Source organism: Caballeronia sp. HLA56 (genome assembly GCF_054655155.1).
Map to the genome: position 1 here is coordinate 1312673 of NZ_BAAHOB010000005.1, position 224911 is coordinate 1537583.

Here is a 224911-nt window from a genome sequence, read left to right on the forward strand (position 1 = left end):
CGGTGCCTTCCAGTCGGGCCTCCGCGGAAGCCGCGCCGCTCTGACGCGCGCCGCGGCCCGATGACACGCCACGCGCCGTCATGCGGCGTGTTGCATCAAGCGGTCGATGCGCTGCGAAGCGGGCGGATGCGAGTAATAAAACGCGGTGTAGAGCGGATCGGGCGTGAGCGTGGACGCGTTGTCTTCGTACAGTTTGACGAGTGCGTTGACGAGATCCTTCGGATCGGTCTGGCTGGCCGCGAAGGCATCGGCTTCGAATTCGTGTTTGCGCGAGCTCAGGCTGCCGAGCGGCGTGATGAAGAACATGAACACCGGCAGCACGAGCATGAACAGGACGAGCGCAAGTCCGTTGTTGCCGCCGACGAGCGACGGATGCACGCCGAGGCCTTCGTAGAACCACACGGTCTGCACGAGCCAGCCGAGGAGCGCGAGCATGGCGAGGCTGATGGCGAACATCACGACCAACAGCTTGAGCACGTGACGGCGCTTGAAGTGGCCGAGTTCGTGCGCGAGCACGGCTTCGATCTCGCTGCCGGAAAGGCGCGCAAGCAGGGTATCGAAGAAGACGATGCGCTTCGCCGCGCCGAAGCCCGTGAAATACGCGTTGCCGTGCGCGGAACGGCGGCTGCCGTCCATGACGAACAAGCCCTTTGCCGCAAAGCCGGTGCGCGACATCAGATTCTCGATACGAGCCCGCAGCGCCTCATCCTTGAGCGGCTCGAACTTGTTGAAAAGCGGCGCGATGAAAGTGGGATAGATGATCATCGCGAGCAACTGGAACGCAACCCAGACGATCCACGTGTAGAGCCACCAGTAGCTGCCGGCGCGATCCATCATCCAGAGCACGAGCAGCAGAAGCGGCGCACCGATGATTGCGCCCAGCACCGTGCCCTTCACGAGATCGAGAAAAAACAGTTTCTTCGACATACGATTGAAGCCGAACTTTTCCTCGATCACGAAATGGCGGATATAGTCGAACGGCAGGTCGATGAGACTCGTAATTGCGATGACCGCCGCGACCAGCGCGATCTGTCCGAGATAGCCGCGCCCGAGCGACTCCGTAATGGCGATATCGAGTGCCTGCAAGCCACCGAGCAAGGTCAGCGCGACCAGCACGATGGCGCTGGTGACGACTTCGATTATCGTGAGGCGCGTGCGCTCGACGGTGTAGTCCGCCGCGCGCTGGTGCGCCGTCAACGGGATCGTGCCGGTGAACTGCGGCGGCACGCCGTTGCGATGCGCCGCGACGTAGCGAATCTGGCGCGAGGCCAGCCAGAGCTTCGTTGAAACCATCGCAACGAGGGCGACGACGAAGATCGTCGAAAAAGCGAGTGTGAGGTTGGCCATGCAGGGCTTCCGATTGAACTATGCGAGAATTATAGGTTCTAGGCCGTGCTCGCGTTGCCACAACGCGTGGTTGCCGAAAAGCCCGCGCGGCGACTGGGCTTCATGCGCCTCAAGACACTAACATCAGCGTTACTCGAACCTCTTCCAGGTACTTTCCATGACCGATTCTCTCGACCAACCCGAACCCGTCCTCGCGCGCAGCGACATGAATCTTGTGTGGCTCGACATGGAGATGACCGGGCTCGATCCCGACAATGATCGCATCATCGAGATCGCGGTGGTCGTGACGAATTCGACGCTCGACAAGCTGGTGGAAGGGCCGGTGTTTGCGATCCATCAGTCGGAAGAAGCACTTGGCCGCATGGACGAGTGGAATCGCAATACGCATGGCCGCTCGGGGCTGACGGAACGCGTGAAGGCATCGACGGTGGATGAAGCGGAAGCCACCCGTCAGATTCGTGAATTCCTCGGTCAGTACGTGCCGCCCGGCAAGTCGCCGATGTGCGGCAATTCCATTTGCCAGGACCGCCGCTTCATGGCGCGCTGGATGCCGGAACTGGAGACGTTCTTTCACTATCGCAATCTGGACGTGAGCACGCTCAAGGAACTGTGCCGCCGCTGGCAGCCAGCCATCTACAAGGGCTTTCAGAAGCGCGCGATGCACACGGCGCTCGCCGATATCCACGAGTCCATCGACGAACTCAAGTACTACCGCGAGCACTTCCTGATTCCCGCGGCGTCGGCATCGTCGGCTCAGGTTTGAGGTTTGGAAGCGCCTGACTTTCGAATGGCGCTCTTAGGCCGGAACGCGGCAACCGCTTCCGGTTTAGTTTCGATGTAAGGCCCGCCGATCAGATCGATGCAATACGGCACTGCCGCGAAGATACCCGGCACGCGCGTCTTGCCGTCGGCGTCCTTCAGGCCTTCGAGCGTTTCCCTGATCGACTTCGGCTGCCCCGGCAAATTGATGATGAGCGCGGCGTGATCCTCCGTCTCACGAATCACGGCAACCTGACGCGAGAGAATGGCGGTCGGCACGAAGTTCAGGCTGATCTGGCGCATCTGTTCGCCAAAGCCTGGCATCGGCTTGGTGGCGACGGCGAGCGTCGCTTCCGGCGTCACGTCGCGGCGCGAGGGGCCGGTGCCGCCCGTGGTCAGCACGAGATCGCAACCGTGTGTGTCGACCAGTTCGATGAGCGTGGCCGAGATGGTGGCGGCATCGTCGTGAATCAGCCGCGTTTGCGCGCGCCAGGGTGAGCTCAGCGCTTCTCCGAGCCATGCTTCGAGCGACGGCACGCCTTTGTCCTCGTACACGCCTTGCGAGGCGCGATCGCTGATCGAAACCAGTCCGACGAGCAACTCGTCCGGATGATTACGCTTCGTCGTCGTCACGGTTTTCCTCGTCGCTGTCGCTCTCGTCTTCCTGTTCCACGCCCGCTGCGTTCTTGATCCACTGGAACAATTCGCGGTAATAGCGCGGCGGCTTTTGCAGCTCGCGCTCCTTGCGCGTATTGCGGATCAGCGTGCGGCCTTCCTGCGCGTCCACGCCCGGATGCTCGCGGATGAAATCGGTCAGCGCGGCGTCATTTGCGAGCAGCTTGTCGCGCGAGCGTTCGATCCAGTGCAGGCGCGCGGTCTCCGCCTTGTTCACGCCACGATGCGTGTCGAGCGCGGTGCGCAGCGCGGCGACTTCGTCTTCGAGCAGCGTGCGCATGACGCGCCCGACGTATTGCACCTGACGGCGCTTGCCTTCGTGATCGGTGATACGACGCGCTTCGCGCACGGCGTCGTTCAGCTTCTCAGGCATGGGCATGCGCTTGAGCGCGTCTTTCGGCAGCGCGATCAGCGCCTCGCCCAGTTCCTGCAGCGCGTGCATGTCGCGCTTGAGCTGGGATTTGCTCGGGCGATCGTAGCCGTTTTCGTCGACTTCCGGCTCGGCTTCGATCGGTTGAATGCGGGTTTTACGGTTCATGGCGATATTGTAGCTTGCGCGTCGCAGCGCTCGGCTCGCGCCCGCCAAGCGATGCATCGTGCATGCGGTGCGGGTGCGCGGTCCTTGCTATGATCGCAGCATGCGTCGATCGAATCGACCCCGCCGTCTGCTTCATCGAAAGGCCGGACGAAAGCGGGAATCCTCTTGCAACGACACGCGCGGGCGCGCGGCGCCCCCGACCTCCTAAGGCACACACAAAATGGCAGCAGACATGGACGTCAAGCAACGCTTTTTCCCGCATACGCAAGACGAACTCAAGGAGATTGCCTCCGACATCCTGCGTCACGCGAAGGAACTCGGCGCGACCGATGCCGCCACCGAAATCTCCGAAGGCGATGGCCTTTCGGTAAGCGTGCGGCGCGGCGAAGTGGAGACCATCGAGCACAACCGGGACAAGATGGTGGGCGTGACCGTCTTCATCGGCAAGAAGCGCGGCAATGCGAGCACCGCGGACTTCACGCGCGAAGCACTGCGCGATACGGTTGCGGCCGCCTACAACATCGCGCGTTTCACGGCGGAAGACAGCGCCGCCGGGCTCGCGGAAGAAGACTTGCTGGAGAAGTCGCCTCAGGACCTCGATCTTTATCATCCGTGGGTCATCGACGCCGAAGAGGCCGCCGAGCTCGCACGCCGCGCCGAAGCCGCCGCGTTCGCGGTGGATAAGCGCGTGACCAATTCCGAGGGCGCGAGCGTATCGGCGCAGCATTCGCAGTTCGTGCTCGCGACCTCGCGCGGCTTCCTCGCGGGCTATCCGTACTCGCGGCATTACATCGCGTGCGCGCCCATTGCCGCGAGCGGACGCGACATGCAGCGCGACGACTGGTACACGTCGCGCCGCAATGCCACCGAACTCGCCGCACCGGAAGCCGTCGGACGCTACGCCGCCGAACGCGCGCTCGCGCGTCTGAACGCGAAGAGCCTCGACACGCGCAAGTGCCGCGTGTTGTTCGAAGCGCCGCTGGCTGCTGGCATCCTCGGCTCGTTCGTGCAAGCGGTGAGCGGCGGGGCGTTGTATCGCAAGACGACGTTTCTCGTCGACAGCCTCGGCAAGCCGGTGTTCGCGCCGCACGTTCAGATCGTCGAAGATCCGCACGTGAAGGGCGGCATGGGCAGCGCGCCGTTCGACGAGGAAGGCGTGCGCACCGAACGTCGCAATGTGGTGGATGACGGCGTTGTGCAGGGCTATTTCCTGTCCACGTATTCGGCGCGCAAGCTCGGCATGAAGACCACCGGCAACGCGGGCGGCTCGCATAATTTGACGATGACAAGCTCGAATACGAAACCGGAAGACGACTTCGAGGCCATGCTGAAGAAGCTCGACACCGGCCTTTTGCTTACCGAACTGATGGGGCAGGGCGTGAACTACGTGACGGGCGACTATTCGCGCGGTGCGTCGGGCTTTTGGGTGGAGAACGGCAAGATTCAGCACGCGGTCGAGGAAATCACGGTCGCGAGCACGCTTCAGGAAATGTTCCGCCACATCGAGGCGATCGGCGCGGATACGGTCGTGCGCGGCACGAAGGAAATCGGCTCGGTGCTGATCGAACGGATGACCATCGCGGGGCAGTAAAACTCAGACGTGGTTCAAGAAAAAGGCCCCGGATGGCGCGAGCTATCCGGGGCCTTCGTTCATGCGTCCGCCCGGCGTCGATACGTGACGAACGCGAAGTCGAACGCGTTCGGCGGCGCGGCGCGGCGCGAATCGCGCGCGACTTCCTGCCAGTGCGCGGCGTCCGGCGCCGGAAAATGCGTGTTGCCTTCGAAATCGGCATCGATCTCGGTGACGATCAGCTTGTCCGCCTGCGCGATGGCGTCGCCGTACAACTGCGCGCCGCCGATCACGAAGGCCTCGCTTGCGTGATCGGCGGCGGCGAGCGAGAGCGCATCGGCCAAGCTCGTGACGGTATCGCAGCCGGTATAGCGACGCGTGGCGTCGCGCGACACGACGATATTCCGCCGCCCGGGCAGCGGCCGGCCGATCGATTCATGCGTCTTGCGTCCCATGATGATCGGCGCGCCCATCGTCGTGCGCTTGAAGAAAGCGAGGTCCTCGGGGAGGCGCCAGGGCAGGTCGTTGTCGCGTCCGATCACGCCATTGCGCGCGCGGGCGACGATCAGGGTCAGCGTCGTCATGTAGTCGGAAAGTCGTGCAGGAGTGAGGCGCGCAGGAGGCGCGACCGTGCCGCGATTTTAACCGACGCCCGCCGCTGTCTTGCCTCGACTCAGCCTTTGGTCCGATCGAAGCCCGGCCGCTCGGGCGTGAACTCGTCCCATAGCGTGACGCTCACGCCGTAGTTCGAAGACTGCCCTTGGTGCGATTCGGCGTCGCTCGTGTTCGCTGCATCCCGCGCATTTGTCCACGACAAGGCGCGTCGCTCCTCGACGTCCGACGAACGGGAAGTCGGCGCGCAATCCGGTAAAGAATGATCGAAAGCCATCGTGGCGACATATCCGAGTAAGTATTCCCGGAAGTGTTTCGGGAATAAAACAGTCAGGCGGCTGGTATATCGAGTTGAGATGCGACCAGGCTGAAAATCTGCTGACGAAACGAAATGCGGCTTGCATTTCTTACCTGTCCGCATGCGTCGAATATAGCCAGATACATGCCAACTGTCGCAATCCGTTACCGTGCAAAGATCATGATGAAAACGGCAGAAAATCATCGCGGCCGAATGGACGAAAACGTTTCACACGTGAAACGCGAAGGGAGAAAAACATGAATTTCCTGTGAATCAGGTATAAGATTTTGTCTTATTAAAACGTCTCATTTGCTTTTAATAATTCATTGAGAAATTCTTGCCAGCCCCGTCCTGTCAGGGTTTTGTGACCAGTCCAATGGGCCTTGACGATATTTGTTTGCGGGGTTTATGGGTTATAGTAGTCTCTCGAAAATGGCGCAGAATCGGTCAATAGGGATTCGTGGAAGGGTTCACGGCGCCAGATGCGTCGTTCCCGGAGGCAACGAATCGAAACGCGAGTCCGCTCGCCACACAGCGCGAGGACATTGATTTCTGCATGCAGCGAGAGCCTGAACTACGCGACCTTTTCAACGAATGTTGAAGAAAGGATCTGAATAATGGACGTCGCTCGGCGGCAACTTATCTATGTGACTCGCGATCCCAGCGAGATGCTATGCGCGCGCTTCGAAGAACGCGGCTGGCAGATCGAAATCGTGGCGAGCGCGCGCGACACGAAGAAAGCCCTGCGTAGCGATATGGCAATCGGTGGTCTGCTGGACTTGTCGAGTCACTTCGAGTCTCACGAATTGGCGGCGTTCGAGTCGTCGTTGACCATGACGAACGTCGGCTGGGTCGCCGCCACCGTTTCCGGACAACTGGAAGACGCCGCCGTGCGCCGGCTGATTCGCGACTATTGTTTCGACTACGTCACGATGCCGACTTCGAACGATCGCATCGTCGATTCCGTGGGACACGCCTACGGCATGGTCGCGCTGCATGACGCGGCATCGAACGATTCGCGCAGCGAAGGCCGCGCCGAAGGCGAAATGGTCGGATCGTGCGACGCCATGCTGGCGCTGTTTCGCTCCATTCGCAAAGTCGCCATGACGGACGCGCCCGTGTTCATCTCGGGCGAATCGGGCACAGGCAAGGAACTGACGGCGGTTGCCATTCACGAGCGCTCCGCGCGTCGCGATCAACCGTTTGTGGCCATCAACTGCGGCGCGATTCCGGCGCATCTCCTGCAATCGGAGCTGTTCGGCTACGAGCGCGGTGCGTTCACGGGCGCAAATCAGCGCAAGATCGGGCGCGTTGAAGCGGCCAACGGCGGCACGCTGTTCCTCGATGAAATCGGCGATCTGCCGCTCGAAAGTCAGGCCAGCCTGTTGCGCTTCCTGCAGGAGCGCAAGGTGGAGCGTCTGGGCGGTCACGGTTCGACGCCCGTCGATGTCCGCATCATCTCGGCGACTCACGTCGATATGCAAACCGCGATGATCGAAGGGCGTTTTCGCGCCGACTTGTATCACCGCCTGTGCGTGTTGCAGATCGACGAGCCGCCGCTGCGCGCGCGCGGTAAAGATATCGAATTGCTCGCGAAGCACATGCTCGATCGCTTCAAGAAGGACGCAAGCCGGCGTCTGCGCGGCTTTTCGCCGTGCGCCATCGCCGCGATCCACAACTACGGCTGGCCGGGCAACGTGCGCGAACTCATCAACCGCGTGCGGCGTGCCATCGTCATGTCGGAAGGGCGGCAGATCACCGCGCGCGATCTCGAATTGGGCGAATACGTCGAAGTGGCGCCGGTGTCGCTTGCGCAAGCGCGCGAGGCGGCGGAGCGTCAGGCCATCGAACTCGCATTGCTGCGTCATCGCGGGCGTCTTGGCGATGCCGCGCACGAACTCGGCATCTCGCGCGTCACGCTGTATCGGTTGCTGAGTGCGCATGGCATGCGCCATATCGAGGTGGATGCGCCGCCGGAGCACGCCACGCGCGGCTAAGACTCAGGCTTGGCAGGACATTCGAACGGGCGCTTCAAGCGCCCGTTTCTTTTGTGTCACGAAGAGCGTCCGCGCGCTGCGCTTGGTAAAATTGCTTTTTTGCGCCGGCATTCGCTCAGGCGCGTCGCGCCTCCAAGGATCATCGAATGAAACAGTATCTCGAGCTCGTCCAGACGATTCTCGATACCGGCACGTGGCAGGAAAACCGCACGGGCATCCGCACCATCGGCATTCCGGGCGCGATGTTGCGCTTCGACTTGCAACAAGGCTTCCCTGCCGTTACCACGAAGAAGCTCGCGTTCAAGTCGGCGATCGGCGAAATGGTCGGCTTTCTGCGCGCCTCGAAGAGCGCCGCTGATTTCCGCGCGCTCGGTTGCAAGGTCTGGGACGCGAACGCCAATGAAAATCCGCAGTGGCTCGAGAATCCGTATCGCCAGGGCGAGGACGATCTCGGCGACGTGTATGGCGTGCAATGGCGCAAATGGCCGGCCTACAAGCTCGTGGATGCCTGCGCGGGCGACCAGATCGCCGACGCCACCAATCGCGGCTATCAATTGGTGACGAGCTTCGTCGAAAACGGCCGCGAGCAGGTGCTGCTGTATAAGGCGATCGACCAGTTGAGGCAATGTCTCGATACGATCATCGAGCGTCCCACCGACCGGCGCATTCTTTTTCATGCGTGGAATCCGGCCAAGCTCGACGAGATTGCTTTGCCCGCGTGTCATTTGCTGTATCAGTTCATCCCGAACGTAACGACGCGCGAGATTTCGCTGTGTCTTTATATCCGCAGTAACGATGTCGGGCTCGGCACGCCGTTCAATTTGACCGAAGGCGCGGCGCTGCTGCATCTCGTCGGACGGCTGACCGGTTTCAAGCCGCGCTGGTTCACGTATTTCATCGGTGACGCGCATATTTACGAGAATCAACTCGATATGCTGAACGAGCAATTGAAGCGCGAGCCTTTTCCGAGTCCCCAGCTCATCATTTCGGATCGCGTGCCGGATTACGCTGTCACGAAACGCTATGAACCGGAATGGCTGGAACAAATCGAGCCGAAAGACTTTGCGCTCGAAGGTTATAAACACCATGAAGCTTTGAAGGCGCCGATGGCGGTTTGATTATCGCTTTCTCATGCAGGACGCAAAGACGCACGGCTCAAAACCGTGCGTTTTTGTTTGGCTCAGCGCATCGACAGAAATTGTTGGAAGTGTTGCTGTCCTGAGGGCGTTACGCGCAGCACACGGCGTTTCGATGTCGGTTCGATCCAGCCATGCGCTTCGCAAGCGTCGAGAAACGCCGCGCCAAGCGCGCCGCCTAAGTGCGGCCGCCGCTCGCTCCAGTCGATGCACGTACACGCAAAACGTCTGCGGCGCGCCCGCTGTGCCGTCAGGTCGATACCCAGTTGCGCGAAGGCCTGCGCGCCGTCTTTCGTGGCTTCGAGTTCGGTGGCGCCGTCTGCGGCGAGCCAGTCGCGAGCGATCATCGTATCGAAGACACGCACCGCCAGTTCGCCCGCCAGATGGTCGTAGCACGTGCGCGCGTAGCGCATGTCGAGTGGCACCGCGCTCGGCGGCCGCTGCGGCTCGCGCTCCGGCGCGCTCGCGCGCGCGAGATTGGCGAGCGCTTCGATCGCGGCGGCGATATCGGCGGTCGCGATCCGGTAATAGCGATGCCGCCCGCTCACTTCCAGCGCCAGCAACCCGCCTTCGGTCAGACGCGCGAGATGTCCGCTCGCCGCCGAAGGCGAGAGTCCCGCGATCATCGTGAGTTCGCCGGCGGGGCGCGCGGTGCCGTCCATCAGCGACCAGAGCATGGCCGCGCGGCCTGGATCGGCGAGCAACGCCCCAATGCGCGAAAGGCCGGGAAAGTGGCGGGAACGAGAGTCTTCGGGGCTTGAGTTCATGGCGCTTCTCGGAATTCGTTTCAGATACTCTAGCGCGCAATCGCACGCGATGTTTCACTGCCCGGTGAAACGTCGATGCATCCGCAGCCGGCGCTAGAATGGCCCTTCGTATCGGTATTCGCGGCAGCAAGGAGTTCGCATGATCAGATTCATCACAGTCACCGTCGTCGCCGGGTTGATCGCGCTTGTCGCCGGATGCGCGGGCGGGCCTTCTTCGGCGGGCGCGGGCAGCGGCAGCATCACAATGTACGGCACCATCGACGAAGGCGTGACCGTGCACAATTAGCCGAGCTTTTTGCCGACCCTATAATCGGGCGTATGCGCCTTGAAGAGCGCGTGCAACTTCGATAAAACGGAACGCCCATGAATACGCCCATTTCCACTTTCGCTCCCGCCGAACCCGGCGCCCTTCGCGCGGGCCGCGCCGAAACCACGTTTCGTTTTCTCGCCGAACCGACTTCGGTGAACTTCGGCGGCAAGGTGCACGGCGGCGCGTTGATGAAGTGGATCGACGAAACCGCGTACGCATGCGCGGCGATGTGGTCCGGGCGGTATGCCGTAACGGTGAGCGTCGGCAATATCCGCTTTCGCAGGCCGATTCTCGTTGGCAATCTCGTGGAGCTACGCGCGCGCGTGGTGGCGACCGGGCGCACCAGCATGCATATCCACATCTCCGTGCACGCGGGCGACCCGAAAGTCGGCGAGCTCGAACAGACCACCGATTGCCTGATGGTCTTCGTCGCCGTCGATGAAAAAGGTCAACCAACGCCCGTGCCCGCGTTCGTGCCGGAATCGGACGAAGAGAAGCGTCTCGCGCGCTACGCGATGGACGTGAAAGATGCGCTCGACGCTATCGTCGAACTGAAGCCGGAAGAGGTCGCGGCGGGGAAGGTTTGAAGCGCATTGACCGGTGAAGCCCGCGCATGCGCACGCGGGCTTCGTGATCGATCGACAAGCTACTTGTTGCCGACCATGTCCTGCGGCTTGACCCATTCATCGAACTGCTGCTCGGTCACGTGTCCGAGCGCCAGCGCCGATTCCTTCAGCGTCGTGCCTTCCTTGTGCGCCTTCTTTGCGATCTGCGCGGCTTTGTCGTAGCCGATATGCGGATTGAGCGCCGTCACGAGCATCAGCGATTCGTTCAGGAGACTCTCGATACGCTTCTCGTTCGGCTCGATACCGACCGCGCAGTTGTCGTTGAAACTGAGCGCGCCATCCGCGAGCAGACGCACGGATTGCAGCACGTTATGCGCGATCATCGGCCGGAACACGTTCAGTTCGAAGTTGCCGCTCGCGCCGCCGAAGTTCACCGCCACGTCGTTGCCGAAAACCTGACAACAGAGCATGGTCACGGCTTCGGACTGCGTGGGATTGACCTTGCCCGGCATGATCGAGCTACCCGGCTCGTTTTCCGGAATCGAAAGTTCGCCCAGGCCGCAGCGCGGACCGCTCGCGAGCCAGCGGATGTCGTTGGCAATCTTCATGAGCCCGGCGGCGACCGTCTTCAACGCGCCGTGCGCGGCGACGAGCGCGTCGGCGGCGGCCATCACTTCGAATTTGTTGGGCGCGGTTTCGAACGGCAGGCCGGTCAGCTTGCCGATGGCCGCCGCGACTTTCACCGCGAACTGCGGATGCGCATTGAGCCCCGTGCCGACGGCCGTGCCGCCTTGCGCGAGCTGATACAGATGCGGCAGGGTTGCCTCGACGTGACGAATGCCCTGATCGAGTTGCGCGACATAGCCTGAGAATTCCTGGCCGAGCGTGAGCGGCGTTGCGTCCTGCAAGTGCGTGCGGCCAATTTTCACGATATCCGCGAAGGCCTTGGATTTTTTGTCGAGCGTGTCCCGCAGCGTCTTGAGCGCCGGCACGAGATGCTTGACGATGGCAAATGCGGCGGCGACATGCATGGCCGTCGGAAATACGTCGTTGGACGACTGTCCGCGATTCACGTCGTCGTTCGGATGCACGAGGCGCTCTTCGCCGCGCTCACCACCGAGCAGCTCGCTTGCGCGATTCGCGATCACCTCGTTGAGATTCATGTTGGTCTGCGTGCCGGAGCCCGTCTGCCACACGGCGAGCGGAAATTCGTCCGGATGCTTGCCGTCGATGATCTCCTGCGCGGCTTCCTTGATCGCCTTGGCTTTCTTGGCGTCGAGCACCTTCAGCTCTTCGTTCACGTCGGCGGCTGCGTGCTTGACGATAGCGAGCGCCGTGATCAGCTCGGGCGACTGCTTTTCAGTCGATATCTTGAAGTTCTGCAAGGAGCGCTGCGTTTGCGCGCCCCAAAGCTTGTCGTTCGGCACGGCAATCTCGCCGAACGTGTCCTTCTCCATGCGTACATCGCCCTTTGCGTTCTGTGTCATTGCTTGAAGCTCCTTACGAGAGTCAGATTCGGTGCCGATGCGAGCCGCCCGCTTCATAACTGCTTGTCGACTGGCAGCAGCATGAAGAGGCCCGTCATCACGTTTCGATACAAGCCCGCTTCGGGATCGAAGTTATAGGTGACCATGCCGTCCTTGCCCTTCGTCGTCCAGACGAGGCCGGATTGCGGCGAACCGGTGCGCTGCAGACTCGCAATGACCGCCGCGCTCGCCAGTTCCACGCGATAGCTCACCTCGGGCGTGATGCCTCGATCGAACAGCTTCGCGGTCTGATCGGCGATCGGCTGGCTATGGATCACGAGCGCGAGTTCGGTGTTGAGCAGCGCCGAGCGCGGATCGAGATTCATCGAGCCGATCACGAGGATACTCCGATCGATGACATACGCCTTTGCATGCAGACTCGCGCGCGATTGCGAGCCAAACAGCCCGGCGCGCGGACGGCCTTCGCCCTGGATCTGAATCGGCTTGAATTCGTACAGTTCCACGCCGTTTTGCAGCAGAGGAATGCGATACGGCGCGTAGCCCGCCTGGACCGCGACGGCATCGGTGGCGGCGAGGGAGTTGGTCAGCACGGCGACGCGCACGTGTCGCCGCGTGACATCGGCGAGCGCTTTCACGCCTGCATCGTGCGGCACGAAGTAGGGCGACAGAATCAGGAATTCGCTTTGCGCGCTCTTCAACAGGTCGGCGAGACGCGTCATCGGCGGACTCTTGTAGTCCTCGCTCGGGTTCTCGATCTTCGACGGCGAATCGGCCCAGAACTCGGTCTCTGCCCACACGAGTTCCAGATCTTCCTGCGCGATCTGCTGCGCGAGCGGCGTCGCGTTCAGCGGCTTGGCATTGAGCGGTTCGGCTTGCGCGCGCCAGTGTGCGCGCAGATCGTCGCGCGTCTTGTCTAGCTCGGACGCGTCGAATTTCTGCTTGTTCAACACGCGCAGCGGATACGACAGCGCGCTGTTCCAGTAGTCGTCGAAACTCGCGGAGACTTTTTGCGCGATGGGTCCGGCGGTGAAGACATCGAGATCGCGGAACTGCAGCGTCGGACTCGCGCTGAAGTATTCGTCGCCGAGATTGCGGCCGCCGACGATGGCGATCTGGTTATCCGCGATCATCGCCTTGTTATGCATGCGGCGCGTGAAGCCATCGACATTGGAGAAGAAGTTCTGCGTGCGTTCAGTGATGCTCTCGCGCGCGCTGCCGTATGGGTTGAACACGCGAATCTCGATGTTCTGATGCGTGTTCAGCGCCGCCATGATGCGGTCGATGTCCTTGAAGTTCAGGTCGTCGACGAGCATGCGCACGCGCACGCCGTGGTCCGCCACGTAGAGCGCGGCGGCGAGCAGCAGCTTGCCGGTGTTGTCTTCCTCGGCGATGTAGTACTGCATGTCGAGCGTTTTCGTCGCCGCGCGCGCGAGCGCAATGCGCGCCTGCAGCGCTTCCGTGCCGCTTGGCAGGAGACGCACGGCGGACTGGTCCGGGTGCTTGCGTTCGAGCGGCGCGAGCGCGTCGCCGAGCGGCGTGCTTTCGCTGGCCGGCAATGCCTGGCTCACCGGGCGATCGAACGCCGTGGCGGGCGGGCGCGTCGCGCAAGCGGCGCAAAGTGCCGTCAGCGCGAGCGTTGCGAAGAGGCGCGCGGTGCGACTCGAAATCTTCCTCGTGCTGCTCGTTCTTGCACTTGCACTTGCACTTGCACCGATGGCAGCTTCATCCATTCCCCGGTTTCGCGACACTGTCATTCCTCTTTTTCGTGGTCTCGATACGGCCCGGCATTCATGACGATGCCGATGCTCGGTTTCGCGACGTAGCAATTACCGTTCTCGCCGGTGCTGGTCTCGAAATATTCTATGGGAAATTGGACGATTCGCCCGGAAAGGCAGTACGCGACCCGCGTATCGGCGCCGGAGCGCGGACGAAAAAAAGCCCGCTCGGGTGGAGCGGGCTTGAACCCCTGTCACTGGAGTCTCAAGGAGGAGACGGGTTCATCCTAACAATGCCTGCTGGTCTTTCCAACCAAGGATTCGTGCTTTGTATGTGGGAAAGCGGTTGTGATGCTTATTTGCTCGAACTACGCGCTCACGTCGGGCCGTGAACCGGCGCGGTCGCGCCATCCGCAACCTTCACGCTTCCCGTCTCGACCATCCGCCGGCTGATTCGATGAAAACGCAGCGTCATCAGCATGGCGACGCTCGCGAGCCCCGCCGCGAGGCCCCACCACAAGCCCTTCGCGCCCAGTTCGAAGTGGAACGCGAGCACATAACCCGTCGGAAAACCGACGCCCCAGTAACCGAACGCGGCGGCGAGCATCGGCACGCGAGTGTCCTTGAGGCCGCGCAGGCAGCCGGAACCGACCGTCTGCATGCCATCGACGATCTGGAACACGGCGGCGACACCCAGCAGCGAGGCCGCGAGCGCAACCGTCTGCGCGTTTTTCGGATCGCCGAGATGCAGATACAGCCCGACGATCGCGCGCGGCACGGTAATCAGCACGAGTCCCGACAGCACCATGAAGCCGACGCCGAGCGCGAGCGCGACGAAGCCCGCATGACGCGCCGCGAGCGGCACGCCCGCGCCGACCCAATAGCTCACGCGCACGTTCGCCGCCTGTCCGATGGCAAGCGGCACCATGAAGGCCACCGACGCCACGTTGATCGCGATTTGGTGCGCGGCGAGCGGCGCTTCGCCAAGCAAGCCGACCATGAGGCCGGTGGCGAGAAACAGCGTGGATTCGACGCCATACGTGATGGCGACCGGCCAGCCGATGCCGAAGAGTTCGCCCATGAGCGGCATGCGCGGACGCGCCGCGACGACGAAATGCCGATAGCGCGGCCGCAGATGCAACAGCGCGACGAGCGCGAGCGCAATGCCCCAAATGGTGATCGTGGTCGCCGCAGCCGAGCCGAGAAACCCTTCGCGCGGCAGGCCCCAGGCGCCGTGAATCAGCCCGTAGTTGAGGAAACCGTTGACGAACACACCGCCGATCGACACCCACAAAAGCCTGCGCGCCGCGCCGATAGCCGGCAGAAACGCGCGCATCAATCCAATGCCGATGAGGCTGCCCGGCGTGCCCCAGCGCAGCACGGCGCAATACTCACCGACATTCCGGGCGAGCGTCGCGGGTTCATGGAACGCGAGGAGAATCGCCTCGGCGTAGCTCAGGAGCACGAACGCGGGCACCGCAAGCAGCACCGACAACACGAGCCCCGTCCAGTAGATGCCCGGCACCTGATGTTCGGCGTTCGCGCCACGCGCATGCGCCACCGATACGCTGACGGACGTAAGCACGCCCTGCAGCAGCGTCACGATCACGAAGAACACGTTCGCGCCCAGGCCGCCGGCAGCGAGCGCATCGGGGCCTAACGAGCCGAGCAGGATGGTGTCGGTGACGCCCATCGCCATTTGCGAGAGTTGCGCGATGGCGAGCGGCGCCGCGAGCCGCGCCGTATCGACGGCATGGCGCGAAAAACTCGGCGGATGCGCCGCCGCGCGCGTGAAATGGGATTGCATGTCTTGAGCGGCCATTCGTGGCGACGGTTTATTCCGGCGCGCGGACTTGGATCTTCTGACCATCGAGCGCGACGACCTGACCCGCGCGAATCTTGCAGGTCTTGCGCATCTCGACTTTGCCGTCGACGCGGACATCGCCCATGGCAACGCGCGCTTTCGCGGAGCCGCCGCTGTCGGCGAGCCCCATCAGCTTGAGCAGGTTATGAAGTTCGACGTAGTCGCCCGTAAGGGTGAATTGAAGCGGTGGCATGGCGGGCGCGGAGGTTACTCGGGTTGATTCGAGGTGGATTCGAGATGAATTCGGGGCGAAGGCGTCAATGATAAACCAGTGGCCGCCCTCAATAGCTGGGCACGCGCCGTGCTGGTGCATGACGGACTTCGGCGTGCGCTGTCATCGTATTGAAAGCAGGCGCGATGGCAATTGTAGCCAGATGAAACGGTCGGTAACAACGACTCGGTTCGTCGAACTTGGACGCGCATCGCTGAGTCCGATAGTTTGATCGATACAGCTTCGGTCATCTTTCCAATCGACAAAAGTCGTGCGTCATCGCAGTTCATGGCCGCCGACGCTTAAACCAAGAGAGGACCTCGCTCATGATTAAGACTCGAAATCTGATGATCGGCACCGCATTCGCCGCCCTGACCGCCGCTTCGGGCGCTTTCGCCCAAACTACGGACGCCGTGCCGGCACAACCGGCGACACCTGCGCCGCAAAATCTCGTCGCGCCCGCGCCGACCGATCCGCTGGTCCAGCGCCGCAACGCGAACGCCGAGGCGAACGCGGAGTACAAGGCATCGAAGAAGGCTTCGCAGGCCGACCTGAAGGCCGCGAACAAGCAGGCGAAGGCGCAGTACAAGGAGCAGGTGCGTAACGCGAAGATCAATCGCAAGGCGGATAAGGACGCCGCCAAGGATGAGTTGAACGCGACGGAATCCAACACGCCGAAGGACACGGGCTTGCAGCATTGATTTCGATGCGTTGGACGCGCGCCGCAGTGCCGTGGCGCGCGCTTCATGAGGCTTGAGAAAGGGAGGACACACCATGACTCGATCGAAGAATGCAGTGTTGGCCGCCGTGATTGCCGGGACGCTTGCGAGCGTCTCAGTGGTTTCGTTCGCGCAGACGACGAGCGATCAGCAGCCGAGCAGCGCGGACAAGAAGGCATCGAAGAAGCAGGCCGAGGCCAACAAGGACGCGGCCGTCGCTCAGGCCAAGGCCGACAAGAAGAAAACCGAAGCGCAGTCGAAAGCGAACGAAGCGGCTGCGGATGCGAAGCTCAAGAACGCGAAGAAGGCGGATTAGCAGGACGGTTGTTCGGGTAGTGCGAATGGTCCAGTCGGGTGCAACCCGCTGGGCCGTTTTTTTTGCATAACCAACCGTTGAGCGCAAACCCTTGCGTCTCCAGTCTGTATGGATATACAGTACACGTCACACTTTTTTGCGCCTCTTCCCGTGCTGACGCTCCCTGAAGAAACCGCCACCGCCGACGCAGCCGAAGCCCAGGTCGCCGCCTATCTCGCCAAGCTCAACGAGGCGCAGCGCCACGCCGTCGAATTCGGCGTCGATGAACCCAACCGCTGCGGCGGACCGCTTCTCGTCATCGCGGGCGCGGGGTCTGGCAAGACCAACACGCTGGCGCACCGCGTCGCGCATCTGCTGGTGAAAGGCGCCGACCCGCATCGCATCCTTTTGCTTACTTTCTCGCGCCGCGCCGCCGTCGAGATGACGCGTCGCGTCACGCGCATCGCCATGAACGCGCTGGGCACCAAGGCCGCCATCGCGCAAGGTCTCACGTGGTCAGGCACGTTCCATAGCGTTGGCGCGCGTTTGCTGCGCGATTACGCCGATCTCGTCGGGCTCGCGCCGTCGTTCACCATCAACGACCGCGAAGACTCCGCCGATCTCATGAACCTCGTGCGCCACGAGCTCGGGTTATCGTCGAAAGAGAAGCGCTTTCCCGCCAAGTCCACGTGCTTCAGCATTTATTCGCGCGTGGTCAACACGGGCGCCTCGCTTGCCGCCGTGCTGGATCAGTCGTATCCGTGGTGCCGCGAGTGGGAGGCGGACTTGAAGCGTCTCTTCGCCGCCTACGTCGCGGCCAAACAGACGCAAAGCGTGCTCGATTACGACGACCTCTTGCTTTACTGGTCGCATCTCGCGGCCGAGCCGACGATCGCCGCCGATCTGTCGAGCCGCTTCGATCACGTGCTCGTCGACGAATATCAGGACACCAACCGCCTTCAGGCCACCATTCTTCTGGCGATGAAACCGGACGGCCGCGGCCTCACCGTCGTCGGCGACGATGCGCAGTCCATCTACTCGTTTCGCGGCGCAACAGTGCGCAATATTCTCGATTTTCCGCGGCACTTCGACCCGCCCGCCGCGACCGTCACGCTCGATCGCAACTATCGTTCGACGCAGCCCATTCTCGAAGCGTCCAACGCGGTGATCGGCATGGCCACCGAGCGCTATACGAAGAACCTCTGGACCGACAAGGCATCGGCGCAAAAACCGCGCGTGGTGAGTGTCGCCGATGAAGCCGATCAGGCGCGCTATATCGTCGAGCAAGTGCTGGAGGCGCGCGAGGGCGGCATGAAGCTCAAGTCGCAGGCCGTGCTGTTTCGCGCGGCGCATCACAGCGCGACGCTCGAAATCGAACTCACGCGCAAGAACATTCCGTTCGTGAAATTCGGCGGGCTCAAGTTTCTCGACTCCGTGCACGTCAAGGACGTACTCGCCGTATTGCGCTGGGCGGAAAATCCGCGCGATCGTGTCGCCGGCTTTCGCGTGGCGCAATTGCTGCCGGGCGTCGGGCCGGCCATCGCCGGGCGGCTGCTGGACAGCGTGGCGCAAGCCGAACGTTCATCGAATGCGATTGCCGCCTTCCATGCGCCCGCCCGCGCCAGCGAAGACTGGCCGCGTTTCGTCGGCCTGATGGCGAAACTCTGCGGCCGCGAGAGCGGCTGGCCGGCGGAGTTCGAAATGATCCGCCGATGGTACGAGCCGCATCTCGAACGCAATCACGAAGACGCGGCCATTCGTATTGGCGACGTATTGCAGATGGAGAGCATCGCGTCGACCTATCCCACGCGCGAGCGCTTTCTCACCGAACTCACGCTCGATCCGCCCGATGCGACCAGCGACGAGTCCGGCGTGCCTCTCATCGACGAAGACTATTTGATTCTCTCGACAATCCATTCGGCGAAGGGGCAGGAATGGCGCAACGTTTTCGTGCTGAACGGCGTGGACGGCTGCATTCCATCCGATCTGGGCACGGGTAGCGACGAGGAAATCGACGAAGAGCGGCGGCTGCTTTATGTGGCGATGACGCGCGCGAAGGAAGATCTGCATATCGTCACGCCGCAGCGCTTTTACGTGCACAACCAGACGCATCTGGGCGACCGGCACGTGTGGGCGCAACGCACGCGCTTCATTCCGCAGCATCTGATGCAGAACTTCGAAGCCACCGCGTGGCCGCCGGTTCCGGTCGCCGCCGCGCCGACGGCGGCGGGACTCGCGGCCGCGGCTAAGGCGAAGATCGATATCGCGGCGCGCTTGAAGGGGATGTGGGATTAGCGGTAAGCGGCGCCCGGTCCACGCCTAACGCTGCGCCCGCGAAGTCTTCGGCACGCGCGGCGCCGGCGCAAAGATGCTCCGTAGCCATGCGGCAAACCGCGTGAACCCATCATAAGGTTCATCGACAAACAACTCCGGCCGCAGCGAGCGAATGTATTCGAGTACCTGCTGCGCTTCCTGCTTCTGAATCGACCCATAAAAAATGCCGAGCCGCAGCAGACAGCGCAATTCACCGAGCTTCTCGCGCGCATTCGAGCCAACGCTGTTTTCCACCGCGATCTTCGTCTCATAGGTGCGCTGACGCAGCGAATCGGCGAGGCGCCATGCGGGCGTCTGCATCTTCTCCTCGACTTCGCGGATATCCATCGCGGCTGACTTGATCTGCGAGGCGAGCACATCGACTTGCGAAGCATCGCCCTTCGCCTCGGTGACGATGGCCGTCGCCCATTCGCGCGATGCCTTCACGAGATCCTCGGCGTTCCAGTCCGAGCGGATCGCGAACGCGAAACCGTGTTCGGCCGCCTGTCGGATCAAAATCTCGACGACATCCGGAAATTCCTTGTCGAGCGCGCGCTTGGCCCACGCGTACTGGCCTTGCGACAGCATGCGCTGCACCGCCTGCTCGGTCAGCGGCGTCGGATTGTCGAGCAGCTTGGCGCGCAGAAAGTCCTCGAACGTCGGCGTGACGAACTGCGGGTCGAGCTTGAGCGACAGGCGCATGAACGCCTCATAGTCGCGATGCAATGAAGCGATGGTCTCGTCGCGAAACGATAGGGTTATTTGACGCATGTTGGTTCCCGGTTCCGCGCTCGGATGGCCCGATGGCGGGAAATGCCTTTGGCGTCCGCTTCGACGGCGGAGTCCATTCGTTTCTGATAACGGCGTTACAGCCGGGAACTTGAGGGTGTTCTGAAAGCCGTTGCGCGAAGAAGCCTTTAACGCAAGACGACGAACTGCCAAACGAAGAAAACCGCGAGCGACACCCCGATGGTAAGTAAGGGCCGCCTGGTCCACGCGCACACGGCCACCGCAACCACGGCGGCCACGAGTTGCGGGTTGCGCCAGGTGATTTCCGCGCCGTTGCCGTGCGGCGAGACGGTCATCGGCACGATGATCGCGGTCAGCACCGTCACCGGCACGAAGCCGAGCGCCGTGCGCACGATGGGCGGAAACGGCAACCGCTCGCCCAGCACGAAGACGGCCGCGCGGATCAGATACGTGACGAGCGCCATGCCGAGAATCAGCAGCACATAGTTCGATGTGGTCATCGTGCGCGCTCCTTGCGGTTATCGCCGTTCGATTCACGCTCGCGTCGTTCCATCAGCGTGATCGCCATGCCGACTCCGATTCCCACCAGCACCGCCGCAAGCAAGCCGAGCTTGTATGGCCAGTCCTGCCACGCGAACGACAGCACGCCCGATGCAATCGCCGCCGCGACAAAGCGCACGGCCACCAGTTGCGGCACGATGATGGCGATGAACGTCGCGACCATCGCGAAGTCCAGCCCGAGCGACTTGAGCCCTGGGAATGCGGCGCCGAAGAGCAAGCCGACGAGCGTCCACAGTTGCCAGTTCAGATACATCGAGAGGCCGGAGCCGAAGAAGTAGTGCGGGCCGATTTCGCCCGGCGCGCGCTTCTGGTAATGCGCGTAAGCGACGGCGAACACTTCGTCGGTGAGCAGACCCGACAGCGTCCAGCGCCAGCGCGCGGGCAGATGCGCGACATAAGGCGCGAGCGTCGCCGAATAAAGGACGTGCCGCAAGTTGATGACGAAGGTCGTCGCCCAGATCACGATGAAGCTCGCGTGTCCCGCGATCATGCCGATGGCGATGAACTGCGCCGAGCCCGCGAACACCGCGAGCGACATCAACTGGCCGTGCCAGAGCGTGAGCGGGCTCGCCGTGACGAGCGTGCCGAAGATGACGCCGAAGGGCGCGGCGCCGACCATCATTGGAATGGTGTCGCGCGCGCCGGCGGCGAATTCCCGCAGCGCGGGGGTGGATACTGCTTTCAAATCGTGCCTCCGTTATAAGCCAATATGAGCGCTTGGGCAGTCATATCGGTCGCCGGGAGGATAAGGCATGCAGTAAGCATCGGGCTTGTACGATCGTGCGGCGCTCGTGGCTCGCGTGATGGTTTCAACCAGCCTGCCGGCAAGTCGTACAGTTTACAACTTCATTGTGGGCGCGGCGGAGCGCGCGCATCGCTTCACTTCCTTCACTTCACGGGAATGGTCGTGCCTTCGGGAACCGGCACCGCCGTCACGCTGTTCTTCGGACTACCGGTCGCAATGCGGTCGCTGTAGGTCAAGTAGACGAGCGTATTGCGTTTGGCGTCGACCACGCGCACCACGTGCAGCGTCTTGAAGATGAACGACATGCGGTCGGAGAAGACATCGGTCTTCTGCTTGAGCGGCTGAGTGAATTTGATCGGCCCGACCTGACGGCAGGCGATAGACGATTCCGTCGGATCTTCCGCGATGCCGAGCGTGCCTTTCACGCCGCCCGTGCGCGCCCGCGACACGTAGCAGGTGACGCCCGCGACGAGCGGATCGTCATAGGCTTCGACGGTCACGCGGTCGGAACCGGTGAAACGGAAGTTGGTGTTGACGCTCGCGATTTCCTCGGCCTGCGCTGTTGCCGCGCCGAACAAGGTAACGAGCGCCGCAGCGGTAGCGGTGAGGAGAGTGCGGTTCATCGTGATCCTTCGGAAAAAGAGAAAGGGCGTCGTATTGTATCGACGCCCTTGCTGTTTTCCCGCAAGCATTCGGCCAATCGGCGATTCAATGGAAGATCAAATACAGGATCACCAGAACCACGACCGGCACACCGAGCAGCCATCCGAGTAGGTAAGGCATGTCGTCCTCCTTCGCGTGTTGTTTTTGACAATTCCAGTATCGCGAGGAAGCGCGCGGGGCGTTAGCCGTGTGTGTCCTAAATACGTGTAGGCGCAGTCCTATGCTCTCTTACCGGCACGTTACGATTGGTCATTCCATCACGCGAATCCTGCGCGCTGGCTGATCCCGATACAGCGTGCGCACGTAATCGAGATGCGCTCCGGCGCATTCGCGGGCGCGGGCGGGGTCGCGGGCGGCGATGGCATCGAACATGGCGCGATGCTGGGCGAGCAGGTTCGCTTCGACTTCATCGTCGTAATCGACCAGACGGTGCGATGTCAGCATGGACTCGCGCACCAATTCGTTGAGACCGTGCATGACGTGCGCCAGCGCGACGTTGTGCGTGGCGTCGGCGATAGCCAGATGAAACGCGGCGTCTTTTTCGGCAATGCGCGTGCTCTTGTCGGCCACCGCGGCTTCGAGCGCCTGGAATGCATCGGCGATGCGCGTCAGATCCGCCTCGGAGGCGCGCTCGGCGGCGTAGGCAGCGGACAGCGTTTCGAGGCCATGACGCAATTCGAGGACATCGGCGCTGGCGTTGGGTTGCTGTTCGAGGAGTGCGGCGAGTGGATGCGACACGAGCGGCGCCGTCACATCCGACACGACGAATCCGCCGCGCGCCACCGCGCGGATGAAGCCGTCCGACTCCAGCCGAATAAGCGCCTCGCGCAGCGACGGCCGCGAAACGTTGAGTTGTTCCGCCAGATCGCGCTCGGCGGGGAGGCGCTGGCCAGGCAGGAGCGTGCCGTTCGAGATCAACTCGCGTATCTGCCCCGACACCACGTCCGACAAGCGCACGCGGGCGTAGGAATGCGAGTGGACGGGCTGAAAAGGCATCGTTCGAGCAAGTGGAGGTAAATCGGGACTTTCGGAGTTTGACACGAAAGGGCCATCTCTTTAAAGTCTTGGTCAGACCAAGCTTACCAAAATCCGGCCCCCAATCCTCAAGTCGCCGTTTCGGATCCCATGAAAGTCGCCCTGTTTGTGCCCTGTTTCATCGACGCCTTCTATCCGCAGATCGGCGTCGCCACGCTGGAACTGCTCGAACGCCTCGGACTCGATGTCGATTACCCGCAGGATCAAACCTGCTGCGGCCAGCCGATGGCCAATAGCGGCGCTCACAAGGAAGCCGCAGGCGCCGAGCGCGTGTTTACGCGCAACTTCGCGGATTACGACTACGTCGTCGGACCGTCGGCGAGTTGCGTGCATCACGTGCGCGAGCACTTCACGGCCATCGAACAGACGAGCGCGGTATCGAAGGTCAGAAAAAACACCTACGAGCTCGTCGAATTCCTGCACGACGTCTTGCAGGTGCGCGAGTTTCCGTGGGCCGAATTCCCGCATCGCGTCGGGCTGCACAACAGTTGCAGCGCGGTGCGGCACTTGCGCGAAACCTCGAATTCGGAAGTGGCGGCGGCGCCGTTTTCCAAGCCGCGCGCGCTGCTCGAAGGCGTGAAGGGCATCGAATTCGTCGCGCCCGCGCGACCCGACGAATGCTGCGGCTTCGGCGGCACGTTCTCCGTGACCGAGGAAGCCGTGTCCGTGCGCATGGGTCAGGACAAAGTGCGCGATCACGTCGGCGCGGGCGCGCAGTACATCGTGTCGGGCGACATGTCGTGTCTCATGCATCAGCAGGGATGCGCCGAGCGTCTCAAACTCGATGCGCGTTTCATCCATATCGCGCAGGTTCTCAACGGAGCGCGCGCATGAGCAAGACCTCGGGCAAGTCGGTGAGAATCGATCACGCGAAGGCGGCGGGCGCGTTTCTGCAGAAGTCGGATCACGTCGCGTTCCACGACAAGCGGCTGTGGGACTTGCGCAGCAAGCGCGACGCGCAGGCGCACGGTATTCCCGAATGGGAGGAGATGCGCAATCTCGCCTCGGGCATCAAGGAACATACGCTGTCCAATCTCTCCGAATACCTCGCGCAGTTCGCGGATCAGGCGGAGAAGAACGGCGTCGTGGTGCACTTCGCGGCCAACGCGGAAGAGCACAACGCGCTCGTCCACAAGCTGATGAGCGAACGCGGCATGACCACGCTCGTCAAGAGCAAATCCATGCTCACCGACGAATGCTACATGCGCGACTATCTCGAACCGCGTGGCATGACGGTGATGGAAACCGATCTTGGCGAACGCATTCAGCAGTTGGATCACCAGGACCCGAGCCATATGGTCGTGCCAGCCGTGCACAAGCTGCGCGCGGATGTGGCGGAGCTTTTTGGACGCACGATCGGCACCGATCCGGACAACAGCGACATCCACTATCTCGCCGAAAGCCAGCGCATGGACACGCGGCCGTACTTCGTGCGTGAGAAGACGGCCGGCATGACGGGCTGCAATTTCGCGGTGGCGGAAACGGGCACGGTCGTCGTCTGCACGAACGAGGGCAACGCGGATCTCTCGGCGAACGTGCCGCCGCTGCATATCGCGTCCATCGGCATCGAGAAGATCATTCCGCGTATTGCCGATCTCGGCGTGTTCGTGCGCATGCTTTCGCGCAGCGCGCTCGGCTCGCCGATCACGCAGTACACGTCGCACTTTCGCGCGCCTCGGCCGGGCACGGAGATGCATTACATCCTCGTCGATAACGGCCGTTCCGAACGCCTCGCGCTCGACGACTTCTGGTTCTCGCTCAAGTGCATTCGCTGCGGCGCGTGCATGAATACGTGTCCGGTGTATCGGCGAAGCGGCGGGCTATCGTACGGCGGCACGTACTCGGGGCCGATCGGCGCGATCATCAATCCGACGCACGATCTCAAGCGCTACAGCAGCCTGCCGTTTGCCTCGACGATGAACGGCAGTTGCACCAACGTCTGCCCGGTGAAGGTGAATATTCACGAACAGATCTACAAGTGGCGCGAGGTGATCGCCGAACGCCACGAAGTGCCGTTCGTGAAACAGGAAGTGTTGAAGATGGCGGGACGGCTGCTCGCGAGTCCGACGCTTTATCGCGCGACGGTGGCATCGCTTGGCGGCGCGCTCAAGCGGCTGCCGAACTTCGTGCTGTACAACCCGCTCAACATCTGGGGCCGGCAGCGTGACTTGCCCGAAGCGCCCGCCGAGACCTTCCACGAGTGGTACAAGAAAAACCGGAAGATCGCCAAATGACGACTCGCGAAGCTTTTCTGTCGAAGATCCGCGCGGCGCAGCCCGCTTCGCGCCCGCTCCCCGATGTGCCCGTCTTCGCGACGCCCGAGGGCGATCTGCGCACGCGCTTCGAAACCGCGCTCATCGCCATGGGTGGAACATGCGTGGAAGCGCAGAGCCTCGACGAAGTCGGCGCGATGATCGCGCAACGTTTCGGCGATGGCGCAGCGGTGGCGTCGGCGGTGGCGGGAATCGAAGGCACGCGGCCGATTACGGTCGATACCGTTCCGTCGTCGCTTCAGGATGTCGATGTGGGCGTCGTGAGAGGGCGCTTCGGCGTGGCGGAGACTGGCTCCGTGTGGTTCAGCGAAAAGGAGTACGTCGTCAATTCAATCGGCTATATCGTGCAGCATCTCGTCGTGCTGCTCGATCCTTCGCAACTTGTCGAAGGCTTGCAGCAGGTTTATCGACGACCCGATTTTCAGTCGGCCCGTTATGCGGTGCTAGTGACGGGGCCTTCGGCCACGGCGGATATCGAGGGCGTGCTGATTCGCGGCGCACAGGGCGTGCGATCGCTGACGGTTGTCTGGCTTGCTGCTTAGATGCTTAGAAGAGCGCTACTGCTATTTGCGCAAACAAAAAAGCCCAGTCGAATGACTGGGCTTTTTGTATGAAACTGGGTGGCTCCCCGACCTGGGCTCGAACCAGGGACCTACGGATTAACAGTCCGGCGCTCTACCGACTGAGCTATCGGGGAACAGCTACTACGCTTGAAACGAGTCTCTGATGAGACAAAAAACCCAGCTCACAACTCGGCTGGGTTTTCCTTTGATTCTGTCTGGAACCTGCTCGATACTGAGTGGCTCCCCGACCTGGGCTCGAACCAGGGACCTACGGATTAACAGTCCGGCGCTCTACCAACTGAGCTATCGGGGAACATCTACTGCAGAGAAACGAAATTATAGGGAGCGCTTTCTGCGCTGTCAACGCTCAATCTTCATTCAATAACGGTTTTTTGCATCGAAATTGATTGATCCTGCGCGTCCGACAAATGACAGGGCGGCAAATACAGCCGCTTAGCGCTCCAGCAGATCCAGCTTTTCCTTCACGTCCTTGAATTCGTCGGCTTCCGGCAGCGGCGCCTTGGTCTTCGTGATGCTCGGCCAGTTGCGCGCGAGTTCCGCGTTCAGTTCGGTGAAGTGTTGCTGGTCGCTGGGAACGTCTTCTTCGGCATAGATTGCATTCACCGGGCATTCGGCCACGCACACGGCGCAGTCGATGCATTCGTCCGGATCGATCGCGAGAAAGTTGGGACCTTCGCGGAAGCAATCCACCGGGCACACGTCCACACAATCGGTGTAGCGGCACTTGATGCAGCTTTCGGTCACAACGTGAGTCATTCAGGCTCCTGCATGCGCAATTCGGGGGAGGGCGGCGTTTTTAGATGACCATATGGGCAGCGGCACAGGGCCGTGCGCGGCTCGCTCGCCAAAACGCATATTGTAGCGTAACGGTAAAAGGCGACGCGAGCGCCGCGCCATGCGCCTTATATCGATTCGTGATTAATGTATGCGGCTTTCCTAAAAGGGCCGGGGCGGCAGGATGCCGTGCACGCATTCGGGTAACATGAACGGACAGCGCGCGGCGCGTCTCGTCAATAGCGGTCGGTAGCGGCCTATACAGCGCGCGGGCATCCTTGCATCGATGTACAAGCCAGAACCATGATCATCAATTCGCTGCTCGATACCGATCTCTACAAATTCACCATGATGCAGGTGGTCCTGCATCATTTCCCGGCGGCGCACGTCGAGTATCGGTTTCGCTGCCGCACGCCGGAAGTGGATCTGGTGCCGTTCATCGACGAGATTCGGGACGAGGTGCGTCAACTCTGCAACCTGCGCTTCAAGGAAGAAGAGCTCGACTATCTGCGGCGCATGCGCTTCATCAAGAGCGACTTCATCGACTTTCTCGCGCTCTTTCATCTGAACGAGAAGTCCATTCGCATCGCGCCGTCGAAGAAGGGCAACGGCGAGATCGACATCGAAATAGAAGGGCCTTGGCTGCACACCATTCTCTTCGAGATTCCGGTGCTGGCCATTGTCAACGAAGTGTATTTCCGCAATACGCAGAAAAAGCCCGAGTACGAAACCGGGCGCGAACGTCTGCGCGACAAGATCAAACTGCTCGCCACACCGCCCGAATATTCGGACTGCAAGATTGCCGATTACGGCACGCGCCGCCGCTTTTCGGGCCAATGGCACGAGGAAGTCGTGCTAACGCTCAAGGAGCGGCTCGGCGAACAGTTCGCGGGCACGAGCAACGTGTTCTACGCGATGAAGCATGGTTTGCGTCCGCTTGGCACCATGGCGCATGAATACCTGCAAGCGTGTCAGGCACTCGGCCCGCGTCTGCGCGACTCGCAGATCTTCGGCTTCGAGATGTGGGCGAAGGAATATCGCGGCGACCTGGGTATCGCGCTGTCGGATGTCTACGGCATGAAGGCGTTCCTGCGCGACTTCGACATGTACTTCTGCAAGCTCTTCGACGGCGCGCGTCACGATTCCGGCGATCCCTTCGACTGGGGCGAACGCCTCATCCGGCATTACGAGGAAAACCGCTGCGATCCGCGCACCAAGGTGCTCGTGTTCTCGGACGCGCTGGATATTCCGAAGGTGCTGCAACTGTATGAGCGTTTCCGCGGGCGCTGTCAGCTCGCGTTCGGCGTCGGCACGAATCTCACGAATGACCTGGGCTATCAGCCGTTGCAGATCGTCATCAAGATGGTTCGCTGCAATGGTCAGCCGGTGGCGAAACTCTCCGATTCCCCCGGCAAGAACATGTGCGACGACAAGGCCTATCTGGCTTATCTGAGGCAAGTGTTCGGCATCGAGAAGCAAGCGGGCGAGACCGACTGACGCTTGGTTCGTGCTTTGTTCCCGCGCGCGGCCTATGCCTTTCGGCCGAGGTTCGCGCGCTCAAGACCGCTCGATATAATTCCATCGTGCCGCCAGGACTCGTGGCGCGCACGCATCCGGAACACTCTCGCACTCGTAAGGACGGCACCATGGACACATCGGCGGCGCGCCGCAATATTCTCGCGCGCATACGCAGCGCGCAGGGCAGACGCGGTGAGCCGACCGAAGCCGAGCGTGCCACCGCGAACGACTATCTGACGCGTCATCCCGAAGGTCCGCGCCCGCCGTTGCCCGACACCCGCGACGCGCTCATCGCGCGGTTCCGGCTCGAAGCCGAACGGCTCTCGACGACCGTCGCCGAAGTCGCCGCGCTCGGCGATGCTCCCGCCGAAGCCGCGCGCTACCTCCGCTCGTTGAACCTTGCCACCGATGCCGTCGCATGGCCTGCGTTGGCTGAGTTGCCGTGGGCCCAGGCGGGCATTCAGGCGTCGTTACGCAAGCCGGAAGACGCGGATCTCGTCGGCATCACGGGCTGCTTTTGCGCGACGGCGGAAACCGGGTCGCTCGTGTTGCTGTCCGGCCCGGATACGCCTGCGTCCGGCGCGCTCTTGCCGCAGACGCATATCGCGGTCGTGCCGGCTTCGCGCATCGTCGCGGCGCATGAAGACGCCTTCGCACTGATTCGCGCCGAACGGGGCGAACTGCCGCGTGCGGTGAACTTCGTTTCCGGGCCGTCGCGCACCGGCGATATCGAGCAGACCATCGTGTTGGGCGCGCATGGGCCGTATCGCGTGCATGTAATCGTCGTGACCGAAGCGTGAGCGCAGTGCGCTCTCTTCTCCTCGGCTGCATGGCATTGCTCGGCGCGATGTCGAACGCGTCGGCGGCCACGGTCGATGGCGCGAGCTTGTCGGCGGCGTGGGGCGTTCCGTTCTTCGGCATGCTGCTTTCCATCGCGGTGTTTCCGCTCGTCGCGGCGAAGCTCTGGCATCACCACTTCGGCAAGATCGCGTTGCTCTGGGCGCTCGCGTTTCTCGTACCCTTCGCGGCTGCGTTCGGCGGCGGCACGGCGCTCGGCGTATTCGTCCACGCGATGCTCGAAGAGTACATACCGTTCATCGTTTTGCTGGCTTCCTTGTACACGGTCGCGGGCGGCATTTGCGTGCACGGCGATCTTCGCGGCTCGCCGCGTCTGAATGCCTCGTTGCTCGCGCTGGGAACCGTGCTGGCAAGCCTCATGGGCACGACCGGCGCGGCCATGCTGCTGATCCGCCCGCTCTTGCGCGCCAACGAAAACCGCAGGCATGTCGTGCATGTGGTCGTGTTCTTCATCTTTCTCGTGGCAAACGTGGGCGGCTCGTTGTCGCCGCTCGGCGATCCACCTTTGTTCCTCGGCTTTCTGAACGGCGTCGGTTTCTTCTGGACGACCACGCATCTCTTTCTGCCGATGCTCCTCGTCTCCATCGTTCTCCTCGCGCTCTTCTACGCGCTGGATACTTATTTCTGGCGCAAGGAAGAAAAAACGCAGCCCGGCTCGGTCGGGACGATTGCAGTTCGCATCGACGGCAGGATCAACTTTTTGCTGCTCGCGGCGGTCGTCGCATTGGTGCTGATGAGCGGCATCTGGAAGCCGGGCGTCGTGTTCGATGTGTACGGCACGCATCTGCATTTGCAGAACGTCGTGCGCGACGCGGCTCTGGTGATCGTGCTGCTCGCATCGCTCGTGCTCACGCCGAATAGCGCGCGCGAGGGCAACGCGTTCGACTGGGCGCCTATCGAAGAAGTGGCAAAGCTTTTCGCGGCCATTTTCATCACCATCGCGCCGGTCATCACGATTCTGCGCGCGGGCGAGTCGGGCGCGTTCGCGGGCATCGTGCACGCGGTGTCCGACCAAGGCAAGCCGCACGATCTCGCCTTTTTCTGGGCCACGGGCATCCTGTCTTCGTTCCTCGATAACGCGCCGACGTATCTCGTGTTCTTCAATCTCGCGGGCGGCGACGCTCCCACGCTCATGACCACGGGCGCGTCCACACTCGCGGCAATCTCGGCGGGCGCGGTCTTCATGGGCGCGAACACGTATATCGGCAATGCGCCGAATTTCATGGTGAAGGCAATCGCCGAATCGCGCGGCATTCGCATGCCGGGCTTCTTCGGTTATATGGGATGGTCTGGCATCGTCCTGTTGCCGTTATTCGCCGTCTTGGGCTGGCTATTTTTCTAGGAGCAATTCGATGAAGAAGGTGCTTGTTGCGCGTCCCACTTTTCCCGATGTGGTCGAACGTCTGAAACAGTATTTCGAAGTCGATCTGAATCCGGGCGACGTGCTTGGCCAGGAGGAGTTTCGCGCGCGTCTGGCCGACAAGGACGGCGCGTTCACTGCCGGCGAAATGGTCGGCGAAACGGAACTGGCGGGCTCGCCGAACCTGAAAGTCGTCGCGAACATGGCGGTCGGCTACAACAACTTCGACATGCACGCCTTCGACGCGCACAAGGTGCTCGGCACCAACACGCCCAACGTGCTGAACGAAACCACCGCCGACTTCGGCTGGGCGCTCATGATGGCTGCGGCCCGGCGCGTGACCGAATCCGAGCACTTTCTGCGCGCGGGCAAATGGCAGAAGTGGAGTTTCGATTCGTTCCTCGGCACCGACGTGTACGGCTCGACGCTCGGCGTGATCGGCATGGGCCGGATCGGGCAAGCGCTGGCGCGCCGAGCGGTGGGCTTCGACATGCGCGTGATCTATCACAACCGTTCGCGCGTCGCGCCGGAGATCGAGTCGCAACTCAACGCGGAGTACGCGTCGAAGGAAGACTTGTTGAAGCGCGCGGATCACGTCGTGCTCGTGCTGCCCTACACCAAGGAGAACCATCACACCATCGGCGCGGCCGAACTCGCGTTGATGAAGCCGACGGCCACGCTTACCAACATCGCGCGCGGCGGAATCGTCGACGATTCGGCGTTGATCGCCGCGCTGCGCGAGAAGCGTATCGCGGCGGCGGGGATCGACGTGTTCGAAGGCGAACCCGACTTCAATCCCGATTTCCTGTTGCTCGACAACGTCGCGTTGACGCCGCATATCGCGAGCGCCACCGAGTCGACGCGCCGCGCGATGGCGAATCTCGCCGCGGACAATCTCATCGCCGGTTTGGGTGAAGGACCGCGCGCCGGCAATCCGCCGAATCCGATCAACCCGGACGTGCTGTAAAAATGATCGAACTGTTGTACGGCGCGATCGCGCTCCTGGCGATTGCGCTTCTAATTGCGCTCGTCGTCCTGTTTGCGACGATGCGGCGCACGTCCCGCGTCGATATCGAAGAGGAATTCGTCGCGCTCACCGACCGCGTGAACGACATGGGCGAGGCGCAGGCGCGCGCGCAGGAGCGGCTCGAACGCGGCTTGCGTGGCGATATCGCGGAGAGCGCGCGCGTCTCGCGCATGGAATCGCAAAGCGGCTTCACACAGTTTCATCAGACGCTCGCGACGCAGTTGGCGAGCACGTCGAGCGTGCAGAACGCGCAGTTCGACGCGCTTGCGCAGCAACTCGCGCAGCAGAGTCAGCAGGCGCGCGACGATCAGGGCAACGCGCTCAAGCGCTTCGCCGACTCCATGACTTTGCATCTCGGCCAGCTATCGGAAGCGAACGAACGGCGGCTCGGCGAAGTGCGCGCGACGCTCGAAGCGCGCCTCAAGGACATCGAGGCGAACAACTCGGCGAAGCTCGATGAAATGCGCCGCACCGTCGATGAAAAGCTGCATTCCACGCTGGAGCAGCGGCTCGGCGAATCGTTCAAGCTGGTGTCGGACCGGCTCGAACAAGTGCATCGGGGCTTGGGTGAGATGCAGACGCTCGCGGCGGGCGTCGGCGATCTGAAGAAGGTGCTGACCAACGTCAAGACGCGCGGCATTTGGGGCGAAGTGCAGCTGGAGTCGTTGCTTGAACAGTTGCTCACGCCGGATCAATACGCGAAGAACGTCGCGACCGTGCCCAAGAGCAACGAACGCGTGGAGTTTGCAGTCAAGTTGCCGGGCCGTCACGACACGCCGGGCGCGCCGGGCGATGCCGCGACGCCGGTGTGGCTGCCTATCGACGCCAAGTTTCCGCGCGAGGACTACGAGCGTCTCGTCGATGCGCAAGATCGCGCAGATCCCGTCGGTGTGGAAGAGGCCGCGCGTGCCCTCGAAGGACGCTTGCGCGCGGAAGCGCGTTCCATCGCGCAGAAGTACGTGTCGCCGCCGCATACGACCGACTTCGCGTTGCTGTTTCTGCCGACCGAGGGTTTGTATGCCGAAGTGCTGCGGCGTCCGGGTTTGACCGACTATCTGCAGCGCGAGCATCGCGTGAGCGTGGCCGGTCCGACTACACTCACGGCGCTGCTCAACAGTCTGCAAATGGGCTTCAGGACGCTCGCTATCGAAAAGCGGTCGAGCGAGGTGTGGCAGGTGCTCGGCGCGGTGAAAACCGAGTTCAACAAGTTCGGCGATGTACTCGCGAAAACGAAGTCGCAGCTCGAAACCGTCACGCGCTCGATCGAAGCGGCGCAGACGCGCACGCGTCAAATGGGCAAGCGCCTGCGCGACGTGGAAGCACTTCCGGGTGAGGAAGCGCGCGGTCTGCTCGGGGATGACGAGGCCGCGCTGCCGCGAGATGGGGACGACGAGCTTTGACGAGCTTCAGATGAAAAGCGGCCTGCGCGTCAGCGATGCAACCGCGTCTACGAAGCCAACCGCTCCAGCGACTCACCCGTGATACGCACGATGCGCCAGTCCGGCAATACGGTTGCGCCCATCTTTTCATAGAAGTCGATGGCGTTCTGATTCCAGTCCAGCACCGACCATTCGAAGCGGCCGCACTGACGCTCGACCGCAAGTGCCGCAAGCCGCTTGAGCATCTGCGTGCCGAGGCCGCTGCCGCGCAACGTCGGGCGCACGTAGAGATCTTCCAGATACAGCCCGCGCTTGCCGAGAAACGTGGAGAAGTTATGGAAGAAGAGCGCATAGCCGACCACTTCGCCCGCCTGTTCCGCGACCAGCGCTTCGGCTGACGGACGCGCGCCGAAGAGCGCATCACGCACGCCGTCTTCGGTCGCGATAAACAGATGCGTGAGCTTCTCGAATTCCGCGAGTTCGTACATCAGCGCGTAGATCGCGCCGATATCGGCGGGCGTGGCGGGGCGAATCGACGCGCCGCTCACGCTTCCTCCGGTGCGTCGGACAACACGATTTCTATGCCGCCGAAACGCGACGCCACCCAGTTATAAGCGTGGCACGCAATCCACAACAGCACGAAGCCAAGGATTGCGTTGAGCAGCAGCGCGCTCGTGACCGTGCTCACTTCCACCGAGCCGTATCGCACGAACGCGACCACCACGCCGAGCAGCACGATCGGCACGCTGAAAGTCAGATACACGAGGATCAGGGCCTTGGCCGTCTGTCCGGGTGCAATGGATGAGATCTGCTTTTTCATGGACTGAAAACCCGTCTATCGATAAAAAATGGTGGTGATCGCGTCGCCGTACTTTTTGGCGCGCTCAAACGAGGCCGTCGAACGGCACGATATCCACGGAATCGCCCGTTTCGAGATTGCCGCGATCGTGTTCGAGCACGATGAAGCAATTGGCCCGGCTCATGGAACTCAGCACGCCTGAACCTTGCGGCCCGGTGGTCACGACGCTCCATTGACCGTCGGCGCGGCGGCTTGCAATGCCGCGCTGAAATTCCGTGCGGCCCGCGCGCTTTTTGATCGGCTCGGCGCAGGTCGCGCGAATCTCGATGAGCGGCTGGCGTGCGGCGCCCGACATGGCCAGCAAGGCTTCACGGACGATGAAGTAGAACGTGGCCATCACGGCAACGGGGTTCCCCGGCAAGCCGAAGAAGAGCGCCGATTCGCCCGTGCCCGCGCGCGGTCCCGACCACAAGCGGCCGAATGCGAGCGGGCGGCCGGGACGCATGGCGATCTTCCAGAACGCGACGTCGCCGAGCGAGTTCATCAGTTCGCGCGTGAAATCGGCGTCGCCAACGGAGACGCCCCCCGAGCTGATGACGACATCCGCTGCTTGCGCCGCTTCGCGCAACGCCTTCTCCAACGATGCCCGGTCGTCGCGCACGATGCCCAGATCGACCGTCTCGACATCGAGGCGGCGCAGCATCGCGAAAAGGGTGTAGCGGTTGCTGTCGTAAAGGCTGCCGGGCGCAAGCGGTTCGCCGACGGAGCGCAACTCGTCGCCCGTGGAAAAGAACGCGACGACGAGACGCTTCCGCACCGCGACTTCGGCGATTCCGAGCGACGCAAGCAAACCGAGGTCGGACGCACGCACGATACGGCCTGCTTGCAAAGCGGCCTTGCCGCGAGCCAAGTCTTCGCCAGCGAGCCGCCGGTTCTGGCCTTCGCTTACGACGGTTGATGGGAAGCGAATGACGTCGTCATCGCGCGTGACGAGTTCTTGCGGCACGACGGTGTCGCAGCCTGGCGGAATCAGCGCGCCCGTCATGATGCGCACGCATTGAGCCGAGTTGGGTTCGGCGCTGAAGGGACGTCCGGCGAGCGCGATACCCGCGACGTTCAGCTCGACGGCATCGCGCGCGGCATTGAGCGCGGCGCTTTTGAACGCGTAGCCGTCCATTGCGGAGTTGTCGAATGCCGGGACATCGATGGGCGAGATCACGTCTTCGGCGAGCACGCGGCCGAGCGCTTCATAAAGACTTACGCGTTCGACACGCCCGGCATTTCCACGCGGCATGGCCCACTGACGAACGATTTCCTGCGCGGCCGCAACCGGCAGCGCGTTCGGATCGTAGTAAGTGACGCAAGCGGAGAAGGGCCTGGACGTGGTCATGAATCGGAATGGTCGCGACCGAAGTCGGGAAGGACAGCGATGCTGGAACCGGCTGAACCTGAACGAATGCGCGTGGCTAACGACGCGCCAGTTCAGCTAGCTGATGCAAATCATTGATATTGTAAAACGCGCGATCATCGTGAAATGGCACTTGCACCGCCTTGTGGCGCGCGTACCACGCACGGACCTTGCGCTCGCCGGCGGCAAGCCAGGCGTCGAGATCGTCGGCGAGCGAGGTTCGAATCAGCGCAAATACCGGATGTACGATGCGCGTTTCGTCCGTATCGACGGTCGCCGCATAAGCGATGTCCGCGCCATGTTCGTCGAGCGCGCGTCGCAACGTGGTGCCGAGTTGCGGATCGACGAAAGGCGCGTCGCAAGGCGCGGTCAGCACGAACTCGGTGTGTGCCGCGCGCAATGCAGTGGCGATGCCGGCAAGCGGGCCGGGATAATCGGCGAGCGAATCGGCGATGACGCGTGCATCGAAACGCGTAGCGAGCCGAGCGTAGTCGTCGCCCGAACGATTCGCGCTGATGAGCATGGCGTCCGTCTGCGGCGCGAGGCGGCGCAGCACATGCAACGCGAGCGGTTCGTCGCGCAGGAGCTGTAGTCCCTTGTCGACGCCGCCCATGCGCGAGCCGCGTCCGCCCGCGAGCACGAGTCCGGTAGTCTGATTTTCCGGAGCCACGGGCATCAACCGCCGATGTACGACATCTCGACGCGCGGCGCCTCACGGCGCGCGTTTCCCGCCGCGCTGCCGCGCAATTGCGAGTAGCGATCGCCGCGCGCGTGCCAGATGTGCGCAACGGCGTTGGCGACGTCGGCATCGCTCGCGCCGCCGCGAATGAGCGCGCGCAGATCGTGGCCGGACGTGGCGAAAAGGCAGAGGTACAGCTTGCCTTCGGTCGAGAGCCGCGCGCGCGTGCAAGTGCCGCAGAACGCGCGCGTGACGCTCGAAATCACGCCGATTTCTCCGCTGCCGTCGAGATAGCCCCAGCGTTGCGCGGTTTCGGCGGCCGTATGCGCTTCGAGCGGCGCGAGCGCGAAGTGCTCGGCGATCCGCTCGACGACTTGCGCGGACGGCAACACCTCGCTCATGTTCCAGCCGTTCGACGCACCGACATCCATGTATTCGATGAAGCGCAGCACCACGCCGCTGCCCTTGAAGTGACGCGCCATCGGCACGACTTCCTGATCGTTCGTGCCGCGCTTGACGACCATGTTGACCTTGATCGGTAAAAGGCCCGCCGACTGCGCGGCTTCGATGCCGTCGAGCACGTCGGCCACGGCGAAATCGGCGTCGTTCATGCGGCGAAAAAGCGTGTCGTCGAGCGCATCCAGACTGACCGTGACGCGCGACAGCCCCGCATCCTTGAGCGAACGTGCCTTGCGCGCGAGCAGCGATCCGTTGGTGGTCAGCGTGAGATCGAGCGGACGGCCTTCGGGCGTGCGCAGAAGCGCGAGTCGTTCGATCAGAAATTCGATGTTCTTGCGCAGTAGCGGCTCACCGCCCGTCAAACGGATTTTTTCGACGCCGTGGGCCACGAAGACGCGCGCCAGCCGCTCGATTTCCTCGAACGAGAGCAGGGCGGAATGCGGCAGAAACGGGTAGTCCTTGTCGAACACGTCGCGCGGCATGCAGTAGACGCAGCGGAAGTTGCAGCGATCCGTGACCGAGATGCGCAGATCGCGCAGCGGACGCGCGAGCGTGTCCGTCAGCAACCCGGATGGCAATGCCACCGCGCCGGAAAAATCCGGAATGGCGCTGACATCGGCTAAGGGGATGATGCGTCGGGACATGGTGGCGGTCTTGCTCGGCTCGGAGGCTTGTTCGAATAGTAGAAGCACGTAGTCATTTTAGCGGAACGCGGCGAACCAGTCGTCTTACCCTTTGGTACAGGCTTTCCATACCTAGGCGTCAAAAAAAACGCCATCGACGTTAGCCGATGGCGTTTTTCCTGCGCAACCGGGCGTTCCGTGGAACGCCCCGGCGGCGGCACTACGCTTACTGCGCGTCTTTGCCGGTTTCCACTTGCTGCATCGGCGCGGCGCTCACAGGCGGCAGCGGCTTGCGCTCGCGCGGCACGCGTGCCGGCGCGGCTTCGCGCTCGGCTGCGGCGTTGGCGTCGCGCAGCTTGCTGGCGTCCGTGTTGACCCAGACGAGGCCGGCGGATTCGAGCATCGGCTGCAACGCTTCCGTCGATACCGGCGTCGCGGCCGGTGCAGCCGCGGGCGCGGCGGCTTTCACCGGCTCCGCTTCCACTGCGACGGGCTGCGAAGCCACTGCCGTTTCAATCACGCTTTCAGCCGTCACCGTTTCCACGGCCTGGACCTGCACGGGCGGAACCGAAGTCGCCTCAGGCGTCGCTGCAACCGCGGCGACCTTGACGGGTTCGGCGGGTTTGGCCCGTACCGGCGCGGCTTCGGCGGACGGCGTTTCCGCGATTGCCTCAGCCGGAGCTTCGACCGGCTTGGCCGTTTCGACTGGCTTCGCGGTTTCGACAGGCGCGGCCACTTCGACAGGCTTCGCTTCTTCCACGGCTGCGGGAGCAGCAGACGTGGCAGGCGCGAAAGGATCGGCAGGCTTCGTTTCCGCGAGTTTCGGCGTCGGGCCGAACGGGTTATCGACCGCGAGCGACGCATCCGGCTTCGCGAAAAACTCCGGCGCCGGTTCGGGCGTCGTCGCCTTCAACTGCGCGTTCGCTTCGATAGCCTCGGTCTGCGACGGCTGCTCGACGCGCACAGGCGCTTGCACCGGTGCAGCGACGGCTTGCTCGGGCGCCTTCTCCACGCTGCGTTCGGCGACAGGCTGCGGCGCGGCAACGGCCGGACGCGGTTCGCGACGCGCGGCGGCTTCTTGCGCGGCTTCGGCATCGAACACGCCAGCTTGCGCCGACATGCTTTCGGCTGCGCCTTCCGCTTCGGCGACATCGGCGGCGTGATTCACCGTCGTGCCGTCATCTTCACGTTCGCGACGACCGCCACGACGACCGCGACGGCGGCGACGACGCTCTTCGCCATCACGCGCGGCTTGTTCCGCCGACATCGCGTCGAGGCCGTTTTGCTGCGCGAAGTCGTCGTCGGTTTGCGCCGTTTCGACGATCTCCGACGGCACCGCTTCGCTTGGCGTCAGTGCTTCGACGGCGGTTTCGGCTTGCGGCTTGCGACGCTCGCCACGTTCCGGACGCTCGGTGCGTTCCGCACGATCGCCACGTTCACCACGCTCGCCGCGATCCGCACGCTCGCGTCGTTCCGGACGCTCCGCAGCCTCGGCGCGCGGTGCGCGTTCGGCGTTTCGGTCCTGATTGCGTTCGCGCGGCTCACGTGCCTCACGCGGCTCGCGCGCCTCGCGGGGTTCGCGTCCTTCACGTCCTTCGCGTGCTTCACGCGGCTCACGAACTTCGCGCAATTCACGGCCTTCGCGACCCGGACGCGCCTCGCGGTCTTCACGGCGTGCGCCTTGACGGCCCGTGCCATTGCCGCCGCCAACCGCGCCATTCACGCCGTTTGCGCCGGCAGCGGCACCCACGGCCGCGCCATCGCGATTCGCACCGCCACGGCGATTACGGTTGCGATCGCCGCCGCCCGTGCGTTCGCCGCGCTCCGGGCGCTCGCGTGGCGCGCGTGTGGCGGGTTGCGCTTCGACCGGCGCGGGCGCCGGTTTGACTTCAGGCTGAATGCCGAACAGGTTCTTGATCCACGCGATGAACCCGCCGCTCGCCGGCTCCGGCGTCGCTGCAACGGGCGCGGCCTCGACCGGCGCCGGTTTGACCGGCGCGCTCGGCGCGGGCTTCTCGGGCGTGATGCCCTTGACCGCCGCTTCCTGCTTCGGCTTTACTTCCTCGGTGCGTTTGCTGTAGCCGGTTTCCGATTCCATCTCGGTTGCCGCTTCCACTGCCATCTTCCACGAGGCGCGCGGTTCGTCGAGACGGGCATCGTCGTGACGCAGACGCTCCAGCTTGTAATGCGGCGTCTCCAGATGCTTGTTCGGAATCAGAACGACGTTGACCTTGAAGCGCGACTCGATCTTGTTGATTTCCGAGCGCTTTTCGTTCAATAGGAAGGCGGTCACTTCGACCGGCACCTGGCAATGAATCGCTGCGGTGTTTTCCTTCATCGCTTCTTCCTGAATGATCCGCAGCACTTGCAGCGCGGACGACTCGGTATCGCGGATATGGCCCGTGCCGTTACAACGCGGGCAGGTGACGTGGCTGCCTTCGGAGAGTGCCGGACGCAGCCGCTGACGCGACAGTTCCATCAACCCGAAGCGAGAAATCTTGCCCATTTGTACGCGCGCACGGTCGTGCTTGAGCGCGTCTTTCAGGCGCTGTTCGACCTCGCGCTGGCTCTTTGCCGACTCCATGTCGATGAAGTCGATCACGATCAGCCCGCCCAGATCGCGCAGACGCAACTGGCGCGCGACTTCGTCGGCGGCTTCCAGATTGGTGCGCGTGGCGGTTTCCTCGATGTCGGCGCCCTTGGTCGCGCGCGCCGAGTTCACGTCGATGGCGACGAGCGCCTCGGTGTGATCGATCACGATCGCGCCGCCCGAAGGCAGCGGCACCGTGCGCGAGTACGCGGTTTCAATCTGATGCTCGATCTGGAAACGCGAGAACAGCGGCACGTCGTCGTGATAGCGCTTCACCTTTTGCAGGTTGTCGGGCATCACGATGTCCATGAAGGCGCGCGCCTGATCATGGATTTCGGTCGTGTCGATGAGAATTTCGCCGATATCCGGCTGGAAATAGTCGCGAATCGCGCGAATGACGAGGCTCGATTCGAGATAAATCAGCATGGGCTGGCCGGCGACGCCGCTCTGCGACGCGGCTTCGATCGCGCGCCACAGTTGCATCAGGTAATTCAGGTCCCACTGGAGTTCTTCGGCCGAGCGTCCGATTCCCGCCGTGCGCGCGATGATGCTCATGCCTTCCGGCAGTTCGAGCTGCGCCATGGTTTCGCGCAGTTCCTGCCGCTCGTCGCCTTCGATCCGGCGCGACACGCCGCCGCCGCGCGGGTTGTTCGGCATCAGGACGAGATAGCGTCCGGCGAGCGAAATGAACGTGGTCAGCGCCGCGCCCTTGTTGCCGCGTTCTTCCTTTTCGACCTGAACGATCAGTTCCTGGCCTTCGCGCAGCGCGTCCTGAATGCGCGCGGAGCGCATCTCGATGCCGTCGCGAAAATATTGGCGGGCGACTTCCTTGAACGGGAGAAAACCGTGGCGGTCCTCGCCGTAGTTGACGAAACAGGCTTCGAGCGACGGCTCGATGCGGGTGACGACTCCCTTGTAGATGTTGCCTTTGCGCTGTTCGCGCCCGGCGGTTTCGATGTCGATATCGATGAGCTTCTGCCCATCGACGATGGCGACGCGGAGTTCTTCCTGCTGCGTCGCATTAAACAGCATGCGTTTCATTGAACGGCTCCAGAGCGGCTCTGCCGTCCCTCATCTTGCGAATCGGCGCGGAGTTCGAACCCGTGGTCGAACATCGGCGGGCGAAGCGGGAGGGCGAGCGTGCCGCGCTTTTTGTGTGTTGTCACAAAGCACGCTGGAGCGGGACTTCTGGCGGGAGAATTGCCGAAAGCGGGCACGGGCGCATGAGCGGGCCGGGCCGTGGGGCACCTTGCGACAACTGGGAGGCGCGCCGATACGGTGCGCTGCGCGGTATAACGCGTCGAGGAAAAACGGCGGCGCCGGGGGTTTCGCGTCTCAAATTAGACGCGCCAAACCCGCTGCGCTCTTCGAACAGAGCCTTCTCCTCCGACGGCGGCAATGCAGGAGGGCGGCCTCGCGTAATTTCGCGCGATGCTTCTTCGCCGACCTCGACCCTTGCCTGACCGCGCTGGCACGGCCGCAGACCCGAAAGCTCCGCTGGCGTGCCGCATGTCTCGCCTCACTGCGACGTTTTTTAACTGCTATCGCGCTTCGCCGGAATCAGCGCAGCCGCGATGTCGTCGCGAGTTGTTCGCAATCGGCGAGCTTCGATTTGCCGTTCGTCCCGTTGCTCGATGGCAGGGGAAAATCTGGGCGGGCGACCGACTTCAACGACCGGGCGCCATCGCTTCTCGCCGATAAAAATTCTTTTTGACCAAAAATCCGTTACCGATCGACGATCACTCGACCGAACGCGCCTGTGGGCCCCGTCCCTGCCGGTGATATCGCCGTGCGTGCAACTTGTTGCTCGATTTTCCGGGCGAGCAACCGGCCCTGGGCGCAAGTAAAATGATGGTTTATTGCTTGCACCTGTACAGTCTGATAGTTCGCAGCCACGGTTTTCGTGTCACGCTGTTTTTCAGACTGCTCGCAAATTATATTCAGAATGAATGAGTTAGGCAAAACATCCCATAAACAGGTCGCAAGCGAGCAGGTGTCGATGATCGAAATCGACGAAACCGCTGCCGGTCAGCGCATCGACAATTTTCTGTTGCGCGTCTGCAAGGGCGTGCCCAAAAGCCATATTTACCGAATTCTGCGCAGCGGCGAAGTGCGCGTGAACAAAGGCCGAATCGATTCCGCGTACCGGCTCGAAATCGGCGATCTCGTGCGCGTGCCGCCCATTCGTGTCGCGCAGCCGGATGAAAAACCGCTGTCGTCGAACGCGCCGGCCGCAGAATTCCCCATCATTTTCGAGGACGACCATTTGATCGTCATCGACAAACCGTCGGGCGTCGCGGTACACGGCGGCAGCGGCGTGGCGTTCGGCGTCATCGAACAATTGCGCAACGCGCGCCCGCACGCGAAATTTCTCGAACTCGTGCATCGGCTGGATCGCGAGACGTCCGGCGTGCTCATGCTTGCCAAAAAGCGCGCGGCGCTCGTCAATCTGCACGAGCAAATTCGTGAGAATCGCGTCGACAAACGTTACTACGCGCTCGGACATGGCGACTGGCCAAGCGACTGGGGACGGCGGCGTATCGTCAAGGAGCCGCTGCACAAGTACGTGGCGGCGGACGGCGAGCGGCGCGTGCGGATTCAGGAGAACGGTCTGCCGTCGCATACGGTTTTCAATCTGATCGAGCGCTGGGACGACTACGCCTGGGTCGAGGCCGAACTTAAAACCGGCCGCACGCACCAAATTCGCGTGCATTTGGCGAGTCTCGGCCTGCCTATTGCGGGCGATGCCAAATACGGCGATTTCGCGCTCAACAAGGAGCTCGCGCGTCCGAACGCGAAACCGTCGCTCAAACGCATGTTTTTGCACGCTTATCGACTGAAAATCACGCATCCGGCGACCGGCGAGCCGCTGCAGCTCGAAGCGCCGCTGCCGGCGGAATGCCGGCGCTGCATCGACCAGCTCAAGCTCTTAAACCAAGATCAACAGTGAGACACGTCACATGGCGCGGCAGCAATTCGATTTGATCGTCTTCGACTGGGACGGCACCTTGATGGATTCGACCGCGCACATCACGCGCAGCATTCAGGCGGCATGCCGCGATCTCGGGCTGCCAGTTCCGGCCGATGAATCCGCGAGCTACGTGATCGGCCTCGGCCTCAGGGACGCGCTGCAGATTTGCGCGCCCACGCTCGATCCTTCCGACTATCCGCGTCTGGCCGAGCGTTATCGCTATCACTTTTTGACGACCGGCCAGACGACCGAACTTTTCACTGGCGTGCGCGAGTTACTTCGGGAACTGCGCGAAGAGGGCTATTTTCTCGCAGTGGCGACGGGCAAGAGCCGTGTCGGACTGAACCGCGCGCTCGACGAGTCGCGCCTCACGAGCCATTTCGACGCCACGCGCTGCGCCGACGAAACCTTCTCGAAGCCGCATCCGGCCATGCTCCACGAACTCACGCGCGAACTCGGCCAGGATTTGTCGCGCACGGTGATGATCGGCGACACCACGCACGACCTGCAGATGGCGATCAACGCGGGCGCGGCGGGCATCGGCGTGGGCTACGGCGCGCATCCGGCAGATTCGCTGACGAAGCTGGAACCGAAGTTCTGCGCGGATAGCATCGCGTCTCTGGCGGGCTGGCTGCGGGAGCACGCATGAGCGAGCCGACGCAAGCCGCGAACGCCGTGCGCGTGTGCGCCGCCGATGAACTCGTCGACGGCGGCGCGGGCCGGCGCCTGAACGCGGCGGACGCGAGCGGCGAAGCGGTGGTGTTCTTCGTGCGCTACGACGGCAAACCTTTCGGCTACCTCAACCGCTGCGCGCATGTCCCGATGGAACTCGACTGGGTCGAAGGCCAGTTCTTCGAAAGCTCGGGCCTATACTTGATGTGCGCGACGCACGGCGCGATCTACGAGCCCGACACGGGCAAGTGCGTCGGCGGTCCGTGCCGCGGCGCGCGTCTGCGCGCACTCGCCGTCGAGGAACGCGACACGCCCGAAGGCCGCGCGGTCTTCTGGCTGCCCGACGACACGCTGCGCCCGGCCTGAATCCCCATTTTTCCTTGAGCTGGTTTGACGACCAGAAGGCAAACGCATGTCCGACAACTTTCCTCAAAACCCGCGCGGTAACGATCGCGGCAATGACAATTGGGAGCGCGAGGCGCTCGAACGCATCGCGCTGGCATCCGTTCGCGAGCAGCGTGCGGCGCGGCGCTGGCGCATTTTCTTTCGCTTCGTATTTCTCGCGGTGATTGCCGTGATCGCCTGGCGCGTGTTCGATCTGACCGGCGACCACGTCGCCAAGAGTACGCGCCACACCGCGCTCATCGACTTGCAGGGCGAGATTTCGAGTAATGGCGATGCTAGCGCCGACAACATCGGCGGCGCGCTCGAAAGCGCGTTCGAGGACGACGGCACGGCGGGCGTGATTTTGCGCATCAACAGTCCGGGCGGCTCGCCGGTGCAGGCGGGCATTATTTATCGCGAAATCAAGCGTTTGCGGGCGAAGTATCCGAAGACGCCGCTTTACGTCGTCGTCGATGACATGTGCGCGTCGGGCGGCTATTACGTCGCGGCGGCGGCGGACAAGATCTACGTGGACAAGGCGAGCATCGTCGGCTCGATTGGCGTGCTGATGGACGGTTTCGGCTTCACCGGGCTGATGGACAAGCTCGGCATCCAGCGCCGCATGCATACGGCGGGCGCAAACAAGGGTTCGTTCGATCCGTTTTCGCCCGAGACGCCGCAGATGACCGCGCACGCCCAGGACATGCTCGATCAGATCCACGCGCAGTTCATCGACGCGGTGAAACTGGGGCGCGGCACGCGTCTGAAGGACGATCCTGACTTGTTTTCGGGAGAGTTCTGGACAGGCGAGAAGAGCGTCCAGCTTGGACTCGCGGATGGTTTCGGCGACGCCAGCTACGTCGCGCGCGAGATCATCAAGCAGCCGGATATCGTCGATTACACGCAGAAGGAAAGCATCGGCGAGAAGGTGGTGAAGCGCTTTGGCGCTTCTGTCGGTGATGCGGCGGTGCGGGCGTTGACGCTTGGCGGAAAGGTGCAGGTGCGGTGAGGGCGTGAGGGCGAGCGGCGCACAAACCCTCGCCTGACCGCACCGACCTCAAGCCCCCAGCAACAGAAAAATCGCCGGCCGTTTGTGCAATTCCGGCGCGGCTTGCTTCTTCCAGTCCGCTGCCGTGCGCGTCACGATGGTTTCGCCCGGCAGCGTCAAATCCACCGCGACGCAGATGAGCGTCGATGGCGCGCAGGTCGCGATGAGCGTGTCCAGCATCGCCCGATTGCGATACGGTGTCTCGATGAAAATCTGCGTCTGGTTCGCCTTGCGCGACAGTTGTTCCAGCTCGCGCAGGCGCTTGCCGCGCTCGGCGGCATCCACGGGAAGATAGCCGTTGAACGCGAAGCTCTGGCCGTTCATGCCCGACGCCATGAGCGCGAGCAGAATTGAACTTGGTCCGACGAACGGCACGACCTTCACGCCTCGCTGATGCGCGCGCCGCACGAGCAGCGCGCCCGGATCGGCGACGGCGGGGCAGCCGGCTTCCGAGACGAGTCCCGCGTCGGCGCCGGCGAGAATCGGCGCGAGCAGTTTGTCGATTTCGCCGGGCGGCGTATTGACGTTCAGCTCCCGAACCTCGATTTCCTGAATCGGCCGCGTCGTGCCTACTTTCTTGAGGAACGCGCGCGTCGTCTTGGCGTTCTCGCCGATGTAATAACCCAGCGCGGCTGCCTGCGCGCGCACCGGCTCGGGCAGAACTTGCGCGAGCGCTTCGGCATCGCCTTCGCCAAGCGTATTGGGAATCAGATAAAGGACGCCGCTCATGCTGCCGCTCCGAGAAGGGGGAAACCGGCCGCGCGCAACATCTTGCTCAGCGCGATGAGCGGCAGGCCGATGAGCGCGGTGGGATCGTCGGAGTCGATCGCATCGAGCAACACGATGCCGAGCCCTTCGGACTTGGCGCTGCCCGCGCAGTCGTAGGGCGTTTCGGCGCGAAGGTAGGCTTCGATTTCGGCGTCCGTGTAATCGCGAAACTGCACGCGGGTGACGATATCGGCCGATTGCACGCTTTCCGTGGCGCTGTCGAACACGCACAGCGCGCTGTGGAAGTCGACGCCGCGGCCGCGCATCGCGCGCAGTTGCGCGACGGCGTTGTCGTGCGTGCCGGGCTTGCCGATCTGACGTCCGTCGAAGGTCGCGACCTGATCGGAGCCGATTATGAGCGCGCCCGGCGCCTCGACGGCCGCCGCGCGCGCCTTGGCGATGGAAAGACGCACGGCCGTTGCCTCGGGCGATTCGCCGGCAAGCGGCGTTTCATCGACACCGGAAACGATGACATCGAAAGGTATGCGCAAACGCGCCAATAACTCGCGCCGATATGGCGAACCCGACGCCAGAACCAGGCGCCGCGTGGGCGAAGACGAAGCAAAAACGTCGGACATAAACGGAAATCAGCAAAAATGGGTGAAAAACGACGGGTTGCGAACGAGTCCTTAAGTGTTTGACTCGAAAGAACAAAGCCGTTATAGTTTTGGGCTTTTCATCGGTATGGTGCTTGGGCGCTCTAGCGGTGAATAGGGAAGAGATAACTAGTACCGCGGAATTAACAGCGGTGGCGCAAACCAAGGTGACGCAAACAAAGCACGTTTGACGTCATGCTGCAAATCCGGGCAAGCCACGCCTGCCTTTTGGCACCGGGCGGTGCATACTGACTCGTAGCAGTACCGGACTGTAGCAGCGGGCGCGTAGCCTAGTGCAGACTCAAGCGCTAACCGAAGCGCCGACCGCACCCGAACGAAACACGTACGAACAACGCACGGCACATAGCAGGAGCGCACATGACTCAGAATCCTGGCAAACCTGCGAGCCCCGCCAATCCGCGCGCGCTCGATCTTTACGATTTTGCCAAGAGCGGCAGGCAGGCAGCGGGCGCGGTCCGCGTTTCGCAACTGCCGCGCATGTTAGCCGAAGTGCCGGCAGATGCGCCAGACCGCGACACGGTGTTCACCTGGCAGGCCGAGGGATCGACCCAGCCGGAATTGCAGGACAACGGCACGGAAGCGCCGCAGCCTTATTTGCGCCTTGCGGTGCACGGCTCGGTCTATCTAATGTGTCAGCGCTGTCTTTTGCCGTATTCGCAGCATCTCGATGTCGATGCGACTGATCGGATCGTGGCGACGGAAGAAGAAGCGGACGAGTATCCGCTCGATGACGATGAAGTCGATGTGATCGTAGGCTCGCATCAGTTCGATCTGATCGACTTGATCGAAGAAGAGTTGTTGTTGGCGTTGCCGCTCGTGCCGAAGCACAACGTCTGCCCGAAGGTGCATGAAAGTCTGCTCCAGGGCGAAGACGGTGACGAAGCAGGCGGAGCGGACGGCGAACCGGGCGCTTCCGGAAAATCGGACAAGCCCAATCCGTTTGCCGTTCTGCAGAAGCTCAAGGACGACAAGAAGCATTGAACGGACTCAAAGCTCGAGCCTTGGCAATGTTGGCAATGAGCCGGGGCAAAGCTCTAGCAGCATCGGCAGCACGCAACAAACTGGTGGCGCGAAGCGCTCACGATCAACCCGATGGCCTGCAGGTCGAGGGCTGTCGGCGGTTCGGGCTGTGTTAGAATTCGCAAAATTTTTCTGGAGTAATCATGGCAGTTCAGCAAAACAAGAAGTCGCCGTCGAAGCGCGGCATGCACCGTTCCCACGACTTCCTCAACGCAGCGCCGCTGGCAGTTGAGCCGAGCACGGGTGAAGTGCATCTGCGTCACCACGTGAGCCCGAATGGCTACTATCGTGGCAAGAAAGTCGTCAAGACGAAGAACGACTAAGCGTTTCGCGCTTGGCCTGATGCGTCACCGCACAGCGGACGCTCGCGCCTGCTACGCTTTTGACACTTTCCCGGTACGACAAGAAGGCGGCATTTCACTGCCGCTTTTTTGTGCCTGAAATTCGTCGCTTCCCATGACCGTAAAGATAACCATTGACTGCATGGGAGGCGATCACGGTCCGGCCGTGACCGTTCCCGCTGCCGTCAATTTCGTGCGCGCGCATCCCGACGCGCATCTGATGCTCGTCGGCATCGAGCAGTCCATTCGCGCGCAATTGAAAAAATTGAAGGCGCTGGACGAACCACGCCTGACCGTCGTTCCCGCGACCGAAGTCGTCGCCATGGACGACCCCGTCGAAGTCGCGCTGCGCAAGAAGAAAGATTCGTCGATGCGCGTCGCGCTCAACCTCGTCAAAGAGGGCGAGGCGCAAACCTGCATCTCCGCCGGCAACACCGGCGCGCTCATGGCGGTCTCCCGCTATGTGTTGAAAACGCTCGCCGGTATCGAGCGGCCGGCCATCGCGTTCGCCATGCCGAGCCAGAAGGGCTACACCACCGTGCTCGATCTCGGCGCCAATGTCGACTGCGAACCCGAGCATCTGCTGCAGTTCGCGGAAATGGGCCATGCGCTCGTTTCGGCGATCGAAGGGCGCGAGCGGCCGACCATCGGCTTGCTCAATATCGGCGAAGAAGTCATCAAGGGCAACGAAACGATCAAGCGCGCGGGCGAACTGCTGCGTGCGAGCACGCTCAACTTCTACGGCAACGTGGAAGGCAACGACATCTATAAAGGCACGACCGATGTCGTGGTCTGCGACGGCTTCGTCGGCAATGTCGCGTTGAAGACTTCCGAAGGTCTCGCGAAAATGCTTGCCGACATCATCAAGGAAGAGTTCAGCCGCAACCTGCCGAGCAAGCTGATGGCGCTCGTGGCGCTGCCCGTTCTCAAGCGTTTCAAGAAGCGCGTCGATCCCGCGCAATATAACGGCGCCGCCTTGCTGGGATTGCGCGGCCTCGTGATCAAGAGCCACGGATCGGCCGAAGCCTTCGGGTTTGAGTGGGCCATCAAACGCGGGTATGATGCCGTCAAAAATGGTGTGCTCGAACGTCTCGTGCGCGCAATGGAGGAGAATGCGCCTGCCGCGCGCGAAGGCGCCGCGAGCACTTCCGCCACCGATGCCGCAAGCGGCGTCGCGACGGAACTGAACCCGCAGCCGAACTCGCGTCCGAATCCGCCGGACGCCTCGGGGACTGCGCTACACTCGAAGGCATAATGGCTCAATCCAATCTTTACGCTCGAGTGCTCGGCACAGGCAGCTATCTGCCGGCCGAGCGCGTTACGAATCAGGCATTGGCGGACCGTCTCGCTAAAGAAGGCGTCGAGACGAGCGACGAATGGATCGTCGCGCGAACCGGCATTCACGCACGGCACTTTGCGGCTCCCGATCAAACCACGAGCGATCTCGCGCTGGTCGCATCGCAACGAGCCATCGAGGCGGCGGGCATCGACCCGCAATCCATCGATCTCATCATCGTGGCAACCTCCACGCCGGACTTCGTGTTTCCGAGCACGGCGTGTCTCTTGCAGAACAAGCTCGGCATCAAGAACAACGGCGCGGCGTTCGACGTGCAGGCCGTCTGTTCCGGTTTCGCTTATGGCGTCGCGACGGCGGACAGTTTCATTCGCAGCGGTCTGAATCGCACGGCGCTCGTCGTCGGCGCGGAAACGTTCTCGCGCATTCTCGACTTCAAGGACCGCACGACCTGCGTGCTGTTCGGCGACGGCGCGGGCGCGGTCGTGCTGCAGGCGTCCGAGGAAGCGGGCGTGCTGTCGAGCGCGCTGCATGCGGACGGCAGCTATTCCGACATTCTCTGCACGCCGGGCAACGTGAACGGCGGCGTGATTTCAGGCAGCGCGTTCCTGCACATGGATGGCCAGGCGGTGTTCAAGCTCGCCGTCAACGTGCTCGAAAAAGTGGCTATCGAAGCGCTGGAGAAAGCGAAGCTCACGCCGAACGACATCGACTGGCTGATCCCCCATCAAGCCAATATCCGCATCATGCAGAGCACTTGCCGCAAGCTGCATCTGCCGCAGGAGCGCATGGTCGTGACGGTGGGCGAGCATGGCAATACGTCGGCGGCGTCGATTCCGCTAGCGCTCGATGTCGCCGTGCGCGACGGGCGTATCAAGCGTGGCCAGAACGTGCTGATCGAAGGCGTGGGCGGCGGCTTCACGTGGGGCGCGTCGGTCTTCCGCTATTGATCGCTCAAGCCACTCGCTTTCTTCCTCAATCTTCTCGATCCCCATCAATCTGAATTCGATCCGCTGAAAAGGCCGCCGCGTCCGCACCATGCGCGCGCGGCGCAAGCACAGCCGGCGTCGGCCATTTGCCGGCCGGCGCAGAGAGGCGGATCGTTCCAATCCAACGAGGACGATATGAAATTTGCGTTCGTTTTCCCCGGCCAGGGTTCGCAGTCGATCGGCATGCTCAACGCATTCGCCGATCACGCCGTTGTGCGCGACACCGTGCAGCAGGCATCCGATGCGCTCGGCCAGGATCTCGGCAAGCTGATCGCCGAAGGTCCGGCCGAAGAGCTGAATCTCACGACCAACACACAGCCCGTCATGCTGACGGCGGCTTATGCCATTTACCGCGTGTGGGAAGCACAAACCGGTCTGAAGCCGGCGATCGTTGCAGGCCATAGCCTCGGCGAATACACCGCGCTCGTCGCGGCCGGCGCGCTGGCTTTCGCGGATGCCGTGCCGCTCGTGCGATTCCGCGCGCAAGCAATGCAGAGCGCGGTTCCGGTGGGCGTCGGCGGCATGGCCGCGATCCTGGGTCTCGACGACGACACCGTGCGCGCCGTCTGCGCCGAAGCGTCGTCGGCGGGCGTGGTCGAAGCCGTCAACTTCAACGCGCCGGCGCAAGTCGTGATCGCGGGCTCCAAGGCGGCCGTCGAAAAGGCATGCGAAGTCGCGAAGGCGAAGGGCGCGAAGCGCGCGCTGCCGCTGCCGGTTTCCGCGCCGTTTCATTCGTCGCTGCTGAAGCCCGCTTCGGACCAGTTGCGCGATTACCTCGCGAAGGTCGACATCGAGGCGCCGCGGATTCCGCTGATCAATAACATCGACGTGGCAAACGTCTCCGATCCCGCCGCTATCAAGGACGCGCTCGTGCGTCAGGCAGCAGGCCCGGTGCGTTGGGTCGAATGCGTGCAGGCGATTGCGCGCGAAGGCGTCACGCACTTGATTGAATGCGGTCCGGGCAAGGTGCTCGCGGGTCTCACGAAGCGGATCGACGGCAACCTCGTCGGCGGATCGATTTTCGATCCGGCATCGCTCGAAGAAACGCGCAAACTGATCGCTGCATAGTCGGAGTGGAACAATGAATCTGGACAATCAGGTAGCTATCGTCACGGGCGCGTCGCGCGGCATTGGCCGGGCAATCGCGCTGGAACTCGCGCGGCAGGGCGCGACGGTCATCGGCACGGCGACGAGTGAAAGCGGCGCGGCCGGCATCGGCGAAGCGTTGCAGCAAGCGGGCGGCAAGGGTCGCGGCGCGGTGCTCGACGTCAACGACGCAGCCGCCGCGGACTCGTTCATCGAGTCCACGGTCAAGGAGTTCGGTGGCCTGAACATTCTCGTGAACAACGCGGGCATCACCAAAGATCAGCTCGCCATGCGCATGAAAGACGACGAATTCGACGCCGTCATCGACACCAATCTGCGCGCCGTGTTTCGTCTATCACGCGCCGTCCTGCGCCCGATGATGAAGGCGCGTGGCGGGCGCATCATCAACATCACGTCGGTGGTCGGCTCGTCGGGCAATCCCGGCCAGGCCAACTATGCGGCGGCGAAGGCGGGCGTGGCGGGCATGACGCGGGCGCTGGCACGCGAGATCGGCAGCCGCGGCATTACGGTGAACTGCATCGCGCCGGGTTTCATCGATACCGACATGACCAAGGTTTTGCCCGAAGAGCAGCGCACCGCGCTCACCGCGCAGATACCACTTGGCCGACTGGGCAGCCCAGAAGATATCGCGCATGCTGTGTCGTTCCTGGCGTCGCCGTTCGCTGGATACATCACCGGCACGACCTTGCACGTGAACGGCGGCATGTACATGTAAAGCTGTAAAGGCGAGGAAAGGGCGCAATAGGCATTTCGCCGGTTTTCGCTTAATATCCGCGCCGAGACGGGCGCGCAAAATGCTCAAGGCATGGCGCGCACCGCCGGACTCGGTGGCAGAAAGAATCGCTGTGAAGCCCGGCAAGCCCTCTTGTAGGAGCGCGTCGGGCAGCGCAGCATGGAACTGACGCGCCGTATTTTGCGGGTCCAAACCTGATAAAATGCGCGCACTCGTATTTTTGAACTTTTTATCCCTCGGAGGGCTGCATGGACAACATCGAACAGCGCGTGAAGAAGATCGTCGCCGAACAACTTGGCGTGGCCGAAGCTGAAATCAAGAACGAAGCTTCGTTCGTCAACGATCTCGGCGCTGACTCGCTCGATACCGTCGAACTGGTGATGGCACTGGAAGACGAGTTCGGCATGGAAATTCCCGATGAAGAGGCAGAAAAGATCACCACGGTTCAGCAAGCAATCGACTACGCTCGCGCCAACGTCAAGGCCTAAGGCCGGACGCGCCAGCGACTCATCGCTCATCGAGCCAGATGTTTTGTCGCTGCTCAGACCGATTTAACAGCCACAGGGCACACAGGGCGGTTTCCTGTGGCCGCTGTGGCTTTTGTTTTTCGTCATTCTATGGATAAGGGGTTATCGTGAGCCGTCGTCGAGTTGTTGTTACAGGCCTTGGGCTCGTTTCGCCTGTCGGCAATACCGTTGCCGACGGCTGGGCGAATCTGGTCGCGGGCAAGTCGGGCATCGCCAACATCACCAAGTTCGATGCCACGAACTTCTCCACGCGTTTCGCGGGCGAAGTGAAGGGCTTCAACATCGAAGACTATATGCCCGCCAAAGAAGCGCGCCACATGGATACCTTCATCCATTACGGCTTTGCGGCCGGCGTGCAGGCCATGCAGGACAGCGGCCTCGAAATCACCGAGGAAAACGCGGAGCGCGTGGGCGTGGTGGTGGGTTCGGGCATCGGCGGCTTGCCGATGATCGAAGTCACCCAGACCGAGCTGCTCAATCGCGGTCCGCGCCGTATTTCGCCGTTCTTCGTGCCGGCGTCGATCATCAACATGATCTCCGGTCATCTGTCCATCCGCTTCGGTCTCAAGGGTCCGAATCTGGCCATCGTCACGGCTTGCACGACCGGTTTGCACTGCATCGGCGAAGCATCGCGTTTGATCGAATACGGCGACGCGGACGTGATGATCGCGGGCGGCGCGGAAGCCACGGTTTCTCCGCTCGGTATCGGCGGCTTTGCGGCGGCGCGCGCGCTCTCGCAGCGTAACGACGACCCCGCCACGGCCAGCCGTCCGTGGGACACCGACCGCGACGGCTTCGTGCTTGGCGAAGGCGCGGGCGTGATGGTGCTCGAAGAGTACGAACACGCGAAGGCGCGCGGCGCGAAGATCTATGCGGAAGTGCTCGGCTACGGCATGAGCGGCGACGCCTATCACATGACCGCGCCGCCCGAAGACGGCGACGGCGGCCGCCGCGCCATGGTCAACGCGTTGAAGAACGCGAAGGTCAATGTCGACGAAGTGAACTATGTGAACGCGCACGGCACGTCCACGCCGCTCGGCGATATCGCGGAAACCACGGGCATCAAGCGCGCGCTCGGCGATCACGCGAAGAGCGTCGTCGTCAATTCCACCAAGTCGATGACCGGCCACTTGCTGGGCGGCGCGGGCGGGCTGGAGTCGGTCTTCACCGTGCTCGCGATCCATAACCAGATTTCGCCGCCGACCATCAACATCTTCAACCAGGACCCGCAGTGCGACCTGGACTACTGCGCGAACACCGCGCGGGAAATGAAGATCGACGTCGCGGTGAAGAATTCGTTCGGCTTCGGCGGAACGAACGGTTCGCTCGTCTTCAAGCGTCACTGAGCACGCGCGCTCGTCGGGACGGGAACGGAATGACGAGCGCGTCTGTCGATCGGCCGCAACGGGATGCCGGCACGCCGCCGCGCATCGCGCTGCGGCCGTCGCGTTTTCTGCAGGCCGCGCTGCTCGGGTTCATCGTCGTCGCTGGTTTCGCGGTGTTCCAGTGCGTACACGGGCACGCCGGCGCGTTCGATGCCTTCGCCGCCTCTGCGGTATGCGTCGCTACGCTCGGTTTTGCTGCGCGGCGCTGGGCGTGTCGGCAACCGGCGGCCATCGGTCTGCATGCGGAGGGCTTGACCGTCTGGGACCGTGCCGGGAACGCGCGCTATTGGCGCATCATCGGCTGCGCACAGTGGAGCGGGCGCTTGCTCGCGCTCGACGTATCGACGGAAGAAAAACGCCGCGAAGCACTGCTCATCGCCGCCGATTCCCTCGACGCCGATACTTTCCGCCAGCTTTCAGTCAGCGCCCGCCGCGCGGCCAGCTCTTTCCTGTAAAGACTGTAACGGTCGATGAGCATCCGGGATAACGCGAAGGCCGGGAGGCTACAATAGCCGTCCGCGCAACTCCCCAAAGTGAAACGGATTTCCCAGGTGAGCGAAAAAGAAATCGACCAATTGCTGGTCGAGCGTGTCCAAAAAGGTGACAAGGCCGCGTTCGAACTGCTGGTCGCCAAATACCACCGCAAGATCATTCGACTGATCTCGCGCCTCGTGCGCGACCCCGCCGAGGTCGAGGACGTCGCCCAGGACGCCTTTATCAAGGCTTATCGCGCGCTGCCGCAGTTTCGCGGCGAATCCGCGTTCTACACCTGGCTCTACCGGATTGCGGTCAACACGGCAAAGAATTACCTTGCCACTCAAGGACGCCGCGCTCCAACTTCTACCGAAGCCGATGCAGAAGAAGCGGAAACTTTCTCCGATGCAGACCAACTAAGGGATATCAACACGCCCGAGTCGATGTTGATGAGCAAGCAGATTGCCCAGACGGTCAATGCTGCGATGGCGCTGCTGCCCGAGGAATTACGCACCGCCATCACGCTCCGGGAAATCGAGGGTTTAAGTTACGAAGAAATCGCCGAAATGATGGCATGCCCAATCGGCACCGTCAGATCAAGAATTTTCCGTGCTCGCGAAGCCATTGCGGCAAAATTGCGTCCGTTGTTGGACACTCCTGAAGGCAAGCGCTGGTAGGCAGCGCGTCGCCCCGGGGCAGGGACGCAATATCTGGGTTAGGTGGTGTCACTACGGGGTGGTGTCAGAGATGGGGAGCATCATGGGGTCGGTTCCGGTGCAATCGAATAACAGTTCGCGCGGTGAGCGCCTTTCCGCGTTCGTGGACGGCGAGTCGCTCGACGAACTCGGAAATATCAGCCAGTTTCTTGCTGAACTCAATAACCGTGACCGCGCGTCATGGTCGGACTATCACCTGATCGGCGACGCGCTGCGTTCCGACGATCTGGCAGAAAGCCCGGCGAAGAGCAGCGCGTTCATGACAGCGTTTGCAGCGCGTTTCGAGGCCGAGGCGCATGTGCTGGCGCCAGCTGCGGTGGCACAGACACAGAAGGCGCGTGGCGGCATGTTGCGCCGTCGTGTCGTGCCGGCTTTCGCCGTTGCCGCGGCGGCTGCCACGCTCACGTGGATCGTCGTGCCGCAGTTGCAGGGCGTCGACAGCCGTCTGGGCGCGCCAGTGGCAAGCACGCAGGGCGACTCGGTTCAGCGCGTCGCCATGGCGTCCGTGCCGGCGGTCAGCACGCGCGCGCCGGTGGTGGAGGCGAACATCATCCGCGACGCGAGCCTCGATCAATACCTCGAAGCGCATCAACAGTTCTCTCAGCAGCCGGCCATGCCCGGCTCCATGCCTTTGATTCGCGCGGCGGTGACGACGCAGGGCCAATAACCTGATGGCGAGTGTGCGGTTGAATAAAACTAGATATTGGGGGCGGCTGCCGGCGTTGATGCTTTGCGCAGCCGCGTTGTTCGCGGCGGCATCGAGCAGTTTCGCTCAGGGGGACAACCCCGCCGCCCAGCGCAAGACAGCCGCCACTCTGCTCAACCGCATTCACGAAGCGGCCCAGCAGCAGAATTACGAGGGTACTTTCGTTTATCAGCGCGGTGCGACGGTGCAGTCGTCGCGCATCACGCATGTCGCCACGCGCGGCGACGGCGAATACGAATCGCTCGAAAGTCTCGACGGCGCCCCGCGCCGCATGCTTCGTCACGACGACGACATGTACACGTTCGTCCCGGAGCGCCATCTGCTCGTGGTCGAACATCGGCAGAGCAAGGATTCTTTTCCCGCTTTGTTATCGACGAGCGGCGATCAGGTTCTGTCCGTCTACGAACCGAAGCTCTTGGGCAGCGACCGCGTGGCGGGGCTCGAAAGCCAAGTGCTCGAACTCGATCCAAAAGATTCTTACCGGTTCGCGTACAAGCTTTGGGCAGATGCCAAGACTGGTTTGCTGTTGCGCGCCCAGACGCTCGATCCGGACGGCCAGGTGCTGGAACAGCTTTCGTTCTCTCAGGTGCGTATAGGCGGGGCGATCGACAAGGCGTCGATTGCAAGCGGCATGCGCAGCACGGCGGGCTGGACCACGGTGCGGCCTCCCGTGCAGCCGGTGGATATCGAAGCGCAAGGCTGGCAACTCACGCCGAATATCGCGGGCTTTCGCAAGATTCGCGAGTTGCGCCGTCCGATGGCGTCGAGCCAGCCAGGCCAGCCGGCCATCCCGGTCGATCAGGCCGTGTTCTCCGACGGCCTCGCCGCCATCTCGGTTTTTATCGAACCGGTGGAGAAAAGCGCGCGCAAGGAAGGCGCCGGTAATAGCGGCGCGACTCATGTGCTCGTCAAGCGCCGCGGCGATTTCTGGATTACCTTGCTGGGTGAGGTGCCGCAATCCACGTTGCAGCAATTTGCTTCTGCCATAGAATACAAGCCTTCCAAGTAATCCCTCGGCCTTAGACATATGAGCAACTACTCGCTGCGCAAGTTCTTCGCGGCCGCGGCGCTCGCCGTGTGCCTGCCGTTCCTCTCGCAGACAGCAGCGGCAGTGCCAACGGTGAATCTGCCCGACTTCACCACGCTGGTCGACAAGGTGGGGCCTTCGGTCGTCAATATCCGCACGACGTCGCGTGTCGGGTCGAGCAGCGACCTGCGCGGTTTGCCGCCTGGCCTCGATGAAGGCGACATGTCCGAATTCTTCCGGCGCTTTTTCGGTATCCCGATGCCCGGTCAGCCCGGCTCGCCGCGCGGAAACGGCGGCGGCGGCGGCGGCCAGGGTGGCGGCGGACAAGGCGGTGGCGGCAGCGGCGGCGATCAGGGCAAGGGCGGCAGCCGCACCCCCGACGACAGCCAGGACAACTCGGAACAAAGCAGCGGCGTAGGCTCGGGTTTCATCCTGTCCACGGACGGCTATGTGATGACCAATGCCCACGTCGTGGACGACGCGGACACCATCTACGTCACGCTCACCGACAAGCGCGAGTTCAAGGCGCGTCTCGTGGGCGTGGACGAGCGCACGGATGTGGCCGTCGTGAAGATCAGCGCGGCGAATCTGCCGGCGATCACCATCGGCGACTCGAACAAGGTGCGCGTAGGCGAATGGGTACTCGCCATCGGCTCGCCGTTCGGCCTCGACAACACGGTGACGGCGGGCATCGTCAGTGCGAAGGGTCGCGACACCGGCGACTATCTGCCGTTCATCCAGACCGATGTGGCGGTCAATCCGGGCAACTCGGGCGGTCCGCTCATCAACATGGCGGGCGAGGTGATCGGCATCAATTCGCAGATCTACAGCCGCACCGGCGGCTTCATGGGCATCTCGTTCGCCATTCCGATCGACGAAGCCATCCGCGTCGCGGACCAGTTGAAGACGACGGGCAAGGTCACGCGCGGACGTATCGCGGTGGCGATCGGCGAAGTGACGAAGGACGTCGCCGACTCGCTCGGTCTGCCGAAGGCGCAGGGTGCGCTCGTGTCGAGCGTGGAATCGGGCGGTCCCGCGGACAAGGCGGGCGTGCAGCCGGGCGACATCATTCTCAAGTTCAATGGCGTGAACGTGGAGACGGCCACCGATCTGCCGCGCATGGTCGGCGACACGAAGCCGGGCGCCAAGGCCACCATCACGGTCTGGCGCAAGGGCCAGTCGCGCGATTTGCCTATTACGATTGCCGAGATGCAGCCGGACAAGGTTGCGAAGACCGAGCAGAAGAAGCCGACGCAGCCGAAGGAACGCGCCAGCAATTCCCTGGGACTCGCGGTCAGCGACCTCACGGCTGATCAGAAGAAGTCGCTCAAGCTGACGAACGGCGTGCAGGTCGATGCAGTGGAAGGTCCGGCCGCGCGCGCGGGCTTCCAGAAGGGCGACATCATCCTGCGCGTCGGCGATACCGACATCACGAGCTCCAAGCAGTTCGAGGCCGTGGCGCAGAATCTCGACGCCAGCAAGATGATCGCGGTGCTCGTGCGGCGCGGCGACAACACACAGTTCGTGCCGTTGCGCCCGCGCGTGCCGGCGCAAAAGTAATCGACATGAGCCAGTCACCGGGCGGGCCATTTATCCTGTATGGTCGCGCCTGGTGTCATCTCTGCGAGGACATGCGCGCCGAGCTCGAACCCATCGCAGAGCAGTTTGGCCGAGCAATTCTTTGGATCGATATCGACGAAGATCCGGCGCTCGAAGCGCGTTACGACGAGCGCGTGCCGGTGCTGATGCTGGCAGGCGTCGAACTATGCCAGTATCGGCTCGACGCAAACGCGGTCAGGGCGGCGCTCGATCAGGGCTAAAGGCGAAAAGCGCCGGCCCATCCCTATTTCGGCTAAAATGCTGAAGTTTTCCCCAAATTTTCAAGGCGTGCTCCGCGTTATTCGAGGGCGCGCCTTTTTCGCTTGATCGGCACTGAATGAATCATATTCGTAACTTTTCGATCATTGCGCACATCGATCACGGCAAGTCCACGCTCGCTGACCGCATCATCCAGTTGTGCGGCGGTCTGTCTGACCGGGAGATGGAAGCGCAGGTGCTCGATTCAATGGACCTGGAACGCGAGCGTGGCATTACCATCAAGGCGCAGACGGCCGCGCTGACCTACAAGGCGCGCGACGGTAAGGTCTACAACCTCAACCTGATCGATACCCCCGGACACGTCGACTTCTCCTATGAAGTCAGCCGCTCGCTTTCCGCATGCGAAGGCGCGCTCCTCGTCGTCGATGCCAGCCAGGGCGTCGAGGCGCAGACAGTCGCGAACTGCTACACCGCCATCGAGCTCGGCGTCGAAGTCGTGCCGGTGCTGAACAAGATCGACTTGCCGGCCGCCAACCCCGAGAACGCAATCACCGAGATCGAAGACGTGATCGGTATCGACGCGACGGACGCCGTGCATTGCAGCGCGAAGACCGGTCTGGGCGTGGAAGACGTGCTCGAATCGCTCATTCTCAAAGTGCCGCCGCCGAAGGGCGACACGGAAGCGCCGTTGCAGGCGCTCATCATCGACTCGTGGTTCGACAATTACGTCGGCGTGGTCATGCTGGTGCGTATCGTCAACGGCACGCTGCGTCCGCGAGACAAGATCAAGATGATGGCGACCGGCGCGCAGTATCCGGTCGAGCATCTCGGCGTGTTCGCGCCGAAGTCGACCAACCTCTCGCAGTTGTCGGCGGGGCAGGTGGGCTTCGTCATCGCGGGCATCAAGGAACTGACGGCGGCGAAAGTGGGCGATACCGTCACGCTCACCAACCGTCCCGCCGCCGAGCCGCTACCGGGCTTCAAGGAAGTGAAGCCGCAGGTGTTCGCGGGTCTCTATCCGGTCGAAGCGAACCAGTACGACGCGCTGCGCGAATCGCTCGAAAAGCTGAAGCTGAACGACGCGTCGTTGCAGTACGAGCCGGAAGTCTCGCAAGCGCTGGGCTTCGGTTTTCGTTGCGGCTTTCTCGGCCTTCTGCACATGGAAATCGTGCAGGAGCGGCTCGAGCGCGAATTCGACATGGACCTCATCACCACCGCGCCCACGGTGATCTATCAGGTCCTGCAACGCGACGGCACCACCATCTCGGTCGAGAATCCGGCCAAGATGCCTGAGCCGCCGAAGATCGAGGAAGTGCGCGAGCCTATCGTCACCGTGAACCTCTATATGCCGCAGGAATATGTCGGCTCGGTCATCACGCTCTGTACGAACAAGCGCGGCCAGCAAACCAACATGCAGTATCACGGCCGGCAGGTGCAGCTCACCTATGAAATTCCCATGGCCGAAATCGTGCTCGACTTTTTCGACCGGCTGAAGTCCACTTCGCGCGGCTATGCGTCAATGGATTACGAGTTCAAGGAATATCGCGCGGCGGATGTCGTGAAGGTCGACATGCTCATCAACGGCGACAAGGTCGATGCGCTCTCGGTCATCGTGCATCGTTCGCAAAGCCAGCATCGCGGGCGCGAAGTGGCGTCGAAGATGCGCGAACTCATCCCACGCCAGATGTACGACGTGGCAATTCAAGCGACCATCGGCTCGAATATCATCGCGCGCGAGAACATCAAGGCCTTGCGCAAGAACGTGCTCGCCAAGTGTTACGGCGGCGACATTTCACGTAAGAAGAAGCTGCTTGAAAAGCAGAAGGCGGGCAAGAAGCGCATGAAGCAGGTCGGCTCGGTCGAGATCCCGCAGGAGGCTTTCCTCGCAATCCTGCGTGTGGACGACTAAGTCCCGCCTGGTGCGCCTGAACGCCAATAACAAGAACTGAAGATAACAACCGGAAGCGATTGAATGAATTTCGCACTGATTCTCCTGATTCTCGTCGTGTTGACGGGCATTGCATGGGTGCTGGACAAGCTGGTGTTCCAGCCGCAGCGCCGCCGTTCGGCGGATGCCGCGGTCGCCGAGTTCGACCGTCAACAGGAACGCGTGGGCGAGCGTTTCGCCGATGAAAATGCCGCGCAGACGCGCGCCCGTCTGCATGACGACAAGCTGCGTCAGCCGTGGTGGCTCGAATACACGGCGAGCTTTTTCCCCGTGATCCTCGCGGTGTTCGTGGTGCGCTCGTTCGTCGTCGAGCCGTTCAAGATTCCGTCGGGCTCCATGGTGCCAACCTTGCTCGTCGGCGACTTCATCCTCGTGAACAAGTACGAATACGGCCTGCGTCTGCCGATCAGCAATACCAAGCTGACCAGCGGCAAGCCGCTATCGCGCGGCGATGTGGTCGTGTTCCGCTATCCGAAGGACGAGTCGGTCGACTACATCAAGCGCGTGATCGGCCTGCCGGGCGACACCATCGCGTATGAAGACAAGAAGCTCACGATCAACGGCAAACCGGTGCCCGAAACGCCGCTGCCCGATTACTTCGACGAAGAGCGGGTTGGTTACGCGAAGCAGTTCGTCGAAGACCTCGACGGCCGCAAGAACGCCATCCTGAACAATCCGCAAGTGCCGCCGTTCGTCATGGGCGCAGACGATTACCCGTTTCGCGACAACTGCAACTACAACGCGCAAGGCGTGACGTGCAAGGTGCCGCCGAGCCATTACTTCATGATGGGCGACAACCGCGACAACAGTGCCGACAGCCGCTACTGGGGCTTCGTGCCGGACGCGAATATCGTCGGTCGCGCGTTTTTCATCTGGATGAACTTCAGCAATCTGAAGCGTATCGGTTCGTTCGATTGATCGGGCGCGAGTTCGCGCGTAACGCGCCCCGACAATGCTTCGAAACGGCGTGAAGAAGCGCGGCTAACACCGTCTCGCCACGTGTTTTCCTGGCCCGCCGGGCGGAATCGACCGTCCGCGCGGGCGCGTTATACTCTGTCCATGCCCTCTTCTCCGTTGGAAAGCCGGTTGCGGTACGAATTTCGCAATGCGGAATTGCTGCGCCAGGCGATGACACACCGTAGTCACAGCGCCACGCACAATGAACGGCTCGAATTTCTCGGCGATTCCGTTCTAAATTGCGTGGTGGCCGCGCTTTTGTTCCAGCGATTCGGCAAGCTCGACGAAGGCGATCTTTCGCGCGTGCGAGCGAATCTCGTCAAACAGCAGTCGTTGTATGAAATCGCGCAGGCGCTGAACGTGTCCGAATGTCTTCGTCTCGGCGAAGGCGAATTGCGCAGCGGCGGTTTTCGCCGGCCGTCGATTCTCGCGGATACGCTCGAAGCCATCTTCGGGGCGATCTTCCTCGACGGCGGTTTCGACGCCGCGTACACCGTCATCAAGCGGCTTTATACGGCGGTGCTGGATCACATCGATCCGCGCACCATCGGCAAGGACGCAAAAACGCTGCTGCAGGAATATCTTCAGGGCCACAAGATCGCGCTGCCGACTTACACCGTCGTCGCCACGCACGGCGCGGCCCACAATCAGCAATTCGAAGTGGAATGCTCGGTGCCGAAACTGGACGTGAAAGTGTCCGGTTCGGGCGCGAGCCGTCGTGCGGCGGAGCAGGCCGCGGCGAAGAAAGCGCTCGACGACGTCATGGCCGCCGCTCCGACGCTCGCCGTCAAGCCCAAACGCAAGGGCGCGCGGGCCGCGAAGCTGGCGGAAGCCGAAGTCGTTCCGGGCGTGACAGGCGTGCAGGCTGCGCTCGATCTGCGCTCGCCGGACCGGCGCGAGCGGGATCGCGACCGAGTACATCACGGCTCGCATGCACACGCTGAAGACAAGCCGTCCACCGCGCCACTCGCCGTGATCCGCGCAACGCATGTCGAGCCATCGGCGGCGTCGTTCGCAGCGTCGGACAAGCCGGAGCGCGTGGTGATCCATCGGCCGGAACGTTCGAGCAAGAGCGAAGCGCCGCCGGTTGCCGAGGGCAGTCACGCGGTCACGAGCGAGGCAGATTCGCCCGCGGACAAAGGCAGCAACGAAAGCCGTAGCAGCGCGAGCCCGGAAGCGCCCGCGCCCCGCGTCGTGCGCGCCGCCGACGCCGGTCACTAAAGCGCATCACCAGGCGCCACGCGCATCTGCGCATAACGAACACATCTTATGAACGCTCCCACATCTTCCGGTTTCCGCTGCGGCATGGTCGCGATCGTCGGCCGCCCCAACGTCGGCAAATCCACGCTGATGAACGCGCTCGTCGGCCAGAAGGTGAGCATCACCTCGCGCAAGGCGCAGACGACGCGGCACCGAATCACCGGCATTCACACGCTCGACGACGCGCAGTATATTTTCGTCGATACCCCCGGCTTCCAGACGCGCCATAGCGGCGCGCTCAACCGCTCGCTGAATCGCGCGGTGACGTCCACGCTTTCCTCGGTCGATGCCATTCTCTTCGTGATCGAGGCAGGCCGCTTCGGTCCGGACGACCAGCGCGTGCTCGACCTGATCCCGACCGGCACGCCCACCATTCTGATTGCGAACAAGCTCGACCGCGTGGGCGACAAGGCGTCGTTGTTCCCGTTCATGCAGCAGATGTCCGCGCTGCGCGACTTCCGCGAGATCGTGCCGTTGTCGGCGAAGAATACCGACGACATCACGCGACTCATGGCGGTCATCAAGCCGTATCTGCCTGAAGGCGAGCCTATCTACGGCGAAGACGATCTGACGGATCGCAGCGAGCGCTTTCTTGCGGCCGAAATTCTGCGCGAGAAAGTGTTCCGCTGGACCGGCGACGAGTTGCCCTACACGAGCACGGTGCTCATCGACAAGTTCGAGACGGAAGGGCGCCTGCGCCGTATCTTCGCGACCATTCTCGTCGATCGCGACGGCCACAAGGCAATGATCATCGGCCAGAAGGGCGCGAAGCTCAAAACGATCAGCACCGAGGCGCGGCTCGACATGGAAAAGCTCTTCGACGGACCCGTGTATCTGGAAACCTTCGTCAAGGTCAAGAGCGGCTGGGCCGACAACGAAGCGGGCCTGCGCGCTTACGGCTACGAATGACCTTTTGCGAATGATCCATGGACGACGGCACGAACGACGCCCGGATATCCGCGCCCGCCGATGATCCCGCCAGGGACGAGTTCGAGGCGATCGAGCGTCCCGCGCGCGCGAGCCGATCCGAAGCAAGCAGCCGTCCGGCAAGCGAGGATGATTTCGACGCAACCGAACGCCCGACGCGCGCCGCGCCCAAACGCAAACGCGCGCCCGCTTCTTCTTCGTCTAACTCCTCGCAAGACAAGCCGTCGCCGCGTCCGCGTTCCGACTTTCGCGTCAGTGAGCAGCCGGGCTTCGTGCTGCATAGCTATCCGTATCGCGAGACCAGTCTCATCATCGATGTCTTCTCGCGCGATCATGGCCGTATTGCGCTGGTCGCGAAGGGCGCAAAGCGTCCGCATTCCGCGCTGCGCGGTGTGCTGCAAACCTTCCAGCCGCTTGGTCTTTCATGGACGGGCAAGGGCGAAGTCCGCACGCTGACCACGGCGGAATGGGTCGGCGGCATGCTGCCCCTGACCGGCGACGCGCTTCTCTGCGGTTTCTACGTCAACGAGTTGCTGGTCAAATTTTGCGCGCGTGAAGACGCGCATCCGGCGCTTTTCAATCATTACGTGCTCACGCTTTCGCGCCTCGCGCACGACGAACCCGCCGTGCAGGTGCTGCGTTCCTTCGAGCGCGTCTTGCTCAAGGAAACCGGCTACGCCATGGCGCTCACGCGCACCGTGACGCGTCAGAGCGTCGTGCCCGAAGGCCGCTATATGTTCGATCCCGAGCGTGGCGTACGCGAAGCCTCCGACGACTTGCCCGCGCAATGGCCGGTCATCTTCGGTCAGACACTCATCGACATGGAGCGCGACGATTACACCAGCGCGCAAACCGCCGCGCAAAGCAAGACGCTGATGCGCTTTTTGCTCAACGTCTATCTGGGCGGCACGCCGCTCGCCACTCGTCAGATCCTGTTAGACCTGCAAAATCTATGAGCTTCTTTCTCACATCGCCTGCCAGTGTGATCGACCTCGGCGTGAACATCGATCACGTGGCCACGCTGCGCCAGGCGCGCGGCACGACTTATCCCGATCCTATCCGCGCCGCGCTCGCCGCCGAAGAAGCGGGCGCGGACGGCATTACGCTGCACCTGCGCGAAGATCGCCGTCATATCGTCGATGCCGACGTGCGCACGCTACGACCGCTGCTCGGAACGCGCATGAATCTCGAATGCGCCGTGACGCGCGAGATGCTCGACATCGCGTGCGAGATCAAGCCGCAAGACGTCTGCCTCGTGCCAGAAAAGCGTTCGGAACTGACGACCGAAGGCGGTCTCGATGTCGCCGGCCAGTTCGAAGCCGTGAAGGCCGCGTGCAGGCAGTTGGCCGATGCGGGCATCCGCGTATCGCTATTCATCGATCCTGACGAGACGCAGATTCGCGCGGCCAAGGAAGCGCTCGCGCCAGTCATCGAACTGCATACGGGCAGCTATGCCGAAGCGCACGATGAAGCCGCACAGCGCCGCGAATTCGAGCGCGTCGCGACGAGCGTCGATTTCGGCAACTCGCTCGGGCTCAAGGTGAACGCGGGCCACGGTCTGCATTACACCAACGTCCAGCCAATCGCCGCGCTCGATGGCATCGTCGAATTGAACATCGGCCACGCGATCGTCGCGCACGCGATCTTCGCGGGCTGGGACAACGCGGTGCGCGAGATGAAAGCGATCATGGTCGCATCGCGCCTCGCCGCGCAGACGAAGCGCTGAGCACATCATGGCGATCTACGGAATCGGCACGGACATCGTGCAGGTGAGCCGCGTGGCGGCGGTGATGGAGCGCACCAAGGGGCGCTTTGCCGAAAAAGTGCTCGGGCCGGACGAGTTGCGCATCTATCATGCGCGGCGCGCGCGGTCCGAAGTGCGCGGCCTCGCGTTTCTCGCGACGCGCTTTTCCGCCAAGGAAGCATTCTCGAAGGCGATCGGCCTCGGCATGCGCTGGCCGATGACCTGGCGCGCGCTTCAGACGCTCAACGAGGCGAGCGGCAAACCGGTCGTCAAGGCATCGGGCGAACTGGCCACATGGCTTGCCGAGCGCAATATCACGGCGCAGGTGACGGTCAGCGACGAGCGCGATTACGCGGTGTCGTTCGTCATCGCCGAAACGCCGGATGCGTGATAGCGCGGGGACATGCGCGCTTCAGGGCAGGGCATCACTCCAACAACGACGGTAACGATCCAATTGACTTCGATGAAACGCACTCCCGGCCCAGTCATGCTCGATGTCGAGGGCACGACGCTAAACGACGCGGATATCGAGCGCATCTCGAATCCGATGACGGGCGGCATCATTCTCTTCGCGCGGCACTTCAAGGATCGCGCGCAACTCGTCGCATTGACCGATGCGATTCGCGCGGTACGCGAAGACATTCTTATCGCAGTCGATCACGAAGGCGGACGCGTGCAGCGCTTTCGCACCGATGGCTTCACGGTGCTGCCCGCGCCTGGCAAGCTCGGCGCGCTGTGGGACAAGGACGTGCTCGCGGCCACCAAGGTGGCGACGGCGTTCGGTTACGTGCTCGCTTCGGAATTGCGCGCGTGCGGCATCGACATGAGTTTTACGCCGGTGCTCGACCTGAACTACGGTCAGTCGCAGGTCATTGGCGACCGTGCGTTGCATGGCGATCCGCGTGTGGTGACGCTGCTTGCCAAGAGCCTGAATCATGGGCTCGCGCTTGCCGGCATGGCCAATTGCGGCAAGCACTTTCCGGGACACGGGTTCGCCTCGGCGGATTCTCACGTCGCGTTGCCCACGGACGATCGCTCGCTCGAAGAGATCCTTGCCGCCGATATCCGTCCTTACGACTGGCTCGGCTTGTCGCTGGCGTCTGTCATTCCGGCGCACGTGATCTACACGCAAGTCGACGACAAACCCGCGGGCTTCTCGCGTATCTGGCTGCAGGACATTTTGCGCGGCAAGCTGGGCTTCAATGGCGCGATCTTCAGCGACGATCTTTCGATGGAAGCCGCGCGCGCGGGCGGCACGCTCACCGAAGCGGCGAGCGCCGCGCTCACCGCGGGCTGCGACATGGTGCTCATCTGCAATCAGCCAAAAGAGGCGGGCAAGGTGCTGAACCAGTTGCGCTATACGCCTACGAAGGCATCCGAGCAGCGTCTCAAGCAGATGCGTCCGCGTGGCAAGGCGCCGCGCTGGAGCAAGTTGCAGGGGCAGGCGGAATATCTGGCGGCTCGGGAGTTGGTGAAGAGCGCGTTGGGTTGAGGTGATCGGCAAAAGCAAGATGAACGTCCGCCACGGCGGAGCGCCAAGCAAAAGGCCACGGCACATACCGTGGCCTTTTGCTTGTGTGATTGGAGCGGCCCGGCGGCGCCGACCATTAGGACGATTCCAGTTTCATCCTTTGCAACTTGTTGTAAAGCGTCTTCGGGCTGATGCCAAGCAGCGTCGCTGCCCGATGCCGCGTGCCACCAACCGCTTCGAGCGTCGCGCGAATCAGCATGTCTTCGACATCGGCGAGCGCGGTGCCAACCGTGACCTGCACGCTGCTGCCGTTCAGACCGCGACCGCTGCCGCCTTGTTCGTCGGCGCGCAAGGTTTCGATCGTTTCGCCCGACGCGTGATATGCCCGGCGCACGCGTTCGCGCAACTCGCGCACGTTGCCCGGCCATTCGTTCGCGATACATTCCCGCAGGAACGCAGGGCTGATGCGTTTAGGCGACCCGCTCGTGATGCCCGCGATATGGTTCTCGCGATTCAGCTCATCGACGAATTGCTCGGCGACCAGCGCGATGTCGTCGTCGCGCTCGCGCAGCGGCGGCAGATTGATCGACGAACCCGCAAGACGCTGGAACAGATCTTCGCGCAACGCGCCGTTTGCAACGGCATCGCGGATCGGCGTGCGCGACGCCGCGATCAAGCGGAAGTCCGTCATGATGCGGTTGCTGCCGCCCACGCGCATGAAGGTCTGCGAGTCGAGCGCGCGTAACAGCGCTTCTTGTTGGGCGGCGGGAAGGGAATCGATCTGATCGAGGAACAGCGTGCCGCCACCCGATTGCTCGAGCAGCCCCGGCTCGCGATTCTCCGCGCCCGCGAACGCGTTGCGCTCGTGGCCGAACAGCACGCTTTCCATCGAACGATGCGCGCCATCGCGCGCCGCCGAGCAATCGAACGTGACGAACGGCCCCTTGCGACGGCGGCTCAGTTCGTGAATCGTGCGCGCCGCGATCTTCTTGCCCGTGCCCGCTTCGCCGCAAATCAGCACGGCGGCTTCGGTTGGCGCGGTATGTTCGATGAGATCGTAGACATGCTGCATGGCCGCGCTGCGCCCGAGCATCTCGCCGAAGTGGCCGAGTTCGCGCAGTGTCGAACGCAGGGCCTGCACTTCCTCGGTCAGCTCGTATGGACGCGGAATGCGCGCGAGAAGGCTGCGCAAGCGTGGAATGTTGACCGGCTTGAGCAGATAGTCCCAGATGCCGTGGCGCAGGCCTTCGATCGCGCTTTCGACGGTTGCGTTGCCGGTCATCACGATCACGGGCAGCGCGCCGTCGGGCGCATGAGAAGGCAGGCTTGGCAGCAGGTCGAGACCGCTTCCGTCCGGCAGATTCAAGTCGATGAGCACGACATCGGGAATGGAACGCGACAAGGCAGCGCGCGCTTCTGCAAGCGTCGTCGCGGTGTCGACGGTGAAGTCGTCGGCCGTCAGGATCGCGGACAGGCCGGACAAGCTATTGGGATCGTCTTCGACAATCAGTGCGTGTGGCATGGCGGACACAACGTATTAAATGGACTGTGATTCGCCGTCGCCGCAAGCATGGCCTTCGAAGCGATGCGAGGGCTCCGGCACGTCATGGGCGGGATATGCGCGCCCTTTTCCGGCGTGCTGCGTACAGGTCCCGCTGCGTTTGTTCGTCCTGCGCTTTCTTCTTGGTTCTCGTTATTGCGACTGTTGCGGCTATTGCGACTGTTGCGTCTTGACGCGCAGATCGTTATTGACGGATTGCACGCCCGACACGCTGCGGGTGATCGAGATTGCCTTCTGGATCTGATCCTCCGAATTGACATACCCGGACAACAGCACGACGCCGCGATACGTCGCCACGCTTACCACGAGCGATCTGAACCCCGGCTCCGCGATCAATGCGGCCTTCACGCGAGCCGTCACCGAAGCGTCGGATGCATAGTCGCCTGCCGCTTCGCGCGACGGTGTCGACTGGCAACCCGCCGTGAGTGCGAAAACGGGCAGCGCGAGCATCGCGGCGAGCAGCAGATGACTGCCGATGATGGGCTTTTTACGCATGTCGTTATTGTTAAGTCCGTATTAAGCGGACGGAGCAGAAAGCGTGCCACCACGTAAGTTTTGGACTACATCCTTACGAATCAAGCGCCGATGAGCCTCTGCGGCCGGTCGCTAATCGCTTAATTAGGTCGCGACCGGTAAAGTTTGCCTGAATTTGTCAAAAACTTCACGCAAAAGAAAAAAGCGCCCGCGAAGGGGCGCTTTCTTGTGCGGTGTAAAACGACGCTTAAAACGTCATTGCCGCGAGCAGTTCCGGGCGTGGCTTACGCGCGGCTGCGATATTCGTTGGTGCGGGTGTCGATTTCGATCTTGTCGCCGATGTTGCAGAAGAGCGGCACTTGCAGTTCGAATCCGGTGTTGAGCTTGGCGGTCTTGAGAACCTTGCCCGACGACGTGTCGCCCTTGACGGCCGGTTCCGTGTAGATGATTTCACGAACCAGCGTGGTCGGCAGTTCAACCGAGATGGCCTTCTCGTTGTAGAACACGACTTCGCAAGTCATGCCGTCTTCGAGGTAGTTGAGCGCGTCGCCCATCATTTCGGCTTCGACTTCGAACTGGTTGTAGTCGGCGTCCATGAAAACGTACATGGGATCAGCGAAGTACGAGTACGTCACTTCCTTGCGATCCAGCACGACGACGTCGAACTTGTCGTCCGCCTTGTAGACGGTTTCCATGCCTGCGGCCGTCAGCAGGTTCTTGAACTTCATCTTGACGACCGCGGAGTTACGGCCCGATTTGTTGTACTCGGCGCGTTGAACGACCATGGCATCGCTGCCGATCATGACGACGTTGCCGACGCGGAGTTCTTGTGCGGTCTTCATAAAAACTAGTCCTGTACGAATGTTTGGCTTGAATTGCTGCGGAATGAATAAATCGGCAGCGGTGTCTTTGTGTTGCGTCGCGTGTTCGACCGTAAGGTCCGAACGCGGGCCACCGCGCGAGAATTCTGTGCTACGAGGTTCCGGCTTTTTTTCTGATCGGCGTTCAGGGCTTCGGTTCCCGAACCCAAGCGTAAGGCGTAGGGTGCGAAATCTTTTGGCTGAACAATGCCGTCCCTCGGATAACCGCTTATTTTAACTGAGTTTTTGCCGCTTTGGCCACTGGATTGGAGGCAGCGCGACGCCTTCGGTAGACGTTATTTCGCCATCCGCTCAGTGGCGTGCGCGACGAGATTGCTGGCGAGATCGCCGACTTGAGCGAGTTCTGCCGCCCATTGCCGCGCGCGCGCCTCGAATTCGCGCCGATGCGCCCAGAAGTCCGCCCAGTCCACCGTGCCAACGCCGTTCCAGGCATGCCAGAAGCGATGCGCCGCGCCGCGCGCGTCGGCGCAAAGCTGCCGCGTGTAATGGTCGAGCGCCGCGTCGAGTTTGGGCAGATGGGCGTCGTCGGATTGCGGATAGATGTGCCATACGAAAGGCTTTTGGGCCCATTGCGCGCGCACGAACGAGTCTTCGCCGCGCACGAAGTTGATGTCGGCGGCCCATAAAAGCTCGTCGAAGCGTGGTTGTTCGACGAAGCCAAGCGCGTGTGCTTCCAGCGCGCCCGCCCGCGCCGATGCGCCCGCCGCAAAGCCCGTCAGTCCAAAAAAACGCGCAAGCGCGCCGGAGATGCGGCCCTCGGGCACGAGCAAGGTGACGGGCGCGTCGCCGTCGCGCCATTGAGCGAGGAGGGTATCGACGGCGGGATTTTCGTAGGCGAAGAGCGAGACGACCGTCCGATCGGGCGCGGGCTTTTCGATGCCCACGCGCTCGCGCCACCAGGCGGACGCGTCGAAACGCTGGCGCGCTTGGTCCAGATCGCGTTCCTTGATGACGCCGCCGGTTCCCGCGCCGAGTCCGGGAAAGAAGAAGCTCTTGTCGAGCGGATAGCGCGGATGAGGCGACGGCCGCGTATGGAAGTCCGCGACCCAGTCTTCGCCGCTCAGGTATTCGAGGTTGATCCACACGGGCTTGCGCGCGCGACGCGCCATCGCGGCGATATACGCGTGCGGGATTTCGCAGGCGAACGCTTCGATCACGACATCGGCGATCTGAAGCGTATCGCCCGCGTGCGCCGGCTCGCGCCAGTGTTCGACGACGACGCCCGCCGCTTCCTGCCGCGCGAGCGCGACATCGATTTCCGGGCACAGTGCGTGGAAAACCTTGAGATCATCGACCAGCAGCCGCACACGCCAGCCGTGCTCGCGGCGCAACTGGCGCGCGAGCCGCCAGCACACGCCGACGTCGCCGAAATTGTCGACGACCGCGCAGAAGATGTCGCAAGCGAGCTGGCTGTGGGGCTCGTGGCCGGCTTGCTGCCGATGATGTGTCGTTGACATGGGCGTCGAAGGCGGCCGGGCGGGACGGCGGCGTAATGTTCTAAACTGGCGATTCTAAGATACCGGTCGCGCCCGGACGTAAAGCGTCCTCGCGCCGTGCCGATGCCTCCTCGCGCTCCACGCTTACTCGCTGCATGACTGACAACGACGCTCCCGCACCGGATTTCGACCCGAAGAAAACGCTCAGGCAATTGCCGAATCTGCCGGGCGTCTACCGCTATTACGACGGCGACGGCAAGGTGCTCTACGTCGGCAAGGCGCGCAATCTGAAGAAGCGCGTGTCGAGCTACTTCACGAAGACGCTGCACTCGCCGCGCATCGCGATGATGGTGACGCGCATCCGCAAGATCGAGACGACCGTGACGCGCTCGGAAGCGGAAGCGTTGCTGCTCGAAAACAATCTGATCAAGGCGCTGGCGCCGCGCTACAACATTCTTTTTCGCGACGACAAGTCCTATCCGTTCCTCAAGCTGACCGGGCACAAGTTTCCGCGCATGGCGTACTACCGCGGCTCGGTTGACAAGAAGAACCAGTATTTCGGGCCGTTCCCGAGCGCGTGGGCCGTGCGCGAGAGTATCCAGATTCTGCAGCGCGTCTTCCAGCTGCGCACGTGCGAAGACTCGGTGTTCAGCAATCGCACGCGGCCGTGTCTGTTGCATCAGATCGGGCGCTGCACGGCGCCGTGCACGGGACTCATCAACGAAGAGGACTACGCGCGCGATGTATCCAACGCGTCGCGTTTTTTGCTTGGCCGGCAGGGCGAAGTGATGAAGGAACTCGAGCAGAAGATGCACGCCTTCGCCGCCGATCTGCGCTTCGAGCAGGCGGCGGCCGTGCGCAATCAGATGAGTTCGCTGTCGACGGTGCTGCATCAGCAGGCGATCGAAGTCGGCGGCGAGAGCGACGTCGATATCCTCGCGGTCGTGGCGCTCGGCGGCAAGGTGTGCGTGAATCTGGCGATGGTGCGCGGCGGCCGGCATCTCGGCGACAAGGCGTATTTTCCGGCGCATGTCGAAAGCGCGATCGCGCTGGGCGATGAGGATGCGCTTGGGGATGACCTGGAAGAGCAGGCGCCGGACGCGGTCGGAGCGACGGAAGCATTGAGCGAATCGGGTGCCGCTCGTATGAGTGTCGCGGTGCTTGCGGGTGTCGCCGGAGCGGACGATGCAATGGACGGCGGCGGTGCGCTCGAAGCCGACGACGCGCGCACAGCCGACAACATGACGCCCGCCGCCGATGCAACCGAGACCAACGACGAAACGCAAGCCAACGACGCACTCGATGCCAACGAAGAGCTCGACTCGGAAGACGCCATCGAAGCCACCGAAACATCCCGCGAAGGCGCCCTCGAAGCCGAAGTGCTCGAAGCGTTCATGGCACAGCACTACATCGGCAATCGCATCCCGCCGGTGCTGGTCGTGAGCCACGCGCCCGCGAGCCGCGAGCTCATCGATCTGCTCAACGAACAGGCGGGACACAAGGTCACGCTACTGCGTCAGCCGCAAGGTCAGAAACGCGTGTGGCTCTCCATGGCCGAGCAAAACGCGAAGCTCGCGCTCGCGCGTCTGCTATCGGAACAAGGCTCGCAGCAAGCGCGCACGCGCTCGCTCGCCGAGACGCTCAGCCTCGACATGGAAGACCTGGCGCAACTGCGCATCGAGTGCTTCGACATCAGTCACACCATGGGCGAGGCGACGCAGGCATCGTGCGTGGTGTATCACCATCACAAGATGCAGTCGGGCGAGTATCGGCGCTACAACATCACCGGCATCACGCCCGGCGACGATTACGCCGCCATGCGTCAAGTGCTCACGCGCCGCTACGAGAAAATGGTCGCGCTTGCCGCCGCCAACGCCAGCGACGAAGCCGCGACGCTGCAAACCGAAGACGCCGCCGATCCCAACGTCACGCCGGATGCCGCATCGCCCGTATCCGCTGGCGGGACGCTGCCGAATATCGTGCTGATCGATGGCGGCAAGGGACAAGTCGAGATCGCGCGCCAGGTGTTTTCGGAGCTCGGGCTCGATCATGGCATGCTGGTGGGTGTCGCGAAGGGCGAAGGGCGCAAGGTCGGGCTCGAAACGCTGATCTTCGCCGATGGCCGTTCCGCGCTCGAACTCGGCAAGGAAAGCGCCGCGCTGATGCTCGTCGCGCAGATTCGCGACGAAGCGCATCGCTTTGCGATCACCGGCATGCGCGCCAAGCGCGCCAAGACGCGGCAAACGTCGCGCCTGGAAGAACTCGAAGGCGTCGGCGCAAAACGGCGTCAGCGGCTCTTGTCGCGTTTCGGCGGTTTGCGCGGCGTGCAGGCGGCGAGCGTGGAAGATCTGGCGAGCGTCGAAGGCATTTCGCTGGCACTCGCGCAGCAGATTTATCGACAGTTGCATTGAGCCGGACGCATGGCGCGGCGCGGCTCGCAATGGCCGCGCCGCGTGGCCCGCCGCCTTGTGAGCGACGGGTCGACGCGGCACAATGGCACCTCCCTTTCATGTGGCTCTCGCTCTCGTCCATGCCGTTCAACTTACCGATTTTCCTGACGTGGCTGCGAATCGTGCTGATTCCGCTCGTCGTGGGCGTGTTCTATTTGCCGGACATGATGTTGAGCCTCGAGCATCGCAATCTGCTCGCCATGGTCATCTTCGTTCTAGCCGCGCTCACCGACTGGTTCGACGGCTTTCTTGCGCGCAAGCTTAATCAGACGTCCGCGTTCGGCGCGTTTCTCGACCCGGTCGCGGACAAACTCATGGTGACGGCCGCTTTGCTCGTGCTCGTGCAGCTCATGCGCTTGAACGCGGTGATCGCGCTCGTGATCGTCGGGCGGGAGATCACGATCTCGGCGCTGCGCGAATGGATGGCGCAGATCGGCGCATCGAAGAGCGTCGCGGTGAATTCGCTGGGCAAGTTCAAGACCGTATGTCAGATGGTCGCCATTCCTATGCTGCTGTTTTATGGGCAGTTGCGCATCCCCGGCGTGCAATGGGTGATCGATACGCGCGTGTGGGGCTTGTGGCTCATCGATGTCGCCGCGTTCCTCACCGTTTGGTCGATGCTGTACTACATGAAACTCGCGTGGCCGCAGATTCGTGAGCGGGGCGGCATGCTGTGAGTCGAGCCGTCCTTGGAGCCGTTCCTCAGTTTGCTAAAAATTGCGTCGAAACACGAAAAGGGCGCGCAAAAACAGTTGACACCTTTTCTTCGCTTCTACATAATCTCGTTTCTGTCGAACACGCAGCGCCAGCAGCAAGGAAGTAAAGAGCTGAAGGCACCGCGAAGACGACAGAAAGCATCAGCAACGCGGGAGTAGCTCAGTTGGTAGAGCGCAACCTTGCCAAGGTTGAGGTCGCGAGTTCGAGCCTCGTCTCCCGCTCCAGATTCAAGTTTTCGTGGCATGCAGCGCAGCGGTATCAAGCGAAGCGGCAACGAAAGCAGCAGCAAGCAAGTGTAAGCAGTAACGCAGCACGGAAAGATCAATGCGGGAGTAGCTCAGTTGGTAGAGCGCAACCTTGCCAAGGTTGAGGTCGCGAGTTCGAGCCTCGTCTCCCGCTCCAATCAAAGGGGAAGCAACGCTTCCCTTTTTGTTTGGTGGACTTGCCGGCGTTTCGGCCGAGACCACCACACCGCTTATGGCGCGATAGCAAAGCGGTTATGCAGCGGCCTGCAAAGCCGTTTAGACCGGTTCGACTCCGGTTCGCGCCTCCAAAAAAAAGCCCTGATTCGTCAGGGCTTTTTCTTTTTACAACGTCGGATCTTCGGCGCTTCTGCCGATTCTCGATTGCTGCAAGGAAGCTCCCGATACGCCGCGTGGCGCCGGCGCGGCATAATTGCGGCACTTTCCATTGGCGCGGCATCCGCCGCGCCGCATGCCAAATCCATGACCGACAGACTCTCCAACATTCAGTGGCGCTGGAAGCGCTTCGACGATCTCACGACGACCGAGGTCTACGACATGCTCGCGGCACGCAGCGCGGTCTTCGTCGTCGAGCAAAACTGCGTTTATGGCGATATCGACGGCTACGATGTCGATGCCTGGCATTTGCTCGCCTACGGCGAAGACGAGCAACTCGCAGGCTATCTACGTGTGTTGCTGCCAGGGTTCCCGAAAGAAAGCGAAACCGATGTCCGCATTGGCCGCGTGCTGACGACCGTCAAATTTCGCGGCTTCAAACTCGGTAACGCGATGCTCGAACGCGCGCTCGATCACATCATCGCGCAATGGCCGGATCAGCCGATCAGTCTGCACGCGCAAGCCCACCTGCAGAAGTTTTATGGCGCGTTCGGTTTCGTCGCGTCGTCGGGCGTACATGACGAAGACGGCATTCCGCACGTGTGGATGCGCCGTCCCGGCTTCGGCGCATAACGCCTGCGAGCGCGTTCCTACGTACTCTTCCCGTGGATCACGCGCTTGAGATCGGCTGCAATGGCGTCGATGGAATCGCGGTCGGTGGCGAGCAGGCGCGCGTGACCATCGCGATCGAAGATGTACACGGCCGAGCTGTGCGTGACCTCGTAAGCGCCGCTCGGATCGCGCTTCTCCATCTGATACGCCACGCGGTACCGCTGCGCGATGGCTTCGATTTGCCGATCCGAGCCCGTCATGCCCACGGCGTGTTTGCCGTCGAAAGCGCGCACGTAAGTCCGCAGCAACGCGGGCGTGTCGCGCGCGGGATCGACCGAAACGAACACGATGCGCGTCTGGTCCGCGTCAGGCCCCACGCGCGCCAGAACCTGCATGAGACGCGCCATGGTTTCCGGGCACACATCCGGACAATGCGTATAGCCGAAATAGACGAGCGTCGCGCGGCCTTTCAACGATTGGCCCGACACATGCGCGCCGCTGTCATCGACGAGTGAAAAATCGAGATCGGGCAGATGGCCGGAAACATCGGTCAGATGCCACGGCTCGGCGGGACGTGAACAGGCAGCGAGCGCGGTGAGCAGAATAGATACAAGCAGGCGGCGGAAGGGTGCGGGCATCGAAAGGTTGCTTTGGACTGTAACGGCTGTATCAAGCCCGCAAAATACACGCCTTTTCATCGGCGTGAGGCGCATGATTTAGCTTTAAGCACATTTTTGAGACAATTTGCCACGCGCGCCTGCTCTTCCGTAAGCAAGACGCCATGCGATCGTCAATCCGCTCCTTTCCAGACGGAAAGCCTGCGGCAGTAACATGCGATACGCACGCGCCCATCACAGGCAAACCACAGGTCAACGATCGATGCAAATTCTTCCCGATTCCCTGTCTCTTGCCGAGACCGCTTTCTTCTTCGACTTCGACGGCACGCTGGTCGAACTCGCCTCCACGCCGGATGGCATTTTCGTGCCGCGTTCGGTGCCCGACATTCTCGCCGCCTTGCGACGCGCCACCAATAACGCGGTCGCGGTTGTGTCGGGGCGCGGTATCGACAACATCGATTCGTTCTTGCAGATGCCCGATCTGCCCGTCGCCGGCATGCACGGCGCCGAGCGGCGCGATTCGAATGGCGACGTGCAGCGCATTGGTTTCAACGACGAGCGGCTTTTGCGCATGGAGCACGCGCTCGAAGGCGTCGTCAGCGCGAATCCCGGCATGCTGCTCGAAATCAAGGGCGCCGCGCTCGCGCTGCATTATCGCAATGCGCCGGATCGCGAACCGGCCGCGCGTGCGGCCACCGAGCGGCTCGTCGCACAATACGCCGATGCCTACGTGCTTCAGCCCGGCAAGATGGTCTACGAGATCAAGCCGAAGGACGTCGACAAGGGCCGCGCGGTGAGCGCGTACATGAGCGAGCCGCCGTTCACGGGACGCAAGCCCGTCTTCATCGGCGACGATCTTACGGACGAGAAAGGCTTCGCGGTCGTCAACGAATTCGACGGTCTGTCGATCAAAGTCGGTCCCGGCGACACCGTGGCGCGCGCGCGAATCGAATCCGTCGAACTGCTGCTCGACTGGCTGCAAGTGATCGCGGGCACGGCGGGGAAGCACGCGTGAGCCGGCTGATCATCGTTTCGAACCGGGTGGCGCCGATCTCCGAAGGCGGCCCGGCCGCGGGTGGCCTTGCGGTCGGCGTCTACGACGCACTCAAGGAAACCGGCGGCATGTGGTTCGGCTGGAGCGGCGACGTGCTGGACGCGCCGCCGGAAAGCATCAAGCTGGAAGAGCACGGGCCGGTGACGTTCGCGACCATCGGACTTTCGCGGCAAGACTACGATCAGTACTATCGCGGGTTTTCCAACGCGACGTTGTGGCCGGCGTTTCACTATCGGCCGGATCTGATCGAGTTCGACCGCAACGAATACGAAGGCTATTGCCGCGTCAATCGCTGGCTGGCCACGCAACTCGCGCCGCTGCTCAAGCCCGACGACGTGATCTGGGTGCACGACTATCACCTCATTCCGTTTGCGCAGGCGTTGCGGGGGCAGGGCGTTCGAAATCGCATCGGGTTCTTTCTGCATATACCGTTTCCAGCGTCGCAGATTCTGTTGAGCGTGCCGCGTCATCGGAACCTGGTGGAGGCGTTGTGCGACTTCGATCTGCTGGGTTTCCAAACTGAGCCCGATCTGCGCGCGTTTTGCGATTACATCGAAACCGAGGCGGGCGGCACGCTCGCGAAAGATGGCGCGAAGCCGGTCGTGGTCAGCGCGTTTGGCAAGACGGCGCGCGCGGCGGCTTATCCGATTGGCGTCTATCCCGACGAAGTCGCGGCGCTCGCGAAACACGGCGAGAGCGGCCGCGACGTGCAGATCGTCAAAGCGACGCTGCATCAGCGCAAGCTCGTGATGAGCGTGGATCGGCTGGATTATTCGAAGGGTCTGGTCGAGCGATTTCGGGCGTTCGAGCGCCTGATCGAGCATCGGCCGCAGCAGCGAAACAACGTTTCGTTTTTGCAGATCGCGCCGCCGACGCGCTCGGACGTCGATGCTTATCGCGACATTCGCCTGCAACTCGAAGCGGAGTCGGGGCGCATCAACGGGCGTTACGCCGAGCTGGACTGGACGCCGATTCGCTATATCCATCGGCAATACGAACGGCCGGTGCTCGCGGCGCTGTTCCGCGAGGCGCATGTCGGCCTCGTCACACCATTGCGCGACGGCATGAATCTGGTGGCAAAGGAATATGTGTCGGCGCAAGACCCGGACGATCCCGGCGTGCTTGTGTTGTCGCAATTCGCTGGCGCTGCGCGTGAGCTGACTGCCGCGCTCATCGTGAATCCGCTCGATATCGACGATATGGCCGATGCACTCGCCACCGCGCTTGCAATGCCGCTCGACGAGCGCCGGGCGCGTTATACGGAGATGATGGCGCAACTGCGCGACAACAACGTTTCCGTGTGGCGGGATAACTTTTTGCGGGATTTGAAGGCGGGGTAGAGCGGCGACCGATTACGCCAAAGCAACGCAGATTAAATAAGCCGCGTTCCCTTCCGGGAAGCGCGGCTTTTTAACGTCGTCGTCGAAACTTAGGCCGGCTGCTTATGCGGCGTGGCAACGATGGATGGCAACTTGCCGTGCTGCTTCGACAGCAACTCGCGATACAACCCAGGCCGGTCGCGCAGTTCTTGCGGCGAGCCATCGTCGATCACCTTGCCGGCGCTCATCACGATGATGCGGTCGAAGTTCTGCAACGTCGACAAACGGTGCGCAATGGCAACCACCGTGCGGCCGACCATCAACCGGTCGAGCGCCTGCTGAATGGCTTCTTCCGATGAACTGTCGAGCGCGGACGTCGCCTCATCGAGCAAGAGAATTGGCGCGTTTTTAAGGATCGCGCGCGCGATCGCGATGCGTTGACGCTGACCGCCCGACAGCTTCACGCCGCGATCGCCGACGATGGTATCGAAGCCTTCCGGCATCGCTTCGATGAAATCCGTGCAGCGGGCTTCGCGAGCGGCGGCCATGACTTCGTCACGCGTCGCTTCGGGCCGGCCATACGCAATGTTCTCGAACACCGTGCGATGGAACAGCGAAATATCCTGCGGCACGAGCGCAATCGAATGTCGCAGGCTGTCCTGCGTGATGCCGTTGATATCCTGGCCATCGACCTTGATGCTGCCCTTCTGCGTCTCGTAGAAGCGCTGCAGAAGCGCGAGCACGGTTGACTTGCCCGCGCCCGACTTGCCGATCAGACCGACTCGCTGGCCCGGTTCGATATGCAGATGGAAGTTGTCGAGAATCGGACGACGGCGCGGATACGCGAACGTGACGCCATCGAAATCGACGCGGCCGCCCTGTGGCACGAGTTCGGTGGCGTCGGAACGGTCGGGCATGCCATGCGGTTCGAGCAGCGTCTGCACGGCTTCGGCCAGACGCGCGACGTGCTGCGTGACATCCACGAGCGCCACGGCGAGGTCGCGCGTGCCGTGCAGGATCGTGAAACCGAGCGAGCTGACGAGCACGATATCGCCCGACGTCGCCTGGCCTTTCGACCAAAGCCATAGTGCCCAGCCGAGCAGCCCGGCGGAGAGAATCGCCGTCACGACCGCGTGGAAGAGGCGCAGCTTTTCCAGGTACAAGAGGCTTTGCTGACGCGCGACCATCTCGGCCTTCACCGTCGAGCCGAAACGCTTCTGCTCGTTGAAGGTCATGCCGAACGCGCGCACGAGTGCCATGTTGCCGATCACGTCGACCAGTTCGCCATCCACCGAAGCGGCCTTCGACGCGAAGCTGTGATGCCGCGCCGAACCGCGCTTGGCCAGCCGATACAAAATGAACGCGAGGATCAGCGACGCGCCCATGAGGCAGCACGCCATCAACGGATTCACCGCGACGATCATGATGATCGCGCCCAGCACCGCGATGCACGGCGGCAAGACGTTCCAGGCCATCACGTTTTCGGAGGTGTAGATCGCGTTCGAGGTCGCCGTGATCCGGCTCGCGAGCATGCCGGGCTGTTTCTCGGAGAAGTAAGTCGGCGAATGGCCGCTCAAGTACGAGAACAAGTCCTTGCGCAGGTCGCCCGTCACGATCACGAACACGTGCGCGCCGACCCAGCCGCCGACCCGCCAAAGCAGGTTGTCGGCGGCGATCAGTCCCACCAGGATCATGAACGCGCCCCAGAGCGGACCGGGATGCCCCCGGCCTTGACCGAGCACATCGATCAGATGTTTGATCGCGTACTGGGAAGCGAGCGCGCAGCCAACTGCGGCAAACACGCTGAAGAGGACGATGGCATGCGCTACCGGATGCCGGCGTATGTAACGCAGAAGGAACGCCAGCGGGCGATGTGCATAGCTCGCGAGCTTGGCGTTGTGTGCGTTACGTTGAGAGACGGTAAGTTGGTCCAATGGTCTTTTTTCGTCGTAGAGCGGTTGAGCGTGTGTTGCGCTTTCGGATTTCCGGGCGAAAAGCGTTTCGGCGACGCGGCGCCGTCTCCATTGCCTGAATTGTAGCCACTATCGCTCAAGCCTCAGGCGTCAATCGGGCGTTTAATGCTGGGCGGCAGTCTTGCCGCTTCGACATCGTCCGCAGTGGACCGAACGCTAGGCCGAGCGCCACCGCGATTCGAGCGCCTTGCGGCATCGGCGCGCATTGTAAGCACTTTGCGAAACTTTTTGCGATGGAGCAAGCGCTCAAATTAAGCTCGCCTGCCGCAGCCACGCTATACGGGTTCGATTTCAGACCGGTGGCACCGCCAAGCCAAAGCACGTGTCGCGCCAGCGTAGGTTGATGGGTCGTCGAAATGGACTTCGCAGCATCGAGAGCGTGGCGTCGCCCGTGCATCGTTCAAGCGCGTGGGTCCAATGTAGAACAGCCTTAGTAAACAGGGGTTTGCAAAATGTTTCCCCCGTGTAACAAGGTAAATAAGTTGAAATGCCTGCCTGCGTGCTCTGTAAAAAGCTCCATAATTCGCTCCGGGTTTTCACTAAGTTTTTTTGACAGCTTTTTGTAGGATGTCGTCAACCTCGAAAGCCGTTACGCGTTTATTGCTGGTGTGCGGATTATTTTGAGACATGGAATCGCTTTTGCTTCGATGCGATCCGTTCGAAGGTCTCGCGCAAAACCCAAGTGACCGGCGACCACGCTTTTCTTTCTCGTGCATCAGCTTTGCAACGCGGTGAATCCACCGCAGCAGCTCCCGCCCGAGCCGAGCGATTCGCCCCTTGTCCACGACTGAAGTACTTAGCCTGATTTTTATTTTGGAGTTTCCGACATGCGAATCGCTCAAATCGCGCCCCTCCACGAGGCTGTTCCGCCGAAGCTCTACGGTGGCACGGAACGCGTGGTGTCTTATCTGACCGAGGCTCTCGTCGAGGCCGGACACGACGTCACGCTCTTCGCGAGCGGTGATTCGCAAACGTCCGCGAAGCTCGAAGCGTTCTGGCCGCAAGCGCTGCGTCTGGATCCGACCATTCGCGACACGATGGCGCCGCACATGCTGCTGCTCGAAGAAGTCCGCCGCCGCGCTGACGAATTCGACGTGCTGCATTTCCATATCGATTATTACCCGTTCTCGCTGTTCGCACGTCAGCCTGTGCCGTTCGTGACGACCATGCACGGTCGTCTCGATCTGCCAGAACTGCAGCCAATCTTCTCGACGTTCAACGACGTGCCGGTTGTCTCGATTTCCGACAATCAGCGTCAGCCGCTGCCGCAAGCGAACTGGCTGTCGACGGTGTATCACGGCCTGCCGGAAAATCTGCTCACGCCGATCCCGAACGTCAAGCCCGGCTACCTGGCGTTTCTCGGCCGTATCTCGCCGGAAAAGCGCGTGGACCGTGCAATCCGTATCGCGCAGGCCGCCGGCATGAAGATCAAGATCGCCGCGAAGCTGGACAAGGCCGATCGCGCTTACTACGAGGAAGAGATCAAGCCGCTCTTCGCGCTGCCGCATGTCGAATACATCGGTGAAATCAGTGAAGCGGAAAAGACCGAGTTCCTCGGCAACGCGCACGCGCTGCTGTTCCCGATCGACTGGCCGGAGCCCTTCGGTCTCGTCATGATCGAGGCCATGGCGTGTGGCACGCCGGTGATCGCGTTCAACCGCGGTTCGGTGCCGGAAGTGATCGAGAACGGTGTGTCGGGCTTCGTTGTCGAAGACGAACTCTCGGCGATCGCCGCAGTGAAGCGTCTCGACACGCTGTCGCGCGCGAAGGTGCGTGAGGCGTTCGAAACGCGCTTCTCGTCGAAGGTCATGGCCGCGCGCTATGTCGAAAACTACGAGGAACTGCTGCGTCAAAAGCGTCGCACGGTGCTGCGCGAAGTGAACGCAGGCTAAGTTTTCGCACGCTGTTTTCGTATCGAACAACGCCCCGCGCGCCGCAAGGCTCGCGGGGCGTTGTCGCAATGGCACAATTGAATGGCGCATCTGAGCGCTAAGCCGCTTTCGTCCGCGAAACCTCTGAGGAAAATCGTAATCTCCCTATAATGTCCGGGCTTCGTCAAGTGCGAAGCGAAATTGCCGTTAGCGTGGATAGTGCGCGGCGGCGTGCATCGAATGAAAGACAGGAGCGCAACTTTTGGCGATACCCAAGCAAATCAGCGCGAGCCCGGCGCCCGGCGCCGGCACGGTATTCGCGCTGCGGGCCATCGGGCTGATACTCGCGGCGCGCTGGGCGTTGTCGATGTCGCAAATGGGCTATCTGTCCTCGCTGCGCGCCATGACATCGTCGCCGTGGGCGTGTCTGAATCTCGTGCTGATCTTTTTGCTGATCGCGCTGCCGGGTGCGAAGGCGCGCATCGAGCGGCCGCTGCATCCGCTGCCACAATGGCTGCGGCAGGCGCTGCGCTTCCTTGCGCTCCTCGCGTTTGCCTTCGCGATGTTCTCCGTGGGCGCGTTCGTCTGGGCTTCGGGCTGGCGCCGTTTCGTACACACGCTCGCCGAGACCAACGGCTGGCTCGCGGTCGGCCCGGCGCTCTACGCAGTCGTGATGTGGATATGCCGTCCGCGCGCGCTCTGGCGTACTAATATCGCGGCGCGGCGCTTTGCCATCGGCCGCTTTGCAATCTCACTCGATCCCGTCACGCGCACCGCGATGGTCTGGGCGGAAAGCCGCAAGCTCGGTCAGTACGATGCGCGGGAGTTGTCGGTGAAGTGGCCCGCGCCCGTCGCCGACGAAGCCGCGCAAATCTCGATTCTTGCGCCATCGACGGAACCGGCCGCGCCGGCATCGACGATCCATCGCAATGGCACACTCAGGAAGGGTTGGTTCGCGCGCCGTCCGAAGGTCGAGTTGTTGTGGGATTCGCCGGCAGCGGCGGGGCACAATCGCAAGACGGTATTTCGCGCGCCGTTGGCGAGCGTCGGCGACCGCAACGCGGCGCGCGCACTCGACACGACCTTGCGGCAAGTCTGACGAGGTCGCCGGCAACGCAGAATTTGCTTCTCGTTTTCGATGGAGGGAAGGATGCTGATACGCTGGTTGCTCGCTGCGCTTCACTTGCTTGGTTTCGGTTTCGCCTTGGGCGCCGTGCTCGCGCGTGCGCGCGCCTTGCGGCGGCTCGATGTCGCGCAGTCGGTGCAGGCGAACGATGTGCGTCTGCGCGATGTGTTCCGCTCCGATTCCGTGTGGGGCATCACTGCAATCGTGCTGATCGTCACCGGGCTGATGCGCGCGTTTGGCGGCTTCGAGAAAGGCGGCTCGTACTTTTTGCACGAGCCGCTTTTTCATCTGAAGATGACCGCGCTCGTGCTGATCTTGCTGATCGAAGTTTCACCGATGCTCGCGTTGATTCGCTGGCGCGTGACGCTCGCGCAGGGCGGACCGATCGATCTCACGCGCGCCCGGCGCTTTGCGTGGATGAGCGATCTGGAAGCGGCGCTGGTGATCGTGATGGTGATTGCCGCAAGCGGAATGGCGCGCGGCGTGTGGGCGTCTTAGCTTCGGCTGGCGAAGCGCGCGGACGAAAAAAAAAACGGCGCCCGAAGGCGCCGTTTTTTATGGCATTCAGTTCAGACTTCAACTGCTTGCCTCTGTCGTGGTGGGTAGTACTGGGATCGAACCAGTGACCCCTGCCGTGTGAAGGCAGTGCTCTACCGCTGAGCTAACCACCCGAAGAGATTGAGATTATGTCAGGACGTTCTCGATTCGTAAAGCTCTTCTTTGAACAAATTCGAAAAAATCACGCGGCGAGCGTATCGCTTTCCGCGGGCGCGGGTTCCGTGCGCCACACGCTCGTGCCTTTGATCGCTCGGTCGAGATCGGAGAGCACGGCTTCATGCGCCGCGAGCTCGTCAGCGCTTGCCGCGATGACCGTGAGATCGAGGTCGTCGAGCGCGATACGCGGTGTGCCTGTCGTGCCTTGCGCGGGCTGGTCGCCGAGCATGTCGATGACGAGGCTTTCCTGACCGCGCGTCATCGCCAAATAGACTTCGGCGAGCAGCTCGGAGTCGAGCAATGCGCCATGCAGCGTGCGGTGCGCGTTGCTGATGCCGAAGCGGTCGCAGAGCGCATCGAGCGAGTTCCGTTTGCCAGGGAACATCTGCTTGGCTTGCGCGAGCGAGTCGATCACGCCGGCGCACATCGTCGACACTTTTGGCAAGCCGAGTAGCGCGAACTCCATGTCGAGAAAGCCGACGTCGAACGGCGCGTTATGAATGATCAACTCCGCGCCGCTAATGAAGTCGCGCAACTGCGCGGCAATCTCAGTGAACTTCGGCTTGTCGCGCAGGAACTCCGTCGTCAGGCCGTGCACCGCGAGTGCGCCCGGGTCGCTGTCACGTTCGGGGTTCACGTACAAATGCAGGTTGTTACCCGTAAGCCTGCGATTGACCAGTTCGACGCAGCCGATTTCGATGATCCGGTCGCCCGTGCGAGCGTTCAGGCCGGTGGTTTCGGTGTCCAGTATCAGTTGGCGCATGAGATGTGTGTCGTTGGTTCGTGCATGTTTCAGCTATCGGCGAGCGAGCTCACGCCGCGATTGGCGAGCGCATCGGCGCGTTCGTTTTCGGGATGCCCGGCGTGCCCCTTGACCCAGCGCCATTCGATCTGATGTTGCGCGACGAGGGCATCCAGCCGCTTCCACAAATCGGCGTTCTTGACGGGCGTCTTCGCCGCCGTCATCCAGTTCTTCTTCTTCCAGCCGTGAATCCATTCGCTGATGCCTTTCTGCACGTATTGTGAGTCGGTATGGATCACGGCCTGACAGGGCCGCTTCAAGGCTTCGAGCGCGGCGATCACCGCCATCAGTTCCATGCGGTTGTTGGTGGTCGCGGCTTCGCCGCCGAACAGTTCCTTTTCGAGCGAGCCGAAGCGGAGCAGGGCGCCCCAGCCGCCGGGGCCCGGATTGCCCTTGCACGCGCCGTCCGTGTAAATGTCGATGATTTTGTTCGATGCGTTCGTCGATGCGGATTCGTCAGTCATCAATGCTCGTTGCGAGTGTGCGGTGCGGCGACTGGTGCAAGGCCAGGCGCGAGCGCGGGTTTCTTCAATTTGCGCGGGCCGATGAGCCGCATGCCCCGCACGCGCTTCACCGCCGTGATCATGTACGCCGCGCCGAAGATGGGCCACCAGCGGTCGCCGGCGGGTTCCATGAATTGATAGCGTTGCAGCCACTTGTCCGTGACGAGCGGGGGACGATAGCAGCCGAAGCGTCCGCGTTCAAGGTCGAATCCAAGCAATTTGATCCAGTCCTTGATGCGCGTGAACGCGATCATCTCGTGCGCCGCCGGCACGAACGGCCGTCCCGTGACCTTGCCGAACGACTGGCGCGCGCCCCACAGACTCAAGGAGTTGAAGCCAAGGATGATGAGCTGGCCTTCAGGCACGAGCACGCGCTCGGCTTCACGCAGAAGCCTGTGCGGATCGCGCGAAAATTCGAGCGTATGCGGCAGCACGAGCAAATCGACGCTCTGCGCTTCGAAAGGCAAGTCGAGCAAATCGCACCAGACCGTGGCGCGGCCTTCTGGCGCGCTCGCGGCAGGCAACGGACTCACGCTGCGCGAGGCCGCTTGCGGCATCGTGTAGGGCGCGCTCGCGCCGCTTTCCGCGTCGAGCACGAGCCCGCGGCCGGTCATGCGATTTTCGCGCAGCGCGTCGAGTTGCGGCATGCCAAGCTGAAGCGCGTGATAGCCGAAGATGTCGGATACCACGCGATCGAGCTGCGCTTGTTCCCACTCGAGCACATAACGTCCGGGTGCGGAGCTTGTCCAGGCGGGCCAGTCTATAATCACTCGGTCTGACATGTTGGGGTTGCCGCTTGATGATCGCTATGGATTCGCATGCTAAGGGTTCGCTCGAATACGTTCCGGTTCCGGCGTTCGAGGACAACTACATCTGGCTCGTGTCGGACTCGCGCGACGCGGTCGTGATCGATCCGGGCGACGCCGCGCCCGTCGAGGCGTATCTCGCCGAACGCGGTTGGCGGCTGACCGCTATTTTACTCACGCACCATCATCAAGACCACGTCGGCGGCGTCAAAGCACTGCTCGATAGCCGAACGGCAGAGGGTGGCGTGCCGGTCTACGGACCGGCCGGCGAGCGCATCGAGCATTTGACTGCGCGCTTATCCGAAGGCGATATCGTGCGCGTGGACCAGCCTGCCCTGGAGTTTCGCGTCCTCGATGTACCTGGCCATACGGCCGGTCACATCGCGTACTTTCAGGCACATGACCCGCGTGGCACACCGCATCTCTTTTGCGGCGACACGCTTTTTGCAAGCGGCTGTGGCCGGCTTTTCGAGGGCACGCCGCAGCAGATGCTTGCCTCGCTCGATTCGCTCGCCTCGCTGCCTGACGATACGTTAGTGCACTGCGCCCACGAATACACGCTTTCGAACATCCGCTTTGCGCGCGCATGCGAACCAGATAACGCGGCGCTTGCCCGCTGGAACGACGACGCCATCGCGTTGCGAGCGGCCGGCAAGCCCACGCTGCCGACGACCATCGGCCACGAGAAGTGCGTCAACCCCTTTCTGCGCGTGGACGACAAGGCCATTCAGGCAACACTTTCCACTCAGTTCGGACAGCCGATTTCCGACCGCCTCGACGCGTTTCGCGTGATGCGCGGCTGGAAAGATAAGTTCCGCTGATGTCTCATAATTAGGGCGAACTTAATCCGAAACTTTGGAAACGCCGATAGATGCAGGATTTTGCAGGGGAATTACGTGCATTCTTATTGACGTTGCAAGTGCGGTTCCGTACCATCGGCTTCAAATTTCCAAGCGTCTTCTTTGGAAGCCGGAACGTTCATGCGACTAACACTTAGTGCGCTATCCGTCCTGACACTGGCCGCGTGTGCCAGTCAAGGTCCGACAGCGCTCACCTCCAATACCACAGCAACACCCACCGAAGCCTCGCAGCAAAAGGTCGCGGACACCATTCGCCGCACTGCCGCAGCCAAGGAAACCATTGACGTCGACAAGACGCCTGTCACTTCGCTCGTCGGGTCGTCGGACCTGTGGAACCGCATTCGCGCGGGCTTCCAGATTCCGGATCTGCAAACGGACCTGGTCGACATGCAGGTCAACTGGTACGCGCAGCGCCCAGAGTATGTGGAGCGCATGACTGCGCGCTCGCAGAAGTACCTGTATCACATCGTCGAAGAACTCGAAGCACGTCATATGCCGACGGAACTGGCGCTTCTGCCGTTCATCGAGTCGGCGTATAACCCGCAGGCGCTGTCGGTCGCGAAGGCCGCTGGCATGTGGCAGTTCGTGCCGGGCACTGGTCGCGACTACAACCTCAAGCAAAACATGTGGCAGGACGAGCGCCGTGACGTGCTGGCATCGACCAGCGCCGCGCTCGACTATCTCTCGCGTCTGCATGACATGTTCGGCGACTGGCATCTCGCGCTCGCCGCATACAACTGGGGTGAGGGCAATGTGCAGCGCGCCATCGCGCGCAACGAAGCCGCAGGTTTACCGACGGACTACGAAAGCCTGCGCATGCCCAACGAGACGCGCAATTACGTGCCGAAGCTGCAGGCGGTCAAGAATATCGTCAGCAACCCGCAGCAATATGGCCTTGCGCTGCCCGACATTCCGAATCACCCGTATTTCGTGACGGTCACGACCGCGCGCGACATCGACGTGACCATGGCCGCGAAGTTGGCCAGCATGAGTGTCGAGGAATTCCGCTCGCTGAATCCGTCGTTCTCGAAGCCGGTCATTCTCGGCGCGACCAATCCGCAGATCTTGCTGCCGTTCGACAACGCAGCGACGTTCCAGCGCAATTTGAGTTCGTACACGGGCGCGCTGTCGTCCTGGACGACCTACACGGTGTCCGAGCGTGCGCGTCCGGCCGCTATTGCCGAGAAGATCGGCGTGGATGCGGACACGCTCATGTCGGTGAACCATATTCCGGCTGGCATGCGTCTGAAGCCGGGCTCGACCATCGTCGTGCCGCGTAATGACGACGACGACGAGGACATCAGCGCCGATGTCGCCTCGAACGCCATGCTGGCCGTCGAACGCGACGTGCCCGACACGCGCAAGATGGCCATCCGCGTGCGCCGCAAACAGTCCATCGAGACGCTGGCGGATCGCTACAACGTGTCGGTCGGGCAGATCAGGGCCTGGAACCGCACGCATCGCGAAGTCTTCATGCCGGGGCAAGTCGTTGTTCTGCACGTGCCGTATGGCAAGGCAGTGCCGGCCGAGCCGGGTCCGGTTCGTCTGGAAACCGTTTCGGCGTCGAGCCGTTCGTCGGGCGGCGTGACGAAGATCGGTACGCGCGCTCCGGTTGCCAAGAGCGCATCGGCGAAGGCCACGACGCATTCGGCGACGAAATATACGAAGGTTTCGAGTTCCAGCAAGTCCTACACAGCGAAGCCGGCCGTCGCCAAAACAGCCACACCCGCCAAACGCGCTACCACGAAGAAGACCACGAAACACTAAGCATCGCGCTTCTCGGTTTATTCCACGCCGTCACCAAGGTGACGGCGTTTTCTTTTGGTGCGCCAGTTAAACTGGCATTTCAAAAAAACAATGAAGCGCTCGTATCGCATGTCGTCCTCAGTTCGTTCTCGCGTCTTTTTCCTGTTCGCCGCCGGGTATTTCGTCTCGTACTTGTTCCGGGGCGTGAATCTCGGCTTCGCGCCGCTGATCACGCACGACCTCGGTTTGTCGGCGGCAGACCTGGGTCTGCTGACTTCGCTTTACTTCATAGGCTTTGCGCTCGCGCAGATTCCGGTCGGCGTGCTGCTCGATCACTTCGGGCCGCGCACGGTGACGGCCGGCATGCTGGTTTTCGCGGCGGTTGGAATCTGGGTTTTCGGGGCGTCGCAAGGATTGGCCGGGCTGATGGTGGGGCGGCTTTTGATCGGCATCGGTGTTTCGGTCTGTCTGAGCGCAGCGTTCAAGGCGTCGGCGCAGCATTTCCCTGTCGCGCGACTGCCGCTCGTCAATGGCTTCACGATGGCCATTGGCGGTCTCGGCGGAGTCGCGGTCGGCTCGCCGCTCGCATCGCTTCTGCAGGTTGCCAACTGGCGGCAAGTTTGCGTCGGACTCGGCGTGTTCACGCTGATCGTGTCCGCGGCCATCCTGCTGTTTGCACCGCGCAAGAGCGACGCGCGCCATCAGGCCGACATCGTCACGCAGTTCAAAGGCACCTGGCACATCTTGAAGAGCGGCGCGTTCTGGAAGATCGCGTCGTTTTCCGTCGTCACGCAGGGCGTGTTTTACGCGATGCAATCCCTGTGGATCAAGCCCTATCTCCTCGACGTGATGGACCTCACGCCTGCCCACGCCTCCGCGCTCGTCTCGGTGCTCGGCCTCGCGATGATGTTCGGCAGCGTCGGCTTCGGCGCGGCAGCGCGCGGTATCGAGCGGCGCGGCATATCGGTTTATGCGTTCTGCGGCGGCGGCATGGTGTTGTTCGTCATCACGCAAATTCTCATGGTGCTGCGCGCGCCGTTGCCGCCGGCGGTGCTTCTCGCGGCGTATGGCATTTTCGGCGGCACGGGCATTCTGAGTTACGCGATCATGGCGGAATACTTCCCGTCGCACATGATTGGACGCACCAATACGACTCTCACGCTCGTCATTTTCTTGCTCATCTTTGGTTTTCAGGTCGGGGTCGGCGCCGCGCTGTCGTTTTGGCCGTCCGTGGGCGGGCGTTATCCCGTGTCGGCGCATCTCACCGTGTGGATTTCGCTCATCGCGCTGCAGGTGGCAAGCGCCGTATGGTATGCGTGGCCGAGCGCCGCGCTCGATAAGGGCAAGCAGGCCGTGCACTGAAGTCGGGCGCGCCGCGTCGTGCGAAAGGCGCGTGACAACAAGCAGACCATTCCCAAATTTGGCTAAAAGACCGCTTTCAAGCTATAATTCGAAGGTTTGAGCATATCAACCCGCACCCTAGCGCCTACCCCCATTCACCGTCGTTCGCTGCGCCTTGCAGTGCGCGCCGCACGCCGCCGATCGCCTGCTTCGTTATCCCGTTGGGTCCACCCAGCGCGTTGATCCAAGCCGCGACGCGCGCCTGACGAGCCGCCGCTGACAAAAGCGCAAAGGATATCCCCGTTCATCGCAATGAACGCTGGGAACCAAGCCTGAATTTCGGACAGACAGGTCGGTAACAGGGTGTCCCCCAAGGAGCCTTCCGTGTTGCCGTCATTCTCCCCAGCACTACTCGCACTTGCCGACGGCACGGTCTTTCGTGGTCAATCGATCGGTGCAACCGGCTCGACGATCGGCGAAGTCGTATTCAACACCGCCATCACCGGTTATCAGGAAATCCTGACCGATCCGAGCTACGCCCGCCAGATCGTCACGCTGACCTATCCGCACATCGGCAACGTCGGCGTGAACGCCGAAGATGTCGAAGCCACCAAAGTCCATGCCGCCGGTCTCATCATTCGCGACCTGCCGGTGCTCGCATCCAACTTCCGTTCTGAGCAGTCGCTTTCCGACTATTTGAAGGCGCAAGGCGTCGTCGCGATTTCGGACATCGACACGCGCAAGCTCACGCGAATTCTGCGCGACAAAGGTGCGCAGAACGGCTGCATTCTCGCGGGCAGCGACGACGAAGCAAAGGCGCTCGAACTCGCGCGCTCGTTTCCCGGCCTCGCGGGCATGGATCTGGCAAAAGTCGTGTCGACCGACAAGTCCTATGACTGGACGCAGACCGAATGGCGCCTCGGCAGGGGCTACGGCACGCAGGAAGCCCCGAAGTTTCGCGTCGTCGCGTTCGATTACGGCGTGAAGTACAACATTCTGCGCATGCTCGCCGAGCGCGGTTGCCAGGTCACCGTGCTGCCGGCGCAAGCGAGCGCGGCTGACGCACTCGCGCTCAATCCGGATGGCGTCTTCCTCTCGAACGGCCCCGGCGACCCGGAACCGTGCGACTACGCCATCGCGGCCACGCGTGAGTTCATCGCGCGCGGCATCCCGACCTTCGGCATCTGTCTAGGACACCAGATCATGGGCCTCGCGGTCGGCGCGAAAACCATGAAGATGAAGACCGGCCACCACGGCGCGAATCATCCGGTGAAAGACCTGGAAGACGGCCGCGTGGTCATCACGTCGCAGAACCACGGTTTCGCGGTCGATGCCGACACGCTGCCCGCCAACGCAAAGGTCACGCACGTATCGCTTTTCGACGGCACGCTGCAGGGCTTCGCGCTCACCGACAAGCCCGCGTTCTGCTTCCAGGGTCATCCGGAAGCGTCGCCCGGCCCGCACGACATTGCATATCTGTTCGACCGCTTCATCAAGCTGATGGAGACGCAGAAGGTCACTGCCTGACAGTCGAGAGCACAGAACGGAACACCGCAACACAAAACATCGAGAGCAGTTATGCCGAAGCGCACAGACATCAAGAGCATCCTCATCATCGGCGCGGGTCCGATCATCATCGGCCAGGCGTGCGAGTTCGATTATTCGGGCGCGCAGGCTTGCAAGGCGTTGCGTGAGGAAGGCTACAAGGTCATCCTTGTCAACAGCAATCCCGCGACGATCATGACCGACCCGAACACGGCCGACGTCACTTACATCGAGCCGATCTCGTGGGAAGTGGTCGAGCGCATCATCGCGAAGGAGCGGCCGGATGCGATCTTGCCGACCATGGGCGGACAGACCGCGCTCAATTGCGCGCTCGATCTTTTCCATCACGGCGTGCTGGAAAAGTACGACGTCGAGCTGATCGGCGCATCGCCGGAAGCAATCGACAAGGCCGAAGACCGCCAAAAGTTCAAGGACGCGATGACCAAGATCGGTCTCGGTTCGGCCAAGTCTGGAATTGCGCATTCCATGGAAGAAGCGCTGACCGTGCAGGCGCAAATCGCCGAGGCCACTGGCAGCGGCGGCTATCCGACCGTGATTCGCCCGTCGTTCACGCTGGGCGGTTCGGGCGGCGGCATCGCGTATAACAAGGAAGAGTTCGAGGAAATCTGCCGGCGCGGTCTCGATCTTTCGCCGACGCGCGAACTGCTGATCGAAGAATCGCTTCTTGGCTGGAAAGAGTACGAGATGGAAGTTGTCCGCGACAAGAAGGACAACTGCATCATCGTGTGTTCGATCGAAAACCTCGATCCCATGGGCGTGCATACCGGCGACTCGATCACCGTCGCGCCCGCGCAGACGCTGACCGACAAGGAGTATCAGGTTCTGCGTAACGCGTCGCTTGCCGTGTTGCGCGAAATCGGCGTCGACACAGGCGGCTCGAACGTGCAGTTCGCGATCAACCCCGACGACGGCCGCATGGTCGTGATCGAGATGAACCCGCGCGTGTCGCGCTCGTCCGCGCTGGCATCGAAGGCAACGGGCTTTCCTATCGCCAAGGTCGCGGCCAAGCTCGCGTGCGGCTATACGCTCGACGAGTTGAAGAACGAGATCACAGGCGGTCAGACGCCGGCGTCGTTCGAGCCGACCATCGACTATGTCGTGACGAAGGTGCCGCGTTTCGCGTTCGAGAAATTCCGCGAAGCCGACTCGCGCCTGACCACGCAGATGAAGTCCGTCGGCGAAGTCATGGCAATGGGCCGCACGTTTCAGGAATCGTTCCAGAAAGCGCTGCGCGGTCTCGAAGTGGGCGTCGACGGTCTGGACGAAAAGACCACGAGCCGCGACGAAGCCATCCGCGAAATCGGCGAGCCGGGACCGGACCGTATCTGGTATCTCGGCGACGCGTTCCGCCTTGGTCTGACGGCTCGGGAAATTTTCGAGGAAACGTCGATCGACCCGTGGTTCCTTGCGCAGATCGAGCAGATCATCCTGAAGGAGAAGGCGCTCGAAGGCCGCACGATCGAAAGCCTCAGCAAGGATGAATTGCTGTATCTGAAGAAGAGCGGTTTTTCCGACCGGCGTCTTGCGAAGCTCACCGGTTCGAAGCAGGAAGACGTGCGCCGCCGTCGTCACGAGTTGAAGGTGCGGCCGGTTTATAAGCGCGTCGATACTTGCGCGGCCGAGTTCGCGACCAAGACGGCGTACATGTATTCGACCTACGAGGACGAGTGCGAAGCGAATCCGACCGACAAGAAGAAGATCATGGTTCTCGGCGGCGGCCCGAACCGGATCGGGCAGGGCATTGAATTCGACTATTGCTGCGTGCACGCCGCGCTCGCCATGCGCGAAGATGGTTACGAAACCATCATGGTCAACTGCAATCCTGAAACGGTTTCGACCGACTACGACACGTCGGATCGTCTGTACTTCGAATCGCTGACGCTCGAAGACGTGCTCGAAATCGTCGAGCTGGAAAAGCCGGTCGGCGTGATCGTGCAGTATGGCGGCCAGACGCCCCTCAAACTCGCGCTCGACCTCGAAGCGAACGGCGTGCCGATCATCGGTACGTCGCCGGACATGATCGATGCCGCCGAGGATCGCGAGCGGTTCCAGCAATTGCTGAAAGATCTGAATCTGCGCCAGCCGCCGAATCGCACTGCGCGCGCCGAAGACGAAGCACTCAGGCTCGCGGAAGAAATCGGTTACCCGCTTGTCGTGCGTCCGTCTTACGTGCTGGGTGGCCGCGCAATGGAAATCGTCCACGAGCCGCGCGATCTCGAACGCTACATGCGCGAGGCCGTGAAGGTATCGAACGACTCGCCGGTGTTGCTCGACCGCTTCCTGAACGACGCGATCGAATGCGATGTGGACTGTATCTCCGATGGCGACGACGTCTTCATTGGCGGCGTGATGGAGCATATCGAACAGGCGGGCGTGCATTCCGGCGACTCGGCTTGCTCGCTGCCGCCTTATTCGCTGGCGCAAGACACCATCGACGAACTGAAGCGGCAAACCGCCGCCATGGCGAAGGCGCTGAACGTGGTCGGCCTGATGAACGTGCAGTTCGCCATCCAGCAAGTTCCGCAAGAAGATGGCTCGAAGAAGGATGTCATCTACGTGCTGGAAGTGAACCCGCGTGCATCGCGCACGGTGCCGTATGTGTCGAAGGCGACGGGCCTGCCGCTCGCGAAAATCGCGGCGCGCGCAATGGTCGGGCAGAAGCTCAAGCAGCAAGGAGTGACGAAGGAAGTGATTCCGCCGTACTTCAGCGTGAAGGAAGCGGTGTTCCCGTTCGTCAAGTTCCCGGCGGTCGATCCCGTGCTCGGGCCCGAGATGCGTTCGACGGGCGAGGTGATGGGCGTGGGCCGCACCTTCGGCGAAGCGCTTTTCAAGTCGCAACTCGCGGCGGGTTCGCGTCTGCCGGAATCCGGCACGGTGCTTCTGACCGTGATGGATGCCGACAAGCCGAAGGCCGTCGAAGTCGCGCGCATGCTGCACGAACTCGGCTACCCGATCGTCGCGACCAAGGGGACGGCCGCGGCCATCGCGGCGGCGGGTGTGCCCGTGAAGGTCGTGAACAAGGTGAAGGACGGGCGTCCGCATATCGTCGACATGATCAAGAACGGCGAAATCGCGCTGGTCTTCACCACCGTCGATGAAACGCGCGCGGCCATCGCCGATTCGCGTTCCATCCGTATGAGCGCGCAGGCCAACAAGGTCACGTACTACACGACGATGTCCGGCGCGCGCGCGGCGGTCGAAGGTCTGCGTTATCTGCGCGATTTGGAAGTCTATGATTTACAAGGCCTCCACGCTCGCCTAAACTAAGGCTTCGATTACCGGTCCAAGTATCACGAGCCGCGGTTAAGCGGCGTCTTCTCGTTCTGGGGAGATGCGCTTAACCGCGGTAATTTTTTTACGGCTGTTTTTGTTTGTGGATTGTCTATGAGCACGATTCCCTTGACGAAGCGCGGCGCGGAGTTGCTGCGCGACGAATTGCAACGCCTGAAGGCTGTCGAGCGTCCCGCGGTTATCAACTCGATCGCGGAAGCACGCGCGCAGGGCGATCTGTCGGAAAACGCGGAGTACGATGCCGCGAAAGAAAAGCAGGGCTTTATCGAGGGCCGCATTGCGGATCTCGAATCGAAGCTTGCCGCCGCGCAAGTGATCGACCCGAAAACGGTCGAAGCGGAAGGCCGCGTGGTGTTCGGCGCGACCGTCGAACTGGAAGATCTCGAGTCGAGTCATAAGGTGACGTATCAGATCGTCGGCGACGACGAAGCCGACATCGACCACGGTCTCATCTCCGTCAGCTCGCCCATTGCGCGCGCGCTGATCGGCAAGACGGAGGGCGACGTCGCCTCGGTGCAGGCCCCGAGCGGTGCGCGTGAGTACGAAATCATCGCTGTTCGATACGTCTGATGGAGCATCGACTCTTTCGCACGGTGACGATGATTTGGGTCGGCAGCTTGCTGACCCTCGGTCTCGTCGCCGCGCCCGTGCTCTTTTCGGTGCTCGACCGTACGTCGGCGGGATCGGTGGCGGCGCAGCTCTTTCGCATCGAAGCGTATATCGGCGTGGTCAGCGCGCTGATTCTGATCTTGATCGGCAATCGCTTCGTGAAGAGCGGCATCGTCGACTACAAGCGCGTGCGGTGGCTCGTCGCGGTCATGCTGGTGTGCGTGCTCGTCGGATACTTCGCGTTGCAGCCGTTCATGAATTCGCTGCGCATCTCGGCGCAGGAAGCGGGGATGGAACTCGCGAATTCGCCTTATGCGAAGGAGTTCGGCGTTCTGCATGGCATTTCGAGCGCGATTTATTTGATCGAATGCCTGTGCGGTATTGCGCTCGTGTGGCGTTTGCCGGGTGCGGCGCCTGTCAAGATCGTGCCGAAGGGCAAGTCCGCGAAGGTCGCGGCCAAGCGCGCGCGTAGCTGAAAATCATGCTGCGAGAGACGGCGCGGACGTTTTGAATCATCGTCCGCGCCGTTTCATCATTTGACGGCCTGATGTTGACGCTTCGAGCCAGCCTGACGCTTCTTCGCGCGCTTGACGTTGCCGCCCGCGGTGACGCGTTCGTTACCTAGCACTTTGAGCGTTTGTTTGCGCGGCTTCTTGACGGCGGGTGCATCGCGCGTGATCTTGACGGCCTTGACGATGCGCGGTGCGCGCCCCTTGGTCGAACGCTCCTCGGCAATTTCACCGGCGCTCGGCGGCATGGTGCTGCGGGTGCGGGCGGTGCGGGTCTTGGCGGGCGCGGCGCCTTCCGGTCTCCAGATCACGAGCAGCTTGCCGATATGCTGAATAGGTGCGGCATCCAGGCGGTCGCAGATTTCGTCGTAGATGCCAACGCGTGCTTCACGCTCGTCGCCGAACACGCGAATCTTGATGAGCTGATGCGCTTCGAGGTGCACGCCGATTTCTTTCAGCACGGCCTCGGTCAGACCTTCGGCGCCGACGAGCACGACCGGATTGAGGGCGTGAGCCTGGGAGCGCAGATCGGCGCGCTGGGCCGGGGAAAGTTTAAGAGCTGGCATGTGGAATAAGGGACTCGACTAAAATGTGGGCGGCGGGTTTGGTGTCGGCTGGGCGTTGCAGCGCTGTCGGACGCACAAAGCGCGGGCGGTATGGACACGCGGCGCCGTCATGGACCGATCAGATGAAAAGCACCTGAAGTGCTGGGCAAGCCGCCCGAATAAACAAATAGGCCGGAAACGCAAATTTCGAGCGCTTTGCAGCGCACGGGAACCGGTCCGGCCGACAAGACGCGTATTATCCGCTAAAAGCATTGCGCGATACAGCAAGAATAAGCACGCGCGCAAGAGGTTAGTTCCCGGCGCGCAGCATGGGCTCAGTTTGAATGGCAAAGAACCGGTTTAATCATTCGTGGTTGCATGACCACATCAACGACCCTTACGTGAAGATGGCGCAGCGCGAGGGCTATCGCGCGCGCGCGGCGTACAAGCTCAAGGAGATCGACGAGCAGGACAAGCTCATCAAGCCAGGGCAGGTGATCGTCGACCTCGGCTCGACGCCCGGCTCGTGGAGTCAGTACGCGCGTAACAAACTCGCTCAGGGTGCGAAGCGCGATGCGCAGCGCGAAGGCGGTATAGACGGCACGATCATCGCGCTCGATCTTCTGCCGATGGACCCCATTGCCGATGTCACCTTCATTCAGGGCGACTTCCGCGAAGACGCCGTGCTTGCGCAACTCGCGGAAATTGTTGGCGAGCGTCAGGTAGACCTTGTTATTTCCGACATGGCCCCAAACCTGTCTGGCGTGGCGAGCGCGGATGCAGCGCGTATCGAACATCTTTGCGATCTGGCGCTGGAGTTCTCGCAGAACCATCTGAAACCGGATGGTGCGTTGCTGGTCAAATGTTTTCACGGCAGCGGTTACAGCCAAATCGTCGAGAAGTTCAAGCACCAGTTCAAAGTGGTGGCGCCGCGCAAGCCCAAGGCGTCTCGCGACAAATCGTCGGAGACTTTTGTACTCGGGCGGTGGCTCAAACATCCGACTGTGGAACACGAGTAAATCATTTCGGCGAAAAATAGCGATATTTTCGCCGAATATGTCGAAAAACCCCTGTCTTCCGCTATTTGCGCGGTAGATAAACCTTATGGCAGGGGTTTGCGGTCTGGATTAGAATGCTTTGGTGGCGCCGCTAGGTTTATGTAGGCGCCCGTCTATGAGTGAGGAGTGGTGCTTTGAACAACAATATGTTCTCTAAAGCGGCAGTGTGGCTCGTGATCGCACTGGTGCTGTTTACGGTGTTCAAGCAGTTCGATAAGCCCCGCGTCCAGGAAGGTGTGTCCTATTCGCAGTTCATGGACGACGCGAAGAACGGCAAGGTGAAGAATGTCACCGTTCAAGGGCGGAATCTGACGGTCACTCCGGCAGACGGCCAGAAATACCAAATCGTGTCGCCTGGCGACATCTGGATGGTCGGCGATCTGATGAAATACGGCGTTCAGGTTAGCGGCAAGGCTGACGATGAACCCAACGCGCTGGTTTCCGCGCTGTACTACCTTGGACCGACCATTCTCATCATCGGTTTCTGGTTCTACATGATGCGGCAGATGCAGGGGGGCGGCAAAGGCGGGGCCTTCTCGTTCGGCAAGTCGCGAGCGCGGCTGATCGACGAAAACAATAACGCTATCAATTTCACCGATGTCGCGGGTTGCGACGAAGCGAAAGAAGAAGTGTCCGAGCTCGTCGACTTCCTGCGCGACCCGCAGAAATTCCAGAAGCTGGGCGGCCGCATTCCACGAGGAGTGTTGCTAGTCGGGCCTCCTGGCACGGGTAAGACGCTGCTGGCTCGCGCTATCGCGGGTGAAGCGAAGGTGCCGTTCTTCAGCATCTCGGGTTCCGACTTCGTGGAAATGTTCGTCGGCGTGGGCGCGGCTCGCGTTCGCGACATGTTCGAGCAAGCAAAGAAGCACGCGCCTTGCATCGTGTTCATCGACGAAATCGACGCGGTCGGTCGTCATCGCGGCGCCGGCATGGGCGGCGGTAACGACGAACGCGAGCAGACGCTCAATCAGATGCTCGTGGAAATGGACGGCTTCGAAGCAAATTCCGGCGTTATCGTGATCGCTGCGACGAACCGTTCCGACGTGCTCGACAAGGCGCTCCTGCGTCCGGGTCGTTTCGACCGTCAGGTGTATGTCGGCCTGCCGGACATTCGCGGTCGCGAACACATCATGAAGGTGCATCTGCGCAAGGTGCCGATTGCGAACGACGTCGACGCTTCGGTCATCGCGCGGGGTACGCCGGGCTTCTCGGGTGCCGATCTCGCGAACCTCGTCAATGAAGCTGCGCTTTTTGCGGCGCGTCGCGGCAAGCGGATCGTCGAGATGCAGGACTTCGAAGACGCGAAGGACAAGATTTTCATGGGTCCGGAGCGTAAGTCGGCTGTCATGCGCGAGGAAGAACGTCGCAACACGGCCTTCCACGAGTCCGGTCACGCCGTCGTGGCGAAGTTGTTGCCGCATGCCGATCCGGTGCACAAGGTTACGATCATGCCGCGCGGATGGGCATTGGGTGTCACCTGGCAATTGCCTGAACACGACCGCGTGAATTTGTATCGCGACAAGATGCTGGAAGAAATCGCGATTCTGTTTGGCGGCCGTGCAGCGGAAGAAGTGTTCCTGAATTCCATGTCCACCGGCGCGTCCAACGACTTTGAGCGCGCGACCAAGATGGCCCGCGACATGGTGACGCGTTATGGTATGTCGGACACGCTTGGCACGATGGTCTACGTCGACACCGAACCCGAAGGCATGTTCGGCAAGCTGGGCGCGAAGACGGTTTCGGAAGCCACGTTGCAAAAGGTCGATTCGGAAATCCGCCGCATCCTGGACGAGCAGTATCAGCTTGCCCGCAAGCTGCTCGAAGACAACCGCGCGCGCGTGGAAGCCATGACGAAGGCGCTGCTCGAATGGGAAACCATAGACGCAGACCAGATCACGGACATCATGGAGGATCGTCCGCCGCGTCCGCCGAAGAACCTGCCGCCGCCTTCGGGTGATACGCCTCCGGGCGGCAACAGCGGTACGGAAGTCAAGCCGGGCAGCGCAACCGCGCCGGCCTAAGCTCTCCTAGTCCGATGATGGGCCGGTGTGCATCGCACTCCGGCCCATTTTTGCTTTATGGCTCACGACGGCGCACACATCGGATCACACTTCGCGCGTGCGTTACGCCCCTTGCAGCAATCCAGCTTTTTTCCGACACGCTTGATCACTCCATCTCCCTCCCAGCTTTCAGCGCAGCCGCTGCAATGCGGTCGGTTCACGCTGACATTCGAACGCCCGCTCGTGATGGGCATTCTCAACGTCACGCCTGACTCGTTCTCCGATGGCGGCCGCTTCCTTCCGCGCGATGCCGCTCGGGCGCGCGCCGAGCGCATGCTTGCCGACGGCGCGGACATCATCGATATTGGCGGCGAATCGACTCGTCCGGGCGCGCCGCCGGTTCCGCTGGCCGAGGAACTCGAACGCGTGGTGCCGATCGTCGAAGCGTTACGGGACATGAACGTCCCGCTTTCGGTCGATACCTACAAGCCCGCCGTGATGCGCGCCGCGCTCGATGCAGGCGCGGACATGATCAACGACATTTGGGGTTTACGTCAGGAAAGCGCGCTCGATGCCGTTAAAGACAGTAACTGCGGCTTGTGCGTGATGCATATGCTAGGCGAACCGCGCACGATGCAACTTCGCGAGCCGGTGTACGCCGACGTCATCGCGGACGTCCGTGCGTTCTTCGCCGAACGAATCGCGGCGCTGGCGCAGGCGGGGATCGCGCTGGAGCGGGTAAGTCTCGATCCAGGCTTCGGCTTCGGCAAGACCGTCGAGCATAATTATGCGCTGCTGGCGAACCTCGCCGCGACGCTGCCCGTAGGCAAGCGGTACCCGTTGCTCGCGGGAATGTCGCGCAAGTCGATGCTCGGCGCAGTCACCGGGCGCGCGGCGAACGAACGGCTTGCGGCAAGCGTGAGCGGGGCGGTTTGCGCGGCGGAGCGCGGTGCGGCGATCATCCGCGTGCACGACGTCGCGGAAACCGTGGATGCGCTGAAAGTCTGGCGAGCCACGAGAGACGCCACGCATCACGAGAAGCATTGAAAGAACTTCGGCGAAGGCGCACGCGCCGAATCGATCAACACATGTCGCGGGCCAAGAACAGGCGCCATATGTCCGCGAGGAGGGTCAGTAACAATGGCACGTCGATATTTTGGAACTGATGGAATTCGCGGGCGCGTCGGCGAGGCGCCGATCACACCGGATTTCGTTCTCAGGCTGGGGTATGCGGCCGGCAAGGTGCTCGCGGGAGCGGACCGTTCGCCGCAAAAGGGCAACCGTCCGACGGTGCTCATCGGCAAGGACACGCGGGTTTCCGGCTACATGCTCGAAGCCGCGCTGGAGTCGGGCTTTTCCGCCGCGGGCGTCGACGTGATGCTCGCCGGCCCGATGCCCACGCCCGGCGTCGCGTATCTCACGCGCGCGCTGCGGCTTTCGGCGGGCGTGGTGATCAGCGCATCGCACAATCCGTACGACGACAACGGCATCAAATTCTTCTCCGCCGACGGCAACAAGCTGCCGGACGAAGTCGAACTGCAAATCGAAGCGCAGCTCGACCAGCCGATGGCCTGTGCGCCCTCCGAACGTCTCGGCAAGGCGAAGCGTCTGGACGACGCGGGCGGGCGCTATATCGAGTTCTGCAAGAGCACTTTCCCGGCGAGCTTCGATCTGCGCGGCCTCAAGATCGTGCTCGATTGCGCGCACGGCGCCGCCTATGACGTCGCGCCGCACGTGTTCCACGAACTGGGCGCGGAAGTCGTGCCTATTGGCGTGTCGCCGAACGGCTTCAATATCAACGATAAAGTCGGCGCCACCGCGCCCGATGCGCTCGTGCGCACGGTGCTCGAACACAAGGCGGATATCGGCATCGCGCTCGATGGCGACGCTGACCGCCTGCAAGTCGTCGATTCCACCGGCCGGCTTTTCAACGGCGACGAACTGCTCTACGTGCTGGTCAAGGACCGCATTGCGACGGACGGCAAGGTGGATGGCGCGGTCGGCACGCTGATGACCAACATGGCCGTGGAAGTGGCGCTGAAAGAGGCGGGCGTGAAGTTCGTGCGCGCGGCCGTCGGCGACCGTTACGTGCTCGAAAAGCTGCGCGAGAACGGCTGGCAACTCGGTGCGGAAGGCTCGGGCCACATTCTTTCGCTCGACCGGCATTCCACGGGCGACGGCATCGTGTCCGCGCTGCTTGTGCTCGCCGCCATCAAGCGCGGTGGCAAATCCCTCGCGGACATGCTCGACGGCGTCAGCCTGTTTCCGCAGAAACTGATCAACGTGCGCATGAGTCCGAACGCGGACTGGAAAAATAATGCGGCCATTCGCCGCGCGATCGAAGATGCCGAGCGGGCCCTCGAATCGCACGGGCGGGTACTGATTCGCGCCTCGGGAACCGAACCGGTACTGCGCGTCATGGTGGAAGCGGCGGCGCATCAGGATGCGGTTAGACACGCGGAAACGATTGCTCAGGTTGTGAAGGACGCGACTTCGTAGACGATCCCTAAAGCGCGTCACGTCTCACCAAAAGCGGACTACGGCCCGCTTTTTCTTTGGTTACAAGCCAACGCACGTTCGACTTTCAGTGCGTAAGCGCAATGACACGCGGCGTTCATCAAACGTCACGGTACTGTCACGAAGAGTGCCTATATTTCGCCGTGTCGGTTCTCTCGCTACACGCTCACACACTCTGGAGGTCTCATGAAATTGATGCAATCCGCGCTGGCCGGCGTCATCGGCGCAATGTTCGCCGTCTCCGCATTCGCCACGGATATCACCGGCGCGGGCAGCACCTTCGCAGCTCCCATCTACACCAAGTGGGCTGACGCCTACCAAAAAACGGGCGGCGGCAAGGTGAACTATCAAGGCATCGGCTCGTCGGGCGGCGTCAAACAGATCATCGCGAAGACGGTGGATTTCGCGGGCTCGGACGCACCGCTGAAAGATGAAGAACTCACGAAGGAAGGCCTGTTCCAGTTCCCGACGGTCGTCGGCGGCGTGGTGCCGGTCATCAACGTGCCGGGCGTGAAGGCCGGTGAAGTGACGCTGTCGGGCGAAGTGCTCGGCGACATCTACCTGGGCAAGATCAAGAAGTGGAACGACCCGGCTATCGCCGCGCTGAACCCGAAGGTCAAGCTGCCGGATACCGACATCGCCGTGGTGCGCCGCGCCGACGGATCGGGCACGAGCTTCATCTGGACGAACTATCTGTCGAAAGTAAATCCCGAGTGGAAGTCGAAGGTCGGCGAAGGTTCGACGGTCAACTGGCCGACGGGCACGGGCGGCAAGGGCAACGACGGCGTCGCGGCGTTCGTGCAGCGTCTGCCGGGCGCGATCGGCTACGTGGAGTGGGCGTATGCCAAGCAGAACAAGATGACCTACGTGGGTCTCAAGAACGCGGCTGGAACGGTCGTTGAGCCGAAGACGGAAACCTTCAAGGCGGCGGCTGCCGGTGCGGACTGGTCGAAGTCGTTCTACCAGATCCTCACGAACGAGTCGGGCCAGAACGCATGGCCGATCGTCGGTGCAACGTTCGTTCTGCTGCACGCCACGCAGGACAAGGCGCCGCAAGGCACGGAAACGCTGAAGTTCTTCGACTGGGCATTCAAGAACGGCAACCAAGCCGCGAACGATCTCGACTATATCTCGCTGCCGGATTCGGTCGTCGCCGAAATCCGCACGCAATGGAAGGCGAAGGTCAAGGACGCGTCGGGCAAGGCGGTTGCGCAGTAAGCGGTACCATGGTCTGAAACTGTCCTAAGCTCTTGAAGTCAGGACGGAAATGCAGTGCAGGCAATGCCGCGCGGTACGTTGAATGACGTGCCGCGCGCTCTGACAAGCAGCACAACCAAGGCTCCCATGTCGGACATCAACTTAGCGTCGGCACCGCCGGCCGCGCATACGCAGCGCGCGCCGAGCCGTTTCGGCGACATCATATTCGGCGGCATCACGCGGCTCGCGGCCGTGGTGACGTTGCTTCTGCTTGGCGGCATCATCGTTTCGCTCGTCATTGCGTCGATGCCGACCATCGAAAAGTTCGGACTCAGCTTTCTCTGGCGCGCGGAGTGGGACCCACAGACCGATAGCTTCGGCGCGCTCGTGCCGATCTACGGCACCATTGCGACGTCGATCATCGCGCTCATCATCGCCGTGCCGGTGAGCTTCGGCATCGCGCTCTTCCTCACGGAACTCTCGCCCGCGTGGCTGCGCCGGCCGCTCGGTGTCGCCATCGAATTGCTCGCGGCGATTCCCTCGATCGTCTACGGCATGTGGGGTCTGCTCGTGTTCGCGCCGATCTTCGCGGAATACTTCGAAAAGCCGCTCGGCCATCTGCTCGGCGACGTGCCAGTCATCGGCATGTTCTTCAAGGGCGCGCCTATCGGTATCGGCATTCTGTGCGCGGGCGTGATCCTCGCCATCATGATCATTCCGTACATTGCCTCGGTGATGCGCGACGTCTTCGAAGTCACGCCCGTGCTTCTCAAGGAATCGGCATACGGCATCGGCTGCACGACCTGGGAAGTGATGTGGAAGATCGTGTTGCCGTACACGCGCGCCGGTGTGATCGGCGGCGTGATGCTCGGCCTCGGCCGCGCGCTCGGCGAGACCATGGCGGTGACGTTCGTGATCGGCAACACCAATCTGCTCGACAACGTGTCGCTGTTTTCGCCGGGCAACAGCATCACCTCGGCGCTCGCCAACGAATTCGCCGAAGCAAGCCCCGGCCTGCATACGTCGGCGCTGATGGAACTCGGGCTCATCCTGTTCGTGATCACGTTCGTCGTGCTCGCGTTGTCCAAGCTGATGCTGCTGCGCATGGAACGCGGGGAGGGAGTCAAGTGAGCCGTCCCGCCACCTTCAATCAGGACCCCGACCGCGTGGACGCCACGCGCAAGAAGCTGCAGAGCCGTCGACGCGGCACCAATGCGATCGCGCTGACGCTCTCGCTGGCCGCGATGGCTTTCGGCCTTCTGTGGCTCGTGTGGATTCTCTTCACGACGCTTAAGCTCGGCGTCGCTGGCCTGTCGCTCGAACTCTTCACGCAGTCGACGCCGCCGCCGAACACCGATGGCGGCGGTCTTGCCAACGCTATCGTCGGCAGTCTGATGCTCGTCTTCATCGCCACGTTCATCGGCACGCCGCTCGGCATTCTGGCGGGCGTCTATCTCGCGGAATATGGCCAGAAGCGTTGGCTCGCGAGCTTCACGCGCTTCATCAACGACATTCTGTTGTCGGCGCCTTCCATCGTCGTGGGCTTGTTCGTGTATGCGCTCGTCGTCGCGAAGATGGGTCGCTTCTCGGGATGGGCCGGCGTGATCGCGCTCGCCTTGCTGCAGATTCCGATCGTCATCCGCACCACTGAAAACATGCTGAAGCTCGTGCCGAACGCGCTGCGCGAAGCGGCTTTCGCGCTCGGCACGCCCAAGTGGAAGATGGTGATGTCGATCACGCTGAAGGCGTCGATTGGCGGCATCGTCACGGGCGTGTTGCTGGCGGTCGCGCGGATTGCCGGCGAAACCGCGCCGCTGCTCTTCACGTCGCTGTCGAATCAGTTTTTCTCGTGGGACATGAATCAGCCGGTGGCGAACCTTCCGGTCACGATCTACAAGTTCGCGATGAGCCCGTTCCCGCAATGGCAGACGCTCGCGTGGGCCGGTGTGTTCCTTATTACGCTCGGCGTGCTGGGTTTGAATATCCTCGCGCGCACGATTATCTCGAAGAAATAAAGGCGGAGTGATTCCATGAACATGGTCGAAAGTGGTGTCAACCACCTTGATTCGAAAGCGGATGCGGCGCCCGTCGAGCGTGGTCCCGTTCCTGGCAGCGTGCGTCCGAAGCACGGCTCGCAAGCCGCCGATTCGATCAAGCCGAAGATCGAAGTGAAGAACCTCAATTTCTTCTACAACAAGTATCACGCGCTGAAGAACATCAACCTGCGCATTCCCGAGAAGAAGGTGACGGCGTTCATCGGACCTTCGGGCTGCGGCAAGTCCACGCTCCTGCGCACCTTCAACAAAATGTACGCGCTTTATCCCGAGCAGCGCGGCGAAGGTGAGATTCTGATGGACGGCGTCAACCTGCTCGACACGACGCGCGACATCTCGCTTTTACGCGCGCGCGTGGGCATGGTGTTCCAGAAGCCTACGCCGTTTCCCATGTCGATCTACGACAACATCGCGTTCGGCGTGAAGATGTTCGAACAACTGTCGCGCTCGGAGATGGACGACCGCGTCGAATGGGCGCTGACCAAGGCCGCGCTCTGGAACGAAGTGAAGGACAAGCTGCAGCAAAGCGGCTACGGATTGTCGGGCGGCCAGCAGCAGCGCCTTTGCATTGCGCGCGGCATCGCCATTCGTCCGGAAGTGCTGTTGCTCGACGAGCCCTGCTCGGCGCTCGACCCGATTTCCACGGGCCGTATCGAGGAACTTATCGCGGAACTGAAAAGTGACTATACGGTTGTGATCGTCACGCACAACATGCAGCAGGCAGCCCGTTGCTCGGACTACACTGCATACATGTACCTTGGCGAGCTGATCGAATTCGGCGATACGGAGAAGATCTTCATCAAGCCCACGCGCAAGGAAACGGAAGACTACATCACGGGCCGTTTCGGCTGATCCGGCCAGATCAGGCGAACTGAAACATAAAAGGACTTAAGGAGCACATATGTCCGATAAACATCTGTCGAGCCAGTTCGACGCCGATCTCAACGCGGTGTCGTCGAAAGTGCTGCAAATGGGCGGTCTCGTGGAGTCGCAGATCATCGCGGCCATGCAGGCACTCAACGAATTCGACATGGCGATCGCCGATCAGGTGATTGCCGCCGAAGTGCGTTTGAACACGATGGAAGTCGAGATCGACGAAGAGTGCAGCAACATCATCGCGCGCCGCCAGCCGGCCGCGCGCGACCTGCGTCTGCTCATGGCGATCTCGAAGACCATCACGAACCTCGAACGCGCCGGCGACGAAGCTGAAAAGATCGCGAAGCGCGTGAAACGCATCAACGAAGACGGCGCGGGCCGCGCGGTGAATATCGCGGAGATCAAGCTCTCGGGCGAGATGGCCGTGTCGATTCTGCGCCGCGCGCTCGACGCGTTCGCGCGTCTGGACACCGTGGCCGCCGCGCAGATCGTGCGCGACGACAAAGCCATCGACGACGAATTCCGCGCCTTCGTGCGCAAGCTCGTCACCTACATGATGGAAGACCCGCGCACCATTTCCGCCGGCCTCGACTATCTGTTCATTGCGAAGGCGGTGGAGCGTATCGGCGATCACGCGAAGAACATCGCCGAGTTCATCATCTACATCGTGAAGGGTACGGACGTGCGGCATATCTCGCGCGACCAGCTCGAACGCGAAGCGCTCAGTTAATCTTCTCTCAAAGCAAAAGGTCAAGAGGTGCCGATGCCCAGCAGTATCCTCGTCATCGAAGACGAACCCGCGATCTCCGAACTGATCTCGGTGAATCTGCAACACGCGGGACATTGCCCGATTCGCGCGTATAACGCTGAGCAGGCGCAAAACCTGATCAGCGACGTGCTGCCCGATCTCGTGCTGCTCGACTGGATGCTGCCCGGCAAGTCCGGCATTGCGTTCGCGCGCGACTTGCGCAACAACGAGCGCACGAAGCATATTCCGATCATCATGCTGACCGCGCGCGGCGACGAGCAGGACAAGGTGCTCGGGCTCGAGATCGGCGCGGACGACTACGTCACCAAGCCGTTCTCGCCGAAAGAGCTGATGGCGCGCATCAAGGCGGTGTTGCGCCGGCGTGCCCCGCAGCTGACGGAAGATGTGGTTGCCATCAATGGTTTGCGGCTCGATCCGGCGACGCATCGCGTGGCGGCGAGCCATTCCGGCAACGACATCAAGCTCGATCTCGGCCCGACCGAATTCCGCTTGCTGCATTTTTTCATGACGCATCCGGAGCGCGTGCATAGCCGCACGCAGTTGCTGGATCAGGTGTGGGGCGATCACGTATTCGTCGAAGAGCGCACGGTCGATGTTCACATCAAGCGCCTGCGCGCCGCGCTCAAGCCCGCGGGCTGCGATGCTATGATCGAAACGGTGCGCGGCAGCGGATATCGGCTCGCGAAGAGCGCCTGATAAGCGTGCTCTAGTCTCTGCCGCATGTTTATGACGAACCGCGCGTTCGTCGCTTGGACTCGCCGACAACATGAATATCATCTGGACGCGGTCAGTCGTGTCCCTCGTACTGCTCGCCGCGCTCTGTGCGGCGATCGGCGCGTTTGCCGGCGTGCGCGTGGCGCTGGCTGTCGCCGTCGTCATGCTGGTCCTGCAGGGCTTTTTCGCCACCTATCACACACAGCGTCTCTGGCGTCTGCTCGAAGCGCCCGTGTATGGCGAAGTGCCTAGCGCGCTCGGCATTTGGGGCGAAATCTATTACCGCTTGCACAAGCTGGCGAAGCGCTGGCATGCGCAAGTGCGGCAGGTCGAGCAACAGCATTCGCGCTTCATTCAGGCGATTCAGGCTTCGCCCAATGGCGTGGCGATGCTCGACGATCACGATCAGATCGAGTGGTGCAACGCTATCGCCGAGAAGCATTTCGGGCTCGATGCAAAACGCGATTTACGCCAGCACATCACGCATCTCGTGCGGCACCCGGACTTCATTCGCTATCTGAACTCGCATCATTATGAGGAAATGCTCGTGATGCGCGGCATGGGCGTGAACCGGCAGCACACGGTATCGGTGCAGGTATTTCCTTATGGCGATCATCGCAAGCTGATACTCACGCAGGACATCACCGAACTCGAGCGTACCGATTCGATGCGACGCGATTTCGTCGCCAATGTCTCGCATGAATTGAAGACGCCGCTGACGGTGTTATCGGGCTTTCTTGAGACCATGCGTGAGTTGCCGCTCAGCGAGGCGGACCGCATGCGTTATCTGGACATGATGGAACAGCAGGCTTCGCGCATGCAGAATATCGTGCGTGATCTTTTGGTGCTTGCGAACCTGGAAGGCGATGTGCGTCCGCCTGGCGACGAGTTGCTGGATATGCGCGCGGTGATGCGGCATCTCGAAGACGACGCGGTGAATCTTTCTGGCGGGCGTCACCGGATTGCCTTTCATATCGATGATTCGTTGACTATCGCAGGCGCGGAGACCGAGGTCGTCAGTGCGCTGGGGAATCTCGTTACCAATGCGGTGCGTTATACGCCGGATGGCGGGGCGATTGAAGTCTCTTGGCAACGTGTGGCGGATCGGGCGGTTTTCACGGTGCGTGATAGCGGTTATGGGATTCCCGCAGAGCATATTCCGCGGCTTACCGAGCGGTTTTATCGCGTGGATCGGAGTCGGTCGCGGGATACAGGTGGCACCGGGCTCGGGCTTGCTATCGTCAAGCATGTGCTGCAGCGGCATCATGCGGAGCTCGACGTCAAAAGTGAAGTCGGGAAGGGGAGTACGTTTGTTGTTCGGTTTCCTTCTTCAAGGACTGCTTTGAGGAAGTCTTTGGCGGCTTAGGGGTTTTGTTTAGCTTTCTGGGAAGTTGAGCCGTTTTCTCGCGGTTTGTTTCAGTAGCGGCCTGCCCGGCGGAGGGGTAACTTTCTTTGCTGCTGCAAAGAAAGTCACCAAAGAAAGCAGCTTAGGAACCGGCTTTTGAAGCACAACTGGTTCCTCGCTATTTACCACAAGCCCTTTGTGGCACTTCCCATTGCTAACGTTCGTCGTAGGTCTATTTCCAGGCGCACGTTTCTCTTTTAGGCTGCTTCGAGGAAGCCTTTGGCCGCTTAGCGATCTTTGTTTAGCGCTTGCTAGGAAGTTGAGCCGTTGTCTCGCGGTTTGTTTCAGTAGCCGCCTCCCCGGCGGAGGGGTAACTTTCTTTGCTGCTGCAAAGAAAGTCACCAAAGAAAGCAGCTTAGGGACCGGCTTCTGAAGCACAACTGGTTCCTCGCTATTTACCACAAGCCCTTTGTGGCACTTTCCATTGCTAACGTTCGTTGTAGGTCTATTTCCAGGCGCACGCTTCTCTTTTAGGCTGCTTCGAGGAAGCCTTTGGCCGCTTAGAGATATTTGTTTAGCGCTTGCTAGGAAGTTGTACCGTTGTCTCGCGTTTCGTTTCAGTAGCCGCCTGCCCGGCGGAGGGGTAACTTTCTTTGCGGCTGCAAAGAAAGTCACCAAAGAAAGCAGCTTAGGAACCGGCTTCTGGAGCACAATTGGTTCCTCGCTATTTTTACCACAAACCCTTTGGGCACTCCCCGTCGCTCACGCTCGTGGTAAATCGTTAGCACGCACAAGCGAGTAGAGCCTTCGCGCCGCCTAACGAAAAAGCGTATGCGGGTTTTACATGTGCCAGGAGTAGAACACACATACGGTGGCCGACCACAACGAAAATAAATTATGACGCCCTAATGGTTAACTTTTCACCTACACCCTAAGCAAAGAACAGCGAGACAAAAGTCTTCCTTAACGCTGTTCACTGACAAGTCTGTGCTTAACGTAGATTTGCCGCCGGCATTAGCGAGGGGGTGTGCTCAAGGGGTTTGTGGTAAATAGCGGGGAACCCGTTGTGCTTCAGAAGGCGGTTCTACAGCTGCTTTCTTTGGTGACTTTCTTTGCAGCAGCAAAGAAAGTTACCCCTCCGCCGGGCAGGCGGCTACTGAAACGAAACGCGAGACAACGGCTCAAGTTCCCAGAAGGCGCCGGTGCTAGATAAAGCATTCACCACGAGCATGAGCAATGAGAAGTGCCCAAAGGGCTTGTGGTAAATAGCGAGGAACCAGTTGTGCTTCAGAAGCCGGTTCCAAAGCTGCTTTCTTTGGTGACTTTCTTTGCAGCAGCAAAGAAAATTACCCCTCCGCCGGGGAGGCGGCTACTGAAACAAACCGCGAGACAACGGCTCAAGTTCCCAGAAGGCGCCGGTGCTAGATAAAGCATTCACCACGAGCATGAGCAATGAGAAGTGCCCAAAGGGCTTGTGGTCAATAGCGAGGAACCAGTTGTGCTTCAGAAGCCGGTTCCAAAGCTGCTTTCTTTGGTGACTTTCTTTGCAGCCGCAAAGAAAGTTACCCCTCCGCCGGGGAGGCGGCTACTGAAACAAACCGCGAGACAACGGCTCAAGTTCCCAGGAAAAAACCCACCACAAAACCAACACCCTAAGAACAAAACTTAGCCAGCAACCCCAACTGCGCATTGCGAATAGACTTCCCCGACCGCCGCTTACGATAATGCCCATCGCTCTGCATGACCCAGGCAGACTGATTATCCCCAAGACAGACGGATAACCCTTCAGCAATCACCCGACGCTTAAGCCGCCGATCGCGAATCGGAAACGCCACCTCGACGCGTCGAAAGAAGTTCCGATCCATCCAGTCCGCCGACGACAGATACACATCCTCTTGCCCGTTCGCATAAAAATAGAAGATGCGATGATGTTCGAGGAAGCGCCCGACAATAGACCGAACGGTAATATTCTCCGAAAGGTCCTCCACACCAGGCTTGAGCGAACAAACCCCACGCACGATCAAATCGATCTTCACGCCCGCATGCGATGCCTCGTACAAGGCAGCAATCACGGTAGGCTCGAGCAACGCATTCATCTTCGCGACGATCCGCGCCCGCCGGCCCGCACGCGCATGCTCCGCCTCGGCGCGAATCGCATCGATCAATTTCGCGTGCAAGGTAAAAGGCGATTGCCACAAAAGATGCAGCGGAATCTCTCCGCCAATTCCAGTCAGCTGCTGAAAGACATGATGCACGTCCTCGCACATCTGCTGATCGGCGGTCATGAGACCGAAGTCGGTATATAGACGCGCCGTGCGCGGATGATAATTTCCCGTGCCCAAGTGCGCATAACGCTTGAGCACCATCTTGCCGCCCTGCGACACGCGCCGCACGATCAACATCATCTTCGCGTGACACTTGTGGCCAACGACGCCATACACCACATGCGCGCCCACCGCTTCGAGTTGCGACGCCCAGTTGATGTTCGTCTCTTCATCGAAACGCGCCAGCAACTCGACCACTACCGTCACTTCCTTGCCATTGCGCGCGGCCTGCATGAGCGCATCCATCAAGGGCGAATCGGTGCCGGTCCGGTAGATGGTCTGCTTGATCGCCATCACTTGCGGATCTTTCGCCGCCTGCAACAGCAGTTCGAGCACCGGCTGAAAACTCTCGTAAGGATGATGCAGCAGGATATCGCCCTGATCGATCGCATCGAAAAGATTGGTCGTGTTGGCGATCGACTTCGGCACCGAAGGAATGTGCGGCACGAACTTGAGGTCCGGCCTGTCCACCATTTCAGGCAGTTGCATGAGCCGCACGAGATTCACCGGCCCGTTCACGCGATAACAATCGCGCTCGCTCAACTGGCTTTCGTCGAGCAGACGCCGCACGAGATGCGGTGGCGTCTCCGCCGATACTTCGAGCCGCACCGCATTGCCCAGATGCCGCGCGGGCAACTCACCCTGCAAGGCGACGCGCAGATTCGTGATCTCGTCTTCATCGACGAAAAGTTCGCTATTGCGCGTGATGCGAAACTGGTTGCAATTGCGCACGATGAGATGCGGAAACAGCTCGCTCACGAAGTGCTGCATGAACGTGCTCAGCAGCACGAAGCCATGCGGATAACCCGACAGCGCCTCGGGCATGCGCACGAGCCGCGGCAGCGCGCGCGGCGCCTGCACGATGCCCATCATGGCCTGACGGCCGAAAGCATCCGTGCCTTCCAGTTCGACAACGAAGTTCAGGCTCTTGTTCAGCACGCGTGGAAACGGATGCGCCGGGTCGAGGCCGATCGGCGTCAGCACCGGCAGCAGTTCGTTCAGGAAATATTCGCGCGCCCAGGCGTTTTGCTGCTCGCTCCAGCTTTCCGCGCCATGAAAATAGATGCCTTCCATCTCGAGCGCGGGCAAGACGATTTCATGCAGCATCACGTATTGCTGATGCACGAGGCGCTGCGCGCGTTCGGAGACGAGATCGTAGACATGCTGCAGCGACATGCCGTCCGGCGAGAGCGAGCCGGGGTTGTCGCGCATCTGCTCCTGCAGCCCGGCCATGCGGACTTCGAAGAATTCGTCGAGATTGCTGCTCGTGATGCAGATGAAGCGCAGGCGTTCCAACAAGGGAACCGAGATATCGGCGGCCTGCGCCAGAACTCGCTCGTTGAAACCTAGAATGCCCAGTTCGCGGTTGAAGAGCGGATAGCGTATGGACATCGGCTGGGAGAATGGTGTCTCGATCGGAAGGGCAAGGGAACGTTCGGATAGTCTCACAGTAAGATGGCTTTATTGTGACAGAACGATTGTCACAAATTCTACTCACATTGTGGTTAGCGTCGCTAGCGCAGGGCGCGTGATACCGCGGTCGAGCGTGATTCACCCATTGACATCGGCGCATAAGTAGTCGACGTAGAATAGAATCCTGCGCTGCAGCAAAGCGCGCCTCCTCCCACGATCCCTGGACATCCGATGGTCACTCATCCTCATCTTCTTGCTGCGGTCGACCTCGGATCGAACAGTTTCCGGCTGATCGTGGGGCGGGTGGAAGAAACGCCCGCAGGCAGCCAGATTTACCAGGTCGATGCCTTGCGCGAGGCCGTGCGCCTTGGCGCGGGTCTATCGAAGGACAAAATGCTCGACCGTGCGTCGCAGTTGCGCGGGCTCGAAGCGTTGAAGCGCTTCGGCGAACGTCTGCGCGACTTTCATCCGGATCAGGTGCGCGCGGTGGCCACCAACACGCTCAGGGTGGCGAAGAACGCGCACGAATTCATCGGCGAGGCGGAAAGCGCGCTGGGTTTTCCGATCGAAGTGATCGCCGGTAGGGAAGAAGCACGGCTCATCTACGCGGGCGCCGCGCATTCGGTGCCGGCGAGCGCGGGCAAGCGCCTCGTGGTGGATATCGGCGGCGGCTCGACGGAGTTCATCATCGGCTCGCATTACACGCCGATTCATATGGAGAGTTTGTATATCGGCTGCGTGAGCCACAGCCGCACGTTCTTTCCGGCCGGCAACGTCGACGAATACACCATGCGCCAGGCCGAACTCGCGGCCAAGCGCGAAATCCAGATCATCTCGCGCGAATACAAGCAGACCGGCTGGGATCAGGCCATTGGTTCTTCAGGCACGGCGCGCGCGCTCGCGGAACTCGTCGAAGCGAACGATTTCAACGACCCTGGCATCACGCACGGCATTTCGCGCGGCGGGCTGGAGCGTCTGAAGCGCGCGGTCATCAAGGCGGAGAACGTCAATCGGCTGAAGCTCGTCGCGCTCAAGCCGGACCGCATTCCAGTGCTCGCGGGCGGCCTTTCGATCATGCTCGGCGTGTTCGAGGAACTGGGTATCGATTATGTGGATACCACCGACGGCGCCTTGCGTCTCGGCGTGCTCTACGACCTGCTCGGGCGTTCGCAGCATCAGGACATGCGCACCGTCACCGTGGAAGGCTTCAAGCGCCGTTATGGCGTCGATGCCGCGCAGGCCGAACGCATCGGCTCGCTCGCGATCAGCTTCTACGATCAGCTCGGCGAACCCGATGCGGAACGTCGCGAGGAAGAACGCATGTTCCTCGCGTGGGCTTCGTCGCTTCACGAGATCGGCTTGTCGATTGCGCATAGCGCGTATCACAAGCATTCGGCGTATATCGCAAGCAACGCGGACATGCCGGGCTTTTCGCGCACGGACCAGGCGCGGCTCGCGACGCTCGTGCTGGGTCACGCGGGCAAGCTCGGCAAGCTCGCGCAAGCGCGCGATGTCGACTGGACATTGCTGTTTTGCCTGCGTCTTGCCGTGTTGCTGTCGCGTCGGCGCGCGGATGTGGGGCTGCCCGGCATCGAGGTGAAGAGCGCGGCGGGAGGCTTCGAAGTGCGGCTGTCCAACGAGTGGGTCGCGAGCAATCCGCTCACGGACTACAGCCTCGTTCAGGAAGCCATGGAGTGGGAAAAGATCGGGCGCCCGTATCGCGTGGTCTATACCGGCGATTGACGAACGCCGCGCCTTGAATCAACCGATGAAGTGCCGCGCATAACGCGCGTTGATATCCGACAGGCGGAAGAGGGTAAGAAAGTCCGCCGTGTTGAAATCCGGGTCCCACGCAGGCGCGCCGCATATCTGCGCGCCTAGACGCAGATAACCCTTCACGAGCGGCGGCGGGCTCACTTCCACGCCCGTGCGCAATTCCTCCACCGGCAGCGGCGTATGCGGGAACGCGTGATATTCGGGGGCGGCGAGGGCATCGGCGGCGAGCGAGGTGTAAAGGTTCGCCGCGTAGTGCCCGCCGTCGACCATGCCGACGCTCGCGCAGCCAAGCATCGTTTCGTAGCCGTTGTGCTTCATGTAGGCCGCGAGCCCGCCCCATAGCGACATGATCACCGCGCCGTTGCGGTAGTCGGGATGCACGCACGAGCGGCCCACCTCGACGAGCTTCGGCCGCAGATGCGCAAGCCGCGACACATCGAACTCGCCTTCCGCATACAGCCGCCCAATCCGCGCGGCCTCATGCGGCGGCAGCACGCGATACGTGCCGACCACTTTCAACGTATCGAGATCGCGCACGAGCAGATGATCGCAGTAGGCGTCGAAGACATCGACGTCGAGGCCCGCAGGCCCCGAGAGGTGCGCGCCCATCTCCTCGGAGAACACGCGGTAACGCAGCCGCTGGGCTTCACGCACGGCGTCGCCGGAACGCGCCCACGACACTTGCAGCCGATGCTGGCCGGTGATGGTTTCCGCGGTACGCGGAAGCTGGCGGCGCGAATCGAGCGAGAGCGACGATGACGCTCCGGTTGGCAGGAAGGGCGTCGGCATATCGAGCATTGGCGTTCCTCGGCAGGACGAAAGCTTGAGGGTTTCGGTCCTCGCCAATGTAGTAACGCGCAATGACGCTCGCATGGCATCGCAGTGACGTTTCGATGAAACGACATTCTGTTGAACCTGCGATTACACGGCCTTTCGGCTAGAGCAGATCGGGGTTCGTCACCGCGCGCAGAACGACCTGGCCGTCGCCGTGACGCGAGCGCGACTGGAACCACCAGACGCCTGATTTCTTGATCGACCAGTCCGCTTCGTCGCCGGTCATGAGCCACGCGGCAACGTGTCCGAGCGTAGGCTGATGGCCCACGACGACCACCGTTTCCGCGATGCCATCGGGCCAGCCGGCGGCATCGAGCACGTCCTGTGCATGTCGGCCGGGCGCGAGTTGATCGACCACGCGATACTGATCGCCGAAGGCTTCGACGGTCTGAATGGTGCGCGTGGCCGGGCTTGCGATGAAGACCGCATTGTCGTCGATACGCGCCTTTAGCCACTTTGCGGTGCCTTGCGCCTGCTTGCGTCCGCGCGAGGTGAGTTGACGCGCGAGATCGCTTGCGGCCTGATCTTCGGCTTCGGCGTGACGCCAGAGAATGAGGTTCATCGTTGTCTCCGCGAATTCGAAATGGCAAGAGCTTGCATGACCGGGCAGCGGCCGTCACTCGCTAAAGTGGCAACATTCGTTCCCTCTGCCGGAAGTGTTTGCGGCGTCGCGGCAAGCAAGCTATAATCTGCGGCTTGTCGGAGCGTAGCGCAGCCTGGTAGCGCATCTGATTTGGGATCAGAGGGTCGAAGGTTCGAATCCTTTCGCTCCGACCACCATACACGAAGGGGTTACAAGTCACGGCTTGTAACCCCTTTGTCTTTATGACGTCGGGTTTGACGTCTTCTTGGGGACTTCATGCTGCGTAACTTCGTGTCCGTTCTAGGTGCCGCCACGCTTGCACTCATGCTGGCTGCATGCACCGAACCCGCCAATCAAAAGCATCCGCCGCAAGACCCGCCCGACTATAAGGGCGTACCGACCGACGACACCCCGCCGTCGATGCTCATCGCGCCGACGTCGGCCGATCCAAAGTGAAAGAAGGCGAAGCGCCGACGCATGAGCGCCGGCGCTTCTAACCCGCGCGGACTGTTCGCGCAGAGAGAAGCGCGGGCTGCAGACATTTTATGGAGGCTTGGCCTCGGCAACTGTGTGCGCTTGTTTCCGAGCGTAACGGCGTGCAAGTTTCAATACGCCGGCGCCACACGTTTGCGCGGTAGGAACGACGCGTCGGTCATCCATACTGACCTTAACTTCTAACTGACATTTAAGCGAAACATTTGCCGCAAGGTTAATATCCGACGACTTAGTGCATTCTGGTTTCGCCATGAATCTGCTGTCGGTTTTCGCTATCGTTGCTCCGCTCGCGCTTGCATTCCTCTTTGCGTTTGCCGCGCGTATCGATCCATTGTCCGGCCGCTGGCGAAAGAAAGCGCCGAAGCGCGATCGGACCAAGCCCGCGAGCGCGTGATGTTCCCTTGAGCGCTCACGCAGGCACGCATGCAAGCGTCACTGCTTGCAGCGGATCACCATCGAACGATTCTTGATGTTCGCGCCGAAGATACCCGCGACCGTGCCGCCGGAAGTCGCGCCGTTGTCATTGTCCTTCGACACCACGTCGTATCCATATGCACCGCACACTTCGCCCGCTTGCTTGTAGCAGGCCGCCCAGCTCGTGCTCGCATCGCCGCCGCTGCAGTTGATGGCGAAGCCCGTGTCGCCGGATGGCAAGTAGGTCATGGTCGGGCCGTGGGCGCATCCGCCGAGCGCGCCGGTAAGCGAGAGAGCGGCAACGACTGCGCCCGGGTGGATTCTCTTCATCGAAATCATCAATCTTCCTCTTATGGTCCGTCTGCGTTCAACGCGACGGCAAGTAACGCGCCGGGTCCGTCGAGCGGCCCATGTAACGCACCTCGAAATGCAGCATGGTGCGGTCGCTGTCGGTATCGCCCATCTCGGCGATTTTCTGGCCCTGCTGCACGGTCTGGCCTTCCTTCACGAAGAGCGTCCTGTTGTGCGCGTAGGCGGTGAGGTAGTCCTCGTTATGCTTGACGATCAACATGTTGCCGTAGCCGCGCAAGCCGTTGCCCGCATAGACGACGCTGCCCGTCGCCGCGGCCACGATCGGCGTTCCCGCTGAATTGGCAATGTCGATGCCCTTCGAGTTGCTGCCGTTGAAGTTGCGGATGACGTCGCCTTGTGCGGGCCAGACGAGCGTGATGCCCGGTCCCGGCTTCGTCGCCGGTGCGGTGTCCGCGCTCTTCGGTGTGCTCGTGCTCGCCACGTTCGATGAAGCCGTCGCCGAGCCTTCCGGCGGCACCACGCGCAGCACTTGCCCGACTTCGATTGCATCGGGATTCGACAAGCTGTTCCAGCGTTTGAGATTGGCGACGGTGGTGCGATTGGCGCGCGCGATCTTCGTGACCGTATCGCCGCGCTCGACGCGATAGTAACCGGGCGCAACCGGACCGGAGCCGCAAGCGGAAAGCGTCACGACCGCCGCGACGAGCGATGTAAAAACGAACTGGCGGATTCTTTTATGCAAACCTGACCTCGTAAGGCGCCGCCGCGCGACGGGCGTTTGAAATTTTGCGCGGCGGATCGAAGGCAGGATTTTACCGTTTCGGGTTTCCCCTGACAGAAAGCCGTTTGCAACGTTTAGTCAGCGCGCGTGACGACGAGCCTGAGCAGCGCGGTCTCCGTTTTGCCCGGCGCGAGCCAGCGCAGGCCAAGACCGTTATGGATGGCATCGGGCAAGCCGATCCACGGCTCGACGCAATAGAAGTCCGATGTATCCGCCTCGGTCCAGGTCGTGACGGCAAACCACGGCACCGAATCGGGCTGATGCAGCTCGAAACTCACGGTGCGCTTCAGGCCCGGCATGTTCAGGCGCACGGGCTGATCGGAAGGACCCGTGAAGCAATGAAAGTTGTCGATGATGCTCGCGTCGCCCAGCGAGTAGCGCGGCGAGCCAGGCGTCGCCTCGCTGATCGCGCCACCGGCCAACTGATGCCGGCGCTCGGTGCGCGGCAGCTCCACGCTGCTTTGTGCCCGTTGATCGTGCGGCAGATGGAAATAGAAATGATGTCCGGCGTAATAGGGCAGCGCCACTTCGCCAGGATTCGATGTCGTGAGTTCGACTTCGAGAGTCGTGGCATCGACGAGCCGGTACGCTGCCTCAAAGCGGAACGCGAACGGATAGCCTGCGCGCGTGGCGTCGCTGTCGACGAGCGTCATGCGCAGGCCGTGACCGTCGGCATCGCGCGTACAGGAGAACGGCAGGTCGCGCGCGAAGCCGTGTGTCGAGAGCGTGTGGACGACGCCGTCCTGATCGCGCCACTTGTTGATTTCGCCGTCGACGAAATGCCGGCCGAGAAACGGAAACAGCAGCGGATTGCCGCCGCGAATCTTGGGCGGATTGCTCCAGTCGGGCGCATCGGGCCAGTGGATGACGGGCTCGCCGTTCCCTCGCCACGTCATGAGGCGGCCGCCGGCGCTCGGCGCGAGCGAGATTTCGGCGCCATCGCGCTCGATATGAATCACGTCTGGTTGAGATGACATGGTGCGAAGACGCTCCGGTGAAATGATGATCGCGCTGAAAACGGGCCTTGAAACCCCGACGATTCTGCCTTGCTTTGTCCTACGGAGAAACCCTTTGCGGGAAATTGCGACTGCCGTCTCATCTGACGATGTGTTGTTATAGCAACCGAATGTTGGAAATCAGACGGACAGGGAGTCACCATGGATCTGGCGATGGCAATGGGCGTCGCGATGTTCGGCCTCTTCGGCGCGAGCACGGCAATCTTTCTTTATAAGCTGAAGGGCTGAGCAGCGCGCCGGCTGCTCGTCGAGGTCTTTCGGCTTGCTTCGATATCGCTTTCTTATAAATTACTGATTGATTCGGTTTCGCTGACGTTTATCGATCGGTGACGCCTGTCGCACGCGTTTGTACGTTTTCCGCTTGGCGGTCCAACTACGGCTGTGCATAATCGGTCCCGACTTGCGCGCCGCACCATTTCCTCATCCCCTTCGATCTTCGTCTCGCCGCCTTCGGCCTTGCGCTTTGGAGCGAGGAAAGCACTCCGCGGCGCGTCTTCCTTCCTCTTTCACGAAAAGGACCGACGCGTGACTCTCTGGTTTCTTATTTTTCTGAGCGTGCTACAGGGCGTGACCGAACTCTTTCCGGTCAGTAGCCTTGGACATACGCTGCTCGTTCCCGGCTTGATCGGCATGCATATCGACAAGCACGCGCCGCAACTGCTGCCGTTTCTCGTCGCCTTGCATCTCGGCACCGCGCTCGCGCTGCTGTGGTACTTCCGCAAGCGCTGGGTCGCGCTGATCGGCGGCTGGTTCGCTTCGCTCGGCGGTCGCCGCAATGACGACGGTCACATGATGTGGGCGCTCATCATCGGTACCATTCCGACGGGCATCGTCGGGCTGTTGCTCGAAAAGCGGCTCGAAGCGCTGTTTCACGATCTGCGTATCGTGGCGGCCGCGTTGATCGTCAATGGCGTGTTGCTGTGGTTCGGCGACAAGCTGCAACGCGCCCGTGCAGCACGCGCGCCTGAAAAGCTCACGTTCAAGCAGGCGTTTCTGGTGGGTCTTGCGCAGATCGGCGCGCTGATTCCCGGCTTCTCGCGCAGCGGTCTCACGATCATCGCGGGTGTCGGCGCGGGCCTGACGGCTGAAGCGGCGGCGGAGTTTTCGTTTCTGCTTGGCACGCCGATCATCTTCGCGGCCGGCGTGCTCGAATTGCCGAAGCTCTTTCACGCGCCCGGTCAGCTTTTCGATGCGTTGCTCGGCGGCGTGCTGACGGGTATCGCGGCTTATCTGAGCGTGCGTTTCCTGATGCGTTATTTCGAAGGTCACGGCAAGCTGGCATCGTTCGGCGTGTATTGCGTGATCGCCGGCATCTTCTTCTTCGGATGGTTCATGATGCATCCGCAGCCGTTGTAATCAAGTCTGGCCGCGCCGCTTGCGGATTGAGGTAAAATCCTCGCTCTCTTGGGTGCGGCCGGTCTCGCTTGGCCTGCCACGCGCCCATGTCTCAAGTGGTTCCTCGTAACCGCCCTTAGCTCAGCTGGATAGAGCAACGGCCTTCTAAGCCGTAGGTCACACGTTCGAGTCGTGTAGGGCGGGCCAGAATCAGCGGTTGTTCCGAAGCGCGTTCAGGCGCATCTTTTCGCAAATCGTCCCGCCGTATTTTCGACGACCATTCGCTGTGTTCGTCGCACTCGCCAAGCGTGAATTTCGTCATCCGCTGCGAGCGGAATGATTACTTGGCGATCCGAATCGAGTCATGTCCTTTCGGCTGGTTCCTTCGCCACGCGCGGATGATCGCTCGTCAGTGCCATCAGAATGTCCGAGTACCACGCGCTGTTGAGACCGAGGCTTTCATCGGCGTGGACATCTCTTGTTCCCATGTCGATGGTCGATGAATGAATGCCGAGCAACACCCACGGCAAGCTCGCGCCCGTGCTTGTGTTCGCCATCGACGGATTGCTCATGACCACAGGCGCGCCGCTCGTTCCGCGATGCGTGCGTGCATCCGTGATGAAGCATCCCTTGCCCTGAAAGCGCAGGCCGAATGCCGACGCGATAATGCCTTGCCGCACCACCGGCAAATGATGCAGCGAGTCGTGAAAACCAAGCGGGAAGCCGACGATCAGCACGGACGCGCCCGTTGGCATGACATCTTCGGGCGAGGGAAGATGCTCCGGCCCGAACGCCTCGAACACCGCCGTTACGGGCAACCGGTCGCGACGAATTTCCAGCACGGCGACGTCGATCGCGCCGCCGTCGTCCGACCCATCGCGCCAGAGACTCACTCTCTGTGCATACAGCGGCAGGTTGAACCACGTCGATGCACCGAGGTTGTCGCGGTCTGTGTGCAGTTCGATCTCGATACGATCGGGAAAATGCTGGCTCGGTTTATCGGTGACGACGTGACGGCTCGTGACGAGAAACAGGCGCTGATCGCGAGCAAAGAAAAAGCCACTCGCATTCGTTAGATGACGCTCTTGCACGAACGTGCGTACCCGGGCCGCAGTAAGGAGCAGCGCTTCGGCCGCGGGCTTGAACGTGGCGGGCGTATCGGGTTGCTCGCGCGGAATCATTCTCCCGACGAGTTCAAGCAAAGCGTCACGCTGCGGCGCGGCTTCACCCGAAGACAAAAACGCATCCAGCGATAACTCGGATACGCGTCCTCCCGATGCGGCATTCGGCACATGTCGAACCACGGGCATTTTGTCCGCGCCGGTATGCAACAGCCATTTATCGCCGTTCGGGCTTACATAGAGTTCGATGGAGTCGGTATTCATCAGAGTCGGGACGGCGTGATGTGATCGAATGGCGCTTTGCGTTTCTTGCCGCGCGTTTGCAAGCAAGCGTGAAGAAAACATCGGCGCCACGCATCAGCGATGTGAACTCGGGACAAGTCGAAATACCCGTCGATATTCATCAGTACTCCCCGATTATCGTGTCGACCGTTCAAGCCGAGAAAGAGAAGCGCATTCAAGGGGAGGGCAGAAAGCTGCAAAGGCGCGCGGGCAAAAGATAACTTCGAAGCGTGTCCAGCCGACGATACGCAGTCAATTCGGCAGGGTCAAGACATTTCGGGCGGCTGCTTCGCGGCTATTGGCCGGGGCAAAAAGTCGATAGCGGCTTGTCCCGCGCTTTCGGCGATGAGACAAGACGAGCCGCGCGTGATCGCTGCCGCACTGCCCGGGCATACTCGAGTTGCCGCTGTGCTTGATCCGCAAACTCACGTCATACAAGTCTTTCGCAAACGACGTCAGCGCCATATGTATATCGAAGCCGCGACACCGGAAGATGCGGAACATGACGCGCTTTCGGTCGGGTGAGTTCGCGCGCTTTTTGGCGGGGTGCGCGATGCAGGTCGCGCGATGATAGACAGATAAGATCATTGAGGCCGGTACTGAAACTTTCGCTGTACAAAATCACTAAAGCGCGTAGGATGGGCTTGGCCGATTGAGTCGCGACTTTGTGTGAAAACCGCATACGTTGCTCTCACGGTGGGCCCTGACGGGATCGGCCTATTATCGGAGACCGTGCAATGCGGTCAGTCGTTGCGGTCAGTTGCATAGACGTCGCCGACATCGCGAACAGCGCCGATATTGCTCCACGCTCCATCATTGATATGCCGCCCACGGCGGCGCGAGGTCATCCCATGACAGTTGAATTCCGCCTATATCGCGGCCTTGAAATTTATCCGCTCGTTTTCTCGCATAGGCCCGCAGATTCCGGTCATGGTCATAACTACGACGAGGGATTCGACGCCGCCGTGCGCATCCAGGAACCGCAAGTCGAGACTGGCGTGGCGCGCAGTCGTGTTTTTAGGCTTAGCATGGACGAGCCTTTTCAAAGCGCGGGTGACGCACGCCGCGCATCGACTGCTTATGCGGAACAGATGATCGATCAATGTCCGCAAGACAGAACGTTCTTCGACTGAATGATCGATCGAGCAGATCGGGAGACGTCGCGCCTGCATGATTTTTCCGCAAGCCTGAATTTGCTTTAGCTAAGAGCTGTGATGCCAGGGCGCCTCACGGCAATCAACCAGGAGACGCCATGGAGATTACGCGAGCCCGCTTTCGCATCGACCCGACACCGCGCAGGGCCGACGGAGAATATATGGCGCATGCGCGAATCATCACCACCAACGCGGACGGCAGCGAATCCGATGTCCTGTCGAGCGGCGATCTCGCCGGCTTCGACTCGCGTGACGATGCAGTCGCCTTCGCTAAAAAGTGGGCGCAAGACTGGCTCGACGCTCGCTTCGGCTAGTGTCCGCATCGGGTCTATCGAAACCCCGTGATTCCGTCTGCGCAGGCCTTCGTGCCTCTGGCTAACGTCTCACATCGCCAAGCATGCTTGCAGCGGAGAAAGAATGGCCAGTTTCAATCAGGAAGACGCGACGAAAGACCTGCCTGAAAATCCCATCAGGACGATGCAGAAAGCGCGTGCCTCACGCGTGCGCAAGGGCAAGCCGGCGCTTGCCGTCGTTTCGGCGGATGCCTACGCCGAAGCCGCACAAGACGACACGCGGCAGCGTGAAATACGCGCGCTCATCCAGATGGGCAAGGACCAGGGCTTCGTCACGCATGCGCAGATCAACGACCATCTTCCCGGCGACTTCGCGCAGAAAGCCGCGCGCGAAGCCATTGCTCGAACCTTCAACGACATGGGCGTCGCGGTCTTTGAACAGGCACCCGACACCGAAACCCTGCTTCTGAACGACGCGACCGCCGTCGCCATGCTCGAGGACCACTCCGACGAGGATGTCGAAGTCGCCTTGTCGACGGTGGATTCCGAGTTCGGCCGCACGACCGATCCCGTGCGCATGTATATGCGCGAGATGGGCGCGAAGCAATTGCTGACGCGCGCGGCGGAGATCGAGATTGCGCGGCGTATCGAAGACAGTCTTCACGAGATGATCCAGGCAATTGCAGCGTGCCCCGCGACCATCTCGCTGATTCTTGCCAGCGCGGCGCAGGTCGAGGCGGGTACGCTGTCGATCGATGAATTCGTCGATGGCATCGACGACAAGGACGATGTGGACGCAATGCCGTTCGCGCAGGCGCCCAATGCGCCCAATGCGCCCAATGAGTCCAGTGAGTCCAACGCACCGAGCGATGCCGACGAAGAAACCAGTCTCGAAGACTCCGATCGCGCCGAGCAGGAGAGGCTGAGTCGGCTCACGAGCGACAGCCTGGCCATCTTTGCACGTGTCGAAGAATCCTTCGACCGCATGACTGTCGATGCAATCCAAAGCCCGCTTGCAGATACGAGCATCCGCACCGAACTCGCGCGCATTCGTTTTACCAATCGGACCGTGGATCGTCTTTGTGCCGACATGCAGCAGCGAGTCGCGCAAGTTCGCATGGTCGAGCGGCGCATTTCGTCCATTGCGATCGATTATTGCGGCATGCCGCGCGAGCAATTCGTGGCGTCGTTTCCCGGTCATGAAACCGATCTCGAGTGGACCGCCAATACGGCTGCGGCAGCGAACTCGCATGAGTACGGCGCGTCGCTCTACCGCAGTCTTCCGGCCATCCAAACCGAGCAGCACAAGCTGATCGAGCTTGAAGCGAGCGCCGCGATGCCGTTGCAAAGGCTCAAGCAAACCAGCCGTCAGATGCTCGCGGCCGAGTCGCGCATGAGACGCGCGAAGGCCGAGATGATCGAGGCCAATCTGCGCCTCGTCATCTCGATTGCCAAGAAATACGTGAACCGGGGCGTGCACTTTCTAGACCTCATTCAGGAAGGCAATATCGGTCTGATGAAAGCCGTCGACAAGTTCAAATATCGGCGAGGCTGGAAGTTTTCGACATATGCGACGTGGTGGGTTCGGCAGTCGGTCACGCGCGCGCTCGCGGATCAGGCGCGCACCATTCGCGTTCCGGTGCATATGGTAGAGACCATCAACAGGCTCAATCGCATTTCACGCGAGATCATGCAGCAGACCGGACGGCCCGCGCAGCCTGCGGTGCTCGCCGAACGCATGGAGTTGCCGAAGGAGAGAATCAGCGGTATCCAGAAGATCGCGCTGCATCTCATCTCGCTGGAAACGCCTGCAAGCGATGACGCCGACGCCACGCTCGGCGACATGATCGAGGACACGAACGCGCAATCGCCGCTCGATGCCGCCGTGCACGCGGACATGCGCGCCGCCATCGACGACGCGCTCAACGCGCTTTCGCCACGCGAGGCGCGTGTGCTGCGCATGCGCTTTGGAATAGACACGGTATCCGAATTCACGCTGGGCGAACTGGGCTCGCATCTGGGCGTATCGCGCGAGCGCGTTCGCCAGATAGAAAGCCAGGCCATACGCAAGCTGATGCATCCCCGCCGCGCCGACAAGCTGCGCTCGTTTCTCGACCTCTGAAACGTCAAGGACATGTGTCGAGGCAAAGCGATTGGTTCAAGCCCCGCCAGTGACGTCATGATTCTCGTCGCGGCAAAGACCCGAATCCGAACCGCGCGGACTGCGCCGCCCGAACCGTTGCGCGGCGATCAACTCCTCGGATGCGCGAGGAAGAAACGCAGCATCTCGGCGCTAGCGTCAGGTCCGGCCGGATCGGTGTAGGTTCCGCGCGTGCTGCCGCCTGACCATGCGTGCGGCGCGCCGTGAATGGTCCATAACTCCGCGATTTTCCCGTTGGCCGACTTCAAGCGCTGGACCGTGTATTTGCGTGCGCCGGAAATGCCGTCGTGCATCTCGCGGTCGGAACCGCTTGCGGTGAAGTCGTCGACGAGCTTGCGGGCGTTGGCGTAATTCACCGTGGCGTCGGCATCGCCGTGAAAGACGATCAACGAGCACTGCGCTTCGCCTCCCGCGCGCTGGTTCGCGGCGTTGCCCTGACCGCCGCGCATTGCTGCGAGCGCGGACGGCAGATCGTGCGCGGCACCCACGGGAAGGCCGGAGTGCACGCCCGCCGCTGCATAGAGATCCGGATAGCGCTGCGCCATGATCGCCGCCATTGCGCCGCCGGCGGACAAGCCCGCGACGTAGACGCGTTTCGGGTCCACGCGATGACTCGCCATGACTTCACGCGTGATTCCCGCGATGATCGACGGTTCGCCGCCGTCGCGTTGCTGATCCGACGACTTGAACCAGTTCCAGCACTTCGACGGATTCGCGCTTTGCGGCTGAACTGGATAGACGACGATGCAGTCGTGCGCGTCGGCAAGCGCGTTCATTTGCGTACCGGCCGCGAAGTCGTCGGCGTTTTGCGTACAGCCGTGCAGCATGACGATGAGCGGCAACGGCTCATCGCGATAACCGGCCGGCACATAGAGTTTGTAGTCGCGCTGACCGGCCGCGCCCGTGAAGCGCCGCGTGCTGAAGTGTCCGCGATCTTCGGCGTCCGGTGCAGAGGCGGGCGCTGGTTGCGGCGGTGCTTTGACGAAAGCATCCGATGTGTCAGACGCGTGCGTTGCGTGCGTGGCGCCGCGCATCGCGCGCTTGACGACCTCGACGGCGCCGCTGCTGTCGCTATTGCGAAAGCGTTCGAACGCCTCTTTCATGGAGTCGAGAAATCCTTCGTTCAGTTTCATCATGGTTTCCGTAGTCGTTTCCGGCCTGCATCGGCAGGTCAGCGGATTCGATCTGCAAGCGCCGCTTTCACAGCCGGCGATGCGTGCAGCGCACCGCGAACCAGTATCGATTCGATGGTGGCAAGGGCAAGTTCCGGGGAGACGTCGGCGGCAATGCTGGCAAGACCCAGTACCTGAATCTTCAGCCTTTCATTGGCCGCGCGCACCGCTTCCAGATCCTGCTTCGAGAAGTATTGAAGTCCCAGCACGAGGGCGCGCCGCGTCGCCGTTTCCTTGACGACCACGGCATGCACCGAGAGCTGATTGCGGATAGCCGTACGGATCAGATCCGTGCGGTTCGAATAGAAACCTTCTTCCACGAGCAGATCGATTTGGCCGAGATCCACCGGGCCGAGATTGATCGTGATTTTTTCCGTTTCGCCGCCTTTGGAACGTGCGGCATCCAAGATTTGCCTCGCCATGAGTTTCGTTTCTTCCATCCGTTGACCATCCATATGGATGGTTATAGGCTGGTTTCGAGAGCACGTCAAGAAAAAGCGATATGTGCTTTTTCGCCCGATTAGCGCGAATTAGTCAGACATTTCAGCGGTTTTGCGCGCGGGGTCGGCATTCGTTCTGGCCCGCTTCCTGCCCTATGTTTTCTCACGTTGCTTCACCGCGCCGACGAACGCCCCACGGGCCAAGGCTCCGGCTGAAATTGGCTGGCTTTGGCTGGATTAACCGGTTCGTACAACACTTGCGCTGCACACCTAGGATGCATTTGCGCCCCAGCATGGCGCATTGGATGCACCGCGTGTGCGGCTGGCAAACCTGTGTCGCCAGAGGATGACGTGAATAATCGAGCATACGAAACCAGTCCAGCTCAGTGCTCGCTTTGGAATCGCAAGAAGCTGCGGGTGCGGCCGGATGCGCGGCGCGTGCTCGTCGCGTACGCGGAGCGGGCGCTCGGCATATCGCTCGTGTCGTTGTTCGAGCTGAAAGGATTTCCGACGCAGCTTGCCATCGATGCGACATCGCTCAAGGGCATCGTCGAGGAGTGGCGGCCGCATTTGGTCTTCTTCGATACGCGCATCGGCGGCTGCGCCAACTATGCACTCGTGCGCGAAGTGCGCCGTCAGGACGACGACGCGGGCCGCCTGATCATCGCGATGAGCAGCTTTCTTCCCGAAGAGCCGCTCGGGCGTCTCAAGGAAGCGGGCTACGACGGGCATTGCCGCCGCCCGTGCCCCGTGTGGCAGATGACGGATCTGCTCGACGAATACTTCGCGTGCCACGCGGTGCGTTGAAGTCCGCACGCTGACGCTGCATCGCGCGCGCATAGCTCCGCGGGCCGAACACGGCATTGAGCGCGATCATCGCGATGAGGCTCGCCGCGAGCATGGCCCACGACATCGCGAAGCCGCCGCTTGCGTCGCGCACGATGCCGGCAATCACCGGCGCTGCCGCCGCGATCACGAAACCCACGCCCTGCACGAACGCGACGAGACGCGCGGCGAGTTCGGGGTCGTCGGCGTGATCGAGCGTCAATACGAGCGTGAGCGAAAACACGCCGCCGAGTCCCGCGCCGAGCAACGCCACGACCATAACGGGCAACGCGAGCGGCGCGTACAGCAGCAATCCGAATCCCGCGAGTTGAGCGGCAAGGCCGGCTGCGATCCACGCGCGCCGGTCGCGAGCGCGTCCGAAGCGAGCGGCCGCCATCGGCAAGAGCAGCGCGGACGACGCCTGAAACACCGTGAGCAACGCGAGCAGCGTGCCGCTTTCGCGGACGCCCTGACCGAGTTGTTGATAGTACGCGGGCAACCACGCGACAAGACTCGTATAGCCGCCGTTGACGAGCCCGAAAAACACGCCGAGCGCCCACGCGCGACGATTCGAAAAGAGCGAAGGCTTAGAAGTCGTATCGCGTGTGACGACGGGACGAGGCAAGGCATCCGCGCGCATCAGAAGCAGCCACAACGCGAGCGCGATGAGCGCGGGTATCGCCCAGACAGCGAGACCTGTTTGCCAGCTTGCGAGCGCGGCCACGTTGGGCGTGATGCTCGCGCCGAGTCCGCCGCCCGCCATGATCGATGCGGAGTAGAGGCCCATCGCAAAGGGCAGGCGCGCGGCGAAGCGCGTTTTCATGACACCGGGCAGAAGCGCCTGAATGACCGCGACGCCCGTGCCCGCGACCGCCGCGCTTGCGATCAACGCCGCCGCTTCGCCCGCGAAAACACGCGCCGCGCACGCCGCGACGATCGCCACGAGCCCGATAGCCACGCCACGCGCATTGCCGATAGCCCGGGTCAGCGCGCTCGCCCCGAATGCGCAGACGCCCATGGCGACCACGGGCAGGCCGGTGAGCAGTGAAGCGCCACGAAACGACAAGCCGGTGGCGGGCAGGATCACGTTCATCAGCGGACTGATCGACGTGAGCAGCGGCCGCAGATTCAAACCGATTGCGACAATCACCGCCAGCCATACAAGGTTCGATGCGCGTGCTTTCATCGCGTGAAGTCCGCGGGAATGATCGTGCCGTTCGACATCACGAAGCGGCGAGCGGGGCGCATGGCGACGGCCTGCGCGACCGTTTCGGCATCGACGAGCACGAGGTCCGCGCGCATGCCCGCGGCAAGGCCATAATCCGCGAAGCCGCAACCGCGTGCCGCTTCGCTCGATACGCATGCGAAGGCCGCGGCGAGATCGTCGTCGCGGCGCAGGTCGAAACGCATCGCGATGAGCATCGCGCGTTCGAGCATGTCGGGCGAGCCGAAGGGCGTCCATGTATCGCGGATGCCGTCGTTGCCGCCGAAGAGCGTCACGCCCGCCGCACGCGCCTCGCGAAACGGCGGAACGGCCACGGAGGCGGGCGCCGTGGTGAGCAGCGCCACATTCAGGCGCGCGATGCGTTCGAGCAACGCGTGGCGCCGCGCATCGGGCAACTGGCCCAGACAAAACGCGTGACTCACCACGACGCGCCCCTCGAAGCCAAGCGCCTTTACGCGATCGAGCAGCAGATCGAAGGTGAAGGCGCCGAGATCGCCGGGTTCGTGCAGGTGAATGTCGATCGGCTTGTCGTGCTTCGTGGCGAGCGCGAAGGTGATGTCGAGCGAGAGAGCGGGATCGCCGTCGATGGCTGCCGGGTCGAGCGCGCCGAGCACGTCCGCGCCGCTTCGCAATGCGGTATCGAGCAGCTCGCGCGTGCCCGCGCGCGTCGTCACGCCGGATTGCGGGAACGCGACGATCTGCATGTCGAGCACATCGGCGAGCGCGGCGCGCGTGGCGGCGACCCCTTCCAGATGACGCAGGCCGGCGTCGGTATCGATATCGACGTGGGTGCGAATGCGCGTCGTGCCCTGACGCAGAAATGCCAGCGCGAGCGCGCGCGACGCTTCGGCCGCATCGTGACCGCTTTCGGCGCGCCAGCGCCGCTCGTTCTCGATGCGATCGACAAGACGCGGCCCCACCGCATTGCGATACCACGGCATGCCCCACGTGGTCTTGTCGAGATGCGTGTGGCCTTCGACGAAGCCAGGCAGCAGCAACATGCCCGCGCCGTCGACGACCGTATCCCGCGCGGCAGGCGTCTTTTCGCCATGCGGCGCGATGGAGTCAATGGTGCGCGCGCGCACGCAGACGTCCACGGAATCGCCGCCGAACGGCCGTGCGCCGATAATCCAGATTGCCGGTTCCATACCCGAGAGCCTCCTGTTTGGTTGACCATCTTAGCAAATATTGGTCAACCAAAATCGCGGCATCGCTGATAACCCGTATTTGCCGGGCACTCGCTACAATGCGGATCAACAACAAGCACCGCACGCATTCATGGCATCGCAAAAGGACATTTCACCGGAAGAGCGCGTCTACGGCGCGGTCGCTTCCGCGCTCTTGCAGGGCAAGCTCGCGCCGGGCGCGCAACTCGTCGAGCGCGAACTCGCGGCGGCGTTCGACTGCACGCGCGGCGCCGTTCGCAAGGCGCTCGCGCGGCTTGGCGCGGAAGGCAAGCTCACGCTCGAAGTCAATCGCGGCGCGTTCGTGCCGTCACCTTCCGTCGATGATATTCGCGAGGTCTATCGCGCGCGGCAAGTGGTGGAGGCGGGCATCGTGGCGAGCCTGTGCGGCGCGCTCAAGACGCCGCAAAAGCGTGCGTTGCGTGCGCATGTGAAGAGCGAGCAGCGCGCGCTCAAAACCGGCGTCGTGGAAGAATGCGTGCGGCTCGCGGGACAGTTCCATCTGCTGCTTGCGCAGCTTGCGGGCACGCCGGAAGTCGAGGCGTTTCTCGCGCGGCTCGTCGCCAGGACGGAGCTGTATAAAGCGTTGTTCGATCCGTCGAAGGTGTCGAATTGCGCATCCGACGAACACGGGCGTCTCGTCGATGCGCTCGAAGCCGGCGATCTGCACACCGCGCTTGCCGTCATGCGCGAGCATATCGATGAACTCGAGGCGCGCGTGCTGACCGAGGCGGGCGGCCAGCGCAGCAGCGATCTGGCGTCGCTTTTCGCGGGCGCATGAAAAACGGGCCGCAAGAGGCGGCCCGTCGGTCAAGCTCGGAGACTTATCACTGCGAGAAGTTCATCGCGTTCGTCAGGTCGCCCATTGCGGGCGCGCCGTTCGCCTTCAACGCGGCATCGCGCGAAGCCAGACCCGGCAACGTCGGCAGCGAGAAACGCTTCGTGATGAAGCGCAGGATCGACGTCGTGTCGTACTGCGTGTGATCGACGAAACCCTTCTTCGCATACGGCGAGACGATGAGCGCCGGAATGCGCGTGCCCGGACCCCAGCGGTCGCCCTTCGGCGGCGCGACGTGATCCCAGAAGCCGCCGTTTTCGTCGAACGTCACGACCACGACCATGTTCTTCCACTGCGGACTGTTCTGCAGATGCGTGATCAGGTCGGCGATGTGTTGATCGCCCGAGGCCACGTCCGTATAACCCGCGTGCTCGTTCAGGTTGCCCTGCGGTTTGTAGAACGAGACTTGCGGCAAGGTGCCCGCGTCGATCGCCTTGATGAACTCCGTTCCGTTCGTGCCGCCGTCGAGCAAATGCTGCGCGCGGTTGGTCGAACCCGGCGCGAGATCGGCGAAGTAGTTGAACGGCTGATGGTGCGTCTGGAAGTTCGGCACCGAATTCACCGAGCCGCCGATCACCGAACGGCTCGCCAGCGCCGCGCCCCACGAACCGCCATACCATGCCCAGCTGATGCCCGCGTTGTTCAGCAGGTCGCCGATATGCTGCTGCGTCTGCGGCGGCAGCGTCGTCGCGGCGTTCGGGTCGGCAAGCGTCGGATCGCCACCCGTCGGCGGCGTGTTGCCGCTCGGCTGATATGGCGGCTGCATCGTGTTGATCGCGTAGAAGTCGGGCGTCAGGTTGCCCGAATTGACGAACTTCGGAATGCCCGTAAGCGCCGAAGCCGGCGAGTTCGACGCCAGCGTGAGCGACACGCCATCCGCGTTCACCGCCGAGATCGACGCCTTCGCCACGCTCTTGTCGGCGTTCGGATAAACCGGCGTACACGCGCAAACCAGCCACTGGTGATTCAGGAACGAACCGCCGAACGCGCCCATGAAGAAGTTGTCGGCGAGCGTGTATTGCTGCGCGACTTTCCACAGCGGCAGCTTTTGCGGCGGCGTGCTGTAGTGACCCATCACCATGCCGCCCGAATCCGCCCATGCGGCGAACTTGTCGTTCTTGCCGCCGTCGATCTGCATCTGGTTTTCATAGAAGCGGTGGTACAGGTCGCGCGTCGTGAGCGAGAGCGGCGTGTTGAAGCCCGCCGGATCGTCGATGGCGAAAGGCGCGTTCGGCAGATTCGCCGTCATCGCCTCGGTGACGGCAGGCGTCACGCCCGTTGCCGTCAGACCCGTCCAGATCTTCGGCAGGGTCGGCAGCACGCTGCCGTCGCGGTCGAGCTGCTGCGCGCTTGCCGCCGTCACGCTCTGCAAGCCGTTCGCGCCGGGGAAGCTGCCGTAGAGGTTATCGAAGCTGCGGTTTTCCGCGTAGATGACCACGACGTTTTTCACCGACGAGATGTCGTTGTCGTGGTGGTCGTCGCCGCCGCATGCGTATAAGCCGATTGCCAGCGCCGATGCGAGCGGCACTGCGCAAACGAGTTTCTTGTTCATCGAGGTCTCTCTTGTGTTGGGGAGCCGGCGCCGAATGCAGGCGACTTCGGCAAACGCCTTCAAGTGCCTTTTAGTGCCGGCGTGCGAAGTGTGACCACGATCAATTACGCGAACATGTAATAACGCTTTCGAATGCGTAAGGTTGTTGAAATAACCATCATGCGTTGCCCTCCGTATGACGGCGTCGGCGCTTGTCACATGAGAGACACATGAGCGTCATACCCTGCGGCATCTTTCAATTTCATGCGTCCGCAATCCATGCCTTCGATGCGTCTGCCGTTCGTTTTATGTTCCCTGTTGCTGGCCGCCTCATCCGTCGCGTTGAGCGGATGCGATTCCCACGCAGCCGATCTGGCAACGGCTCCGGCACAAGCCGCGCCATCGAAAGGGCAGTCGCGCGCGGAGGTTTTCGCGCAAGTGAAGGCAATGCAGACGGTCGGCGAGAAGCTCTTCATGGACCCGTCGCTGTCAGGCTCCGGCAAGCTCGCGTGTGCGTCCTGTCATAGTCCGAGTCATGCTTTCGGTCCGCCTAACGCGTTCTCCGTGCAGCTGGGCGGCAGCGATATGCATCGGCCTGGCTTTCGGGCGGTGCCGTCGCTCAAGTACTTGCAGTCCGTGCCGCAATTCGCCGAGCACTTCCACGATTCCGACGACGAAGGCGACGAAAGTGTCGATGCCGGCCCGACCGGCGGGCTGACGTGGGACGGCCGCGTGGACCATGGCGCGGACCAGGCGCGCATTCCGCTGCTGTCGTCGTTCGAGATGGGCAGCACGCCCGCCAAGGTCGCGGCTGCGGTCCGGGCGGCGCCTTATGCGGACGATGTCCGCCGCGCGTTCGGTGCGAGCGTATTCGATAGCGACGACCGTCTGTTCGCCTCCGTGCTGAGTTCGCTGGAAGCGTTCGAGCAGACGCCGCAGAAGTTCTTCCCCTACACGAGCAAGTTCGACGCATTCCTTGCCGGCCGCGCAAAGCTCAACGACGCCGAGATGCACGGCCTGCAGCTCTTCAACGACGAGAGCAAGGGCAATTGCGCGGCGTGTCATATCAGCCAGCGCGCGAAGGACGGCACACCGCCGCAGTTCAGCGACTTCGGCCTGATCGCCATCGGCGTGCCGCGCAATCGCGCATTGCCGATCAACGAGAATCCGAACTTTCACGATCTGGGCGCATGCGGACCCGAGCGCACCGATCTGAAGGGCCGCGACGAGTTCTGCGGACTCTTTCGCACGCCGTCGCTGCGCAACGTGGCGACGCGCAAGACCTTCTTCCACAACGGCATCTATCATTCGCTCGATGAAGTCGTGCGCTTCTATGTCGAGCGCGATACGAACCCGGAGAAGTTCTATCCGGTCTCCAAGAAGGGCGCGGTGCAAAAGTTCGACGATCTGCCGCGCAAGTACTGGGAGAACGTGAATACCGAGGCGCCGTTCGATCGAAAGCGCGGCGACAAGCCCGCACTCGACGAAGCCGAGATCAAGGACGTGGTCGCCTTCCTCGGCACGCTCACCGACGGCTACGATCCCGCCACCGACAAGAATTCGCAAAAGGGCACGGCGATCCAGGACATGAAGGCGGCATCGAACTAAAGCCCGCGATATAGCCTGCAAGGCGGCCGTTCGCCTTGTGTCATGCTATCCTCGTTGCGGCCCTCAAAGGCCCGAGCGCGCGGTTTTGCCGCCGCTCGTCATACGCGCCTCGTCTACGGCGCCGTATCGAACGCATTGCAACGAGGAGAATCTATGCCGATCGAATATCGACCGCTGGCGCGCGCCTGCATCCGGACATTGACGGCCACCGTGCTCGTCGCCGCGAGCGCTTCGGCGTTTGCGGCCAATCTGGGTTTTCTGAACAACACGCCCATCACCTACATGAAGCAGCGCGACTTGCAGGCGCTCAACCGCGCCGCGCAGACCGCGCTCGAAACCAAGAAAGACGGCGAATCGCTCGACTGGGACAACAAGGACGCGGGCAATACCGTGCCGGTCCACGGCACCATCACGCCGCGCGAGACCTTCGAAGACGCCGGTCTCAAGTGCCGCAAGGTCGAGATCGTGGCCATTGCGAAGGGGCAGACGCAGACCTGGACGCCGTCTGCCTGCAAGCAGGCGAGCGGCAAGTGGCAACTCAAGAAGCAATGACGTGCGGGTTTGCATGTTGAACGGAGCCGTCGCGCGATGACCGCCCGTACCGTATCGTGCGGCGTGGTGATCCTCAACCCGCGGGGCGACGTGCTCCTGTGCCACGCGACCGAAACCACGCATTGGGACGTGCCGAAAGGACAGGGCGATCCCGGCGAGGCGCCTATCGACGCGGCCTTGCGCGAGTTGCGCGAGGAAACGGGCATCGTGCTGCCGGCCGCGCGTCTCAAAGACCTCGGACGCTTTGTGTATCGTCGCGACAAGGACTTGCATCTTTTCGCCGTGCGCGTGAGCGACGACGAAGTGAAGCTCGAAGACTGCGTGTGCGAATCGTATTTTCCGCGCTACAGCGACGGCACCATGATTCCCGAGATGGACGGCTATCGCTGGGTCAGTCCCGCCGACGTGGACAGCTTCGCGAGCCGCAGCCTCGCGAAGCTCTTTCAAACCACGCTGTCATTGGCCGAACTGCACGACACACTCTGAATTCATTCGGCAAGATGGTCGGTCGGATTGGCGAACAGCGCTTTCATGTCCGCCGATAACGGAAACTGCAGATTGATGCCGTCCGGCGGAATGGGCTGCATGAACCAGGTGTCGTAGAGCTTCTTCGCTTCGCCCGAGCGCTGCATGCCGGCGATCACATCGTCGACGATGCGTTTGAACTCGGGATCGCCCTTGCGCATCATGCAGCCGTACGATTCATTGGAAAGCGATTCGCCCGTCACCATGTAGTCGCGGCGCGCCGCGCCTTCCTGCGCGATCTTGCCGTAGAGCAGCGGGTCGTCCATCACGAAGGCGACTGCGCGGTCGCTCTTGAGCGCCTGAAATGCCTCGGCATGATCGCGCGCACTGATGATACGCAGATTCAGCTTGCGCTCGATGCTCATCTCCCGCAGCAGCCGTTCGTCCGACGTGCCCGCCGTGGTGGAGACGGTCTTGCCCGCGAGATCGTCGTAATCGCGAATGCCCGATTTGCGCTTCACGACCATGCGAATGCCGTACAAAAAGAAACTGTTGGAAAACGCGACCAGCGGATCGCGCTCGGCCAGATGCGCGGTGCTGCCGCATTCCAGATCGACCTGATTGTTCACCACGTAGGAGATGCGGTTCGACGAGGTCACGACCACGTTCTTCACCGTGAGATTCGGCATGTTGAGCCGGCGCTTCACTTCATCGACGACTTTGAGCGCGATGTCGTAGGAGTAGCCGACCGGCTGCTGCTTGTTCAGATAAGAGAACGGCACCGACGATTCACGCGCGCCCAGGACGATCGCGCCGTTCTCGGCGATCTTGCGCAGCGTGGCCGAAGGCGGAAGCTGATCGACGGCGGCCTGCGCGGAAGCGAGCTCTTTCGCCGTGGCGGCCCATGCCGGAGAGCAGAAAGACAGCGCGGCGGACGTCGCGATGCAAACGTTTCCGACAATGACCCGGAACGCGCCCGCTCGCGGCGCGCTTGAGTACTGCTTCATGGATGTCCTCGCTGGAAGCGCGTGTTGCTGGCCCTCTGTTTGTCTTGTTCGCACCGCGGATGCGGGACCGGACGCCGCCTCTTGCGTGCGGCGCCCGTTACTCTGCAACTAAAACTGCGACGCTCAGGCAGGCTTGCCCCAGCTATCGCGCAAGCTGACGATACGGTTGAACACCGGCTTGCCTGGTTGCGAATCCAGACGGTCCGCGACGAAATAGCCGTGGCGCTCGAACTGGAAGCGGTCTTCGGCGTTGGCTTCGCGCGCGCTGGGTTCCAAAAACGCATTGACGATGCGCTTCGAATCCGGATTCAACGCATCCAGAAATTCCGCGCCACCCGCGCCCGGTTGCGGCTCCTTGAACAGGCGGTCGTAGATCCGCACTTCGGCCGCGTAGGCCGTCGCGGCGCTGACCCAGTGGATCGTGCCCTTGACCTTGTACGCGTTCGCGCCGTCCGTGCCCGACTTGCTGTCCGGGAAGTAGTTGCAATGCACGGCGATCACCTTGCCGTTCTCGTCCTTGTCCGCGCCCGTGCACTCCACCACGAAGCCGTACTTGAGCCGCACCTTGTTGCCGGGGAAAAGGCGGAAGTAGCCCTTCTGCGGCGATTCCTGAAAGTCTTCGCGTTCTATCCACAATTCGCGCGAGAACGGAAATTTGCGCGTGCCGCGTTCAGCATGATGCGGATGCACGGGCGCGCTGCATTCCTCGATTTGTCCTTCCGGATAATTGTCGATGATGAGCTTGAGCGGATCGAGCACCGCGATTGCGCGCGGGGCTTTCTCGTCGAGATCGTCACGCAGCGCGCCTTCGAGCACGCTCATGTCGATCCACGAATCGACCTTGGTCACGCCCACGCGTTCCACCATCAAGCGGATGCTTTCCGGCGTGAAGCCACGGCGGCGCACGCCCACGATGGTCGGCATGCGCGGGTCGTCCCAGCCGTCCACGTGATTCTCCTGCACGAGTTGCAGGAGCTTGCGCTTGCTCGTGATGGCATACGTCAGGTTCAGGCGCGAGAATTCGATCTGCTGCGGCAGGGGACGCGCGAACACGCCATCGTCGGCGAGTTGCGCCAGGAACCAGTCGTAGAGTGGCCGGTGATCCTCGAACTCCAGCGTGCACAGCGAGTGCGTGATGTTTTCGAGCGCGTCCGATACGCAATGCGCGTAGTCGTACATCGGATAGATGCACCACTTGTCGCCCGTGCGGTAATGGTGCGCGAAGCGGATGCGGTAGATGACCGGATCGCGCATGTTGAAGTTCGGCGCCGCCATGTCGATCTTCGCGCGCAGCACGTGCTCGCCTTCCTTGAACTCGCCCGCCTTCATGCGGCGGAAGAGGTCGAGGTTTTCATCGGGCGTGCGGTCGCGATACGGCGAGTTGATGCCCGCTTCGGTTGCCGAGCCGCGCGTGGCGCGCATTTCCTCGGCGGTCTGGCTATCGACGTAGGCCTGGCCTTTCTTGATGAGCAGCTCGGCGCATTCGTACAGCTTGTCGTAGTAGTCGCTCGCGAAGTATTTGTGTTCGCGGCCGTCCTTGTTCCACTCGAAGCCTAGCCACTCGACCGCGTCGATGATCGAATCCACGTACTCGACGCTTTCCTTCTCGGGGTTCGTGTCGTCGAAACGCAGATGGCATACGCCGCCGTAATCCGCGGCCAGCCCGAAGTTCACGCAGATGCTTTTCGCGTGACCGATATGCAGATAACCGTTCGGCTCGGGTGGGAAGCGGGTCTCGACACGCTGCGACCACTTACCTGAACGGTTGTCGTCTTCGATGATGTTGCGAATGAAATTGGATGGCGCCGGGGCGTCGTTGCGATCGGTGTTCATGCGAAAAGAAGTGCCAACGGATGCGCTCGCGTGTGATCGGTTCGGGAAACGTTCCTCGCGGCTCGGAACGCGTTCGAATGCTAGGTATATCGGGATGATTCTACCTTACGCAACCCGCGCGGGCAGGCGCTCGCGGGTTTCGCCGATGCCGCCTTTCCATGCGCTGCGGATCGGCCTGCATATTCCGGCTCCCGCGTTACACCTGTGAAGCACTTATTCGGTCACCGTAACGAGGGTAACGGAAGGTAAATCGCGTTGTGGGCGGGGCGCGCGGGCTTTTATGATCGGCTCGCCGGTCGGGTTGCAAGCCGGCAAGCGGTGCGACTACAAGACATCACAACGACAACACAACGAGAACACAGGGTATTCGACCATGAACAAGATCATCAAGCTCGCGGCGGTGGCCGCGCTCGTGACGAGCCTCACAGCCTGCGCGGGCGTGTCGCGTCAGCAGGCTCACGCGGCCATCGGCGCGGGCGCGGGCGGGGCGCTCGGCTACGTGCTCACGGGCGGGCCGCTCGGGACCATCGCCGGGGCGGCGGCGGGCGGGCTGATCGGCGCGGGAACGCGTTGATACCGGCGTATCGCGCTCAAATCACCTTGCCCTTTCGCAACTGCGTAATGCGCGCATCGTCGTAACCGAGCACGTCCTTGAGCACGCTCGTGGTGTGTTCGCCGAGCATCGGCGGATGCGTGCGTGCTTCGGGCGGCGTCGCGCTCATTTTGATGGGGCTTGCCACGAGCTTCACGTCGCCGCCTTCCGGATGCGGCAGATCGATACGCATCCCGCGCGCCAGCACTTGCGGGTCGTCGAACACTTCGCCGAGATCGTTGATCGGGCCGCACGGCACGCCCGCCGCTTCCAGCGCGGCGAGCCATTCGTGCTTGCCGCGCGTGGCGACCATGTCGGCGAGAAGCGGCACGAGCACGTCGCGATTGCGCACGCGTGACGGGTTCTTCGCGAAGCGCGGATCGTCGGCGAGATGCGCGCATGCGCCTGCCTCGACGAATTTGCGAAACTGCCCGTCGTTGCCGACCGCGACGATGATCCAGCCATCGCTCGTCTGAAACGTCTGGTACGGCACGATGTTCGGATGCGCGTTGCCCCAGCGCACCGGCGGCTTGCCGCTCGCGAGATAGTTGGTGTTCATGTTGGCGAGCATGGCGACCTGCACGTCGAGCAGCGCCATGTCGATATATTGCCCTTCGCCCGTGCGATCCCGGTGCGAGAGCGCCGCCAGCACGCCGACTGTCGCGTACATGCCGGTCATGAGGTCGGCGATGGCGACGCCTGCCTTTTGCGGACCGCCGCCGGGTTGTCCGTCGCGCTCGCCGGTGATGCTCATGAAGCCGCCAATGCCCTGAATGATGAAATCGTAGCCCGCGCGCTCCGCATATGGCCCGGTCTGCCCGAAGCCTGTTATCGAGCAATAGACGATATCCGGCTTCACTTCTTTCAGCGATTCATAGTCGAGCCCGTACTTCTTCAACTGACCGACCTTGTAGTTCTCCAGCACGACATCGCTTCGAGCGGCCAGCGCGCGCACGATCCGCTGACCTTCGTCGCTCGCGATATCGACCGTCACCGAGCGCTTGTTGCGATTCGCCGCAAGATAGTAGGCGGCCTCGCGCGTGTCTTCGCCATCGGGCTTCTTGAGATAGGGCGGGCCCCAGTGACGGGTGTCGTCGCCGGTTTCGGGCCGCTCGATCTTGATGACCTCCGCGCCCAGGTCGGCGAGCGTCTGCGCGCACCACGGTCCCGCGAGCACGCGGGTCAGGTCGAGTACGCGGATATGGCTGAGTGCTCCCATGCGTCGTGTCTCTCGTCTCGGATTTGGTTTCTGACCACGCGACTGTCGCATAGAACGGACGGGCGCGCGAGGGCGCTTTATCCGTTGCAGACGCCTGGCGCGCGCCGGTTCGGCACCGCGAATCCCGTATAATCAAAAATTACTCGGAATAGCCTTAAGTCTTGCCGAAACCCGCATCAGAAGGGCTTCAAACGGGCTTTACCAAGGCTTCGTCAGAAAACCAGCAGAACACGCAAAACGCCCCGTACGCCATGAAAGCCGCCGAAATACGCGAGAAATTTCTGAAGTTTTTCGAATCGAAGGGACATACGATCGTCCGTTCGTCGAGCCTCGTGCCGGGCAACGACCCGACGCTGCTCTTCACCAACTCGGGCATGGTCCAGTTCAAGGACGTGTTCCTCGGTGCCGAAGCGCGGCCGTACTCGCGCGCAACCACCGCGCAGCGCAGCGTGCGCGCGGGCGGCAAGCATAACGATCTGGAGAACGTCGGCTACACGGCGCGGCATCACACGTTCTTCGAGATGCTCGGCAACTTCTCGTTCGGCGACTACTTCAAGCGCGACGCCATCCACTACTGCTGGGAGCTGTTGACGAAGGTCTACATGCTGCCGCCGGAAAAGCTCACCGTCACGGTCTATCAGGAAGACGACGAAGCGTACGCCATCTGGGAAAAGGAAATCGGCGTGCCGGCGGAACGCATCATCCGCATCGGCGACAACAAGGGCGCGCGCTACGCATCCGACAACTTCTGGCAAATGGCCGACACCGGCCCGTGCGGTCCGTGCTCCGAAGTGTTCTACGACCACGGTCCGGAAATCTGGGGCGGCCCGCCGGGATCGCCGGAGGAAGACGGCGACCGCTTCATCGAGATCTGGAATCTCGTGTTCATGCAGTTCAACCGCGACGCGCAAGGCAACATGACGCCGCTGCCCAAGCAGTGCGTCGATACCGGCATGGGCCTCGAACGTCTCGCCGCCGTGCTGCAGCACGTGCACAGCAACTACGAGATCGACCTCTTTCAGACGCTCATCAAGGCCGCGGGCCGCGAGACCCATACGGCCGATCTGGAAAACAACTCGCTGAAGGTCATTGCCGACCATATCCGCGCGTGCTCGTTCCTGATCGTCGATGGCGTGATTCCCGGCAACGAAGGCCGCGGTTACGTGCTGCGCCGTATCGTGCGCCGCGCCATTCGTCATGGCTACAAACTCGGCCGGCGCGGCTCGTTCTTCCACAAGCTCGTGCCGGACCTCGTCGCGGAAATGGGCGCGGCTTACCCCGAACTTGTCGATGCTCAACAGCGCGTCACCGATGTGCTGCGCCAGGAAGAAGAGCGCTTCTTCGAGACCATCGAGCACGGCATGTCGATTCTCGAAGGCGAACTGGCCGAACTCGACAAGAAGGGCGTGAAGCAACTGGACGGCGAACTCGCGTTCAAGCTGCACGATACCTACGGTTTCCCGCTCGATCTCACGGCCGACGTATGCCGCGAACGCGGCGTGACGGTGGACGAACCCGCCTTCGACGACGCCATGGCGCGTCAGCGCGATCAGGCGCGCGCGGCGGGCAAGTTCAAGCTCGCGGCCGGCCTCGAATACTCGGGCGCCAAGACCACGTTCCACGGCTACGAGAAGGAAATCTTCGACGACGCGAAAGTCATCGCGCTTTATGTGGAGGGCGCGTCGGTGAACGAGGCGCAAGCGGGCCAGCAAGCGGTCGTCGTGCTCGATCACACGCCGTTCTATGCGGAATCCGGCGGTCAGGTGGGCGATCAGGGCGTGCTCGCGAATGCCTCCGCGCGCTTCGCGGTGGCAGACACGCTCAAGGTTCAGGCCGATGTCGTCGGCCACCACGGCACGGTGGAGCAGGGCACGCTCAAGGTCGGCGACGTGGTGAAGGCGCAGATCGACGCCATCCGCCGCGCGCGCACCGCACGCAATCACTCGTCCACGCACTTGATGCACAAGGCGTTGCGCGAAGTGCTCGGCGGTCATGTGCAGCAGAAAGGCTCGCTCGTCGACGCCGACAAGACGCGCTTCGACTTCGCACACAACGCGCCGATGACGGACGACGAGATCCGCCGCGTCGAGCAGATCGTCAATCAGGAAGTGCTTGCGAACGCGCCGGGCGTCGTGCGCGTCATGTCTTACGACGAAGCGGTGAAGGGCGGCGCCATGGCGCTCTTCGGCGAGAAGTACGGCGACACGGTGCGCGTGCTGGACCTGGGCTTTTCGCGCGAACTCTGCGGCGGCACACACGTGCAGCGCACGGGCGACATCGGCCTCTTCAAGATCGTGATGGAAGGCGGCGTGGCGGCGGGCATTCGCCGTGTCGAAGCCATCACGGGCGACAATGCCGTGCGCTATGTGCAGGAGCTGGATCAGCGTATCAACGCGGCGGCGGGCGCCCTCAAGGCACAACCGTCCGAACTCACGCAGCGTATCGCGCAGGTTCAGGAGCACGTGAAGTCGCTGGAGAGGGAACTGGGCGCGCTCAAGTCGAAGCTCGCATCGAGCCAGGGCGATGAACTCGTTTCGCAAGCCGTCGATGTCGCGGGCGTTCAAGTGCTCGCCGCGCAACTCGAAGGCGCGGACGTGAAGACGCTGCGCGAAACCGTCGACAAGCTGAAGGACAAGCTCAAGAGCGCGGCTATCGTGCTGGCTTCCGTCGAAGGCGGCAAGGTCAGCCTCATCGCGGGCGTGACGGCGGATGCATCGAAGAAGGTCAAGGCGGGCGAGCTCGTCAACTTCGTCGCGCAGCAAGTGGGCGGAAAGGGCGGCGGCCGTCCCGACATGGCGCAGGCGGGCGGCACGGAACCGGCCAAGCTGCCGGCCGCACTCGCAGGCGTGACAGGCTGGGTGCAGCAGCAGCTTTAAAGCGCGGTGGAAGTGCTTAAAACGGTCCGGTCGGCGAAAGTCACCGGGCCGTTTTTCATTACAGCCTGTCAGGCACATCTCGTGCATCTTCTCCGGTACTTTCAACCAAAAGGGGAGAACAAACATGAACCACAAGATTGCATCGATCGTGCTGGCTGGCGCAATGATCGCCGCCACGGGCGCAGCACAGGCCAAGGGATGTCTCGAAGGCGCGGCAGTCGGCGGCGTGGCGGGACACGTCGCGGGCAAGCACGGCGTGGTGGGCGCGGCGGGTGGCTGCGCGATCGGCCATCACGAAGCGAACAAGAAGGACAAGGCCGCGCAGCAAGCCAACGCCGCCAGCGGCACGACAGCGAAGTAAGCGCAGCTTCGACCCAAGTTATTGTTTACGCCATAAAGCGCGTCGCCGGCTTCGGTGGCGCGCTTTATCGTCAGATGACATGTTGAATTGGAGCGGCGCGCTGACGGCACCACGTCGTCGATGCTCGTAGCGGCAACGCGCAATCAAGACCGATAGCGCAATCGTTCGACGCTGCCCGTCGGTATCCTAAGTGTCGCGCGATTAGAACGGGCGCGGCACACGATCTATCGCTCAATCGCATTCGAATCATGCACGGCGCGATGCGGATAAAATGAGCGGACTGCTTGCACGGCACGCAACGATGGCGACCACGCGATCTTCACTCGTCCCGGGTCACGAAGCTCGTGCAGCGCCTTCTACCAGTCTTCCAGCGAATTCCATGACCGCGCCGAACGAATCCATCCAGCACTTCGCCTCCGACAATTACGCGGGTATCTGCCCCGAAGCGCTCGATGCGCTCGTCAAGGCCAACACCAGCGGCCACGAACCTGCTTACGGCGACGATTCCTGGACCGCGCGCGTGTGCGACCGCATCCGCGATCTGTTCCAGACCGACTGCGAAGTCTTCTTCGTCTTCAATGGCACGGCGGCCAATTCGCTTGCGCTGGCGTCGCTGTGCCAGTCGTATCACTCGGTCATTTGCCACGAGCTCGCGCATATCGAAACCGACGAGTGCGGCGGCCCCGAATTCTTCTCCGGCGGCTCCAAGCTTCTGACCGCCAAGGGCGAGAACGGCAAGCTCACGCCCGATGCGATCGAGGAACTCGTCACCCGACGCGCCGATATCCATTATCCGAAGCCGAAAGTCGTCTCGCTCACGCAATCGACGGAAGTGGGCACGGTCTATACCGTCGAGGAAGTGCGCGCGATTGCGGCCATCGCCAAGCGGCGGCATCTGACCGTGCATATGGATGGCGCGCGTTTCGCCAACGCGGTCGCCACGCTCGGCGTGCATCCGTCGGAGATTACGTGGCGCGCGGGCGTCGACGTGCTGTGCTTCGGCGGCACCAAGAACGGCTTGCCGGTCGGCGAAGCGGTCGTGTTTTTCGACAAGGCGCTTGCCGTGGACTTTGCTTACCGGCTGAAGCAAGCGGGGCAGCTTGCATCGAAAATGCGCTTCATCTCCGCGCCGTGGCTCGGCTTGCTCGATAACGATGTCTGGCTGCGCAACGCGCGTCACGCCAACTCAATGGCGCAATCGATGGCCGAGCGTCTCGCGAATATTCCTGGCGTACAGGTGCTCTTCAAGCCGGAATCGAACGCGGTGTTCGCGGAATTGCCGCCGCACGTCGCCACCGCCTTGCGCGCGAAAGGCTGGAAGTTCTATCAGTTCATCGGGTCGGGCGGCTGCCGCCTGATGTGCGCATGGGACACGCGCGAGGACACCGTCGAGCGCTTCGCCGACGAAGTCCGCGCACTCGCAGCGATCAACCGCTGATGCAGCCGCCGCCGACGATGAGCAAACCGCAACCCACGCGCCGCGCGGACTATCCGCACTTCCTTACCATCAGCACGCGCTGGTCCGACAACGATGTCTATGGTCATATCAACAACGTCGTCTACTACAGCTACTTCGATACCGTCGTGAACGAGTATCTGCTGCGCTCGGGCGTGCTCGACTTCGCGGGCGGCGAGACGATCGGGCTCGTCGTGGAAACGCGCTGCAATTTTTTCGAGTCGGTTTCGTTTCCCGATCTGATCGATGCGGGCTTGCGCGTGGAAAAGCTCGGCACGACGAGCGTGCGCTACGAGGTCGGCATCTTCACGCAAGGCTCAAAGAGCGCGGCGGCGCAGGGCCATTTCGTGCATGTCTATGTGAACCGCATGACGCGCCGGCCGGTGCCTTTGCCCGAGCGTCTCGTCGATGCCTTGAAGCCGCTCGTCAACGCTTGAGGATTGTTCCGTGCTTCAGTGGTTCAGCGTGAGCCTGCTCAACGGCGTGAGCGTCGGGCTGCTGCTCTTCATGCTCTGTGCGGGCCTCACGCTCATCTTCTCGATGCTCGGCGTGCTCAACTTCGCGCACGCGAGCTTCTATATGCTCGGCGCGTATGTCGGTCAGGCGCTGGCTTCGTATGGCGGATTCTGGCTGGCACTCGTCGTGGCGCCTTTGATCGTCGGCTGCGCGGGGGCGTTGTTCGAGCGCTATCTGCTCAAGCGCGTGCATGCGCGCGGCGCGCTCGCCGAGTTGCTGCTCACGTTCGGCGCGGCCATCGTGATAGGCGAGGGCGTGAAGCTCGTATGGGGGCTCGGACCGTTGCCCGCGACGATTCCCTCCGTGCTCGACGGGCCGCTCTTCACCTGGTACGGCGCCGCATTTCCACGCTATCGCGTGTTCATGATGCTGCTTGCCATCCTCATGCTCGGCGCGTTGCATGTCGTGTTGCGCGTATCGAAGACGGGGCTCGTGGTGCGCGCGGCGCTCACGCATTCCGCGACCGTCGAAACGCTCGGCCACGATGTCCCGCGCGTCTTCACGACGGTGTTCGCCGCCGGCACGGCGCTGGCGGCGCTCGCGGGCGTGATCGGCGCGCCGCTTGCCGTGCTCGAACCGTCGATGGCCGATGCCGTCGGTCCCATCGTGTTCGTCGTCGTGGTCATCGGCGGGCTGGGCTCGCTTTCGGGGGCGCTCGTCGCGTCGCTCTTGATCGGCTGCGTGCAGACATTCGCCGTGGGCACGACGGCATCGGCGGGGAGCATTGCTGCCTGGTTCGGCGTGCGTTTGCCGGACGCTTGGGCCGCGCTCACCGTCGCGCAACTCGCGCCCGTGCTGCCGTACCTGTTGCTCGTCGCGATGCTGGCGGCGCGTCCACGCGGACTCTTCGGTGAAGAGACGCGCGATGCTTAAGTCCCTCGCGCCGTGGCTCGCACTCGTCGCGGCGCTTGCGATACCGCCGCTTTGCTTCGATCGATCCTGGCTGCTTGCGTATCTCGCGCAGACGGCGACGCTCATCGTTTTCGCGCTCTCGTACAACTTGCTGCTCGGGCAGACGGGCTTGCTTTCCTTCGGTCACGCGGTTTATGCGGGGTTCGGCGCTTTCGCCGCCGCGCATGTGTTCAATCGCTTTGGCGTGCCGTTGCCATTGCTGCCATTGATCGGCGGATGCTTTGCGGTGCTCGCGGCCATCGTCTTCGGCGCGATCTCGACGCAACGCGGCGGCACGGCTTTCGCGATGATCACGCTAGGCATCGGCGAATTGGTTGCGGCAAGCGTCTGGCTCGTGCCGGGCTGGTTCGGCGGCGAGGGTGGCGTGGCGATCGATCGCGCGAGCGGCGCTGCGCTCTTCGGATGGACATTCGGCCCGTTGCGGCAGGCGTATGCGTTGATCGCGTGCTGGTGTGTCGTGTCGGCTTGCGCGATGTTCGCGTTCTCTCGCACGCCGCTTTGTCGCCTCGCCAACGCCGTGCGCGACAATCCCGTGCGCGCGGCGGCGATAGGCGCGTCGCCACGGCGCGTGCGCTTCACGATGCTCGTCGTATCCGCGTTCTTCGCGGGCATTGCAGGCGTGTTGTCGCTCGTGAATGTCGAACTGGCATCGGCGGAAAGCGTCGGGCTTGCGAGATCGACGAGTGTGCTGGTGGCGACGGTCATCGGCGGGACCGGAAGCTTCTTTGGGCCGATTTCCGGGGCGGTGCTGCTCACGTTTTTCAGCGTGGCGGTGGCGAGCGTGTCCGCTGCCTGGCCGATGTATCTCGGACTGTGCTTCGTGTGGGTGATCGTCGCGGCGCCCGATGGCGTCGCTGGCTTCTTCACGCGCATGCGCACGCGCCCGCTTCGTTCGACCATGTATGCCATGTCGAGCACGCTGGCGTTCGGTGCGGCCGTGGTCATCGCGGTGGAGACGCTCTATGCGCGACAAGCGGATGCAAGCGCGTTGCCGCACGGCGTTTGGTGGATCGCGTTGCCTTGCTTGGCGGTCGGCGTTGGGCTCGCGTGGATCGATCGACGGGCGCGGGGCGTGCGATGAACATGGGTCTTGAACCGCGTGAGTTCGGCGAGCGCTTCAGGGCGATGTTTGCCGCCAGTCGCAAAGGGTACACGCCATGACCATCGCCCTCGAATTGCACGGCATCGCGAAACGGTTCGGTCCGACGCGCGTTCTGCGCGGTATCGATCTGCAAGTGCAAAGCGGCGAACGTCATGCGCTTATCGGCCCGAACGGCGCAGGCAAGTCCACGCTCTTCGACACCATTTCCGGGCGCACCAAACCCGACGAAGGGCGCATCGTGGCGATCGGTATCGACATCACCGGTCGCGCGCCGCAACGCATTAGCCGAGTGCTTGCGCGCAGCTTCCAGACGACGAGCGTCTTCACCGGCTTGAGCGTGCTCGACAATCTGCGTTGTGCGGCGTTGGGCTCGGCTTCCTCGCGCAGGATCGATCGCTGGCTGCCGTCGCGCGCGCTCGAAGACCGCGCCCGCGCCATGCTAGATGCCATCGGCCTGGCCGCTCACGCCGACGTACCCGCCGCACGGCTCACGTATGCGGAACAGCGCGCGCTCGATCTAGGCATCGCGCTTGCCACCGATGCGCCGCTCATTCTCCTCGACGAACCCACGGCGGGGATGAACCGCGCGGAGGCATCGCGCGCGCTGGCGCTGATTCGGGCGACGACGCAAGGGCGCACGCTCGTCGTCATCGAGCACGACATGGACGCGGTGTTCGGCCTCGCGGATCGCATCTCCGTGCTGGTTCAGGGGCGCGTGATCGCCACCGGCACGCCTGCGGCGATTCGCGACGATCGCGTGGTGCGCGAGGCGTATCTGGGGGAATCGCGATGAGCGCCTTATTGCGTATCCACGATCTGCACGCGTGGCATGGCGCGGCACAGGTACTGCACGGCGTGAACCTGTCGATAGCCGAAGGCGAGATCGTCGCGCTCGTGGGCCGCAATGGTTCGGGGCGCTCGACGCTCGCGAAGTCCATCATGGGCCTCGTGCGCTGCGAGGGCGAGATGCGGTTTCGCGATGCATCGCTCGTCGGGCTGCGGCCGTTTCGCATCGCGCGCATGGGAATTGGCTACGTGCCTGAAACGCGCGATGTGTTTCCGGGCTTGAGCGTGCGCGAGAATCTCGTGCTGGGCGAGCGTCCGGGCACGCGCTTCAGTGTGGACGATGCTTATCGCCTCTTCCCCGTATTGCGGGAGCGCGCGCGAGTGAAGGCCGGCGCGTTGTCGGGCGGCGAACAGCAAATGCTGGCGCTGGCGAGAACGCTGGCGGGCGATCCGTCGTTGGTGGTCATCGACGAACCCGGCGAAGGGCTCGCGCCGCAAGTGCTGACGCAAGTGGCGGCCTGCCTCGCGGGTCTGCGCGAACGCGGCGTGGCCATACTGCTGATCGAAGAGCGCCTGACGATCGCGCGCATGCTCGATGCGCGCGTCGCGGTGATGGGGCACGGCGCGGTTCAGTTCGACGGGGCGTTGGGGGAGCTGGAAACACGTGCCGATGTGCAGCGAGAATGGCTGTCGGTGGGTTAGCTCACTCCTTGCTATCCCGCTCCACGATCCACTCATGCTTCGGATCGTTTTTAAAGTGCCACGTGCGCTTATCGCCCGCCATTACGTTGAGATAATAATTATCGTAGCCATAAGGCACGACGACCGGATGATACCCACGCGGCACCATCACCACGTCGCGGTTCTCCACCGCCAGGGTTTCGTCGAGATCGCGCTCGTCGGTATAAACACGCTGAAACGCAAAGCCCTGCGGCGGATTCAGCCGATGGTAATAAGTCTCCTCCAGCGAACTTTCGACAGGCACGTTGTCCTGATCGTGCTTGTGCGGCGGATAGCTCGACGCATGGCCGCTCGGCGTACGCACTTCGACCACGAGTAACGACTCGGCGGCCTCGGTCTGCGGAAGAATATCGCACACGTGTCGCGTATTCGCGTTCTTGCCGCGCGTCGAACGCTTCATTTGCGAGGGCTCGATGAGTCGCGGCGGATACACGCCCGTCGCCGGCGCGCTCGCCACACCGAGTTCCGTTTCGCGCTCCGCCCGCACGATTGCGGCGAGCTTCGGCGGTACGTAGACGGCATAGGGCGCGGCGTCTTCGAACACACTGTCGCGCGAGCCGATGGACTGCCAGTGCTCGTCGCCCGCCTCGACGCTCACCGTGCCCGTCAGCACGACGATGCAGCTTTCGCGCCCGGCGTCGTAGACATGCAGCACTTCACCTTCTTCCAGCCGGTACGCCGCGAAGCCGACATGCTTCCAGCCAGCGGATTCCGGTGTCACACGCGCGATCGTCTGGCCTTCGCGCGATGCCTTCACTAACAGGCTCATGCCGTCTCCTTGAATGTGGCATCGACAAGTGTGCGCAACGTGCGATAACCCTTGTCGGCATACTCGTAACTCCGCGCGATCACCGGGTCCTGCTCCGCTTCCACGACGAGCCAGCCGTCGTAATCATGCTCGGCCAGACACGCGACGATGCCGGGATAATCCACCGCGCCATCGCCCGGCACGGTGAAGGCGCCGTTGATGACCGCATCGAGAAAACTCCAGTTGCGATTGCGCGCCAGCTTCACGATCTCCGGGCGCACGTCCTTGCAATGCACATGGCACACGCGCGCAATATGCTTGCGCAGCGTGGTCAATGCGTCGCCGCCCGCGAAGGTGATGTGGCCCGCATCGAAAAGAAGGCCCACCGCGTCGTTGGTCTCCGCCATCAGACGGTCGACGTCCGCGGGCGTCTCCACATACGCGCCCATGTGATGATGATAGGCGACCCGAACGCCTCGTGACAGCGTGTATTCCGCGAAACGATTCAGCCGCTCGGCATACTGTTGCCACTGCGCATCCGCAAAGAAACGCGGGCGCTGATAGAGCGGGCGCGGCGCGCCTTGAATGGAATTCGCCACTTCGCCATAGACCATCACCTTCGCGCCGTTTTGCGCGAGCAAGTCGAGATGGGCACCCACGGCTTCGATCTCTTCTTCCGCGTTGCGCTCGGCGAGTCTGCCCGAGTACCAGCCCGACACCAGCGCAAGGTCGTATTGCGCCAGCAGCTTCTTGAGCGCCTGCGGCTCGCGCGGAAACTTGTTGCCGAGTTCGAAGCCTTCGTAACCGATCCGCCGGCCTTCGGTCAGCGCGACGGACAAGGGCGTCTCGCCGCCGAGCGATGGCAAATCGTCGTTCATCCACGACAAGGGATTGATTCCGATCCGTACGTGCAGAGACATGTGCGCGGTCCTAGATAGAGTTGCCATCGCTGCGTGCTTTCAACGCGCGCTCGTAACGCTCGCGCGCCGACAAGACCGCATCGCGATCCGATACCTCGGGCACCGCGACTTCCCACCACCATCCGCCTTCGTCGGTCGTGCGCGCGGGGTCGGTGTCGATGGAGATGAGGTAGCTGCGCTCGGCGGCGCGCGCGCGTTGCATCGCGGTCTGCAAGTCGTCGATGCTCGCCACATGCTCCGACAACGCGCCGAGCGCACGCGCGTGCATCGCGAAATCGATGGTCGGTGCGCCGAGCGGGCCTTGCTTGCAGTCGTCGATCAGGTTGTTGAAGGGCGCACCGCCGCATGCCTGTTGCAAACGGTTGATGCAGCCATAGCCGCGATTGTCGAGCAACACGACGATCAGCTTCGCGCCGAGCATGACGGAGCTCGCCAACTCGCTGTTCATCATGAGATAGCTGCCGTCGCCGACGATCACGATCACCTCGCGCTCCGGCCGCGCGAGCTTCGCGCCCAGACCGCCCGCGATCTCGTAGCCCATGCACGAATAACCGTATTCGACGTGATAGCCGCCCGGCGCGCTCGTGCGCCACAGCTTCTGCAGGTCGGCCGGCAAGGTGCCCGCCGCGCACACGACGATATCGTCAGCCGGCGAATCGGCTTTCGAGCGCTGCACCGCGCCAATGACATCCGCTTCGCGCGGCAAGGCGTTGTCGGCGACGGGCGTGTTCGTCACGTGCGCGACGGTCTCGCGCCAGTCGTCGGCGAGACGTTTGGCGCGCGTGGTCCATTGCGACGACGCGCGCCAGTCGCCGAGCGCTTCGGAAAGCGCATCGAGTGCGAGGCGTGCATCGGCTTCGACGCTCAGCGCGTCTTGCTTCAGGGCATCGAAAGAATTGGCGTTGATCGAAACGAGTTGCGCATGCGCAAAGAGCGTGTTCGATCCCGTGGTGAAGTCCTGCAAGCGCGTGCCGACCGCGAGCACGCAATCGCTCGATTGCGCGAGTTCATTCGCCGATGCCGCGCCCGTCACGCCGATTCCGCCCGCGTTCAGGGCGTCGTCCCAAGCGAGCGCGCCTTTGCCTGCCTGCGTTTCCGCGACGGGCACGCCATGCTTGTGCGCGAAGGCGCGCAACGCGTCGGCGGCGAGGCCGTACAGCACGCCGCCGCCCGAGACGATCAGCGGTTCGCGCGACTCGCGCAAGGCCGCTGCGGCGCGCGCGATTTCATGCGGTGACGGCGCGCTCGCATGGAACTCGACCACACGCGGCTCGAAGAACGAAGCGGGATAGTCGTAGGCCATCGCCTGCACGTCCTGCGGCAGCGCGAGCGTGACGGGACCGCAGAGCGCGGCATCGGTAAGCACGCGGATCGCGCGCGGCAACGCGCTCAACAACTGCGCCGGATGCACGATGCGATCGAAATAGCGCGATACGGCCTTCAAGGCATCGTTCGCGGAAACGCCGCCGTCGTGTGCGTCCTCGACTTGTTGCAGAACCGGATCGGGCGCGCGCGACACGAAGATGTCGCCCGGCAGAAGCAGCACCGGCAGCCGGTTCACATGCGCGAGCGCGGCCGCCGTCACGAGATTGGTGGCGCCCGGCCCGATGGACGTCGTGACAGCCATCATGCGGCGCCGCATACGCGCCTTCGCAAACGCGATCGCGCTATGCGCCATGGCTTGCTCGTTGTGCGCGCGATACGTCGGCAATTCCTCGCGATGCCGATACAACGCCTCGCCGATGCCCGCGACATTGCCGTGCCCGAAAATTGCGAAGACGCCGCCGAAGAGCGCCTCGCCGCTTTCCGTGCGCAGCGCGGCGAGATAGCGCACGAGCGCCTGCGCGGTGGTCAGCCGGATGGTAGCGTGCTGATTCATGCTGCTTGCTCCTGTCTTGGCTGCACGGCATTCAGCGACGCGCGCGCCTCGCGCCATGCGGAAATCAGCGTTTCGAACGTGTGGCGAACGCGCGCGATCAACTCGTCGTCGCCGATTTCGCCCGCGAGCCATGCGCGGCTCGGCTCGTGAAAGATGGTGCGTCCGACCGTGAAGCCCTTGCACGTTTTGGACGATGCCGCCGCCTTGAAGCCATCGCGCAACTGATCGACCGCCGCCGAGAGCCCGAGTAGCACGACGCCGCGGCAATACGGATCGCGCTCGGCAATCAGCGCATCGACGGCCTGCCATTGCTGTGCGCTCATCGGTTCGAGCTTCCACCATTCGGGATAGATGCCGAGGTTGTAGAGGCGCTTCAATGCGCGATACGCCGTGTCGTCCTCCACGGGCGCTCCGTTCTTCGGCACGATCACTTCGAGCAGCAGTTCATTGCCGCTCGCCTGTGTCGCATCGTAGAGCGCGCGCAGTTGCGCTTCCTGTTCGAGGCGCACGTCATGCGGATGATCGGGGTGATAGTGCACGAGACACTTCGCGATATGCTCGCGCGGCCATTCGACGAGCGTCGTGCCGACGTCGCGGCCGTGATCGAACACGAGCGGCATCGAGCCCGGCAACTCGACCGGACGGCCAATCCACCAGCCGCGGCCAGTCGCGGCATTGAGCGCATCCTGTCCGTAGCGGTCGTCGATCAATACGCCGATACGGCCGGCCAGTCCGCGTTCTTCTTCCGTCTTCGCGACGGCATCGACGAAAAGACCCTTCAGCTTCGCAATGCGCGTTTCGTTTGCGCCGGTCTGCTGCGCCAGCTCGAAAAACTGGTTGCGATGATCGAACGCGAAGCCGAGCACTTCGTCCCATTGCTTGCGCCTGGGGCTCACGCGATGCAGACGCGCGAGGCTTGCATCGCGATCCGGACGGCGCATGCGTGCCGGGTCTTCTTTTGCGGCCGCGAGGAAGTACACGAGTTCCTCGGGCGTGGGCATGGCGGGCGCGCAGCCGTGACGCGAAACGACGAGCGCGCCGCACGCATTTGCCGCGCGCGCGCACGCTTCGAGCGATTCGTCGCGCAGCCAGCCCGAGAGGAAGCCGGACGCGAACGCATCGCCCGCGCCGAGCACGTTGAGCACTTCGACTTCGACGCCGCCATGAATGGGCGCATCGTCGATGGAAGCGGGCACCGCGCCTTCGATGATCGAGCAGCCGAGCGGCCCGCGCTTCACGACGAGCGTGGCATGAGTAACGGTACGAACCGTGGCGAGCGCATCGATCAGATCGTCCTTGCCGCCCGCAATCTGGAACTCTTCTTCCGTGCCGATCGCGAGATCGATCAGCGGCAGGATATGCAGCAAATGCGCGGTGACGCTTTCATCGGCGACGAAGCGCGTTTCGCCGTCGGCCTTGCCTGTCAGACCCCACAGCACCGGCCGATAATCGATGTCGAGAATCGTGCGCACGTTGTTTCGGCGCGCGTATTCGAGCGCGCGGCGGCTCGTGCGATTCACCTGTTCCGTGGAGAAGTGCGTGCCCGTGATGAGCAATGCCTTCGACGAGGCGATATACGCTTCGTCGAAATCGTTTTCGTCCACGGCCATGTCGGCGCAATTCTCGCGATAGAACACGAGCGGAAAGGTATCGCGATCTTTTATGCCGAGCAGCACGAGCGCGGTGAGACGCTCGAAGTCCGTGCGCACGTGGCTCACATCGCAGCCTTCGCCCGCGAGTGTTTCGACGAGAAAGCGTCCCATGTGATCGTTGCCGACGCGCGCGAGCATCGACGACTTGAGCCCCAACCGCGCGCAACCGAACGCGATATTCGCCGACGACCCGCCGAGATACTTCGCAAACGTCGCGACGTCTTCGAGCCGCGCGCCGACCTGTTGCGCGTAGAGATCGACCGCGAGGCGGCCGAGGCACACGATATCGTGCGCGCGGTCCGCTGCAAAACGTGAGGTGTGTTGTTCTTGCATGGCTTGTTGTCCTCGATCCTCAGATCGTCGCGCCTTCGAGTTCGTTGATCATCGTCTGCATCTCGGCGCCGCCCGCCATCATGTCGAGCACTTCGTTCTTCGAGATGGTGTCCTTGGTGTAGGTGCCCATCGAGCGGCCGCGATTGAGCAGCGTAAAGGAGTCGCCGATCGGATAAGCGTGGTGCACGTTGTGCGTGATGAAGATCACGGAAATGCCTTTTTCGCGCGCCTTGTGAATCAGCTTCAGCACGTTGAAGCTCTGCTTCACCCCGAGCGCGGCGGTCGGTTCGTCGAGAATCAGCACGCGTGCGCCGAAGTGAATGGCGCGCGCAATCGCGAGACATTGCTTCTCGCCACCGGACATGGTGCCGATAGGCTGATGCGGATCGCGTACGTTGATGCCCATTTCCGCGAGCTTTGCCTGCGAAGTCTCCGCGGCAAGATCGAGATCCATCACGCTGAAGAGACCGAAGCGTTTCTTCTGCGGCTCGCGGCCCATGAAGAAATTGCGCGCAACGGACAAGAGCGGCACGAGCGCGAGATCCTGATAAACCGTGGCGATGCCCAAATCCAGCGCTTCCTTCGGCGACTCGAAGCGCACTGGCTTGCCATCGACGAGATAGTCGCCGGCGGACGGCGTATGCACGCCCGCCAGCGTCTTGATGAGCGTGGACTTGCCCGCGCCGTTATCGCCCAGCAGGCAATGCACTTCGCCGCGTCGCAGGCGCAAGGTCACGCCGTTCAATGCGATGACCTTGCCGAAAAACTTGCTGACGTTTTCCAGCGCGAGAATGTTGTCGTCGTTCATGGCGTTGGCCTCACTGAGCTTGCGATACGCGACGGCGCACGTAGTGATTGAACAGCACGGCGAGCAGCAGCATCACGCCGAGAAAGACGCGGAACCAGTCGGAACTCACGTTCGTATAAGTGATGCCGATCTGCACGACGCCGAAGATGAGCGCGCCGAAGCACGCGCCGACGACCGAGCCATAACCGCCCGTCAAAAGCGTCCCGCCGATGACCGCCGCGATGATCGCCTCGAATTCCTTCTGCAAGCCGCGATCGGCCGCTGCCGAGCCGATATCGCACACCTGCAGCACGGCGAAGAGACACGAGCAGAAGGCGGTGAGCACGAACAGCGAAATCTTCACGCGCCGTACCGGCACGCCGACGTTCTTGGCCGCGTTGGCGTCGCCGCCGACCGCGAGAATCCAGTTGCCGTAGCGCGTCTTGGCGAGCACGAAGGCGCAGACGGCGGCGAGCGCGAGCCACCAGATGATGACCTTCGGAATGCCCGGCACGAGCGGCTGGCCGTTATCGAGCAACTGACCGATCCCCATGTGCGCGAGCCACGCGAAGAGGCCGTGCAGCGCGACGCCGCGAAAGAGCGTGTCGGCGAGCCAGTCTTGTTGAGCGAGATCGCCGACGCCGGAAATGATGGTGCGATCCGCGAACATGATCGAGAGCGCGAGCGTGAGGCCGCGCAGGATGAACAGAAATGCGAGCGTGACGATGAACGAAGGCAGCCGCGTCTTCATCACGAGGTAGCCGTTCAACGCGCCGAGCAGCATGGAAGCGACGAACGCGAAGAGAATCGACAGCGAGAACGGCCAGTGCAGATAAACCGAGGGCAGCGCGACCATCATGCCCGCGAAGCCGATCATCGAGCCGATGGACAGATCGAACTCGCCCGCGATCATGAGAAGACACGCGCCGACCGCGAGCAAGCCGAGGTAGGCCGCCACCTGCGACCAGTTCATCACGCCGTCGAGGTTGAACATGCCCGACGAACCCGCCGCGAAGCCGAACACGATGAACACGAGCACGGTGCCCGAGATCGCGGCGAACTCCGGCCGGTTCAGCAGATGGCCGAACCACGATTGCCGGCGCACGCGTTCGTCCGAGGGCTTTGCTGCCTCCTGCGTCTCGGCCGACTCTGGCTGTGGATTCGCATGTGGAGGGTAATGCTTGCCGGCTACGCCCATGATGGCTCCTTGACTGATACCGATGCGCGCGCTCCTGCCGCGTCGGGAATAGACGCAGCAGACGCACGACGTTCCGCGCAAATGCAGTGATAGCGGGCGGCGCTGAAAAGTCGGCCGCCCTGAACGGTCAACGATATTGACCGGCGTATTTCACGACCTTGTCGAGATTCTCTTTGGTGATGAAACCCGGACCCGAACGAATGTTCTTCGGTCCATACGACGGCGCGAGGCCATACGTTTCGAGACGCGCCTTGAACTTCGGATTCGCTTCGAGAATTTGGCGAATCTTCACCGGATCCGTGGTGTGATCCTTCTTGACGATAGCGAGCACGGCCACGGGGATATAGCCCTGCAAGTACGGTTGCTGATCGATTGCGAACTTGATCGTGCCGTCCTTGATGCCCTTCGCGATGTCATCGGAAAAGTCGAAGGTCACGAAATAGAGCTTGTTTTGCAGGCCCATTTGCGTGACGGCCTTGAGCGTCGCCGAGGCGGGCGTGGGTCCGAGCGTGAGTACAGCCTGCGTATCGGGATGATTGCGCAGGTAAGCCGACACCTTCGACTGAATCTCCGTCGGGTCCTGACCGGAGTCGATGGTGGACGCCTTGTAGTCGACGCCGATGGCTTCCGCGAAGCCGCGGCAGCGGTCGAATGACACCGTGTTGGTCGCGATATGGTTCACGCACAGGAACGACTTGACGCCCGCGGCCTTCGCCTTTTCGCCTGCGGCCTTGCCCGCCACGTATTCCGGCTGGCCGATATGCATGATCGCCTTGAGTTGCTCGCTTTGCTCTTCGGTGCCCGAGTTGATCGTGACGAGCGGAATCTTCTTCGCCGTCACCTTGTTGAGCGCGCTCTTCAATACGTCGAAGTCCGCGATGGTGGTGATCACGCCGTCGTAATTACGCGCGGCGGCCTGTTCGATGAGACGCGACATATCGGCAATGTCGCCGTTGGGCGGATTGCGATAGTCGGTCTGGACGTTGAAGTCCTCGTCCGCCTGCTTGATCGAATTCTTGATGACGTTCCACCACGAGTCCGAGTCGGGCGCGTGGCTGATGAGGACGAACTTGGCGTCGGGCGCCGCGTGAGCGGGGGACGCCGTCAACAAGGCTGTGCTGCTCAGGATTGCGGCTGCCGCGAGCGCGCGCAACGCGGCTCGGCCATTGCGAATGGTCATTGTCTCCACCTATCTCGGTTTGTTGTTTGATCTGACTTTTCCGCGAGCCGATGCGGCCGTTGCTTGGGGCCGCTTCGAACTCAGCACCAAGAGTAGGCCAAGTTTTCCCGGTCTGCAATAGGAATTGCACCGATGCCATAAATGGAAAATACGTTCCATTTTCCTTGCAGCCTTCCTATAATCGCTTCCACGGCGTCTGCCTTCGCGGCGCCATCGACATGAGCTATCCATGCAGGATGAGACCAGCACCGACGTGCAGAGCGTCGACGATCTGATGCAGCGCATCACCGACGCTTACGACACGTTGCCGCGTCAGTTGAAGAACGTCGCGACGTATATCGAGCAGCATCGGTCGAGCGTGATGATGGATCGTACGAGCGATATCGCCACCGCGTGCGGCGTGCATCCGTCGGCCGTGGTGCGCTTTGCGCAGCGCTTCGGTTTTTCGGGCTTCTCGGACTTGCAGGCCGTGTTCAGGCAGGCGTTCGCGGGCGGCAATGGCTCGCAGCAGAGTTATCAGCAGCGCATTCGCAAACTCATCGACGAAAAGGCGGGCGATGCCTCCGGTGTCTCCGTGGCGCGCGAATTCATCGCGGCGAGCCGCACGGGACTCGACGAACTCGAAGCCGGTCTCGACGACGAACAGTTCGACGCCGCCGTGGAAATGCTCGAACACGCGGAGAACATCTATGTGATCGGCGTGCGGCGCTCGTTCGCGGTGGCGAGCTATATCGTCTACGCGCTGCAGCACACGAGAAAGCGCGTGCATTTGATCTCCGGCATCGGCGGCATGTTCCGCGAACAGGTCAAGAGCGTGAGAAAGGGCGACGTGGTCGTGGCCATCAGCTTCGCGCCTTATGGCAAGGAAACGCAGTATTGCGTGCGCGCCGCGCAGCATCACGGCGCGAAGACGCTCGTGATCACCGACAGCCAGCTTTCGCCGCTCGCGCGTCACGCGAGCGCGAGTCTGCTCGTGAAGGAGGGCAGCGCGTTCGCGTTCCGCTCGCTCACGAGCACCATTTGCTTGTGCCAGGCGCTGTTCATCGCGCTCGCGTACCGGCTCGAACTCAACGTAGAAGAATCCAAGGAGACAGGCGGCTATGACGATTGACGTGGCGGTATTCGGAGCAGGGCGCATTGGCAAGATTCACGCGGCCAATCTCGCGCGGCAGCCTGGCGTGCGGCTCAAGTATGTCGTCGATGTGAACCGCGAGGCCGCGTCGGCGCTCGCTGCGCAATACGGCGCGCAAGTCGCCGATGTCGATGCCGCCATGGGCGACGCCTCGGTGGGCGCGACGGTCGTCTGTTCGAGCACGGACACGCATGCGGACCTGATCCTCGCATCGGCGGCGCAAATGAAGCACGTGTTCTGCGAGAAGCCCGTGGACCTCACGCTCGAACGCGCGCGCGCCTGCGCCGATGCCGTGCAGAAAGCGGGCGTGGTCTGCATGATCGGCTTTCAGCGGCGCTTCGACCCAACTTTCTCGGCATTGAGGGCGCGCGTGGAAGCGGGCGAGATCGGCGAACCGGAAATGCTGATCGTGACGAGCCGCGATCCGGGCGCGCCGCCCGTGGAATACATCAAGCATTCGGGCGGCATCTTCAAGGACATGCTGATCCACGACTTCGACATCTTCCGCTGGATGCTCGACGACGAAGCCGACACGCTGCACGCCACGGGCAGTTGTTTGTCCGATCCCGCCATCGCGGAAGCCGGCGATATCGATTCGACAGCCGTCACCATCCGCACGAAACGCGGACGCCTCTGCCAGATCAACACGGCGCGGCGCTCGGGCTACAGCTACGATCAGCGCTTCGAGGTGCTCGGCAGTCTCGGCATGCTGCAAGCGGGCAACGTGCGTCCGACCGAAGTGACGGCATATTCGACCAAGGGCGTGTCGAGCGACGTGCCCGAGGCGTTCTTTCTCGAACGGTATCGCGCGGCGTATGCCGCGGAAATCGCGCATTTCTTCGATGCCGTGACCAATGGCAAGCCCGTGCGCACCACTGTTGCCGACGGCCTCAAGGCGCTCGAACTCGCCGAGGCCGCGACGCTTTCGTGGCGCGAAAAGCGCATCGTGAAGCTCGGGGAGAACGCGGCATGAGCGCGGTGCGGGTGGGCATTGTCGGGCTGGGGCGGCTCGGCCGCAGACACGCGGAAAACCTCGCGTGGCATGTGCCGGGCGCGCGGCTCGTCGCGGCGTGCAGCCCGGTTGAGCAAGAGCGCGAATGGGCTCGCGACAACCTGCCGGAAATCGCGCTCCATGCCGATTACGCCGACTTGCTGACCGATCCGTCCATCGACGCCGTGTGGCTCGTCACGCCGACTTCGCTGCACGCGCGGCAGATCATCGCCGCGTTGCGCGCGGGCAAACATGTGTTCTGCGAGAAGCCGCTGTCGCTCGATCTCGCCGAATGCGACAGCGTGATCGAGGAACACGCGCGGCATGCGCATCTGCATGTAATGATCGGCTTCGTGCGCCGTTTCGATGCGAGTTATCGAGATGCCTTCGAGCGCATTGGCGAAGGCGCGATCGGCCGGCCGTTCATGGTGCGCTCGCAGACCTGCGACAAGAATGATCCGGATGGTTTTTTCGTGCGTTTCGCGCCGACATCGGGCGGACTCTTTCTCGATTGCAGCGTGCACGACATCGACCTCGCGCGCTGGATGCTCGGTAATCCGAAGCCCAAGCGCGTGTTCGCGAGCGGCACGATAGCAATCCACGAAGGCTTGCGCGAATGTGGCGATATCGACAATGGCGTGGGCACGATCGAATTCGACGACGGCCGGCTTGCCGTGCTCTACGCTTCCCGCACGATGGCTCATGGCCACGACACGCAAACAGAAGTCATCGGCACGGCGGGCGCGCTTGCCATTGGGCGCAATCCGCGTGCGAACCGCGTCGAGATCGCCGATGCACACGGCATGCGAAACGTTTGCACGCCGACTTTCTTCGAGCGCTTCGACGATGCGTTTTTACGCGAAGCGCAAGCCTTCGTCGCGCTCGTGCGAGATGGCACGCCGACCGGCCTCACGCTCGACGATGCGCGCGAGGCGACGAGGATTGGCATCGCCATGCGGCAGGCATATGAGACCGGGCGCCCGGTGGACTTGTGAACGCTGCGTTAGAATCGGGCCTTCGATGTTTCGCAACACGCAAGGCTTAACGGAATTCAAATCGAGATGGAAGTTCACAAGGAAGTCGACGCGCGCGGGCTCAACTGCCCGTTGCCGATCCTGCGGGCAAAGAAAGCACTCGCCGACATGACGAGCGGCCAGATTCTGAAGGTGCTCGCCACCGACCCCGGATCGCAGCGCGATTTCGCGGCGTTTGCAAGGCAGACCGGCAACGAGATCGTCGAAGTAACCACGCAGGACAAAGTGTTCACCTTTCTAATGCGACGCCGCTGAAATGGAAAAAGCCCATCACATGACGCGATGGGCTTTTTTTTCGCCTGCCGACGCGGGCGAATTCGACTTACTTCAACTCAGCTGGCCAGGTTCGGCGAGCGCGTGCGCAAATACTCGTCGAAGTCTTTCGACACTTCCGGATGGCGCAGCGCGAATTCCACCGTCGCCTTCAGATAGCCGAGCTTGCTGCCGCAGTCGAAGCGCGTGCCGTGGTACTTGTACGCGAGCACTTGTTCGTCCGACAGGAGCGACATGATGGCGTCCGTCAACTGCAGTTCGCCGCCCGCGCCGGGCTTGATCGAGCGGATGTGATCGAAAATGCGGGGCTTCAGCACATAGCGGCCGACCACGCCGAGGTTCGACGGCGCAACAGCCGGTTCCGGCTTTTCGACGATACCCGAGAGTTTGAAGATGTTGTCTTCCCACTCCTTGCCGTCGATGATGCCGTAGGACTTCGAATCTTCCGCCGGGATTTCCTCGACGCCGATCACCGAGCTGTGATAGTGGTCGAAGACTTCGATCATCTGCGACATCACGGGCGGCTTGCCGTACAGCAAGTCATCCGCGAGGATCACGGCGAACGGGTTGTCGCCGACGAGCTTTTCGGCACACAACACCGCGTGGCCGAGACCGAGCGCTTCGGCCTGACGCACGTAGAAGCAATCGACATGGCTCGGCTTGATGCTGCGCACGAGTTCGAGCAGCTTGTCCTTGCCGCGCGCTTCCAGTTCGGCTTCGATCTCATAAGACTTGTCGAAGTGATCTTCGATCGCGCGCTTGCTGCGCCCGGTCACGAAGATCATTTCGGTGATGCCGGCGGCCATTGCCTCTTCCACCGCATATTGAATCAGCGGCTTGTCGACGACGGGCAGCATTTCTTTCGGGCTCGCCTTGGTCGCGGGGAGGAACCGAGTGCCGAGACCCGCGACGGGAAAAACCGCTTTGGTAACTTTTAGCATGTGATAACCCTGATCCTCTTAATCATTTGGAACGTCGAGCAGTTGGGCGAACGGACGAACATCCCCGATCACGCGGCGATGCTACTTTACGACAGCCCAATCAGACAGGCAGCCGCAAAATTTGCGCCCGAAGCTTCTCGATAGTGGTTTCGTATTCTGCCAGCCTTTTTCGCTCCTGTTCAACGACGGCGGGCGGCGCTTTTGAAACAAAGCTTTCATTTCCGAGCTTCGCGTTACATTTGCCTGCTTCGACAGTCAGGCGGTCTACTTCCTTCGTGAGACGCTCGCGTTCGGCGGCGACATCGATCTCCACCTTCAGCACGAGTTTGTTCGCGCCGACGATTGCCACCGGCGCACCTTCCGCTTCGGCATCGAGCGCGGCTTCGTCGTCGATGATCTTCACTTCGGCAAGACGCGACAGTGCGGCGACGTACGGCGCAAACGTATGGAGACGCGCGGCGTCGCCATGTGCGAGCAGCGGCACCTTCACCGCGGGCGACAGGTTCATTTCGCCGCGCAGATTACGGCATGCGTCGATGACAGCCTTGAGTTCGGACGCCCACTGTTCCGCCGTTTCGTCGATCTTCTTCGTCTCGGCGCGCGGATAGGCCTGCGTCATGATCGACAACTCGCCTTCCTTCGTGCCTTCGGGCAAAACGTCGGTCAGCGGCGCCACCTTCTGCCACAGCGCTTCCGTGATGAACGGGATGATCGGATGCGCGAGCCGCAGCACCGTTTCCAGCACGCGCAACAGCGTGCGGCGCGTGGCGCGCTGCTGCTCGGGCGTACCGGTCTGGATCTGCACCTTCGCGAGTTCGAGATACCAGTCGCAGTATTCGTCCCAGACGAACTTGTAAATTGCGCTCGCAACGTTGTCGAAGCGATAGTCCGCGAAACCCTTTTCGACTTCCGCTTCGACGCGCTGCAGGAGCGACACGATCCAGCGGTCCGCCTGCGAATAATCCGTGTAGCCGCCGGGGCCGCAATCGCCCGGCTTGCAGTCGCCGGGGTTCGCAAAGCCGCAATCGTGGCCTTCGCAATTCATCAACACGAAACGCGTGGCGTTCCAGAGCTTGTTGCAGAAATTGCGATAACCCTCACAGCGTGCCAGATCAAAATTCACATTGCGACCCAGCGTGGCCATGGAAGCCATCGTGAAGCGCAGCGCGTCGGTGCCGAAGGCCGGGATGCCTTCCGGAAATTCCTTACGCGTTTTCTTTTCGATCTGCGCGGCGGCCTTCGGATTCATGAGGCCGGCGGTGCGCTTGGCGACGAGCGGTTCGAGCTCGATGCCATCCACGATATCGATGGGATCGAGCGTATTGCCCTTGCTCTTCGACATCTTCTGGCCTTCCGCGTCGCGCACGAGGCCGTGCACGTAGACCGTGTGGAACGGCACCTTGCCGGTGAAGTGCGTGGTCATCATCACCATCCGGGCAACCCAGAAGAAAATGATGTCGAAGCCCGTCACGAGCACGGTGGAGGGCAGGAACGCGTTCAGTTCCCTGGTTTCGTCCGGCCAGCCGAGCGACGAGAAGGGCACGAGCGCGGACGAGAACCACGTATCGAGCACGTCTTCGTCGCGGCGCAGCGCACCAATGTAGCCCTTGGCGTCGGCTTCGGCGCGGGCTTCGTCTTCCGTCTTCGCGACGAAGATCTCGCCGTTTTCGCCATACCACGCGGGAATCTGATGGCCCCACCACAACTGGCGCGAGATGCACCAGTCCTGGATGTTTTCGAGCCATTGGTAGTAAGTCGTGGTCCAGTTCTCGGGCACGAACTTGATCTGCCCGCCGCGAACCACGTCCAGCGACGTTTCCGTGATCGACTTGCCCGGATTGAACGTGCCTTCCGGAGCGGCCTTGGTCATTGCGACGAACCACTGGTCGGTCAGCATTGGCTCGATGACCACGTTGGTGCGGTCGCCGCGCGGCACCATGAGCTTGTGCGGCTTCACGGACTCGAGCAGGCCGAGCGCTTCGAGATCTTTCACCACTTCCTTGCGCGCGTCGAAGCGATCCATGCCGCGATATTTCGCGGGCGCGTTGTCGTTGATCTTCGCGTCGAGCGTGAGGATTTCGATCTGCGGCAGCTTGTGGCGCTGGCCGACCGCGTAGTCGTTGAAGTCGTGCGCGGGCGTGACCTTCACGACGCCCGTGCCGAACTCGCGGTCCACGTAGTCGTCCGCGATAACCGGAATCTCGCGGTCGCCAAGCGGCAGCACGACCGTCTTGCCGATCAGATGCCGATACCGCTCGTCTTCGGGATGCACCATCACCGCAACGTCGCCGAGCATGGTTTCGGGCCGCGTGGTCGCGACCGTCAGATGGCCGGAGCCGTCGGGCAGCGGGTACTTGATGTGCCAAAGGCTGCCGTTTTCTTCCTCGCTGACGACTTCGAGGTCGGACACGGCCGTGCCCAGCACCGGGTCCCAGTTCACGAGCCGCTTGCCGCGATAGATGAGCCCTTGCTTGTACAAGGTCACGAAGACGTCGCGCACGGCGGCGGACAGCTTGTCGTCCATCGTGAAGTATTCGCGCGACCAGTCGATGGAAGCGCCCAGACGCCGTACCTGATTCGTGATGGTCGAGCCGGATTTCTGCTTCCACGCCCAGACACGCTTCAGGAATTCTTCGCGGCCGAGGTCATGGCGGGAGATTTTTTTGGCGTCGAGCTGGCGTTCGACGACGATCTGCGTGGCAATGCCCGCGTGGTCCGTGCCCGGCACCCACAGCGTGTTTTCGCCGAGCATGCGGTGATAGCGCGTCAGGCCGTCCATGATGGTCTGGTTGAACGCGTGGCCCATGTGCAGCGTGCCGGTGACATTCGGCGGCGGCAGTTGAATGGAGAAATTCTTCGCGCCTTCCTGGAAGGTCGGGGCGGAGTAGCCGCGTTTTTCCCATTCCGGGCCCCATTGGGACTCGATGTTCTGAGGCTCGAAGCTCTTCGCAAGCGTGTTGTCGCTCATCGTGAAATCTGCCGAAAAATGCGTGAAAAGTGCGGGGTAATCCCTGATTATAAGGTTCGAGCGAGTCAATCGGACGAATTCGGGGTGGCCTGCGGCCAGGCGCGGATGCCAGGCGCCGGCGACGCCATCGGCGCGGTCTTATAATGGTCGGCCCGCCGCCAGAGACTTTGGCCCGCTTTTCGCCGTCCACCTGCTCCCATGCCCGACCTGCTCGCGAACCTCAACCCCGAACAACTCGCCGCCGTGACGCTGCCCAACGAGCCCGCGCTGATTCTCGCCGGCGCGGGCAGCGGCAAGACGCGCGTGCTCATCACGCGAATCGCGTGGCTGATCCAGCAGGGCTACGCGTCGCCGCCGACCATTCTCGCCGTGACCTTCACGAACAAAGCCGCGCGCGAAATGATGTCGCGGCTTTCGGCGCTCTTGCCCATCGACACGCGCGGCATGTGGATCGGCACCTTCCACGGCCTGTGCAACCGCATGCTGCGCGCGCATTATCGCGACGCGGGGCTGCCGCAGACTTTCCAGATTCTCGATACCGCCGATCAGCTCTCCGCCATCAAGCGGCTGATGAAAGGGCTCAATGTCGACGACGAAAAATATCCGGCGAAGAACCTTCAGTACTTCATCAACAACGCGAAAGAGCAGGGCTTGCGTCCGAAAGACGTGGACGCCACGGACGCCTTCAACCGCAAGTTCGTCGAACTGTACGAAGCCTACGATCAGCAATGCCAGCGCGAAGGCGTCGTGGATTTCCCCGAACTGCTGTTGCGCTGCCACGAACTGCTCGCGTTCAATGCGCCGCTGCGCGCACATTATCAGGCGCGCTTTCGCAATATCCTCGTCGACGAGTTTCAGGACACCAACAAGCTGCAGTACGCGTGGCTCAAGCAGCTCGCGGGCGAGAGCAACGCCATCTTCGCGGTCGGTGACGACGACCAGTCCATCTACGCGTTTCGCGGCGCGAACGTCGGCAACATGCACGACTTCGAGCGCGAATTCCGCGTGCGCAATCTCATCAAGCTGGAGCAGAACTATCGCTCGCACGGCCATATTCTCGATACCGCGAACTTCCTGATCGCCAACAACTCGCGGCGGCTCGGCAAGAACCTGCGCACGGATGCGGGGCACGGCGAACCGGTGCGCGTCTACGAAGCCGCGACGGATTCGCAGGAAGCGGGCTGGATCGTCGAGGAGATCAAGGCGCTCATCAATACGGGGCTCGCGCGCGGGGAGATCGCGGTGCTGTACCGGAGCAATGCGCAGTCGCGGACCATCGAGCACACGCTCGTGAACGCGGGCATTGCGTATCGCGTGTATGGCGGCTTGCGCTTCTTCGAGCGTCAGGAAGTGAAGCATGCGCTCGCGTATCTGCGTCTGATCGACAACCCGAATGACGACACGGCGTTTGCGCGCGTGGTCAATTTCCCGACGCGCGGCATCGGTGCGCGCTCCATCGAGCAACTCGCCGACGCCGCGCGTCTCTACAACTGTTCGATGGCCGCCGCCGTGCCCTACGTCACGGGAAAGGCAGGTTCGAGCCTCGGCGCTTTCGCCACGCTCGTCGCGAAGATGCGCGCCGAAACGCAGCAGATGAGTCTGCCGGAAACGGTCGAATACGTCGTGCGCGCGAGCGGTCTCGCCGCGTTCTACGAGACCGAGCGCGAAGGCCAGGACCGTCTGGAGAACTTGCAGGAAGTGGTCAACGCGGCGGCGGCGTTCGTGAGCGAGGAAGGCTACGGGCTCGATACTCCCGCGCGTTCCGTGCCGCTGCGCCCCGGCGCGACGGCGGCGCCGGAAATCGTGAGCGAGGACGGCGAGATCGAAGTGCTGGACGCGCCCGGCATTGCCGATCCCGCGCAGAACCCCGATACCATGACGCCGCTTGCGGGGTTCCTCTCGCATGCATCGCTCGAAGCGGGCGACAACCAGGCGCAGGCCGGCCAGGATGCCGTGCAACTCATGACCGTGCACGCGGCGAAAGGGCTGGAATTCACGGCGGTGTTCATCACCGGACTGGAAGAAGGGCTCTTTCCGCACGAGAACAGCGCGCAGGAAACCGACGGCCTCGAAGAAGAGCGGCGGCTCGCTTACGTGGCGATCACGCGGGCGAAAGAGCGGCTTTATTTGTCGTTCGCGCAGAGCCGGATGCTGCATGGACAGACGCGCTACAACATTCGCTCGCGCTTTTTCGACGAATTGCCCGAAGGCTCGCTCAAGTGGCTCACGCCGAAGATCGAGCCGGGCGCGCGTTGGGGCGGGCGCGCGGATAACGCCGGCTGGGGCCGCGACTGGTTCGCGCGCCCAGGCCAGGAGCGCGGCGGTTCGGCTTACGGCGGTTCCGCCGCGTCCGCACCGGCGTTGCCGTCGTTCGCCAACGAGCAGCGCGCGGCGGAAAGCGGCTTCAAGGTCGGACAAGCGGTGTTCCACACGAAGTTCGGCGAGGGCACGGTGATCGGGCTCGAAGGTTCCGGCGGCGATGCGCGCGCGCAGGTTCGCTTCAAGCGGCACGGCGAGAAATGGCTCGCGCTCGCGGTGGCGAAACTGCAAGCGGTCGAATGACGATGCTCGGCATCATGGCGGCGCTGCCGCAGGAACTGGGCGATCTCGTCGCGCAGATGCATGCGGCGGGCGCAGTCGAGACGGTGACGCTCGGTCAGCGCGAGTATCACGTCGGCCATGCGCATGGCGTGCGCGTGGTGGCGACGCTCGCGCGCATCGGCAAGGTCGCGGCGGCGGCGACGGCGAGCGCGCTCATTCACGTGTTCAAGGTCGATGCGATCGTTTTCACGGGCGTCGCGGGCGGCGTGCATGCAAATGTCCGGGTGGGCGACATCGTCATCGGCGACACGCTCCTGCAGCACGATCTCGATGCCTCGCCGCTTTTTCCGCGCTATGAAGTGCCGCTTCTGGCCCGCTCTCATTTCGCCGCCGATCCCAGCTTTTCCGATGCGCTCGCGCTGGCCGCCGCGAATTTCATCGTCGATGAGGGCAGCGCGCTTGCCGAGCGCTTCGCGGTGCATGCGCCGCGTGTGCATCGCGGGTTGATCGTGAGTGGCGATCGCTTCGTCGCGAGCAACGAAGGCGTGCTAGCGCTGCGCGACGCCTTGCCCGATGCGCTCGCGGTCGAAATGGAAGGCGCGGCGCTCGCGCAGGTTTGTTTCGAACACGCGGTGCCGTGCGCCGTCGTGCGCACCATCTCGGATACCGCCGATGCCGCCGCGCCTGAATCGTTCGCGGAGTTTCTCGTGGCGATCGCGGGTGCGTATTCGTCGGGGATTCTGGTGCGGTTTCTTCGGTCTGTGCATTAGCTCCGACTCTCGGGGTTTTCCCTTCTGCCGCCAGACCATTTGCCGCTTGTAATTGAGAATGATTCTCAATACAATGCATCCCAAGCGCGGATATCGGCATGCCGCAAAGAAGCGCGAACCGCTGCTTCGACGACCGCCATCCCGGCCTGATCCGAGACACAGCGCTGCCGTCAGCGCTTATCCGTAGCTTTGCATCGGAGCCGAAGCCGGCGCGAAAACGCCGGCGTCGTCCGACCAACGAGGCCCGAACATACATGACCAACGATTCCATTCCCACTGCCATCGGCTTGACGCGCGAGCAGGGCGGCGTATCCGAGGCAGGCGAAATTCACGAGGCGCGCAACGAATGCGCGGTCGCGGCCAACGCCGCAAAAGTGCTCGAAACCACGCGTCACGCGTGGAGCCAGGCATCGGACGCACCGAAAGAAGCCGCGCGCCGGTTGCCGCGCGCCACGAAACCGAAAAAGCGGGCCGTGCCGCGACAGTCGCGCTGGCCGAGCCTGGTTGCCGCGCTGAATTACTGGAGTCCAAAACCGCTGTGAATGCCGCCAATCTCCATTCAAAGCGCGAGTCGCTTTCACCGTCCGTCCCGCTTCCCGATCTCGATCTCGATGTCCGCATGTTCGACGCCAGCCGCTTTCCGCTCGTGCGCCTGCGCCGACGCGCCGTCAAGCCGGGCTACGCGTTTGCATGGTGCGCGCAGATGCGCCGCCTGCTTGCGCTCAACACGCCCTTCGTGATCGTCGCCGAGCACGACGCCGATGAAACCGCCGACGACATTCGCCTGCGCACCGCGTGGCTGCGCAATCAGCGCGTGCAACTCGCGGCGTATTGCCGGGGCATCGTCGTGATCGAGCCGCGTATCGAGGCGCGCGCGACCACGCGTGAAGCGCTGCGTCATTCGACCGAGGGCAGCGGCGTGCGCACGGTCGTGGTATCGAGCATGCGCGTGGCCGGCGAACTCGCGCCCGTGTTGCTCAAGCATTCGGGCGAAGCGGCAGCGCCGGTGTCGAAGAGCCGCGCGGTCTGAAACGTCCGAAGCGTTCGGAGAGGCGAAGCGCGCCTGAATCGATGACACCGATCAGGGCGCGCCCTGTCTAGCAAGGGTTTGCGGGCTGCTCTATGCTCTGTCTTCGTGATGAAGAGATGTCAACGCGGCCGCCCGACGTGGGCGCATGCGGCGTTGGCGGACGCACAGAGACAAGCACAGCCACGCACTTCGCTCAAAGAGGACGCGCATGCCGACTTACCGAGAAGCGTATCGCCGGTCGATCGAGGAACCCGAGGCGTTCTGGGCCGATGAGGCGCGCCGCATTCACTGGCATACGCCTTTCACGCAGGTGCTCGATGCGAGCAACCCGCCGTTCGCGCGCTGGTTCGTCGGCGGCAAGACCAATCTCTGTCATAACGCGGTCGATCGCCATCTCGCCTCGCGCGCGCAGCAAAACGCGCTCGTGTATGTATCGACGGAAACGGGCATCGAGCGCCGTTATACCTACGCCGAACTGCACGCGGAAGTGAACCGCATGGCCGCCGTCATGCGCTCGCTGCACGTGAAGAAGGGCGACCGCGTGCTCATCTATATGCCGATGATCCCCGAAGCGCTCTTCGCGATGCTCGCGTGCGCGCGTCTCGGCGCGGTGCATTCGGTGGTGTTCGGCGGCTTCGCGGCGCCGAATCTGGCGGCGCGCATCGACGATGCGGAGCCCGCGCTCATCGTCACCGCCGATGCCGGCGCGCGCGCGGGCAAGGTGATCGACTACACGCCGCTCGTCGACGAGGCGCTTTCGCGCGCTGAATTCAAGGTGCCGCAAGTGCTTTTGATCGACCGGCAACTGGCGCCCGAGCGGCTGCAGGCGAGCTATCTCGTCTCCTACGAACCCTTGCGCGAAAAATTTTTCGATGCTCACGTGCCGTGCGAATGGCTCGAATCGAACGAGCCTTCGTACGTGCTGTACACGTCCGGCACGACCGGCAGGCCGAAGGGCGTGCAGCGCGATGTCGGCGGTTATGCGGTCGCGCTCGCGGCATCGATGGAGCATATCTTTCAGGGCGCGCCGGGCGACACCATGTTCACCGCGTCCGACATCGGCTGGGTCGTTGGGCACAGCTACATCATCTATGCGCCGCTGATCGCGGGACTGACCACGGTCATGTACGAAGGCACCCCGGTCCGTCCGGACGGCGGCATCTGGTGGCGGCTCGTGGAGCAGCATCGCATCAACCTGATGTTCACCGCGCCCACCGCGATCCGCGTGCTCAAGAAGCAGGACCCGGCGCTGATGCAAGACGCCGATCTGTCCAGCCTGCGCACGCTGTTTCTGGCGGGCGAGCCGCTCGACGAACCGACCGCGCAATGGATTCAGAGCGCGCTGAGAAAGCCCGTCATCGACAATTACTGGCAGACGGAAACCGGCTGGCCGATGATCGCGATTCCACGCGGCATCGAGGCGTTGCCCCCGAAGCTCGGCTCGCCGGGCGTGCCGTCGATGGGCTTCAACCTCACCTTGCGCAACGAGGCGACCGGCGAGATTTGCGCGCCGGGCGAGAAGGGCGTGGTCGCGTTGGGTTATCCGTTGCCGCCGGGCTGCATGCAGACCGTGTGGGGCGACGATCAGCGTTTCATCGACACCTATTGGACTAGCGTGCCGAACCAGTTGGTCTATTCGACCTTCGACTGGGGCGTGCAGGACGAGGACGGCTACGTGTCGATTCTCGGCCGCACCGATGACGTGATCAACGTGGCGGGGCATCGGCTGGGCACGCGCGAGATCGAGGAGGCGTTGTCCGCGCATCCGGCGGTGGCGGAAGTCGCGGTCGTCGGCGTGACGGATGCCGTGAAGGGCCAGGCCGCCGCTGCGTTCGTCGTGCTGCGCGATGCAAGCCGTCTCGATGCGCCCGGTGCGCGCGCCGGGCTGGAGGCGGAGCTGTGTCACGCGGTGGATGCGCAACTGGGCGCGATTGCGCGTCCGGCGCGCGTGCTTTTCGTGTCGATGCTGCCGAAGACGCGTTCGGGCAAGCTCTTGCGCCGAGCGATCGCGGCGCTGGCCGAGGGGCGCGATCCGGGAGAATTGCCGACTATCGAGGACCCGAGTGCGTTGGGGTTGGTGAAGGCGGCGTTGGAATCGTGAGCGCGAGCAGCGGGCTTTGAATACGCAAGGGCGCTTGCACCTTCACCGGAACGAACCAAGCTGCATCGCCACTTAAAGCACACCGGGGGCGTGATCTCTCGAAGCATCGACGCGCCCGTTAAAGGGAATTACGGCCTGTTAAACCTCAAGCCCTCACCCGCTCCTCGCTCATCTTAGGCAACATCACCGTCAGCACGCCGATCAACGGCAAGAACGCGCAGAGCTTATAAACGAAGTCGATGCTCGTCACATCCGCGAGATGGCCGAGCACTGCCGCGCCCACGCCGCCCATGCCGAACGCGAAGCCGAAGAAGAGGCCCGCCACCATCCCGACCTTGCCGGGAATCAACTCTTGTGCATAGACCAGGATGGCCGAAAACGCGGATGCCAGCACGAGCCCGATGATCACCGACAACACGCCCGTCCAGAACAGATTCACGTAAGGCATGAGCAGCGTGAACGGCGCGACACCGAGAATCGATACCCAGATCACCGCCTTGCGCCCGACCTTGTCGCCAACCGGCCCGCCGATGATCGTCCCCGCCGCCACCGCCGCCAGAAACACGAACAGGTGAATCTGCGCGCTCTGCACCGACACGCCGAACTTGCTGATCAGATAAAACGTGAAGTAACTCGTGATGCTCGCCAGGTAAAAGTACTTCGAGAACACGAGCAGGACGAGCACGCTCATCGCCATCATGACTTTTTGACGCGGCAAGGAATGATGCGCAGCCTGTCCGCGACCCTTCTTCGTCGCGGGATGACGCTTGTACCAGCGGCCGATATTCGCCAGCACGAACATGGCAACGAGCGCCGCGACCGAAAACCACGCAATGCTGCGTTGTCCGTGCGGAATCACGATCAGCGCCGCAAGCAACGGCCCGAGCGACGAACCCGCATTGCCGCCCACCTGAAAGAGCGATTGCGCAAGGCCGTGCCTGCCGCCCGACGCCATGCGCGCAACGCGTGACGATTCCGGATGAAACACCGACGATCCGCAGCCAACCAGCGCCGCCGCGATCAGCAAAGTGCCGAAGTTGCCCGCCACCGACATCAGCAAGAGACCAGACAGCGTGAAACCCATGCCGACCGGCAACGACCACGGCTTCGGATGCTTGTCGGTGTAGAGCCCGACGAGCGGCTGCAGAAGCGATGCGGTGATCTGATAAGTCAGCGTAATCAGGCCGATCTGCCCGAACGAGAGCGAAAACTCGCTCTTGAACATGGGATAGATCGCCAGGATCAGCGACTGGATCATGTCGTTCAGCAGATGCGCGAAGCTGACCGCGCCCAGCACCGAATACACGGTGCGCTGAACGGCAGGCGTGGTGGCCGGTGACGCGCCCGCAGTCGCGGTACTGGCGACCGACGCGCTGCCCGAAGGCGGAAACGCGCCTTTATCGATACTTGTTTGCATGGTGGATGGCGTAAAACGCGTGGAAAAAACGGTTGTCCCAATTCTTGTATTCGCCTGCGACATTTATGCGCAAGCTGAATTTCTGACAAGTGTAGGCTGTCCGCGAGTCGTTGTCCTGCCAAGGTTCGTCGCGAATCGGACATCGTCGGCGTGATCTCGGCGGCCACGCGAGAGACGAACGTCCGTACACAAACGGATTAAAGAAAGCCAAATGTTTGCCGTAGACCAGCGATACAGACGTGCCGCGCGATAGACGCGGCCGTCCAGCAAACACTTCGGGGATCTACCATGAAACTGTTCTCGCTACGCGGCGTACGCGCAACGAGCGACGCGGCCTTCCTGCCGGACGCCGCCAGCAACCATCCACGCGCGGCCGATTCCGCCAGGCGAGGGTTGAGCGTCAAGGCGACGCTGCGTCTTGCCTTCGGACTCGTGCTTGCAGGAACGCTTGCCATCGGCGCGATATCGCTGATGCAGATCAGCCGTCTGAACGGCGCGACCGAATCCATTTACACGCAGGGCGTCGTCGCGAGCCGCGCGGCGGAAGAAACGCGTGGCTATCTGCTGCGCGCGAGCCGTTCCCAAAAGATGCTGCTCACCGCGACGACCGCCAAAGAGCGCGACGATCTCGGCGCGCAGATCGAAGAGGCGCTCGCGGCCATCGGCAAGGAACAGGGACAACTCGCGCAATACGTCGATCACGCGGACCAGGACGCACTCGCGCAGCAAAAGCGTTTCGACACGGCGCTCGCCGCGTGGAGTGGCAACGTGCGCGGCTTCGTGAAACTCGTGAAGGAGCAGCCGCTCGATCTTTCGCAGATGAACTGGCAAGTCGGCACGCAGGACATTTCGCTGCTGGTCGAGACCGGCAAGCTCGAAAAGATGGTCGATGAACTCGTCGCGCGGCGCGGCGCGGCCGCAAAGGCGACCATCGATGCCGCCGCGTTCATCTTTCATTCTTCGTTCGTGATGGTTTCCGTGCTGACGCTCGCGCTGCTCGGGCTGGCTATCGCCGTGAGCGAATGGGTCGTGCGGCGGCTCGCGAAACAACTCGGCGGCGAGCCGGCTTACGCGATGGATATCGCGCGGCGCATCGCCTCGGGCGATCTGGCCAATCGCATCGTGCTTGCGCGTCGCGATGACGCGAGCATGCTGGCGGCTTTGTCGGAGATGCAGGCGGGCCTGTCGTCGACGGTCGGCGAGATCGCGGTGAGCGCGCAGGCTATCGCGTCGGCATCGAGCGAGATTTCGACGGGCAATGTCGACTTGTCGCGCCGCACCGAGGAACAGGCGGTGGCGCTCGAGAAGACCGCTTCGAGCATGGAGCAACTCACGTCGACCGTGCGCCAGAACGCCGATAACGCGATGCAGGCGAGCACGCTTGCCAACAGCGCGTCGGCGATCGCGGAGAAGGGCGGCGCGGTAGTGAGCCGCGTGGTCGAAACCATGCAGCGCATCGATGCGAGCGCGAAAAGTATTGGCGACATCATCGGCGTGATCGAGGGCATCGCGTTTCAGACCAACATTCTGGCGTTGAACGCAGCGGTCGAAGCGGCGCGCGCGGGCGAGGAAGGGCGCGGTTTCGCGGTCGTGGCGGGCGAGGTGCGCAGTCTTGCACAACGTTCGTCGGCGGCGGCGAAGGAGATCAAGAGCCTGATCGATACATCGGTGGCGCGCGTGTCGGACGGCTCGTCGTTCGCGCAGGAAGCGGGCGCGACGATGGAAGAAGTCGTGCGCGCGGTGCGGCGCGTGACCGACATCATGGGCGAGATTTCGGCGGCATCGGCGGAACAAAAGACGGGCATCGAACTGATCAGCCACGCCGTCGCGCAGATGGATGCGGGCACGCAGCAGAACGCGGCGCTGGTGGAAGAGGCGGCCGCGGCGGCGCAATCGCTCGACGATCAGGCGAAGGGCTTGAATGCGTTGGTCGGGAAGTTCCAACTTGCCTGATTCGCGTGGCGTCGGGTGACGGTGAAGAAGCCCCTCGACCTGGTTTGCACGGCAAGCGCAATCGTCGAGTACGCGTACTCTTCGCGCTTGCTCAAAGTCGCAACCTCAAGCTAAAATCCGCGAACTCGGGCGCCGGCAGGGCGCCCATTCTCGCGAAAGTCATCCACACCTGCCACGCCTTGCAGTCCAAAGCGCAGTCAACGCGCCCAAGTCACGAACCGCAACGTCGAACCTTTTCAGCCGCACGCGAGAACGGCGCAAACAAAGGAACAACGTCATGTGGTCCACATCCTGTCCAATTTCCCCTCCCGCTTCGAATAGCGACTATCTGCGCGAACACGCGCGGCGGCTCTTGCGTCAGGCGCGCGATGGCGATTCGAGCGCCGCGCTGCCCGTGTTGCGACGGCTGCAATCCGCCGACATCACGCGCGCCTCGCGCCTCACCGATCTCCACGCGAAGCGCGACGCGCTGCAACTCAAGCACGTGCTCGCCATGCTCGCCAACGAACTCGGTTATTCAAGCTGGGACGCCTGCAAGAACGATATCGACACAGAACCCGCCGCGCGCATCGACCGATACCGGCTCGATGCCGGCGCGTTCAACGACTTCGAGCGCAACTGGTTCGCCAACGGAGCCGACGCGCTCGCCTGGCAGCGCGCCAACGGCGGCTATCTCGTCCCATATGGCGAGCAGGTCGTGGCTATTCTGAAGCGCGAATAGGAAGGAGGAATCAGATCAGCTCGACTTCTTTCCAGTTCGCGCTGGAAAAGAAGCGGCTGAGTTCGCGCGTGAGTTCGTTCAGCGCGCTCATTTCCGATGGCGCGATCTTGCGCACGTGTTGCGGATGCGTCCAGTCGCCATAGACGAGCGCGACCGTCGATGCATCCGACTTCACCGGCAGCAGCACGAACGCCTGCGCCTCGCCGAGCGTCTCCTTGTACCAGCGCGGCAAGCGTGCGTCGATACGCGGATCGTGCGCGTTCTCGATAAAGATGCCCACCGGATTCGTGATCGCCAGATGGAACACGTCGGGCTTGAAGTCGGCGGAAAAGTGCAGCTTGGGCAGCATCGCTTCGACGCCGGCGCCAAGTCCCAGCCGCGCTTGGAATTCGTTGTCGGCCTGGCGCACGAATACCACCGCGCGCGACAAGCCAAGCCCCGCGAGCACGGCTTCGGAGGCAAGCGCAAGCACGGGCGCGAGTGCATTCTTCGATGGCAACGAGCGCAAGTCTTCGAGGCTCGCGCCTATGCGCGCTTCCGCGGATATTCCTGCTCGCGCGATGGCATCCGCATTGGCCTGCAGTTCGCTGATTTCACGCATTACCGAGTCGCCGCCTTCTTCGCTGGCAAGCGCGAGGCTCATCGAGGCGAGCGTCGCGGCGTCGGTGCTGAGCGCGTCGCTATAGCGATTGGCGATATCGACGAGCAAGGACTCGCGGCCGCTCGCTTCGACATGCTGCGCGGTGAGCGCGTCGGCGACTTCGGTCGAATAGTTGGTGACGGCCTGCAGCCAGCGCACGTGCTTCGGCACGTTTTCGTCGGGCGGCGCTTCAGGGTCGCTCGCCTGCATGCCGGCACGAATCGTCTCGGGCAGGCGCCAGCGGTCGGCCGCTTCCATGCCGATTTCGTCGAAGGTCACGCCGAGCAGCGCGGCGCACGCGTGACTGTCGCTGATGTTGTCCGCCGCCGCCTTGCGCCGCAACTGATCCCACTCGTGTTCGAGATAGAACGCGACGAGCAGCTTGCCGATCTGCCGCATCAGCGTGCAGACCACGGCTTCTTCCGCCGAACGCAGATCAGTGCGCTCGGTGATCTGCCGCGCGACCGCGCCGGAGAGCAAGGTGCGGTTGAGTTCCAGCTTGGCGTCGATGCGGCGTGGCGCGCTGTGATGAAAGTGATCGACGAGTTTGAGCCCGACCACGAGATGCCCGACGGCGTCCATGCCGAGCACCATCAGCGCGCGCGTGACGGTGGTGATGTTGCCGCCGAAGGCCACGTACATCGCGGAATTGGCGAGACGCAGCACCTTCTGCGTAAGGCCGAAGTCCGACAGCACCACTTGCACGAGGGACGTGAAGTCGAGGTCGTTATCGCTCATCGCGGACACGGTCGTGCGCAGCGCCTGAGACAGCATGGGGAAATCCCCGCGCTCGCTCATGCGCGCCCACAGCTTGTCCATAATTTCGGCCTTGACTGCCATCCGTGATAAGAACCCTTCGTTGCGCGAGGATCGATTCCAATCGGCCCTCGCAGCCTTCTTTCTCATGACGTGTCGTTCGATTAGAACACGAACACGCCTTCTCTCATAATGTCTCGTGCAGCACCAGCGAATGCGACTGGAACGACGACGCCAGCTCGTCGGACGGCAGCGCGCGGCTGATCAGCCAGCCTTGAATATGGTCGCAGCCCATCTCGGCGAGCAGGTCGCGCTGCTCCTCGGTTTCGACGCCCTCGGCGACGAGTTCCAGCCCGAGCGATTGTGCGAGCCCGACCACGGCGCTCACGATCGCACGATTGTTGCGCGACGTAATCAGGTTCTCGACAAAGCTCCGGTCGATCTTGAGCTTCGACAAGGGAAACCGCTGCAGATAGGCGAGGCTCGAATAGCCGGTGCCGAAGTCGTCGACGGCGAAGCGAATGCCCACCGAAGTCAGCGCTTCGAGCAGGCAAGTCGCTTCCTCGGGATCGCGCATCAGCACGCTCTCGGTGATTTCGAGCACGATGCGGCGCGCGTCGATGCCCGTCAACGCCAGCGCTTCCTTGACCGCCGAGGCAAAACGCTTGTCCCGGAACTGCTGCGGCGACACGTTGATCGCCACGTAATCCAGCCGGATGCCGATGGCGTCCCACTGCGCGAGCTGCATGCACGCCGCCTTCAACACCCAGTTGCCCAGATAGTTGATGAGACCGATGGACTCCGCGAGCGGAATGAACACCGTCGGCGGCACGAGCCCGTGCAGCGGATGATTCCAGCGCATCAGCGCTTCCACGCCGACCACCGCGCCCGTGCGGATCTTCGTGATCGGCTGGAAGTACAGCGAGAATTCGCCGTTGCGCACCGCTTCGTATAGCTCGGCTTCCAGCTTGAGGCGTTCGGCGTCGGCGGGGTCGTCGTCGGGTGCGTGGAACACGAGCGTGTTGCCGCCCGCGGCCTTCGCCTGCGCGAGCGCGTGATCGGCCATGCGCAACAGGCTCGCCTGAACGCCGTGCTTGCCGTTGCGCTCGACGGGCTTGTCCGCGAGCGCGGCGTGATCAGGGTACATCGCAATGCCCACGCTCGCCGACAAATGCGTATGCTGCCCGCGATGCCGATACGGCTGCGCAATGGCGTTGAGCAGACGCTTGCCGTGGCTTTCGGCGGCTTCGAGCGTGGTGCCGGCGGGCAGCAGCACGGCGAACTCGTCGCTCGCAATGCGCGCCACGCGCTCGCCCGGCGCGACGGTGTGCTGAATGCGCCGCGCCGTCTCGCGCAGCATGTCGTCGCCGGTGTCGTAACCGAGCGCGCGGTTGATCCGCTGATAATCGTCGATATCGAGCACGAGCAGCGCCGCCTGCGTGCGCGTGAGTTCGGCTTCGGCTTGCGCCGCGCTCATGGCGGTATCGAGCGCGGCGGCATTGTCGAGTCCGGTGAGCGCATCGTGATGCAGCGCGTGTTGCAGCGAATCCTCACGCTCGCGCCAGTGCGATACATCGAACGCGGCGAGCGCGAAGCCCGGCGTGCCGAGCGCGGCGGTGGACATGAGCCGCAACTCGACGCAGATCGGAATGGTCAACGACTTCACCACGTTGAGCGTCGCCGATTCGAGCTTGCCGCTCGCTCGCGCGCGAGCAATGAGCGCGTGCAGTTCGTCGGCTTCCTCGGATGGCACGAGATCGTGCAGCGTCAGCATGCTCAGATAGTCGCGGTGATACCCGATGAACTCGATGCTCGCGTCCGACACCTGCCGGAAGCGCAGGGCATCGTCGAGTTGCGCGAGGAAATCGACCGCGCCGAGCGCCAGCATGAGCACCGACTGATCCTTGTCGAAGCCGTGCGCCGCGACTGCGCTCGAAGAAGCGGGCGCGCGTGCTTGCGCTTGTGCTTCCGGCTGTACCGGCTCTTGTGCCTGCGCTTGCACGGCGGCGACGCCGGGCGCGGCGCTCACGGCTTCGCGGCGGCTCGCCACGGCACTTCGCCATGCGCGGCCGAGCGCATCGCGAACGATGCGCCACGGTGCGCGGCGGGAGGCGGTGATCCGATTCGCTTGCATGTTGAGGTCGAGTGGTGCGTGGCGCCGGTGTTCCGCGGCCGAATAAGCAACGGCGAGGGGACACTGCGGCGCTCGAAAACGTCTTGCGGACGCTCTCGTCGGGTACGTGCCGGCACACGCGCGACACGTTCTATCAGGCGAGTTATCGGCCCATGGGACGGTTTCTTTAGCTGGAGCGACGGTGCCGAGTTGTATGGCCTAACGCGTCGAGGTTATTTGTCGTACAAAACTTGCGTATCATGCCACCTGCGATGCCACCTGCGATGCCACCTTCGATGGCACCTGCAATTGCACCTGCAGTGCCGGCTGCGATGTCCGCTTGCATGACCGTTGACCGTCGACCGGAAAATTCGCTTGAGTTGTTCAATCCCATGACCCACCATAGATTGCCGGCCTGCCTCGTTTGCGAGGCAGCGTGCTGGGCACTTCCGAGCTTCCCGTCATGGCCGATTCCCCGCTAAAGCCCGCGCCCTCCCGGCGCGAACACAGTGTCTATGTCGGCCGTCAACCCATTCTCGACGGCGACGGCGCGCTGGCTGCCTACGAATTGCTGTTTCGCGACAGCCCCGACAATCGCGCCCGCATAGCGGACGACGTGCAGGCCACCGCGCACGTGGTGGCGCGCACGGTCGGCGAGATCGGCGTGTCGGCCGTGCTGGGCGATCATCCCGGCTACGTCAACATGAGCCGCGAATTGCTCTTCGACGACATCGTCCACATCATGCAGCCCGAGCGCTTCGTGCTCGAATTGCTGGAGAGCATCGAGTTCGACGAGTCCATCTTCCGGCGCTGCGGCCAGTTGCGTAACGCAGGCTTTCGCTTGGCTCTCGACGATGTCATCCGTCTGGACGACGCGCTCCTTGCCGCGCTGCCATCCGTGGATATCGTCAAGATCGATCTTCTGTCCACCGACCGCGCGCACTTGCCGAAGCTCGCCACGACGCTCAAGACGCGCGGCAAGTTGCTGGTCGCCGAGAAGGTCGAGACGCTCGACGACTTCAAGGAAGCCAAGCGCCTGGGCTTCGACTTCTTTCAGGGCTATTTCTTCGCGCGGCCGCAAGTGCTCTCCGCAAGGCGCGCGAGTCCGGCGCGCGGTGCGCTGCTGCGGTTGCTCGCCGTGCTCGGCGGCGACCCGGCCTTGCGCGAGCTCGAGACCGAACTCAAGCGCAATCCGGACATCGTCGTGCAACTGCTGCGTCTGGCCAATTCCAGCGCGCATGCGCGCGGACGGCGCGTGTCGTCGTTGCGCGAGGCCATCGCGTCGACAGGCACACGTCAGTTGATGCGCTGGACCCAACTGCTGCTCTACGCGGACGGCAGCGGTCTGCCGTGGCGCTCGGATCCGCTCCTCCAACTCGTCGGCACGCGCGCGCGCTTCATGGAACTCGCGGCCGGCGTGCTGCGCCCGGATGACGAGCCTTTTGCCGATGCCGCCTTCATGACGGGCATCTTTTCGCTCGTGCATGTCGTGCTCGGCATGCAGCCGGAAGAAATTGTCGATAAGCTTCACCTCACGGCGGAGATCCGCTCGGCGATCCTCGAAGGCGAGGGCGCGCTCGGTGCGCTGCTGGCCATCGCGAAAGCGGCCGAACAAGGCGATGCCGCCGCGATCGATGCAAGCCGGCTGGCCGATCCCGCGCTCGCGGAGCTCACGCCCGCCACGCTCTCGCAAATGCAGGTCGAAGCGGCGGCGTGGTTCACCGAGAGCCGGCTGGATCAGGACGAGGCGCAAGGCTGAGGCGCTTGCCGCTCGTCTCGCGACATTTTTGCTGCCCTCAAGCGGAGTGCATATGAAGAAAAAGATTCTGGCGACCGTCGCCGGCCTGGCCGCCGCAACCGCGGCTTGCGTGGCCGTGGTGTATTCGACTGCCGCGAGCGCCACGCTCAAACCGGGCGACGCCGCGCCGTCGTTCGTCGCCCAGGCATCGCTTGGCGGCGATGTGTATCAGTATTCGCTCGCCGACGCGCTCAAGAAAGGCCCCGTCGTCCTGTACTTCTATCCGGCGGCGTTCACCAAGGGCTGCACGATCGAAGCGCACGAATTCGCCGAGGCGGTCGATCAATACAAGGCGCAGGGCGCCACCGTGATCGGTGTGTCGCACGACAACATCGACACGCTCAAGAAGTTTTCCGTGAGCGAGTGCCGCAGCAAGTTCCCGGTCGCGGCGGATGAAGATTCGAAGATCATCCGCTCCTACGACGCCTCGCTGCCCATGAAGAGTTCGATGGCCAATCGCGTGTCCTACGTGATCGCGCCGGACGGCAAGGTGATCTACGAATACACGAGCCTTTCGCCGGATCAGCATGTCGCGAACACCTTGCAGGCCTTGCGTGACTGGAACGCAAAACACAAGGCGCAATGAGCTTGTCGTTCCGTATTCGTCGTTCAAAGAACAAGGTGTGAAGTCAGATGCCGATCGTTGTCGCACTCGCGGTTCTCGTCGCGCTCATCTATGGCGCGGTCTGGTCGTTCAACGCGCTGCACGCGCACTTCGGGCTTGCTGTCGCAGTCGGCGTGGCGGTGGTGGCGGCCGCGGCAATCGCGGCGGGCGTCGCTTACTGGCTCGCGCGGCGCCGTGAAGTCGCGGCGAACATTCCGCGCTCGGCTGGCGGCGACTGGACTCACGAACTCAAACGCGACTGGGGCGGCTTGCGGCTTGCCGCGGGCAAGCGGCTCCTGGAAGTGCGCGTGGGCGAAGCGACGGGCAGCTATATCTTTGCCGATCTGCGCGGCGCGCGCGAGGAGCAGGGCAACGCGGTCGTCCTCACCGTCGCGGATTCGAAACATCCCGAATGGCGTCTGCCCATCAACGATACAGCCAATGCTCGCAAGTGGACGCGCATCCTCACGCTCGCCACGCGCCAGAAGCTTTAGTCATGACCAAGCGGCTATTGCGTGTGATAGCCGAGATCGCCGCGCACCTTGCCGCGAAACACCCAGTAAGACCAGATCACGTAGATGATGATGACAGGCAGCAAGAACATCGTGCCGATCAGCAGAAACTGATGCGATAACGGTGCGGCCGATGCGTCCCACAGCGTCACCGAAGGCGGCGCAATGAACGGCCACAGGCTGATCACGAGCCCGGTGAACGCGAGGAAGAAGAGGCCCACGGAGCACAGAAAGGGCAGCACTTCGCGGCCTTTTTGCAAGCTCGACCACAACGTCCACGCAAGGAGCGCGGTCAACACCGGCACGGGCGTGAACGCGAAGCTCTGCGGAAAGCCGAACCAGCGCGCCGCGATGCGCGCATCTTTCAGCGGTGTCCACAGGCTGATCAGCAAGATGAACGCGATCACGCCGAGCAGCGCATGACGCGCCATCTTGCGACCCCACGCCTGCAACTCGCCTTCGGTCTTGAGCACGAGCCAGGTCGAGCCCTGCAACGCATAGCCGAAGATCAGCCCGACGCCGACGAGTAGCGGAAACGGCGCCACCCAGTTCCAGCTCGTGCCGGCGTACTGCCGGCCGTGGATCGGAAAGCCCTGGATGAACATGCCGAGCACCGTGCCTTGCGCGAAGGTCGCGACGAGCGAGCCGTAGCCGAACGCGCCATCCCACAGCCATCGGCGCGCGCCCTCGACCTCGCGGAATTCGAACGCGACGCCGCGAAAGATCAGCCCGAGCAGCATGAAGAGAATCGGAAAGTAGACCGCCGGCACGATGATCGCGAAGGCCAGCGGGAACACCGCGAACAGGCCGCCGCCGCCGAGGATCAGCCAGGTTTCGTTGAAGTCCCACACCGGCGCGACGGAGTGGATCATCAAGTTGCGTTCGTCGGGATCGCGGCGCAGCAGGAACAGCATGCCGACGCCCAGATCGAAGCCGTCGAGCAGCACGTACATGAACACGGCCAGCGCGAGGATGGCGGCCCACAAAGGCACGAGATCGAGCATCGCGGTCTCCTGTTGACTTGTTATGGGCGATGCGGCGGGACGACGTCGTCGCGATTCGCCGTGCGCGCGCCGCCGTCGCCGCCTGCCGTGATCGCCGATACCGCCGACAGCGGCCGCGCCGCGCGCGTCTTCGTATCGAGCGATTCGTTCTCATGGTCACGCGACGCGTCGGTCGGCCCAATGCGCACGAGCCGCCGCAACAGCACGAAGCCCGCGCCGAAGATCACGAGATAAGCCAGCATGTAGAGCGCCCAGGACAGGCCGACGTCGGCGGTGGTGAGCGAGGGCGTGACGGAATCGCGCGTGCGCAGGATGCCATACACCGTCCACGGCTGACGGCCCGCTTCGGTGGTGGTCCAGCCCGCGATCACCGCGATGAAGCCGAGCGGCATGGCGAACGTCGCGCAACGCAGCCAGCGCGTGCTTTGTTCCAGCTTGCCGCGCGCGAACAGCACGATGCCCGACAGCACGAGCGCGAACATCAGCAGCGCGATCCCGACCATGATGTGAAAGGCGAAAAACACCACGGCGACAGGCGGGCGGTCTTCGCGCGGAAAGTCCTTCAGCCCGCGCACGACTCCGTTCGGATCGTGCGTGAGGTAAAGGCTGCCGAGCACGGGAATCGAAATCTCGAAGCGGTTGCGCTCTTCCTTTTCGTCGGGAATGGAGAAGAGATTCGCGGGCACGCGCGAGCCGGTTTCCCACAGACCTTCCATCGCCGCGAGCTTGGCGGGCTGATATTTGAGCGTGTTCAGACCGTGCGAATCGCCGATCACCATCTGGATCGGCACCATGATGATGAGAAAGATCAGCGACATCTTGAGCATCACGCGACTTTCCTCGACAGCGCGTTTTTGCCGCAGATACATGGCGCCGACGCCGAGAATGACGAAGCCCGTCGTGACGAGGAACGCGCTCACCGTATGCCCGAGCCGGTACGGAAACGACGGCGTGAAGATCACGTCGAAGAAGCTCACCACTTCGAAGCGGCCGTCCGGCAACATGCGATGCCCTTGCGGCGTCTGCATCCAGCTATTGACGGCGAGAATCCAGAACGACGAGATGACCGTGCCCGCCGCGACGAAAATCGCGGACATGACGTGCGCCCATTGCGGCACGAGCTTGCGTCCGAACAGGAGCACGCCGAGAAACGCCGATTCGAGGAAGAACGCCGTCAGCACTTCGTAGCCCATCAGCGGGCCGACGACGTTGGCGGTGGCGTCAGAGAAACGGCTCCAGTTGGTGCCGAACTGAAACGGCATGACGATGCCCGACACCACGCCCATGCCGAACGACACCGCGAAGACTTTCAGCCAGAACGCGGACAGGCGCCGGTAGACATCGCGCTTGGTGATCCACCAGTTGAATTCGAGCGTCGCGATGAAGCACGACAGGCCGACCGTGAACGCGGGCAGCAGTATGTGGAACGCGACGACCCAGGCGAACTGGAAACGTGAAAGCAGGACCGAATCGACATCCATGAGCGCTCCTTTTGTGTTTCTGTAAAGGGCGGGGCGAAGGGTGCACGGTCGCACACTGGTGGCGCGCGCTCCATTAATACACGGTTTTCCATCGCTCGGCACGAGGAGCGAAAGCCTTGCTGCACCAAATCGGTATAATTACGGTCTGCTTTCGCCGCGTGGACGACCGCGCGCGCTTCTTGTTACCGGGGACGGCCCCGTTCCTTCGAGGAAGTCACCTCATGTCCTGGATTCTTCTTTTTATCGCCGGTTTGCTCGAAGTGGCATGGGCCGCCGGGCTCAAGTCATCGGAAGGCTTTACGCGGCTCTGGCCGTCGGTGTTCACGCTGGTGACGGCCATCGGCAGCTTCGTCTTGCTTGCCATGGCCATGCGCCAGTTGCCGCTCGGCACCGCTTACGCTGTTTGGACGGGAATCGGCGCGGTCGGCGCGTTTATTTTCGGCATCGTGTTTCTGGGCGAGGCGTTGACGGCGGCGCGTATCGGCAGCGCGGCGCTGATCGTCGCGGGGCTTGTCGGACTCAAGCTCTCGTCCGGGCATTGACGCGCTGTTGCACCGGCGCCACCGCAATGGTCGCCGGTGCGAGCGGCAGCGCACTTCGGGCGGCATTCGCCGGATGCCTTGCTGCACCGTTTCCTTTTGCATGGATATAATGGTCTGAAGGCATTTCCGATTTTCAGCAATCTCCGATTGCAGATAACATCACTCGGCGAGCCGCACCGTTTTATCTTTCCGCCTGCGTCACGAGGCTTTTTTCGATATCCTCGTTGATATGGGCGGCTTCTTCCGGCATCCGGGCTGGAAAGAAGCGACGTTCAGACCGGCGCACACGGTTGGCCGGGTTGCTGGCGCACCAAGGAGGCGGCAATGCTTGAGTCACTTTCGCTCGCTGCGGGCCTGTCATGGGCGAGCGGGTTGCGCCTGTATCTCACGGTCTTCATCGCGGGTCTGTTTGAACGCATCGGTCTCATCCATCTTCCTGATTCGCTCGCGGTGCTCGGTTCGCCGTGGGTGATCGGCGTGGCGGCGGTGCTCGCCGTCGTCGAATTTCTCGCCGACAAGATTCCCGCGCTCGATTCGCTGTGGGACGCCATTCACACGTTCATCCGCATTCCGGCGGGCGCCGTGCTTGCCGCCGGCACGCTCGGTCATGCCGATCCGGCCATGCTCACCATCGCGGCGCTGGCGGGCGGAACGCTTGCCGGCGCCTCGCATTTCGCCAAGGCGGGCACGCGCGCGCTGATCAATCTCTCGCCCGAACCGGTGTCGAACTGGGCGGCATCCGCGACGGAAGACATCGGCGTGCTGCTCGGCATCACGCTCGCGCTCTTCGTGCCGGTGCTGTTCCTCGTCATGCTGATTGCGTTCCTGGTCATCGCCGGTTGGGCGCTGCCGCGCCTCGTGCGCGGCGTGCACGGCGGAATATCGCGCATGGCCAAGCACATGCTGCCCGGCAGCGGCGCGCCGCAAACGTCGATCACGAGCCTGCGGAGCAAGCACGATTGAGCACCGCGGCGCGCAACGACTCCACTCCCTCCAAGGCCGCGCTCAAAGCCGACCGCACGCATCCTCCTGTCCGGCTCGATTTTCTGCAGACCGCGCGTCAGGCGTGGCGCATGACCGCGCGCGACTGGCGCGCGGGCGAGCTCACCATGCTGCTGCTCGCGCTGGTGCTGGCGGTGGCGGCGCTGTCGAGCGTCGGTTTTCTCTCCGACCGCATGCGTCAAGGGCTCGTGCGCGACGGCCGTCAGATGATCGCGGCGGACTTCGTCGTGCGCTCGGATCATCCCGTCGATGCGATGTTCACCGACCAAGCCAGGTCGCTCGGCCTTGAAACCGCCGGGACCACGATCTTCCCGAGCATGATCAGCTCGACCGCGGCGCAGCCCGCCTCGCGGCTCGCGGCGATCAAGGGCGTGACGCAAGGTTATCCGCTGCGTGGCGCGCTGCGTATCGCGTCCGCGCCCGGCAAGCCCGACGCGCCCGTCAACGGCATTCCCGCGCCCGGCACCGTCTGGGTCGATGCCTCCCTGCTCGATGCGCTGAAAACGCAGCCCGGCGGCACGATGAAGGTCGGCACGCGCACGTTCAAGGTGGCGGGCATCATCACGCGCGAGATGGATCGCGGCTTTTCCTTCGTCAACTTCTCGCCGCGCCTCATGATGCGCGCCGATGAAATCGCCGCCACGGGATTGCTCGGCTACGGCAGCCGCGTGACTTACCGCTTGCTGGTCGCGGGACCGGATGCGCAGATCGAGCGCTTCGCGCAATTCGCCCGCGATAAGACCGACGGCGGCAAATTGCGCGGCGTCGGACTCGAATCGCTGTCGGACGGGCAGCCGCAAGTGCGGCAGACCATCGATCGCGCGAGCCACTTTCTCACGCTCGTTTCGCTGCTGACGGCGATGCTCGCGGCGGTAGCCATCGCCATGGCCGCGCATCGTTTTGCGCGGCGGCATCTCGACGGCTGCGCCACCATGCGTTGCCTGGGCGTCAGTCAGCGCACGCTGCGCGCGTTGTTTCTGAACGAATTCCTGGCGATCGGCGTGATCGGCAGCGCGCTTGGCGTCGTGCTCGGTTTCGGCGGCCATCTCGTGCTGCTGAACTGGCTGGGCTCGCTCGTCGATGTCGATTTGCCGCAGCCCTCCGTCTGGCCCGCGCTGCAAGGCATCGCGATGGGCCTCGTGCTGCTGCTCGGCTTCGCCCTGCCGCCGCTTTTGCCGCTCACGCGCGTGCCGCCTGTGCATGTGATCCGCCGTGAACTCGGCGATGCAAACCGCGTCGCTTATGCGGCCTACGGCGTAGGCGTCGTGCTGTTCGCGGCGTTGCTCATCGTCGCGGCGGGCGAGTTGAAGCTCGGCGGCATCGTCGCGGGCGGATTCGCGGCCGGCCTCCTGATCTTCGGCGTGATCGCGCGCGCGGCGTTGTGGGCGGCGGCGCGCTTCGTGCGGCGGGAAAAGAGCCGCGCGGGCGTGGGCTGGCGTTATGCGCTGGCGTCGCTCGAACGGCGCAGCGGCGCGAGCGCGTTGCAGATCACGGCGCTTGGCATCGGCCTCATGTGTTTGTTGCTGATAGCGATGACGCGCGACGACCTCATCAAGGGCTGGCGCGCCGCCACGCCGCCGGATGCGCCCAACGAGTTTCTCATCGACATCCAGCCGGATCAGCGCGAAGGCGTGCTCGCGTATCTGCATGGGCATGGCCAACCCGATGCCGCGCTCTCGCCGATGGTGCGCGCGCGTCTCGTCGCCATCAATGGCAAGGCGGTGAATCCGGACAGCTACGACAAGCCGGATGCAAAACGGCTCGTCGATCGCGAATTCAATCTTTCTTACACCACCGAATTGCCGGGCGATAACCGCGTGACGCAGGGCACGTGGTTCGGCAAGAACGCGCAGCCGGCGGTGTCGATAGAAGAGGGCATCGCGAAGACCATTCGCGTGAAGATGGGCGACACGCTGCGTTTCGATGTCGCCGGCATGCCGGTCGAGGCGCCGGTGACGAGCGTGCGCAAGGTCGACTGGAATTCGTTCAAGGTCAACTTTTTCGTGCTGATGCCGCCCGAGACGCTGGCCGACCTTCCCGCGACGTTCATCACGAGTTTTCATCTGCCGCCGGAACAGGCGCGCACCATCGACGGCCTCGTCGCCGCCTATCCGAACGTGACCGCCATCGATACCGCGCCGATCCTCGCGCAGATTCAGCGCACGCTCGACCAGGTGATCGGCGCGGTGCAGTTCCTGTTCATCTTCACGCTCGCGGCCGGCGTGCTGGTGCTCTACGCGGCGCTTGCCGGCACGCGCGACGAACGCATGCGCGAGTCGGCACTGTTGCGGGCTTTGGGCGCATCGCATCGGCAGATTCGTTCGGTGCAGGTCGCCGAGTTCGTCGCGGTCGGCGCGTTGTCCGGCCTGATGGCGGCGCTCGGTGCGCAGGGCATCGGTTACGTGCTTGCATCGCGCGTGTTCGAGTTTCATATCGAGTTCAACCCGTGGCTCGTGCCGGTTGGCATCGTCGCGGGCGTTGCTTGCGCGGCGCTCGGCGGCTGGATGAGCCTGCGGCGCGTGCTGGCGCGTCCGGCCTTGCAATCGCTGCGCGACGCCTGAGTTTTCTGTTGTCCAAAAGCAATGAGCGAAGTCAATTCCCAACCTTCCGACGATGAAGTCCAAAAGCCCACGCCGTTCGAACTGATCGGCGGCGAGGAACGTCTGCGCGCGATGGTCGATCGCTTTTACGATCTGATGGACCTCGAACCTGAATTCGCGGGCTTGCGCGCGCTGCATCCGCCGACACTCGACAACTCCCGCGACAAGACCTTCTGGTTTCTGTGCGGCTGGATGGGCGGACCGGATCACTACATCAGCCGCTTCGGCCATCCGCGTTTGCGGGCGCGGCATATGCCGTTCGCCATTGCAACGGCCGAGCGCGATCAATGGTTGCGCTGCATGGCGTGGGCGATGCAGGACATCGGCCTCGACGAGCCTTTGCGCGAGCGCCTTCTCACCTCTTTCTTCGATACCGCCGACTGGATGCGCAACCGGCCCGGCTGATTCGCGCGCTTTTGTATCGGTCCAAGGCAGCGGCGCGTGCGGCATGATCTGCGGAACGGCTTTTTGCCGCCCCACGAAACATTGCAAGGACAAGACATGAGCACACGCGCACTCTTTCGCGAGGACGCTTATCGCACGCAGTGCGAGGCGAGCGTCACGGCTATCGACGAAATGGGCATTCACCTCGATCAAACCGTGTTTTATCCGCTCGGCGGCGGCCAGGCCGGCGATGCGGGCACGCTGACGCTTGCCGACGGCACGAAGATCGTCATCGCCGACACGCGCAAGGCGAAGTTCGAAGGCGCCACGCCCGACGACGCCGTGCATGTGCCCGCGCCCGGCCAGGAAGAAGCGCTTTCGCTTTTGAAGGTTGGCGACAGAGTGAGCGCGGAGATCGACTGGGAGCGGCGGTATCGGCATATGCGGCTGCATACGGCGAGTCATCTGATGTGCGCGGTACTGCCGTATCCGGTGGATGGATGCAGCATCACGAGAGACTATGCGCGCCTCGACTTCGCGACGGTCGAGCCTATCGAACGTGAGCGCGTGGAAGCGCGTCTGGCGGAACTGATCGGCGGCGCGCACGACGTGAATACCGAATGGATCACCGACGACGAGATGACCGCGCGCCCTGAACTCGTCCGCACGATGAGCGTGAAGCCGCCGATGGGCCTTGGCCGCGTGCGCCTGTTGCGCATCGAAAACGTGGATTTGCAGCCATGCGGCGGCACGCATGTGCGTAATACGGGCGAGATCGGCGGCTTGCGGATTGCGAAGCTGGAGAAGAAGAGCGCGCGCACGCGGCGACTGGTGCTGGAGCTGGTTTGAAGGCGCGAGCGGAAGCACTCGATTCGCGCGCGAGCGCGATACTCGAATTCTGGTTCGGCGCGGTCGGCTCGCCTGAGGCCGGAACGGAACGCAAGCTGTGGTGGAAAAAGAAGCCTGCCTTCGATGCGCAGATCAGCGAGCGTTTCGGCGCCGTGCTCGAAGAAGCGCAGTCGGGCGGTTTGCGCGAATGGGAGCGCACGCCTTCGGGTGCGCTTGCGCTGATCGTGCTGCTCGACCAGTTTTCGCGCAATTGTTATCGGCATACGCCGCGCGCGTTTGCGGGCGACGAGCGTGCGCTGGCGTTGGCGAAAGCGCTGGTCGATTCCGGCGATGATTTGCGCTTGGCCGATGCATACCATCGTGCGTTTGCGTATATGCCATTCGAGCATGACGAGAGGATGGAGAGCCAGCTTCGCGCGGTTGAATTGTTTGGGAAATTAGAGCAAGAAGAGGGCGTGACGAGCTTCCATGAATCGGCGATGAAGCATGCGGAAATCATCGAACGATTCGGGCGCTTTCCGCATCGCAACCGAATTTTGGGCAGGCCGACGACGAAGGAAGAAGAAACGTGGCTGATGACACGCGGCGGCTTTTAGAGGGAGGCGAACCCGATGATTGCGCGCAGCGAGTCAGAAAGGCGTGGCTTGGAGGTCCGAAGAGCACTAAGACCGGTAATCAATGTGAGTGCTCGAGTAGAACTGCGCAAAGACAAGGCTTCGATCAGCGGGCCGCAAAGAGGTCATCAGCCGCGAAGAGGTGACAAAAAAAATTCGCAGACAACGGCCCATTGCAGGGCAAGCGCTCGAAGAGAATCTTGAGCTGCGAACGACTACAAGCGTGAGAAAGGGGGAGTGCTCAAAGGGTTTGTGGTAAATAGCGGGGAACCAGTTATGCTTCAGGAGCCGGTTCCTAAGCTGCTTTCTTTGGTGACTTTCTTTGCAGCAGCAAAGAAAGTTACCCCTCCGCCGGGGAGGCGGCTACTGAACAAAACGCAGCAAAAGAAAAAAAGAAAGCACCTCACCGCCCACCGGCGACATCGATCAAAGCCCCGGTGACATAAGAAGCGGCATCGGAGAGCAGCCAGACGATAGCCTCGCCGACTTCATCGGCGGACCCGGCGCGCCCGATAGGCGTCTGCCCACCCAGCACCTGAGCCCGATCGGGCTTACCACCACTAGCGTGAATCTCGGTCTCGATGAGACCGGGCCGAATGGCATTGACCCTCACCCCTTCGCGCCCGAGCTCTTTGGAAAGCCCGATGGTGAGTGTATCGATAGCCCCTTTGGAAGCCGCATAATCGACATACTCCCCCGGGCCGCCCAATCTGGCGGCCGCCGAAGAAACATTCACGAGCGACCCGCCCTTGCCACCACGCGAAGTGGAAAGCCGCCGCGCCGCTTCACGAGCGCAAAGAAACGCGCCGAGCACATTGGTATCGAAAATACGTTTCATGCGCTCGATATCCATGTCCGCGAGCATGGAGCCAGGCGCGACGATGCCCGCGTTATTCACCACGCCATCGAGCTTGCCGAACGCCTTCTCGGTGGCATCGAACATCGCGATGATCGCCGCCTCTTCGCACACGTCGCCCTGAATGGCGATCGCCTTGCCGCCAGCGGCTTGCACCGCGGCGACGGTTTCATCGGCGGCACTGGCGTTATTCGCATAGTTCACGCCGACCGACCAGCCGCGCGCGCCCGCGAGCAGCGCTGCCGAGCGGCCGATGCCGCGGCTCGCGCCCGTAATCAGGATGACTTTGGACATCGTGTCGACCGTTAGGAATGGATCAAACCGCGTCGCGCTTTTCGTTCCACTTGTCGAGCGTGCGGGGCGTGTAGTGCTGCAGCTTCGTGATCATCTCGCCGGGCTCGCGCGCAATCTGTATGAGCTCTAGATACTGCTCGCGCATGAAGCCTTCGTCGACGGTATGGCGCAACATGGCCATGAGCGGGTCGTAATAGCCGTTCACGTCCAGCAGGCCAACAGGCTTCTGATGATAACCAAGCTGCGCCCACGTGAACACTTCGAAAAATTCCTCGAAAGTGCCGACACCACCGGGCATCGCGACGAACGCGTCCGCGAGATCGGCCATGCGCTTCTTGCGCTCGTGCATGTCGGGCACGACGATCAGTTCCGTGAGGTCCGTATGGCCCACTTCCTTCGCAAGCAGCAACTCTGGAATGACGCCGATTGCGCGTCCGCCGGCGGCGAGCACTTCATCGGCGATCAGGCCCATCAAACCGACGCGGCCGCCGCCATACACGAGCGAGAGGTCGGCCTCGACGAGCGCGCGGCCGAACGCCTTGGCCGCCTCGGCATACACAGGGCGGGCTCCGCTGGCGGAGCCGCAATAGACACAAACAGCCTTCATTATCGGGAATCCTTCGGTGTTACGTTCTTCGGCGCGCCCGGCGGCGCTTCCTCGCGCGGCGGCAGGAAGTCGGCGTACTGGCGCTTCGGCAGTTTACCGGACACGAGGTCGTCGAAGAGCTGGCGCGATCGTCCGCGAAGATACGGCGCCATGATCGAAATGATATGCAGACTCGCCTGATGCAACTCCGTGCGGATCGCTTCCTGATCGTTGTACTTGCGCGGGTTCATCACGTACTGGTACGAAAGCCAGTAGGTCGAGATCACGCCCATGTTGGTCGCGATGACTTCGATCTCCGCAGGCGTCGCGACCATTTCTTGATCGGCGACGAGCGCTTCGCATAGCTGGCTGGCAAAGCGCACCTTGTGCGTGATGATCTGCTTGAAGTGCGTTTCGAGCGTGCGATTGCGCGCGAGCAGATCGTTCAGATCGCGATAGAGAAAGCGATACGCCCACAGGAAATCGGCCATGTACTGTAAGTACGACCACATTTCATCTATGGTCGGACGATGATCGTCCGGGAACTTCAGGCGCTTCTGAATCTGCTGCTCGAATTGCGCGAAGATGCTGTTGATGATGTCGTCTTTGTTCCGGAAATGGTAGTACAGATTACCTGGACTAATTTCCATTTCCTCGGCGATCGTCGTGGTGGTGACGTTCGGCTCGCCGATATCGTTGAACAACTTCAGCGACAGCTCGAGAATCCGTTCGCGGGTACGGCGGGGAGGTTTGGCTTCCATGTCGTCCGACCTTGGCTTCCGGTGGCGGCGCTCGAAACTCCAAAACGTTCGCGCGACCGGTTTCCGTTGCTATTTTTGAGAATGTCGGACGATTATAAACCGGTCGTTCTGGGCGACAGTTCTGCGTTTCAGGTGACATTCATCTTTTATGGGATACGAGCGAGCCAATTCGACACGACCGGCCAGAGAATCAACGCCCACGTAATGAGGCAAACGCCGAGCGCGACCATCACGGCCGCGCTGCCGAAATCCTTCGCGCGCTTCGAGAGTTCGTGACGTTCGAGCGAGATGCGGTCGATAGCCGCTTCCACGCTCGAATTGAGCAATTCGACGATCAGCACGAGCAGCACGGATGCGATCAGCGCCGCGCGCTCGACGGGCGCCACCGGCACGAAAAGACTGCATGGCAGAAGAATCGCGGCGAGCGTGAGTTCTTGGCGAAACGCGCTTTCCTCGCGAATGGCGACGCGAAAACCGTTGAGCGAGTTCTTCATCGCGTGCCAGGCGCGCGTGAAGCCGCGATTACCCTTATACGGGTTGAAGGGCAGCGGCGCGAGCGGATCGTCGGGACCTAGCGGTTCGTTTTCCTCATTGGCTTCGACGTCGCCATCGCGCTTGGACTCGAGCGGACGAGGCGCCGCACGGGCGTGAGCTTCGGCGCGTTGCTCGGCGAGCCTCTTTTGCGTCATGCGGCCGCCCGGTCGATGCTCGGCGCGCGTGGTTCGACCTGGCGCAAATGCGAGGCGAACTGCTCGGAGGCCGCGCGCCACGAGAAACGCTCGGCCCACGCGCGGGCATCGGCGCGTTCGATCTTGAGCGCTTGCAGACAGGCTTCGTGCAGATCTTCATGGAGCGCGCCGGGACCGTGTTCACCTAGCACGTCGATTGGACCCGTGACCGGATACGCGGCGACCGGCGTGCCGCAGGCCATCGCTTCGAGCAGCACGAGGCCGAAGGTATCGGTGCGGCTCGGGAACACGAAGACATCGGCGGCGGCGTAGACCTTCGCCAGTTCCGTCTGCGAAAGCACGCCGAGATAGTTGACGTTCGTATAGCGCGACTTCAGCTCCGCGAGCGCCGGTCCTTCGCCCGCGACCCACTTCGAGCCGGGCAGATCGAGCTTCAGAAACGCTTCCACGTTCTTTTCCACGGCCACCCGCCCGACGTACAGAAAGATGGGCCGCGCGGTGTTGAGCACCTTCGAGTCCATCGGATGAAAGATGTCCAGATCGACGCCACGCGTCCACAGCACGACGTTGGTGAAGCCGTACTGTTCCAGGTCATGCTTGACGACCGGAGTAGGCGCCATCACCGCCTGCGAATGCCGATGAAACCAGTGCAGAAACCGATAAGTCATGGCGAGCGGAATGCCGAAGCGCGCTTTCACGTACTCGGGAAAACGCGTGTGATAAGCGGTCGTGAACGGCAGTTTGTGACGCAGCGCATAGGCACGCGCCGACATGCCGAGCGGGCCTTCGGTCGCGATATGCAGCGCGTCCGGCGCGAATTCGTCGATACGCTTCGCCACGTGCCGGCCCGGCATCAATGATAGGCGAATCTCGGGATAAGTCGGACACGGAATGGTTTTGAACTCGAGCGGCGTGAGCAATTCCACGCGATGCCCGAGGCCCGTGAGTTCGCGGCTCGTCTGCGTGAGCGTGCGCACGACGCCATTGACCTGCGGCTCCCATGCATCGGTGACGATCATGATTTTCATCGGATTTCGGCTCGGGTGAGAGTACGGTTCAGACGGTGGCGCGCACGCGGTTCGGTTGCGCTTCCGGGGAGTGCATGACGGTCCAGTAGACGATCTTCAGTTCGCCGTCTTGGGTCTCGACGAGCGCGGAGAGACTCTCCACCCAGTCGCCGTCGTTGCAATAGAGAATGCCGTCGATATCGCGTATCTCGGCCTTGTGGATATGCCCGCACACCACGCCATCGCAGCCGCGGCGGCGAGCTTCGTCGGTCATGACCCGTTCGAACTGCGAAATGAAGTTGACCGCGTTTTTGACCTGATGCTTGAGATACTGCGAGAGCGACCAGTAGTCGAAGCCGAGCTTCGTGCGCACGCGATTGAACCAGCGGTTGAGCAGCAGGATCATCGTGTAGGCGGTGTCGCCGAGATAGGCGAGCCATTTCGCGTGCTGGATCACGCCGTCGAAGAGATCGCCGTGCACGATCCAAAGACGCTTGCCCGCGAGCGTCGTATGGAAGGCTTCGCCGCGCACGTGGATGTCGCCGAACGCGAGATCGCAGTACTGGCGCGCGGCTTCGTCGTGATTGCCGGGGATATAGACGACTTGCGTGCCCTTGCGCGCCTTGCGCAGGATTTTCTGAATGACGTCGTTGTGCGCCTGCGGCCAGAACCAGCCTTTCTTCAGTTGCCAGCCATCGATGATGTCGCCGACGAGATACAGGTACTCCGACTCGTTGTGGCGCAGAAAATCGAGCAGATAGGGCGCCTGGCAGCCGCCGGAGCCCAAATGGATGTCCGACAGCCAGATCGCGCGATAGCGTTGAGGCGCACTGGAGGATTCGCTGTCGTCGTCGGCGCCCGGGTTCGCCGGCAGCGGCAGGGCGGCTTCATGCGTCGCGCCGCGCAGATCGGCGCTCCGAAAACGATAAGCGGAAGACGCTTCGATTGCCTGCGTGACGGTCGAGTGGAAGGTCATGGGCTCGCGTATCGGGTTTCGATATGCGCATTGCGCCATGCGGCCGTGACCGAGCCGTGACAGTCACGAGAAGTTCTTATTACTTGTAGGGAGTCGGCGCCGTGATGATGCGCGTGCCAGCCAGGCGATCGTGCAGAAACTGCCGCGCCGGATCGAGCCGGACGGCGGCCGCCCACAGCGCGATCCAGGCCGCGAACACGGCGAGCGTCTGCGGCACGGCGAGCCCGAGCAGCGGATGCAGCGCGAGCGGCGGCAGGAACCACAGCCAAGCGAGCGCGTAGCGCGCGAGAGCCCGGCCAGGCGTGACGGGCTCACCGTGGGCATCGACCAATTTGAGGCGCCAGGTTTTCATTGGCAGCGTCTGGCCGCCGTGGGTCCAGAACCACACGAAATACGCGGCGAGCACGAGACCGATCCACGTCATCAGCCAGTTGTGATGCGTAAGGCCGTTTTTCTGCTGAGTGAGCGTGCTGAACAAATATCCGGAGATGAACACCACGCCGAACAGAATGACGCCTTCGTAGACCATCGTCGCGAGCCGGCGGCGCAGCGTGGGCGCGTGGAGCGGCGAGAGAGGCGTGGTGGTGGAAGCGGACGCGCTCATGAGCCGTTGTACATGGAAGGCGCTTGCTGCGGGGAGACGGGAATCGGCGTTGCCGGCACGACGCTCGCGGCGTTGGGAATCGCGGGCGTGGCGGGCGAGGCGGTTGAGGTGGAAGAAGGCGATGCAGCCGGCGCACCGGAGCCGCCTTCGGCATGTCCCGCGCCGTGGCCTTGCTCGCGCGCGGCCACGAGCCGGTTGATGTCCTTCACTTCGCTCTTGCCGGTCGGCGGCGCGCTAACGACCGTGGGACGGCGCGTGCGCTCGGTGGCGGCGAGCTTTTTCTTCTGCTCTTCGGAAAGCTTCTGGTAAGCATCCCACGCCTTTTCGCGATTCTCCGGCGCGACGGACTTTGAAACCTGATAGTTCTCGCGCGCGACTTTGCGCTGGTCCGGCGTCATGCGCGTCCATTCCTCCATGCGCTGATGCAGACGCTTTTGCGCCTCGGGCGACATGCGGTGATAGCGCGATGCGATCTTCAGCCACTTTTGCTTGCGCTCTTCGCTGAAGGAATCCCATTGCGTGGAGAACGGCGCGAGCGCGACGTGCTGCGCTTCGGTGAGGCGATTCCACGAGAGCGGACTGCCGGAAGAGAGCGCCGACAGCGAAAGGCCGGAATCGGCGCCCGAACTTGCGCCGTTGGGCGCGGCGGCGGTCGAGAGCAAGGCGGCGGTGGCCGGGTAAAAGCGCGGATAAGTCGCGGCGAATGCGACCAGACTCGCAATCGCGCAACTAAAGACAATCGCGAGACCGCGCTTGTAACTCACCCGAAAACTCCCCGCCAGGATTGATGTCAGTTGAAAGATTCGACAATACGCGTCAGTGATTACGCGTCAAATATGCGTTGAAGCCGTGATCGAGATAGGCGTCGAGCGGCAAGCTGTCGGAGAGCATGGCCGCGTCGATGTCGGCGAGTTCGGCACGGCGCTCCTGATCTTCCCAGTAAGCGATGCCAGCCAGACCGATAGCCAGCGCGCACACCGGCCATACGAGGCCGAAGCCGCCGAGCCGCGCGAACAGGCCCTTCGGCCCTTGCGTCTTGGAGCCGTCGTGACCCGCGCCGCCCGCCGAGAGGCTCGCGCCTGCTCCGGCCAAAGCCGGCGTGAACGCGGGCGCGGTCATGGCGACCTTCTCCGGCTTCTTGCGCGCGATAGCAGCCCGGCGCGCCTCGGCGAGCCGGTCGACCGCGGCGGCCGGAATAGTCGATGTACTTTCGTCCAGCGCGCGAACTACCTTCAGCGCGAACTCGTTTTCCTTTGAATCAAGAACGGAACTCATAGCGTGATCCCTTTGGCTTTCAGGGCGTGCGCGAGGGCGTGCGTGGCGCGTGAACAATGCGTTTTGACGCTGCCCTCGGAGCAGCCCATGGCGGCGGCCGTCTCTGCGACATCCATATCTTCCCAGTAACGCATGAGAAAGGCTTCTCGTTGACGTGCCGGCAATTTCTGGATTTCCGCGTCGATCAGGTTGAGTACCTGTTCGCGTTCCAGTTTGTTCTCGCTGCTCTCGCTGCCGAGTGCGCCGTCTTGTGATTCGAAGGATTCGAGCGGGTCGAACTCGTCGTCGTCCGCGTTTCCGAAGGACGAAAAGAGGCTGACCCACGTGTTCCGCACCTTCTGGCGACGGAAATAGTCGTGCGTCGCATTCTGGAGGATACGCTGGAAAAGCAGCGGAAGCTCGGAAGGCGGCTTGTCACCGTATTTTTCCGCCAGTTTGATCATGGCGTCCTGCACGATGTCCAGCGCCGCGTCGTCGTCGCGGACGGTGTACACGGTCTGTTTGAACGCGCGTCGTTCGACGCCCGCCAGGAAATCGGCAAGTTCCTTGTCTGATGCCATCCGTTGGGAGCCCGGCGCAACGAATTTGCGTCGAAAGGGATCGTGGGTTCTAGGAAAACCTGCGGATGCTAGCAAATTTTCGCCACGCCGGGAGGATTTGGGACGATTTGTTGCCCGATTTACGTACTCGCTGCTCCAAGCGTCAAACGTTGTGCTAAATCTGAGCTTTTTCCGAAAAGCGTCGGATCGGAGATTTCCGAAACTTTTTTCTTGACCCGTTGCGCGCGCCGGGCTACATTTTCCGACTCGCATCATAAAGTGAAATGTCTGCTTTGAGGCGAGCCCAAGAAGCACGCCAGTCAATTCAAGACGCGCCGCTTGAACCCGAGCCACAAGCCCGGCAGAGAGCACCCGATCAATTTTTTGCCGAAAATTCGAAAGGTGATGAATGAACATGCCCAGCGCGGAATTCTCCACGTCGGATACGACTCCCCCTCACGAAGCTGACTCCATCGGCGGCACCGTGCTCATGCGCGCGCTCGCTGACGAGAAGGTCGAGTTCATTTGGGGCTATCCCGGCGGCTCGGTACTCTACATCTACGACGAGCTGTACAAGCAGGACCAGATCCAGCACATTCTCGTGCGCCACGAACAGGCCGCCGTGCACGCCGCCGACGCCTATGCGCGCTCGACCGGCAACGTGGGCGTGTGCCTCGTGACTTCCGGCCCCGGCGTCACCAATGCGGTGACGGGTATTGCCACGGCCTATATGGACTCCATTCCGCTCGTCATCATCAGCGGGCAGGTTCCGACCGCGGCCATCGGCCTCGACGCGTTCCAGGAGTGCGACACCGTCGGCATCACGCGGCCCTGCGTCAAGCACAACTTCCTCGTGAAGGACGTGCGCGATCTCGCCGCCACCGTCAAGAAAGCGTTCTACATTGCCCGCACGGGTCGTCCCGGTCCGGTGCTGATCGACATTCCGAAGGACGTGTCGAAGGCGCCGTGCAAGTACGAACCGCTGAAGAGCGTGTCGCTGCGTTCGTATAACCCGGTGACGAAGGGCCACTCCGGCCAGATCCGCAAGGCGGTGCAACTGCTGCTTTCGGCCAAGCGCCCGTATATCTATACCGGCGGCGGCATCATTCTCGCGGATGCATCGCGCGAACTGAACCAATTCGCCGATTTGCTGGGCTATCCGGTCACCAACACGCTGATGGGTCTGGGCGGTTACCGCGCGAGCGACAAGAAATTCCTCGGCATGCTCGGCATGCATGGCACGTACGAAGCCAACATGGCCATGCAGAATTGCGACGTGCTGATCGCCATTGGCGCGCGCTTCGACGACCGCGTGATCGGCGACCCGGCGCACTTCGCATCGTCGCCGCGCAAGATCATCCACATCGACATCGATCCTTCGTCCATTTCCAAGCGCGTGAAGGTGGACATTCCCATCGTCGGCGACGTGAAGGAAGTGTTGAAGGAGCTGATCGAGCAGTTGCAGACGGCGGAACACGGCCCGGACACGCAGGCGCTCAAGTCGTGGTGGGACCAGATCGAAGGCTGGCGCTCGAAAGACTGCCTCGCTTACGACCGCAAAAGCGAGATCATCAAGCCGCAATATGTCGTCCAGAAGCTGCATGAACTGACCGACGGCAACGCCTTCGTCTGTTCGGATGTCGGCCAGCATCAGATGTGGGCCGCGCAGTTCTATCCGTTCAACAAGCCGCGCCGCTGGATCAACTCGGGCGGTCTCGGCACCATGGGCTTCGGCTTGCCGGCAGCCATGGGCGTGAAGATGGCCTTTCCCGACGAGGAAGTGGTCTGCATCACGGGCGAAGGCTCCATCCAGATGTGCATTCAGGAGCTCTCGACGTGCAAGCAGTACAACACGCCCGTCAAGATCATCTCGCTCAACAACCGCTATCTCGGCATGGTGCGCCAGTGGCAGCAGATCGAATACAAGAAGCGCTATTCCAGTTCCTACATGGACGCGCTGCCTGACTTCGTGAAGCTCGCCGAAGCGTATGGGCATGTCGGCATTCGCGTCGAAAAGACCGCGGACGTCGAGCCGGCGCTGAAGGAAGCGCTGCGCCTGAAAGATCGCACCGTATTTCTCGACTTCCAGACCGATCCCACCGAAAACGTATTTCCCATGGTGCAAGCAGGCAAGGGCATCACGGAAATGCTGCTCGGCTCGGAAGATCTATAACGCGGCTTTGACTCGCGAGGCCCGGGCGCACCCGTCTTCACAAAGGGCGAGCGCCGCGCACGGGTTTTTCGAAGCAGACGCCAACTGGATAAACCTCGGGAAAAGACATGAAACACATCATCTCCGTACTGCTGGAAAACGAACCGGGCGCGTTATCGCGTGTCGTCGGGCTCTTTTCCGCGCGCGGCTACAACATTGAAACGCTGACGGTGGCGCCGACCGAAGACAGTTCGCTGTCGCGGCTGACCATCGTCTCGATTGGCTCGGACGACGTGATCGAACAGATCACGAAGCACCTGAACCGCCTGATCGAGGTGGTGAAAGTGGTCGACCTGACAGAGGGCGCCCACATCGAGCGCGAGCTGATGCTCATCAAGGTAAGAGCGGTCGGCAAGGAACGCGAAGAGATGAAGCGCATGGCGGATATCTTCCGCGGCCGCATCATCGACGTGACCGAAAAGACCTACACGATGGAACTGACGGGCGCATCCGACAAACTCGACGCGTTCATTCAGGGGCTCGACGCCACGGCCATTCTGGAAACGGTTCGCACGGGCAGTTCCGGCATCGGCCGGGGCGAGCGCATTCTGAAGGTTTAAACCTACACTCATTTCGACTAGTTTTCTCTGCCTGCGCGGAGACAGACCTCAAGGAACCACCATGAAAGTTTTCTACGACAAAGACGCCGACCTCTCCCTCATCAAGGGCAAGCAAGTCACCATCATCGGTTATGGCTCGCAAGGCCATGCGCACGCGCTGAACCTGAAGGAAAGCGGCGTGAACGTGACGGTCGGCCTGCGTAAAGGCGGTGCTTCGTGGAGCAAGGCCGAGAACGCGGGCCTCAAGGTCAAGGAAGTGGCCGAAGCCGTGAAGGGCGCGGATGTCGTCATGATGCTGCTGCCCGACGAGCAGATCGCCGAAGTCTACAAGAACGAAGTCCACGCCAATGCCAAGGAAGGCGCGGCGCTGGCGTTCGCGCACGGCTTCAACGTGCATTACGGCCAGGTGATCCCGCGCGCGGATCTGGACGTCATCATGATCGCGCCGAAGGCGCCGGGCCACACCGTGCGCAATACGTATCAGCAAGGCGGCGGTGTGCCCCACCTGATCGCGGTGGCACAAGACAAGTCGGGTTCGGCCCGCGACGTGGCGCTGTCGTATGCGGCGGCCAACGGCGGCGGACGTGCCGGCATCATCGAAACGAACTTCCGCGAAGAAACTGAAACCGACCTGTTCGGCGAGCAAGCCGTGCTGTGCGGCGGCACGGTGGACCTGATCAAGGCTGGTTTCGAAACGCTGGTGGAAGCGGGCTACGCGCCGGAAATGGCGTACTTCGAGTGCCTGCACGAGCTGAAGCTGATCGTCGACCTGATCTATGAAGGCGGTATCGCCAACATGAACTACTCGATCTCGAACAACGCCGAGTATGGCGAGTACGTAACGGGTCCGCGCATCGTCACGGAAGAGACGAAGAAGGCGATGAAGGCCGTGCTGAAAGACATCCAGACCGGCGAATACGCGAAGAGCTTCATCATCGAAAACCGCGCTGGCGCGCCGACGCTGCAATCGCGTCGCCGTCTGACGGCCGAGCATCAGATCGAGCAGGTCGGCGAGAAGCTGCGCGCCATGATGCCGTGGATCGCGAAGAACAAGCTGGTCGATCAGTCGAAGAACTAAGTCTTGCTTCGAGGGGTTCGTAACTTGCCCCTTCTCCGTTTGCGTGGAGATAGACCGCGTTTCCGAGGGGCCTGCTGCTTGCGCCATTTTCTCCGCATGCGTGGAGATCGATGTTTGCAGCACGTTTCTTGCTGAAACTAAAGCCGTCCGGATGCCCTGTGCTCCGGGCGGCTTTTGCTATCCTACGGTTTTAATAAAACATCGAACTCGTTCATGAACTATCCTCATCCGATCATTGCCCGCGAAGGCTGGCCGTTCATCGCCATCGCGGCCGTCGTTGCGATTCTCGTGCAGGCGCTCGGCGGCTTCGGCTTCGCCTGGATTTTCTGGCTGATCGTGATCTTCGTCGTCCAGTTTTTTCGCGACCCGCCGCGTCCCATTCCCGCGCAGGCCAACGCCGTGCTGTGTCCGGCCGACGGGCGCATTGTCGCGGTCGAAACTGCGCACGATCCGTATGCGGGCCGTGAGGCGCTCAAGATCAGCGTGTTCATGAACGTTTTCAACGTGCATTCGCAGCGTTCGCCGGTCGATGGCGCCATCAGCAAGGTTCAGTACTTCCCGGGCGCGTATCTGAATGCGGCAGTCGAGAAGGCATCGACGGAGAACGAGCGCAATGCCATCGTCCTGCAGACGGCGAGCGGTCATACCGTGACGTCGGTGCAGATCGCGGGTCTCATCGCACGACGTATTCTCTGTTATGTGCATGTGGGCGAGCCGCTCACGCGCGGTCAGCGCTATGGCTTCATTCGTTTCGGTTCGCGCGTCGACGTGTATCTGCCGATTGGTAGCCGTCCGCGTGTCTCGATTGGCGAGAAAGTGTCCGCATCATCGACGATCCTCGCCGAGTTCGCGGAATAACGCCGGGGGTTTCGATGGCGGCATTCAAACCGCGCCGTAACCGTATGAACGGCGCGACTCCGCGCGCCTTCCGGCGCAACAAGGCCGCGCAGGACGTCGGTGCCGTGGAAACGCGGCGCGCCAAACGGCAGCAGTTCCTGCGCAAACGCGGCATTTATCTCCTGCCTAACGCGTTCACCACGGCGGCGCTTTTTTGCGGCTTCTTCGCTGTCGTCCAGGCGATGAACGTTCGCTTCGAGATCGCGGCCATCGCCATTTTCGTCGCGATGGTGCTCGATGGCATGGACGGACGCGTCGCGCGCATGACGCACACGCAGAGCGCGTTCGGCGAGCAATTCGACAGTCTTTCGGACATGGTGTCGTTCGGGGTCGCGCCGGCGCTCGTCATGTATGAATGGGTTTTGAAGGATCTCGGCCGTTGGGGCTGGCTCGCGGCCTTCGTGTATTGCTCCGGCGCGGCGTTGCGGCTTGCGCGCTTCAATACGAACGTGGGCGTGGTCGACAAGCGCTATTTCCAGGGCTTGCCGAGTCCGGCCGCGGCTGCGTTGATCGCGGGCTTCGTGTGGCTCGCGACCGATAACCGCGTGCCGCTCAAGCTCGTGTGGCTGCCGTGGGTGGCCTTTGCACTTACTGTCTATGCGGGCGTGACGATGGTATCGAACGCGCCGTTCTACAGCGGCAAGGCGCTGGATGTGCGGTATCGCGTGCCATTCGCGGGCGTGTTGCTCGTCGTGGTGGCGTTCGTGTTGGTGTCGTCCGATCCGCCGGTCATGCTGTTTTGCCTCTTCGTTCTGTACGGCTTTTCGGGCTACGTCTGGTGGGGCTATATGGCGATACGCGGGCGGCCGAACCCGGCGCGTAGCTCGCAGCGGGATGGTTAAGGGGCATCACTGTCATCGTGAGAAAAAGAAAAGGCGGCGATTTGAAAGATCGCCGCCTTTTTGCTTACCGACAGTGTCCAAGGACAAACAGCGCGCGCGGATATTGTCGCGAGTCGACGCGACTAGTGCAGGTGTTCGCGGACGGCTCAACCCGCCACTAACGTGCCGTTCTGCACACGTACGCGTTGACCTTCGCCGAACGGCGGTTGCTGCTTATACGTGAAGTAGCGCGTCTTGCCGTTTTCCATCCGCACGCGCACCGAATAGTCCGTCTCGCTGCGAACGTGTTTCTCGACCGAATTGCCTGCCAGACCGCCGCCAAGCGCGCCCAGGAGCGTCATTGCGGTACGTCCGCCACCACGGCCGAACTGGTTGCCGACGACGCCACCCGCCACCGCGCCGCCCACCGCACCGATGCCGGTACCGTGTCCTTCCTGACGAACGGCGGAGATGGCTTCAACCGTCCCGCAGGTCGAGCAATAAGCCGGATGCGCGGGAGGCTGTTGTGCATACGACGGTTGCTGAACAGGCGGCTGTTGCTGAGCTTGCTGCTGGGCCGCCCGTTGCTGCGCGGCTTGTTCCGCGGCTTGCTGTTGAGCGGCTTGTTGCTGCGCTGCCTGCTGTTGTGCTTGTTGCGCCGCTTGCTGCTGTGCGGCTTGTTGCGCAGCGCTGGGTTGCTGCTGCGCGACGGCTGCCGCCTGCGTCTGCGCCGTATCCGCCGAATTGCTCGATGCGCGCGGGAAGATTCCCGTCATCGCAGCCGTGGCCACGAGACTCGCGACGATCACCGCGCCCGCCGCCGTGGCGATGAGCGGATGCAGACGCCGTTGTGGCGGTTGACCATTGCCTGTCGAGGGCGAAGTGGCCGGCGTAAATTTACTGTTCCCGTTATCCATTTTTGGACCTCCGTACCGAGGCTTTGGAAGCGCAGATGCGCTGACTATAAGCGGCATACTGCCGATGCCGTCTGTGCAATACGATTTTCGGGGAAACCCGGATTTCGTGCTTAAGCGGTTGTAACAAATGCTCGACCGCTAGGCACAAAGTGGAAAGCACAAATAATGCCAAACGTGATCCGCCTTGTCCGAAGGCGATTTGACGCGACGAAGACCCGCTCGACCTTTACCAGGAGTTACAAAAAGATGATGCCTCGGGCAAAAACGGCTGGAAATAAGCTGATCGTCAGCGGAGCGTTTCTCGCGCGCACGCGCCGCCACTTCTTGAACGGTCTCTTGTTCCCGCGTTGCGCCTCACAGAAAGAGAAAGTCTTCGCGTAACGCGTGGAATGCCATTGCCGTAACCGCCCGGCAAAACGCTAAATCGCTTGCAACACGACGACGCAAGAAGCCCCATCGACATAACCAATCGTCGATGCCGTTTCGCGTTTATTCGCCATGCTGATCGTTTCAGAGATGCGCGTCGGCCGTTCTCTAACCGAGTGTGTTCCGGCGAATTCGCGCAGCGTATGCTGACCCAGCCGCGCGAAGGTAGACGCGAGGATCGATGCCTCCCGTCGATTACGAGACCCGCACAGAGAGACGCTCCGTGGCCACGATCCGGCACGGCGAGAAGCGGCAGCACGATCGAACGTGGCAGCGGCGCGAAGCAGTCACACGACGCGCATCGATGCCGGTGCTCGACTCATCGTGTATCGCCAAGCGCCAGCAGTTCACGCCAATCGAGGGCATGAAATGGAATTCAAACGCGAAAAATACGAGCGGCTGCTCGCTTTCGCCAGCACTTTGCCGCCGCTGCCGACCGCGGTCGCTCATCCATGCGATCACGACTCTCTGTCTTCCATCATCGAAGCGGCGCGGCTCGGGCTCGTCGCGCCGATTCTCGTGGCCTCGCGCAGCAAACTCGAAGCGGTCGCCAGCGAGTGCAATCTCGATCTCGGCGATCTACCCATCATCGACGTTCCGCACAGCCACGCGGCGGCGGAAGTCGCGGTGCAGCTCGTGCATGAAGGGCGCGCGGAAGCGCTGATGAAAGGCTCGCTGCACACCGACGAACTGATGGGCGCGGTGGTCACGCGTAACGGCTTGCGCACCGGGCGGCGCGTGAGCCACTGTTTCGTGATGGATGTTCCCGGCCGCGAAAACGCCCTGATCATCACCGATGCCGCCGCGCTCTGCAAGATGGCCGATCGACAACAGATCACGGGCGGCATTCTCGACGGCCCGCTCGCGCTCGACAACGCAATCAGCGAGGAAGCCGCAAGGATCAAGGGGATCGAATCACCGGTGGCGGGGCGCGCGAACGTGCTCGTCGTGCCGGACCTCGAATCCGGAAACCTGCTGGCAAAGAGCTTGTCGTTTCTCGCCGGCGCGGATGCAGCGGGCATCGTGCTGGGCGCGAAGGTGCCGATCATCCTGACGAGCCGTGCGGATTCGATCATGACGCGGCTCGCATCATGCGCAGTGGCCTCGCTCGTGGCGCTCGCGCGGCGCGAGAATCCTTCGGCCGCGATCGTCTAGAGGGATGTATGGACGTCGTTCTGGTCATCAACGCGGGGTCGTCCAGCATCAAGTTTCATGCATACGTCGAGACGGAAGGCAGCCTCGATCCTGTCGCCGGCGGCAAGCTCGAAGAGATCTACGGCAAGCCGTACTTCGAGGCCAGGCGGCCGAACGGCGAACTCATCGACGAAAAGCATTGGCCCGAAGGCGAACAACTCGGGCACGACAATGCGATCACGTTCTTGCTGAACTGGCTGCGTGAACGCTCTTCCGGCGCGAAACTGCTTGCCGTGGGTCATCGTGTGGTGCATGGCGGTGAACGATTTGCAGCGCCGGTGCGCGTCGATACGGACGTGCTCGCGCAACTGGAAGCGCTCGTTCCGCTCGCACCGCTCCATCAGCCGCATAACCTCGCAGCGATCCGCGCGATACGAGCGCGCAATCCGCAGGTGCCACAAATCGCATGTTTCGATACGGCCTTCCACCATACGCAGCCCGCAGCGGCAACGCGCTTCGCGCTGCCGCCCGAGATCACGCAACGCGGCGTGCGGCGCTACGGGTTTCACGGGCTGTCGTACGAGTACATCGCGAGCGTTCTGCCGCAATACAGCGCGAAGGCCGCCAATGGCAAGAGCGTGGTGCTTCATCTTGGCAACGGCGCGAGCATGACGGCGCTCGATCGAGGCAAGAGCATCGCCAATACGATGGGCTTCACGGCCGTCGAAGGGCTCGTCATGGGCACGCGCTGCGGGAGCATCGATCCCGGCGTGCTGCTATGGATGATGCAGGAAGCGCGCATGGACGCCCATGCCATCGAGACGCTGCTCTACAAGCGCTCCGGTCTGCTCGGCGTGTCGGGTATTTCCAGCGATATGCGCACGCTGCTCGCGAGCGATGCACCCGCTGCCGCCGAAGCGGTCGATCTGTTTTGCTATCGAATCTCGCGCGAACTCGGTTCGCTTGCTGCCGCGCTCGGCGGGCTCGATGCGCTCGTGTTCACCGGCGGCATCGGCGAACGTGCGGCGCCCGTGCGCGAGCGCGTGGGGCGCGCGGCGGCATGGCTCGGCGTATCGCTCGACGACGAGGCCAATGCACGCGACGAACGGCGCATCGACGATTCGACGAGCGCAGTCGATGTCTGTGTCATCCCGACGAACGAAGAATTGATGATTGCCCGTCACGCGTTAAGGCTGCTGGGAGGCTGAACGTCGGCGGGCGCATTGCCAGCGGAAAGACGATGCATGGCGCGGCTAACATCGACAAGAGGACGTTATGAACGCAATCAGGACGCTGCTCGAAGCTCAGCCGCTCTTCACGTTGTTCCTCACGATCGCGCTCGGCTATGTGATTGGCGAGATCAGCCTCAAAGGCGTCTCGCTCGGATCGGGGGCCGTGCTTTTCGTCGGCTTGGCAATCGGCGGATTCGCGCCGAAAGCCTTGCCGCCCGCGCTGCTCGGCACGCTCGGCTTGTTGCTGTTTCTGTACGGCATCGGCATTCAGTACGGCGCGCATTTCTTCAAGGGACTGACGAGCGCGGACGGATTGCGGGCCAACGCGGCAGCGGCGCTTGGCGTCGTCGCGGCGGGTTTCGTGTCGCTTTCGCTGGTGCCGGCGTTCGGTCTGAGGCTCGACGAAACGCTCGGCTTGTTCGCGGGCTCGGGAACCAGTACGGCAACGTTGCAAGCCGTGATCTCAACCTTGCATAGCGATGGCGCCGCCGTGGGCTACAGCGTGACTTATCCATTCGGCGTCGCCGGTCCGATACTGATGATCTACGCCCTCGGCGCGTTGCTCAAAGTGAAGATCGAGGCGCCGCCCGAAAGCAACATCGAGACGGCGGAGATCGCCCTGCAAAATCCCGCGCTCGTCGGTCTCAGCGCAGTCGAACTTCATGCGGAGTTGCCGGATGGCGTGACCATTGCCGCCGTTCGCCGCGCGCATCGCAACCGGCTGCCGACCGCGGATTTCGTTCTGCAAACCGGCGATGTCCTGCTGGCAACGGCATTGGAGCCGGCCGCGCTGGAGGAGGCGGCCACACTCATCGGCGAGGTTCAACCGGGCAGAATCACGCGGCATCGGGAAGATCTGGATTACCTGCGCGTGTTCGTATCGAGCCGGGTCATGACCGGGCAGCGCATTGGGGACATTCGATTTCCCGATGGCGTCGTCTGCTCGATTGCTCATGTGCGCAGAGGCGACGCCGACATGTTGCCTCACGTCGATCTGATTCTGGAATCCGGAGACAGGGTCGGGTTGCTGGTGAATCGGACGCATGCCAAAGCGGTTCGCAAACTGTTCGGCGACTCGATCAAAGGGACGGCCGAACTCAGCTTCATCTCGATTGGCGTTGGCGCCGCGATTGGCTTGCTCATCGGCATGATTCCGATTCCCGTGCCCGGCGTGGGAAAACTGACGCTCGGGCTTGCGGCGCTGCTGTTGACCGCGCTTTATCTCGGGAAGATTCGTCGCTCGGGGCCATTTATCTGGAGCGTGCCATTGTCGGCGAATCTGGTTCTGCGGAACTTCGGGTTGACCATTTTTCTGGCACAAGTCGGGATTGCTTCCGGACCGAAATTCTTTGCCGAAGTAGGGGCGACGGGTGTTTCGCTCCTGCTTTACGGCGCGGCGATTCTAATTGCGTTAGTGCTCGTGACGGCGTTTTTCTGCTTGGTGATTTTCAAGCTGCCGTTCGATACCACCATTGGCGTTCTCAGCGGCGCTACGGGAAATCCCGCCATTCTCGCGTTTGCCAATCGCGTGACGCCAACCGATAAACCGGATATCGGCTATGCCATGATTTTCCCGTCGATGACCATTCTGAAAATTCTGTTCGCGCAGATTGCCGCCGTGTTGATGGGGCATTGATCAGAAGCGATGCTGCAAGACAGCGCTGACATCACTGTCAGCGCCACTCAGCTCAGTCCTCGCGACGCAGATGCGGGAACAAAATTACGTCGCGGATGCTCGGGCTGTCGGTCAGCAACATCACCAGCCGGTCGATGCCGATTCCGCAGCCGCCTGTCGGCGGCATGCCGTATTCGAGCGCGCGAATATAGTCGGCATCGAAAAACATGGCTTCTTCGTCGCCCGCGTCTTTCTGATCGACTTGCTTTTGAAAGCGCGCGGCCTGATCTTCCGGATCGTTCAATTCGGAGAAGCCGTTGGCGATCTCGCGGCCCGTGATGAACAACTCGAAGCGCTCCGTAATGCCCGCCACGCTGTCCGACTCACGCGCGAGCGGCGACACTTCGATTGGATAATCGACGATATATGTCGGCTCCCACAGTTGCGATTCGGCCGTCTCTTCGAAAAGCGCCAATTGCAATGCGCCAATGCCCGCATTCAAAAACGCCGGTTGCGTCGTATCAACGCCGAACTTTTTCAATTCCGTGCGCAGGAACGCGGCGTCGCCGAGTTGCGCGTCGGTGTATTGCGGCGCGTATTTTTGAATAGCCTGATTGATCGTCAGCCGATGAAACGGCTTCGAAAAATCGAGTTCGCGGCCCTGATACGTGATGCTCGCGGTGCCGAGCGAGTCGATTGCCGCCTGGCGGATCAGTTGCTCGACGAAGTCCATGAGCCAGTGATAATCCGTGTATGCGGCGTAGAACTCCATCATCGTGAATTCCGGGTTGTGTCGCGGCGACACGCCTTCGTTCCGGAAATTACGATTGATCTCGAACACACGCTCGAAGCCGCCGACGATCAGCCGCTTCAAATACAGCTCCGGCGCGATGCGCAGAAACATCTGCATGTCGAGCGCGTTGTGGTGCGTAACGAAAGGCTTGGCCGCCGCGCCGCCCGGAATGGGGTGCAGCATTGGCGTTTCGACTTCCATGAAGCTCGCCTGCGCCATGAAATTGCGAATGGACGTGACCGCCTTGGTCCGCGCCATGAAGGTTTTGCGAGACTCCGGCGTGACGATCAGATCGACATAACGCTGGCGATAACGCATTTCCTGATCGGCAAGGCCGTGAAACTTGTCGGGCAGCGGACGCAGCGCCTTCGAAAGCAGGCGCAGTTCCGTGCAGCGCACCGACAGTTCGCCCTTGTTCGTGCGAAACAGGACGCCGCGCGCGGCGACGATATCGCCCAGGTCCCACTTCTTGAAGGCGTCGTAAGTCTCGGCGCCGACGTCGGCGGGCGTGATAAAGAACTGGATCTGGTTGCTGCCGTCCTGGACCGTCGCGAAGCTGGCCTTGCCCATCACGCGCTTGAGCATCATGCGGCCGGCAAGCGCCACGGGCAGGGGATTGGCTTCGAGTGCTTCCTTGTCGGTATTGGCGAATTCGCCTTGCAGCGCGGCGGCCTGATGCGTCGGACGGAAGTCGTTCGGATAAGCGACGCCTTGCTCGCGCAGCGCGCGCAATTTGTCGCGACGCTCGCCGATGATCTGGTTTTCTTCCAGTTCGGGCGCGGCGCCCGCTTGAGTCGGTTCGGTCATGATGTGTAGCTTTCGATACGGTGGGATGCGGCGCGGCGAGGGCCAGACGAAAGCGCGGATACCGAAAGCCGGGATCCGCGCCGCGAAACTCAAACGCCCTGTTTCAGGCTCGCGCTGATGAAGTCGTCGAGGTCGCCGTCGAGCACGGCGCGCGTGTTGCTCATTTCCACGCTGGTGCGCAGGTCCTTCACGCGGCTCTGGTCGAGCACGTAGGAGCGGATCTGATGGCCCCAGCCCACATCGGTCTTGCTCGATTCGAGCTTGTCCTGTTCGGCCTGGCGCTTGCGCATCTCGAATTCGTAGAGACGCGCCTTCAGCATCTGCATGGCTTCCGCGCGGTTGCGGTGCTGCGAGCGGTCGTTCTGGCACTGCACGACGATGCCAGTCGGCGCGTGCGTGAGACGCACCGCGGAGTCGGTCTTGTTGATGTGCTGGCCACCCGCGCCCGAAGCGCGATACGTGTCCGTGCGGATATCGGCGGGATTGATTTCGATCTCGATCGAATCGTCGATTTCCGGATACACGAACACGGACGAGAACGACGTATGCCGCCCGCCCGACGAGTCGAACGGCGATTTGCGCACGAGGCGGTGAATGCCCGTCTCGGTACGCAGATAGCCGTAGGCATATTCGCCTTCCACCTTGATGGTCGCGCTCTTGATCCCGGCGACGTCGCCTTCGGATTCCTCGAGCACTTCGGTCTTGAAGCCCTTGCGTTCGCAATAGCGAAGATACTGGCGCAGCAGCATGGACGCCCAGTCGCACGCCTCGGTGCCGCCCGCGCCCGCTTGGATGTCGATGAAGCAATTGTTCGGGTCGGCCGGGTTCGAGAACATCCGGCGAAATTCCGTGTCTTCGACGCGCACTCGCAGTGCTTCCGCGTCGGTTTCGCAGGCGACGAGCGTTTCTTCGTCGCCTTCCTCGTGCGCCATCTCGAAGAGATCGCTGGCGTCGCGCAGGTCGTTGTCGAGCGCGGTGAGTTTCGACACCACGCCGTCCAGCAGCTTCTTCTCACGACCGAGCGCTTGCGCGTTCTTCGAGTCGTTCCAGACGTTCGGGTCTTCGAGTTCTTTGTTGACTTCGGCTAGACGCGCTGACTTGGCGTCGTAGTCAAAGATACCCCCGTAGCTCGCCCGCGCGACGGCGCAGGTCGGCCAGAAGGCTTTCGATCGCGTTGAGACGTTCCGCTTCCATTGTCGATCTTCGGCTTCGTAAAAAGGTGCAATTATAGCCGATCGACCGGGTTTTCCCGCTTCGAGCGGGCCGTTCCGGCGGGTTTTCAGCCCGCGTGTTCGACGATCAGCTGCACGCGCGCCACGCCGTTCCATGAATCGCTGACGAGACGGTAAGCGACCGTCGCGCGCGCCGGAAGCGGGTCGACATGGTTGAACCAGATCGCGTTGAAGCGCTGACGCCCGCGCAGAAGTTGCAGCTTCAGATGCTTGTCCTTGACGAGCGCCTGCGACGCGACCTCGAACTCGCCGGAGAACGTGGGCGCCGGAAAGCCTTGTCCCCACACGGCTGCGTCGATCAGTTCGACGAATTGCGGCGTGAAATACGCGTCCTCCAGTTCGCCATCGGTTTCGATGGTGCGTGAAAGCGCGTCGGCCGTCAGCCATTCGCGTCCGATGGCCTCGAACGCGGCCGTGAAGCGCGGAATGTCGGCGGTGGCGAGCGTGAGGCCCGCCGCCATCGCGTGACCGCCGAATTTGTGAATGAGACCGGGTTCGCGCTTCGAAATGAGATCGACGGCGTCGCGCAGATGAAAGCCCGGAATCGAGCGGCCGGAGCCTTTGCAGAGCACGCCGCTGTCGTCGGCGTGCGCGAAGGTGAAAGACGGCCGATGAAACCGCTCCTTCAGCCGCCCCGCGACGATGCCGATCACGCCCTGATGCCAGCTCGCGTCGTAAAGCGTGAGCGTGGCGCGCTCGCCGGGGTCGAGCGTCTGCAATTCGGCGAGCGCCTGCTGCTGCATGCCCGCTTCGATCTCGCGGCGCTCGCGGTTCATGCCGTCGAGTTGTTGCGCGAGTTCCCACGCGCGGCCGATATCGTCGGTCGTCAGGCATTCGATGCCGAGCGACATGTCCGACAGCCGTCCCGCCGCGTTCAGACGCGGTCCGAGCGCGAAGCCCAGATCGAAGCCGGAAGCGGTGCGCGCATCGCGGCTCGCGGCCCGGAAAAGCGCGGCGATGCCCGGCTGCATGCGGCCCGAGCGAATCCGCTTCAAACCCTGCGCGACGAGAATGCGATTGTTGGCGTCGAGCTTCACGACATCCGCGACGGTGCCGAGCGCGACCAGATCGAGCAGGCCGTCGAGACGCGGTTCGGCGCGGCCATCGCCATAGGTGTCGCGACGCCGCAGTTCGGCGCGCAGCGCGAGCAGCACGTAGAACATCACGCCCACGCCCGCGATGCATTTGCTCGGAAACGCGCAGCCCGGCTGATTCGGATTGACGATCGCGCGCGCGGCGGGCAACTCGTCGCCGGGCAAGTGATGGTCGGTGACGACGACTTCCATGCCGAGCGCATTGGCGGCCGCGACGCCATCCACGCTGGCAATGCCGTTATCGACCGTGATCAGAAGATCGGGTACGCCGCGTGGCGAACGCGCCGCCAGTTCGACGATCTCCGGCGTGAGCCCGTAGCCATATTTGAAGCGGTTCGGAACCAGATAGTCGATGTCCGCGCCGAACATGCGCAGCCCGCGCACGGCGACGGCGCAGGCGGTCGCGCCGTCGCAGTCGTAATCGGCGACGACGAGCATGCGCTTGTTCGCTGCGAGCGCATCGGCGAGAACGACGGCGGCGGCATCGCAACCCTTCAGGCCGACGGGCGCGTGCAGGCGCTTGAACTCGGTTTCGATTTCGTCGGGCGACGTGACGCCGCGCGACGCATACAGCCTCGCGATGACGGGATGCAGGCCGTGGCGCGCGAGGGCTTCGGCATCGGCGGGGGAGGCGGCGCGGGTAACGATACGCGTCATGCTGTCAGTGACCTATTCGATGAAAAGCGCCGCGATCGGCCGGCGTCGCCAGAACTTGCGCAAGTCCGAGCGCGTGACGCCGAGCGTCACCGAGCCTGTATCGCCGCAGAGCGTGATACCGAGTTTCTTGAGCGTGCCGTTCGCGAGCGCGTCGAGCGCGGGCGCGAACCACGCGGTTTCGAGCGCCTGCAACGAGTCGTTCCAGCGCGCCCAGTCCTGTTCGATGAACGGCGTCGAGAACGGATCGAGTTCGACGAGCGTCGTGCCTTCTTGCGCTTCTCGCCCGTTGGCGAGCGCGGCGAAAGAGTCGGCTGGCGCTTCGGGCGCGATGTTCGAGGCGAGCGCGAGACCGCGCGTGGCGGCGGCGTCGGACATGATGCGGGCGAACGGGCTCTTGACCGGACGCAGCGTGCCTTGTCCGTGCAGCCAGATGGAGTTGATCGCAGGCAGGCCGCGCGACTCGCGTTCTTCGTTGACCGGATGTTCGAACCACGCCATCTGGATTTCGTTCTGCAACTTCATCCACGCGCGCGAACGTTCGCCCGTGCGGGCTTCGTGCGGCAACCAGATTTCGATGTTGCGTCCCGTCGCGCGCAACGGCGACGCGCCCGCGAGCGCGCCCAGCGCGCCGCCCGACACATACCAGCGCAACGGCGTGGGCGCTTGCAGCGTGATGCCGAGGTCTTCGATCACGGGCCGCGCCGTATCGAAGAGCGTGCGGGCTTCTTCCGTGCGCACGCCGAGCGTGGCCGGATCGATGAGCACGAGATGGTCGTGCGCGATGCGCACGTGAACCGGCTCGATACACGCCCAGAGCGCATCGCCGGGTGTGCCGCCATCGGCGAGGAGCATGTAGGGTGCGAGCGGCGCTTCGTCGGAGTTTGGCGCGGCGGCATCGAAACGTTGCGCAATCCAGCGCTCGTGCGGCAGCGTGCGCTGAAAGTCTTCGCCGATCACCCGTTCTTCCAGCGTCGCGCGCGCGAGGAGTTTGTCGAGCGCCGCGCTTTGCAGCCCGTGCAGCGCGGTGGCGGCGTCTGCTGCGGCAGGCAGCGCGAAGGGGAGCAGAAGATGGAGGTCGGAAACGGGCATGATGGTCGGCATTGTAGGGCAAAGGCGCACGCGGCATCGGTGCTCGCCATCGCCCTGGAAGAAGCGATTTCTTCGTCGCCGGACATCGATCGGACCTGCGCCGCGCCTTTGAATTGTCCTAATATGGCAAACTTTCGCCAATTTCGCGCTCGCGTCGCGCTCATCCGCTAGTCGCGCATGTGCGTAATCAAGAGAGAAGCGCAAAACCGAAGCCGCAAGCAACGACGGCAACGCAGCAACCGTAGAAGAAAGGATTCGCTTGAAACTCCCGTATGAATGGCAGATAGGCTGGCGCTACACGCGCGCCAGCAAACGCACCACAGGCAACGGCTTCATCTCCTTCATCGCGCTCGTGTCGATGGCGGGCATCGCGCTCGGTGTCGCCGCGCTGATCGTCGTGCTCTCGGTCATGAACGGCTTCCAGAAAGAGGTGCGCGACCGCATGCTCTCCGTGCTCGCGCACGTGGAGATCTTCTCGCCGACCGGTTCCATGCCCAACTGGCAAGTGACCGCGCAGGAAGCGCGCCGCAATCCGGAAGTGCTCGGCGCGGCGCCCTATGTCGAAGCCCAGGCGCTGCTCACGCGTCAAGGCGCGGTGAGCGGCGTCGCTTTGCGTGGCGTGGAGCCGTCGCTGGAACCGGAAGTGTCGGACATCGGCAAGGAAATGCGCTCGGGCGCGCTCGCGGACTTGAGGCCGGGCGAATTCGGCATCGTGCTCGGACGCGATCTCGCGACCAATCTCGGCGTGATGACCGGCGACAAGATCACGCTTGTCGCGCCCGAAGGCACGATCACGCCGGCCGGCATGATGCCTCGACTCAAGCAATTCACGGTGGTCGGCATCTTCGAGTCGGGCCACTACGAATACGATTCGACGCTCGCGCTCATCTCCATTCGCGATGCCGAGGCGCTATTCCGCCTGCCTGCGCCAACCGGCGTGCGGCTGCGGCTGAAGGACATGCAGCGCGCGCCCGAAGTCGCGCGGCAACTCGCGCACACGCTCTCGGGCGACTTGTATATTCGCGACTGGACGCAGCAGAACAAGACGTGGTTCTCCGCCGTGCAGATCGAAAAGCGGATGATGTTCATCATCCTCACGCTGATCATCGCGGTGGCGGCGTTCAATCTGGTCTCGTCGCTCGTGATGACCGTCACCGACAAGCAAGCCGATATCGCCATCCTGCGCACGCTCGGCGCGCAGCCAAGATCGATCATGAAGATCTTCGTGGTGCAGGGCGTGACGATCGGCTTCATCGGTACGGCGCTCGGCGTGACGTTCGGATGTCTCGTCGCATGGAGCATTCCGTGGCTCGTGCCGATGATCGAGCATCTCTTCAACGTGCAGTTTCTGCCGCCTTCGGTTTATTTCATCAGCGAACTGCCGTCCGAACTCGTCCCGGGCGATGTCATGAAGATCGGCGTCATCGCGTTCCTGTTGTCGTCGCTGGCTACGCTGTATCCGAGCTGGCGCGGTTCCAAGGTTCGTCCGGCGGAGGCGCTGCGCTATGAGTGACATGAACCAGAACGACATCGTGTTGCACGCGTCTTCCATCTCGAAGACTTTCGTGCAGGGCGGCTTCAACGTGCAGGTGCTCGACAACGCGCAACTGGAAGTGCGGCGCGGCGAGAAGCTCGCCATCGTGGGCGCGTCGGGATCGGGCAAGAGCACCTTGCTGCATGTGCTCGGCGGCCTCGACGAACCGAGCGCGGGCAAGGTCTCGCTGCTCGGCAAGCCGTTCACGCAGTTGAAGGAAAAGGAGCGCAACGAGTTGCGCAATCGCGCGCTTGGCTTCGTGTATCAGTTCCATCATCTGCTGCCGGAATTCACCGCGCTCGATAACGTGGCGATGCCGCTGCGCATTCGCCGCATGCCGGAAGACGAGGCGCGCCGCGAAGCGATGGTCATGCTGGAGCGCGTGGGCATCGGGCATCGCGCGAAGCATCGGCCGGGCGAACTGTCGGGCGGCGAGCGCCAGCGCGTGGCCATTGCGCGGGCGCTCGTCACGCATCCGGCGTGCGTGCTCGCCGATGAACCGACCGGCAATCTCGACGGCGGCACCGCCGACACGGTCTTCAATCTGATGCTGGAACTGTCGCAGACGCTTTCGACGAGCTTCGTGATCGTCACGCACGACCCCGATCTGGCGGCGCGATGCGACCGCATCATGCGCCTGCGCGACGGCGTGCTGCACGAAGAGCCGTCTGTGCCGGTGTAATCACGCGCGCCGCGGAGGACGCCATGTGGATCGATACGCACTGCCATCTCGATGCCTCGGAGTTCGACGCGGACCGCGCCGCCGTCGCGGATGCCGCGCTCGGCGCGGGCGTGTCGCGCATCGTGATTCCGGGTGTGGATCGCGGGAACTTCGACACCGTGCGCGATCTGGCGCATGGCATCGCGGGCGGGGCGTACGCGCTCGGCATCCATCCGCTTTTCACGCCGGGCGCGCGGGAGGACGATCTGCGCGTTCTGCGCGAGAAGATCGAGGCGAGTCTCGACGATCCGTTGTTCGTCGGCATCGGCGAAATCGGGCTGGATTACTTCGTGCCCACGCTCGACGACGCGCGCCAGCAGTTCTTCTACAACGAGCAACTCAAGCTCGCGCGCGAGTTCGATCTCGCGGTGATCTGCCATGTACGCAAGTCGCAGGACAAGGTGCTGAAGGGCTTGCGCGTGCATGCCATCCGATGCGGAATCGCGCATGCGTTCAACGGCAGTTTTCAGCAGGCCGAGGCGTTCATCGCGCAAGGCATGCATCTCGGTTTCGGCGGCAATCTGACGTTCGAGCGCGCGCGACAGATCCGCCGTCTGGCCAGCGACTTGCCGCTCGAAGCCATCGTTCTCGAAACCGATTCGCCCGATATCGCGCCTTCCTGGCGTTACAAGGGGCGCAATTCGCCGGACCAGGTTCCGGGGATCGCGAAGGTGCTGGCCGAGTTGCGCGGCATCGATGAAAACGCGCTTGCCATCGGCACAACGGCTAACGCGCATCGCGCATTGCCCCGGCTCGCGCTTGCCTCTGCATAATCGTTCGCAGGTTTCGCATTGCTTCGGATGACTTGGTTTTCCGATGCGGATGCGTTCGCTTTGATCGAACGTGTGGGTGAGGATAGGTGCGCGCGATATTGCTCGGTTTCGCGGCGGGCGTCTGGTGGTTACAACAGCAGGCGCAATTGCCGTCGTGGTTGGCGTGGTTCTGCGCTTCGTTGTGCCTTTGCTGCATCGGTGCGAGTGGGGCCCGCCGGCGTATGGCATTCGTCCTGGCCGCGTTCGCATTCGGTTTCGCCTATGCCGCGTTGCGCGCCGACGTGCGACTGCAGGCGCATCTGCCGGTTGCTTACGAACAACGCGATATCGCGTTGACCGGCTTCGTGCGCGGCCTGCCCGAGGCTCAGACGGATGGCGTGCGGTTCCTGTTCGAAGTCAAATCGAATGGCGCGGGGTTGCGAGACTTTCCGCGCATCGTCAGATTGCTGTGGATGCCCGCCGAGCGAGGCCACGCCAACGCGCCGCCGACGCTCGTGCCGGGTCAGCGCTGGACGCTTTACGCGCGTTTGAAGCGTGCGCACGGCAACGCGAACTTCGGGCTGCGCGACAGCGAAGTCGCTTTGCTCGAACGCAATATTCGCGCAACGGGCGCGGTGTCGAACGTGCGGGCGCCACGGCGTTTGCGTGTCGATGCGCGCGGGCCGCTGCTCGCGATAGAGCGCATGCGTGCGCATCTGCGCGGACGCATCGAGACCGTGCTCGCCGATGCGCCACATCGGGGGATCGTCGTGGCGTTGGCGGTGGGCGCGCAGTCATCGGTAAGCGATAGCGACTGGGCCATCATGCGCGCGACCGGCACGAGCCATCTCGTTGCGATTTCGGGGCTGCATATCGGCTTCGTGGCGGGGCTCGCGGCGTGGTTGTGCGGCTTCGCATGGAAGCGCATGCGGCTGCGTGGCATGGCGGCGCCGCTGTGGGTATCCGCGCCGAAAATCGCGGCCTTGGGCGCGGCAATCTTCGCTTCCTGCTATGCGGCGCTCGCCGGTTTCAACGTGCCCGCGCAACGCGTGCTGTGGATGCTGGTTGTGTTCGGCATCGGATTTATCGGCGGGCGAAGGCCGGCTTCTTCGCTGGTGTTCTGCTGGGCGCTCGCGTTCGTGCTACTTGCCGATCCGTGGGCCGTGACGTCACCCGGATTTTGGCTTTCGTTCGGCGCGGTCGCGGCGATTCTGCATGGCATCGCGTCGGTGGGGCGGCAAGCGGTGAGGGTGGTGGAAGATGCAGAGACGATCGCGCGGGAGATGGAGGCGCGGGAGCCGCCGGATCCCGACGCTGGCCGGCAGCAAGCGAATTTAAGGACGGGCTCGAAAGCGGCGCGCGGCCAGCCCGCCGCGCTCGTGCGTGACGAGAGTAACGACAGCGCTCGCGTGCCGATCGCGTCCCCGGCACATACCACGCCGCTCGAAGAGGCACGGCGCGTGATCAGCCCAAGCCCCGGTGCTTTCCAAAAGCTCACCGGAGCTTGCCGCCGTGCCGCATCGAATGGACGTCGTCACGCCTTGTCGAGCCTGCGCGTGCAATACGCCGTGACACTCGCGCTCGCGCCTCTGACCATCTACTGGTTCTCGCAGATACCGCTCATCGGCCCGTTGGCCAACTTGTTCGCGATTCCTTGGGTCAGCGTGCTCGTGACGCCCGCGACGCTCGCGGGACTGATCCTTCCCGCGCCGTTCGACGCCCCCGCGCTCCATTTCGCGCACGCATCGTTGAGCATGATGATCGATGCGCTCGCCCGCCTCGCGGCCACGACGAATTCACCGCTCTGGCACTTGCCGCAACCCGGCGCGTTTGCGCTCGCCGCCGCATGCGTGGGCGTCGCGTGGGCGCTCGCGCCGCGCGGCTGGCCGTTGCGCTTTGCCGCGCCGCTCACGTGGCTGCCGCTTCTCGCATCCGCGAATCACGTGACGCCGCATGGCGAGTTTCGCGTGACCGCGCTCGACATCGGGCAAGGCTCGTCGCTCGTCGTCGAAACCCGTCGTCATACGCTCGTTTTCGATGCCGGTCCCGGCCCCGAATCGACGCACGCGGGCGAACGTATCGTCGCGCCGTATCTGCTCGCGGCGGGCATCCGCTCGCTCGATACGCTCGTCATCAGTCACTCCGATTCGGACCACGCAGGCGGCGCGCCCGCGGTGCTGCAAGGCATCGCGGTCGAGCAACTGCTCGCGTCGCTGCCCGCAAGCGACCTGCTCTGGTCGCTTGCACGCGCGCGCGGCGCCGAGAGGCTGCGCTGCGCGGCAGGTCAGCACTGGACGTGGGACGGCGTGGACTTCAGCATGCTCTGGCCGGATGCCGGGCCGCTTACCGGCAAGCCGAATCATCAAGGTTGCGTGATGAAGGTGACGAACGCGGAAGGCCGCAGCGCGCTTTTCACCGCCGATATCGAGGCAGGCGACGAACGCACGCTCATCGCGCGAGATCGCGCGGCGTTGCACGCGGACGTGCTGATCGCGCCGCATCACGGCAGCCGCACGTCATCGACCGAACCGTTTCTCGACTCCGTGAAGCCGCTCGCCGCGATATTTCAGATGGGCTATCTCAACCGTTTTCATCATCCGAACCCGACCGTTTATGCGCGCTATCAGTTGCGCGAGATCGCGCTGTCGCGAAGCGATGAAGACGGCGCGGCGCGGATAGACTTCGGGCAAGAGATCGTGCTCGAACGCTTCCGGCACACTCACTTGCGCTACTGGATGAATCGCTGAACGAGGCGCCGTTCGCCGGACATCGTCCGCGCGCATGCACGTATCGCGCGGTGCGGCGCATGATCGTATGTTTGTGCTGAAACGGGCGTTCGCACCGCCCGCGACAGACATCGCGAGCATCGCCGAGGCGCGCACCGATGCAGGGCATTTGCGCCGCCGATCCTCTGGGTGGGCGCGTGCCTTTACGGTATAATCCGTTTTTCCCGCGAGCATCTAGCGATGACCAAATATGTATTCGTCACCGGCGGCGTAGTTTCTTCCCTTGGCAAGGGTATTGCCGCCGCCTCCCTCGCCGCGATCCTCGAATCGCGCGGTCTGAAAGTCACCCTCCTCAAGCTCGATCCCTACATCAACGTCGACCCCGGCACGATGAGCCCGTTCCAGCACGGGGAAGTGTTCGTGACCGAAGACGGCGCCGAGACCGATCTCGACCTCGGCCATTACGAGCGCTTCATCAGCACGAAGATGCGCAAGGCCAACAACTTCACCACGGGCCAGATCTACGAATCGGTGATCCGCAAGGAACGTCGCGGCGAGTATCTCGGCAAGACGGTGCAGGTCATTCCGCACATCACCAACGAGATTCAGGCTTTCGTCGAACGCGGCGCCGCCGCGGCGACGTGCGGGCAGCCTGACGTGGCAATCGTCGAAGTGGGCGGCACGGTGGGCGACATCGAATCGCTGCCGTTCCTCGAAGCCGCGCGTCAGATGAGCCTGCGCATGGGCCGCAACAGCGCGTGCTTCATCCACCTCACGCTGGTTCCGTTCATCGCCACTGCGGGCGAGCTGAAGACCAAGCCCACGCAGCACAGCGTGCAGAAGCTGCGTGAAATCGGTATCTATCCGAACGTGCTTCTCTGCCGCGCCGACCGCCCGATCCCCGACGACGAGCGCCAGAAGATCTCGCTCTTCTCGAACGTGCATGAGGAAGCGGTCATCTCGGTGTGGGACGTCGACAGCATCTACAAGATTCCGCAGATGCTGAACGATCAGGGCCTCGACGAAATCGTCTGCAACGAGTTGAAGCTCTCGCCGCCGCCAGCCAACCTGAAAATGTGGTCGGATCTCGTCGAAAAACTCGAGCATCCGAAGAACGAAGTGACCATCGGCATGGTGGGCAAGTACGTCGAACTGACGGAGTCGTACAAGTCGCTGATCGAAGCGCTGCGTCACGCCGCCATTCATACGTCGACCAAGGTCAACATCGAATATATCGACTCCGAGCAGATCGAAGCCGAAGGCGCGGACGGTCTCAAGCATCTCGACGCCGTGCTGGTGCCGGGCGGTTTCGGGCGTCGCGGCACGGAAGGCAAGATCAAGGCAATCCGCTATGCGCGCGAGTCGAAGACGCCGTATCTCGGCATCTGTCTCGGCATGCAGCTCGCGGTCATCGAGTTCGCGCGCGACGTCGCCGGTCTCGCCGACGCTAACAGCACCGAGTTCAATGCCGACACGACCAATCCTGTCGTCGCGCTCATCACCGAGTGGTACGACCGTGCGGGCCGCGTCGAAAAGCGCAGCGAGGAATCGGATCTCGGCGGCACCATGCGTCTTGGTTCACAAAAGTGCCCGATCAAGCCCGGTACGATGGCCGAGCGTATTTACGGCACGGATGTGAACGAGCGTCATCGTCACCGTTATGAGGTCAATAACCGTTTCGTGCCCCAGCTCGAAGCCGGCGGGCTTATCATCAGCGCCCGTACGCCGAGCGAGGATCTGCCCGAAATGATGGAGTTGCCGCAAGCACAGCATCCGTGGTTCGTCGGCGTCCAGTTCCACCCGGAATTCACGTCCACGCCGCGCGACGGGCATCCGCTCTTCAAGGCATTCGTCGAAGCGGCGCGCGCGCATAGTCTCACGGCTGGCGGCGCGAACACCACGCAGACCGCGGCCACGGCAGGAGCGCAAGCATGAAGCTGTGTCACTTCGAAGCGGGACTCGACAAGCCGTTCTTCCTGATCGCGGGAACCTGCGTGGTGGAATCGGAGCAGATGACTATCGACGTCGCCGGGCGTCTCAAGGAAATCACCGACAAGCTTGGCGTGCCGTTCATCTACAAGTCGTCCTACGACAAGGCGAACCGCAGCTCGGGCAAGTCGTTTCGCGGCCTCGGCATGGACGAAGGCTTGCGTATTCTCGGCGAAGTGAAGAAGCAACTCGGCTTGCCGGTCCTGACGGACGTGCACGCCGAGCACGAGATCGAAGCGGTGGCATCAGTCGTGGACGTGCTGCAGACGCCTGCGTTCCTGTGCCGTCAGACCGACTTCATTCATGCGTGCGCGCGTTCGGGCAAACCGGTCAACATCAAGAAAGGCCAGTTCCTCGCGCCGCACGACATGAAGAACGTGATCGACAAGGCGCGCGACGCGGCGCGTGAAGCCGGTCTTTCGGAAGACCGCTTCATGGCGTGCGAGCGCGGCGTGTCGTTCGGCTATAACAACCTCGTGTCCGATATGCGCTCGCTCGCCATCATGCGCGAGACCAACGCGCCTATCGTGTTCGACGCAACTCATTCGGTGCAGTTGCCGGGCGGGCAAGGCACGAGTTCGGGCGGCCAGCGTGAGTTCGTGCCGGTGTTGGCGCGCGCGGCGGTGGCCGTGGGCGTGTCCGGGCTTTTCATGGAGACGCATCCCGATCCCGCGTGCGCGAAGTCGGACGGCCCGAACGCGGTGCCGCTGCATCGCATGGAAGCGTTGCTCGAAACGCTCGTCGCGCTGGATCGCGCGGTCAAGAGCGGTCCGTTTCTCGAAAACGACTTCAGCTGATCGTCAAATCGCTTCAGGCAGGAAAGCGGGCGTCGCCTTCACGGCGTCCGTGTCTTAAAAATAGTCACGCGGAGTGACAACATAAGAGGAGATGGGCGTGCGAGGCCTGGCGGCACGAGGGCTTGTCAAACGCGCCGCGGCCGCAGCAAAACGCATGCAGCCGGTTTCATGTGCGGACCATCGATTTCGACAGTGCCAGACGGTTCGATCGTCGCTGGCGCCAGGCTCGCGTGGCAACACGCGGGCAAGCGCCACGGAATGAACCTGATGGCCGTGGAAGGTGTCTCAAGCGAAGCCGTCGCGCGCGAACCTGGACGCGCGAAGCATCGCTGTGACTGACAGAATTCATCGTCAATTTGAGGAAACCATGAGTGCTATCGTAGATATCATCGGCCGCGAGATTCTCGATTCGCGAGGCAATCCGACCGTCGAATGCGACGTATTGCTCGAGTCGGGCACGATGGGCCGCGCAGCGGTGCCGTCGGGTGCATCGACGGGCTCGCGCGAAGCCATCGAACTACGCGACGGCGAAGCCGGCCGCTATGGCGGCAAGGGCGTCCTGAAGGCAGTCGAACACATCAACACCGAGATCTCCGAAGCCATCATGGGTCTCGACGCCTCGGAGCAGGCATTCCTCGACAAGACGCTGCTCGAACTCGACGGCACCGAAAACAAGTCGCGACTCGGCGCGAACGCAATGCTCGCCGTTTCCATGGCGGTTGCGAAGGCCGCAGCCGAGGAAGCGGGACTGCCGCTGTATCGCTACTTCGGCGGCTCGGGCGCCATGCAACTGCCGGTGCCGATGATGAACATCGTCAACGGCGGCGCGCACGCGAACAACAGCCTGGACATCCAGGAATTCATGATCGTGCCGGTAAGCCAGCCGACCTTTCGCGAAGCCCTGCGTTGCGGCGCCGAAGTGTTCCACGCGTTGAAGAAGATTCTGGCCGATCGCGGCATGAGCACGGCAGTGGGCGACGAAGGCGGCTTTGCGCCGAACTTCGGCAGCAACGACGAGTGTCTCTCGACCGTCCTGCAGGCTATCGAAAAAGCGGGGTATCGCGCCGGTGAAGACGTGCTGCTCGCGCTCGACTGCGCGGCAAGTGAGTTCTACCACGACGGCAAATACCAGTTGGCCGGCGAAGGTCTGCAACTGTCGTCCGGCGAATTTTCGGACTATCTGGCGACGCTCGCCGACAAGTTCCCGATCGTCTCCATTGAAGACGGCATGCACGAAAGCGACTGGGACGGCTGGAAGACGCTTACCGATCGCCTCGGCAAGAAGATTCAGCTCGTCGGCGACGACCTCTTCGTCACCAACACGCGCATCCTGAAGGAAGGCATCGACAAGGGTATCGCCAACTCGATCCTCATCAAGATCAACCAGATCGGCACGCTCACCGAAACCTTCGCGGCGATCGAAATGGCGAAGCGCGCGTCGTACACGGCGGTCATCTCGCACCGTTCGGGCGAGACGGAAGATTCGACCATCGCGGATATCGCCGTCGGTCTGAACGCCGGCCAGATCAAGACCGGCTCGCTGTCGCGCAGCGATCGCATCTCGAAGTACAACCAGTTGCTGCGTATCGAGGAAGACCTCGGCGATATCGCAAGCTACCCCGGCAAGTCGGCGTTCTATAACCTCCGCTAAAGCTTTTGCCGCTTTAGTCGATAAGAACGTTAGTCTTATTTTCAGCCCGCCGCCCACGGCCTCGACGTCAATAGAGGTTGCCGGGCGGCGCTTATTTCGGCTACTCGAATGCGGCTCGTAACTGTCGTTCTGGTCTTGTTACTGGCGCTGATCCAATACCCGTTGTGGTGGGGACACGGCGGCTGGCTTCGCGTGCATGAATTGCAGCAGCAGCTCGCGCAGCAAAGCGACAAGAACACGAATCTGAAGCTGCGCAACGAGCGCGTTCAGGGTGAAGTGCAGGATCTGCAAAGCGGCACCGCGGCTGTCGAAGAGCGCGCGCGCTATGAGATGGGCATGGTGAAGGACAGCGAGGTGTTCGTGCAATTCGTCGCGCCGAACTCCAACGCGCCTGTCAACTCGGCAAACGTGCCCGGCATGAACGGTTCGACGCGCGGGCAAGTTTCGGCGGCGCCGTTGCGCGTGGTGCCGAATCCGGTTTCGCGCTCGAAGCAGGAAATGCGCGACGCGGACAAGAAATTGCAGAAGGAAAAGGCCGCCGAAGCGAAGAAGAAGCAGGGCGCGGCTAACTGAGCGGCTTTTCGTTTTTCCCGGCAGGATAAAAAAATGGCGCAGTCGATATTTCGACCGCGCCATTTTTCATGTGCGCCTGGTTTGCGCGGGATTCGCCGTTACCAGGAATAGCCGGTGCCGATGCCTATACCCGAGCCCCAGTAAGGACCGCCATCCCAGCCGCCGCTGGAATAGCCGCCGTAGACCGTGACGGGCGGCGTGTAGTAGTTGGACATCATCTTGGCGTCGTTGCCGATGCTCGCAGCCTTCTGCGATTCGTTCAGCGCCTGTTTGTCGATGGCGTTATAGCGCGCCATCTGCTGCTCGGGCGTGAGCGTCTCTTGCGGGGGCAGCGGCGTGTTGGGCAAGCGGCTGT

Annotated in this window: 207 protein-coding genes and 8 tRNA genes (2 of these 215 cut by a window edge); 131 read left to right on the forward strand and 84 right to left on the reverse strand. The window is 62.4% G+C overall.

The annotated features are described in order from the left end of the window. Together rsgA and ACYQ47_RS25695 are read right to left on the reverse strand one after the other, a co-directional pair. Window positions 1-82, reverse strand: partial view of a ribosome small subunit-dependent GTPase A gene (gene rsgA / locus ACYQ47_RS25690; RefSeq protein WP_459907553.1) — the start only. 875 nt of this gene lie to the left of the window's left edge; only the first 82 of its 957 coding nucleotides appear in the window; the start codon lies at window positions 80-82; its stop codon lies beyond the left edge, outside the window. Then, window positions 79-1347, reverse strand: a complete 1269-nt coding sequence (locus ACYQ47_RS25695) for a M48 family metallopeptidase (protein ID WP_459907555.1) — start codon at window positions 1345-1347, stop codon at window positions 79-81. The genes rsgA and ACYQ47_RS25695 overlap by 4 nt, the downstream gene beginning before the upstream one ends. A gap of 157 nt (window positions 1348-1504) precedes the next feature. Between ACYQ47_RS25695 and orn the strand changes: the two genes are divergently transcribed. Next, entirely contained in the window at window positions 1505-2110 is a 606-nt protein-coding gene (gene orn / locus ACYQ47_RS25700) for an oligoribonuclease (RefSeq protein WP_309962710.1), read from the forward strand. Here the strand turns inward: orn and mog are convergent. Beyond that, window positions 2101-2739, reverse strand: coding sequence for a molybdopterin adenylyltransferase (mog, locus tag ACYQ47_RS25705; protein ID WP_309962712.1), 639 nt, complete (start codon window positions 2737-2739; stop codon window positions 2101-2103). The two genes, orn and mog, sit on opposite strands and share 10 nt — an antisense overlap. Next, window positions 2720-3319, reverse strand: coding sequence for a ribosome biogenesis factor YjgA (gene yjgA, locus ACYQ47_RS25710; protein ID WP_250509327.1), 600 nt, complete (start codon window positions 3317-3319; stop codon window positions 2720-2722). The genes mog and yjgA overlap by 20 nt, the downstream gene beginning before the upstream one ends. A gap of 220 nt (window positions 3320-3539) precedes the next feature. Here yjgA and pmbA point away from each other — a divergent pair, with 220 nt between their 5' ends. Continuing rightward, complete coding sequence (gene pmbA, locus ACYQ47_RS25715; protein WP_250465288.1) at window positions 3540-4910, forward strand: metalloprotease PmbA; 1371 nt, start codon at window positions 3540-3542, stop codon at window positions 4908-4910. Window positions 4911-4969: 59 nt separating this feature from the next. Here pmbA and ACYQ47_RS25720 read toward each other — a convergent pair whose 3' ends face one another. Together ACYQ47_RS25720 and ACYQ47_RS25725 are read right to left on the reverse strand one after the other, a co-directional pair. After that, on the reverse strand, window positions 4970-5473 hold the full coding sequence (locus ACYQ47_RS25720; protein ID WP_459907558.1) for a dihydrofolate reductase: 504 nt from the start codon (window positions 5471-5473) through the stop codon (window positions 4970-4972). Window positions 5474-5562: 89 nt separating this feature from the next. Next, on the reverse strand, window positions 5563-5706 hold the full coding sequence (locus ACYQ47_RS25725; RefSeq protein ID WP_250509324.1) for a hypothetical protein: 144 nt from the start codon (window positions 5704-5706) through the stop codon (window positions 5563-5565). 710 nt (window positions 5707-6416) lie between these two features. Here ACYQ47_RS25725 and ACYQ47_RS25730 point away from each other — a divergent pair. Together ACYQ47_RS25730 and ACYQ47_RS25735 are read left to right on the forward strand one after the other, a co-directional pair. Beyond that, complete coding sequence (locus ACYQ47_RS25730) at window positions 6417-7796, forward strand: sigma-54 dependent transcriptional regulator (RefSeq protein ID WP_244825869.1); 1380 nt, start codon at window positions 6417-6419, stop codon at window positions 7794-7796. Between the two features lie 146 nt (window positions 7797-7942). Continuing rightward, a complete protein-coding gene (locus ACYQ47_RS25735) occupies window positions 7943-8914 on the forward strand; it encodes a thymidylate synthase (RefSeq protein ID WP_244825868.1) in 972 nt (323 codons plus the stop codon). Between the two features lie 62 nt (window positions 8915-8976). Here the strand turns inward: ACYQ47_RS25735 and ACYQ47_RS25740 are convergent, their stop codons facing one another. Then, on the reverse strand, window positions 8977-9699 hold the full coding sequence (locus ACYQ47_RS25740) for an ArsR/SmtB family transcription factor (protein WP_244825867.1): 723 nt from the start codon (window positions 9697-9699) through the stop codon (window positions 8977-8979). 139 nt (window positions 9700-9838) lie between these two features. Between ACYQ47_RS25740 and ACYQ47_RS25745 the strand changes: the two genes are divergently transcribed. Both ACYQ47_RS25745 and ACYQ47_RS25750 read left to right on the forward strand, forming a co-directional pair. Next, a complete protein-coding gene (locus ACYQ47_RS25745; RefSeq protein WP_459907561.1) occupies window positions 9839-9985 on the forward strand; it encodes a hypothetical protein in 147 nt (48 codons plus the stop codon). A gap of 77 nt (window positions 9986-10062) precedes the next feature. After that, on the forward strand, window positions 10063-10596 hold the full coding sequence (locus tag ACYQ47_RS25750) for an acyl-CoA thioesterase (protein ID WP_250465286.1): 534 nt from the start codon (window positions 10063-10065) through the stop codon (window positions 10594-10596). Between the two features lie 59 nt (window positions 10597-10655). On the opposite strand, the gene fumC is transcribed toward ACYQ47_RS25750, so the two are convergent. From fumC to ACYQ47_RS25770, 4 genes are all read right to left on the reverse strand, one after another. Further along, window positions 10656-12062, reverse strand: a complete 1407-nt coding sequence (gene fumC, locus ACYQ47_RS25755) for a class II fumarate hydratase (RefSeq protein WP_250492618.1) — start codon at window positions 12060-12062, stop codon at window positions 10656-10658. Between the two features lie 53 nt (window positions 12063-12115). After that, window positions 12116-13792: a phospholipase D family protein gene (locus ACYQ47_RS25760; RefSeq protein ID WP_459907564.1), complete on the reverse strand. Its 1677-nt coding sequence runs from the start codon at window positions 13790-13792 to the stop codon at window positions 12116-12118. A gap of 361 nt (window positions 13793-14153) precedes the next feature. Then, on the reverse strand, window positions 14154-15584 hold the full coding sequence (locus ACYQ47_RS25765; RefSeq protein ID WP_459907566.1) for an MATE family efflux transporter: 1431 nt from the start codon (window positions 15582-15584) through the stop codon (window positions 14154-14156). A gap of 28 nt (window positions 15585-15612) precedes the next feature. Beyond that, window positions 15613-15834, reverse strand: coding sequence for an RNA-binding S4 domain-containing protein (locus ACYQ47_RS25770; RefSeq protein WP_244825859.1), 222 nt, complete (start codon window positions 15832-15834; stop codon window positions 15613-15615). Between the two features lie 344 nt (window positions 15835-16178). On the opposite strand from ACYQ47_RS25770, the gene ACYQ47_RS25775 reads away from it, so the two are divergent. The 3 genes from ACYQ47_RS25775 to ACYQ47_RS25785 all read left to right on the forward strand — a co-directional run bounded on the left by ACYQ47_RS25775 (window position 16179) and on the right by ACYQ47_RS25785 (window position 19161). After that, a complete protein-coding gene (locus ACYQ47_RS25775; protein ID WP_244825857.1) occupies window positions 16179-16553 on the forward strand; it encodes a hypothetical protein in 375 nt (124 codons plus the stop codon). Window positions 16554-16626: 73 nt separating this feature from the next. Beyond that, a complete protein-coding gene (locus tag ACYQ47_RS25780; protein WP_459907569.1) occupies window positions 16627-16887 on the forward strand; it encodes a hypothetical protein in 261 nt (86 codons plus the stop codon). Window positions 16888-16995: 108 nt separating this feature from the next. Next, window positions 16996-19161 carry an ATP-dependent helicase gene (locus ACYQ47_RS25785; RefSeq protein ID WP_284503805.1) on the forward strand — a complete coding sequence of 722 codons (2166 nt, stop codon included), beginning with the start codon at window positions 16996-16998 and terminating at the stop codon, window positions 19159-19161. A gap of 24 nt (window positions 19162-19185) precedes the next feature. Here the strand turns inward: ACYQ47_RS25785 and ACYQ47_RS25790 are convergent, their stop codons facing one another. The 5 genes from ACYQ47_RS25790 to ACYQ47_RS25810 all read right to left on the reverse strand — a co-directional run bounded on the left by ACYQ47_RS25790 (window position 19186) and on the right by ACYQ47_RS25810 (window position 22894). Continuing rightward, window positions 19186-19950: a DUF4088 family protein gene (locus ACYQ47_RS25790; protein ID WP_244825852.1), complete on the reverse strand. Its 765-nt coding sequence runs from the start codon at window positions 19948-19950 to the stop codon at window positions 19186-19188. Between the two features lie 146 nt (window positions 19951-20096). Beyond that, window positions 20097-20429 (reverse strand): AzlD domain-containing protein, encoded by a 333-nt coding sequence (locus ACYQ47_RS25795; protein WP_250465282.1) that lies wholly within the window; start codon window positions 20427-20429, stop codon window positions 20097-20099. Next, the gene (locus ACYQ47_RS25800) at window positions 20426-21112 is read right to left on the reverse strand and encodes an AzlC family ABC transporter permease (RefSeq protein WP_309845285.1); all 687 of its coding nucleotides are present in this window, start codon (window positions 21110-21112) and stop codon (window positions 20426-20428) included. Before ACYQ47_RS25800 ends, ACYQ47_RS25795 begins: the two co-directional genes overlap by 4 nt. A 266-nt stretch (window positions 21113-21378) precedes the next feature. After that, entirely contained in the window at window positions 21379-21858 is a 480-nt protein-coding gene (locus tag ACYQ47_RS25805) for a CreA family protein (protein WP_250509318.1), read from the reverse strand. 289 nt (window positions 21859-22147) lie between these two features. Next, window positions 22148-22894: a FadR/GntR family transcriptional regulator gene (locus ACYQ47_RS25810; RefSeq protein WP_244825847.1), complete on the reverse strand. Its 747-nt coding sequence runs from the start codon at window positions 22892-22894 to the stop codon at window positions 22148-22150. A 129-nt stretch (window positions 22895-23023) separates the two neighbouring features. Between ACYQ47_RS25810 and ACYQ47_RS25815 the strand changes: the two genes are divergently transcribed. From ACYQ47_RS25815 to ACYQ47_RS25825, 3 genes are read left to right on the forward strand one after another with little or no spacing between them, the layout of a single operon-like run. Next, on the forward strand, window positions 23024-23767 hold the full coding sequence (locus tag ACYQ47_RS25815) for a (Fe-S)-binding protein (protein WP_250526077.1): 744 nt from the start codon (window positions 23024-23026) through the stop codon (window positions 23765-23767). Then, window positions 23764-25167, forward strand: coding sequence for a lactate utilization protein B (locus tag ACYQ47_RS25820; protein WP_459907573.1), 1404 nt, complete (start codon window positions 23764-23766; stop codon window positions 25165-25167). Before ACYQ47_RS25815 ends, ACYQ47_RS25820 begins: the two co-directional genes overlap by 4 nt. Then, the gene (locus ACYQ47_RS25825; RefSeq protein WP_244825844.1) at window positions 25164-25748 is read left to right on the forward strand and encodes a LutC/YkgG family protein; all 585 of its coding nucleotides are present in this window, start codon (window positions 25164-25166) and stop codon (window positions 25746-25748) included. The genes ACYQ47_RS25820 and ACYQ47_RS25825 overlap by 4 nt, the downstream gene beginning before the upstream one ends. A 79-nt stretch (window positions 25749-25827) precedes the next feature. Here ACYQ47_RS25825 and ACYQ47_RS25830 read toward each other — a convergent pair. The 3 genes from ACYQ47_RS25830 to fdxA all read right to left on the reverse strand — a co-directional run bounded on the left by ACYQ47_RS25830 (window position 25828) and on the right by fdxA (window position 26546). Next, window positions 25828-25903, reverse strand: a tRNA-Asn gene (locus ACYQ47_RS25830). 103 nt (window positions 25904-26006) lie between these two features. Then, a tRNA-Asn gene (locus tag ACYQ47_RS25835) sits at window positions 26007-26082 on the reverse strand. 140 nt (window positions 26083-26222) lie between these two features. Continuing rightward, on the reverse strand, window positions 26223-26546 hold the full coding sequence (gene fdxA, locus ACYQ47_RS25840) for a ferredoxin FdxA (RefSeq protein ID WP_459907576.1): 324 nt from the start codon (window positions 26544-26546) through the stop codon (window positions 26223-26225). A 321-nt stretch (window positions 26547-26867) separates the two neighbouring features. On the opposite strand from fdxA, the gene pncB reads away from it, so the two are divergent. The 5 genes from pncB to ACYQ47_RS25865 all read left to right on the forward strand — a co-directional run bounded on the left by pncB (window position 26868) and on the right by ACYQ47_RS25865 (window position 32727). Beyond that, window positions 26868-28061 (forward strand): nicotinate phosphoribosyltransferase, encoded by a 1194-nt coding sequence (gene pncB, locus ACYQ47_RS25845; protein ID WP_250509316.1) that lies wholly within the window; start codon window positions 26868-26870, stop codon window positions 28059-28061. Window positions 28062-28210: 149 nt separating this feature from the next. After that, on the forward strand, window positions 28211-28882 hold the full coding sequence (locus tag ACYQ47_RS25850) for a LutC/YkgG family protein (RefSeq protein ID WP_250509315.1): 672 nt from the start codon (window positions 28211-28213) through the stop codon (window positions 28880-28882). 29 nt (window positions 28883-28911) lie between these two features. Further along, complete coding sequence (locus ACYQ47_RS25855; RefSeq protein WP_459909316.1) at window positions 28912-30282, forward strand: sodium:proton antiporter; 1371 nt, start codon at window positions 28912-28914, stop codon at window positions 30280-30282. Window positions 30283-30292: 10 nt separating this feature from the next. Further along, a complete protein-coding gene (locus tag ACYQ47_RS25860; protein WP_310396404.1) occupies window positions 30293-31267 on the forward strand; it encodes a 2-hydroxyacid dehydrogenase in 975 nt (324 codons plus the stop codon). A 2-nt stretch (window positions 31268-31269) separates the two neighbouring features. Beyond that, window positions 31270-32727 carry a DNA recombination protein RmuC gene (locus tag ACYQ47_RS25865; protein WP_459907579.1) on the forward strand — a complete coding sequence of 486 codons (1458 nt, stop codon included), beginning with the start codon at window positions 31270-31272 and terminating at the stop codon, window positions 32725-32727. 47 nt (window positions 32728-32774) lie between these two features. Here the strand turns inward: ACYQ47_RS25865 and ACYQ47_RS25870 are convergent, their stop codons facing one another. The 6 genes from ACYQ47_RS25870 to ACYQ47_RS25895 form a co-directional block, all read right to left on the reverse strand. Beyond that, window positions 32775-33254, reverse strand: coding sequence for a GNAT family N-acetyltransferase (locus tag ACYQ47_RS25870; RefSeq protein WP_305038162.1), 480 nt, complete (start codon window positions 33252-33254; stop codon window positions 32775-32777). Further along, a complete protein-coding gene (locus ACYQ47_RS25875; protein ID WP_049655276.1) occupies window positions 33251-33526 on the reverse strand; it encodes a hypothetical protein in 276 nt (91 codons plus the stop codon). Before ACYQ47_RS25875 ends, ACYQ47_RS25870 begins: the two co-directional genes overlap by 4 nt. 64 nt (window positions 33527-33590) lie before the next feature. Beyond that, complete coding sequence (moeA, locus tag ACYQ47_RS25880) at window positions 33591-34895, reverse strand: molybdopterin molybdotransferase MoeA (protein ID WP_459907582.1); 1305 nt, start codon at window positions 34893-34895, stop codon at window positions 33591-33593. A 76-nt stretch (window positions 34896-34971) separates the two neighbouring features. Further along, window positions 34972-35589, reverse strand: a complete 618-nt coding sequence (gene mobA, locus ACYQ47_RS25885) for a molybdenum cofactor guanylyltransferase MobA (protein ID WP_459907584.1) — start codon at window positions 35587-35589, stop codon at window positions 34972-34974. Further along, complete coding sequence (gene moaA / locus ACYQ47_RS25890) at window positions 35589-36695, reverse strand: GTP 3',8-cyclase MoaA (RefSeq protein WP_250465275.1); 1107 nt, start codon at window positions 36693-36695, stop codon at window positions 35589-35591. The genes mobA and moaA overlap by 1 nt, the downstream gene beginning before the upstream one ends. Before the next feature lie 205 nt (window positions 36696-36900). Continuing rightward, on the reverse strand, window positions 36901-40305 hold the full coding sequence (locus ACYQ47_RS25895) for an Rne/Rng family ribonuclease (protein ID WP_459907587.1): 3405 nt from the start codon (window positions 40303-40305) through the stop codon (window positions 36901-36903). Between the two features lie 904 nt (window positions 40306-41209). Here ACYQ47_RS25895 and ACYQ47_RS25900 point away from each other — a divergent pair. The 4 genes from ACYQ47_RS25900 to ACYQ47_RS25915 are packed head-to-tail and all read left to right on the forward strand — an operon-like array spanning window position 41210 to window position 44300. Continuing rightward, the gene (locus ACYQ47_RS25900; RefSeq protein ID WP_310396388.1) at window positions 41210-42214 is read left to right on the forward strand and encodes an RluA family pseudouridine synthase; all 1005 of its coding nucleotides are present in this window, start codon (window positions 41210-41212) and stop codon (window positions 42212-42214) included. 10 nt (window positions 42215-42224) lie between these two features. Beyond that, entirely contained in the window at window positions 42225-42884 is a 660-nt protein-coding gene (locus ACYQ47_RS25905; RefSeq protein WP_250465272.1) for an HAD-IA family hydrolase, read from the forward strand. Continuing rightward, window positions 42881-43273: a Rieske (2Fe-2S) protein gene (locus tag ACYQ47_RS25910; RefSeq protein WP_244825828.1), complete on the forward strand. Its 393-nt coding sequence runs from the start codon at window positions 42881-42883 to the stop codon at window positions 43271-43273. Before ACYQ47_RS25905 ends, ACYQ47_RS25910 begins: the two co-directional genes overlap by 4 nt. A gap of 46 nt (window positions 43274-43319) precedes the next feature. After that, window positions 43320-44300: a S49 family peptidase gene (locus tag ACYQ47_RS25915; RefSeq protein WP_310396385.1), complete on the forward strand. Its 981-nt coding sequence runs from the start codon at window positions 43320-43322 to the stop codon at window positions 44298-44300. A gap of 48 nt (window positions 44301-44348) precedes the next feature. Here the strand turns inward: ACYQ47_RS25915 and ACYQ47_RS25920 are convergent, their stop codons facing one another. Both ACYQ47_RS25920 and ACYQ47_RS25925 read right to left on the reverse strand, forming a co-directional pair. After that, entirely contained in the window at window positions 44349-45068 is a 720-nt protein-coding gene (locus tag ACYQ47_RS25920) for an SAM-dependent methyltransferase (protein ID WP_250509308.1), read from the reverse strand. Further along, window positions 45065-45685, reverse strand: coding sequence for a Maf-like protein (locus ACYQ47_RS25925; RefSeq protein WP_310396382.1), 621 nt, complete (start codon window positions 45683-45685; stop codon window positions 45065-45067). Before ACYQ47_RS25925 ends, ACYQ47_RS25920 begins: the two co-directional genes overlap by 4 nt. Before the next feature lie 396 nt (window positions 45686-46081). Between ACYQ47_RS25925 and ACYQ47_RS25930 the strand changes: the two genes are divergently transcribed. From ACYQ47_RS25930 to nagZ, 22 genes are all read left to right on the forward strand, one after another. Continuing rightward, entirely contained in the window at window positions 46082-46705 is a 624-nt protein-coding gene (locus ACYQ47_RS25930) for a YceD family protein (protein WP_459907592.1), read from the forward strand. A gap of 182 nt (window positions 46706-46887) precedes the next feature. Next, window positions 46888-47067: a 50S ribosomal protein L32 gene (rpmF, locus tag ACYQ47_RS25935; protein ID WP_007741736.1), complete on the forward strand. Its 180-nt coding sequence runs from the start codon at window positions 46888-46890 to the stop codon at window positions 47065-47067. Window positions 47068-47200: 133 nt separating this feature from the next. Continuing rightward, window positions 47201-48340 (forward strand): phosphate acyltransferase PlsX, encoded by a 1140-nt coding sequence (gene plsX, locus ACYQ47_RS25940; RefSeq protein ID WP_244825820.1) that lies wholly within the window; start codon window positions 47201-47203, stop codon window positions 48338-48340. Further along, complete coding sequence (locus ACYQ47_RS25945) at window positions 48340-49329, forward strand: beta-ketoacyl-ACP synthase III (RefSeq protein ID WP_244825818.1); 990 nt, start codon at window positions 48340-48342, stop codon at window positions 49327-49329. Before plsX ends, ACYQ47_RS25945 begins: the two co-directional genes overlap by 1 nt. Window positions 49330-49503: 174 nt before the next feature. Next, window positions 49504-50436 (forward strand): ACP S-malonyltransferase, encoded by a 933-nt coding sequence (fabD, locus tag ACYQ47_RS25950; protein ID WP_459907595.1) that lies wholly within the window; start codon window positions 49504-49506, stop codon window positions 50434-50436. 13 nt (window positions 50437-50449) lie between these two features. Beyond that, on the forward strand, window positions 50450-51190 hold the full coding sequence (gene fabG, locus ACYQ47_RS25955; protein WP_244825814.1) for a 3-oxoacyl-ACP reductase FabG: 741 nt from the start codon (window positions 50450-50452) through the stop codon (window positions 51188-51190). 266 nt (window positions 51191-51456) lie between these two features. Beyond that, window positions 51457-51696, forward strand: a complete 240-nt coding sequence (gene acpP, locus ACYQ47_RS25960; protein WP_004197638.1) for an acyl carrier protein — start codon at window positions 51457-51459, stop codon at window positions 51694-51696. Between the two features lie 146 nt (window positions 51697-51842). Then, entirely contained in the window at window positions 51843-53081 is a 1239-nt protein-coding gene (gene fabF / locus ACYQ47_RS25965; protein WP_250526066.1) for a beta-ketoacyl-ACP synthase II, read from the forward strand. A 29-nt stretch (window positions 53082-53110) separates the two neighbouring features. After that, window positions 53111-53575, forward strand: coding sequence for a protein YgfX (locus ACYQ47_RS25970; RefSeq protein WP_459907601.1), 465 nt, complete (start codon window positions 53111-53113; stop codon window positions 53573-53575). A gap of 96 nt (window positions 53576-53671) precedes the next feature. Beyond that, window positions 53672-54271 (forward strand): RNA polymerase sigma factor RpoE, encoded by a 600-nt coding sequence (rpoE, locus tag ACYQ47_RS25975; RefSeq protein ID WP_244825810.1) that lies wholly within the window; start codon window positions 53672-53674, stop codon window positions 54269-54271. Between the two features lie 82 nt (window positions 54272-54353). After that, window positions 54354-54977, forward strand: coding sequence for a sigma-E factor negative regulatory protein (locus tag ACYQ47_RS25980; RefSeq protein WP_250492615.1), 624 nt, complete (start codon window positions 54354-54356; stop codon window positions 54975-54977). A 4-nt stretch (window positions 54978-54981) separates the two neighbouring features. Next, window positions 54982-56025, forward strand: a complete 1044-nt coding sequence (locus ACYQ47_RS25985; protein ID WP_459907604.1) for a MucB/RseB C-terminal domain-containing protein — start codon at window positions 54982-54984, stop codon at window positions 56023-56025. An 18-nt stretch (window positions 56026-56043) separates the two neighbouring features. Continuing rightward, window positions 56044-57603 (forward strand): DegQ family serine endoprotease, encoded by a 1560-nt coding sequence (locus tag ACYQ47_RS25990; RefSeq protein WP_459907606.1) that lies wholly within the window; start codon window positions 56044-56046, stop codon window positions 57601-57603. A gap of 5 nt (window positions 57604-57608) precedes the next feature. Next, a complete protein-coding gene (locus ACYQ47_RS25995; RefSeq protein ID WP_244825806.1) occupies window positions 57609-57863 on the forward strand; it encodes a glutaredoxin family protein in 255 nt (84 codons plus the stop codon). 116 nt (window positions 57864-57979) lie between these two features. Next, window positions 57980-59770, forward strand: a complete 1791-nt coding sequence (gene lepA / locus ACYQ47_RS26000) for a translation elongation factor 4 (RefSeq protein WP_244825804.1) — start codon at window positions 57980-57982, stop codon at window positions 59768-59770. Between the two features lie 63 nt (window positions 59771-59833). Further along, window positions 59834-60727, forward strand: a complete 894-nt coding sequence (gene lepB, locus ACYQ47_RS26005) for a signal peptidase I (protein ID WP_310396358.1) — start codon at window positions 59834-59836, stop codon at window positions 60725-60727. Between the two features lie 141 nt (window positions 60728-60868). Then, window positions 60869-61987 carry a ribonuclease III gene (gene rnc, locus ACYQ47_RS26010; protein ID WP_459907609.1) on the forward strand — a complete coding sequence of 373 codons (1119 nt, stop codon included), beginning with the start codon at window positions 60869-60871 and terminating at the stop codon, window positions 61985-61987. 48 nt (window positions 61988-62035) lie between these two features. Further along, the gene (era, locus tag ACYQ47_RS26015) at window positions 62036-62935 is read left to right on the forward strand and encodes a GTPase Era (RefSeq protein WP_244825801.1); all 900 of its coding nucleotides are present in this window, start codon (window positions 62036-62038) and stop codon (window positions 62933-62935) included. Between the two features lie 17 nt (window positions 62936-62952). Further along, window positions 62953-63909, forward strand: coding sequence for a DNA repair protein RecO (recO, locus tag ACYQ47_RS26020; RefSeq protein WP_459907612.1), 957 nt, complete (start codon window positions 62953-62955; stop codon window positions 63907-63909). After that, window positions 63906-64679 carry a pyridoxine 5'-phosphate synthase gene (pdxJ, locus tag ACYQ47_RS26025; RefSeq protein ID WP_250465259.1) on the forward strand — a complete coding sequence of 258 codons (774 nt, stop codon included), beginning with the start codon at window positions 63906-63908 and terminating at the stop codon, window positions 64677-64679. Before recO ends, pdxJ begins: the two co-directional genes overlap by 4 nt. Before the next feature lie 7 nt (window positions 64680-64686). After that, a complete protein-coding gene (gene acpS, locus ACYQ47_RS26030) occupies window positions 64687-65088 on the forward strand; it encodes a holo-ACP synthase (protein ID WP_250465258.1) in 402 nt (133 codons plus the stop codon). Between the two features lie 72 nt (window positions 65089-65160). Next, window positions 65161-66189: a beta-N-acetylhexosaminidase gene (gene nagZ / locus ACYQ47_RS26035; RefSeq protein WP_250526060.1), complete on the forward strand. Its 1029-nt coding sequence runs from the start codon at window positions 65161-65163 to the stop codon at window positions 66187-66189. Between the two features lie 115 nt (window positions 66190-66304). Here nagZ and ACYQ47_RS26040 read toward each other — a convergent pair whose 3' ends face one another. From ACYQ47_RS26040 to earP, 4 genes are all read right to left on the reverse strand, one after another. Beyond that, window positions 66305-67690, reverse strand: coding sequence for a sigma-54-dependent transcriptional regulator (locus ACYQ47_RS26040; RefSeq protein WP_244825790.1), 1386 nt, complete (start codon window positions 67688-67690; stop codon window positions 66305-66307). Window positions 67691-67879: 189 nt separating this feature from the next. After that, entirely contained in the window at window positions 67880-68224 is a 345-nt protein-coding gene (locus ACYQ47_RS26045) for a BON domain-containing protein (RefSeq protein WP_250465256.1), read from the reverse strand. A 263-nt stretch (window positions 68225-68487) separates the two neighbouring features. Next, window positions 68488-69045 carry an elongation factor P gene (gene efp / locus ACYQ47_RS26050; RefSeq protein WP_086966248.1) on the reverse strand — a complete coding sequence of 186 codons (558 nt, stop codon included), beginning with the start codon at window positions 69043-69045 and terminating at the stop codon, window positions 68488-68490. A 314-nt stretch (window positions 69046-69359) separates the two neighbouring features. Beyond that, on the reverse strand, window positions 69360-70541 hold the full coding sequence (gene earP / locus ACYQ47_RS26055; protein WP_459907617.1) for an elongation factor P maturation arginine rhamnosyltransferase EarP: 1182 nt from the start codon (window positions 70539-70541) through the stop codon (window positions 69360-69362). Between the two features lie 134 nt (window positions 70542-70675). Here earP and uvrC point away from each other — a divergent pair, with 134 nt between their 5' ends. The 6 genes from uvrC (at window position 70676) to ACYQ47_RS26085 (ending at window position 74898) form a co-directional block, all read left to right on the forward strand. Next, window positions 70676-72931, forward strand: a complete 2256-nt coding sequence (uvrC, locus tag ACYQ47_RS26060) for an excinuclease ABC subunit UvrC (protein ID WP_459907619.1) — start codon at window positions 70676-70678, stop codon at window positions 72929-72931. 119 nt (window positions 72932-73050) lie between these two features. Then, entirely contained in the window at window positions 73051-73647 is a 597-nt protein-coding gene (gene pgsA / locus ACYQ47_RS26065) for a CDP-diacylglycerol--glycerol-3-phosphate 3-phosphatidyltransferase (RefSeq protein WP_244828086.1), read from the forward strand. A 188-nt stretch (window positions 73648-73835) separates the two neighbouring features. Next, window positions 73836-73911: transfer RNA gene (locus tag ACYQ47_RS26070), tRNA-Gly, on the forward strand. 102 nt (window positions 73912-74013) lie between these two features. Continuing rightward, a tRNA-Gly gene (locus ACYQ47_RS26075) sits at window positions 74014-74089 on the forward strand. A gap of 77 nt (window positions 74090-74166) precedes the next feature. After that, window positions 74167-74240: transfer RNA gene (locus tag ACYQ47_RS26080), tRNA-Cys, on the forward strand. A gap of 172 nt (window positions 74241-74412) precedes the next feature. Further along, window positions 74413-74898 (forward strand): GNAT family N-acetyltransferase, encoded by a 486-nt coding sequence (locus tag ACYQ47_RS26085; protein WP_459907621.1) that lies wholly within the window; start codon window positions 74413-74415, stop codon window positions 74896-74898. 17 nt (window positions 74899-74915) lie between these two features. Here ACYQ47_RS26085 and ACYQ47_RS26090 read toward each other — a convergent pair whose 3' ends face one another. After that, window positions 74916-75515 (reverse strand): SCO family protein, encoded by a 600-nt coding sequence (locus ACYQ47_RS26090; RefSeq protein ID WP_459907623.1) that lies wholly within the window; start codon window positions 75513-75515, stop codon window positions 74916-74918. A 241-nt stretch (window positions 75516-75756) separates the two neighbouring features. On the opposite strand from ACYQ47_RS26090, the gene otsB reads away from it, so the two are divergent. Both otsB and otsA read left to right on the forward strand, forming a co-directional pair. Then, a complete protein-coding gene (otsB, locus tag ACYQ47_RS26095) occupies window positions 75757-76509 on the forward strand; it encodes a trehalose-phosphatase (RefSeq protein ID WP_459907625.1) in 753 nt (250 codons plus the stop codon). Then, complete coding sequence (gene otsA / locus ACYQ47_RS26100; RefSeq protein ID WP_459907627.1) at window positions 76506-77888, forward strand: alpha,alpha-trehalose-phosphate synthase (UDP-forming); 1383 nt, start codon at window positions 76506-76508, stop codon at window positions 77886-77888. Before otsB ends, otsA begins: the two co-directional genes overlap by 4 nt. A gap of 89 nt (window positions 77889-77977) precedes the next feature. On the opposite strand, the gene ACYQ47_RS26105 is transcribed toward otsA, so the two are convergent. Then, complete coding sequence (locus tag ACYQ47_RS26105) at window positions 77978-79801, reverse strand: ABC transporter ATP-binding protein (protein ID WP_459907629.1); 1824 nt, start codon at window positions 79799-79801, stop codon at window positions 77978-77980. 866 nt (window positions 79802-80667) lie between these two features. On the opposite strand from ACYQ47_RS26105, the gene ACYQ47_RS26110 reads away from it, so the two are divergent. The 3 genes from ACYQ47_RS26110 (at window position 80668) to ACYQ47_RS26120 (ending at window position 83335) form a co-directional block, all read left to right on the forward strand. Further along, window positions 80668-81732 (forward strand): glycosyltransferase family 4 protein, encoded by a 1065-nt coding sequence (locus ACYQ47_RS26110; protein ID WP_244825773.1) that lies wholly within the window; start codon window positions 80668-80670, stop codon window positions 81730-81732. A gap of 241 nt (window positions 81733-81973) precedes the next feature. After that, a complete protein-coding gene (locus ACYQ47_RS26115; RefSeq protein ID WP_309843893.1) occupies window positions 81974-82810 on the forward strand; it encodes a hypothetical protein in 837 nt (278 codons plus the stop codon). 51 nt (window positions 82811-82861) lie between these two features. After that, on the forward strand, window positions 82862-83335 hold the full coding sequence (locus ACYQ47_RS26120) for a DUF2214 family protein (RefSeq protein ID WP_459907632.1): 474 nt from the start codon (window positions 82862-82864) through the stop codon (window positions 83333-83335). Window positions 83336-83433: 98 nt separating this feature from the next. Here ACYQ47_RS26120 and ACYQ47_RS26125 read toward each other — a convergent pair. The 4 genes from ACYQ47_RS26125 to ACYQ47_RS26140 all read right to left on the reverse strand — a co-directional run bounded on the left by ACYQ47_RS26125 (window position 83434) and on the right by ACYQ47_RS26140 (window position 85638). After that, window positions 83434-83508, reverse strand: a tRNA-Val gene (locus tag ACYQ47_RS26125). Between the two features lie 68 nt (window positions 83509-83576). Further along, entirely contained in the window at window positions 83577-84314 is a 738-nt protein-coding gene (dnaQ, locus tag ACYQ47_RS26130) for a DNA polymerase III subunit epsilon (RefSeq protein WP_250526053.1), read from the reverse strand. Window positions 84315-84343: 29 nt separating this feature from the next. Beyond that, entirely contained in the window at window positions 84344-84817 is a 474-nt protein-coding gene (gene rnhA / locus ACYQ47_RS26135; RefSeq protein ID WP_244825767.1) for a ribonuclease HI, read from the reverse strand. Further along, the gene (locus ACYQ47_RS26140; protein WP_244825765.1) at window positions 84817-85638 is read right to left on the reverse strand and encodes a class I SAM-dependent methyltransferase; all 822 of its coding nucleotides are present in this window, start codon (window positions 85636-85638) and stop codon (window positions 84817-84819) included. Before ACYQ47_RS26140 ends, rnhA begins: the two co-directional genes overlap by 1 nt. A 17-nt stretch (window positions 85639-85655) precedes the next feature. On the opposite strand from ACYQ47_RS26140, the gene gloB reads away from it, so the two are divergent. The 7 genes from gloB (at window position 85656) to ACYQ47_RS26175 (ending at window position 95551) form a co-directional block, all read left to right on the forward strand. Beyond that, window positions 85656-86483, forward strand: a complete 828-nt coding sequence (gene gloB / locus ACYQ47_RS26145) for a hydroxyacylglutathione hydrolase (RefSeq protein WP_250526051.1) — start codon at window positions 85656-85658, stop codon at window positions 86481-86483. Between the two features lie 159 nt (window positions 86484-86642). Next, the gene (locus ACYQ47_RS26150; RefSeq protein WP_250465245.1) at window positions 86643-88289 is read left to right on the forward strand and encodes a transglycosylase SLT domain-containing protein; all 1647 of its coding nucleotides are present in this window, start codon (window positions 86643-86645) and stop codon (window positions 88287-88289) included. A gap of 108 nt (window positions 88290-88397) precedes the next feature. Further along, on the forward strand, window positions 88398-89630 hold the full coding sequence (locus ACYQ47_RS26155) for an MFS transporter (protein WP_459907636.1): 1233 nt from the start codon (window positions 88398-88400) through the stop codon (window positions 89628-89630). A 363-nt stretch (window positions 89631-89993) separates the two neighbouring features. After that, window positions 89994-91136, forward strand: coding sequence for a glutamine-hydrolyzing carbamoyl-phosphate synthase small subunit (gene carA, locus ACYQ47_RS26160; protein WP_310396321.1), 1143 nt, complete (start codon window positions 89994-89996; stop codon window positions 91134-91136). Window positions 91137-91187: 51 nt separating this feature from the next. Beyond that, complete coding sequence (gene carB / locus ACYQ47_RS26165) at window positions 91188-94442, forward strand: carbamoyl-phosphate synthase large subunit (RefSeq protein WP_250526048.1); 3255 nt, start codon at window positions 91188-91190, stop codon at window positions 94440-94442. A 117-nt stretch (window positions 94443-94559) separates the two neighbouring features. Further along, entirely contained in the window at window positions 94560-95036 is a 477-nt protein-coding gene (gene greA, locus ACYQ47_RS26170) for a transcription elongation factor GreA (protein WP_244825754.1), read from the forward strand. Continuing rightward, window positions 95036-95551, forward strand: coding sequence for a DUF4149 domain-containing protein (locus ACYQ47_RS26175; RefSeq protein ID WP_244825752.1), 516 nt, complete (start codon window positions 95036-95038; stop codon window positions 95549-95551). The genes greA and ACYQ47_RS26175 overlap by 1 nt, the downstream gene beginning before the upstream one ends. A 56-nt stretch (window positions 95552-95607) precedes the next feature. On the opposite strand, the gene ACYQ47_RS26180 is transcribed toward ACYQ47_RS26175, so the two are convergent. Next, window positions 95608-96150: a YhbY family RNA-binding protein gene (locus tag ACYQ47_RS26180; protein ID WP_459907640.1), complete on the reverse strand. Its 543-nt coding sequence runs from the start codon at window positions 96148-96150 to the stop codon at window positions 95608-95610. Window positions 96151-96473: 323 nt separating this feature from the next. Between ACYQ47_RS26180 and ACYQ47_RS26185 the strand changes: the two genes are divergently transcribed. From ACYQ47_RS26185 to phoR, 11 genes are all read left to right on the forward strand, one after another. After that, window positions 96474-97148, forward strand: a complete 675-nt coding sequence (locus ACYQ47_RS26185) for an RlmE family RNA methyltransferase (protein ID WP_459907642.1) — start codon at window positions 96474-96476, stop codon at window positions 97146-97148. A 173-nt stretch (window positions 97149-97321) separates the two neighbouring features. After that, entirely contained in the window at window positions 97322-99208 is a 1887-nt protein-coding gene (gene ftsH, locus ACYQ47_RS26190; RefSeq protein ID WP_244825747.1) for an ATP-dependent zinc metalloprotease FtsH, read from the forward strand. A gap of 225 nt (window positions 99209-99433) precedes the next feature. Continuing rightward, a complete protein-coding gene (folP, locus tag ACYQ47_RS26195) occupies window positions 99434-100234 on the forward strand; it encodes a dihydropteroate synthase (RefSeq protein WP_459909319.1) in 801 nt (266 codons plus the stop codon). Window positions 100235-100327: 93 nt separating this feature from the next. Next, window positions 100328-101686 carry a phosphoglucosamine mutase gene (glmM, locus tag ACYQ47_RS26200; RefSeq protein WP_244825746.1) on the forward strand — a complete coding sequence of 453 codons (1359 nt, stop codon included), beginning with the start codon at window positions 100328-100330 and terminating at the stop codon, window positions 101684-101686. Window positions 101687-101890: 204 nt separating this feature from the next. Then, entirely contained in the window at window positions 101891-102922 is a 1032-nt protein-coding gene (gene pstS, locus ACYQ47_RS26205) for a phosphate ABC transporter substrate-binding protein PstS (protein WP_244825745.1), read from the forward strand. A gap of 126 nt (window positions 102923-103048) precedes the next feature. Continuing rightward, a complete protein-coding gene (gene pstC, locus ACYQ47_RS26210) occupies window positions 103049-104032 on the forward strand; it encodes a phosphate ABC transporter permease PstC (protein ID WP_244825744.1) in 984 nt (327 codons plus the stop codon). Next, complete coding sequence (gene pstA, locus ACYQ47_RS26215; RefSeq protein ID WP_459907646.1) at window positions 104029-104916, forward strand: phosphate ABC transporter permease PstA; 888 nt, start codon at window positions 104029-104031, stop codon at window positions 104914-104916. Before pstC ends, pstA begins: the two co-directional genes overlap by 4 nt. A gap of 15 nt (window positions 104917-104931) precedes the next feature. Then, window positions 104932-105807, forward strand: coding sequence for a phosphate ABC transporter ATP-binding protein PstB (pstB, locus tag ACYQ47_RS26220; protein ID WP_370652025.1), 876 nt, complete (start codon window positions 104932-104934; stop codon window positions 105805-105807). A gap of 49 nt (window positions 105808-105856) precedes the next feature. Next, a complete protein-coding gene (gene phoU, locus ACYQ47_RS26225; RefSeq protein ID WP_244825740.1) occupies window positions 105857-106561 on the forward strand; it encodes a phosphate signaling complex protein PhoU in 705 nt (234 codons plus the stop codon). A 33-nt stretch (window positions 106562-106594) separates the two neighbouring features. Continuing rightward, window positions 106595-107296 (forward strand): phosphate regulon transcriptional regulator PhoB, encoded by a 702-nt coding sequence (phoB, locus tag ACYQ47_RS26230; RefSeq protein WP_244825738.1) that lies wholly within the window; start codon window positions 106595-106597, stop codon window positions 107294-107296. A 70-nt stretch (window positions 107297-107366) separates the two neighbouring features. Further along, window positions 107367-108680 carry a phosphate regulon sensor histidine kinase PhoR gene (gene phoR / locus ACYQ47_RS26235; RefSeq protein ID WP_244825736.1) on the forward strand — a complete coding sequence of 438 codons (1314 nt, stop codon included), beginning with the start codon at window positions 107367-107369 and terminating at the stop codon, window positions 108678-108680. A gap of 1631 nt (window positions 108681-110311) precedes the next feature. Here phoR and ppk1 read toward each other — a convergent pair. Then, the gene (gene ppk1, locus ACYQ47_RS26240) at window positions 110312-112375 is read right to left on the reverse strand and encodes a polyphosphate kinase 1 (RefSeq protein WP_244825734.1); all 2064 of its coding nucleotides are present in this window, start codon (window positions 112373-112375) and stop codon (window positions 110312-110314) included. Window positions 112376-112627: 252 nt separating this feature from the next. Between ppk1 and ppx the strand changes: the two genes are divergently transcribed. Next, window positions 112628-114139: an exopolyphosphatase gene (gene ppx, locus ACYQ47_RS26245; RefSeq protein ID WP_244825732.1), complete on the forward strand. Its 1512-nt coding sequence runs from the start codon at window positions 112628-112630 to the stop codon at window positions 114137-114139. Window positions 114140-114157: 18 nt separating this feature from the next. Here the strand turns inward: ppx and ACYQ47_RS26250 are convergent, their stop codons facing one another. Together ACYQ47_RS26250 and ACYQ47_RS26255 are read right to left on the reverse strand one after the other, a co-directional pair. Continuing rightward, entirely contained in the window at window positions 114158-114970 is an 813-nt protein-coding gene (locus tag ACYQ47_RS26250; protein ID WP_459907650.1) for a GNAT family N-acetyltransferase, read from the reverse strand. Window positions 114971-115109: 139 nt separating this feature from the next. Further along, window positions 115110-115568, reverse strand: a complete 459-nt coding sequence (locus ACYQ47_RS26255; RefSeq protein ID WP_459907652.1) for a SixA phosphatase family protein — start codon at window positions 115566-115568, stop codon at window positions 115110-115112. Window positions 115569-115706: 138 nt separating this feature from the next. On the opposite strand from ACYQ47_RS26255, the gene ACYQ47_RS26260 reads away from it, so the two are divergent. From ACYQ47_RS26260 to ACYQ47_RS26270, 3 genes are all read left to right on the forward strand, one after another. Beyond that, window positions 115707-115783 (forward strand) — tRNA-Pro (locus tag ACYQ47_RS26260). Between the two features lie 82 nt (window positions 115784-115865). Further along, the gene (locus ACYQ47_RS26265) at window positions 115866-116045 is read left to right on the forward strand and encodes a hypothetical protein (protein WP_250492611.1); all 180 of its coding nucleotides are present in this window, start codon (window positions 115866-115868) and stop codon (window positions 116043-116045) included. A gap of 289 nt (window positions 116046-116334) precedes the next feature. After that, the gene (locus tag ACYQ47_RS26270; protein WP_250509279.1) at window positions 116335-116478 is read left to right on the forward strand and encodes a hypothetical protein; all 144 of its coding nucleotides are present in this window, start codon (window positions 116335-116337) and stop codon (window positions 116476-116478) included. Between the two features lie 38 nt (window positions 116479-116516). Here ACYQ47_RS26270 and ACYQ47_RS26275 read toward each other — a convergent pair whose 3' ends face one another. The 3 genes from ACYQ47_RS26275 to ACYQ47_RS26285 form a co-directional block, all read right to left on the reverse strand. Further along, on the reverse strand, window positions 116517-116837 hold the full coding sequence (locus ACYQ47_RS26275) for a hypothetical protein (protein WP_459907655.1): 321 nt from the start codon (window positions 116835-116837) through the stop codon (window positions 116517-116519). Window positions 116838-116865: 28 nt separating this feature from the next. Continuing rightward, window positions 116866-117552 carry a peptidoglycan DD-metalloendopeptidase family protein gene (locus tag ACYQ47_RS26280; RefSeq protein WP_250465238.1) on the reverse strand — a complete coding sequence of 229 codons (687 nt, stop codon included), beginning with the start codon at window positions 117550-117552 and terminating at the stop codon, window positions 116866-116868. A 113-nt stretch (window positions 117553-117665) separates the two neighbouring features. Continuing rightward, window positions 117666-118568 (reverse strand): aldose epimerase family protein, encoded by a 903-nt coding sequence (locus ACYQ47_RS26285; RefSeq protein WP_459907657.1) that lies wholly within the window; start codon window positions 118566-118568, stop codon window positions 117666-117668. A gap of 564 nt (window positions 118569-119132) precedes the next feature. Here ACYQ47_RS26285 and ACYQ47_RS26290 point away from each other — a divergent pair. Both ACYQ47_RS26290 and ACYQ47_RS26295 read left to right on the forward strand, forming a co-directional pair. After that, window positions 119133-119963 carry an undecaprenyl-diphosphate phosphatase gene (locus ACYQ47_RS26290; RefSeq protein WP_244825722.1) on the forward strand — a complete coding sequence of 277 codons (831 nt, stop codon included), beginning with the start codon at window positions 119133-119135 and terminating at the stop codon, window positions 119961-119963. A gap of 109 nt (window positions 119964-120072) precedes the next feature. Continuing rightward, a tRNA-Arg gene (locus ACYQ47_RS26295) sits at window positions 120073-120149 on the forward strand. Window positions 120150-120304: 155 nt separating this feature from the next. On the opposite strand, the gene ACYQ47_RS26300 is transcribed toward ACYQ47_RS26295, so the two are convergent. Together ACYQ47_RS26300 and ACYQ47_RS26305 are read right to left on the reverse strand one after the other, a co-directional pair. Beyond that, window positions 120305-121327, reverse strand: coding sequence for a S1 family peptidase (locus ACYQ47_RS26300; protein ID WP_459907660.1), 1023 nt, complete (start codon window positions 121325-121327; stop codon window positions 120305-120307). A gap of 270 nt (window positions 121328-121597) precedes the next feature. Beyond that, a complete protein-coding gene (locus ACYQ47_RS26305; RefSeq protein ID WP_310396305.1) occupies window positions 121598-121849 on the reverse strand; it encodes a hypothetical protein in 252 nt (83 codons plus the stop codon). 347 nt (window positions 121850-122196) lie between these two features. On the opposite strand from ACYQ47_RS26305, the gene ACYQ47_RS26310 reads away from it, so the two are divergent. The 3 genes from ACYQ47_RS26310 (at window position 122197) to rpoD (ending at window position 124914) form a co-directional block, all read left to right on the forward strand. Further along, complete coding sequence (locus tag ACYQ47_RS26310; protein ID WP_244825717.1) at window positions 122197-122478, forward strand: hypothetical protein; 282 nt, start codon at window positions 122197-122199, stop codon at window positions 122476-122478. Window positions 122479-122597: 119 nt separating this feature from the next. Then, window positions 122598-122813, forward strand: a complete 216-nt coding sequence (locus ACYQ47_RS26315; protein WP_244825715.1) for a hypothetical protein — start codon at window positions 122598-122600, stop codon at window positions 122811-122813. Window positions 122814-122916: 103 nt separating this feature from the next. Then, a complete protein-coding gene (gene rpoD, locus ACYQ47_RS26320) occupies window positions 122917-124914 on the forward strand; it encodes an RNA polymerase sigma factor RpoD (protein WP_459907663.1) in 1998 nt (665 codons plus the stop codon). A 128-nt stretch (window positions 124915-125042) separates the two neighbouring features. On the opposite strand, the gene ACYQ47_RS26325 is transcribed toward rpoD, so the two are convergent. Both ACYQ47_RS26325 and ACYQ47_RS26330 read right to left on the reverse strand, forming a co-directional pair. Beyond that, a complete protein-coding gene (locus ACYQ47_RS26325; protein WP_459909321.1) occupies window positions 125043-126086 on the reverse strand; it encodes an extracellular catalytic domain type 1 short-chain-length polyhydroxyalkanoate depolymerase in 1044 nt (347 codons plus the stop codon). Window positions 126087-126124: 38 nt separating this feature from the next. Continuing rightward, window positions 126125-126547 (reverse strand): CopG family transcriptional regulator, encoded by a 423-nt coding sequence (locus ACYQ47_RS26330; protein WP_244828079.1) that lies wholly within the window; start codon window positions 126545-126547, stop codon window positions 126125-126127. Between the two features lie 369 nt (window positions 126548-126916). Here ACYQ47_RS26330 and ACYQ47_RS26335 point away from each other — a divergent pair, with 369 nt between their 5' ends. Continuing rightward, window positions 126917-127372, forward strand: a complete 456-nt coding sequence (locus ACYQ47_RS26335) for a response regulator (protein ID WP_459907666.1) — start codon at window positions 126917-126919, stop codon at window positions 127370-127372. Here ACYQ47_RS26335 and ACYQ47_RS26340 read toward each other — a convergent pair. Beyond that, entirely contained in the window at window positions 127272-128576 is a 1305-nt protein-coding gene (locus ACYQ47_RS26340; RefSeq protein ID WP_459907668.1) for a cyanate transporter, read from the reverse strand. The genes ACYQ47_RS26335 and ACYQ47_RS26340 overlap by 101 nt on opposite strands. Then, window positions 128573-129763, reverse strand: a complete 1191-nt coding sequence (locus ACYQ47_RS26345; protein WP_459907670.1) for an amidohydrolase family protein — start codon at window positions 129761-129763, stop codon at window positions 128573-128575. The genes ACYQ47_RS26340 and ACYQ47_RS26345 overlap by 4 nt, the downstream gene beginning before the upstream one ends. A gap of 130 nt (window positions 129764-129893) precedes the next feature. On the opposite strand from ACYQ47_RS26345, the gene ACYQ47_RS26350 reads away from it, so the two are divergent. After that, window positions 129894-130580 carry a GntR family transcriptional regulator gene (locus ACYQ47_RS26350; protein WP_250492607.1) on the forward strand — a complete coding sequence of 229 codons (687 nt, stop codon included), beginning with the start codon at window positions 129894-129896 and terminating at the stop codon, window positions 130578-130580. 46 nt (window positions 130581-130626) lie between these two features. On the opposite strand, the gene ACYQ47_RS26355 is transcribed toward ACYQ47_RS26350, so the two are convergent. Beyond that, the gene (locus ACYQ47_RS26355; RefSeq protein ID WP_459907672.1) at window positions 130627-132189 is read right to left on the reverse strand and encodes an acid phosphatase; all 1563 of its coding nucleotides are present in this window, start codon (window positions 132187-132189) and stop codon (window positions 130627-130629) included. Window positions 132190-132432: 243 nt separating this feature from the next. Here ACYQ47_RS26355 and ACYQ47_RS26360 point away from each other — a divergent pair, with 243 nt between their 5' ends. The 3 genes from ACYQ47_RS26360 to ACYQ47_RS26370 all read left to right on the forward strand — a co-directional run bounded on the left by ACYQ47_RS26360 (window position 132433) and on the right by ACYQ47_RS26370 (window position 134814). Next, on the forward strand, window positions 132433-133776 hold the full coding sequence (locus ACYQ47_RS26360; protein ID WP_459907674.1) for a cytochrome-c peroxidase: 1344 nt from the start codon (window positions 132433-132435) through the stop codon (window positions 133774-133776). 153 nt (window positions 133777-133929) lie between these two features. Beyond that, window positions 133930-134328, forward strand: a complete 399-nt coding sequence (locus tag ACYQ47_RS26365) for an RT0821/Lpp0805 family surface protein (protein ID WP_244825701.1) — start codon at window positions 133930-133932, stop codon at window positions 134326-134328. Window positions 134329-134364: 36 nt separating this feature from the next. After that, complete coding sequence (locus ACYQ47_RS26370; protein ID WP_250465229.1) at window positions 134365-134814, forward strand: NUDIX hydrolase; 450 nt, start codon at window positions 134365-134367, stop codon at window positions 134812-134814. 2 nt (window positions 134815-134816) lie between these two features. Here the strand turns inward: ACYQ47_RS26370 and ACYQ47_RS26375 are convergent, their stop codons facing one another. After that, window positions 134817-135800 carry a transporter substrate-binding domain-containing protein gene (locus tag ACYQ47_RS26375; protein WP_244825699.1) on the reverse strand — a complete coding sequence of 328 codons (984 nt, stop codon included), beginning with the start codon at window positions 135798-135800 and terminating at the stop codon, window positions 134817-134819. Window positions 135801-135923: 123 nt separating this feature from the next. Beyond that, window positions 135924-137633, reverse strand: coding sequence for a glutamine--tRNA ligase/YqeY domain fusion protein (locus ACYQ47_RS26380; RefSeq protein WP_459907677.1), 1710 nt, complete (start codon window positions 137631-137633; stop codon window positions 135924-135926). A gap of 373 nt (window positions 137634-138006) precedes the next feature. Between ACYQ47_RS26380 and ACYQ47_RS26385 the strand changes: the two genes are divergently transcribed. Then, window positions 138007-138207 carry an ornithine carbamoyltransferase gene (locus tag ACYQ47_RS26385; RefSeq protein ID WP_244825697.1) on the forward strand — a complete coding sequence of 67 codons (201 nt, stop codon included), beginning with the start codon at window positions 138007-138009 and terminating at the stop codon, window positions 138205-138207. Between the two features lie 16 nt (window positions 138208-138223). Here ACYQ47_RS26385 and ACYQ47_RS26390 read toward each other — a convergent pair whose 3' ends face one another. Further along, window positions 138224-139444, reverse strand: a complete 1221-nt coding sequence (locus tag ACYQ47_RS26390) for a CaiB/BaiF CoA transferase family protein (protein WP_459907680.1) — start codon at window positions 139442-139444, stop codon at window positions 138224-138226. A 251-nt stretch (window positions 139445-139695) separates the two neighbouring features. Between ACYQ47_RS26390 and alaS the strand changes: the two genes are divergently transcribed. The 8 genes from alaS to ACYQ47_RS26430 all read left to right on the forward strand — a co-directional run bounded on the left by alaS (window position 139696) and on the right by ACYQ47_RS26430 (window position 148155). Then, window positions 139696-142320, forward strand: coding sequence for an alanine--tRNA ligase (alaS, locus tag ACYQ47_RS26395; protein WP_250465226.1), 2625 nt, complete (start codon window positions 139696-139698; stop codon window positions 142318-142320). 124 nt (window positions 142321-142444) lie between these two features. Then, entirely contained in the window at window positions 142445-142681 is a 237-nt protein-coding gene (locus tag ACYQ47_RS26400) for a hypothetical protein (RefSeq protein ID WP_244825693.1), read from the forward strand. Between the two features lie 400 nt (window positions 142682-143081). Next, the gene (locus tag ACYQ47_RS26405; RefSeq protein WP_459909323.1) at window positions 143082-144119 is read left to right on the forward strand and encodes a threonine aldolase family protein; all 1038 of its coding nucleotides are present in this window, start codon (window positions 143082-143084) and stop codon (window positions 144117-144119) included. Between the two features lie 17 nt (window positions 144120-144136). Continuing rightward, window positions 144137-144574 carry an acyl-CoA thioesterase gene (locus ACYQ47_RS26410; protein ID WP_459907683.1) on the forward strand — a complete coding sequence of 146 codons (438 nt, stop codon included), beginning with the start codon at window positions 144137-144139 and terminating at the stop codon, window positions 144572-144574. A gap of 70 nt (window positions 144575-144644) precedes the next feature. Continuing rightward, window positions 144645-145526, forward strand: coding sequence for a branched-chain amino acid ABC transporter permease (locus tag ACYQ47_RS26415; RefSeq protein ID WP_459909325.1), 882 nt, complete (start codon window positions 144645-144647; stop codon window positions 145524-145526). Next, a complete protein-coding gene (locus ACYQ47_RS26420) occupies window positions 145519-146646 on the forward strand; it encodes a branched-chain amino acid ABC transporter permease (RefSeq protein ID WP_459907685.1) in 1128 nt (375 codons plus the stop codon). The genes ACYQ47_RS26415 and ACYQ47_RS26420 overlap by 8 nt, the downstream gene beginning before the upstream one ends. Before the next feature lie 76 nt (window positions 146647-146722). Beyond that, window positions 146723-147460, forward strand: a complete 738-nt coding sequence (locus ACYQ47_RS26425) for an ABC transporter ATP-binding protein (protein ID WP_459907687.1) — start codon at window positions 146723-146725, stop codon at window positions 147458-147460. After that, window positions 147457-148155 (forward strand): ABC transporter ATP-binding protein, encoded by a 699-nt coding sequence (locus ACYQ47_RS26430; protein WP_459907689.1) that lies wholly within the window; start codon window positions 147457-147459, stop codon window positions 148153-148155. Before ACYQ47_RS26425 ends, ACYQ47_RS26430 begins: the two co-directional genes overlap by 4 nt. Before the next feature lies 1 nt (window position 148156). Here the strand turns inward: ACYQ47_RS26430 and iolB are convergent, their stop codons facing one another. The 7 genes from iolB to ACYQ47_RS26465 all read right to left on the reverse strand — a co-directional run bounded on the left by iolB (window position 148157) and on the right by ACYQ47_RS26465 (window position 156891). Continuing rightward, the gene (gene iolB, locus ACYQ47_RS26435; RefSeq protein WP_250465222.1) at window positions 148157-148963 is read right to left on the reverse strand and encodes a 5-deoxy-glucuronate isomerase; all 807 of its coding nucleotides are present in this window, start codon (window positions 148961-148963) and stop codon (window positions 148157-148159) included. Continuing rightward, window positions 148960-149862 carry a myo-inosose-2 dehydratase gene (gene iolE, locus ACYQ47_RS26440; protein WP_459907692.1) on the reverse strand — a complete coding sequence of 301 codons (903 nt, stop codon included), beginning with the start codon at window positions 149860-149862 and terminating at the stop codon, window positions 148960-148962. Before iolE ends, iolB begins: the two co-directional genes overlap by 4 nt. A 10-nt stretch (window positions 149863-149872) precedes the next feature. Next, window positions 149873-151741, reverse strand: a complete 1869-nt coding sequence (gene iolD / locus ACYQ47_RS26445) for a 3D-(3,5/4)-trihydroxycyclohexane-1,2-dione acylhydrolase (decyclizing) (RefSeq protein ID WP_459907694.1) — start codon at window positions 151739-151741, stop codon at window positions 149873-149875. Continuing rightward, window positions 151738-153726, reverse strand: coding sequence for a bifunctional 5-dehydro-2-deoxygluconokinase/5-dehydro-2-deoxyphosphogluconate aldolase (locus tag ACYQ47_RS26450; RefSeq protein ID WP_459907696.1), 1989 nt, complete (start codon window positions 153724-153726; stop codon window positions 151738-151740). The genes iolD and ACYQ47_RS26450 overlap by 4 nt, the downstream gene beginning before the upstream one ends. 19 nt (window positions 153727-153745) lie before the next feature. Continuing rightward, window positions 153746-154534, reverse strand: a complete 789-nt coding sequence (locus tag ACYQ47_RS26455; protein ID WP_244825680.1) for an ATP-binding cassette domain-containing protein — start codon at window positions 154532-154534, stop codon at window positions 153746-153748. A 10-nt stretch (window positions 154535-154544) separates the two neighbouring features. Continuing rightward, on the reverse strand, window positions 154545-155711 hold the full coding sequence (locus ACYQ47_RS26460) for an ABC transporter permease (RefSeq protein WP_244825679.1): 1167 nt from the start codon (window positions 155709-155711) through the stop codon (window positions 154545-154547). Between the two features lie 127 nt (window positions 155712-155838). Next, window positions 155839-156891: a sugar ABC transporter substrate-binding protein gene (locus ACYQ47_RS26465; RefSeq protein ID WP_244825678.1), complete on the reverse strand. Its 1053-nt coding sequence runs from the start codon at window positions 156889-156891 to the stop codon at window positions 155839-155841. A gap of 229 nt (window positions 156892-157120) precedes the next feature. On the opposite strand from ACYQ47_RS26465, the gene ACYQ47_RS26470 reads away from it, so the two are divergent. From ACYQ47_RS26470 to ACYQ47_RS26485, 4 genes are all read left to right on the forward strand, one after another. Next, window positions 157121-158002, forward strand: a complete 882-nt coding sequence (locus ACYQ47_RS26470; protein WP_244825677.1) for a MurR/RpiR family transcriptional regulator — start codon at window positions 157121-157123, stop codon at window positions 158000-158002. Further along, complete coding sequence (gene iolG, locus ACYQ47_RS26475; RefSeq protein WP_459907700.1) at window positions 157992-158996, forward strand: inositol 2-dehydrogenase; 1005 nt, start codon at window positions 157992-157994, stop codon at window positions 158994-158996. The genes ACYQ47_RS26470 and iolG overlap by 11 nt, the downstream gene beginning before the upstream one ends. Then, on the forward strand, window positions 158993-160009 hold the full coding sequence (locus tag ACYQ47_RS26480) for a Gfo/Idh/MocA family oxidoreductase (RefSeq protein ID WP_459907702.1): 1017 nt from the start codon (window positions 158993-158995) through the stop codon (window positions 160007-160009). Before iolG ends, ACYQ47_RS26480 begins: the two co-directional genes overlap by 4 nt. A gap of 66 nt (window positions 160010-160075) precedes the next feature. After that, the gene (locus ACYQ47_RS26485; protein WP_062601442.1) at window positions 160076-160303 is read left to right on the forward strand and encodes a sulfurtransferase TusA family protein; all 228 of its coding nucleotides are present in this window, start codon (window positions 160076-160078) and stop codon (window positions 160301-160303) included. A gap of 77 nt (window positions 160304-160380) precedes the next feature. On the opposite strand, the gene galU is transcribed toward ACYQ47_RS26485, so the two are convergent. Continuing rightward, window positions 160381-161262, reverse strand: coding sequence for a UTP--glucose-1-phosphate uridylyltransferase GalU (galU, locus tag ACYQ47_RS26490; protein WP_244825674.1), 882 nt, complete (start codon window positions 161260-161262; stop codon window positions 160381-160383). A gap of 100 nt (window positions 161263-161362) precedes the next feature. After that, entirely contained in the window at window positions 161363-164230 is a 2868-nt protein-coding gene (locus tag ACYQ47_RS26495; RefSeq protein ID WP_459909327.1) for a valine--tRNA ligase, read from the reverse strand. A 198-nt stretch (window positions 164231-164428) separates the two neighbouring features. On the opposite strand from ACYQ47_RS26495, the gene ACYQ47_RS26500 reads away from it, so the two are divergent. The 5 genes from ACYQ47_RS26500 (at window position 164429) to ACYQ47_RS26520 (ending at window position 170672) form a co-directional block, all read left to right on the forward strand. Beyond that, window positions 164429-166792 (forward strand): UvrD-helicase domain-containing protein, encoded by a 2364-nt coding sequence (locus tag ACYQ47_RS26500; RefSeq protein WP_244825671.1) that lies wholly within the window; start codon window positions 164429-164431, stop codon window positions 166790-166792. After that, entirely contained in the window at window positions 166789-167541 is a 753-nt protein-coding gene (locus tag ACYQ47_RS26505; protein ID WP_459907705.1) for a 5'-methylthioadenosine/adenosylhomocysteine nucleosidase, read from the forward strand. Before ACYQ47_RS26500 ends, ACYQ47_RS26505 begins: the two co-directional genes overlap by 4 nt. Before the next feature lie 254 nt (window positions 167542-167795). After that, on the forward strand, window positions 167796-168083 hold the full coding sequence (locus ACYQ47_RS26510) for a hypothetical protein (RefSeq protein WP_459907707.1): 288 nt from the start codon (window positions 167796-167798) through the stop codon (window positions 168081-168083). A 77-nt stretch (window positions 168084-168160) separates the two neighbouring features. Then, window positions 168161-168571 carry a hypothetical protein gene (locus ACYQ47_RS26515; protein ID WP_284503157.1) on the forward strand — a complete coding sequence of 137 codons (411 nt, stop codon included), beginning with the start codon at window positions 168161-168163 and terminating at the stop codon, window positions 168569-168571. A gap of 145 nt (window positions 168572-168716) precedes the next feature. Further along, window positions 168717-170672, forward strand: a complete 1956-nt coding sequence (locus ACYQ47_RS26520; protein WP_459907709.1) for a propionate--CoA ligase — start codon at window positions 168717-168719, stop codon at window positions 170670-170672. Window positions 170673-170817: 145 nt separating this feature from the next. Here the strand turns inward: ACYQ47_RS26520 and ACYQ47_RS26525 are convergent, their stop codons facing one another. Further along, entirely contained in the window at window positions 170818-172089 is a 1272-nt protein-coding gene (locus tag ACYQ47_RS26525) for an MFS transporter (protein ID WP_250509257.1), read from the reverse strand. A 288-nt stretch (window positions 172090-172377) separates the two neighbouring features. Between ACYQ47_RS26525 and ACYQ47_RS26530 the strand changes: the two genes are divergently transcribed. Both ACYQ47_RS26530 and ACYQ47_RS26535 read left to right on the forward strand, forming a co-directional pair. After that, entirely contained in the window at window positions 172378-174042 is a 1665-nt protein-coding gene (locus tag ACYQ47_RS26530) for a methyl-accepting chemotaxis protein (protein WP_459907712.1), read from the forward strand. A 277-nt stretch (window positions 174043-174319) separates the two neighbouring features. Next, window positions 174320-174763 carry a hypothetical protein gene (locus ACYQ47_RS26535; protein ID WP_459907714.1) on the forward strand — a complete coding sequence of 148 codons (444 nt, stop codon included), beginning with the start codon at window positions 174320-174322 and terminating at the stop codon, window positions 174761-174763. Window positions 174764-174773: 10 nt separating this feature from the next. Here the strand turns inward: ACYQ47_RS26535 and ACYQ47_RS26540 are convergent, their stop codons facing one another. Continuing rightward, entirely contained in the window at window positions 174774-176243 is a 1470-nt protein-coding gene (locus ACYQ47_RS26540) for an HDOD domain-containing protein (RefSeq protein ID WP_250492586.1), read from the reverse strand. A gap of 103 nt (window positions 176244-176346) precedes the next feature. Beyond that, entirely contained in the window at window positions 176347-178293 is a 1947-nt protein-coding gene (locus ACYQ47_RS26545; RefSeq protein ID WP_284509341.1) for a putative bifunctional diguanylate cyclase/phosphodiesterase, read from the reverse strand. Window positions 178294-178735: 442 nt separating this feature from the next. Here ACYQ47_RS26545 and ACYQ47_RS26550 point away from each other — a divergent pair, with 442 nt between their 5' ends. The 3 genes from ACYQ47_RS26550 to ACYQ47_RS26560 are packed head-to-tail and all read left to right on the forward strand — an operon-like array spanning window position 178736 to window position 181168. Next, window positions 178736-180031 (forward strand): EAL and HDOD domain-containing protein, encoded by a 1296-nt coding sequence (locus ACYQ47_RS26550; protein ID WP_244825657.1) that lies wholly within the window; start codon window positions 178736-178738, stop codon window positions 180029-180031. A gap of 52 nt (window positions 180032-180083) precedes the next feature. After that, entirely contained in the window at window positions 180084-180656 is a 573-nt protein-coding gene (locus ACYQ47_RS26555; protein WP_250465207.1) for a peroxiredoxin, read from the forward strand. 47 nt (window positions 180657-180703) lie between these two features. Further along, window positions 180704-181168, forward strand: coding sequence for a hypothetical protein (locus ACYQ47_RS26560; protein ID WP_250509253.1), 465 nt, complete (start codon window positions 180704-180706; stop codon window positions 181166-181168). A 14-nt stretch (window positions 181169-181182) separates the two neighbouring features. Here the strand turns inward: ACYQ47_RS26560 and cydB are convergent, their stop codons facing one another. Further along, window positions 181183-182190, reverse strand: coding sequence for a cytochrome d ubiquinol oxidase subunit II (gene cydB, locus ACYQ47_RS26565; protein WP_250465205.1), 1008 nt, complete (start codon window positions 182188-182190; stop codon window positions 181183-181185). A 20-nt stretch (window positions 182191-182210) separates the two neighbouring features. Next, entirely contained in the window at window positions 182211-183671 is a 1461-nt protein-coding gene (locus ACYQ47_RS26570; protein WP_459907719.1) for a cytochrome ubiquinol oxidase subunit I, read from the reverse strand. 221 nt (window positions 183672-183892) lie between these two features. Between ACYQ47_RS26570 and sugE the strand changes: the two genes are divergently transcribed. The 6 genes from sugE (at window position 183893) to ACYQ47_RS26600 (ending at window position 189644) form a co-directional block, all read left to right on the forward strand. Next, a complete protein-coding gene (gene sugE, locus ACYQ47_RS26575; protein ID WP_309843626.1) occupies window positions 183893-184213 on the forward strand; it encodes a quaternary ammonium compound efflux SMR transporter SugE in 321 nt (106 codons plus the stop codon). Window positions 184214-184537: 324 nt separating this feature from the next. After that, window positions 184538-185176: a DUF4126 domain-containing protein gene (locus tag ACYQ47_RS26580; protein WP_244825650.1), complete on the forward strand. Its 639-nt coding sequence runs from the start codon at window positions 184538-184540 to the stop codon at window positions 185174-185176. 110 nt (window positions 185177-185286) lie between these two features. Then, window positions 185287-187776 carry an ABC transporter permease gene (locus ACYQ47_RS26585; RefSeq protein ID WP_459909329.1) on the forward strand — a complete coding sequence of 830 codons (2490 nt, stop codon included), beginning with the start codon at window positions 185287-185289 and terminating at the stop codon, window positions 187774-187776. A 21-nt stretch (window positions 187777-187797) separates the two neighbouring features. After that, entirely contained in the window at window positions 187798-188220 is a 423-nt protein-coding gene (locus ACYQ47_RS26590) for a group II truncated hemoglobin (protein ID WP_244825648.1), read from the forward strand. Window positions 188221-188316: 96 nt separating this feature from the next. Further along, window positions 188317-189048 (forward strand): alanyl-tRNA editing protein, encoded by a 732-nt coding sequence (locus ACYQ47_RS26595; protein ID WP_244825647.1) that lies wholly within the window; start codon window positions 188317-188319, stop codon window positions 189046-189048. Next, entirely contained in the window at window positions 189045-189644 is a 600-nt protein-coding gene (locus ACYQ47_RS26600; protein ID WP_459907723.1) for a DUF924 family protein, read from the forward strand. The genes ACYQ47_RS26595 and ACYQ47_RS26600 overlap by 4 nt, the downstream gene beginning before the upstream one ends. Window positions 189645-190065: 421 nt before the next feature. Here the strand turns inward: ACYQ47_RS26600 and ACYQ47_RS26605 are convergent, their stop codons facing one another. From ACYQ47_RS26605 to ACYQ47_RS26650, 10 genes are all read right to left on the reverse strand, one after another. Next, complete coding sequence (locus tag ACYQ47_RS26605) at window positions 190066-190812, reverse strand: SDR family oxidoreductase (RefSeq protein ID WP_459907725.1); 747 nt, start codon at window positions 190810-190812, stop codon at window positions 190066-190068. Window positions 190813-190834: 22 nt separating this feature from the next. Then, entirely contained in the window at window positions 190835-191419 is a 585-nt protein-coding gene (locus ACYQ47_RS26610; RefSeq protein WP_250465199.1) for an LOG family protein, read from the reverse strand. Further along, window positions 191419-192159 (reverse strand): TetR/AcrR family transcriptional regulator, encoded by a 741-nt coding sequence (locus ACYQ47_RS26615; protein WP_244825640.1) that lies wholly within the window; start codon window positions 192157-192159, stop codon window positions 191419-191421. Before ACYQ47_RS26615 ends, ACYQ47_RS26610 begins: the two co-directional genes overlap by 1 nt. A gap of 146 nt (window positions 192160-192305) precedes the next feature. Next, window positions 192306-192848 (reverse strand): diacylglycerol kinase, encoded by a 543-nt coding sequence (locus ACYQ47_RS26620; protein WP_459907728.1) that lies wholly within the window; start codon window positions 192846-192848, stop codon window positions 192306-192308. Next, complete coding sequence (locus ACYQ47_RS26625; protein WP_309843613.1) at window positions 192845-193876, reverse strand: glycosyltransferase family 4 protein; 1032 nt, start codon at window positions 193874-193876, stop codon at window positions 192845-192847. The genes ACYQ47_RS26620 and ACYQ47_RS26625 overlap by 4 nt, the downstream gene beginning before the upstream one ends. Window positions 193877-193904: 28 nt before the next feature. Further along, window positions 193905-194831, reverse strand: coding sequence for a UDP-2,3-diacylglucosamine diphosphatase (locus ACYQ47_RS26630; protein ID WP_459907731.1), 927 nt, complete (start codon window positions 194829-194831; stop codon window positions 193905-193907). A gap of 79 nt (window positions 194832-194910) precedes the next feature. Next, window positions 194911-195435 (reverse strand): RDD family protein, encoded by a 525-nt coding sequence (locus ACYQ47_RS26635; protein WP_309843608.1) that lies wholly within the window; start codon window positions 195433-195435, stop codon window positions 194911-194913. Continuing rightward, on the reverse strand, window positions 195432-196199 hold the full coding sequence (locus ACYQ47_RS26640) for a DUF3106 domain-containing protein (protein WP_244825634.1): 768 nt from the start codon (window positions 196197-196199) through the stop codon (window positions 195432-195434). The genes ACYQ47_RS26635 and ACYQ47_RS26640 overlap by 4 nt, the downstream gene beginning before the upstream one ends. Window positions 196200-196251: 52 nt before the next feature. Further along, the gene (locus tag ACYQ47_RS26645; RefSeq protein ID WP_459907734.1) at window positions 196252-196710 is read right to left on the reverse strand and encodes a DUF3619 family protein; all 459 of its coding nucleotides are present in this window, start codon (window positions 196708-196710) and stop codon (window positions 196252-196254) included. Next, window positions 196707-197270 carry an RNA polymerase sigma factor gene (locus ACYQ47_RS26650; RefSeq protein ID WP_244825631.1) on the reverse strand — a complete coding sequence of 188 codons (564 nt, stop codon included), beginning with the start codon at window positions 197268-197270 and terminating at the stop codon, window positions 196707-196709. Before ACYQ47_RS26650 ends, ACYQ47_RS26645 begins: the two co-directional genes overlap by 4 nt. A 388-nt stretch (window positions 197271-197658) precedes the next feature. Here ACYQ47_RS26650 and ACYQ47_RS26655 point away from each other — a divergent pair, with 388 nt between their 5' ends. From ACYQ47_RS26655 to pssA, 5 genes are all read left to right on the forward strand, one after another. Beyond that, window positions 197659-199422 carry an acetolactate synthase 3 catalytic subunit gene (locus ACYQ47_RS26655; protein ID WP_244825629.1) on the forward strand — a complete coding sequence of 588 codons (1764 nt, stop codon included), beginning with the start codon at window positions 197659-197661 and terminating at the stop codon, window positions 199420-199422. A 107-nt stretch (window positions 199423-199529) separates the two neighbouring features. Then, complete coding sequence (gene ilvN / locus ACYQ47_RS26660; RefSeq protein ID WP_035939651.1) at window positions 199530-200021, forward strand: acetolactate synthase small subunit; 492 nt, start codon at window positions 199530-199532, stop codon at window positions 200019-200021. A gap of 61 nt (window positions 200022-200082) precedes the next feature. Next, window positions 200083-201099: a ketol-acid reductoisomerase gene (ilvC, locus tag ACYQ47_RS26665; protein WP_244825627.1), complete on the forward strand. Its 1017-nt coding sequence runs from the start codon at window positions 200083-200085 to the stop codon at window positions 201097-201099. A 213-nt stretch (window positions 201100-201312) separates the two neighbouring features. After that, window positions 201313-201957, forward strand: coding sequence for a phosphatidylserine decarboxylase (locus tag ACYQ47_RS26670; RefSeq protein WP_244825625.1), 645 nt, complete (start codon window positions 201313-201315; stop codon window positions 201955-201957). A 14-nt stretch (window positions 201958-201971) separates the two neighbouring features. After that, window positions 201972-202838 (forward strand): CDP-diacylglycerol--serine O-phosphatidyltransferase, encoded by an 867-nt coding sequence (pssA, locus tag ACYQ47_RS26675; RefSeq protein WP_244825623.1) that lies wholly within the window; start codon window positions 201972-201974, stop codon window positions 202836-202838. 146 nt (window positions 202839-202984) lie between these two features. Here pssA and ACYQ47_RS26680 read toward each other — a convergent pair whose 3' ends face one another. Then, the gene (locus ACYQ47_RS26680; protein ID WP_244825622.1) at window positions 202985-203734 is read right to left on the reverse strand and encodes a glycine zipper 2TM domain-containing protein; all 750 of its coding nucleotides are present in this window, start codon (window positions 203732-203734) and stop codon (window positions 202985-202987) included. Between the two features lie 795 nt (window positions 203735-204529). Between ACYQ47_RS26680 and ACYQ47_RS26685 the strand changes: the two genes are divergently transcribed. The 3 genes from ACYQ47_RS26685 (at window position 204530) to ACYQ47_RS26695 (ending at window position 208162) form a co-directional block, all read left to right on the forward strand. Beyond that, a complete protein-coding gene (locus ACYQ47_RS26685; protein WP_459907739.1) occupies window positions 204530-205315 on the forward strand; it encodes a phosphate acyltransferase in 786 nt (261 codons plus the stop codon). A gap of 8 nt (window positions 205316-205323) precedes the next feature. After that, a complete protein-coding gene (locus ACYQ47_RS26690) occupies window positions 205324-206502 on the forward strand; it encodes an acetate/propionate family kinase (RefSeq protein WP_459907741.1) in 1179 nt (392 codons plus the stop codon). Window positions 206503-206569: 67 nt separating this feature from the next. Beyond that, window positions 206570-208162 (forward strand): aspartate:alanine exchanger family transporter, encoded by a 1593-nt coding sequence (locus tag ACYQ47_RS26695; protein WP_459907743.1) that lies wholly within the window; start codon window positions 206570-206572, stop codon window positions 208160-208162. Window positions 208163-208214: 52 nt separating this feature from the next. Here ACYQ47_RS26695 and lysS read toward each other — a convergent pair whose 3' ends face one another. From lysS to ACYQ47_RS26715, 4 genes are all read right to left on the reverse strand, one after another. Beyond that, entirely contained in the window at window positions 208215-209741 is a 1527-nt protein-coding gene (gene lysS, locus ACYQ47_RS26700; RefSeq protein ID WP_459907745.1) for a lysine--tRNA ligase, read from the reverse strand. Window positions 209742-209830: 89 nt separating this feature from the next. Further along, a protein-coding gene (gene prfB / locus ACYQ47_RS26705; protein ID WP_244825612.1) for a peptide chain release factor 2 occupies window positions 209831-210935 on the reverse strand; the annotation gives its coding sequence in 2 pieces (ribosomal slippage) (window positions 209831-210853 and window positions 210855-210935; 1104 coding nt in all). A gap of 85 nt (window positions 210936-211020) precedes the next feature. Continuing rightward, window positions 211021-212724 carry a single-stranded-DNA-specific exonuclease RecJ gene (gene recJ / locus ACYQ47_RS26710; protein ID WP_459907748.1) on the reverse strand — a complete coding sequence of 568 codons (1704 nt, stop codon included), beginning with the start codon at window positions 212722-212724 and terminating at the stop codon, window positions 211021-211023. Between the two features lie 12 nt (window positions 212725-212736). After that, window positions 212737-213825, reverse strand: a complete 1089-nt coding sequence (locus ACYQ47_RS26715) for a regulator (protein ID WP_459907750.1) — start codon at window positions 213823-213825, stop codon at window positions 212737-212739. A 247-nt stretch (window positions 213826-214072) separates the two neighbouring features. Between ACYQ47_RS26715 and ACYQ47_RS26720 the strand changes: the two genes are divergently transcribed. From ACYQ47_RS26720 to ftsB, 8 genes are all read left to right on the forward strand, one after another. Continuing rightward, window positions 214073-215326, forward strand: a complete 1254-nt coding sequence (locus ACYQ47_RS26720) for a lipoprotein-releasing ABC transporter permease subunit (protein WP_459907752.1) — start codon at window positions 214073-214075, stop codon at window positions 215324-215326. Beyond that, a complete protein-coding gene (lolD, locus tag ACYQ47_RS26725) occupies window positions 215319-216029 on the forward strand; it encodes a lipoprotein-releasing ABC transporter ATP-binding protein LolD (RefSeq protein WP_459907754.1) in 711 nt (236 codons plus the stop codon). The genes ACYQ47_RS26720 and lolD overlap by 8 nt, the downstream gene beginning before the upstream one ends. Before the next feature lie 23 nt (window positions 216030-216052). Then, a complete protein-coding gene (locus ACYQ47_RS26730) occupies window positions 216053-216841 on the forward strand; it encodes a TatD family hydrolase (protein WP_250465187.1) in 789 nt (262 codons plus the stop codon). An 86-nt stretch (window positions 216842-216927) separates the two neighbouring features. After that, complete coding sequence (locus ACYQ47_RS26735; protein WP_459907757.1) at window positions 216928-219567, forward strand: DNA internalization-related competence protein ComEC/Rec2; 2640 nt, start codon at window positions 216928-216930, stop codon at window positions 219565-219567. Between the two features lie 219 nt (window positions 219568-219786). Next, the gene (locus tag ACYQ47_RS26740) at window positions 219787-221481 is read left to right on the forward strand and encodes a CTP synthase (RefSeq protein ID WP_309843570.1); all 1695 of its coding nucleotides are present in this window, start codon (window positions 219787-219789) and stop codon (window positions 221479-221481) included. Continuing rightward, on the forward strand, window positions 221478-222332 hold the full coding sequence (gene kdsA / locus ACYQ47_RS26745; protein ID WP_244825602.1) for a 3-deoxy-8-phosphooctulonate synthase: 855 nt from the start codon (window positions 221478-221480) through the stop codon (window positions 222330-222332). The genes ACYQ47_RS26740 and kdsA overlap by 4 nt, the downstream gene beginning before the upstream one ends. A gap of 367 nt (window positions 222333-222699) precedes the next feature. Next, window positions 222700-223983: a phosphopyruvate hydratase gene (gene eno, locus ACYQ47_RS26750; RefSeq protein ID WP_244825600.1), complete on the forward strand. Its 1284-nt coding sequence runs from the start codon at window positions 222700-222702 to the stop codon at window positions 223981-223983. A 108-nt stretch (window positions 223984-224091) separates the two neighbouring features. After that, the gene (gene ftsB / locus ACYQ47_RS26755; protein ID WP_250509238.1) at window positions 224092-224556 is read left to right on the forward strand and encodes a cell division protein FtsB; all 465 of its coding nucleotides are present in this window, start codon (window positions 224092-224094) and stop codon (window positions 224554-224556) included. A 98-nt stretch (window positions 224557-224654) separates the two neighbouring features. Here ftsB and ACYQ47_RS26760 read toward each other — a convergent pair whose 3' ends face one another. Beyond that, window positions 224655-224911 carry the 3' portion of a hypothetical protein gene (locus tag ACYQ47_RS26760; RefSeq protein ID WP_459907761.1) on the reverse strand. It continues 100 nt past the right edge of the window, so only the last 257 of its 357 coding nucleotides appear in the window; its start codon lies off the right edge, out of view; the stop codon is at window positions 224655-224657.

What these genes read in the sequence shown, in the direction of transcription:
- ACYQ47_RS25695 (WP_459907555.1), bottom strand. Translation starts at nt 1,347, where the DNA reads ATGGCCAACCTCACACTCGCTTTTTCGACGATCTTCGTCGTCGCCCTC.
- orn (WP_309962710.1), top strand. Translation starts at nt 1,505, where the DNA reads ATGACCGATTCTCTCGACCAACCCGAACCCGTCCTCGCGCGCAGCGAC.
- yjgA (WP_250509327.1), bottom strand. Translation starts at nt 3,319, where the DNA reads ATGAACCGTAAAACCCGCATTCAACCGATCGAAGCCGAGCCGGAAGTC.
- pmbA (WP_250465288.1), top strand. Translation starts at nt 3,540, where the DNA reads ATGGCAGCAGACATGGACGTCAAGCAACGCTTTTTCCCGCATACGCAA.
- ACYQ47_RS25720 (WP_459907558.1), bottom strand. Translation starts at nt 5,473, where the DNA reads ATGACGACGCTGACCCTGATCGTCGCCCGCGCGCGCAATGGCGTGATC.
- ACYQ47_RS25730 (WP_244825869.1), top strand. Translation starts at nt 6,417, where the DNA reads ATGGACGTCGCTCGGCGGCAACTTATCTATGTGACTCGCGATCCCAGC.
- ACYQ47_RS25735 (WP_244825868.1), top strand. Translation starts at nt 7,943, where the DNA reads ATGAAACAGTATCTCGAGCTCGTCCAGACGATTCTCGATACCGGCACG.
- ACYQ47_RS25740 (WP_244825867.1), bottom strand. Translation starts at nt 9,699, where the DNA reads ATGAACTCAAGCCCCGAAGACTCTCGTTCCCGCCACTTTCCCGGCCTT.
- ACYQ47_RS25745 (WP_459907561.1), top strand. Translation starts at nt 9,839, where the DNA reads ATGATCAGATTCATCACAGTCACCGTCGTCGCCGGGTTGATCGCGCTT.
- ACYQ47_RS25750 (WP_250465286.1), top strand. Translation starts at nt 10,063, where the DNA reads ATGAATACGCCCATTTCCACTTTCGCTCCCGCCGAACCCGGCGCCCTT.
- fumC (WP_250492618.1), bottom strand. Translation starts at nt 12,062, where the DNA reads ATGACACAGAACGCAAAGGGCGATGTACGCATGGAGAAGGACACGTTC.
- ACYQ47_RS25760 (WP_459907564.1), bottom strand. Translation starts at nt 13,792, where the DNA reads ATGGATGAAGCTGCCATCGGTGCAAGTGCAAGTGCAAGTGCAAGAACG.
- ACYQ47_RS25765 (WP_459907566.1), bottom strand. Translation starts at nt 15,584, where the DNA reads ATGCAATCCCATTTCACGCGCGCGGCGGCGCATCCGCCGAGTTTTTCG.
- ACYQ47_RS25770 (WP_244825859.1), bottom strand. Translation starts at nt 15,834, where the DNA reads ATGCCACCGCTTCAATTCACCCTTACGGGCGACTACGTCGAACTTCAT.
- ACYQ47_RS25775 (WP_244825857.1), top strand. Translation starts at nt 16,179, where the DNA reads ATGATTAAGACTCGAAATCTGATGATCGGCACCGCATTCGCCGCCCTG.
- ACYQ47_RS25780 (WP_459907569.1), top strand. Translation starts at nt 16,627, where the DNA reads ATGACTCGATCGAAGAATGCAGTGTTGGCCGCCGTGATTGCCGGGACG.
- ACYQ47_RS25785 (WP_284503805.1), top strand. Translation starts at nt 16,996, where the DNA reads ATGGATATACAGTACACGTCACACTTTTTTGCGCCTCTTCCCGTGCTG.
- ACYQ47_RS25790 (WP_244825852.1), bottom strand. Translation starts at nt 19,950, where the DNA reads ATGCGTCAAATAACCCTATCGTTTCGCGACGAGACCATCGCTTCATTG.
- ACYQ47_RS25795 (WP_250465282.1), bottom strand. Translation starts at nt 20,429, where the DNA reads ATGACCACATCGAACTATGTGCTGCTGATTCTCGGCATGGCGCTCGTC.
- ACYQ47_RS25800 (WP_309845285.1), bottom strand. Translation starts at nt 21,112, where the DNA reads ATGATGGTCGGCGCCGCGCCCTTCGGCGTCATCTTCGGCACGCTCGTC.
- ACYQ47_RS25805 (WP_250509318.1), bottom strand. Translation starts at nt 21,858, where the DNA reads ATGAACCGCACTCTCCTCACCGCTACCGCTGCGGCGCTCGTTACCTTG.
- ACYQ47_RS25810 (WP_244825847.1), bottom strand. Translation starts at nt 22,894, where the DNA reads ATGCCTTTTCAGCCCGTCCACTCGCATTCCTACGCCCGCGTGCGCTTG.
- ACYQ47_RS25815 (WP_250526077.1), top strand. Translation starts at nt 23,024, where the DNA reads ATGAAAGTCGCCCTGTTTGTGCCCTGTTTCATCGACGCCTTCTATCCG.
- ACYQ47_RS25820 (WP_459907573.1), top strand. Translation starts at nt 23,764, where the DNA reads ATGAGCAAGACCTCGGGCAAGTCGGTGAGAATCGATCACGCGAAGGCG.
- ACYQ47_RS25825 (WP_244825844.1), top strand. Translation starts at nt 25,164, where the DNA reads ATGACGACTCGCGAAGCTTTTCTGTCGAAGATCCGCGCGGCGCAGCCC.
- fdxA (WP_459907576.1), bottom strand. Translation starts at nt 26,546, where the DNA reads ATGACTCACGTTGTGACCGAAAGCTGCATCAAGTGCCGCTACACCGAT.
- pncB (WP_250509316.1), top strand. Translation starts at nt 26,868, where the DNA reads ATGATCATCAATTCGCTGCTCGATACCGATCTCTACAAATTCACCATG.
- ACYQ47_RS25850 (WP_250509315.1), top strand. Translation starts at nt 28,211, where the DNA reads ATGGACACATCGGCGGCGCGCCGCAATATTCTCGCGCGCATACGCAGC.
- ACYQ47_RS25855 (WP_459909316.1), top strand. Translation starts at nt 28,912, where the DNA reads ATGGCATTGCTCGGCGCGATGTCGAACGCGTCGGCGGCCACGGTCGAT.
- ACYQ47_RS25860 (WP_310396404.1), top strand. Translation starts at nt 30,293, where the DNA reads ATGAAGAAGGTGCTTGTTGCGCGTCCCACTTTTCCCGATGTGGTCGAA.
- ACYQ47_RS25865 (WP_459907579.1), top strand. Translation starts at nt 31,270, where the DNA reads ATGATCGAACTGTTGTACGGCGCGATCGCGCTCCTGGCGATTGCGCTT.
- ACYQ47_RS25875 (WP_049655276.1), bottom strand. Translation starts at nt 33,526, where the DNA reads ATGAAAAAGCAGATCTCATCCATTGCACCCGGACAGACGGCCAAGGCC.
- moeA (WP_459907582.1), bottom strand. Translation starts at nt 34,895, where the DNA reads ATGACCACGTCCAGGCCCTTCTCCGCTTGCGTCACTTACTACGATCCG.
- mobA (WP_459907584.1), bottom strand. Translation starts at nt 35,589, where the DNA reads ATGCCCGTGGCTCCGGAAAATCAGACTACCGGACTCGTGCTCGCGGGC.
- moaA (WP_250465275.1), bottom strand. Translation starts at nt 36,695, where the DNA reads ATGTCCCGACGCATCATCCCCTTAGCCGATGTCAGCGCCATTCCGGAT.
- ACYQ47_RS25895 (WP_459907587.1), bottom strand. Translation starts at nt 40,305, where the DNA reads ATGAAACGCATGCTGTTTAATGCGACGCAGCAGGAAGAACTCCGCGTC.
- ACYQ47_RS25900 (WP_310396388.1), top strand. Translation starts at nt 41,210, where the DNA reads ATGAATGAGTTAGGCAAAACATCCCATAAACAGGTCGCAAGCGAGCAG.
- ACYQ47_RS25905 (WP_250465272.1), top strand. Translation starts at nt 42,225, where the DNA reads ATGGCGCGGCAGCAATTCGATTTGATCGTCTTCGACTGGGACGGCACC.
- ACYQ47_RS25910 (WP_244825828.1), top strand. Translation starts at nt 42,881, where the DNA reads ATGAGCGAGCCGACGCAAGCCGCGAACGCCGTGCGCGTGTGCGCCGCC.
- ACYQ47_RS25915 (WP_310396385.1), top strand. Translation starts at nt 43,320, where the DNA reads ATGTCCGACAACTTTCCTCAAAACCCGCGCGGTAACGATCGCGGCAAT.
- ACYQ47_RS25920 (WP_250509308.1), bottom strand. Translation starts at nt 45,068, where the DNA reads ATGAGCGGCGTCCTTTATCTGATTCCCAATACGCTTGGCGAAGGCGAT.
- ACYQ47_RS25925 (WP_310396382.1), bottom strand. Translation starts at nt 45,685, where the DNA reads ATGTCCGACGTTTTTGCTTCGTCTTCGCCCACGCGGCGCCTGGTTCTG.
- ACYQ47_RS25930 (WP_459907592.1), top strand. Translation starts at nt 46,082, where the DNA reads ATGACTCAGAATCCTGGCAAACCTGCGAGCCCCGCCAATCCGCGCGCG.
- rpmF (WP_007741736.1), top strand. Translation starts at nt 46,888, where the DNA reads ATGGCAGTTCAGCAAAACAAGAAGTCGCCGTCGAAGCGCGGCATGCAC.
- plsX (WP_244825820.1), top strand. Translation starts at nt 47,201, where the DNA reads ATGACCGTAAAGATAACCATTGACTGCATGGGAGGCGATCACGGTCCG.
- ACYQ47_RS25945 (WP_244825818.1), top strand. Translation starts at nt 48,340, where the DNA reads ATGGCTCAATCCAATCTTTACGCTCGAGTGCTCGGCACAGGCAGCTAT.
- fabD (WP_459907595.1), top strand. Translation starts at nt 49,504, where the DNA reads ATGAAATTTGCGTTCGTTTTCCCCGGCCAGGGTTCGCAGTCGATCGGC.
- fabG (WP_244825814.1), top strand. Translation starts at nt 50,450, where the DNA reads ATGAATCTGGACAATCAGGTAGCTATCGTCACGGGCGCGTCGCGCGGC.
- acpP (WP_004197638.1), top strand. Translation starts at nt 51,457, where the DNA reads ATGGACAACATCGAACAGCGCGTGAAGAAGATCGTCGCCGAACAACTT.
- ACYQ47_RS25970 (WP_459907601.1), top strand. Translation starts at nt 53,111, where the DNA reads ATGACGAGCGCGTCTGTCGATCGGCCGCAACGGGATGCCGGCACGCCG.
- ACYQ47_RS25980 (WP_250492615.1), top strand. Translation starts at nt 54,354, where the DNA reads ATGGGGTCGGTTCCGGTGCAATCGAATAACAGTTCGCGCGGTGAGCGC.
- ACYQ47_RS25985 (WP_459907604.1), top strand. Translation starts at nt 54,982, where the DNA reads ATGGCGAGTGTGCGGTTGAATAAAACTAGATATTGGGGGCGGCTGCCG.
- ACYQ47_RS25990 (WP_459907606.1), top strand. Translation starts at nt 56,044, where the DNA reads ATGAGCAACTACTCGCTGCGCAAGTTCTTCGCGGCCGCGGCGCTCGCC.
- ACYQ47_RS25995 (WP_244825806.1), top strand. Translation starts at nt 57,609, where the DNA reads ATGAGCCAGTCACCGGGCGGGCCATTTATCCTGTATGGTCGCGCCTGG.
- lepA (WP_244825804.1), top strand. Translation starts at nt 57,980, where the DNA reads ATGAATCATATTCGTAACTTTTCGATCATTGCGCACATCGATCACGGC.
- lepB (WP_310396358.1), top strand. Translation starts at nt 59,834, where the DNA reads ATGAATTTCGCACTGATTCTCCTGATTCTCGTCGTGTTGACGGGCATT.
- rnc (WP_459907609.1), top strand. Translation starts at nt 60,869, where the DNA reads ATGCCCTCTTCTCCGTTGGAAAGCCGGTTGCGGTACGAATTTCGCAAT.
- era (WP_244825801.1), top strand. Translation starts at nt 62,036, where the DNA reads ATGAACGCTCCCACATCTTCCGGTTTCCGCTGCGGCATGGTCGCGATC.
- recO (WP_459907612.1), top strand. Translation starts at nt 62,953, where the DNA reads ATGGACGACGGCACGAACGACGCCCGGATATCCGCGCCCGCCGATGAT.
- pdxJ (WP_250465259.1), top strand. Translation starts at nt 63,906, where the DNA reads ATGAGCTTCTTTCTCACATCGCCTGCCAGTGTGATCGACCTCGGCGTG.
- acpS (WP_250465258.1), top strand. Translation starts at nt 64,687, where the DNA reads ATGGCGATCTACGGAATCGGCACGGACATCGTGCAGGTGAGCCGCGTG.
- nagZ (WP_250526060.1), top strand. Translation starts at nt 65,161, where the DNA reads ATGAAACGCACTCCCGGCCCAGTCATGCTCGATGTCGAGGGCACGACG.
- ACYQ47_RS26040 (WP_244825790.1), bottom strand. Translation starts at nt 67,690, where the DNA reads ATGCCACACGCACTGATTGTCGAAGACGATCCCAATAGCTTGTCCGGC.
- ACYQ47_RS26045 (WP_250465256.1), bottom strand. Translation starts at nt 68,224, where the DNA reads ATGCGTAAAAAGCCCATCATCGGCAGTCATCTGCTGCTCGCCGCGATG.
- efp (WP_086966248.1), bottom strand. Translation starts at nt 69,045, where the DNA reads ATGAAGACCGCACAAGAACTCCGCGTCGGCAACGTCGTCATGATCGGC.
- earP (WP_459907617.1), bottom strand. Translation starts at nt 70,541, where the DNA reads ATGTCAACGACACATCATCGGCAGCAAGCCGGCCACGAGCCCCACAGC.
- uvrC (WP_459907619.1), top strand. Translation starts at nt 70,676, where the DNA reads ATGACTGACAACGACGCTCCCGCACCGGATTTCGACCCGAAGAAAACG.
- pgsA (WP_244828086.1), top strand. Translation starts at nt 73,051, where the DNA reads ATGCCGTTCAACTTACCGATTTTCCTGACGTGGCTGCGAATCGTGCTG.
- ACYQ47_RS26085 (WP_459907621.1), top strand. Translation starts at nt 74,413, where the DNA reads ATGACCGACAGACTCTCCAACATTCAGTGGCGCTGGAAGCGCTTCGAC.
- ACYQ47_RS26090 (WP_459907623.1), bottom strand. Translation starts at nt 75,515, where the DNA reads ATGCCCGCACCCTTCCGCCGCCTGCTTGTATCTATTCTGCTCACCGCG.
- otsB (WP_459907625.1), top strand. Translation starts at nt 75,757, where the DNA reads ATGCAAATTCTTCCCGATTCCCTGTCTCTTGCCGAGACCGCTTTCTTC.
- ACYQ47_RS26110 (WP_244825773.1), top strand. Translation starts at nt 80,668, where the DNA reads ATGCGAATCGCTCAAATCGCGCCCCTCCACGAGGCTGTTCCGCCGAAG.
- ACYQ47_RS26120 (WP_459907632.1), top strand. Translation starts at nt 82,862, where the DNA reads ATGCTGATACGCTGGTTGCTCGCTGCGCTTCACTTGCTTGGTTTCGGT.
- dnaQ (WP_250526053.1), bottom strand. Translation starts at nt 84,314, where the DNA reads ATGCGCCAACTGATACTGGACACCGAAACCACCGGCCTGAACGCTCGC.
- rnhA (WP_244825767.1), bottom strand. Translation starts at nt 84,817, where the DNA reads ATGACTGACGAATCCGCATCGACGAACGCATCGAACAAAATCATCGAC.
- ACYQ47_RS26140 (WP_244825765.1), bottom strand. Translation starts at nt 85,638, where the DNA reads ATGTCAGACCGAGTGATTATAGACTGGCCCGCCTGGACAAGCTCCGCA.
- gloB (WP_250526051.1), top strand. Translation starts at nt 85,656, where the DNA reads ATGATCGCTATGGATTCGCATGCTAAGGGTTCGCTCGAATACGTTCCG.
- ACYQ47_RS26150 (WP_250465245.1), top strand. Translation starts at nt 86,643, where the DNA reads ATGCGACTAACACTTAGTGCGCTATCCGTCCTGACACTGGCCGCGTGT.
- ACYQ47_RS26155 (WP_459907636.1), top strand. Translation starts at nt 88,398, where the DNA reads ATGTCGTCCTCAGTTCGTTCTCGCGTCTTTTTCCTGTTCGCCGCCGGG.
- carB (WP_250526048.1), top strand. Translation starts at nt 91,188, where the DNA reads ATGCCGAAGCGCACAGACATCAAGAGCATCCTCATCATCGGCGCGGGT.
- greA (WP_244825754.1), top strand. Translation starts at nt 94,560, where the DNA reads ATGAGCACGATTCCCTTGACGAAGCGCGGCGCGGAGTTGCTGCGCGAC.
- ACYQ47_RS26175 (WP_244825752.1), top strand. Translation starts at nt 95,036, where the DNA reads ATGGAGCATCGACTCTTTCGCACGGTGACGATGATTTGGGTCGGCAGC.
- ACYQ47_RS26180 (WP_459907640.1), bottom strand. Translation starts at nt 96,150, where the DNA reads ATGCCAGCTCTTAAACTTTCCCCGGCCCAGCGCGCCGATCTGCGCTCC.
- ACYQ47_RS26185 (WP_459907642.1), top strand. Translation starts at nt 96,474, where the DNA reads ATGGCAAAGAACCGGTTTAATCATTCGTGGTTGCATGACCACATCAAC.
- folP (WP_459909319.1), top strand. Translation starts at nt 99,434, where the DNA reads ATGGGCATTCTCAACGTCACGCCTGACTCGTTCTCCGATGGCGGCCGC.
- glmM (WP_244825746.1), top strand. Translation starts at nt 100,328, where the DNA reads ATGGCACGTCGATATTTTGGAACTGATGGAATTCGCGGGCGCGTCGGC.
- pstS (WP_244825745.1), top strand. Translation starts at nt 101,891, where the DNA reads ATGAAATTGATGCAATCCGCGCTGGCCGGCGTCATCGGCGCAATGTTC.
- pstC (WP_244825744.1), top strand. Translation starts at nt 103,049, where the DNA reads ATGTCGGACATCAACTTAGCGTCGGCACCGCCGGCCGCGCATACGCAG.
- pstB (WP_370652025.1), top strand. Translation starts at nt 104,932, where the DNA reads ATGAACATGGTCGAAAGTGGTGTCAACCACCTTGATTCGAAAGCGGAT.
- phoU (WP_244825740.1), top strand. Translation starts at nt 105,857, where the DNA reads ATGTCCGATAAACATCTGTCGAGCCAGTTCGACGCCGATCTCAACGCG.
- phoB (WP_244825738.1), top strand. Translation starts at nt 106,595, where the DNA reads ATGCCCAGCAGTATCCTCGTCATCGAAGACGAACCCGCGATCTCCGAA.
- phoR (WP_244825736.1), top strand. Translation starts at nt 107,367, where the DNA reads ATGAATATCATCTGGACGCGGTCAGTCGTGTCCCTCGTACTGCTCGCC.
- ppk1 (WP_244825734.1), bottom strand. Translation starts at nt 112,375, where the DNA reads ATGTCCATACGCTATCCGCTCTTCAACCGCGAACTGGGCATTCTAGGT.
- ppx (WP_244825732.1), top strand. Translation starts at nt 112,628, where the DNA reads ATGGTCACTCATCCTCATCTTCTTGCTGCGGTCGACCTCGGATCGAAC.
- ACYQ47_RS26250 (WP_459907650.1), bottom strand. Translation starts at nt 114,970, where the DNA reads ATGCTCGATATGCCGACGCCCTTCCTGCCAACCGGAGCGTCATCGTCG.
- ACYQ47_RS26255 (WP_459907652.1), bottom strand. Translation starts at nt 115,568, where the DNA reads ATGAACCTCATTCTCTGGCGTCACGCCGAAGCCGAAGATCAGGCCGCA.
- ACYQ47_RS26265 (WP_250492611.1), top strand. Translation starts at nt 115,866, where the DNA reads ATGCTGCGTAACTTCGTGTCCGTTCTAGGTGCCGCCACGCTTGCACTC.
- ACYQ47_RS26270 (WP_250509279.1), top strand. Translation starts at nt 116,335, where the DNA reads ATGAATCTGCTGTCGGTTTTCGCTATCGTTGCTCCGCTCGCGCTTGCA.
- ACYQ47_RS26275 (WP_459907655.1), bottom strand. Translation starts at nt 116,837, where the DNA reads ATGATTTCGATGAAGAGAATCCACCCGGGCGCAGTCGTTGCCGCTCTC.
- ACYQ47_RS26285 (WP_459907657.1), bottom strand. Translation starts at nt 118,568, where the DNA reads ATGTCATCTCAACCAGACGTGATTCATATCGAGCGCGATGGCGCCGAA.
- ACYQ47_RS26300 (WP_459907660.1), bottom strand. Translation starts at nt 121,327, where the DNA reads ATGAATACCGACTCCATCGAACTCTATGTAAGCCCGAACGGCGATAAA.
- ACYQ47_RS26305 (WP_310396305.1), bottom strand. Translation starts at nt 121,849, where the DNA reads ATGTTCCGCATCTTCCGGTGTCGCGGCTTCGATATACATATGGCGCTG.
- ACYQ47_RS26310 (WP_244825717.1), top strand. Translation starts at nt 122,197, where the DNA reads ATGACAGTTGAATTCCGCCTATATCGCGGCCTTGAAATTTATCCGCTC.
- ACYQ47_RS26315 (WP_244825715.1), top strand. Translation starts at nt 122,598, where the DNA reads ATGGAGATTACGCGAGCCCGCTTTCGCATCGACCCGACACCGCGCAGG.
- rpoD (WP_459907663.1), top strand. Translation starts at nt 122,917, where the DNA reads ATGGCCAGTTTCAATCAGGAAGACGCGACGAAAGACCTGCCTGAAAAT.
- ACYQ47_RS26325 (WP_459909321.1), bottom strand. Translation starts at nt 126,086, where the DNA reads ATGAAACTGAACGAAGGATTTCTCGACTCCATGAAAGAGGCGTTCGAA.
- ACYQ47_RS26330 (WP_244828079.1), bottom strand. Translation starts at nt 126,547, where the DNA reads ATGGCGAGGCAAATCTTGGATGCCGCACGTTCCAAAGGCGGCGAAACG.
- ACYQ47_RS26340 (WP_459907668.1), bottom strand. Translation starts at nt 128,576, where the DNA reads ATGAAAGCACGCGCATCGAACCTTGTATGGCTGGCGGTGATTGTCGCA.
- ACYQ47_RS26345 (WP_459907670.1), bottom strand. Translation starts at nt 129,763, where the DNA reads ATGGAACCGGCAATCTGGATTATCGGCGCACGGCCGTTCGGCGGCGAT.
- ACYQ47_RS26350 (WP_250492607.1), top strand. Translation starts at nt 129,894, where the DNA reads ATGGCATCGCAAAAGGACATTTCACCGGAAGAGCGCGTCTACGGCGCG.
- ACYQ47_RS26355 (WP_459907672.1), bottom strand. Translation starts at nt 132,189, where the DNA reads ATGAACAAGAAACTCGTTTGCGCAGTGCCGCTCGCATCGGCGCTGGCA.
- ACYQ47_RS26360 (WP_459907674.1), top strand. Translation starts at nt 132,433, where the DNA reads ATGCGTCCGCAATCCATGCCTTCGATGCGTCTGCCGTTCGTTTTATGT.
- ACYQ47_RS26365 (WP_244825701.1), top strand. Translation starts at nt 133,930, where the DNA reads ATGCCGATCGAATATCGACCGCTGGCGCGCGCCTGCATCCGGACATTG.
- ACYQ47_RS26370 (WP_250465229.1), top strand. Translation starts at nt 134,365, where the DNA reads ATGACCGCCCGTACCGTATCGTGCGGCGTGGTGATCCTCAACCCGCGG.
- ACYQ47_RS26375 (WP_244825699.1), bottom strand. Translation starts at nt 135,800, where the DNA reads ATGAAGCAGTACTCAAGCGCGCCGCGAGCGGGCGCGTTCCGGGTCATT.
- ACYQ47_RS26380 (WP_459907677.1), bottom strand. Translation starts at nt 137,633, where the DNA reads ATGAACACCGATCGCAACGACGCCCCGGCGCCATCCAATTTCATTCGC.
- ACYQ47_RS26385 (WP_244825697.1), top strand. Translation starts at nt 138,007, where the DNA reads ATGAACAAGATCATCAAGCTCGCGGCGGTGGCCGCGCTCGTGACGAGC.
- ACYQ47_RS26390 (WP_459907680.1), bottom strand. Translation starts at nt 139,444, where the DNA reads ATGGGAGCACTCAGCCATATCCGCGTACTCGACCTGACCCGCGTGCTC.
- alaS (WP_250465226.1), top strand. Translation starts at nt 139,696, where the DNA reads ATGAAAGCCGCCGAAATACGCGAGAAATTTCTGAAGTTTTTCGAATCG.
- ACYQ47_RS26400 (WP_244825693.1), top strand. Translation starts at nt 142,445, where the DNA reads ATGAACCACAAGATTGCATCGATCGTGCTGGCTGGCGCAATGATCGCC.
- ACYQ47_RS26410 (WP_459907683.1), top strand. Translation starts at nt 144,137, where the DNA reads ATGAGCAAACCGCAACCCACGCGCCGCGCGGACTATCCGCACTTCCTT.
- ACYQ47_RS26415 (WP_459909325.1), top strand. Translation starts at nt 144,645, where the DNA reads ATGCTCTGTGCGGGCCTCACGCTCATCTTCTCGATGCTCGGCGTGCTC.
- ACYQ47_RS26420 (WP_459907685.1), top strand. Translation starts at nt 145,519, where the DNA reads ATGCTTAAGTCCCTCGCGCCGTGGCTCGCACTCGTCGCGGCGCTTGCG.
- ACYQ47_RS26425 (WP_459907687.1), top strand. Translation starts at nt 146,723, where the DNA reads ATGACCATCGCCCTCGAATTGCACGGCATCGCGAAACGGTTCGGTCCG.
- ACYQ47_RS26430 (WP_459907689.1), top strand. Translation starts at nt 147,457, where the DNA reads ATGAGCGCCTTATTGCGTATCCACGATCTGCACGCGTGGCATGGCGCG.
- iolB (WP_250465222.1), bottom strand. Translation starts at nt 148,963, where the DNA reads ATGAGCCTGTTAGTGAAGGCATCGCGCGAAGGCCAGACGATCGCGCGT.
- iolE (WP_459907692.1), bottom strand. Translation starts at nt 149,862, where the DNA reads ATGTCTCTGCACGTACGGATCGGAATCAATCCCTTGTCGTGGATGAAC.
- iolD (WP_459907694.1), bottom strand. Translation starts at nt 151,741, where the DNA reads ATGAATCAGCACGCTACCATCCGGCTGACCACCGCGCAGGCGCTCGTG.
- ACYQ47_RS26450 (WP_459907696.1), bottom strand. Translation starts at nt 153,726, where the DNA reads ATGCAAGAACAACACACCTCACGTTTTGCAGCGGACCGCGCGCACGAT.
- ACYQ47_RS26455 (WP_244825680.1), bottom strand. Translation starts at nt 154,534, where the DNA reads ATGAACGACGACAACATTCTCGCGCTGGAAAACGTCAGCAAGTTTTTC.
- ACYQ47_RS26460 (WP_244825679.1), bottom strand. Translation starts at nt 155,711, where the DNA reads ATGGGCGTAGCCGGCAAGCATTACCCTCCACATGCGAATCCACAGCCA.
- ACYQ47_RS26465 (WP_244825678.1), bottom strand. Translation starts at nt 156,891, where the DNA reads ATGACCATTCGCAATGGCCGAGCCGCGTTGCGCGCGCTCGCGGCAGCC.
- ACYQ47_RS26470 (WP_244825677.1), top strand. Translation starts at nt 157,121, where the DNA reads ATGCAGGATGAGACCAGCACCGACGTGCAGAGCGTCGACGATCTGATG.
- iolG (WP_459907700.1), top strand. Translation starts at nt 157,992, where the DNA reads ATGACGATTGACGTGGCGGTATTCGGAGCAGGGCGCATTGGCAAGATT.
- ACYQ47_RS26480 (WP_459907702.1), top strand. Translation starts at nt 158,993, where the DNA reads ATGAGCGCGGTGCGGGTGGGCATTGTCGGGCTGGGGCGGCTCGGCCGC.
- ACYQ47_RS26485 (WP_062601442.1), top strand. Translation starts at nt 160,076, where the DNA reads ATGGAAGTTCACAAGGAAGTCGACGCGCGCGGGCTCAACTGCCCGTTG.
- galU (WP_244825674.1), bottom strand. Translation starts at nt 161,262, where the DNA reads ATGCTAAAAGTTACCAAAGCGGTTTTTCCCGTCGCGGGTCTCGGCACT.
- ACYQ47_RS26495 (WP_459909327.1), bottom strand. Translation starts at nt 164,230, where the DNA reads ATGAGCGACAACACGCTTGCGAAGAGCTTCGAGCCTCAGAACATCGAG.
- ACYQ47_RS26500 (WP_244825671.1), top strand. Translation starts at nt 164,429, where the DNA reads ATGCCCGACCTGCTCGCGAACCTCAACCCCGAACAACTCGCCGCCGTG.
- ACYQ47_RS26505 (WP_459907705.1), top strand. Translation starts at nt 166,789, where the DNA reads ATGACGATGCTCGGCATCATGGCGGCGCTGCCGCAGGAACTGGGCGAT.
- ACYQ47_RS26510 (WP_459907707.1), top strand. Translation starts at nt 167,796, where the DNA reads ATGACCAACGATTCCATTCCCACTGCCATCGGCTTGACGCGCGAGCAG.
- ACYQ47_RS26515 (WP_284503157.1), top strand. Translation starts at nt 168,161, where the DNA reads ATGTTCGACGCCAGCCGCTTTCCGCTCGTGCGCCTGCGCCGACGCGCC.
- ACYQ47_RS26520 (WP_459907709.1), top strand. Translation starts at nt 168,717, where the DNA reads ATGCGGCGTTGGCGGACGCACAGAGACAAGCACAGCCACGCACTTCGC.
- ACYQ47_RS26525 (WP_250509257.1), bottom strand. Translation starts at nt 172,089, where the DNA reads ATGCAAACAAGTATCGATAAAGGCGCGTTTCCGCCTTCGGGCAGCGCG.
- ACYQ47_RS26530 (WP_459907712.1), top strand. Translation starts at nt 172,378, where the DNA reads ATGAAACTGTTCTCGCTACGCGGCGTACGCGCAACGAGCGACGCGGCC.
- ACYQ47_RS26535 (WP_459907714.1), top strand. Translation starts at nt 174,320, where the DNA reads ATGTGGTCCACATCCTGTCCAATTTCCCCTCCCGCTTCGAATAGCGAC.
- ACYQ47_RS26540 (WP_250492586.1), bottom strand. Translation starts at nt 176,243, where the DNA reads ATGGCAGTCAAGGCCGAAATTATGGACAAGCTGTGGGCGCGCATGAGC.
- ACYQ47_RS26545 (WP_284509341.1), bottom strand. Translation starts at nt 178,293, where the DNA reads ATGCAAGCGAATCGGATCACCGCCTCCCGCCGCGCACCGTGGCGCATC.
- ACYQ47_RS26550 (WP_244825657.1), top strand. Translation starts at nt 178,736, where the DNA reads ATGGCCGATTCCCCGCTAAAGCCCGCGCCCTCCCGGCGCGAACACAGT.
- ACYQ47_RS26555 (WP_250465207.1), top strand. Translation starts at nt 180,084, where the DNA reads ATGAAGAAAAAGATTCTGGCGACCGTCGCCGGCCTGGCCGCCGCAACC.
- ACYQ47_RS26560 (WP_250509253.1), top strand. Translation starts at nt 180,704, where the DNA reads ATGCCGATCGTTGTCGCACTCGCGGTTCTCGTCGCGCTCATCTATGGC.
- cydB (WP_250465205.1), bottom strand. Translation starts at nt 182,190, where the DNA reads ATGCTCGATCTCGTGCCTTTGTGGGCCGCCATCCTCGCGCTGGCCGTG.
- ACYQ47_RS26570 (WP_459907719.1), bottom strand. Translation starts at nt 183,671, where the DNA reads ATGGATGTCGATTCGGTCCTGCTTTCACGTTTCCAGTTCGCCTGGGTC.
- sugE (WP_309843626.1), top strand. Translation starts at nt 183,893, where the DNA reads ATGTCCTGGATTCTTCTTTTTATCGCCGGTTTGCTCGAAGTGGCATGG.
- ACYQ47_RS26580 (WP_244825650.1), top strand. Translation starts at nt 184,538, where the DNA reads ATGCTTGAGTCACTTTCGCTCGCTGCGGGCCTGTCATGGGCGAGCGGG.
- ACYQ47_RS26585 (WP_459909329.1), top strand. Translation starts at nt 185,287, where the DNA reads ATGACCGCGCGCGACTGGCGCGCGGGCGAGCTCACCATGCTGCTGCTC.
- ACYQ47_RS26590 (WP_244825648.1), top strand. Translation starts at nt 187,798, where the DNA reads ATGAGCGAAGTCAATTCCCAACCTTCCGACGATGAAGTCCAAAAGCCC.
- ACYQ47_RS26595 (WP_244825647.1), top strand. Translation starts at nt 188,317, where the DNA reads ATGAGCACACGCGCACTCTTTCGCGAGGACGCTTATCGCACGCAGTGC.
- ACYQ47_RS26605 (WP_459907725.1), bottom strand. Translation starts at nt 190,812, where the DNA reads ATGTCCAAAGTCATCCTGATTACGGGCGCGAGCCGCGGCATCGGCCGC.
- ACYQ47_RS26610 (WP_250465199.1), bottom strand. Translation starts at nt 191,419, where the DNA reads ATGAAGGCTGTTTGTGTCTATTGCGGCTCCGCCAGCGGAGCCCGCCCT.
- ACYQ47_RS26615 (WP_244825640.1), bottom strand. Translation starts at nt 192,159, where the DNA reads ATGGAAGCCAAACCTCCCCGCCGTACCCGCGAACGGATTCTCGAGCTG.
- ACYQ47_RS26620 (WP_459907728.1), bottom strand. Translation starts at nt 192,848, where the DNA reads ATGACGCAAAAGAGGCTCGCCGAGCAACGCGCCGAAGCTCACGCCCGT.
- ACYQ47_RS26625 (WP_309843613.1), bottom strand. Translation starts at nt 193,876, where the DNA reads ATGAAAATCATGATCGTCACCGATGCATGGGAGCCGCAGGTCAATGGC.
- ACYQ47_RS26630 (WP_459907731.1), bottom strand. Translation starts at nt 194,831, where the DNA reads ATGACCTTCCACTCGACCGTCACGCAGGCAATCGAAGCGTCTTCCGCT.
- ACYQ47_RS26635 (WP_309843608.1), bottom strand. Translation starts at nt 195,435, where the DNA reads ATGAGCGCGTCCGCTTCCACCACCACGCCTCTCTCGCCGCTCCACGCG.
- ACYQ47_RS26645 (WP_459907734.1), bottom strand. Translation starts at nt 196,710, where the DNA reads ATGAGTTCCGTTCTTGATTCAAAGGAAAACGAGTTCGCGCTGAAGGTA.
- ACYQ47_RS26650 (WP_244825631.1), bottom strand. Translation starts at nt 197,270, where the DNA reads ATGGCATCAGACAAGGAACTTGCCGATTTCCTGGCGGGCGTCGAACGA.
- ACYQ47_RS26655 (WP_244825629.1), top strand. Translation starts at nt 197,659, where the DNA reads ATGAACATGCCCAGCGCGGAATTCTCCACGTCGGATACGACTCCCCCT.
- ilvN (WP_035939651.1), top strand. Translation starts at nt 199,530, where the DNA reads ATGAAACACATCATCTCCGTACTGCTGGAAAACGAACCGGGCGCGTTA.
- ilvC (WP_244825627.1), top strand. Translation starts at nt 200,083, where the DNA reads ATGAAAGTTTTCTACGACAAAGACGCCGACCTCTCCCTCATCAAGGGC.
- ACYQ47_RS26670 (WP_244825625.1), top strand. Translation starts at nt 201,313, where the DNA reads ATGAACTATCCTCATCCGATCATTGCCCGCGAAGGCTGGCCGTTCATC.
- pssA (WP_244825623.1), top strand. Translation starts at nt 201,972, where the DNA reads ATGGCGGCATTCAAACCGCGCCGTAACCGTATGAACGGCGCGACTCCG.
- ACYQ47_RS26680 (WP_244825622.1), bottom strand. Translation starts at nt 203,734, where the DNA reads ATGGATAACGGGAACAGTAAATTTACGCCGGCCACTTCGCCCTCGACA.
- ACYQ47_RS26685 (WP_459907739.1), top strand. Translation starts at nt 204,530, where the DNA reads ATGGAATTCAAACGCGAAAAATACGAGCGGCTGCTCGCTTTCGCCAGC.
- ACYQ47_RS26690 (WP_459907741.1), top strand. Translation starts at nt 205,324, where the DNA reads ATGGACGTCGTTCTGGTCATCAACGCGGGGTCGTCCAGCATCAAGTTT.
- ACYQ47_RS26695 (WP_459907743.1), top strand. Translation starts at nt 206,570, where the DNA reads ATGAACGCAATCAGGACGCTGCTCGAAGCTCAGCCGCTCTTCACGTTG.
- lysS (WP_459907745.1), bottom strand. Translation starts at nt 209,741, where the DNA reads ATGACCGAACCGACTCAAGCGGGCGCCGCGCCCGAACTGGAAGAAAAC.
- recJ (WP_459907748.1), bottom strand. Translation starts at nt 212,724, where the DNA reads ATGACGCGTATCGTTACCCGCGCCGCCTCCCCCGCCGATGCCGAAGCC.
- ACYQ47_RS26715 (WP_459907750.1), bottom strand. Translation starts at nt 213,825, where the DNA reads ATGCCGACCATCATGCCCGTTTCCGACCTCCATCTTCTGCTCCCCTTC.
- lolD (WP_459907754.1), top strand. Translation starts at nt 215,319, where the DNA reads ATGAGTGACATGAACCAGAACGACATCGTGTTGCACGCGTCTTCCATC.
- ACYQ47_RS26730 (WP_250465187.1), top strand. Translation starts at nt 216,053, where the DNA reads ATGTGGATCGATACGCACTGCCATCTCGATGCCTCGGAGTTCGACGCG.
- ACYQ47_RS26740 (WP_309843570.1), top strand. Translation starts at nt 219,787, where the DNA reads ATGACCAAATATGTATTCGTCACCGGCGGCGTAGTTTCTTCCCTTGGC.
- kdsA (WP_244825602.1), top strand. Translation starts at nt 221,478, where the DNA reads ATGAAGCTGTGTCACTTCGAAGCGGGACTCGACAAGCCGTTCTTCCTG.
- eno (WP_244825600.1), top strand. Translation starts at nt 222,700, where the DNA reads ATGAGTGCTATCGTAGATATCATCGGCCGCGAGATTCTCGATTCGCGA.
- ftsB (WP_250509238.1), top strand. Translation starts at nt 224,092, where the DNA reads ATGCGGCTCGTAACTGTCGTTCTGGTCTTGTTACTGGCGCTGATCCAA.